Below are 230,686 nucleotides of genomic sequence, written 5' to 3' on the forward strand. Positions count from 1 at the left end.
GGCCATAGCCTTGCTGCGGTTGCCTCATACCCGCAACTATCTGCAACTCCCGGGGCAGATAAATACTTAGTACGTTCTGGCGAGAAGATAATGGATTGGTCAAAACCGGGCCACCCGGCGTTGGTTGATAATACCCTGAACCCTGCAGGTGAGTATACGTACGAGTTTTTAGACAAGGTAATTGGCGAAGTTGCGCAGTTGTTCCCTTTCCCATACATCCACATGGGTGGCGATGAGTGCGCTAAAAATTTCTGGGAAAAGAGCGATGCTGTTAAAGCGCTTATGGCTAAAGAAAACCTGAAAACACAGGAAGAGGTACAAAGCTATTTTGAAAAACGCGTTGAAAAGATAGTGGAATCAAAAGGCAAAAAGTTTATGGGTTGGGACGAGATCCTGGAAGGCGGCATCGGGCCAAATGCGGCGGTAATGAGCTGGCGCGGCGTAAGCGGCGGTATCCAGGCAGCAAAACTTGGTCACGAAGTGGTTATGAGCCCTACTACATTTGCTTACCTCGACTATATGCAAAGCGATAAAGTAATGGAGCCATTGGTTTACGCTACATTGCGCCTCACAAAAAGCTACGAGTTTGAACCAGTACCAGAAGGTGTTGACCCTAAATTTATAAAAGGCGGACAGGCCAACCTTTGGACCGAGCAGGTTTACAACATACGCCAGGCGGAGTATATGACATGGCCACGTGGTTTGGCCATTGCCGAGTCGGTATGGTCGCCGAAGGCAAAAAAGAATTTCAATACCTTCTTTACCAAAGTTGAAAAACAGTTTGATCGCCTTAATTATGCTGAAGTTAAATACGCACCAAGTGTATACGATGCCATATTTACGCCCGGCCGCAATAGCGATAGCACCTATAAAATTAGCCTGAGCACAGAAGTACCGGGATTAGATATTTATTACAGCTTTGACAACTCGTACCCGGACAGGTTTTATCCTAAATACACAGGCGCGCTTAACATCCCTATAGATGCCAAATTGATGCGTGTAGTAACCTACCGCGGCAAACAGCAGGTTGGCCGTATGGTAAACATGCCTATTGATGAATTAAAAAGCAGGGTTAAGTAAAAGCTTATCCCGACAGCCTCCTGAAGGGATGCTTGACATAACAAAGCGGCCCGTTTTATCAACGTGCCGCTTTGTTGTTCTATGGAATTTATATCGCTTTATTAGCGGTTGATGTTGAGCCTTTTGAAGCATTCATCGCTTGATAGATCCTTCGCTACGCTCAGGATGACAAGTAAAACATCATAAATTTACTCTACTCTTTTCATCCTCGAAAACGGGAAGCCGTTACAGCCTTTTCTTGGATTGGCTCGGTCGGCTTTGGCAATGGCTTCAGCATCTGCATGGGTTTTTGCGTCGTAAACGGTAAGGCAATAGCCCCAAAGCCAGGGCTCCATATTGTTAAACTGCATAAAATCTATACGGGTGTAAAGCCCTCCCTCGCCCGGGTTTTGGGCATCGTTACGCGCAATAAGGTACTGCTCTTTTATATTCCACTTTATGATATGGTATTTACTGCGCGGCTGCTGTGTCCATAACGTATCGCTGATGCTGTATCTAATACCATAGTCGTCGGTAAAGTTTCCTTTAAACATAGCAGGCACCACGTCGCTGCGTTTGATGCCATTAAAAGGACCTATGGAAATTAGCAGGAAAAATAACAACAGCTTTTGCATGCCTAAAGGTATCACTATAACTGCAAATAGCCACACCCGTTTGGTATGGCTATTTGCAGTTAACTAAGTACGCTTATTTTACGGCAAACAGTGGCGCATAGTTTTTACGGTAAAACCAGGCCATTACTAAATTTAGAACCAATAGCAATATAGCGCCACCCATATTTGCAGGGTCTGCGAAGGCGTGGAAAAGCACAATGTTTACCGTAATTGGAAATATTAATATTGTTGCAAGCGTGTTGTAAAAGCCGGTAACAAACAATAGTCCGCATATCAGCTCTATTGCTTTTACAATAGGCAAAATGTGTGCTACTGCAAGCCCTTTATTGTAGGTGATAGTTTCCTCGGGCATTTTAACTGATGGCTCAACAAGGTTAAAGAAGTAACTAACAGACGCAAAAAGCAGAAACAGGCCCAGCAGCGTGCGTACAACAATCATTGTGATTTTCATAATATGAGGTTTTATGGGTTAGCAACATTTAATGATCTGATAGCTTGGTATCGTTTCCAGAAATAGTACACCACGAACATTACAGCCAGCATAACCAGCGGGGGCGCCAATAGTGCCACTCCATCGCCTACAAATGCGCGTGATGCAAACGCGCCTACAAAGCTGATAGCAAAGCCAGCAAACGCCCATTCTTTAATAGTTGTGAAGCTATTTTGCAGTATGGCTATTGCGCCAAGCACCTTAAATGCCCCCGTTATAACCATCAAATAAACCGGATAGCCCAGGTGCGTCATCACATCGCGACCGGTTTTCTCTTTTGCAATGCCTGCGCCGCCATCCATCAACATAAACACGCCGAAAATGATGGTTAGTGTCCAATAAGTAATCGTTACTGCTTTGTAGCTCATGCTATTACTAAGTTAAGCTTTTACAGATAATCTTTCTTCGGTAAAAACGCCCCACTTTACACCAAACTTATCCTTAAGGTTGCCCATTGTGCCTGCAAAAAATTCCATAACGGGGTTAGTAATGCTTCCGCCCTCGGCAAGCTTGTCAAATGTGACCTGCATTTCGGCAACAGTGTTTTTTGTTATCATCAGCGTTACGGCCCCGGTAGTAAATTCAGCATTGCCATCGGGCATGTCCGAGCCGAGCAGCGAAAAACCATCCCCGTTAAGCGATGCATGTAACACACCTTCCTGCGTTTCGGCTGGGAACATATCTTTCATAGGCGAATCTTTTACTATTTGGATGTAAAGTTCACCGCCTAAAATCTCCTTATAAAAAGCCATTGCTTCGGCACATTCGCCGTTTTGGAAGTTGATGTAAGCACTAATTGTTGACATAATATTGTGGTTTATAGGTTTACAAATCAGGTTAATACCTCGCAGGCATGTCCGTTAAATTTAAGCAATTGTATTAGTTTATTGCAGCATAAAGTGTTGCCCTCTACCCGTAAAATTTTATCACAATCGTCCAGGTCGAAATTTATGCGGCACCCCGGGTTGCTTTGGTTAAGCAAACTAAGCAATCGGTCGGCCTGCGCGCGGCGCTTCACATTGGTTTTAAACACAGCTACAGTTGTTGTCATGGTTTAAAGTTTAATGCGTTTAAGGCTTTGTTTTACCGCCACTTGCTTATTAACTTTACAAATATGCGGTGCTTATAAGCATTTAGCAGGGTGCATTTACGACAATGTAAGGGGTTGATTGCGACCGTATTCCAAAATAACTTTGATACCAATGAAACACATATCAATACTGATACCTGAGGGTGAGACCAGCCTGAGCAATATTGAAGCTGCGCACAAAATGTTCAACAAAGTAAATGAGGCGCTCGACAGGATGCGCAAGCCACCTATGTTTAAGATACAACTGGTTGGGCTAAGCAGCGAAGCAAAAGTGAGCAATGGCCTGTTTACCATAAAGCCCGACCTTACCCTTAAAGATAACTTTAAAACCGACCTGATCATTATTCCGGCTGTGCATGGCGACCCCAATGTTGTGATTGCCCGCAACAGCGATTTCTTGCCCTGGATAATAAAACAATATAAAAGCGGGGCGGAAGTATGTTCATTGTGTATTGGAGCGTTTCTGCTGGCCTCTACAGGCTTACTAAAGGGGCGCAGCTGTACCACGCACTGGCTGATGGCCGATGATTTCCGTAAAATGTTCCCTGATGTAAACCTGATGCCGTACAAAATTATAACCGACGAGGGCGGCGTTTACACCAGTGGCGGCGCTTACTCATCCTTAAACTTGTTGCTGTACCTGGTTGAGAAATTTTCGGGCAGAGACATGGCCATCACATCATCCAAGATCTTTGAAATTGATATTGAACGCAACAGCCAATCGCTGTTCATCATTTTTAGGGGGCAAAAAGATCACGAGGATGATGTAATTAAAAAGGCTCAAGAATTTATTGAACACAACTACCCCGAAAAGATTACGGTGGATAGCCTGGCATCTATGCTGGCCCTAAGCCGCAGGCACCTGGAAAGGCGCTTTAAAAAAGCCACATCAAATACCGTTGTCGAGTATATGCAGCGTGTACGGATCGAGGCTGCCAAAATGAGCCTGGAAACCATCCGCGAAAATGTGAACGAGGTGATGTACAATGTCGGTTACACAGATACCAAAGCCTTCCGGATGATATTCAAAAAAATAACCGGGCTGTCGCCAATAGAGTATCGCAACAAGTACAGTAAAAATGCTGCTGCGTAGTGCTAATCGGTTACGGCACGCACTTATTTGATGAATAATTTTAAAATAATCGGGGATCCAAAAACCTGCTGACATACTGTTGTCATTGGCGCATAGTTTCTTTGTGACATAATCAAAATCACAACATTTAAATTAAACTATTATGGAAAACCAAAGCAGCATCGCAACAACACCTGTTATTAGTGCAGATGCCTTATTAAAGCACTGGCAGGGACACCGCGGCCTAAGCCGCCGCACAATTGAAGCGTTCCCTGAAGAAGAATTATTTAAGTTTTCGATTGGTGGCATGCGCACTTACGACCAGCTTTTGAGCGAAATGATTGGCCTTGCCAGCGCAGGCGTCAACGGCTTTGCAACTGACAAATGGGTAACTACCCCGCTGTTGGATCATTTTAACCCAAGCGAGCATTACACCAGCAAACAACAGATCCTTGAAGCCTGGGACGAAGTAACCGAGCAACTGGACACCCTTTGGCCGCAAATAGTGCCTGAGCGTTTTGAAGAAAGAGTTTTAGCTTTTGGCCAGTTCGAAAACACGGTTATTGATACTATACTGTACCTTATAGATAATGAGATTCACCATCGTGGACAGGGTTATGTTTACCTGCGCGCCCTTGGTGTAGAGCCACCTCCGTTTTGGGATAGGTAATTTTTTGCCTGTGTAAGACTGAGCTTATCGAAGGCCTCACTAAGCGGCAATGTTTCGGCAAGCAAAGTGTCGCTAAATGAAGCAAGGCGGCCATATATCAACTGGCCGCCTTGCTATTTGTATCTGGAAGTGATTATTTAGTCGAACCGCCAGGCCAGTATGCGGCTTACCTTTTGGCCCTGCGCCATCTCGATCGTTTTCACCTGCGAAGCTTTAAAATAATCGAGTGATTTATAGCAGCCTGCCAGCGTAGTTTTTTTAGATACCAGTGAGGTAAACCATCCAACCTGCCGCGCAAAGGTTACGCTCTCGCTGATCATCTTATTTAAAAAACGCACTTCGCCCCCCTCGCACCAAAGCTCGTTGTTGCGCCCGCCGAAATTTAGTTTGCTGCTGTTATCGGTGTCCAGGTTTTTCCATTTACGGCCGGTTGCTTCGTTTGCCTCCTTTAACGACGAATGAAACGGTGGGTTACACATGGTGGCATCAAACCGTTCGCCGGGTTTTATTATACCTTCAAATATGCTCGTAAATGATGACTGTTTGCGAATCTCGATATTCCCTGCAAGGCCATTGGCCTGCACAATTTTACCCGCTGCACCAGCGGCAATGTAATCGGCATCGCTGCCTGTGAAGCTCCAGCCGTAAACAGCATTCCCAATTAATGGGTATATGCAATTGGCGCCAACGCCAACATCCAGTACTTTAACTCCTTTTCCTGTTGGTATTGTGCCGTTGTTCGTTTCGGCTAACAAGTCGGCCAGGTAATGTATATAGTCGGAACGGCCAGGTATGGGCGGGCATAAAAACCCGTCGGGGATATCCCACTGCTCTACTTTGTAAAATTGCTTCAGCAGGGCCTGGTTAAGTGCCTTTACGGCTTTGTCATCACTAAAATTTACAGACAAGTCGCCGAACTCGTTTTCGGTAACAAAGCCACGTAAATTGGAGCTTGCTTTTGTAAGCGCTGCAAAATCGTACCGCCCACGGTGCACATTGCGGGGATGCATGTTATCTTTCTGCCGGGAGTTGCCATCCTGTTTTGCTGCCATAATATTACAAAGTTAGCAAGTATATTTGTTTTATGCCTCAGCCCATACTTACCAACCCATATATCACAACCATAGCCCCCAAAAAGCTGATAGGCCAATACCTGCAAATGAGCATTGCTCAAAACACAACCAGTCAGCTTTGGCAAACCTTTATGCCGTTACGCAAACAAATCAATAATGCCATAAACGCCGACTTGATATGCATGCAGATTTACACTGATTTTGAAACGTTTACCCCAGATACTACGTTCGAAAAATGGGCTGCTGTGGAAGTAAACAGTTTTGACAACGTTCCGGAAGGGATACACACCTTTACGCTGCCTGGGGGCCAGTACGCTGTATTTAAATATAAAGGCCGGGCAAGAGATTTTGCACCGGCATTTAATTATATTTTCTTCACATGGTTACCGCAATCGGCTTATGAGTTGGACAGCAGACCGCACTTTGAAGTACTGGGCCACCTGTACAAAAATGATGATCCCGCGTCTGAAGAGGATATTTGGATCCCTGTAAAAAAACGTGATTAGAACAACAAACCCTTGATATCCGCCGGTGAGTAATTGATGGATTTTAAGGTTTTATTATCATTAGTACGATAAACCAAAAACAAATCATCTTCCTCTTTAAAGTATGACTCGCTGCCATCTCTTTGCTTGTAATGGGCAATGGTTTCAATAGCCTCTGCCTCGTTCTTACAAGCCTTGCTCATGTTTGACCGATGCACCTCATCAAACAATTGCTTAAACTTTCCGCCAAGGCCAAACTCCAAAATGGCTCCTGCCAGTACATATTGTATGTCGCAAAGGGCATCGGCAATCTCTACCATATTGTTGTCACTTATGGCATCCTGCAGTTCCTTCACCTCTTCGGCCAAAAGGGCAACCCGAAGGGCGCAGCGCTCCTTTGACGGTATAGCAGGCGTGTTTACGATAGGGTGCTTAAATGTTTTATGGAATTCGGCTACCTGGTTTAATGCGTTTGGCTCTTGCATAGTTCACAATTTAATAAAAGCTAAAATTATTATTTTAATTCCAAATAGGCGAAAATAGATATCTATCGCATGCGCGATAGCCATATAAGTTTAGTGTAAAAAAAGGCCGCTAATCATTCTTGCAGATGCATCCGCCGACGCCTTTGTGTATATTTGACACTAATATATGCAGGTTAAAAAAAGTTTAATTCCGCTGGCCCTTGGCGGCCTGGGTATAGGCACTACCGAGTTTGTGATGATGGGTGTATTGCCCGATATTTCTAAAGGCTTTGGCATTACCATTCCCGAGGCAGGACACGTGATTTCGGCTTATGCGATGGGCGTGGTTGTTGGTGCGCCTTTACTTACCGTGGCGGCAAGTAACATCGCCCCAAAAAAGATTCTATTTTGGCTCATGGCAATGTTTACCGTATTTAATACGCTATCTGCTTTTGCGCCAAGCCCTGTGGTTTTATTGTTGGCCCGATTTTTTTCGGGCCTGCCGCATGGTGCATTTTTTGGCGTAGGATCGGTAGTGGCCAGTCGCCTGGCCGATAAGGGTAAACAGGCGCAGGCTATATCAGTAATGTTTGCGGGTCTTACTATTGCCAACCTGCTTACGGTGCCAATAGGCACGTATATAGGTCACCATTATTCGTGGCGATATACCTTTGGCAGCGTTGGTTTAATAGGCGCAGTTACCATGGCATCTTTGTATGTTTTACTGCCGGCGCTACCTGTATCACGCAGCGGAGATTTCAAATCAGAATTAAAGGTTTTCGCCCGGGTAGAGCCCTGGTTAATTGTGCTTATTACATCAATAGGTACAGGCGGCTTGTTTTGCTGGATCAGCTACATTGCCCCACTCATGACCGAGGTTACCCATCTTGATGTATCAACTGTACCGTATGTAATGGTTATAGCCGGGTTCGGTATGGTGGTGGGTAACGTTGCTGGTGGCAAACTGGCTGATAAACTTAACCCGCTAACTGCCTGCATTGTGTTACTGATAGCAATGGCCGTAGGCCTGCTGGCCATTTACTTTTTATCGTGGCAACCGGCATTATCGCTCATTCTTACTTTTGTGGCGGGCAGCTTATCAATAGCCCTTGCAGCGCCCATACAGGTGTTAATGATTAAAACTACGCAGGGTGCCGAAATGCTGGGCGCATCTATAACACAGGCTGCCTTTAACATAGGTAATGCTTTAGGTGCCTTTTTAGGAGGCTTACCAATTGAGATGGGTTACGGCTACACATCGCCTGAGTTGGTTGGGGCAGCTATGGCCGTAGTGGGCGCAGGCTTTGCCTGGTTGCTTATTATCCGCAACCGGAAAGCTGATATTACCAAGGTTGAAGCCGCTTCACAACTACAGGTTTCATAATTTACTTTGGTGTTAGTAGTGTTGTAAAAGGTATTGTTCATTTTGTGAAATGAACGGAGCGTGGTCTTTAGACTCTTGACAATCGGTGATATCTTGCTAAATTGCACATGCAATCATAATCCCGAAAGCATGACTGTAGACGAAATATTAGGGAAATTAAAAGCCCTAAGAAACGAGAAGATGTTTGCCCATAACATCAAGTATGGCGCTACTGAACAAAATCAGTTCGGTGTTAAAATGGGCGACATAAGGGCACTTGCCAAGCCTATCAAAACCAACCAGCAACTGGCAATAGACCTATGGGCTACCGGCAACATCGAGGCGCGTTTTTTGGCAACCCTTATCATCAAGCCTGAAATGCTATCACCAGCAGAACTGGACGAAATGGTGCGCTCCATAAACTTTGCTCCACTGGCCGACTGGTTTAATTCGTACGTAGTTAAAGAGTATCCAGGGAAGGAAGATTTGCGCGAGGGCTGGATGCGGGCCGAAAATGCATATGCCGCACGGGCCGGCTGGAGCTTAACTGCAGGAAGGGTAACGCGCAATCCCGAAGGCATTGATCTTGCTGCCCTGCTTGACAGAATTGAAAGGGAAATGCCAAACGCTGGTCCTGAAACGCAGTGGACCATGAATACTACCCTTGCACAAATTGGTATAAACCATCCGGCTTACCGTGAACGCGCATTAGTTATAGGCGAAAAGCTTGGCATCTACCGCGACTTCCCGGTATCGAAGGGTTGTACATCGCCCTTTGCCCCTATCTGGATAAATGAGATGGTAAGCCGACAAAAGTAATCACGAGTAACCGCGCTTTTTAGCTCAATTATTTTTTGACCTTTTGTAATATCCCGGGGTAAAGTATTCCGTCTGTTTTAAGCGTAATACCAAGCAGGTTGGCTATTAACGGTGCAATATCTTCCTGATCCATTATAGGCAACACCGTTCCGGGTTTAATGCCACGGCCAAATGCTACAAAACCCGTTTGTATATCTTTAAAATCTGTAGGCAGGTAGCCGTGTGTGCCGCCTTTGGCTGCTGTTAAAAGTTCTCCTTTGGCAGTAGCACCAAAGCTAACGCCTCGGTTTGCTGCAAGTGCAAGCGCCGCATTCGGGTCGCCCTGCGCAGCGGTTAACTGCTTTTTATCCAGTATATGAAAAAGCTTTTTAATCCCATCCGGCAAGTTTGCAAGCGCTTTGTTCACTTTATCAAGCGTGGCCTTATCATTTGGGTTACACAGGTGCAAAAACGCAGAACCACCGCTTGCCTGGAAGTACGCCCTCCAGTCCTCCTTTTTATCGTTATCATATAAACCGGCCTTGGCAAGCATCACGTTTACGTTTACCTGGGTATGTGTATCAACAAAGCCGTGGTCGCCGGTAATAATGAAGGTGGTATTATCCTTTATGCCTGCCATTTCAACAGCATTCATAATCGTCTTAACAGCATAGTCGGCCCCTGCCACTGCCGAACGCACTTTATCGCCGTCACGCCCCTGCTCGTGCTCAAAATGATCTGTAAGTGCAATGTGAATAGCTAAAAATGCCGGTTTGTATTTACGCACGATGTAGGCCGCCATGCGCGCCTTGTTTTGGTCGCTATTGTAAAAATCTAACGTAGCACCAAACTCGCCGAATTTGCCAATGGCATTATCCTGTACTTCCTGGTACAACTGCTTAGGGTTCGACTCCTCATACATTGCCTTTATCTCATCCTTCTTTTCACCTTTGCCTTTGGGCAATATGACATACTCGGGCAGGTTATAATCTATGGGTGCCCCAACAGTTACCGGCCAGCTCACACCCGCGGTAGTTAAACCTGCTTCTTTAGCAGCAGTCCACAAGGTGGGTACTTTAATATCTTTATAGTACCAAAACCACTTGCCTGTAATGCCAAGGGGCTCAACCGGTGTATTGTAATAAATGCCATGTTTTGCGGGCAATACTCCGGTAATGATAGATGTGTGCGACGGATAGGTTACCGTTGGGAAACTGCCTCGAACACCTTCGGCATATGAGCCGGTCTGCATGCCCTGCCTCACGTTTACCATTGCCCAGCTTGGGTCCATATAAAACTCGGGGCGCAGGCCATCAATGCTTATCAAAATTACATGCTTATCCTGGGCATGGGCCAGTGTTGCCACAAGCAGGCATGTAGCAATACTCTTTAATACTTTCTTCATAGCGTGTTAGTTGCGAAAGTATTCCATATATATTAAAAACAGGTTAAATGCACATTAAAGGCAATTAACCAACAGCTTTGTTACACATTATCTCCCAAAAAAGGGGTGATAAAAATATAGCTGTAACTTTAAGTCGCAAAAGTTTTATTTATCTTGATTAAAAATTTAAACCATGAAAAAGGTAACGGGTATAGGCGGCATTTTCTTTAAATGTGATGACGTAAAAAAAATGAACGAGTGGTATGCTAATAACTTAGGGATTGATACCAGCCCGCACGGCACAGTTTTTCAATGGCGGGATGCAGAAGATCCTGAAAAAACAGCTTACACCGTTTGGAGCACCTTCCCGAAAGACACCCAATACTTTAATCCTTCCAAAAAAGATTTCATGATCAATTACCGGGTTGAAAACATCGAAGACCTGGTTGATCAACTTAAAGCACAAGGTGTAACCATAGTAGATGAGTTGGCAACATATGAATATGGTAAGTTCATCCATATACTTGATCCGGAAGGGAATATTATTGAGTTGTTTGAGGCCGCGGGGGAGTAGGGATAAATTATCTCTTAATTAAATTATTTTTGAGTTATACTTTTTTTAAATGAAATTGTTGACGTCAATCTCTTTAAGTTTAACTACGGGACTTTTTATTTACTATACATATCATCAATATGTGACTGGCCTAAATGTATTTTTAGCAAGCGTTGGAATTGCCATCCTCGCAGTAATGCTTATATTAAATTTTCTGCTGCTTTCTAAATCAAGGGATATTAAAACCAGTTCGATTTGCTTCCTGCTATTTGTTGTAGGGTTGCCAGTAGGGCTTTACTTTGCAAACAAAACCAGCACCGGGATAAATAAAACCAATCCAAGAGTTTATATTCAAAAATAACAGTTTCTTACTGTTACATTCCAGATGATTATTTTACATATCGGGTAGTATTTTATAAGAAAAGCCTTTAATCTTCCGACTAAAGGCTTTTGACTTTCTACGTGGTCCTGACGAGAATCGAACTCATATCTAAAGTTTAGGAAACTTCTATTCTATCCGTTGAACTACAGGACCATTTATTTCGGGAAGTGCAAATGTGCAAATTATAGCTGATTTAGTCAAACGATAATTTACACATCTGCGCATTCAGTGGCTATCTTATCACCGAGCCATTAGGCATGGCATCGGCCGGGGATACGAAGCTTAGTTTTCCTTCAGCATTTTCGGCCATTAATATCATACCTTGCGACATGATGCCCTTTATTTCCCTTGGCTCCAGGTTTACTAAAATGCTCACCTGCGTGCCAATTATTTTCTCGGGTTCATAATGCTCTGCAATGCCTGATACTACAGTTCGCTGATCGATACCCGTATCAATTGTAAGTTTAAGTAGCTTCTTCGTTTTAGCAACTTTCTCAGCCGTCAGTATTGTACCGGTACGGATGTCTAATCCAACAAAATCATCAAATGTAATGTTGGCCTTTGCAGGCGTTACCATAGGCTTTTGTGCTGTTAAAGCAGCTTGCTTTTTATCAGCCAGCTTTTGCACTTGTTTTTCTATAGCTTCATCTTCTACCTTTTCAAAAAGGAGCGCTGCAGGGTTTAACCGATGCCCGTTTGCAAACGTTACTTCCTGGTCAAAACCTAACGCTTGTATATTCAACATGCCAAATATCTTGTCTGCTGTTGTCGGTAAAAACGGCTGCAGGCATGTAGCCAGATGGCCAATAAGTACCAAACTATTTTGCAGGGCTGTTTTGGCAGCTTCGGGATCTGTTTTTATAGTTTTCCAAGGCTCCTGCTCTGTAAGGTAACGGTTACCAAGGCGTGACATATCCATTACGTTTTGCAGGGCTTGCCTAAATCGGTATGCCTCCAGATTTTTACCCAACTCATCATATAACGTGCCTATTTCTGTATCAAGGCTGGCATCAGTAAGTTTAACGTGTTCGCCGGCGCTTTCAACCTTGCCATCGTAATACTTATGCATCAGTATCATTACGCGGTTTACGTAATTACCTAAAATAGCCACTAACTCGTTATTAACACGGGCCTGATAATCTTTCCAGGTAAACTCACTGTCGCTGGTTTCGGGCAGTATTGATGTAAGCACATAGCGCAATTCGTCCTGCTTGCCCGGAAACTCTTCAAGGTATTCATGCAGCCAAACAGCGTGGTTACGTGATGTTGAAAGTTTATCGCCCTCCAGGTTTAGAAACTCGTTAGCGGGTACATTTTGCGGCAAAATATAATCACCATGCGCTTTAAGTATGGCCGGGAATATGATGCAATGGAATACAATGTTATCCTTGCCAATAAAGTGGATAAGGCAAGATTCATCCTGCGAATCAGCCTGTTTTTTCCAGTACTGTTGCCAATCTTTACCGTTATCAGTTGCCCATTGTTTTGTGGCAGATATGTAGCCAATCGGCGCATCCATCCAAACGTAAAGCTTCTTGCCTTTGGCTTCTTCGAGCGGCACATCTATGCCCCAGTCAAGGTCGCGGGTCATGGAGCGAGGTTGTAAGCCCTGCTTTAACCATGAGCGACATTGGCCAAATACGTTTACTTTCCATTCGCCGTCCTTCTCGTCAATCCATTTTTCCAGCCACGGCTGATATTTATCAAGCGGAAGATACCAGTGTTTGGTTGGCTTCAAAACCGGGGTTTTACCGCTTAGCGTAGATACCGGGCTTATTAAATCGGTTGGATTGAGCGATGTACCGCAGTTTTCGCACTGGTCGCCATAAGCACGGTCATTACTGCAAACCGGGCATGTACCAGTTATATATCTGTCGGCTAAAAATTGCTGGTAATCCTCGTCAAAATACTGCTCGGAAAACTTCTCTACAAACTCTCCTTTTTCATATAAATTCAGGAAAAACTCCTTCGACAGGTCATGATGGATGGCCGAAGATGTGCGATGGTAAATATCAAATGCAATCCCAAAATCTTCAAAACTTTGCTTGATCTGGTTATGGTATTTATCGATTATTGCCTGCGGCGTAGTATCTTCTTTTTTTGCTTTAATGGTGATAGCCGCTCCATGCTCGTCGGATCCGCAGATGTATACTACATCCTTTTTCATCAGCCTAAGGTAGCGCACAAAAATATCGGCAGGTAAATAAGCACCTGCAAGGTGGCCAATGTGCAGCGGCCCGTTTGCGTAAGGCAGCGCAGATGTGATAGTGTATCTTTTATATTTGTTTAATTGCGACATTAAGCGGCGATGTTTATTAATTTGCAAAGATAAATCTTTTAAGTCACAAAGTTTGAAAGACGCAACTTAAGAGACATACAACGTACATATACCGATCACTCTTTCACATCTATGCGAACTTTCGACCAATCGCACTCAGTTATCATTCCGCCTTACTTAAAAAAGGGCAACAAAGTTGCCATAACCTGCCCTGCCAAAAAGCTGCCAATACCGATGACAGATGCCATTAATCTATTAACGGATTGGGGCCTGGAAGTAATATTGGGCGATACGGTAAATGCATCGTATCATCAATTTGCCGGAGATGACGATACCCGCGCGGCTGATATGCAGCGCTTTGTTGACGACCCCGAGATAAGAGCAATTTTTGCAGCGCGTGGCGGGTACGGTACTATCAGGATGATTGATAAGGTAGATTTTGCCCCAATGGTAGCCAATCCAAAATGGTTGGTAGGGTTTAGCGATATTACACTCCTGCACGCCCATTTAATAAGCAATTTTAACGTTGCCTGTATACACGGACAAATGCCTTTAAACATTCCGGATGCATCGGCTTATTCTTTACAAACACTGCACGCTGCGCTATTTGGCGATACATTAAACTACACGCTTCAGCCGAATAGCAATAATCGTTTAGGTGAAGCTGCCGGTGTACTGGTGGGAGGCAATTTGTCTCTGCTCATTGCTGCAAATGGCTCGATAAGCGATTTAGATTACTCAGGAAAGATTCTTTTTCTCGAAGAAGTGGGCGAATATCTTTATGCCACCGATAGGATGTTACGCAGCCTTAAAAGGGCCGGTAAATTGAACGATTTGGCCGGGCTTATCATCGGCGGCTTTACAGACATGAAGGATAATGATACCCCTTTCGGCCAAACGTTGCCCGAAATTGTAATGGACGTAGTGAGGGAGTATAGCTACCCGGTTTGTTTTGATTTTCCGGCCGGGCACATTGCTAACAATTGCAGCTTAGTTTTAGGCACAGCCTTGACTATGAATGTTAAAACACATTCGGTAGAAATCAGTTATTAATCAAACCTAAATAATATTTTATGGCAATATTTCATTCACTTAACAAGTACCGTGATTTCGGTCTGTTGGTTATACGCGTTGGCCTGGGCGCTATGTTTATATTTCACGGATATCCCAAATTGATGGGCGGTCCTGCGGGATGGGCAGAAATAGGTGCGTCGACAAAAGTAGTGGGCATCAACTTTGCCCCCGTTTTTTGGGGACTGATGGCTGCATTATCTGAAGCTTTGGGCGGATTTTTAATATTAATAGGGTTGATATTCAGACCGGCATGTTTGTTATTGCTTATAACCCTTGTGATAGCTGCTATAACACACTTTGTTAAAGGCGATGGCTTACCAGGCGCAAGCCACGCAATAGAAGCGGCCGTGATGTTTACAGGCTTATTCATTATCGGCCCCGGCAGGTATAGCGTGGACAGGAAGTAGCCAAGTGCTATTAAAATAAAAAAGGGTATCAGTTTGATACCCTTTTTTATTAAAGAAAATTCCTATTATCTCGGACCGATATATGTTAACGTATCCGTAGCGGCTCTATGAGCCGGACCATTACCCCAATAAAACGAGATATAAAATGTTTTAGTGGCTGGATCGTAACGGTTATCATAAGATTCTAAATTTTTTAGAGCTGGGTTACTGCTTGCGCTCATAGTTACCTTATTAGTAGTAGGGTTTACAGTAATTGTAGTTCCGTCTATACCGGCAATACCACCACCATTAGCCCAAAGCTGAGTAAAGGATACTGAGTTTGGCCCTAATGTAATCAGCTCTCTATTGGCAATACCTTTTACAGTATAACCCATTAAGCCACCAGTATCACCTTGTCTAACAACGTATCCTTTTAAGGCATAAACTCCATCATATTGATTTTTCGCGCCAACACTATACAATACAGTTCCATAATTTGAGCTTACGGCGCCTGCGCTTGTAGAAGTAATTTTTAATGGAAGGATGTAAGCTTGCTGCAAATCGAATAGATTAGTTTTCAGCTTTACCACAATATCTGCCTTACGTTGCCCTGCTTTGATTACTACACTTGAAGGCATAGTGTACACGGTTGAAGGTAGAACTACGGAAGTTTGTGGCGAATGAGCAGCATTATAAGCCTTAAGCGCATCTAAATCCAAACCTAAGTTTACAGTAACGTCAGACGTAGGTAAACTACTTCCCGAGTATGAAACCTGTACAAGCATTTCAGTCTCGGTGGTAGATATATTGTAAGACCTTGAGTAACGTGTAAACCCTGCGGTAACATCAGCAGGCTGATCACCGGTAGTAGATGTAGACCAGCCAACCACTGCTGGCGAACCGCTTGGATCAATATTCGCGGTCTTATCTTTCAAGCAAGATGCTAAACTCAACATGAGTACAGACATCAATGATAAACCTAATACTTTTTTCATTTTCTTATTAATTTAATAATTAGTTAGCGTCCCAGAATATTCTAGACGTGAATGGATTGATACCAGCTGGCGCATTGCCTGGATTATATGTGTACTCAGATGTTGGGTAAAGCACACGTACCGGCAACCTATCCGTGCGGGTAGACTGTGATAAGCTTGACGCAAAAGTTGTTGTGGCGGCTGTTCCACTTACTGCTGGATATCCAGTTCTGCGGAATTCGCTCCAAGCTTCCTGACCATGAATGAAGTTTAAAGCAATATACTTTTGGGTGATGATTGCTTCAAGACGTTGCGCATCTGTGGTTGCCAAATTATAATCTGCAAGATAGATACCTGCATTAGCAGCTTTATAAGCAGTTACGTCAGCAGCTGGGTCAGCACTACCAACTGAACCATTTATGTCTTTTTCAAGATACCTGAACGAGGCTGTAACACCTGCATCAAAGTTAGCTACTGCTGTTCCTGATAATGCAAAACCTTTAAGTGCAGCTTCAGCAAGAAGGAATTTTGCTTCAGCCAGTAGTAAAATTGGCTGCCTCATGGTACGACCTTTCAATATACCTAAAGCATTAGGAGCAGACGCATAGTCGGTGCCGCCAATATACCATGCAGGAGTTCCGCTCAACGCTACCGGTGGGTTATTCTCGTTACCTAACTGGTTTGCCGGAACGTTAATGCCACTTGCATAGGTCAAGGCTGCACGTTTGGTATCTGTTAAGTGACCACCGTTATAAAACGTAAGTACGTATCTTGAAGGAATAAATTGACGTCCAAAACCAGATTGAGAACCTGCACTGTTTGAGTGGTAAGTTTCCCACATTTGGTTTTGCTTACCAGATGTAACAATGTAGCCCGGGCTAATTGTAGCATCCTCGGCTAAGAAACCATCTGCAGTATTAAAGCTTCCCAAATTAGTATTAACAAAAGATGTTAACGATGAGTTTGAAGCACGTAAAAGGATACGCAATTTCAAAGTGTTAGCAAATTGTTTCCATTTACCCATATCTCCGCCGAACATAATATCTGGAGACGTAACAGATGATTGCGTACCTGCATTAGCACCATTTATATCTGCTATGGCTTGATTAAGTTGAGCTACCAAATCCTGATAGATCGCAGCTGCGTCGTCATATTTAGGTGTAAGAGACTCTGCACCTTTAATTGCATCGGTGTATGGCACATTTCCGTACTCATCAACAAGCATCTGGTAATCAAATGCTCTCATGATACGGGCAATCGCATTGAAATACACCTGATTTGGATTACCGGCAGTAGAGGTAAGGATGTACTGGTAATCTCTTAAGTTCCCAAAAACAGATGTCCACAAGCCAGTCTGCTCGTTAGTAGTGTAGTTGTAAGTAAAGATGGTACCCCAACCGCCATAGCCGCCGGCGTTAACCATATAACCTACAGTTTGTGCACCGTAGTTGTGGTAGGTAACAACCGTACGGGCTGTAACTTCCATAGCGTTTGGTAAAACGTATGTGGGCGTTGATGTTGTAGCCTGGTTTGGATTGTTATTTATATCCAAATACTTCTTGCACGATGATAGGCCAAGCAAGCTGGCACTTAATATTATTGCGCTTATATATTTTTTCATTGTCGTTTTGTTAGAAAGTTACTGAAACTGAAGCACCGTAGTATCTTGTTGGAGGAGTTTGACCTAAACCAGTGATACCAATGGCGTTATTATCAGAGTTGTTGAAATCAGGATCTGTATATCTGTTGGTTTTTGGCACCCATAAGAACAGGTTACGACCTTGTAAGCTCACAGTGGCTGTTTTAACAACTTTTAAGTTAGCCAAAAGTGATTTTGGAAGGGTGTAAGCCAAAGATACCTCTCTCCATTTCCAGTAGTTACCAGAGTACAGGTAGTTAGTTGTAATGTTACGGTTAAAGTTACCGCTTGGCCAGAAACCGGCACCACCATCAGCAGTTAACACAGTTGTGTTAGCAACATAAGTGTTAGTTGCAGGATCTAAGTAAGATGAATTAGGGAATACAAAGCGCTCACGACCGTAGAATGTTGAACCCAATGATGAACCAGAGAAATCAAGTGAACCACCCAGTTCCTGAGCAAGTTGTGAGTAAGAACCACGGTATTCAAACAATGTTGTGAAACGCAGGCCTTTGTATCTTACTTCTAAATCTAAGCCTAAACGGTGTTTAGGTTGTGAATAACCAATAACGGTAGTTTGAGAATTTGCAGATGGATAACCAGTAACCGGGTCAACAATAACACGGCCTTGATCGTCACGGTTGTAATCAGTACCAAGCAAAGCAGGGAAAGGCTGGCCTTCTACTGCATAAGCGTTACCGTTACCTATAAGTAACCTTGGTAAGTTAGCATTGATAGAGTTTACAATGTTTTTAAGGTAAGTGTAGTTACCACCAACTGTTACAGAGAAACCATTTGCCGAACGGTACGGCGTAATGTGTAACGCACTTTCAATACCGCTGTTTGTAACCTCACCTGTGTTGATCAGGTATTGAGTAAAGCCCGTAGCGTTACTGATAGTTGTATTTACAGTTTGGTCTGTTGTGCTTGAGTGGTAATAAGTAACACTACCATCAACGCGATTGTTTAATAAAGTGAAATCGGCACCAAACTCGTAAGCTTTTGTAATCTCAGGTCTTAAGTTCGGAGATACAATGCTCGAGCTTTGTGAGTAACCGCCCAATGAGCCGTAAGGGAAACCAGATGTAGGTGAGAAAATTGGCAACAAAGCGTAAGCACCAAACTGGTTACCGCTTGAAGCCTCTAAGTTAACGTTACCTACTTTTGAAACGCCAGCACGTAATTTCAATACGTCGATTACTTTGCTGTCTTTAAAGAAGTCAAAAGCGTCAGACGCTACGAAAGATACGTCAGCTGCAGGATAGAAGAATGAACGATTTTCTGGAGATAGTTGAGAAACCCAGTCATTACGGCCAGTAAGGTGTAAGAACAAATAGTTTTTGTAACCAATTGTTGCATCACCATAAATAGCTTGTTGCCTTGCAAGGAAGTTTGACTCACCTGCGCCAGCTTCACCAATACGGTTACTTACATTGTATAAGCCTGGTACAAAAATACCGTTTGCGCTCACTCCAATTGTTTTGTAAGTATTCTGGCGAACTGAAGCAGCTAAGATACCTTTGAATGTGAAATCGTTAACTGATTTGTTCAACCTGATCTGGAACTCAGAGTTTAACTGAACGTTAGATAGTGAACCATCAGACACACCACCTGCGATGTTTGATTTAGACGTGTAAACCGACAATGCATATGGAGTGAAAGTAAATTGACCTGTGTAAGATTTGTTAAACTGGCTTCTGTTAGACACACCTAAACGGTAAGTGAAACCTAACCAGCTCAATGGATCGTAGTTTAAGTCAAAGTTACCTGTTACGTAGCTGTTACGGTTCCTGTTACGGTTGTTAGCAGCAGTAAAGTACGGGTTAGCATAATAACCATTGTAGTAACCGTTAGGGTTGGCATAAATGTTATTTGTGTAATCCTTGTAGCTAAGCAATGGGATTTGAGCGGGGGTTTGTAGTAACTGATCGTAGATAGTTGCTGTAGCAGTACTTGTGTTCAAATCATTTTGAACATAGTTTACAGAATATAAAGCTTTCAGCTTGTTACCAAAGTCACGAGTACCGTTTAAACGGAATGAATAACGTTTGTAGTTATCACCAATAGTAGTACCGTTTGTGTTTAAGTACTGACCGCTCAGGAAGAATGTTGATTTATCATCACCAGATGTAAGGGAGATATCTTCCTGGTTAGTAACACCAGTTTCCCAGAAATCGTATTTATCACGGTTAGCAGCATATTTTACAGTTTGAACTGATCCATCCTGGAACGGCAAACCGATTTGACGCATTGAGCCATCAAACGCAGGACCAAATTGCTGGTTTTCGATAGGATCGTAAACCTGGATGTTTGAAGTTGAACCTGAACCGAATTCATTTTGCAATTTAGGGTAAAAGCTAACCTGCTCAAAAGTAGTTAGGTGTGAAAATTTGATTTCGGTTACACCTGCTTTACCTTTTTTGGTTGTAATTACCAACGCACCGTTAGATGCATCCTGACCGTAAAGGGCCGCAGCAGCTGCACCATTCAGTACGTTTACATCTTCGATATCCTCAGGGTTTAAGTTACCTAATACCGCGCTTGGAGTAATCACGTTGTCCAATACCAAAAGGGCTTGGTTGTTACCTGTTAATGAACGGTTACCACGTAATACCAAACGGTAGTTAGGGTTAACACCGCTACTTACAGCGTTAATTTGCAAACCTGCAACTTTACCGGTTAAGCCGGCTGCTACAGTTGGCGCTTTACCTTGGGTTAATTGAGCAGCAGTAACACGGGTTGCCTGGAAACCCAACTCACGGGTTTTTCTTTGAATACCACCCGCCGCAGTTACCATTACCTCGCCCAATTGCTTGGCATCAGTTGCAAGAGCAACGTTTGCCACGTTATTGGCACCTACAGCAACGTTTTGAGAAGCGAAGCCAATGAAGCCAAAGCGAAGAGTTACAGAACCGGCTGGAACTTTTAGGGAATAAGAACCGGCCGAGTTAGTCACAGTACCGGTCTGTGATCCAACAACGGTTACAGACACTCCAGGAAGCGGCAAGCCGTCATCCTTTGAAGTAACTGTACCTGTAACCGTACGATTTTGTGCATAAACCTGTGTTACGAATAACATCAGGAAACACAAACTTACTAGTAGAAGTTTTTTCATGTTTGTTAATAATAAGATCAGTTAATAGTTAATTAATCATAAAAGTAGTGTTACGATATCAATAAATCAAATAATTTCAAAAAAAAACAGGCCTTTTGTTAAAAATCGTTAAAACTTGTTAACACACTAAAAATATTTAGTACTATGTATTGCATAATACATTCCTAAACATATATCTTTGCATTATGATTGTTGAAAACACCCAAACCCAAATGAGGAAAGGCATACTGGAGTATTGCATCCTTTCCATAATAGCAAAGGGCGAGATATATGCTTCGGATATTATTGCCGAGTTGAAGCAAGCCCGCCTGCTTGTTGTTGAGGGTACGCTATACCCTTTACTAACTCGATTAAAAAACAATGGCCTGCTGGCCTACAACTGGGTAGAATCTACCTCGGGCCCGCCACGAAAATACTATGTCCTTTCCGACGAAGGCCGTAAAGTACTTGAGCAACTTGATGTTACCTGGCAGGAGCTGGCATTTGCGGTACAAACATCAATAGGCGACAGAAAAAACTAAACCTCTCAAATTAAGATCAACCATATCATGAATAAAACTATCATTATAAATATAAACGGCATTGTTTTCCATATAGAGGAAAATGCATACGAGATATTAAAAGGCTACATGAGTGAAGTGCAACGCCACTTCATGAACTCGGCCGACAGCCTTGAAATAACTACCGACATCGAAAACCGGATTGCCGAAATGTTTAACGAGATATTGTTAAAAGAAGGTAAGCAGGTAATTATTGAGCAGGATGTTAAGAACGTTGTAGAGCAAATGGGCTCTGTGAAAGATTTTGAAGCAGCCGAAAATGACGAAGCCCCTGGCGCACAATCGGCATTTCAAGCATATAATACGGGCGCTCGCCGCTTGTTTCGTGATCCGGATGATCACCTTGTAGCAGGTGTATGTTCAGGCATTGCCAACTATTTTGATTTTAATTCGGTTTGGGTGCGTTTACTTTTCGTTTTTCTGATTCCTTTTGGCGGCTTTGGGTTCTTGGTATACGTTATACTTTGGATTGTGGTGCCAAAAGCCATAACCCGGGCCGACCGTATGGCGATGAAAGGTCAAAAGCTTGACCTGCAAGGCTTCAAAATAAATTTTGAAGAGGAAATGAGCACCATGCGCAACAACCTATCAAACCTAAGCACAGAAGCGCGCCCATTTATTTATAAAACCCGTGATTTTGCCGGCGACTTTTTCGGCCATTTCGGTACATTTTTAGGAGGCACGGGTAAATTAATCGGAAAGCTTATAGCCATCTGCATTTTAGTGGCTTGTTTAGGTAGTATTATTGCCTTAGTTGCCGGGGTAGTTTTGGCATTGGTTTATAATGAAAACATGGGCATTTATCACCTGTTCCCTTTTAATATAACCAGTAACGAGGTCAATAAGATATTCTTCGTATCGGCTATACTCCTGGCTATAATTCCGCTCCTGGCTATCATATTGTTAATATTAAGATGGGTATTCAACACGCGCTCGGTATCTCGCACCATAGGTTCAACATTATTATTAACCTGGGTTGCTGCCTTATGCGTAGTTATTTACTACTCGGCTAAAATATCATCCGAATTTAGAACAAAGGCCGGCTTTAGCCAAACAATAAATATCCAACCGGCAGCCGATAGCACCTATTACTTAAGATTAAATGATATAAAATTCCTGACCGGAGAAGACAGCACGCGTTTAAAAATACGCGAGCGATTTAACGGGCGCATAATCTTGGACGATGACGACGATAACAACATGGACATGCCCGATAAAAATATTGATATCTATATAGAGAAAAGCGACGTTGCGCAGCCTGTGTTGGTGGAATCTTTCAGTGCGCGGGGCCGTAATTATGAGGATGCATTGTTCAATGCCCGCGGCACTAGCTACCAGTTTAAGCAGGAAGGCAATATTCTTAAGTTTAACCGCCGTCTTGAAAAACAGGACGACAGATACTGGAGATCACAAAGCCTCAAGCTCACATTAAAAATACCGCTTAACTATAAAGTAGTTATTGATGGTGGAGTGGATCGTTTTGTGCGCGATGTTGATGTTTGGCAATGCAAGGATGTAAACAAAAAAGATGATGCATCGCAGGTGAAATTTATAATGACAGACAATGGATTGCAGTGTAAAGTGGATACCCTTGTACTTCCATTAGTTGAGCCAAAGCCAGATACTACCGCGCTGACGACTGAAGAAAACTAAACACATGCTTAAGTGCAGGTCTGTTGCAAGGCAGGCCTGCACCATTTCAAGCACTATCATATCACCAGGCAAAACCTTTACCGATATATATTTTGCCTCACCGCCGTTTTACCCACGTTTACCGAATAAACAGGCCATATTGTGTTTGTATTGTAACCTTTAGGTGCATTTCGTCATCTTATATACAAACACATTAACAATAATAACCGGGCAAAGCCGGGACTAATAAAACGACGCTCATGATTACACCAGCCCCCAATTCTACAAACAGCTAACGGAGGGTAATTCTCTCCCGGCTATCTAAATCCAATTTCTTAGCGGCTTTAAAAAACGAGGCATACGCTTCGGTAGCTTTTTATTGCCTAAACTTTAGCAACATGAAAACACTAATACAAACATTCTGCATAACCACCCTAAGCTTATTCGGCAGCTTACTTTCAGTGGCACAATCGCCAGGCAAATCAGCTGTTAGCGGCAGCCTACAAAACGAAACAGGCAAACCTATGGACTATGCAACCGTAACGCTATTACGCGCAAAAGATTCATCGGTAGTGAAAGGCACCCTGACAAATGATGCAGGTAAATACATTTTTGATAACATAATCTATGGTCGGTACATTGTTAAGGCAACTAACCTTGGCTACCAAAAAGCCGCAAGTGCCGAGTTTGATGTTAACGCATCAACCGTAACGGCTCCAGTAATAAAAATGCAGCCTGCCAGCAAAACGCTGCAAACAGTGACGATTACTGCCTCACGCCCCCTTATTGAGCGCAAGCTTGACCGTACTGTAATGAATGTAGAGAATAGCGTTTTAGCTGCCGGCAACTCTGCACTTGAAATATTGGAACGCGCCCCTGGTGTAACCATCGATAAAGACGACAACATCAGCCTCAAAGGCAAGCAAGGCGTTACTGTGATGATAAACGATAAGCTAACCTACATGAGTGCTGCACAATTAGCCACCATGTTACGCAGTACCGATGGCTCAACCATTCAGTCTATCGAGATCATTACCAACCCATCTGCCAAATATGATGCATCTGGAAACTCGGGCATCATCAATATTAAACTTAAAAAGAACAAACAAGTAGGTACTAATGGCAGCCTTACAGCTGGCGCGGCTTACGGAAAAAACTTCCGTGATAATACAACCCTTAACATTAACCATAAACAAGGTGACCTGAACCTTTTTGGAACTTTTAGCCGTGGTGATATTAACCGCGATAATGTGATAGACATTGACAGATCTGTTGATAGCGCTGCTAAACGCACCTATTTCCGCCAGAATACACGCATGCACAACAGCGTTCATTACAACAACTATCGTTTTGGCGCCGATTACGCAACCTCGAAAAACAACACGTTAGGTTTTGTATTAAGTGGCGATTATACCAACGAGTATAACGATAATAAAAGCATTACTTACCTGGGCCTTACCCCGGCAGCGAACGACTCGTACCAGAACACGCTGACTGATATGAAACAAACCTATCGTAATTTTGCAGCTAACTTAAATGATAAATGGGTTATTGACACCCTTGGGCAGGAGTTAAGCTTTGATATCGACTATTCGAAATTCAATAATAACTCATTTGCGAACTATGATACTTATTTCTTCAGGCCGGATGGTTCTACAATGATGCAGCCCTTGTTTTTGCGCAACCAAACACCAGCACAAATAACCATCAATACCCAAAAATTTGATTATACCCTACCACTAAATAAAACCATCAAGCTGGAAGCCGGTGCTAAGTTCAGCTTTGTAAAAACCGACAATAACCTGCAGGCGCAAATAAACAACGGCGCAGGTTTTGTAAATGATAGTACACGCACCAATCGCTTTATATATGATGAAAACGTTTACGCGGGATATTTAAACCTGAGCAAAACATATGCAAAAACATCTATACAGGCTGGTTTAAGGGCAGAGGGAACACGATCTACCGGTAACTTAATTACCGAAAACCAAATGGTAAAACGCAGCTATTTAAACTTGTTCCCAAGTATATTTATTAACCACACACTTAGCGATAAACATGAAATTGGCGTTAGCTATAGCCGCAGAATTGACAGGCCACGTTACGATAACTTAAACCCGTTTCGTTATTACCTGGATCAATACACTTATGAGCAGGGAAATCCGTTCCTGAAACCGCAATACACAAATGCATTTGAAATTAACTATACTTATAATAAAACTATAAACGTATCATTAGGATATAGCCGCACAACAGATGTTACTGCCGAAGTATTACTGACAGATACACTATCAAAAGCTACGTATCAAACCGTAGTGAACCTGCAAACGCAAAACTCATACACCATCAACATCAATTCGCCGTATACTATTGCCAAATGGTGGACAGGTAACATCAACGTGAACGGGTTTTACCAAGGCTTTAAAGCCGATTCACTTTTGGGTGGAACGCTTAATAACGGGCAGGCAGCATTTAACGTTCGTGCTACGCAAACCTTCCTGTTCCTGAAAGGCTTTAAGGCCGAGGTATCCGGTAACTATCAGTCGCCGCTTACTTACAGCATTTTCAAAATTCATTCACAATACTCAGTTGATGCCGGTGTAAGCCGTTCTTTCATGGATAAAAAGTTTAATGTGAAGTTTGCCGTTACCGATGTGTTTAATACCCGCCGCAACAACTTGGGCACTAACTTCAGAAGCGTACAATTGAACATCAGGCAGAAAAACGAAACCCAACTGGCTCGTTTAACGTTTACTTATAACTTTGGTAACACCAAGATAAAAATGCGCCAGCACCGTACCGGCGCCGAAGATGAAAAAGGAAGGGTTAAGGGCGGAAACTAAGCGTCAAGCCCCCCCGGCCCCCTGAAGGGGAAGTTAAATAACAAGAAGGCCTGTATGATTAATCATACAGGCCTTCTATATAAAAGACTTTTTGTCATTCTGAGCGACAGCGAAGAATCTATGGCGAACTGTGCAAGTCGGCGATAAGATATTTCACTCCATTCGGCATGATAAGAGGTTATGCCATTTAGCTTTCGCAAGCACATTTGCCTGTCTCCTAATCCCCCTTCCGGGGGCCGGGGGGCTTTATTGCCCAACCATAAACACCGCATTGCTAAACAGCAGTTTACCATTCTCCCAAAAGCTGCGAAATAGCGGATCATCAACCATATAAACAACTTCGCCACGGCCAACAGACTGTACACCGAGCAGCATACCGTTAACAATTTTTTGCTTGGATGTTGCACCTGCAAATCCGGCAACGTAGCTGTCCTTTTTTACCGTGCCCACGTTCCAATCATCTTCGCCAAGCAATTCATAAATATCGTCGCTGGTTTTGAGAGAGAAATAATAGTTAGGCATACCAAAAGCCAGCGGATGCGTATTATCCAAATTGAGTTTGAATATTGCACCGGGAATATAGGAACTGATGGCGTCCCTATCCCGCTGAGCATAAACGCGATTTGCACTTTTCAACTTATCATCCTTTTTGTCTTCCTTCTTTTTTAAAAAGCCCTCTTTGGCTGATAATTGTGCAACGGCATTTTCCATAGCAATTAAGCGGCCGCCATCCTTAATCCAGCTTTGCACCTTATCGGGTAATATATCCTGGTACCGACCGTCAGGCATTACCATCACATCAAAATCACTCAGGCTGGTTCGGGCAATATCCTGTTGGCGTATCAGCGTAATCGGGTAGTTTATTTGCTGCTCAAACAGATGCCATACTTCGCCCATTGCTTCAGCGCTTACCCCCTCGCCGGCTAAAAGCGCTACGCGCGGTTTTGTTATCAATTTAACCACATCGCTACCTAAATCATTTCCTTTATCGACAAAGCCGGTTGCAAGTGGCGTGAGCTCATGACGCAACGCGTCAGCTGTTTGTGTAACTATGTTATCAAAATCGGGCGCGTTATTGCCGGTACGGGCTATAATTAGCGAGCCTGCCGTAAATTTTTTGCCACCGGTTTCAAACGGCCTTTCAGTATAGCGCACCTTAATACCTTTCTTAAGCAAGGCAGCTAAAAATCGCACATCGGCAACAGACTGCCACGCTGATACATAAGCATAAGCGCGACTATTGGTTAACGCAGCTGGGGCGCTTACCGCCAGCGAATTGCTCAAAGGCTTAAGTGACTCTTTTAAGCCGTACGCCTTTAAACCATAAGCGTAGGGCAAGGCCCATGCAGTAATATCATACGTAACCGAGTCTGGTATAAAGGTACGCGGCTCAAGCAGCACATGCAGCAATACCGATTTAGGCTGATAAGCATTAATCACCATATCATTTGGTCCGGTTGCATATTGCTCGGTCTTCCCGGTGAAGTAGTTATAACCGGTTACCGTTTTTGCACCAATGCCAAACCCGTAGTTAATGCCATTGCGTGTTAGCATTTTAGCCAGCTGCTGCATCTTTTCGTTATTATCATTACGGATGATATAGGTTTTATAGTCGCCCGGCGGGGTCGCTTTGCTACTGCTATAAAACTTTTTAAATTCATTTTGCAGCCTGGCGGCATTTTGTGCAGCAGTTTCTATAGTACTTATAGCCGTTGAATGGTGATGGGCAATACGGTCGGCAAGGGTAAGCGTGTCGCCGCTTCGTGTTACTACGGCAAGGCCCGCCCCTATACCACCTTGCTCATACGTCATGCCAATTGAGCCATTGTACAATGGGTAGGTATCGCCGTATGATGGGTAAAGCAGGTCGAACTCCTGGCGCGTAAAATACATCCAGCCATTTCTGTCAAAATCTTTCGCATTATTTTTGCCAATGGTAACCTGAAAATCGCGCTGCCACTGGGTAATATCTTTATGGTAAGGCTCGGCTGCCGGGGCAAAGTAATATGGCGCATTGATACCCTGTTCGTGAAAATCCACATGTATCTGCGGTAACCAGCTGTTAAACAGGCTTACGCGTGCCTGCGTTTCCTTTTGCGTTTGCCATGCCCAATCGCGGTTAAGGTCAAAGTAATAATGGTTAACCCTGCCGCCCGGCCAGGGCTCGGCATGTTCACGGGCAGATGGGTAGGCATCTGGCACCAGGCCTTTAACAGAATTATAAAAGTTAACATAGCGGTCGCGCCCGTCGGGGTTGAGGCATGGGTCTATAACTACTAACTGGTTTTGCAGCCAACCCTGCACTTTACTTTTCGCCGGGTTTACCAGGTCATACAATACCCACATTGCCGTTTCGCTTGAAGCGGGCTCGTTACCATGCACGTTAAAACTAAGCCAGGTTATTTCCGGCGCGTCTGCCATTTGGGCGCCGACTTCAATTCCTGCCAGGCGCAGGTTGTTATGGCGGATCTCCTCTATTCGGTTAATGTTTTCTGCTGAGGCAACAAATACGGCAAGCAAGGGCCGCCCCTCGTTGGTGGTGCCAAACTGCTGGAGCTTTATATTTTTTGCGTTAGCGGCTACGTATTTGAAATACTCAACAATACGATGATGCGGCGTAAACTGCTGCCCAAGTTTATAACCCAAAAACGCCTCGGGTGATTGTATGCTTTGCGCAGATACCGACCCGGCAAGCAGAATCGCAAAAAATAAAGTATAAAACCTTCTTAACATGCTTGATGTGTAAAAAGCTAATCTAAAATATTTTTTCCAGTTGTTTATGCGCTGCCGACGGCTTAACAAAAATCTGCACCTTTGCATGGTTACATGAATTCACTACAAGCGCTTCAAAAATATTTCGGTTACAGCCAGTTCAGGCATTCGCAAGAGGATATAATCAACTGCGTTTTGAATAAGCAGGATGTTATGGTGCTCATGCCAACTGGCGGCGGCAAGTCTCTTTGTTACCAGTTACCTGCTGTGCTGTTAAATGGGCTTACTATAGTTATATCACCGTTGATAGCTTTGATGAAGGACCAGGTAGACAGCCTTAATCTTAGCGGTATTCCCGCTGCCTTTTTAAATTCGAGCCAATCGACAGATGAGCAGCGCGACATTGCCATAAAGTTAAGCAACAATCAATTGCGCTTACTTTATGTGGCACCCGAGCGCCTTTTTGGGAAAGATGAGCGGTTAATGGCATTCCTTAAAACGCTTAAAGTGGTGCAGATTGCTATTGACGAAGCGCACTGCATCTCGCAATGGGGGCATGACTTTCGCCCCGAGTACCTGATGTTGGCCGGCCTTAAACGGGAGTTTCCGGGCGTACCGGTAATTGCCCTTACCGCAACTGCCGATAAGCTTACGCAAAAAGACATCCTCGAAAAACTGAATTTAACCAGACCGGAGGTTTTTGTATCCTCCTTCAACAGGGCAAATATTACTTACCGGGTGCAACCCAAGCAAAACAGTTTTAAACAACTGCTGCGGTTTTTAAGCGAGCGTAAAGAAGATTCGGGCATTATTTACTGCCTGTCGCGCAAGTCAACCGAGAGCCTTGCCCGCGATTTACGGGACGAAGGTTATGCCGCAGCAGCATATCACGCAGGCCTCAACAACGATGTAAAGGCCAAAAACCAGGAGGCTTTTTTGCGCGATGAGATTAAAATTGTAGTAGCCACCATTGCCTTTGGTATGGGTATCAATAAATCAAACGTGCGCTACGTGGTACATGCCGATCTGCCTAAAAACATCGAAGGGTATTACCAGGAAACCGGTCGTGCAGGCAGGGATGGCTTACCGTCCGACGCTTTACTTTTATTTTCGCAGGGCGATGCCATGAAATTGCGCGAATTTGCCAAGGTTGAAAACAACGCCCAGCAAAGCGCCATTATGCTAAAAAAGCTGGACGATATGGTGGAGTACGGGCAAATGCACCGGTGCCGCCGCGAGTATTTAATGAATTATTTCGACGAGCATTTCCCTGACAATTGCGGCTCATGTGATTTTTGCCTCAGCGAGTTTGAAAAATTTGATGGTACGCTCATCGCTCAAAAAGCATTATCGGCAGTTGTGCGGTTGAAAGAACGTTTCGGCATCAATTACGTTATCGACCTGTTAATGGGCAGCAAAAGCATAAAACTTTGGGCCGAGCACAAGTTGTTAAAAACCTATGGCATTGGTGCCGATGTGCCACGGGCCGACTGGCAGCGCTATATACGGGAGCTGATTGCCCGAGGTTATTTAAGACTAAGTGATGATGGATATTCGGCATTGCAGTTAACGGATAAGAGCGAAGCCGTTTTAAAAGGAATGGAAAAAGTTGAGCTGATTACTTCGCAACACATCGAAGAGAAAGACAATGATGAACTTACTTTTGATAACGAGCTGCTAACCTTGCTGCGCAAACACCGGCAGGAAATTGCAGTTGGCGAAAACCTGCCTGCATATATCGTATTATCTGACGCCACATTGTTGGAAATAGCAACTTACCTGCCGCAAAAGATGGATGAGTTAAGGTTAATATCTGGCTTCGGCGATATCAAGCTTGCACGTTATGGCCGTGATTTCCTAAGTGTTGTTAATACATATAGTACCGCAAAAGGGCTCTCATCCAAAATGGACCAGAAAACCAAGAGCCGCACACGTAAAGCAAACGCCAAATCGAAACCAAAGCGGACATCAGATACTTATAACGATACCCTCATGTTATTTAAGGCTGGCAATAGCATAGCGCAAATAGCCGCTGCCCGTAAATTGTCGCCCACAACGATAGAAGGCCACTTGAGCAACTTTGTGCAGACCGGTGAATTGGATGTAAAACAGCTTGTATCACTAGATAAAATGCCGGCAATTCAGCGTGCAATTGAAAAACATGGCAGCATAAAACTGGCGCCCATAAAAGAGGCACTGGGTGATGGTTATACTTATAGTGAAATTAAAGCCGTTATTGCGTGGATAACTTATCAGCAACAAATTTCAAAAAGCTAAAAGCTTAGCCAAAAGCTATTATATTTAACCCGTTAAGTTTGCATTTACCATGACTACAACAGACCAGTTATACCAAATTTACCTGCAGCACCCGGTTATAAGTACCGATACCCGCAAAATAGCTGACGGAAGTTTATTTTTTGCGCTTAAAGGCGATAAGTTTGATGCTAATACTTTTGCCCAAAAAGCGTTAGAAAGCGGGGCCGCTTATGCAATCATCGACAATGCTGACTACAAAACCAGCGATAAGTTTTTGCTGGTTGATGATGTGTTAACAGCCCTGCAACAGTTGGCCGCTCATCACCGCAGGCAACTTAATATAGCGGTAATTGGGTTAACGGGCACCAATGGCAAAACCACTACTAAAGAATTGATAAATGCTGTGCTATCGCAAAAGTTTAATACGCTGGCGACGCAAGGCAATTTAAATAACCACATAGGTGTGCCGCTTACCATCCTCACCATTAACAACACGCACCAAATGGCAGTTATTGAAATGGGTGCAAATCATCAAAAGGAAATTGCTTTGCTATGCTCAATAGCACAGCCCAGTCATGGCATGATCACCAATGTTGGCAAGGCACACCTTGAAGGTTTCGGCGGTGTTGAAGGTGTGAAAATAGGCAAAGGCGAAATGTATGATTACCTGAAGGAGCATGCCGGCGAGGGGCGCTTTGCGTTTATTAATAGCGATGATGCAACGCTGCTCAAGATGGCTGAAGACAGGGGTCTTGACAATGTTGTTTATTATGGCAAAGGCCATAACACCAATAACCTTGTTTGCGGAAAACTACTTGACAGTTCGCCCCTGTTAAAACTGAAATGGAACAATCGCAACAGCTCATCATATAATGTATCCACGCAGCTAACTGGTTCCTACAATCTAGATAATATACTTGCTGCTATTTGCATCGGCAGTTATTTCGGCCTAACCGCCGACGAGATAGATCAGGGTGTAGAAGGCTATCAGCCTAAAAACAACCGCTCACAAATAACCAAAACGGCAACCAACACGCTAATCTGCGATTTTTATAATGCCAACCCAAGCAGCATGTTTGTAGCTATTGATAACATGGATAAGATGGGGGCTACTAATAAGGTACTCATTTTAGGAGACATGTTTGAAATGGGCGATGAATCGGCAGCCGAACACACAGCCGTTATTAAAAAAGCACTCGAGGCAAACGTAGAAGAGCGGATCTTTATAGGCAAAGAATTTTCGAGCCAGCAAACCGAGGCCCAGAGCTCAGCCTTAACCAATACAACTTTTTACCTGACTGCCGAAGATGCGCTAATCGGCTTAAAAGCAAAGCCAATATCAGGCGCTACGATATTAATAAAAGGTTCGCGCGGAATGGCTCTAGAGCGTTTGGTAGAGTTGTTTTAAACCTAAAAAAAACTTACGCTTCTGCACTTTTGTCATGCCATGGGTACCAACCATGCCGACTACATGGTATAATCAAAGTGGAATGCTTTTTGAAATAGTTGTGATATAAAAATTGATATAACTATGATTAGCATTTTAATGATATCTTATAGTTCTGCCTGGATTTTGATGATCGCTATCGCTATCATAAGCTTTTTTGTGCAGATGCGTTTTAGAAGCAAGTTTAAAGAATATTCTGAAATGCCTTTATTATCGGGTATGTCTGGCAAGGACGTGGCCGAGAAAATGTTGCGCGATAACGGCATTTATGATGTGCGCATAATTTCTGTTGATGGCCAGCTTACCGACCATTACAACCCTGCCGATAAAACGGTAAACTTAAGTCCTGATGTTTATAATAGCCGTAGCGTTGCGGCGGCCGCAGTTGCTGCACACGAGTGTGGCCATGCCGTACAGCATGCCAAGGCATACAGCTGGTTAACACTCCGGTCGACACTGGTGCCTGTGGTTAACGTGGCATCGACACTTACACAATGGACTTTGATGATTGGTGTGATGTTATTATTCTTTACACACAACCCATACGTTTTGGCTATCGGTGTTGCTGCACTTGCCCTGGTTACCCTTTTTAGCTTTGTTACTTTACCGGTAGAGTTTGATGCGAGTAACCGTGCATTAGCCTGGCTGAACAACAATTATAGCGTTATGCAAACGCAAGATGAGCATGCACAAGCCAAAGATGCACTTTGGTGGGCAGCTATGACTTACGTTGTTGCAGCCTTGGGATCATTAGCAACATTGCTGTACTATGCATCTATGCTGCTTGGACGAAGAGACTAACAGGCATCTGATAAACAGCTATCATAAAAATAATGCCCGGACTTAACCGGGCATTATTTTTACACGCATATATTAATCTCTTCACCATACCCTTATATTAGCGATGTATGTTACCAGCATACGTTATCGCATGAAAAAAACAGTTACATCGCTGGCACTTGCTCTGGCGATTTTTACCCACTCACAAGCACAAATGACTATTAAGACACTACCTTACCCCCAAACAAAAAAGGGCAATATAACCGACACCTACTTTGGAACTACCGTAGCCGACCCTTACCGCTGGCAGGAAGATGACCGAGCCGACGATACGAAAGCCTGGGTGGTTGAAGAAAATAAAGTAACCCAAAACTATTTGGGCCAAATCCCTTATCGCGAGGATATCCGCAAGCGTCTGGAAACGTTATGGAACTACGAAAAGTACAGCGCCCCGTTTAAGGAGGGCAAATACACTTACTTTTATAAAAACGATGGCTTGCAAAGCCAGTCGGTTTTATGGCGGCAAATAGGTGATGGCGCGCCGGAGATATTTCTTGATCCAAACAAGTTCTCTAAAGATGGCACTACTTCTTTAGCCGGTATTAATTTTTCGAAAGATGGCAGCCTTGCCGCTTACCAGATTTCGGAAGGCGGATCGGACTGGCGCAAAGTAATCGTGCTGAACACCGCGGATAAAACTACTGTTGGCGAAACCATGCTGAACATTAAATTTTCGGGTATTGCATGGTACAAAAACGAGGGCTTTTATTATAGCAGCTACGATAAGCCCAAAGAGGGTAGCGAACTTGCAGGGCTTACTCAGTACCATAAATTATATTATCACAAGTTAGGCACACCACAAGCCAGCGATAAAATGATATTTGGCGGCGAAACCACACCCCGCCGTTACATAGGTGCCGGTTTAACAGAAGATGAGCATTATCTAATTATCAGTGCGGCCGTTTCAACAACAGGGAACGAGTTATACATAAAAGATATGACCCAGCCTGATAGCCCCATTATTAACGTTGTAGACAACTTTGATAACAATAATGACATTGTGGATAATGTGGGCAGCAAGTTATACATCTTAACTAATTTAAATGCTCCAAACTATCGCCTGGTTACGGTAGATGCGGCAAGCCCTAAGTCGGCCAATTGGAAGGACCTGATCCCTGAAACTAAAAATGTTTTAACTATTGCCACCGGTGGCGGTAAGTTGTTTGCCGAGTATCTCAAGGATGCTACTTCACTTGTAAAGCAGTACGATATGAGCGGCAAGTTTGAGCATGACATACAGCTACCGTCGGTAGGTACTGCCGGTGGCTTTGGTGCTAAGAAGAACGAAAAAGAAACCTATTACACTTTTACCTCATACGTTTACCCAAGCACCATATTTAAATATGATATAGCAACAGGTAAATCAACGCTGTATAAAAAATCGGGGGTTAAGTTTGATCCGGCAAATTATGAATCGAAGCAGGTGTTTTACCCATCTAAAGACGGCACAAAGATACCGCTGATTATTACCTATAAAAAAGGCACTGTTCTTAACGGTAAAAATCCAACCATGCTATATGCCTATGGCGGTTTCAGCGTAAGCCTCACCCCTGCTTTCAGCACCTCAAATATTGTGTTGATGGAGCAGGGCGGCATTTATGCCGTAGCTAACCTGCGCGGTGGCGGCGAATATGGCGAAACATGGCACAAGGCAGGCACCAAAATGCAAAAGCAAAACGTGTTTGATGATTTTATTGCTGCTGCGCAGTACCTTATTGATAATAAATACACTTCTAAAGAATACCTGGCCATATCAGGCGGATCTAATGGTGGTTTGCTTGTTGGCGCAACCATTACACAACGGCCGGACCTATGCAAGGTAGCCTTCCCGGCGGTAGGCGTTATGGATATGCTACGTTACAATAAGTTTACCGCAGGCGCTGGCTGGGCATCAGATTATGGCACGGCAGAAGACTCAAAAGAAATGTTTGAGTACCTATATAAATACTCGCCTTATCATGCTATTAAACCGGCCGATTATCCCGCGACGATGGTTACTACAGCCGATCATGACGATCGGGTAGTACCTGCGCACTCTTTTAAGTTTGCATCGCGCTTGCAGGAAATGCAAAAAGGACAGGCCCCTATTTTAATCCGTATTGAAACCAATGCGGGCCATGGTGCGGGTAAATCAACGGCCCAGATTATTAATGAACAAGCCGATAAATGGGCTTTTATGTTTTGGAACATGGGTATTACCAAAATAAAATAATTTGGTTCATACCAACAAAAAGCCGCTGTGTTTATCACACAGCGGCTTTTTAATTTTTTGACTTTTAAATTTTGACTTGTTAATTATACCGGTACGGCGCTACCAGGTAAAACTCCGGTATTTGTACATCGAAAAGCATACCATCCATCAGGCGCTCCATTTGGTATTCGCCTTTCATGCTGCCCATATCTGTTTTTAAATTACAGCCAGACACATACTCGTGCGATGAACCTGGCTCAATAATAGGTTGCTGGCCTACAACACCCTCCCCCTCAACTTCGCGCTTAGCGCCGTTTGAGTCAAATATGTACCAGTGCCTGCTGATGAGGCGTACTGCATAGCTGCCGGTATTCTCGATACTTACGCGGTAGGCAAACATAAAATGATCGTTGCCGGGATTTGAATATTCGGGTTGGTAAACTGTTTCGACTGAAACCCTAACGCCGTCGGTAATTGTTGTGGCCATGATGGTTGTATCTGTCTTTCTGTCAAATATATACGATATGAACAAAAACTAAGCCATTTCAAAGGCATATTTTTTATCCACTTCGTGCAGTATACCCAATATTTCCTCTAAGGTACCTGCTGTTACCAGCCTCATCCTGTACTCTTTAAAATCGGGCACACCCTTAAAGTAATTACTGTAATGGCGGCGCATTTCAAAAATACCGGTTCTAGGACCCTTCCACTCCATTGATTTTTCGAGGTGGGTTTTACAAACCTCAATACGCTCCGCAATGGTAGGCTTATCCAAATGCTGGCCGGTTGCAAAAAAGTGTTTTATCTCCCTGAAAATCCAGGGGTATCCAATGGCTGCTCGGCCTATCATCATGCCATCAACGCCGTACTCCAGCCGCCAGTTGGCAGCTTTCTCGGGCGAATCAATATCCCCATTACCAAATATTGGGATGTTGATTCGTGGATTCTTTTTAATATCACGAATCAATGTCCAGTCGGCTTCGCCTTTGTACATTTGTGCACGGGTTCGCCCATGTATGGTAAGTGCTTTTATACCCACATCCTGCAGGCGTTCGGCTACTTCGTAAACATTCTTGGTGTTATCATCCCAGCCTAAGCGGGTTTTAACCGTTACGGGCAAATGAGTGGCATTTACAACGGCTTTTGTCATAGCTACCATGCGGTCAATATCCTGCAAAAGGCTTGCACCGGCACCCCGACAGGCCACCTGCTTAACAGGGCAACCATAATTGATGTCCATCAAGTCTGGCTTAGCAAGTGTAGCTATCTCGGTAGCTTCGGCCATATGCGCTATATCGCTCCCGAAAATCTGGATACCTATTGGTCGCTCGTATTCAAATATATCGAGCTTTTGGCGGCTTTTCGCCGCATCGCGTATCAATCCCTCTGATGAGATGAACTCTGTGTACATCATATCAGCGCCATTTTGCTTACACACATAACGGAAAGGCGGATCACTCACATCCTCCATCGGTGCCAGCAACAGCGGGAACTCTCCTAAATCTATATTTCCTATTTGTACCGACATGGGTTATATTCGTTGCAAATTTACAAAAATTAAGCTACATGGTAAAAAGGCCTGTAAATCAAATGACTCCGGGGCTACAATTCCTGGTATTTATCTGTATATCTATAGGCATCATATTGCTTGGTACGGTTATCTCTTTTGTCATAGTGCTTGCCACACAAGGGCTTGACGTTTTATTAGATGTACTACGCGGTACACTTAACAATCCGGGTATAGTAAGGGCTCTTTACGTTTTGCAAATAGTAGGCACCACACTCCCTATTTTCATAGCGCCTGTAGTTTTTGCCTGCTACATTGTTAAACAACCGGCAGAATATCTTAAAACCACCATAAAAATCAACTGGGTGCTTTTTGTAGCTGCTTTTTTTATAATGATGATTTCTATGCCACTGATTGAGCTATCAAGCAATATAAACCAGAAAATGGTTTTACCCGAATTTTTGAAGGGCATTGAGGACTGGATGAAACGCAGTGAAGTTATGGCCCGCAAGGTGACGGACCTGCTGCTTAAAATGGATACCGTTGCCGACATGATTAAGAACTTAGTGCTTGTTGGCTTGCTTACCGCCATTGTTGAGGAATTTATGTTTAGGGGCGTTGTACAAACCCTGATGATGAAGATGACCAAAAATCTGCATGCAGCCGTTTGGATTACCGCAATATTATTCAGCGCGTTTCACATGGAGTTTTATGGCTTTTTGCCAAGGATGATAATAGGCGCAATTTTAGGATACTTTGCTGCCTGGAGCGGCAGCGTATGGCCGGCGGTTTGGGGGCATTTTTTAAACAATGGCACAGCTGTAGTAGTAACATACCTATTTCAGCACAAAATGATAAAAACCAGCCCCGATAGCACGCATGTTTTTAATTATGGCAGCTATATATTTAGCCTGATAATTATTATAATTTTGCTGCTGGTTTACAAAAACTTAGCACAGGGCAAAAACAGCCACGATTTTAATGGAGAAGAACTGGGTTAAAATTTTCACCTCATCCAATTTTTACCAATCCGAAATTGTAAAGCAAATGCTTACTGGGCATGCTATTGATGCCGTTTTGTTAAACCGGCAATCATCGTCCCATCACAACTTTGGCGACATTGAAGTTTACGTGCACCAGGAAGATTTTAGCCAGGCAATTGAATTAATGATCCTGAACCAAATTAGTTTATGAAAACACGCGCCATAACAGGCTTCTTTTTTATTATTGTGATGATAGGCTCACAGCTGTTAGGGCCAATTGTATTAGGTATCTTCTATCTCCTTTTGAGCCTGCTTTGCCTAAATGAGTTTTACGGGTTAAACATAAAAAGCGGAATTGCAGTAAACCGCGTTGCCGGTTTGCTCACCGGTTTTTTGATGTTTGTTGGCTTCGGGTTAATAGCAATGCAGGTTGAAAAACCTGTTCAATACAGCTTTATATTTATACTTACGCTGGCAACAAGTTTAATTTTCATTTCAGAATTATTCAAAATATCAGTTGCTCCGTTAACCAACATTGCTTATACTTTCCTAGGATTAATATTTGTTGTTTCTCCGTTCCTGTTCTTTTTCGGGCTGGCGTTTATTGGGAACACCTATACACCGCATCTAACCCTCGGCTTTTTAGTTATGCTTTGGAGTAACGATACGGGCGCTTACCTTACCGGCAGGGCTTTTGGCCGTACAAAGTTATTTGAACGCCACTCGCCAAAAAAAACCGTTGAAGGCTTTTTTGGCGGCATAGCAATAGCTGCAATTGCAGGCTATATTCTAAGCATTTATTATAAAGACTTGAAGTGGGAGCACTGGGTAATAACAGCGGTACTTATTGGCAGCTTTGGTACATTAGGCGATTTGGTTGAATCGATGTTTAAGAGAAGTATAAATATAAAAGATTCTGGAAGCATACTTCCTGGACATGGTGGCCTGCTTGACAGGTTTGACGGGCTTTTATTAGCTGCGCCTATTGTTTATACATACCTGTACTTCATTTTAAATACTTAAATTTGTAATAAATACATTTCACTATGACTATCCATAAAGAAGGATATACCTCCATTGCCGTTACGGTACTATTTATTTTTGTACTGAACGCGCTAATTCAGTTTTATTTTCCTGATGCGCATGTGGTTAAGTGGATTATATACATATTGTCATTCTTCCTGTTTTTTATAGTATTGCAGTTTTTCCGCAGTCCGGTATTGCACATTAATACCAATGAAACAAGCGTACTATGCCCTGCCGACGGTAAAGTTGTTGTGATAGAAGAAACTGTAGAAACCGAGTTTTTAAAGGATAAACGTATTCAGCTTTCGGTATTTATGTCTCCCATTAACGTGCACATAAACCGTAACCCAATAAGCGGCGTGGTTAAATACTTTAAATATCACCCTGGCAAATACCTTGTTGCGTGGCACCCTAAATCATCAACAGAAAACGAGCGAACTACCATAGTTACCGAAAACAGCGAGGGCACAATGGTGCTTTTCCGCCAGATAGCCGGTGCACTTGCCCGCCGTATTGTATGGTATGTAAAAGAAGGCGATGCCGTTGAGCAGGGCCAGCAGTTTGGCTTTATAAAATTTGGATCGAGGGTAGATATATTCCTTCCCTTAGGATCTAAGATAAACGTAGAACTTAACCAGGTTGTTAAAGGTGGCCGCACTATACTGGCCCAATTGCCTACCGTTGGTAACTTTGTTGACGAGGAAGAATACATTGAAGTTAGCGAGCAGGAAATGGAGATATTGGCCAACCCTTCTGACGAGCATGGCAAACCAACCCTTGTTATTGAGCACACCGAAGATGAAGTTGCGCCAAACGCCGACGCTTCTGTACAACCTGATTCACCTCTTAAACCAAAAGGTAAAAAGTAAATTAAACTTACCATATTTAAAAAGCCATGACCGTTGTCATGGCTTTTTGTGTTTTTAGCGATAGCTTTTTATTAATCGTGACTGCATCTGTGTATTAAATAGCCATTAATAACCGAGAATGCAGCACATCAATTATTGTCAGCTTAACGAGATATGTTTTGATATAGCAAACACCTCACAGGGCTAAAGTGCGATTATAAGTTATAACTATTCACCTGCACCACTTTCCAAGCGCTCGTGTCAACAGGGGTTACGCAAGAGCCATAAATATCCTTTATACTTACCGGCATACTTCACATGATTAGCAACAGCAAAGTATCATCAAGCAAAAAAAGCCCGCAGTAAAACTGCAGGCTTTAAGTACTATATAGCTATCTGCCACCCAGGCAGCGTAGTAATTAAACTCTTTTCGATTTGATACGAGCTGCTTTACCGGTAAGGGCACGCAGGTAGAACAATTTAGCACGACGTACTTTACCAACGCTATTAACTTCGATTTTGTCGATGTTTGGAGAGTTGTAAGGGAAAATACGCTCAACACCAATACCGTTAGATACTTTACGAACAGTAAATGTTTCGCTGTTACCAACGCTGTTACGCTGAATAACCACACCTTGGTAAACTTGGATACGCTCTTTGTTACCTTCTCTAATTTTATAATGCACGCTTACAGTATCGCCGGCTTTAAAAGCGGGAAATGAGTTTTTAACTACTGATTGCTCTTCTACAAATTTTACTAAATCCATGATTTTAAGCTCTTAATGCGATTTTTAGCCCGTAAAAATCGGAGTGCAATAATACGGATATTTTCTGAATTAAAAAACAATGCTTAAAAAATTTCAACATTTTGTGTTTTATACACAATTGGTTATGTATATATCTTGGCCAAAATAACTTAACAATGCTGAGCTGCACTACTCCAACAAGTCTGGCCGGCGTTGCTTGGTGCGCTCCTGAGCCTGCTCAAAACGCCACTTTTCTACGGCAGGCGTATTACCGCTCAATAAAATGTCAGGCACTTTATGGCCGTTCCAATCTGCCGGTCTGGTGTAAACCGGAGCATCAAGCAAATCATTCTGAAAAGAATCAGATAATGCCGAAGTTTCGTCAGACAATACACCCGGAATCAACCTCACTACCGCATCCACCAAAACCGCTGCCGGCAACTCGCCGCCCGATAGTACATAATCGCCTATTGAAAGCTCACGCGTTACGTAGATATCGCGAATACGCTGATCTATGCCTTTATAGTGGCCACAAAGAATGATGATGTTGCCTTTTATTGAAAGCTGGTTTGCAATGCTCTGGTTAAGTGTTTCTCCATCCGGCGACATAAATATGATATCGTCGTAATCGCGCTCGCTTTTAAGATGATCTATACAAGCTGCAAAGGGTTGTATCGTCATTACCATGCCGCTTCCGCCGCCATAAGGATAATCGTCAACGCTTTTCTGTTTACCAGTGGCGTAATCACGCAGATTGTGTACTATTATTTCGGCAATGCCTTTCTTTTGCGCGCGCTGCAAAATAGAGTGTGCAAAAGGGCTCTCCAGCAAACCCGGCAATACGGTTATAATATCAAAACGCATGTGGCAAAGGTAGTAATTTAGTGATTGGTTATTTGTAAGCTGTTATTGGCTGCTAGGGCGTAGCGTTACCTGTAATTTGACACCTATTCCCCGATATGATGAAAACTCGTAACTAATACCTAACAACCACTAACTTAAATTAGCCATCTAATAGAAAAACGAAAAGCTCTTTAGGGCCATGGGCGCCTAATACAAGAGTCTTCTCAATATCGGCTGTGCGACTGGGGCCGGTTACATGTGTAATCATCGACGGCAATTGATTGCCGTATTTTTGCTTTAATAATTTGAGCCCGTCTTTTATATCAAGCACCATTTGCGAGGTATATGCCAACACAATATGCACTGGCGGATATATACTTAACCGGCGACCTGCGGCGTTTCCGTTTGATAAAAGTACGGTACCATTGCGGGCTATAAGCGCTTCGCAGAGTGTAAAGCCAACATCGGCCAGTTCAAAGTCCTTATCAGTTTCAAAATATGGATACTCGTAAGTGTTAAGGAGATTTTGCAGGGCGGGCTCCCAACAATATATTTTGTGCCACTTCCTGTCTTCGGCAAGTTCCAGCAGGTTTTCAATAAAGTTAACCTCATCTTCGCAAAATACAAACTGCCCGTTAACAGCTGTAAATTGCTCGGCAAAAACCACTTCCAGCATTTCATCGTTTGGCGGGTAAAGCGGTTGCTCTTCCAGGTTTGGATAAGGGTTATCACGTTTCTCCAAAAGTGCCTTGCGCACTTTCTTAAGTAGCTTTTCTTTTGATGTTGTAATATCCCTCATGTAACGGCAAAAGTAAAAAGTAAAAAGTAAAAAGCCGCGAGTCCTGCTCCTTAAAAGGATTCAAGACTTGCGACTTTTAACTATTTATACGCAATTATTTTTCTGACGATGACTCGCTAACCCCATCTATTCTTGATAGCTCAGGGTTAATAACATTGTCTGGTATCGCATTGTTATCAGGAATCAGGCTGGGCTCGCCGTTTACAAACTTATCATACGCTGTACGGTGTTCGAAAGGCCTCTTACCCAATATCTCTTCCAGATCCGACTGGAACAAAACTTCTTTCTCAAGCAATTTTGCTGCTACGTTCTCTAAACCTTCCCGGTGTTTGTTCAACAGGTCTTTGGTTCGCTGGTAAACAGAGTCGATAAGGTTACGTACTTCGGCATCAATCAGCTCGGCAGTGGCATCAGAGTATGGCTTAACAAACTGGCTGTCGCCCTGTGGGTCGTAAAACGACAGGTTACCAACCTTGCTGTTCATACCGTATATTTTAACCATGCCGTATGCAAGTCGGGTAATACGTTCCAAATCACTTAAGGCACCGGTAGTAATCTTGCCGAAAACGATATCCTCAGCAACACGGCCACCCATTGAAAGTGTCATGTCATCAATCAACTCTTCTTTAGCTACCAGGAATTTCTCATTTGGCAGATATTGTGCATAACCTAATGCAGCAACACCACGCGGAACAATTGATACTTTAACCAATGGATCGGTATGCTCCAGGAACCAGCCTGCAATAGCATGTCCGGCCTCATGGTATGCAACCACGCGTTTCTCTTCAGGAGAAATTAAAGTATTTTTCTTTTCAAGACCACCAATAACGCGGTCAATCGCGTCCTGGAAATCTTTCATATCAACAGCCTCTTTATTTTGGCGTGCAGCAATCAAAGCAGCCTCGTTACACACGTTGGCAATCTCTGCACCGGCAAAGCCTGGTGTTTGAGCAGATAATTTTTTAGGATCGACGCCTTCAGCCAATTTAATAGGCTTCAAGTGCACTTTAAAGATTTGTTCGCGGCCAATCAAATCCGGTTTATCAATAGATACCTGCCTGTCGAAACGTCCCGGGCGCATCAATGCGCTGTCCAATACATCAGGACGGTTAGTTGCAGCGAGGATAATGATACCTGAGTCGGTACCGAAACCATCCATCTCTACCAATAACTGGTTAAGGGTGTTTTCTCGCTCATCGTTACCACCCATCATGTTATTTTTGCCACGGGCACGGCCAATAGCATCAATCTCATCTATAAATATGATACAAGGCGCTTTATCTTTTGCCTGGCGGAACAAATCACGCACACGTGATGCACCCACCCCAACAAACATCTCCACAAAGTCAGAACCTGAAAGTGAGAAGAATGGCACCTGCGCCTCGCCTGCAACGGCTTTGGCCAACAACGTTTTACCTGTACCCGGGCTACCCACAAGTAGAGCTCCTTTAGGAATTTTACCACCCAGGTTGGTGTACTTTTTAGGGTTTTTAAGGAAATCTACAATTTCCATTACTTCCTGCTTGGCTTCCTCCAAACCGGCAACATCATTAAAGGTAACGGTAACCTGTGCTTCTTTATCAAACAGTGTAGCCTTTGATTTACCGATGTTGAATATTTGGCCACCGGGGCCGCCGCCAGCACCGCCACTCATGCGGCGCATAATAAACAACCAAACACCAACCAGCAACACTGCCATAATAATGCATTGCACCAGCCAGTTACTCAAAAGGTTTTCTTTACCTTGCTGATACTCGATAGGTGTTTTTTGTCCATCCGGTATATCTTTCTCAACCGCTGCTATAGATTGCTTTAGGCTTTCGTAGCTGGCATCGGTAAAGTTGTATTGCGGCTCATTTGCAGACATGCCCAAACCACGCTGATTTTTGTTGGCATCAGCATATTGTGATTTAATAAGGCTATCTTTCTTAATATAAACTTCGGCAGTAACCAAATCGCCGTTTTTGTAGGCCACAATGTGGTCAACATCCCGGGTACGCAACATTTGGTTGCTAAAACGCTGAAAGTCTATTTGCTTACCATTGCCATTTCCCATAAGGGTTGGTACTACCAAAAGGCCAATAATGGCAATGGCGTACAACCACATCAGGTTAAATTTGGGTGGTTTAGGTGTAATTTTTTTATTCGGAACCTTTCTGAAAGGTTTTTCGGGCTTTTTATCTTTTTCCATTTTATAAGCTCAACATAATCTGTAAATAATTAGGGCAGGGATTTAAACATCAAGCTTACTTAAGCACTTTTATAGCTCTTTATCTCAGCATCGCCCCATAGGTCTTCAACACCGTAAAACTCACGTTTATCCGTCCTGAAAATATGGATCACAACATCTACATAATCCAGCAGTATCCACTCGCCATGCTCAAGCCCTTCTTTACGCCATGGCTCGGCCTGCATGGCTTTGTAAATTTCATCTTCAACACTATTAGCAATTGCTTTTACTTGCGTGGCAGAGTCGGCATGGCATATCACAAAGTAATCTGCTACCGAACTATTAACACCGCGCAGATCAAGCCTTACCAGATCATTCCCCTTTTTCTCCTGCATACCATGTATAGCCAGTTCAGAGATGTAGGCGGACTCATTTAACACTTTGCTTTTTACCATCAAAAAGAATTAGTTTTGAACGATTTTGGGTTTAAAATTATTATACGTTGCAAAATAACATATTTTCAGGATTATTTGTTGGACAAAATTTCGTGTCACTTAAACAAGTTGACTCAACAAATACATTCCTCAAAAATCTTCTGTCAAATTCCAAGCCAGTACCCGAAGGAACAGTCATTATGGCAGAAGACCAATTTGCCGGTCGCGGGCAGCATCAAAACGTATGGCATGCCGAACCCGGTAAAAATTTAACATTTAGTATGCTGCTGTACCCAAACTTTTTAGCAGCAACTGCCCAGTTTGATCTTACCCGCGTTATAAGCCTGGGCGTATATGACGCACTTGCCCCCCTTTTGCGTGACAACCTTTTTATAAAATGGCCGAATGATATCTATTACGAAAATAAAAAACTGAGCGGCATGCTCATTGAAAACAGCTTACAGGGCAGCAATATCAAAAGCTCGGTGATAGGTATAGGCGTTAACATTAACCAGGAACACTTTGGCGATAATGCATCCAGGGCCACTTCCGTAAAGCAGATATTACAAAGGGATTATGATTTAAAAAATATATTGTTTGATATTTGCCGACACGTGGAAACCTGGTACCTAAAGTTGAAGGCCGGCGAAACAAACTTGATTAGAGCAGCCTATAAACAAAAACTTTACTTATTAAACGAAACGCATAATTTCGTGTCGAACAATGAAGTTTTTTCGGGCACCATAATCGGGGTAACCGATGCCGGCTTGCTTGAAGTTGAGAGAGGCAATGTGACCGGTACTTACAATTTAAAAGAGATTCAGTATCTAACCAATAATTTATGAAAAAGTTGATATTAGTTATAACCGCATTAATTATAACTTTTAGTGCACAGGCGCAAATCGAGTCGCACGTTAAATGGCAGTACGCCTTTAAAAAAGTAAGTGCAACCGAAGCTGTTGTATTGATTAAGGCCAACATTGATAATGGCTGGCATATCTATTCACAGAATGTGGCAGAAGGCGGCCCTGTAAAAACCAGCTTTACTTTTGCCCCATCGAAAGAGTTTGCGCTTGTTGGTAAAACTATTGAGCCAAAACCGATAACCCGTTACGAAAAAGTTTTCAGCATGAATGTTGGCTTCTTTGAAAATTCAGTTGTTTTTCAGCAAAAAATAAAGCTTAAAGGCAAAAACGCTACTGTTAAAGGCAAACTGGAATTTATGACCTGCAACGATTCGAAATGCTTGCCGCCAGATGAGGTGGAGTTTTCCATCCCGGTTAAATTATAACATGTTAAGGCCGGCTTCCCGGCCTTTTTCATAGCTCCTTTGAATTGATGCAGGAGCGTTGCTCCGTTCTACCAGATTAAAAATTACATACATTATATAATGGCCTTAGCTCAAAAGCGATTTTTTCGCAACGCTATCTTTTCTTTGCTCACACTGTTGTCACTTGCGCTTATTTATCCAGTTAATGCAAGGGCAACACAAACGCAGGCAGATACAACCGTGTCTACTGGAGACGTTGAGTTTACTGACATCCCGAGCACTGCTGATAAAGTAGCAGAAAAGAAAGCTACCGATTCTGTCGCCACGGTTAAAAAAGACTCGGCTACGGCAATTAAGCCTGCTGTACAAGCCAATGCTGCCGAGTCGACCCCAACAAGTTTGTGGCAGCTATTTATAATTGGCTTTGTAGGCGGCTTTGCGGCTTTTTTACTTCCGTGCGTTTACCCAATGCTACCGCTAACGGTAAGCTTTTTTACTAAAAAGGGGGGTACTCGTGCGAAAGCCATATGGCAGTCGTGCTTGTATGGGCTGTCAATCATATTTATTTATGTTGTATTCGGGTTGCTCATTACCATCTTGTTTGGACCGGCGGCATTAAATGGCCTGGCTACGAATGGCATTTTTAACTTTGCTTTCTTTTTAATGCTGATTGTATTTGGTGCATCGTTCTTAGGTGCGTTTGAAATCACTCTGCCCAGCTCATTTGCCAACAAGCTTGATGAGAACTCTGACAAAGGCGGTGTTGCAGGTATATTCTTCATGGCGGCAACCTTGGTGGTTGTTTCCTTTTCATGTACCGGCCCGGCTATTGGCGGGGTATTGGCTAATGCCTTTATAAAAGGTGAGCGACTTGCGCCTGCTATACTGATGTTTGGTTTCTCATTGGCTATTGCTTTGCCATTTACACTTTTTGCAATGTTTCCATCAGCCCTTAAGAGCCTTCCAAAGTCGGGCGGTTGGTTAAATAGCGTAAAGGTTGTGCTTGGTTTTATTGAGATAGCATTTGCATTAAAGTTTTTATCGAACGTAGATTTAGCCTACCACTGGAATCTGATAGACCGCGAGGTAGTATTGTCTTTATGGATTGCCATAGGCGTATTGGCCAGTTTGTATTTATTGGGCAAAATCAAATTCTCGCATGATAGCGATGTGCAGCACCTCTCGGTAACACGCACTTTTATTGCCATGGGTGTTATTGCATTTACCATGTATATGGTACCCGGCCTGTGGGGCGCGCCTTTAAAATCTATCAGTGCTTTATTGCCCCCATTAAGTACGCAGGACTTCGACCTGTCTTCCGGAGCACCATCATCGAATGCAGCAGCTTCACCTGCTACTGTTAAAGAGAAAAAATATGAAGAGCTGTTTAAGCGTTTACCAAAGGTAAAGGGCCTTGACGAATGGTATGATTTTGACCAGGCTGTAGAGGTATCTAAACAGGTTAACAAACCCATACTACTTGATTTTACCGGTTGGAACTGTGTTAACTGTCGCGAAATGGAACAGGATGTAATGCCATTGCCGGATGTATTTAAGCGCTTAAGCAATAACTTTGTAATGGTACAAATGGTTATTGATGATAAAACCGAGCTGCCGCGAAACGAACATTACACATCTGCCGTTACCGGCAAAACTATTACAACCATAGGCGGCAAAAATCTCGATTTCGAGATTAAAAATTACAATTCAAACGCCCAGCCATTTTACGTAATAGTTGACCAAACAGGCAAGGCACTTGTTAAACCTATGGGTGCAACTAAAAACCCGGCAGAATTTGTAAAATATCTTGATAGCGGTACAGCGGCCTTCAAAGCGTCTAAATAACACAAAGCCCGATATGCCGGGACGGTTAGTTTGGCAAAGCAGTGTGATGTTGCGAAAATTTAATGTAAATTCGCGGCGAGTTAAAAATACGCTTAGTATACCTGCGTTTTAACCTTCGGTTTGTATATACACAAACGCTAATATTAATTTTTACAGTGCGATAGCGCCCTTTATATAAAATGACGCAGATCAATAACATAGGACTTTTCACATCCGGAGGCGATGCACCCGGCATGAATGCCGCCATCAGGGCAGTTGTACGTACAGCTACATATTATAACCTGCAGGTAACCGGTATTCGCCGTGGTTACGAGGGTATGATCAATGGCGAGATCTTCCCGATGGATGGTAAATCTGTTGCTAATATTATTCAGCGCGGTGGTACCATATTAAAAACCGCACGCAGCGAGCAGTTCCGTACGCCCGAAGGTCGTAAAATAGCTTACGAGCAATTACAAAAACATGGTATTGATGCCCTTGTTGCTATTGGCGGCGATGGTACGTTTACAGGTGCACGTGCTTTTGGTGCCGAATATGATATACCTATTGTAGGCTTACCGGGTACAATTGACAACGACCTTATTGGAACCGACTTTACAATTGGTTACGATACTGCCATTAATACCGTTATTGATGCGGTAGATAAAATACGTGACACTGCCGAATCGCATGACCGTGTATTTATAGTTGAAGTAATGGGCCGCGACTCTGGGCTTATTGCCCTGCGTACCGGTATTGCATCAGGCGCAGAGGCTATTGTAATCCCGGAAACAGAAACCGATTTGAATGCGCTTTGCAACCGCCTGGAGCATGGCCGCAAAGACAAATCATCAAAAATTGTGTTAGTTGCCGAAGGCGATAATGCAGGTGGTGCTTTTGAAATTGGCCGCCATATAAAAGAGCGCTTCCCGCATTACGATACACGCGTATCAATCCTGGGGCATATTCAGCGTGGCGGTCGCCCGTCATGTATGGATCGTGTGCTGGCAAGCCGTATAGGCGTTGCGGCTGTAGAAGCTTTACGCAATGGCCACCGTAACGAAATGATAGGCATTATTCATAACGAACTGTCATACACCCCTTTTGAGCATGCCATAAAACACAACGTTGAAATCAACCCTAACTTTTTAAAGATCGTAGAGATACTTTCAATTTAATAACAGGATACATATAACAAAACGAGCCGCTGATTAGCGGCTCGTTTTGTTTAACATGCACCCGCCAGGCAGGCATTTATCTCAATCACGCCTATAAAACCTGGCTGGCACAGGCAAATCAATCTCTTGGCAATACATCTGCTTTGGCTTCGCCTTCGCGTTGCAGCTTTTTAAGCATTTCATTACCAATAAGGGCATCTATCATACCGCCCTGTCCCCCATCTTTACCGTTAACTAAAATTTCGGGCACTAATTTAATCCCGTTGCTGGCCAGCGCTTCGGCTACACGCACAATGGCATACTGCTCGGTACCCATGGCTTCAGTTTTTTGCTTGGTAACTTCAGCTTCGGCCAGGCCTATTGCTTTTATCTTACCCGCATCAGCGTTACCGTTAATTTCCGTAGCGGCGGCATCAGCTTTGGCGTTGATAGTTTTTGCTTCGGCATCGGCACGGGCTGTTATGGTACGGTTCTCTGCATCGGCCTTGGCGTTAATCACGCGCGATTCGGCGTCACCTCTCGCAGCAGCAACTTTTGAGGCAGCCATTTGGGTGTTGATCTCTACCTGCCTGGTTGATTTTACTACCTCGGGCTGCATATCTGCACCGGCTTTAGCGCTTTCAAACTCTTTACGCTCAATCTGGGCGCTTTTCTGTATCTCGTAGGTAACCCGTTCCTGCTCGGCTATCTTACGGTCGGTTAGTGTTTTCATCAAGGCTTCGGGCGGCACAATGTCGCCAATAAGCGTATCTACACCTTCCACGTTGTAATCGGCTAATACTTTACTTATTTGCATCCGGGCATCTTCCTGCCTTTGCGAACGATTGGTTAAAAACTCTATCACCCCACTTTTTTGTGCCGAGTTACGGAAGTAGTTAGCAATTGTAGGCTCGAGCACCTGCGACACCAGGTTTTTCATGTGGCCAAACCTTGCAATAACCTTGGGCGCTTCGTTGCGCGGTATGTGGATGATCTGCGAAACGTCGAGGTTAAACGTAAAACCATCTGATGAGCGTACGCTGATAGTGCTCAGGTTTTTATCCAACTCGTGCGATTCGGTGCGGCTGTTGGCCCAGTTGAGCACAATGTTGGTAGTGGGCACAATCTCAACCGCGTGGGTATAAATATTTATAGGATGCTTACCCGGATCGAGCGGCTCATCCCATACACCTTTTTCAAGCTTGGCTACAATATTACCATGGGTAAAACCCACGCCGCTGGTATCGCTGCCTTCGGGGCCAACAAAGGAGTTTACCACGCCCACAAAACCGATGTGGATATGCACCATTTCTACCTGTTCCACAATGGCAAACCAAGGGTTAAGGTAATAGGTACCGGCAAGTATCACATCTTCCTGCAGGCCCTTTTTACCGCCCGATTGTATAAAGGCCATCGGATCTTGGTAATTACGGTGCCCGCTAACCGAGCCGCCGGCAATTTCGCCTTTATCGAGCGGTTCGCCATCAAGTGTGGTTACAATACCTACCTTGTTTTCTTGTATACGCGTGATAGGTACCATCACCACTTCAAACAAAAAGGTATTTATACGATAGTTACCAGGCGTAAGGAATGCTGCCTGCGGGCCTTTCTGCCCCTTATTGTCTAGGAAAGCTTCAGCATCCTGGAATTTATCGCACGGAACGGGGCGGCCAAGTACGCGACCGGTATCCATAGGTGCGCCATCTTTGGCTTTTATAAGCCCCAGCTTATCCTGCTCAACAATAGTAAAGGCCTGCATGGTAATAGTGTATTGCCATGGCCACAGGCGCCAGTAAAGACCAGGCGCAAGCGGCTTGGCCTGCATACCGGCCTCGCCTTTCGTAGCAATAATGCGCCCGTCGGGCAGGCGCTTATCGCCGTAAAGCGTAAATTTTTTAACAACCAAACCAATACGATCATCCGGAACGATGATCATACCAAAAAATACCTGCAGCACAAATTTGTACATAACAAGGGCAGCAACCAGTGGCAATACCCACCAGAATTGGAGAATTGGAATAGAATCAGACATTGTTTTAATGATTAGTTTACCGGGGCCCTTAAGGTGCGGGCTCCTCACAAAAACTTATAGCTTTATGAGACCTTGGCTATATAGCGACATTATGATAATGCTGTAATTTACTTGTTACAAAAATTGTTGAATTTATTTTTTCATCCTTTATCAAGCATATTACGGCCCCTCTATAACTTCAAGCAATTCCAATATTGTCTATTTGTAAAGCCCTATTAAACAGCTGCAAAGCCATTGTTTAAGTAATTAATTGCAAGGCTTTTAAATTATTATAAAAAATGTTTACCTTTGCATCCCCGCAGAAAGAACTCCGGGGGTAATGTTGAATACATAAAACTTTAAAAATGGCAACTAAAATCAGATTGCAAAGACACGGTAAAAAAGGCAAACCTTTTTACTACATCGTAGTGGCAGATGCACGTGCACCACGTGACGGTAGGTTTATTGAGCGTATTGGTTCATACAACCCAAACACTAACCCTGCAACTATCGACATCAACTTCGATAAAACTTTTGAATGGGTAAACAATGGCGCACAGCCAACTGATACCTGCCGTGCAATACTATCTTACAAAGGTGTATTATACAAAAAACACTTACAAGGTGGTGTTACCAAAGGTGCGTTAACACAAGAGCAGGCAGATGAAAAATTTGCTACCTGGTTAGATCAAAAAGACGGTAAAATTGCCGGCAAAAAATCAACCCTTGTATCTGCTAAAGACGAAGCACGTAAAGCTGCTTTAATTGCTGAAGCTAAAAAGAAAGAAGATAAAGCTGCTGCTATTGCTGCTAAAAACACTCCTCCTGCCGAGGAAACAGAAGAAGCCTCTGCAGATGATGCAGCTGCCGAAACTGAAGCAGAAAGCGCTGAGTAATTTATTAAAGAGTAACAGGCAGGTGTTTATCTGCCAAAACTCTGAAAACATGGCGAAGGACAAACGTTCTTCGCCATTGTTATTTAACCCTGTTGATATATGAAAACCGAAGATTGTTTCAGGATAGGAAGTGTACTTAAAACCAAGGGCTTAAAAGGCGAGCTGCAACTTTATATCGACTTTGAAGATATTGAGAAAGTAAAGTTCAACTCCCTGTTTATAGATATTGTGGGTAAGCTTGTGCCCTACTTTGTAAGCTCTATCAAATATCTGCAAAAAAACCAGGCGTATCTTTTTTTAGAAGATGTAGACTCGATAGAGAAAGCATCGATGCTGGCAAAAAAAGATATCTATCTGCCAAATAAGCTAAAGCCTAAGAAGAAAAAAGAGGAATTTACCCTTAAGGATGTTAAAGGCTTTATTGCTGTTGATGAAACCCATGGCGAATTGGGCGAGATAATGGATGTATTGGAGTATCCGCAACAACTGATTGCGCAGGTGCAGTTTAACGGAAAAGAAGTATTATTTCCGCTAAATGTTGAAATCATTAAAGGAATTGATGTTGAAGGCGGCGAAATATATATTGACCTGCCCGAGGGGCTACTTGATGTTTACCTGGAAGGATAATAATACAACACTATAGGTGCTTAACATTAAGCGCTTTTTTTATTGAGCCATTTTTTATCGCCTTGCTAATTGCTAATTTATTTAGCAACTTTGCGTTGTATGGCGCATGCAGAAAATCCCGAATATTTTAAAGGCCGCGGGGCACAGGTAAACACGCAAAACCGTTTCCTGAAAGACAAATACGTTAAGGAACACATTGAGGGGCTTGATGAAGAACTGCTTGAAAATACCTGCACCCAGATTTTTGAAGAGACGTCTAAAAACATTGTTAGCTTAAGCAATAGCCCCGATCTTAGCCACATGCACTCCATCAACCCTTACCAGGGTTGCGAACATGGCTGCATATACTGCTATGCACGTAACAGCCACGAATACTTTGGCTTTAGCGCAGGGTTAGATTTTGAACGAAAGATTATTGTAAAGCGCAATGCCCCGGAGCTATTAGAAAAGTATTTTAACAAAAAGGGCTACCGCCCTACCCCAATTATGCTATCGGGTAATACGGATTGTTACCAGCCGCTGGAGCGGAAGCTGGAGATAACCAGGGCGATGCTAAAGCTGTTTTTACAATACCGCCACCCGGTAAGTATCATTACCAAAAACAACGTTATCCTTCGCGATCTTGATATATTGAGCGAGATGGCCAAACTTAACCTGGTGCATGTAAATGTGTCTGTAACCACGCTTGATGAGCAACTGCGCCAAAAGCTGGAGCCGAGAACAGTAACTGCGACGGGCCGCCTTGCCGTTATACAAAAACTGTCAGAAAAAGGGATCCCTGTAAGGGTAATGGCAGCACCAATAATACCGGGGCTTAACAGTGGGGAAGTGCCCAATATTATTAAAGCGGCTGCAGACCGGGGCGCACTCGCAGCCGGATTTACAATGGTGCGACTGAACGGCGCCATTGCCGAAATCTTCACTGATTGGATTTACAAAGCATTCCCTAACCGGGCCGAAAAGGTGCTTAACATGATTAAATCATGCCACGGTGGCAACCTTAATGATAGCGAATTCGGCCGCCGCATGAGCGGCGACGGCCATATTGCAAACTCTATACACCAAATGTACCGCATGGCCTGCGTACGCCACCTGGATGGCCGCGAAATGCCACCTTACGACCTCACACAATTTACCCCAAAAGGCGGCAAGCAGATTGCTTTGTTTTGAGAGCTTTGTGACAAAGCTTTTGTCATGCTGAAAATAGTGAAGCATCTAATAGCCGACCTAGATTCTTCGCTATTGCTCAGAATGACAGGAATTATTATGTCATCGCTTTGCTAAGGCCACAACGCGATACCCACGCACAAAAAAAAACGGCACCCATTAGGTGCCGGTTCAATATAAGTTTATTGGGTTGGTTGCTTATGCGTTCTCTTCTTCAAGAGCCATTTGCTCGTCAACCAGGATACGGCCGCAGTGCTCGCAAACAATGATCTTTTTGCGCTGACGGATATCTGACTGGCGCTGAGGCGGGATTTGGTTAAAGCAACCAGAGCATGAATCACGCTGAATAGTTACAACCGCTAAACCATTTTTAGCATTTTTACGCAAGCGGCTGTAAGCAATCAACAAACGCTCTTCAATGTTTGCCTGTGCTTTTTCTGCTTGTGCAGTAAGTTCGGTTTCGTCTTTTTCAGTCTCGGCAGTAATAGTACCTAACTCTTCTTTTTTAGCGTCAAGATCGGCACGGCGTGCTTCAAGGTCAGCCAAAGCCTTTTCGTAGATAGTTGTTTTTGATGCGATCTCAAAACCAAACTCACGGATTTTTTTCTCGCTTACCTGTATATCCAAGCCTTGTATCTCAATTTCTTTTGAAATTGCATCATACTCACGGTTGTTTTTTACTTCGTTAAGCTGAGTTTCGTATTTCTTTATGTTTGCCTGCGATTCTTTGATCAGATTTTTGCGGGTTACAATTTCGTCCTCTAAATCATCAAGCTCATTTTTTATTTTCTGAATGCGGGTTTCAAGTCCGGCAACATCGTCCTCAAGGTCAGCAACTTCCATAGGCAGTTCTCCCCTTACCTGGCGTATTCTGTCAATTTTGGTATGAACTGTTTGCAGGTCGTATAAAGCTTTAAGCTTTTGTTCTATGGTTTGTTCCATTAAATAAAATATTTGACGGGGTTTGTATTCACTTTTGTTAAACGGATGGCAAAGTTAACAAATTTATTTTGAATAAATTCATACAATAATTGCTGCGTAAATTGCTCACTTTCAAAATGTCCAATGTCGGCAATCACTATCTTTCCTTCAGCATCAAAAAATTCGTGATACTTGTAGTCGGCCGTTATAAAAACGTCGGCACCTGCAGCAATTGCCTGCTTTAATAAAAACCCGCCCGAGCCACCGCATACTGCAACCTTGCGTACCTGTTTACCGGTAAAAGCCGTATGCCTTATTACCTCGGCGTGCATTTTATGTTTTACCTCCGCCAAAAAGTCGGCTTCATCCATTGGTGCTTCCAGTTCACCTATCATACCGCTGCCTACCTGCTGGTGCTGGTTGGTTAAGTTATACAAGTCGTAAGCCACTTCCTCATACGGGTGCGCCAGTACAAGCGCCATTATAATTTTGCTTTCAATATTCGCCGGATATACCGTTTCAATTCGCACCTCGGGTTCATGATGGCGAATTCCTGGCTCGCCAACATATGGGTCGCTGTTTTCGCCTGCTTTAAAAGTACCTGTGCCTTCGGCGTTAAAACTGCATTCGCTATAGTCGCCAATGCTACCACCGCCTGCATGGAATAGCGCCTTACGCACCTGCTCGGCCTGCTCTGTAGGCACATAAGTAACCAGCTTTTTAAGCAGCCCCTGTTTTGGAGCCAATATGCGGAAGTTAGCTATACCAAGCGTTTCGCAAATGCGAGCGTTTACACCCGTCATCACACTATCAAGGTTGGTATGTATGGCGTAAATGGCAATATCATTTTTAATGGCCTTTTGTACAACACGTTCTACATAGGTTTTGCCATTAAAACGCTTAAGCCCTTTAAAAACAATAGGGTGATGCGATACAATCACCTGGCAACCGGTGGCAATGGCTTCATCTACCACGGCCTCTGTACAATCTAACGAAATGAGGGCCTGGTTTACTTCCATGTCGGGGTGGCCAACTATCAATCCGGAGTTATCATAATCCTCCTGGTATGCGGGTGGTGCAATGCTTTCCAGGTAGGCGGTTAAAAGCGAAAGTTTCATAGTGCACTAAATTAGCCAACATTAAAAGTATTTATGGCCATTTACGGGCCTAAATATTTAAAAACGCAAGAAAGACCAAAACAACCATGTAATATTTTCTTCGGACTGTCTGGCCGGCCAACCGCCGTCCTATACCGATGCTTACACTTTTGATTTGATCTTTGTAAACTACCCTTTGGATAATTTTTATCGTGCGCTTTTGGCCTTGCGGCTTTTAAGGTCGCTTTTTAAGATGGCCATCAGTTGTTTATCAAATGCTGATACCAATTTATTTGTTGCTGATTTTTGAAAAGTTTTCATCGTTTTAAAATTTAGGGTTATGATTATGTGTTGATGTTTTTAGTAGTTCATTTTGGCAATCTGGAAGCTTTCGTAAGCCATTTTCTGATTGTACTCGTTAGCCAGTTGCTGGTGGTTTACTAAATCGACAATGGTACCGATACCACAAAAACCGGCAGTTAACAAGTACAATACCCCCATGGATGTTTGTCCCAAAATAAAGCGCTGTATGCCCGCAACAAATACAAAACCAAGTAAAGTAAATATCAATACATCCTGTGCGCTTTTACGCTTGCCGGAGTAAGCCATAAAAAAACTTTGTTTTTGACCATCAGACAAATCGGTAGTTGCCTGCCTTAAAAATGCCAACTCTTCATTTGTTATGCCCGGCAATGACATGTATGGATTGTAAGTGTTCATCTTTTTATTGTTTTAGTGTGATTGATGATGTAAAACTACACCCATAACGGTGAGGTGCCAACGCAATATTGGCGGTTATAAAAAAAGTGTCGGTAAGCGGGGTAAAATAAACGGCGAATAAGGAACTACATTTTTTACCGATTTGAAAACGGGTCGGCTAAGCGGTTATTGAACCTGATCAGTGTATAAATACGGAACAGCAGCACTGCTACCACCGGCATGCCCAACCAATGTGCTTTAAAGGAGTTGGCAAAGTCGCCACGAAAGAGGTATGCTATAGAATGGCCCAGGCCGCAACCGGGGCACCAGCTAAAACCAAAGCGGTTAAATGGGCATAAGCTATAATGGCCCTGTTCCGCCGGGTTGGTAAACGCCAGGCAGCACAGGGCCACTATCCATATTGTTATTTCGAAGTATTTGAAAAAATAACGTTTAATCAACTTTGTTTGCCTTTGTTGCCAGCAGTAAAGTTACTGCAAAGGTCTCGATAACGCCAACAAGCAGTGCCCCAAAAATACGGCCGCTAAAAGCTTCGAAGCTGGCGTCATTACCGCTGTTGTTAAGGTTTATAAACACAATGCCGCCAAACACGGCAATGGCACCGCCTAATAACAGTATTTTAAAACCTTGGATAAGACCTTCTAAGAATCCCATCTTTCCGTTAAGCTCCCCATCCCGAAAGTTTTTTATGCCAAAAAACAAACCTATTAGTGGAATAAGCGCCGAGACATATTCAATAGGGGCCGATGTGCTATCGCTTAAATTGTAGCCCATTCCGCGCATTATAAAAAGCCATATAATGCTAAGCACGCCTATTATTAATCCAAATATTACTGAGTTTTTCATATTAGTTGTTGTTGTTTTTAGGTTGAGTGATAATTATCATTAAAAAGTAAACATTAGCCCAAATTGTTTGCTATAAATTAGTGATTAATTGACGGCGGGCTTTTTGCAACCTCCGCTTTATTATATTTGCATTGATTTGAATATACGCGACATATTAGACCGTTATAAAGCCGACGAGCGTGTAAAAGCACTCGCTCAGGCACTTAACGGGGGCAAAAGCCCAAGGGTACAATTAAGGGGATTGGTAGGATCGGGCGATGCTGCTATGGCCGCGGCATTGTATTTTTTACAGCACAAGCACATGGTGTTTGTATTACCCGAGCGCGAAGAGGCTGCCTATTTCCAGGCCGACCTGGAAAACCTTACCGGGAAAGACACTTTGCTTTTCCCATCATCATACCGTAAAGCATTTGAATTTACACAGCCCGATAGCGCTAACGTACTTGCCCGTGCCGAGGTACTTAACGAACTTAATCATAGTACCGATTATGGCCAGCTTATAGTTACCTACCCGGAAGCATTGGCCGAAAAGGTTATTGACCGTTCGTCATTAGAAAAAAACACGCTTGAAATTGGCGTGAATAATAAGCTGAATATCGACTTCATCAATGAGTTTTTGGTTGAGTATGATTTTGAGCGCGTTGATTTTGTGTATGAGCCCGGGCAGTTTTCGGTTAGGGGCGGTATAGTTGATATTTTTTCTTTCTCACATGATCTGCCTTATCGTGTAGAGTTTTTTGGTGACGTTATCGAGTCTATCCGCACCTTTGAGATAGAGAGCCAGCTATCAGTAGATAAGGTTAAAAACATCACGATAGTACCTAATGTACAATCGAAGTTTTTGACCGAAAACAACATATCACTTTTAGAGTATGTTGAGCCAGGTACCCAGGTATGGATAAAGGATGTACAGTTTACGCTGGACATTATACAAACCGGCCATAAAAAAGCAACTCAATTATGGAAGGCCCTGTCTGCAGAAGACAAGAGCCAAAACCCAGATTGGATTGACCCCAAATACAGTTTTACCGACGAAAAGCTGATTGCCGACCAATTGCATGATTTCCCTTTAGTTGAATTTGGGAAGCAGTTTTTTTATACCGATGCCTCGCATATCAATTTTGATATGCGCCCGCAACCATCCTTCAACAAAGACTTTAGCCTGCTGATTCATAATTTTAAGAACAACGAGGCCGAAAAGATTGAAAACTTTATCCTTACCGATTCGGCTAAACAGGTTGAGCGCCTTTATGCCATTCTTGACGATCTTGACAAAACGGTAAAATTTACACCAATAAGCATCAGCATACGTGAAGGATTTATTGACCGCGAACAAAAACTGGCCTGCTATACCGATCACCAGATTTTTGACCGTTACTATAAATACAAGCTTAAAAAAGGCTACCAACGCAGCCAGGCCATTACGCTTAAGGAGCTGCGCGACCTTAAGCCCGGTGACTTTATTACCCATATTGACCATGGCATAGGCAAATACGCCGGCCTCGAAAAGGTTGATGTGGGTGGCAAAACGCAGGAGATGATTAGGCTGGTTTATGCGGATAACGATTTGCTGTACGTAAACATCAACTCGCTTAACCGCATTGCCAAATATAGCGGCAAAGAAGGCACCCAACCCCGCATGAATAAGCTGGGAACGGATACCTGGGAACGCCTCAAGAAAACAACAAAAAAAAAAGTTAAAGACATAGCCCGCGACCTGATCAAGATCTATGCTTTGCGTAAGGCGCAGGATGGCAACGCATTTTCGCCCGATAGTTACCTTCAAACGGAACTGGAAGCATCATTCCTTTATGAGGATACACCAGACCAGGAAAAGGCTACTACCGACTTTAAAAAGGACATGGAGTCGCCACACCCCATGGACCGCCTTATTTGCGGCGACGTAGGTTTTGGCAAAACAGAAATCGCCGTACGTGCCGCATTTAAAGCCGTAGCCGATAGCAAACAGGTGGCTATTTTAGTGCCTACTACCATTTTGGCCGCCCAGCATTACAAAACCTTTAGCGACAGGCTTAAAGGTTTTCCTGCCAATATCGATTATGTTAATCGTTTTAAAACCACCAAGCAAATCAAAAATACCCTTGCCAAGCTTAAGGAAGGTAAGGTTGATATTATCATAGGCACCCACCGCCTGGTTAGTAAAGACGTAAAGTTTAAGGATCTTGGGCTGATGATTATTGACGAGGAGCAGAAATTTGGTGTAAGCACAAAAGAAAAGCTTAAGCAAATGCGCGCCAATGTAGATACCCTTACGCTTACGGCGACGCCAATACCGCGTACCCTGCATTTCTCTTTAATGGGCGCGCGCGATCTTTCTATCATATCTACGCCGCCTCCAAACAGGCAGCCAGTTGTTACGGAATTGCACGTATTTAACGATAAGCTGATTAAAGAAGCCGTAGAGTTTGAAATTGAACGCGACGGACAAATATTCTTTATCCATAACCGCGTGGCAGATTTACCGCAATTGGGCGGTATGATCCATAAACTGGTACCTAAGGCACGCGTGGGCATTGCGCACGGGCAGCTGGACGGAGACGCCCTTGAGGATGTAATGCTGAAGTTTGTGAATCATGAATATGATGTGCTGGTGGCAACTACAATTATTGAAGCCGGGTTGGATATACCAAATGCAAATACCATCATCATTAACCATGCGCACATGTTTGGCCTGAGCGACCTGCACCAGATGCGTGGACGCGTTGGCCGTAGCAATAAAAAAGCATTTTGTTATTTGTTAAGTCCGCCATTAAGTACCCTCACCAACGAAGCCCGTAAGCGATTAAGTGCCATTGAGGAATTTAGCGACCTGGGCAGCGGTTTCAACGTAGCCATGCGCGATCTGGACATCCGCGGCAGCGGTAACCTGTTAGGTGCCGAGCAAAGCGGCTTTATTGCCGAAATTGGCTTTGAAATGTATCATAAGATATTGGACGAAGCTATACAGGAGTTAAAGGACGATGAGTTTAAAGGCGTATTCCCGGATGAAAAGCCCAAGCCTTTTATATCCTTTACCCAGATAGATACCGACCTGGAGATCCTGATACCGGATGAGTATGTAACCAACATTACCGAGCGCTACAACCTGTACACCGAGCTATCCAAACTGGAAAACGAAACCGAGCTGGATGCCTTTAAACAGCAACTGCATGACAGGTTCGGCCCTATACCCCGCCAGGTAGATGCTTTGTTAAACACAATGCGCCTGCAATGGTTAGGCAAAGCCATTGGCTTTGAAAAGATATCGCTTAAAAAGAATGTATTACGCGGCTATTTTATTACCAACCAGCAATCGGCTTATTTTGAAACACCTGCCTTTAGAGAAGTGCTCAACTTTGTGCAGCGGAACCCCCGCCGTACCAATTTAAAAGAGGTTAAAAATACATTGCGTTTGAGCATCGATCGCGTGGAAACTTTAAACGAGGCTCTGGAATTGTTGGAGGAGATGACGGTGGTTGAGGTGTAGAGGACTATTTACCTGCAATAGAGGGTCGACTCACACTACCATTAATCCTAACTTTGAATAAGTTATGCAACGATCTGTCTACAGATAGAGTGCTATTTTTATATAAAAGTCGTGTTGTATATTTTACTTCGTTCGTTTCTAAATTGTCTTTATTTTGAGTTATCATATTTAAGCTAAGCTTAACTTCGGTTTTGACAGGTAAGCCATAAAGTAGCGTCGGTAATACAGTAGGCATCTTTGCTAAAACCTCGCTAATTAAATTATAAATATCAGAAGATGCCTCAGGCAGCGTTGAAACATCAGAAAATCGCCCATCTTCATTAACTTTAAAACTTAATGTCAATGAGTCGGTTAGCCTACTGCTAAGTTTTTGGTTTTTCAACTTAATTTTAAATTGTGAAATGAAGTCTATTGCGTTTCTGACAAACGAAAACTCAGACAGGGTTTGCTTGAAAGGATATGCTTTACCGAAACCATCATAACTAACACCTGATATAAATTTATTATCCTGGTAACTTAGTTCTACATTAAGAGAATCCAAAAAAGGAACTTTCCCTTTCCACACACCGCTTTTTCTGCCTAAATAAATCGGTCCGATTAATTGAAAATCAAGAAGATCATTCTCCAATTCTATATCGTATCCCATTCCATTTTTACATATTTCCTTTCCATTACTATCATAACTCTCCAAAACCTTTCCAAAAAAATCGATTTGCCCCCCGTATCGTGGAATGTTTTCAATGACTTTTAATAATTTCCCATTGGGATAATATTTATATTCATTCCCTTCTTTACCTAGATCCCCATAGTTAGTAATTGAGCTTCTTACTCCTGATGAATAAAATTGGATGCATGGGCCGATAAATGCCCCGGTTCCTTTAGACGGGCTAAATGATACACGTTTTAATTTCCCCAAAAGCTTGATTTGCCCATTTTTGTAATAATCCTTTACGTCTATCGAATCAATATCTTTTGTAAATGGCGGAATGACTCTAAAATAGTCTGATTCCTCTAATGACTCTACTAATATTGGACTAAATGCAGGTCCCTTTAAGTAATAAATAACTGTGTCGGTAAATTGAGCTTTAGAAGATTGAGGGAATATAAACGATGATAAAAACAGGCACAGCACGAGTTTAATGGGTTGCGATAAGAACATAGGTTATTTTCGGTTATAATACATTAAATATAATTAGTAGCGCAACTAAAATCAACAATAAAGGCTTTATATTTCTTAAAACAGCGATAGAAAGACAAATTAAAGTTTGCGATACCTGCTTAAAAAATAATCCCTGACGGCTATAAATTTTTTTCGCCCGTTGTCAAGCTGATATTCTTTGATAAATACTTCCGGGGCGTATGCTTGTATCGTCAAACAATCAAAGCTTGTTATCTTTTCAAAAACATTATTACTTCCGTCATATACTTTAATTTCCTGCAGTTTTCCCTTTTCATCTCTAACCCTTTGATCGTTTAATGAATCAGGATTCAATGTCCATAAAGCTGATTTATTGACGTACTGAAATAATTTCTTCCCTTGTAACGTATTTATTTTTTTGAATTTAACTTTCGCAGAATGCCAATTCCCTTTCGACAATCTTCTTGTAGATATTGAGCCTTTGTAGTAAGTTTTTTCCTTTACCGATACAAAGACATAGCTTATTGTGTTCGATCGCCAAAAACCTTCATTTGTGTAAGCAAGTGCTGTATCGAACTTGGCTTTCAACGCTTCTGCGGCAATTGAGGGAACACCGCGCTCCATTGCTAAACCATAATTTAGCGGCAATTTTTGGGCAAAAGCGGCTATTGATATAAATAGTAAAAACAAAGCCAATGCAAGTTTCACTTTCCTACTCTTTCTTCTTATAAATCCCCTTCAAATTCCTTCCTAATTCACGATAGTCCAAGCCGTAGCCCACTACAAACTGGTTGGGTATCTGGAAGGCTACATAGCGTAGTTCTTCAATGCTGTGTTCAATCGAATCAGGCTTTAGCAGTAGGGAGCATACGGTTATAGATGCCGGCTGGCGCACTTGTAGCTTTTCTATCAGGTATTTAATGGTGTTGCCGGTATCTATAATATCCTCAATCAAAATAATATCACGGCCGTTGATATTGATGGTGAGATCGAAATCATCGCGTATCTGGCGGGTGCTCGAAGTTCCACCAAAGTACGATGCCAGTTTGCAAAAAGTAATTTCGCAGGGCACAACAATTTCTTTTACCAAATCGGCTATAAATAAGAAGCTGCCATTTAGCACACCTATAAAAACAGGGCTTTTATCAGCATAATCGTTATTAATGTCCTGGGCCACCTCGGCTATGCGTGCCTGTATAGCTTCTGCAGAGATAAGTGGTTCAAACTCAAGATCGGCTATCTGTAATTTCATTATCTTAATTTAAAAGTAAACATACGCAAAGGATGAACAAATAGGTAGCATTTACGGTTATCTTTGATGCTTGCATGACAGATCATCAGATTCACACATTGCCAAATGGCATCCGCATATTACTAAAACACACGCCCTCGCCCATAACTCATTGCTGCTTTTTGGTAAACGCAGGCTCGCGTGATGAATTGCCCCAAAAAGAAGGCCTTGCTCATTTTATTGAGCATTTACTTTTTAAAGAAACCGCACGCCGCAATACTAACCAAATTTTAAACCACCTGGAAGTTGTGGGTGCTGATTTAAACGCCTACACAACTAAAGAATACACCTGCATCCATGCATCGCTGCTTAAACAGCACCTGGAACGCGCTGTAGATTTGTTTGAAGACATTCTTTTTCATTCAACATTTCCGCAAAACGAATTGGAGAAAGAGCGGGGTGTTATACTTGATGAGATAGCCTCTTACCTTGATCAGCCGGAAGAAGCCATACAGGATGATTTTGAAGAGCTGCTATTTAAGGGCCATGCTATCGGTAATAATATATTAGGTACACGCAAAAGTGTAAAGAAGCTTGACAAAGCGGACATTGACCAGTTTATCAAAGCCAATTATAACACGCACCAAATGGTGTTTGCGGTGTCTGGAGATTACGAGCTGCCCAAACTGGTAAAACTATGCGATAAGTATTTCGCGCACATCCCGGAGAATAACGCACAAAAAAACCGCGTACAGCCCGCCTTAATTGAAAGCGTTATCCACACCGTAAAAAAGCCAATTGCCCAAACACATTGCGTTATCGGTGGCCGCGCCTACCATTCGCAGCACGCCAATAAATATGGGCTTTTGTTACTAAATAATATATTAGGCGGTATGGGTATGAGCAACCGCCTGAACCTGGAAATTCGCGAAAAGTATGGCATTGCTTATACCATCGAATCAAATTATACTTCGTTAACAGACACGGGCATTTTTTCGATATACTTTGGCACCGATGCCGAGAAGGCCGAAAAAGCCCTTAAACTGGTGCATAAGGAACTTAAAAAGCTGCGGGAACAAACCATAGGCCCGGTACAGTTAAAACAAGCCAAAGAAAAATTTATTGGTCAGATAGCTCTGGCTGAGGAAAACAGGCTGAGCCTTATTATATCAATGGCGAAAAGCCTGCTGGATTTTAATCATATAGACAGCCTGGAAGACATTTTTGACAAGATAAACAAGGTGTCGGCACCGCAATTGCTGGAGATAAGCAACGAAGTTTTTGACAATGACGGTTTGATAACCTTACTGTTTGAGCCTAAATAATAAATAAGTTACTTTTGCATAATGAAATATCCTATTGTAGCATACGGCGACCCGGTTTTAAGGCGCAAGGCCACCGCAATTGAGGCCGACGAATATCCGCATATAAAAGAGCTTGTTGATAACATGTTCGAAACCATGTACGGCGCACGCGGCGTTGGGTTGGCTGCACCGCAAGTAGGCATGTCTATGCGTTTGTTTGTGGTTGATGCTACACCATTTGATGATGAAGAACCCGAGCTTAAAGAGTTTAAGAAGGTTTTTATTAATGCTACCATTTTAGAGGAAAGCGGACAGGAATGGAGCTTTAACGAAGGCTGTCTTAGCATACCGGATATACGAGAAGATGTATCACGCAAGCCCGTTATCAGGATATCATATTACGATGCCGACTGGAAACACTACGAGGAAACCTTTAAAGGCATGGCAGCCCGTATTATTCAGCATGAATATGACCACATTGAGGGAAAACTTTTTACAGACAAACTGAGCCCGCTACGACGACGCCTTATTGAGAAAAAACTGAATGATATATCAAAAGGGGCCGTTGATGTAGATTACCGCATGAAATTCCCTGACGCTAAGAAAGGACGATAGTTTGGATTAGAATTAAGAGGTAAGAGTCAAGAATCAATATAAAAACAAAAAGCCGGGTCAAAAATTTGACCCGGCTTTTTTTATGTGTATTAAATGTTTTTCCTGATAACTAATACCCAATCACAAATAATTAATAAATGCTTAACTACTTCGACCCCTTATCCCCGTCCGTGATGGTTTTGATAAGAGAGCCCCACGCAAGCGGGTTTAACAATGGATTTGAGAAGGAGTGCGAGTTAAGTATGTTGTTATGCATACTTTGAAAATTGGCCGATTGAATTTCGTGCCCGTCCCTCGGCAATGTATTCTGCGACGCAAAAAGTACAGACCGCTGCATATTCTTACGGGCAATTTCCTGATCGTCATCAGCAATTTTCGCTGACACAAAATCCCGGCGAAACTCGTCGGTAGTAGCCCATGGAAAAAGGTGCACCGTAGGCAGGTTGTTTATCTGCGGCTTTATCATCACCTTAGCCGTATAGCTTTTATTTTGCACGCCTGCAGGTATTACAACATCTATCGGCGCATAACCCACAGATGTAAACCGCAGCGTGTCACGCTCATGTGCAACAAATGAAAAATAACCATTGTAGTTGGCCACAATTGTTGAGTTGCGTTGCGACACGTTTGTAATAGTTACATAGGGTACAATGTTTTTGGTACTGTCGGCATTGTAAACAACGCCGGTAAATTGCACAATAGGCTGCTCCCGCTGTTGAGCAAACGCCCCAAGCGATAAAAACAATAGCAATATTCCTATTAATTTTTTCATGCAAAAAATCGTATCCCCACCGCCTTCAAAGAACAATATCTGTTCCAAAAAGCATGTAAAAATACGTCATCGAAGACTACCTGTCTCTTACTTTAACAATTATTAACAACTACCGTAAATTTTCTGGCAATACCGCATTAGGGTCGTCAATGTCGGTTAGGTTCACTGCCTCTATAGACGTAATTTCCGGAACGGCTTTTTTAATAGCCTGCTCAATACCTGCCTTAAGCGTCATGATACTCATTGGGCACGAGCCGCACGAGCCGAGCAACTTAAGTCTCACTACGTTATCAGGCGTAATTTCCTCGATAGATACATTGCCGCCATCGGCCTCTAAATAAGGGCGAATGGTATCTAACGCTGCATCTACCTGTTCATGTAAACTCATCTTTATTATTTTATATAAGTAAAGTTATTAATTATTTACCAAATTACTATTACCGGCCACGCGGGCATTGTAAATAGAAACCTGCTGCGCAACGCTGCTGGCCATTGCTGCAAATGCCTCACTCATTGGGCCATTATCTTCCAGCACAATAGGCTTGCCTGCATCGCCGCTATCGCTTATACCCTTTATTAACGGAATTTCACCTAAAAATGGTACGTCCAAAACCTCTGCAAGTTTACTACCACCGCCCTGGCCAAAAATGTAGTATTTGTTTTGAGGCAGCTCGGCCGGTGTAAAGTATGACATGTTTTCTACTATGCCTAAAATAGGCACATTGATAGCCTCCATCATAAACATACCTATCCCTTTTTTAGCATCGGCCAACGCAACATTTTGCGGCGTAGTTACAATAACTGCACCTGTAACCGGGAAGCTTTGCGTGACCGTGATATGAATATCGCCGGTACCGGGAGGCAAATCAATCAACAAATAGTCCAGTTCGCCCCAATCGGCATCGTTAAACAATTGCTTAACCGCTGTCGATACCATTGGCCCGCGCCATGGCACAGGCTGATTAGGGTCGGTAAAGAAACCTATTGAAAGTAGCTTGATACCGTATTTTTCAATTGGCTCTATGCGCGTTTTGCCGTTCTCCTGCGTTGCTTTTGGCCGCTCCCCTTCCAGCCCAAACATGATTGGGATAGATGGACCATAAATGTCGGCATCAATCAAACCGACCTTTGCCCCGCTTTTTGCCAAAGCCAATGCCAGGTTTACCGACACGGTTGATTTACCAACCCCACCTTTGCCTGATGCTACAGCTATGATATTTTTAACCCCCGGCACACCGGTGTTTTTTTGTGTAGTAACCTGTGATGTCATGTTAACGGTTACCTCGATATCTTTGCTGATGAAGTGACCTATTGCATTGCGGCAGGCGTTTTCAATAAGATCTTTTAGCGGGCAGGCAGGCGTGGTAAGCACAACCGAAAAGCTAAGCTTATTGCCACTTATGTTAATATCCTGTATCATGTTAAGCGTAACCAGGTCTTTTTTAAGATCAGGCTCCTCAACGTGGCCCAGCGCTTGTAATACTTGTTCTTTTGTAATGTCCATATTTATTTGGCGGCAAAAATACGAAAACAGGTACCTGCTTGCGTTGTTAAGAAAACATTTGTGGAAGCCAATCGTTGCACCACAGCATATTTAATTTAGTTTTGGAGTAAATTTCAGAAATGCGTCGTATAAGTATTAACCCTAAATATCTCCGCATTGCAGGCATTGTAGCAGCCGTTTTGGTTGTAATTGTGTTAATAGGCGGCTATGTTGCTTACTCCAAACGCGAAGTACTCCTGCAAAAAGCAATTTCCAAAGCTAAAGCTAAAGCTAAAAACGAATATAATTTAGATGTAAAAATAGGTCAGGCGCATTTCACCGGCCTAAGCACCGTTGCTTTTTCTGACATTTCTGTGGTGCCGTACCAGCGCGATAGTGTCTTTTCGGTTAAAAAGTTCACCGTAAGCGTAAAGCTTATGCCGTTATTGGTAGGCAAAATCAAATTGTCTGATGTGATATTGGAAAATGGCTTGATAAACCTTACCAGTAAAAATGGCGTCAGAAACTTCGATTTTCTGTTTAGAAAAAAGAAAGACACCGGCGACACAACTCGTAAAGCAGATTTATCGGTCTTGTCAAACAACCTGATCAACGAGGTGCTTTACAAAATCCCTGATAACCTATCGTTACATAACTTTACGGTGCGTTTTACTGATGACAGCACGCGCCTTAATGCATTAGCAACATCGGCAATTATTGATGACGGCGAACTCAAGTCTACCATAAAAGTTGATGATGGCACGGCTGCTTCAACATGGCATTTTGATGGAAAAATGCATGCATCTGATAAAGATATAGATGTAAAGCTCTATGCCGAAGGCAAAAAAGTTGAGCTGCCCATTATTGAGAAAAAATTTAAGCTTAAGCTAAACTTCGATACTATTACCACCCGCCTTACAAATGTAAAACACAGCAGCGGCGAAACAAAAATTGAAGGTTACTGGGCCGTTCGTAATATGCTGCTTAACCACCCGGGGCTATCCGTGTCGGACATTGTTGTGCCTAACGGATCAATTGATGCTCATTTACTGGTTGGTGAAAACTACGTCTCGTTGGATAGCACATCCGTAATACACCTAAAGAAAATCTCGGCTAAGCCTTTCATTAAATACACCCTTAATCCGGTCAAGATCTACGAGCTTAAAGTGCAAACCGGCTGGCTTAATGCCCAGGATATTTTCGACTCCTTCCCTACCGGCATGTTCGAGTCGCTTGAAGGTATGAAGGTTGCCGGAAAACTCAATTATAACCTTAACTTCTACATGAATTCGGCCAAGGTTGACAGCCTGAAGTTTGATTCGCGTTTAAGTAAAGATAATTTCAGGATAATCAGTTATGGCAAGGCCGACCTGAGCAAACTTAACAGGCCATTTGTATACATACCATATGAAAAAGGCAAACCTATGCCGCCGCATAACATTGCCCCCAACAGCAGCGATTTTACGCCGCTTGAGAATATATCGCCAAATGTGCGTAATGCGGTAATGACGGCCGAAGATCCATCGTTTTATCGTAACCATGGTTTTGTAGAAGAGTCGATACGTAAATCAATCGTAACAGATTTTAAAGAAAAGAAGTTTAAACGAGGGGGCAGTACCATATCAATGCAATTGGTTAAAAATGCCTTTTTAAGCCGCAACAAAACCCTATCGCGCAAAATTGAAGAGATACTGATTGTTTGGTTGATTGAAAACAATGGCATCATGACCAAAAACCGGATGTTGGAGGTATACTTTAATATTATTGAATGGGGCCGCGGTATTTATGGTATTCGCGAAGCATCTAGGTACTATTTTGACAAATCGCCGTCTGAACTTACTATTGGCGAAAGTATCTTCCTTGCCAGTATAGTGCCAAATCCTAAAGCAGGCTTGTACGCTTTCCAGCCCGATGGGTCTTTACGGCAAGGCTTACACGGCTACTTTAACTTGATAGGCCGCCTAATGGCCAGCAAAGGCCTTACACAGCGCGACAGTAATGCCTATGGCTTTTACAACGTGAGGCTAAAAGAGAGCTTGCGCAGGGGCACACCGGTAATAGTTGACTCGGCCGCGGTAGATAGCCTGATGAAACAGGGCGATGACGAGGGCATACCTATCGGTGTGGCACCTGTTTATGAGGAACCTAAGCGTCCAAACTTTTTCCAGCGATTATTTGGTGCGAAAGATACGTCTGCCGAGGCCCGTGCTGAAGAAAAGATAAAGGAAACCAATGACATGATCAAAAAACGCATCAAGCAGGAAATATCAGCCATGAAGGATGATTATAAGCGCCGCATTGATGCTCTTGACACTGTTACAACCCGTAGCAAGCAGGATATTAAAGACGAGAAAAAGCGATTGAAGCAAGAATCGAAAGATAAAGAAAAGGAAATGAAATCCCGGATGCCATAGTTATGATGCAAACTTTCAGCGTTCCTTTATCTTCATTTCCGCAAAACGAAATAGCTCTTACCGAACAGCTGGATGAAATTTTATCGTCCAGCTATCTTGCAGATATTTCAACTGCGCTCATCCACGAGAACAAAGAGAAGTTTGGCCCATCGGTTATCAGTAACCTGAGTTTTGAAGTAGTATCTTATAACCTATCCGCGCAAACCGGGCGGGTGCGTTTTTGGTATGATATGCAACTTACCTTTGGCTGCGAAGATTTGGTTAAGGATCATAAAAAGCAGCACTCCTATTATAACTTCATCATTGATAGTGCTGACTTAAAAATTTCTTTTCGCGGCGATGAACAGGAAAGTAGATCAACAGCTGACGAATTTTGATCTATTAATATTTACGCATCAATGACCCATATACATGTTTAAACATTTATATTTGTGTTATTAAAACAATCAACTAAGTAAACATTTGATCCTATGTCATTAACAGATAAATTAAACTGGCGTTATGCCACTAAAAAATTCGACAGTACTAAAAAAATTGCTGCCGATAAGCTAAGCACATTGTTAGACGCTATACAGCTGTCCCCATCATCATACGGCTTGCAGCATTATCGTGTAATTGTAGTTGAAAATGCGGAAGTGCGCGAAAAGTTAAAAGCTGCAGCTTACAATCAAGTTCAACTCACTGATGCATCGCACGTTATTGTATTTGCTGCCGAAACTAACATCAACGAGGAGTTTGTACATGAATATATTGATCACGTTGCGGAAACCCGTGGCGTTCCGAGAGAGTCGCTCAAAGGTTTCGAAGATGTAGTAGTTGGATCTGTTAATGGCCGTACGCCGGAGCAATTGCTTACCTGGGCACAAAAACAAGCCTATATCGCCCTTGGCATCCTGCTTTCTGCCGCGTCGGAATTGGAAATAGACAATTGCCCGATGGAGGGTTTTGATGCTGCCAAATTTGATGAAATATTAGGCTTAAAAGAAAAGGGGTTAACGGCAACGGTAATAGCCACCGTAGGTTACCGTGCAAGCGATGATCCTTATGCAGGCTTGGTAAAAGTTCGTCGCCCTAAAGAAGAATTATTTATCCATATATAAGTCTTTGATTTATTAGCTTTTAGTTAAACGGCCATTGGCATATGCCAATGGCCGTTTCTGTTTATTTGCCTTCTAGCGTGGTGTTATAGCAAAAAATAACGGGTTGCCCAAAAGTCATCTTCATACTGAATAACTATGAATAGCAAGTCAGCTATTTTGCTTTACAGGCTAAGATAACTCAAGCATAACATTTGTTTTTTGCTTGTATAGTATGATCTACACAGATAACTAATAATTAATATCGGCATGGCATTTGTATAACTTACTGAAATACATAGCCATGTGTACAAAGAAAATTTTAATAGTTGATGATAACGAATTGATTGTAGAGGTGATGAGCTACATCCTCAGCAATAGCGGCTATGAAGTGTCTTCGTTAAATACTGGCGAAGGCGTGATAGCAGCAGTAAGCAGAACCCAACCGGATCTTGTGATTTTAGACGATACATTACCCTACATGCGCGGAACAGAGATATGCTCAATACTTAAGCTCAATCAGTCCACGCACAATACACCCGTTATTATTTGCTCGGGTAATGAAGATGCAGAATGCGCCCTTACGCAAAACGGTGCCGCCGACGATTTTTTGTTAAAACCGTTTGATATGAACTCGTTACTCAACAAAGTTGAGCATCAACTGGCCGCATAGCTATTTATCAAAAATCGATTTTGCTTTTTTGATTGTTTTCTCAAGGTCGATCCCTTTTCCCAATACGCCGCTAAATAAGTCTCCCTCTTTCTTTAAACGGGCTATAGCGTTGTTGATATTAAAATCCTGCATTTTTAGGCCGGGTTTAACTTCGTCCCAATGCAACGGCATGGAAACCGTGGCGCCAGGTTTCGGCCTTAGCGAATAAGGCCCGGCAATAGTCGCTCCCGGACGATTTTGCAAAAAGTCGAGATACATTTTTCCGTTTCGGTTTTTCACCATCCGCTCAAGTGAGGTATAATCGGGTATCTGTTGGTGAACAATATTCACGACCAAACGAGCAAACATTTGCGACTGATCGTAATCGTATTTTGCATTCAAGGGAATATAAATATGCATACCCGTTGAACCGGACGTCTTGCAAAATGATGGCACGTCAAGGGCGTCCAAAACTTTCTTAACCTCTTGCGCTGCGCTTATAACCTGGTCGAACGTGTTTTTGTCCGGATCGAGATCAATAATGCAATAATCTGGATTGTCCGGCGATTGGATACGGCTAAACCAGGGGTTCATTTCTATACAACCTAATGAGGCCATCCAAAGCAGGGTAGCTTCATCGTGCCCTACCAGGTACTCTTTGTGTTCGCCCTCGCTTGTGGTATAAGGAAACTTTCGCACCCAATCCGGCGATTTGCCTTTTACATCCTTTTGATAAAAGCTTGGGCCATGAATGCCGTTAGGAAAACGGTTGAGCGATTGCGGTCGATCTTTTAAGTAAGGCAATATGTACTCTGCAACTTGGTAGTAGTAATTAAACATATCGCGCTTGGTAATGCCGTCTTCCGGCCAGTAAACCTTGCTTAAATGTGTAAACTTAAGGTCGTGTCCGCATATCTTTTTTACCTGGGTTTCCTCTTTGGGGTTAAGCAGTGTACGTTTTGCAGATTGTTTGGGCGCTGTAACCAAGTCTTTCTTGCCGGATGCTTTCTTGCTTTCGTTTTTTGTCTTGGAAGCAGGCTCATCAACAATTTCGGTCGTACTCTGCTCCTGCTCGCGCACTACTTCTTTTGCCTTTTTATCTGTGCGCATACCTTCAAAGCTCGGATGCCTAAAAACGCCATCGCTGGTTACCTCGGCAAAACTTACTTCACAAACAAGTTGCGGCTTAAGCCAGGTTGCTTTTGCCTTAGGCGGATTGGGCCTGAAACGAGATGGTTTGTTCACATCAGGCTCATAACCGAAGGGGCTTTTATCGGCAATTAATGGCTTAAACAGCTCCATCATTTCCTTTTGCAGCTTGTCGGAAAAGCCGGTGCCAACCTTGCCTACATATTGTAGCTTACCTTCTTCATACACCCCAAGCAGCAGCGAGCTAAACTGTTTGGCCGTACCTTCGTTTTTGGTAAAGCCACCTATAACAACTTCCTGCCGTTTGTTGATCTTAACCTTGAGCCATTCCTTTGATCGATTGTTTGCGCTATATGTGCTATCGGCCTTTTTGGCCATGATACCTTCCAGTCCTATTTTTTTAGCTGCTTCAAAAAACTCCGTGCCGTTAGCCTTAAATGTTTGGCTTATACGTATACGGTCATCGTCGGTAGGTATCACATCCTGCAAAATGGCTTGCCTTTGTATGAGAGGCAGGCTTGTTAAGTCCTTCCCGTCATACCACAAAATATCAAACACGTATAAAACCAGCTCTCCATCAGCCTCACTGCGCCAGTTTTGCAAGGCGCCAAAGTTTGATATGCCCTTATCATTCAATACCAGTATTTCTCCGTCAATAACTGCATTTATCTTCCAGCTTTCCAGTATTGTTTTTATGGGATAATACTTTTCATTAAAATCCTTATTGTTACGTGATAGCAGTTGCACGTCGCCCTTGTTAATGAAACCGAGCGTACGATATCCATCCCACTTTACCTCATAAACCCAGTCGGGGTCATCAAATGGCTCATTAACTAAGGTTGCCAGCATAGGCTTTACACCTGTAGGGATTTTAGCCTTAGGCGCTTTCTTTAATATGCCTTTTACATCTTCATTTGATGATGCACTATCAACCATCTCTTCCAACTCTTCAACAGGCTCAGTTTGTTTTTTTTTACGTGTCGATTTGGGCTTCTCTGCTTCTATATCCTGTTCCTCGCCATCCTTCCAAACCTTATCACCGGTCTTTTCCATTTGGGCTATGGTTTTGCCAGACAGTACTGACTTTTCCTGTTTAGTAATATCCTTAACAGAAGCAAACTCATCTTTATGTTTGATAAGCAACCAGCCGTTCTCGCCCATGCCATGAGTTTTCACAAGGGCAAACTCACCCTGCAATTTTTCGCCATGCAGCTTTATTTTTACCGAGCCCTCTTTTAATTGTTTAAGCAAATGCTTTTCCTGGGCCTTTTTGCCTTTTATTTCTTCAATAGGCTCATAGGTTCCCTCATCCCATACAATAACCGTCCCGCCGCCATATTCGCCTTTAGGAATAATACCCTCAAAATTCCGGTAATCAAAAGGATGATCCTCTACCATCATGGCAAGGCGTTTGGTTTTTGGGTCTGTCGAGGGGCCCTTTGGTACTGCCCAGCTTTTCAGCACGCCATCCATCTCCAGCCTGAAATCGTAATGCAAGCGCGAAGCATCATGCTTTTGTATCACAAACATCAACTGATTTTTATCCTTGCTTTTGCCTGCTTTAGGCTCTTTGGTTTTGGTAAAGTCGCGCTTTTGCGCATATTTTTCCAGGCTCATGGTTGTGTGGTTTTGTTATAAATTAACAAGCCCTTTACCAGATGGTTTTCGCCATTTAATTAATAAGAAAATGCGAATAAGGTCGGCCTTACTCCTGCTCAATAACAGATAAAAAATTGCCTGCCGGGTCTTTAAACCAAGCAATTAGGGGGCCGCCTCCACGATGAATATTATCCTGATCGGTGTTAATGTACTCGCTATCATAACTTTCAAACAACACACCTTTTGCTTTCAGTCCTTTTACGGTAGCTAATAAATCGTCAATAGGGAAATTAAGGATAGTATACGTTGCCGGCTCGTGGTTAGGCTTTGGATAAACGAGTATGTTGTTATTATTACCTGGTATTTGAATAGTTAACATGCCGCCCATGTCCTCCATTTTATCTACTTCCAAACCCAGCTTTTGACTATAAAACTCATATGCGGCATCAATATCGTTAACCGAAAATCCGCTAAATGCTTTTGACTCTTTTAACATAGCGTAAAGTGTTATAATGTATATAATTGATTATCAATCAAATTTAGTGCTAATAACACTACTTTTCAAACACGCTTTTCAACCACCTTCCAATTACCGGTAAATGGTGCCAGGTAGCCCGGGCAAACATTTTTAGCACCTGTATGTTTAAGGCTATTGTATTTCATAATTAATTAAAATCAACAATCATGAAAATTAAATTATTAATACCCGCATTACTGGCCCTTGCCTTTATGGGCAGCTGCGTAAGCACAAAAACATATAAAAAACTACAGACCGATTATAACCGCCTTGATAGCAGCACACGCGATTTACAAGGAAGATTATCTACCAGTGAACGTAATTTAGAGGTTAGCCAAAACCGCGCTAAAAGCCTGGAAGATCAAATAGCTTCAGAACGTTCAAATGTAAAGGCATTACAAGATGCATTAAATAAGTGTTTAAATTCAAGCAGCCAGGGCAATGTCAACATCTCCAAACTGGTTGATGAAATAAACAGCTCTAACCGCTACATACAACAACTGGTTAACGCCAAAAATAAAAGCGACTCGCTCAATATGGTGCTAACAAATAATCTAACCCGCTCGTTAAGCCAATCGGAAATGCAGGATGTTGATGTACAGGTGTTGAAGGGTGTAGTTTACATTTCCTTAGCAGATAACATGTTGTATAAATCAGGCAGTTTTGAAATCTCTGACAAGGCAAGTGCTACACTTAGCAAAATATCTAAGATAATTAAGGACTACAATAACTACGATGTGCTGATCGAAGGTAATACTGATAACGTACCTATTAAGATGACAAACATCCGCAATAACTGGGATTTAAGTGCTTTAAGGGCATCATCAGTTGTACAAACGTTACAAACTCAATACGGTGTAGATCCTAAGCGATTAACAGCAGGCGGTCGCGGTGAGTATAACCCAATTGCCGACAATAACACACCGGCAGGTAAGGCGAAAAATAGACGCACGCAAATTATTATTACACCAAAGCTTGATCAGTTTATGGATTTAATTGGCAAGGCTCCCGAAAACCAGGGCACCACGCCAGCTACGGCACCTGCCTCAGCGCCTAAGAACTAAAAAAGACTTGATGTTAAATCAAAAAGCGGCCCGTGCAAATTGTACGGGCCGCTTTTATTTAATACTTTTAAGGGTTCGCTTTTTATTATAACACTCCGTAGAACCGATTGCAATAACCACAAGCTGACTTATTTAATTGTTGTGCACGAGCTTTATGCACGGCGTATATATCGCATGTGAAGCGATGCCCGTGATTTGTAGAACGAAAAAGATGAGTACGAATCGCAATGACAGCTTTGAATTGGTATTTTAGGTCGAAGTTCCACCGAACCTTAAATAGATTGACCATTTTAGCCCCTGAATAATATAAATTTGAAACAGCTGATTATCAATTGAACTTACCTAAAAATGAAGCTTTTTCTAACCCTTGCCATTGTTTCGCTCTTTTTTAACGTGCAAGCCCAAAACGACTATCGTAAAGCATGGAATAAAGATAGCCTGCTAACCTGGGCCGACTTTAAAGGACCGATAGATGAATCAAGCGATTTAAAGCCTATACACGTTACAGAGTAAATTATACGTACAAGTGGACGCTGATTGAGGGCATATACAATTTTACTTCAATGTTATAAACAACTTTGTTCAGGATCAATCATGGACCAAAACCTATTCCCAAACTCCTGAATTGTTAAGACACGAACAAATCCACTTCGACATTTTCGGAATTCTTTGCAAGAAAACTTCTTTTTGCCCTTAATCATTTCAATTATACAGGAGCATTTACAGACGAAATTGCTGACACATCAGGAAACTTTGATAAGATGAGAAACGACATGGAAGCGCTTTACGATTATGACACCAGGCATGGGTTGCTAAAAAGAAAGCAGATTACCTGGGACAACTATGTTACGGGCTTGCTAAACCAAGACCCACCATTAAAGGAAGCTTTAAATATGATTCCAGGAAAAAAGAAGTAAATGTAATATTTGCATTTAGGTTAGTGAATCAGCCCAATCTTACGATACAATCCAATTGATGATACCTTTTATATGCGACGTTCTGATGATCATTCGGTTGGCTTTATCTATATCCAAGGTAATGTCAAGTCTTTAATCAAGCTGTTTAGGTGAATAGTTTCTGGGGTTATCCAACCCCTTTTATTAAATTCGTCTATTGCAAGTTCACAACACTTCAATAACTCAAGTCTAAAATTTGTGACCAAGTTATTGCTACTGATGTCGTTCCTTAAAATGCACTTGTCTTTGTGATATAACTTAAGGTAACCGAGCTTACCTGTTTCGATCATTTCAAACCTTAAAGGCCCGTCAAAAAAATAAAATGTAGCCTTACTGTTTTGGTTTTTCGAAAGTTCTTTAAAAGACTTTATCCAAGATAAAAGAATAAGCGCAATACTATCGTTCCAGTTCTTTTCCGGAAAAAAGTCATCATTTAGTTTAAGGCAAATGGTACCTGTAATTACATCTGACGACGAAATTTCAAACGACTCACTATCGATATATAATTTCATGTTATAAATTAATCGAACCACTCTAACTTGCAATGGTGAGTTCGCTTTTAACTTTCAAGCACAGCTCATTTTAAAAAACACTTTATGTTTCCAATTGTCGGGATGGCAGGATTTGAACCTACGACCTCCAGCACCCCATGCTGGCGCGATACCGGGCTACGCTACATCCCGAAACATTCCTTAACTCAAATTTTGAATTTAGGACGATCAGCACAAATATAAAAAGTTGACGTAATCTGGAAAAAGGTGATCAAAATTTATCCCGCGAAAACTTCTAAATTTTTGAATTGTGAATTGCGTTAATTGCGATTATTAGTAACAATTTGTTTCGACTTGTGTCATAACATCAAATTTATAATTATGAAAAATAACTCTTTTATAATAGGTATTGCTGTTGGTGTAGCAGTTGGCGTTGCGTTGCATAATCTTGCGGTAGGCGTTGCTATCGGCAGCGGTATTGCGTTTGCATTTAACGGTGATCAAGATTGTTTTAAAAAGGCGTTTGTACGGATCAGGCGCAAGTAATTTACGAATTTAATAGGTGAGTTTATTATAGCGCCTTGTTGTAATTTTAAATACAAGTTGTATTGCTTTCTGTATATAAATTAAACTACTATTTTCGTTAAGTTACCAATGTCGTAATCTTTTCGGATGGCTCAGGTTCAAAATTATGATCTGCTCATAAGCAAAATCAATACATTTATACGTAAATACCATAACAACAACCTGCTCCGCGGGCTGATGTTTTTGGGTGCGGGCCTGTTTTCTGCCTTTGTCATAATAACATTATCAGAGTACTTTTTCAACTTCAATACCTTTTTACGCACCCTGCTTTTTTATGGATTTATCGGGTTAAATGTTGCACTTCTTATCTGGCTGGTTCTGCCATCATTACTGGCGAGGCTAAAACTTGGTAAAACTTTAACGCACGACGAAGCAGCCGAAATCATCGGGAAGCACTTTGTTGATATCCAGGATAGGCTCTTAAACACGCTTCAGCTAAAAAAGCAGGCTGATGAAAATCCTCATCAAAGTGCGTTAATAGAAGCCAGCATTAATCAAAAAATTGAAGCGCTTAATCCGGTAAGTTTCCCTACGGCAATAAACATCCGCGATAATGCCCGGTACCTCAAATGGCTTATTCCGCCGGCGGCTATTATCTGTGTCCTGGCTTTTGCAGCGCCGGCCATTCTTACCGAGAGCACAAAAAGACTGATAAGGCATAATGAGTATTTTGCCCCTATTGCGCCTTTTAAATTTTTGGTATTAAATAAAAGCTTATCGGTAGTTCAGGGGGCAGATTTAAAATTGGATGTTAAATTAACAGGAGATAAGTTGCCCGCTAACCTTTATATAGAGATAGCTTCAAGTACATTTAAGCTTGATAAGGAAAACATAAGCAAGTTTCATTATTTGTTTACTAATCTGCAACAAAATACAACGTTTCGCTTATCAGGTAATGGCTTTACATCCGTTCCATACCAGATCAAAGTTAATAAGAGAGCTGTTATCTTAAATTTCGATGCAGCGCTAACTTACCCGGCTTACCTGCATAAGAAAAATGAAACGGTTGCCAACGCAGGTGATTTAATATTGCCGGCCGGCACAACCGTTAAATGGAATTTTAACACGCAAAATACTGCATCTCTTGCATTTAAAATAAACAATATAAATGCCTGGCTAAAGGCTGTTAATGATAATGCTTTTCAGTATAGTGCGCAGATATTAAAAAACAGCTCTTATACAATTACCCCATTAAATGCTTCTGCCGGCGCGGGCGACTCTGCCATTTATAAAATAAACGTAATTGCCGATGAGGCTCCGGCTGTCACCGTAAATGAGAAGCCCGATTCGGTAAGTATGCAGGCGTTTTATTTTGACGGAAACATACAGGACGACCATGGCTTTTCGTCACTTAAGTTTTGCTACCAAACAGGTAAAGACGGAGCTCAGAAAACTTACAAAAAAGCAGTTAAGGCCGATCTGTCCGCAAGTCAAAGTGCATTTTTTTATTATTGGAATTTGAAGGATATTGGAATAAAACCAGGCGATAACGTAACCTACTATTTTGAAGTTACGGATAATGATGGCGTAGCAGGGCCGAAAACAACCCGATCTCCCGAAAGATCATTGAGCATACCGGATAACGCCGCACTTGCGAAACAATTAAACGCCGGAACCCAGGCGGTAAAAGAGAAAATGCAATCGGCTGTTAAGCTGGCCGGTCAGATCGAAAAGAATGCGCAAAAGCTAAATCAAACGTTCCTGGAAAAAAACGCCCTTTCTTTTGATGAAAAAAAGCAGGTGGAGGAGTTGCTTCAAAAGCGTAAGGATTTGGATGAACTGGTAAAGGACATTAAGGCAGAAAATAAAAAGAATGCTTATAACCGGCAGCAAGGGCAGCAAAAGGAGGAGCTGACGGAAAAGCAAAATCAAATGGAACAACTGTTTAACGAATTGCTTGACGATAAATCACGTGACATGCTGCAGCGCTTGCAAGAACTTATGCAGATGGATCAAAAGGATGCCACGCGCGACGAACTATCAAAGATGCAAAACGATAACAAGTCGTTAAAGAAAGAGCTTGACCGTATGCTGGAGCTTTACAAAAAGCTGGACTTTGAACAAAAGCTAAATCAAAACATAATTCAGCTTAACCAGCTTTCGCAACAGCAGCAAAAACTTGCCGACAAGACGCAACAAGCAGGGAACAGTCAGCAGGACTTGCAGGAGCAACAAAAACTTAACCAGCAGTTTGAGCAGATTAAAAAACAGTTGGACGAACTGCAAAAGCAAAACGAGCAAAACGGAGGTAAGCAATCTTTTAAAAATCCTGAAAAGGAAAAACAAGCCATTGACGAGCAATTGCAGCAGAGCACACAAAGCCTTAGCAAGAACAATAGGCAGCAGGCATCAAAATCTCAGCGAAGTGCAGCCAAGCAAATGCAGCAGATGGCCAACCAGTTAGATCAACAGGATGCAGAAGGAGAAGAAAGCCAAAATAATGTTGATGCCAGGCAGTTACGCGATCTGCTTAAATCATTAGTCAATAGCTCCTTTAACCAGGAAAAAGTTATGCAGAATCTGCGCGGCACCAACCCTACCGATCCAAAGTATGTAACGTTTGCGCAGCAGCAAAAGGATATTAAGGATAACCTTAAAACAGCCGAAGACAGCCTTTATTCACTAAGCAAACGCGTTCCGCAGATACAATCGTCGGTAAACAAGGAAATAACAACCATTAACGAGCAGATAGATAAGGCACTTGACGCACTTGGCGACCGTAAAACCGCCGAAGCAAATCGTAGCCAGCAGTACGCCATGACATCCATGAACAATTTGGCCCTGTTATTGAGTGAAGCGCTTAACCAATTGCAAAAAGCAATGAACAAAAGCGGCAAAGGCAAGGGTAAACAAAGTGGATCGATGTCGCAAATAAGTAAAATGCAGCAGCAGCTAAATCAAAATATGCAAAAGGCGAGGCAACAACTGGAGCAACAGGGAGGTAATGAGGGTAAAAGCCAAAAGCAGGGCATGAGCGAGCAATTTGCCCGGATGGCCCGGCAGCAGCAGCAAATTCGCCAAACACTGCAACAAATAAACCGCGAGCAGAACAAAAACGGCGGGAACAAATTGGGCGATCTGGACAAAATTTCAAAAGAAATGGAACAAACAGAACGCGATCTCGTAAACAGAAAAATCACAGATGAAGCGCTAAAAAGGCAGCAGCAAATTCAAACCCGACTGTTGGAGGCCGAGAAAGCCGACCAACAGCGCGAGCAGGACCAAAAACGGGAAAGCCGCTCGGGTGCAGAGTTGCCACCGGGATATATAAAGGCTTTGCAGGATTTCGAAAAATTGAAATCGAAGCAAACAGAACAAATTAAAACCGTCCCTCCCGCGCTTAATTTGTATTATCGCCAAAAAATTAAATTATACTTTGATCAACTTAATGCAAAATGATATGGAACAGCCCAATGTGCAAACAAGTGAACTATATACATTGCAGCTTCCATCAAAATATGAAAGCATCTCGCTACTCGAAAATTTGATTGAGGAAGTAGCTGATAAGTACAATGTGCCCGAAGATACATTCGCTAATATGATGACTTGCCTTAACGAGGCTGTAACAAACGCTATTGTACACGGAAACAAACTCGACCCTGACAAAACTGTTATTATAAATGCCGAGGTTGATACCAAACGCATTATCTGGACCATTACCGATCAGGGCCAAGGCTTTGACTATAATAATCTTGCCGACCCAACCGCACCCGATCGTATTGAAGAACTAACGGGCCGTGGCGTTTTTATATTAAAACATCTGGCCGACCAATGTATTTTTAATGCTTCAGGCAACGAGGTTGAACTTCATTTTAAAATATAGATGCCCGCCATAAATTTTTTTGAAGAGGATATCGCTTTTAAGCTCAAAAATAAAACGGTTGTACGCAAGTGGATAACCGGCGCTGTTGCTGCAGAAGGGTTCAAACTTGAAGAGCTCAATTACATATTTTGTTCGGACAGCTACCTTTTGCAAATAAACCAGCAGTATCTGGATCATGATACCTATACCGATATTGTAACTTTTGATAATTCTGAAGAAGAAGGTGTAATAGTAAGCGATATTTTTATATCAATAGATCGTATAAGAGAAAATGCTGCCAAGTTTGGCGTTACCGATGTGCACGAATTGCATCGCGTTATGATACATGGCGCACTCCACTTGCTCGGCTACAAAGACAAAAGCGCTGCTGATAAGAAAAAAATGACATCCAAAGAAGATTTTTACCTGGAAAAAAGAGATTTTTAATATCTATTTTTACACCTATAAATCATTCATACCCAATTATAAAAACATGAAAGTACTTACAATGATATTGGCACTGCTGTTTGTAACACCGGCTGCTAAATCTATTTATGATTTTAAATTAAAATCAATTGATGGAAAGGCATTTTCGCTTGCCAAATACAAGGGCAAAAAAGTGCTCATCGTTAACACAGCTTCAAAATGTGGCTTTACAAAACAATATGCCGAGTTGCAAAAACTGGCAGATCAGTACAAAGACAAAGTTGTTGTTGTTGGCTTCCCTGCTAATAACTTTGGCGGCCAGGAACCGGGCAGCAACCTGGAAGTGAAAGAGTTTTGTTCAAAAAACTTTGGTGTTACTTTTCCTCTAAGCGAAAAAGTAAGTGTTAAGGGCGATGATATCGACCCATTGTTTGCTTATCTTACAGCAGCAGAAAATCCTGACTTTACAGGCGAGATCAAATGGAACTTCGAAAAATTCTTGATCGATGAGCACGGCAAATTAATTCACCGTTACCGCTCACAGGTTACACCGCTGAGCCCGGAGATTACAAAAGCATTATAATAAAAAAAGGAGCCTTGAGGGCTCCTTTTTTTGTTTTGGGTCGAGCAGTTCATGTCATGCTATTAACGCGCCTCAATTGGCTTTTTAATAACCGTATCATGCCGCACATAGTGAAGCGTCTACTAGACATTTTCCATACTGCTGATTACATTCTTCGCACCGCTCAGAATGGCAAAAAGACTTATAAATATTTTGCTCGTTGGCTTTTGTATTTCTTAAAGAAACCCCGAAGCAAAAAATTGCGCCGTGCCGCTTTAAAGTTCTCGTTTGATATGCTGCATTGGCGTGTACCTATATGACCGTTTTGGCGAGGCCTCCAACCCGATTCTTTCAAGGTTTAGCGACCTTTATGCTTCGCACCAAGACTTTACACTTATTTCATTGGCACTTCTATGATCAGTAAGCTTGTAGCTGATAATGTATCAATTGAAAACGATGCAGTGTCATGTACGCCAAGTGCGTCTCTTTTATTCAAAAGCTGATCTTCTATCTTCACCCTCCCTTCTAATACAAATACGTAAGCGCCATTTCCAGGCGTATTTATTGTATAATTTAACTGTTTTCCTTCATCGAAACTACCGCGCACAAAAGTGGTGTCCTGGTTTAAAACAAGTGCATTGTCTGATGCATCTGGAGAAATCAACGTAGTGAAGGTGTTATGCTTTATACTGTCTCCGAAACTCTTTTGATCATACCTTGGCTTAATGTTACGGACCTTAGGATATATCCATATTTGTAAAGACTCTGTATCTTCATCAGGCAATGGATTAAATTCGGAATGCGTAACACCCCTACCTGCAGACATGATTTGCACATCACCGGCGTTTATGACGCCTGTATTCCCCATGCTGTCTTTATGTTCTAAAGCGCCTTTTAATACGATGGTAGTGATCTCCATGTTATCATGCGGATGCATACCAAAGCCTCTGTTGGCCGCAATAACGTCGTCATTTAAAACTCTAAGGGCGCCAAAGCTAATTTTCTCAGGATTGTAATATGGCCCAAAGCTAAAAGAGAAATTTGCCTTTAGCCAACCTATATCGTTTTTGCCGCGTTCATTTTCAGGATAATATATGGTTTTCATATCAATGTTATTTAATATATGTTTAAACACTCAATTGCCGTTCCACAATTTATTTATATGTATTTTTGTGCAATTGAACTGCACCAATGGCATACAAAGCAATTTTAATAGGAGCAACTGGCCTTATTGGCAGCAATTTGCTAAGTATATTGCTTAATAGCTCGCACTATGATGAAGTTGTAATATTAGTAAGGCGAGACTCAGGCTTACAACACTCTAAATTGCGCCAGCACATCGTTAATTTTGATGATGAGAATAGCTACGCTGCTTTTATAAACGGGCATGTTGTATTTTCATGCTTGGGCACAACTAAAAAGCACACACCAGAAAAAAAACAGTACTATAAAATCGATCATGATTATCCATTACAGATGGCACAATTGTCTAAGAAAAATGGCGTTAATCAATTTCATGTAGTATCGTCTATTGGTGCGAATAAGGATTCATCCATCTTTTATACTAAAACTAAAGGAGAGTTAGAGGATGATTTAAAAGCGTTGCGTCTACAAAGTTTACACATTTATCAGCCATCGATGCTCATAGGCGAGCGCAAAGGTAACCGGGCCATCGAGAATTTATATGGCGCAATCTTTAAGATCAGTGATCCTCTACTAATCGGTAAATTAAAAAAATATAGAAGCGTTAAAGGCGCGAAGGTTGCACAAGCCATGTATATCAAATCATTAGAGCATGCAACTGGAACATTTACATATACATCAGATCAAATAAATAATATTTAGTGAGCAATTTTATCTCGGCCGAAAATTTAGGTCATTCATTTCATGATAACTGGTTATTTAAAAACCTAAGTATTGGCATTAACCGCGGACGCAGGGTAGCACTGGTTGGCGTTAATGGTGCCGGTAAGTCTACCCTGTTAAAGATATTATCTGGCGCTATCAAACCTACTGAAGGTAAGGTTGCGCAGGCACGAGATCTTAACGTAGGCTACCTGGAGCAAGATCCCGACTTTAAAAATGCACTTACTATTAGTGATTACATCTTTCATGCCGATAATATACAGCAGCAGCTAATTCGCCGGTACGAAGAGTTACTAGAAAACGACCCGGACAATATGAAGGCGCTTGAAAAAGTGATGGAAGAGATGAGTGAGATAGATGCGTGGGAATATGAGTATAAGATAAAGACTATTTTAGGCAGACTTGATATACACCATCTTAACCAGCACATTACTACACTATCAGGAGGGCAAAAGAAACGTTTGGCTTTAGCTAAACTTTTAATTGAAGATCCTGAATTATATGTTTTAGATGAGCCTACCAACCACCTTGATATTGACACCATTGAATGGCTGGAAAAACTGCTTACCGAAGGTAACAAAACAATATTAATGGTTACCCACGACAGGTATTTCCTGGATAATGTTTGTAATGAAATATTGGAAATTGACCGTGGTAAGATTATCCCCTACCTAGGCAACTATGCGTATTACCTTGAAAAGAAAGCTGAGCGCGAAGCTGCCGACGAAGCATCTTTTCAGAAAAACTCGAATTTATTGCGTAAAGAGTTGGAGTGGATGCGCAGGCAACCAAAGGCAAGAGGCACTAAATCCAAATCACGCATAGATGCTTTTTACGATCTTGAGGCTAAGACAAAAAATAATGGCCCTAAACAAAACGTGGAACTTAGCGTGAAAACTGCTCGTCAGGGTAATAAGATCATGGAGCTGCATAATGTAGTTAAAGGTTTTAATGACCACATTTATATTAACGGCTTCAGTTACACTTTTAAGAAGGGTGATCGAATAGGCTTAGCCGGTAAAAATGGAAGTGGAAAATCTACCCTTTTAAATTTAATTACAAATAAGTTACAGCCCGATGCAGGCGAAATTATAAAAGGTGATACAACGGTGATTGGCTATTTTAACCAAGCCGGCCTCGCTTTTAAGGACGATGAACGCGTTATAGATATTGTAAAAAATGTAGCGGAGTTTATTACCATGGCCGATGGTAAAATGATTTCTGCATCAGCATTACTGACTCAATTTTTGTTCCCTCCTGCTAAACAATATGGTATGGTGGCAAAACTTAGTGGTGGCGAAAAAAAGCGTCTCCACTTGATGAGCATACTGATGAAAAATCCAAACTTTTTGATTTTGGATGAGCCAACCAATGACTTGGACATCGATACGCTTAACGTTTTGGAGGAGTTTCTCACCACCTATCCGGGCATATTAATTATTGTGTCGCACGATAGATACCTGCTCGACAAAATGGCTGACCAGTTGTTTATTATGGAAGATGGCAATGTACGGGTTTACAACGGAAACTATTCTTCTTATCGTACAGAACTTGAAGAAAGCAAATCTGCCGCTAAAAGACCAGTTGCTGTGGCAACCCCAATTCAGCAAGAACAGCCAAAAAAAGCTAAATTAAGCTTTAAAGAAGAAAAAGAATTCGCAGGTCTTGAACAAGAGATTGCTGATATAGAAATCAAATTAAAGGAGACGGGTGAAGAATTAAATACGACAGATATCGATGCAAAGAAGCTAAAACAAATAACTGATAAGATCGAGTATCTCAACAAACAGCTCGACATTAAAACATCTCGTTGGATTGAATTAGGTGAACTAAAAGAAGCATAATATGGCGTTGTCGGATATCATAGCATCAACAGGTGTCGTTATTCTTTTGGTAGCATTTCTACTAAACTTATATAAAAAGATATCTGCTCAGAGCAAACTATATAGTGCCATGAATCTCATCGGAGCTGGACTATGTTGTGCGTCGTCGTACATGATCAAATTTTATCCCTTTGTTCTATTAGAGGGCGTTTGGGCGGCTTTTGCGCTTGTTTCATTGATAAAGGTTCCACGTGGAACATCAAAGTAATATTATGTTCCACGTGGAACATGGAGGTTAATATGTTTAAGAAGTATAATGTGATTGTGGTTGGCGCAGGTCATGCAGGATGTGAAGCTGCAGCTGCGGCTGCAAACCTTGGCTCGTCTGTGTTACTGATTACAATGAATATGGGCACCATAGCCCAAATGAGTTGTAACCCTGCCATGGGTGGTGTCGCAAAAGGGCAAATTGTGCGTGAGATTGATGCATTAGGTGGTTACTCAGGAATAATTACTGATAAAACATCGCTTCAATTTAGGATGCTAAACCGTTCCAAAGGCCCAGCTATGTGGAGCCCACGAGCGCAAAGCGACAGGATACGGTTTGCAGAAGAATGGAGAATAGCTCTAGAAAAAACGCCTAATGTCGACTTTTGGCAGGATACAGTGACGTCTCTTTTGGTAAAAGGAAACACAGTAGCTGGTGTTAAAACTTCCATCGGGATTGAAATAGAAGCCGACGCTGTGGTACTAACAAATGGTACCTTTTTAAATGGAATTATACATATTGGTGAGAAAAAGTTTGGCGGCGGTCGTACTGGTGAAAAGGCAGCTACTGGGTTAACGGAGCAATTGATAACATTAGGCTTCGAAGCGGGAAGGATGAAAACCGGGACTCCACCACGCGTGGATGGGAGAAGTTTGAATTACGCTTTAATGGAAGAACAATGGGGAGATGAAGAACGAGGACGTTTTTCGTTTACCGACGTCGAGCTAGCGACTGATCAGCGCTGCTGCTGGATAACTTACACCAATAATAAAGTCCACGAAACGCTAAAAGAAGGCTTTGAAAAATCACCGATGTTTACCGGTAGGATAAAAGGGCTAGGCCCCCGCTATTGCCCATCTATCGAAGATAAAATAAATCGCTTTGCAGAACGTGACAGGCACCAGATATTTGTGGAACCTGAAGGTTGGAACACTGTTGAAATTTATGTAAACGGTTTCTCTACCTCTTTACCGGAGGATGTACAATATAAAGCGCTCACACAAATACCAGGTTTTGAAGCGGCTAAAATGTTCAGGCCAGGGTATGCAATTGAATATGATTTCTTCCCTCCTACTCAATTGAGTTTGACGTTAGAAACAAAGCAAATCAGCAACCTTTACTTTGCCGGGCAGATTAACGGTACCACCGGTTATGAGGAAGCCGCATCACAAGGTTTTATAGCGGGGATAAATGCACACCAAAAAATTAATGATAAGCATGAGTTGATCCTCAAAAGATCAGAATCATATATAGGTGTATTGATAGATGATTTGGTAACCAAAGGCACGGAAGAACCTTATCGAATGTTTACATCGCGTGCGGAGCACCGCTTATTGTTACGCCAAGACAATGCCGATATCAGGCTTAGCCCTATTGGCCATGAGCTGGGGTTAATCAATGATGAACGCTTAGATAAGGTGAACAAAAAGATCAAAAACTCTGATGATTTAGTTGCCTTTACTAAAGCTAAAAGCATTGACCCATCTACTGTAAATAATTTATTAGAAGAGTCTGGTACAAGTGCTATTAATCAAAATGCTAAACTATTTGCTTTGCTTAGCAGACCACAGATAGGCTTTAACGAATTAAAAACTGTTGACGCATCGCTACAAGAAAAATTAGCCGCCTACGATAAAGAAACTATAGAGCAGGCTGAAATAAAAATCAAATACGAGAGTTACTTTATCAAAGAAATGGAAATAGTTGATCGGATGAAAAAAATGGAAGATCGGGAGATCAACCCAAATTTCGATTACCATCAACTTGTATCATTATCTAAAGAAGCACGTGAAAAATTGATGCGGATAAAACCCCGCACCTTGGGCCAGGCATCTCGCATTTCGGGTGTGTCTCCGTCAGATGTATCAGTTTTAATGGTTCACGTATCAAGATAAACTGTAAATGTTTATAAATCAATTACTTATAAAATTTTATTTATAAGTCAATATTTTAGATTTTCCAGCATACAAATCATAAAATACAAAAAGTCGCTTATATCGCCTAAAAACAATGTCAAATCAAAAATTGGCCTTTTTAAGTAAATTTTACCTGCTAATTTTAGTTATAATTTCGCTATGGGGATGTGCTGCAATGCAACGCCCTACCGGAGGGCCGAGAGATTTGACCCCACCCAAAGTTGTCAAGGCAACGCCTGAAAATATGACACGTAATTTTACGGCAAAGCAAATACAAATTGAATTTGATGAGTTTTATAAATTAACAAATCAATACCAGGAAATCAGCATCAGCCCGGCACAAGAAAAACTGCCGGAGTACGATGTAAGCAAAAAGCTGCTTACTATTAAGTTTAAAGATTCGCTGCAAAAGAACACTACTTATGTGATCAACTTTGGTAAGGCCATTGCGGACGTGAACGAAAATAACGTTCTAAAAAATTTTACATACGTTTTCTCTACCGGCCCGCATATCGACTCATTAAGTATAACCGGGCAAGTATTCAACACAAGCACGCAGGAACGTGAAAAGGAAGCAACAGTGTTCCTGTTCCCTATCAGCCAAGATAGCCTGATGTTTGGAAAGAAGAAGCCAACTATCTTTACATCTACCGATTCGGCTGGTAATTTTTCCCTTAACAACCTTCGCGAAGATACCTATGCCATATACGCTTTAAAGGAACAGGCTGCCAATAAAATCTATGATAATGATGCTGAGCTGATAGCATTTTTGAAAAAGCCTATAAAAGTAGATAAGGATACCTCGGGCATTAAACTTAATCTTTTTAAGCAAACACCTGAGAAATTCAGGATCGTCGAAAAAAGGTTTAATCAGGATGGTAAGCTATCATTTCTGTTTAACAGGCCGTTAAACAAGCCCGCAATCAAATTACTTTCGCCCACTGCATTGGATGGGCAAAAGATCGTAGAATTCACTAAAACCAGGGATTCGGCTTTTGTATATATGCGCAATATGGACTTTGATTCGTTAAGTGTACAGATATTGGAAAATGGCAAAGCGTTGGACACCGTACCTATGCTTAAGCAACGTAAAGAACGCTTTGATAGAGCAACTACATTTACCTTTAATATTAATAAAAACGGTATGTTTAAGCCAAACACCGACCTGATAATAAAGGGTAACCTACCTATTGAAAGCTTCGATAAATCTTATTTTACGCTAACTGAAGACTCGGTGGCCGAAAATAATTTTACCCTTCAAAAGGATACAGCCAACCTACGCTCTATTGTTATGAAATATCGCTTCAGGCCGGGCAGTAAGTATGAATTGACCTTTAATGAAGGCGCTGTCACTAATATATACGGCGATAAAAACAAAAAATCGGCAATTAAATTTCAGGGTGACAAAATTGAAAATTACAGTGTGTTAACGCTACAGGTTAAAGTGCCCGAAGCGGGTAAAAGCTATGTAGTGGAAATGCTCGACGATCAAAAGAATCTATTAAATACTAATGTAATAACTGCGGATAGTAAGCTGATTTATCGTAACATACTTACAGGTAAATACTTCTTCCGGGTTATTTATGATAACAACGGGAATGGGGTTTGGGACAGCGGTAATGTGCGCAGAAAAACCTACCCTGAAAATATCTGGTTAAGTGATAAGGAAGTAACCCTGCGCCCCAACTGGGATGCAGAAGAAACGCTTGTTGTACCTAAAGAAGTTATTGTTCCATAAACCAACCGGAATACATTATATAGTTCTGCGGAAGTTTGTCCAATAAAGCCTTTTGCTCATCGGTAAGAGGCTTTATCTTTTTAGCCGGGCTACCGGCATATAAATAACCAGATTCGCATACCGAGCGTTCTAACACTACCGAGCCAGCTCCTATTATCACATAAGGCTCAATTACGGCATCATCCATTACTATTGCACCCATCCCAACTAAAACGTTGTTATGCAGTGTACAGCCATGTACAATAGCATTGTGACCTATAGACACATTGCTGCCGATATTTGTGGGTGATTTTAAGTAGGTTGCATGTATACATGCATTGTCTTGAATATTGGTATTATTCCCTATTTTAATATAATGCACATCGCCACGTATAACGGCATTAAACCACACCGAACAGTGATTACCCATTTGCACATCGCCCACAATAGTTGCATTCGGCGCTATAAAACAATCCTCACCCCAGGCAGGGGATTTATCTTTAACAGGTAATATAACAGGCATAATTAATTGGTTTAGCTGTAAAATTTAATGTGAAAAATATCTATGTTTGAAACAGTATAAGCGAAAATAGCTCAGTCGGTAGAGCGTCAGTTTCCCAAACTGAAGGCCGCGGGTTCGAATCCCGTTTTTCGCTCAACCCCTCCCAACCCTCCAGTTGGGAAGCAATATGCAAGTCTCGCCTTCCAGGGAGATTGAGAGGGGCTCTTTATAACACCGTATCCTCTAACATATTTGCATGTTCAGGATAATCGGTAGTAAAATGTAACCCTCTACTTTCATGCCTGGCCATTGCAGATTTTACTACCAGGTAACTTACCTGTATTAAGTTACGCAATTCGCACAACTTAACTGATAGCTTAGTTTGCTTATAAAATTCTTCAGTTTCTTCATACAATAAACGTAAACGGCGCATAGCCCTTTCCAAACGGAAATCAGACCGAACAATACCTACATAGTCATTCATAAGCTTTTGCATCTCGCGGATGTTATGCGTAACCAAAATATCCTCATTAAGCAGCTTTACCCCGTGTTCGTTCCAGTCGGGAATGTTATCAGGTATCACATAGCTATTAAAATCAACAATCGCATCAGTATAAATACGGTGTGCAAATACCAGTGCCTCAAGTAAGGAATTGGACGCCAAACGATTGGCACCGTGCAAACCCGTAGATGAGCACTCGCCACAAGCGTACAACCGTTGTATGGATGAGCGGCCGCTATGATCTACCAATACACCACCGCACATGTAATGGCAGGCTGGTGCAACAGGTATCATATCTCGCGTCATATCAATACCTATTTCCAAACACTTTGCATAGATGTTAGGAAAGTGTTCTAAAATGTCTTTCTTCTTTTTATGGGTGATATCAAGATATACAAAGTCTTCACCCGATTTTTTTATCTCAGAGTCAATTGCCCTTGCCACAATATCACGAGGCGCTAAAGATTTACGCTCATCATACTCCTGCATAAATTCTTCTCCATTTGTACGGCGCAGTACCCCGCCTAAGCCACGAACAGCTTCAGAAATTAAAAACGATGGATATTCACCGGGATTATATAACGCTGTGGGGTGAAACTGAATAAACTCCATGTTTCTAACTTTACCTTTAGCACGATAAACCATGGCTACGCCGTCACCGGTTGCAATAGTTGGGTTAGTAGTTACCGAATAGATATGCCCCGCTCCTCCCGAAGCCATTACCGTTACTTTAGATAATATCTTCTCGACCGTATTGGTTTCGGTATTAAAAGCGTAAATGCCAAAACATTTAATATCCGGTGTAGATTTTTTAACCACTTCACCTAAGTGGTGCTGCGTGATCAAATCAACGGCAAAGTAATGTGTTAATATCTCAATGTTGGGCTCGCGGTGTATCTCTTCTAACAAGGCGCGTTCAATTTCGAAACCGGTGATATCCTTATAATGTAATACCCGAAATTCGGAGTGGCCGCCCTCTTTTGCAAGGTCATAAATACCTTCGTTGGTCTTGTCGAAATTGGTTCCGTAATCAATAATCTCACGGATCCTGTCCGGCCCTTCCTTAACAACAGCTTCTACAACTTCTTTGTCGCAAAGGCCGTCGCCGGCAATTAGCGTGTCATTTATATGCTTTTCAAACGAATCTTCTTTTTTATCCACAACCACTGCCACACCACCCTGGGCATACTTAGTGTTGCTTTCATCTTCATTTGCCTTTGTAACTATCAGAACCTTACCATGCTTGGCGGCCTTTAGTGCAAAACTTAATCCTGCTATGCCCGAACCAACTACTAAGAAATCAACATTTCTGCTCATGTATTGTATATGTATTGTGTAAAATTAGGCTTTCTGTTAATAAGCGGTATAAAACATGTTAAATTTGTGTCGGGAAAAAAGCATAAAAAATTAGATATGTTGATAACCCCCGATTTTGAGTTTCTGTGTGGATTTTATGAGCAACTTTTAAGACGTTTTAAAAACGAATTGAACATTTATAAACATCAACATTTATCAACAAATAAGTTTTGAAACTAAAAGTTGTTTGTCACATCGATCTTAAAATCAAATAAATAAACAAAACAAAAGCACGCAAAAGTGTTAGTAACATTGGATAACTAACTTTTAAGCCGTTTTAAAAAACATTTTTTTAACATAATTAACACCTTAATAACAATAGGTTTCTTTTTATATATAAAAGAAGTTATTATTAATTGATTTGTGGAATGGATATCTTCGAAGAAATAAATGTGAAGGGTTTTCATGACGAGGAGATAGATGCCTCGCTTGATCTTTTTGCCGAAATTGAAAAATTAAAAAAAGAAAAAAATGCGGTTATACTGGCCCATTATTATCAGGAAGGAGATATACAGGATATTGCCGATTATATTGGCGACAGTTTGGGCCTTTCGCAACAAGCTGCCAAAACTGATGCCGACATTATTGTTTTTGCCGGCGTACACTTTATGGCTGAAACAGCCAAAATATTATCGCCAAACAAAAAGGTTTTACTGCCTGATGTAAAAGCAGGCTGCTCACTGGCCGACAGCTGCCCGCCACACTTATTTAAAAAATTTAAGGAGAAGTATCCCGACCATTTGGTGATAACCTATGTAAACTGCACCGCCGAACTGAAGGCGTTAAGCGACATAGTTTGTACATCAAGCAATGCGGTACAAATTGTTGAAAGTTTGCCGAAAGACCAGAAGATAATTTTTGGTCCTGACAGAAATTTAGGTGCCTGGGTAGCTAAAAAAACAGGCCGAGATTTAGTGTTGTGGAACGGGGCATGCATGGTGCATGAAATCTTCAGCCGCGAAAAAATAACTAAACTTAAAGAGCGCTACCCCGATGCAAAAATACTGGCACATCCTGAATGTGAGGAAGTTATATTAGAAACGGCAGATTTTATAGGATCTACCACAGGCATTTTAAAATATGCTACAAATAGCCCTGCCAAAGAATTTATAGTAGCAACCGAATCTGGTATTATGCACCAGATGATAAAGGATAATCCGGATAAGACTTTTATCCCCGCTCCGCCTAATAATAACTGTGCATGTAATGATTGCCCGCACATGAAGCGAAATACTTTAGAGAAGCTTTATTTATGCCTTAAAAACGAAATGCCGGAAGTTACTGTACCGGCTCATATAATAGCGGATGCTGTAAAACCGATTGAAAGAATGCTGGAAATATCTGCCAACCTTGGGTTGTAAACAAAGCGCTGTTAAAAAAAATCCCCATGCAATTAAGCATGGGGATTTTTTGTTTGGACTGACGTATTTGAGTTACAAGTTGTCAACCTTATTTTCTACAGCATCCTGTATGGCCTGTGGTAAAGCTGATAGCAGGTTGTAGCCTGTAGCTTTTTCAATATCACGTACGGTTACGCGGTATTGTTTCCAGTCGGTATTGATCGTATTAATATTAGGCGTGTTGACTGCAATAACCCTGGTGCCCGCAGTAACACGTGCAGCATCATTATTTCCGTTAGGGATGATTACCGCAATTTTCCAGACGTTACTTGGTACCGTGATCTGGTTATTGTTAATTTTTGATGCTACACCGTTTGAACCAGTACCGCCTATGCCATAGCTTCCCATTATCACATAAACCTCGTTACCCGATGCAACTTGTGTACGTAGGTAGCCTTCAAGATTATTCCATGTTTGTTGGTTATTTTGTGGTGCCTGTGGTATCATATTGGTCATCAGGAAAGTAGCAGAGTTAGCATTGACAGAACTTGTTCTATCGGCTGAAGGGCAATTATGACCACGATCAAAACCAGACCCTGAATAGCTGTTACTTTCCACCTGGTAAAAACCATTAGGTAAACCAATAAATCCGGCAAAGTTATCCTGCCTTGTAGCAGTGCCGTTAATAGTATTTGCATCAATATGCCAGCTTACCCAGTTTGGTGTACCTCTTGTGCTGCTGTATGATTCTACATAATAGCTTTGATCCATCAGGTAATTATCAACCATAACCAAAGCGGGCTGGGCACCCGAAGGGTTACCAAATAATAGGTTACTGTTATCACCCGTAACAGGTTGTGCATCTGCACCGGCTGTTACCCCACGATCCGGTGCCGGGGTGCCGGTATTACCACCGCCTGTATCTCCATCATTACCAGTGTCTGGAGCACCGATAACTATGCCTGCGTCACCTTTGCCTTTAAATGTTATATCATCCAGGTTAACGCGTGTCGTGCCTGTTTTTTGAATACGGAATCGCACCTTTTTGGTAGTGGTAACTTTAAATGAATCTGCAACTAAAGTTGTGCTGGTTTCTGTTATATCGCTGCCTAACTGCGTAAAGGTTGCGCCGCCATCTTCAGATATCATTAGTTGCCATGTAGAATTGGCATCGTTGCCATATTTTGCGTGCTTAATGCTAATTTGTTCAAGTCCTGCTATATCGAAGTTCATGGTGATGCTACCTGTACGTAGCCTTACCGCTTTAGTTCCATTTTTTGCGTCGGCGGCAAGGTTGCCAATTACCGCGTCGTTAAAATTCCACATACCGGTTAACAATTGCACATCTGCCGCAGCGTATGCACCTTTCGTACCACTTTCAAAAGTTTCGGTTATGGTGTAGGGTTGTGGTATAGGGGTGACTGTACCTGTACCGTTGCCCGCTCCCGGGTCCATTACGGGTACTGTGTCTTTTCTACAGCTTGCAATAGCCAGGATAAAGGCCGATAGGATAAGTAATTTTCTGAATTTCATGTATTAATATTTTGTCAGTCAAAATTAATACATCACTATTAACCTGGTGTTAATAATATTTTAGGAGGTAAAAATTGTATTACAACCATCTAAATGCTTACAAACTAAATCAATAAAATATTGCTAACAGGTTTTTGTATTTTTGTACGCTTGGATTACACAGATTGGTATTTTTAAGGGGCATCGGTGTAATCGAAATATGTAATTATTGTAATCCAAGTACATCAATATAAGCACATAAAACTATGTTCGAGAACGAAGAAAAAACAAATATAGAATCGTTAGGCGAGTTTGGCCTGATAAGCCATCTTACTAAAAATATCAATCTTACTCAAAAAAGTACTATAAAAGGTGTTGGCGATGATGCTGCTGTGCTTGATGCGCAGGGAAAGCAAATGCTGGTATCTACAGATATGCTGCTGGAAGGTATTCATTTTGATTTGGCTTATACACCCTTAAAGCATCTTGGTTATAAAGCCATACAGGTAAACCTAAGTGATATTTACGCCATGAACGGTATAGCCACGCAGGTAACGGTATCTATTGGTATGTCGAGCAAGTTCCCGCTGGAGGCAATAGAAGAGCTGTATGAAGGTATTTACTTAGCTTGCGGTAACTATAACGTTGACATAGTTGGCGGCGATACCAGTGCCTCTAAACAAGGCTTGGTTATCAGCGTAACATCAATTGGGTATGCCGATGCAGCTGATGTAGTTTACCGCAACGGTGCGCAGGAAGGTGATTTGATTTGTGTTTCTGGAGACTTAGGCGGTGCGTATACCGGTTTGCAATTGTTGGAGCGCGAAAAACTGGTTTATCTGGAAAACCCAAACATACAGCCTGATCTTGAAGGCAAAGATTACATAGTAGAGCGCCAGTTAAAACCCGAAGCCCGTAAAGACATTATTGACCTTTTAAAAGAGCTTAATGTTAAGCCTACTGCCATGATTGATGTATCTGACGGACTGGCGTCCGAAGTATTACATATTTGCCAGCAAAGCGATAAAGGTTGCAGGTTGTATGAAGAGAAGATACCTATCGACCCAATGACTTACGAAACAGCACGTGAATTTGGCCTCGATCCTACCGTGTGTGCACTAAGCGGCGGCGAAGATTACGAACTTTTGTTTACTGTTAAGCAGGCAGATTATGATAAGATTAAGCATAAGATGGATTTTTCGATCATAGGCTATGTTACCGAACCAAGTGCCGGTAAAACGCTTATTACAAAATCGGGAAATGTGCACGATTTAAAAGCACAAGGCTGGAATGCCTTTAAAAGCGAATGAAAAAGGGGGCTTAGCCCCCTTTTGTTTTAAGTATGATCAAGTCGGGTTTTCATATGTCTAAGTTTGCCGAAGACCTGACTAATCACTAAATGATCCGATGATTTTTGGGATTATTTATAAGTGATTGTTCGCTCGGTAATTTCATAAGGCTTATGGTCTTTGTAAGTTACGTTGCGTGTCCAGTTACCTTCCTTATCTGTGTTGAAGTACTTTTGCTCAAGCTCAAAAGCGTATGAGCCGCCGGTTTGCTTGTAGGTATCTACCAAACCATCGTTATTGTATGTGAAAAGTATCTTACTGGCTGCACTGCCATTAGCGTCATAACTGTCAATTTCTTCAACAAGGCCTTTGCTGTTTTGCAGGTGCTTTTCTTTGCGCTCTACTGTGCCGGTTTCATTGTAATAATTTACTTCAGATATCAAACCATCGTTGTAACTGAACTTAACGGTAGAACTTACCTTACCGGCATCACCTTTATAAGTTATTTCTGAAACAAGTCTATCCTCATACTTAAAAAACTCAAACGGTTGCTTGCTGCCCGATTCTTTGATGGATACTTTTTGTCCGTCCGCGTTATATTCAAACGTGTAAATTTTGTGCGATACTTCAGCGCTGTCACCAGCGCCATATATGTAGGTATTGTCAAGGTTGGTTACATTACCATCTTCGTTATAGGTAGCAACTTGTTTTGAAGTCATGTTACCGTTAATTATCTGCCCATTTTTCTCAACCGGCTGATATTTGCCGATAACCATTTTAGTAACATTACCTTTTATGCTATCTGTTTGTAAATCATTTTTTGGTTTACTGCATGATGATAGGCCCAATGCCAGGGCTGTTAGCGATAAAAGGGTTTTATATATTTTCATAGGTAGCTTGTTATTCGGATATATACTTGTTGTCAATTTGCTTGTTGGCTTTGGCACCTAATTTTTTCACTTTTTCTGCAGTAATGGTAAGGTTTCCGCGTCCGTCGGTTAATTTATTTAGTGCCTTATCATAAGCATCCTGGCTTTGCTTAATGTTTTTGCCAATGCTTTCCATATCACCAACAAAGCCAACAAACTTATCATACATTTCGCCGCTAAGTCGTGCTATCTCGAGCACGTTACGGTTTTGGCGCTCCTGTTTCCAAATGCTGGCAATGGTGCGTAATGTGGCCAGTAAGGTACTTGGGCTTACAATTACTACACGTTTATCCCAGGCATCGCTAAATAAATCAACATCCAGTTGCACGGCAAAGCTAAAGGATGATTCGATAGGTACAAACAAAAGCACAAAATCGGGCGAGTTCACCTGGTACAGGTCATGGTAATTTTTCGAGGATAAACCATGCACATGGCTGCGTATAGATTCGATATGCGCCTTAGAAAATAGTTTGCGTTCATCGTCCGTTTCGCAATTAACCAAACGCTCATAGGCAATCAAGGATACTTTCGAGTCAATGATAAGATGCTTATCATCCGGCAGATCAATAATTACATCGGGTTGCAGGCGTATTCCGTCAACGCTACTAAGGCTTGCCTGTATGCGGTATTCCCGGTCGCGCACAAGTCCGCTGCGCTCCAGCACTTTCTCCAATATTACTTCGCCCCAGTTGCCCTGCTTTTTATTGTCTCCTTTAAGCGCTTTTGTAAGGTTTGATGCCTCGGTACTTATCAGTTGATTCAGTTCCATCAGCTTGCCTATTTCGCCCCTTAATACATTGCGTTCCGCGGCCTCGGCATTGTAAACTTTTTCTACTTTAGTTTCAAATGCCTTGATGTTCTCTTTTAGCGGATTAAGAATAGAATCGATATTCAGCCGGTTTACATCAGTAAATTCTTTTGATTTTTCTTTAAGCAATCGTTCAGCAACGTTTTCAAACTCACGCTGAAAGTGAAGTCGCGTTTGCTCTATCTCCTGCTTTTGTTCTGCAAGCTTTTCCTGCTGGGCCTTGAAGTATGATCTTGATGATTCCAACGATTGATTAGCCTGTGCCAGTTGGCTACGCTCGTATATAAGCTCATCAAGCAAGCGTGCTTGCTCATCTTTGAGTAAGCTGGTGATATTTTCTTTTTCGGCCATCAAACCAATGGCTCGCTCTTCTGCTTTTGCCAAAGCAATTTTCAGGGAACCATTTTCGCTTTGAAGAGATGCAAATTCGTTAGCGGTAATACTTGATGCAGGTTTACGAAGTATAAAGTAGAATGCAAGCGCAGTTATAATTACACCTGCTAAAACAAAAATAGCTACGTCCATTTTGATAAAAATATTAGCAAAACGAAGGTAGCTATTTTAATATTGCTAATAAAGCGATTTAGGGTTGAGTTTTAGTAGTGTCTTTCGGCATGTTTGTGGTACCCTGACCCATTCCTGTAGAATCCTTACCGCCAGTCTCCGTGGGAGTAACAGGCAAAGTTGCACTGTCTGAAGGGTTTTGGTTGCCTACATGTGTTTGGGCTGTATCAGTGGTACTATCACCGCTGCCGGCAGATCCCGACCCTTTACATGCTGCAATACTGATAGTGGCAATTGCGAATGCATATACAAATAGCTTTCTCATAAATTATGGTCTTGATGTGGTAGTATCAACTGTTGGCTTAGCAGCGCCGTTACCTGTGGTTCCGGTATCCGTACCACTGGTACCAGCCTGCGGCGGCGAATTTTTACCTTCTTGTAAAGCACTATCTGCCGGGCCGGAATTACCTATATTGGTTTGCCCGGAATCTGCCTGTGCACCACCTGTTTTAGGGCTGCTGCTGCACGCCGAGGTAGATAATATTATAGCCATAGCTAAAATGCCAGTTAAGTGCTTCATATATTAAATACAATTGGCATATTTGCATGTTTCAATTAATTTGAATAAATGTAAGTTATATACAAGCCCATCTGTTATATGCCCTTAAACTACTTACAAAATTTGGTCAGATTAGATGAAGCATCTTTGTTACCTAACTCGATTGCTTTTTTGAAATCTGCACAAGCCCCAGCATCGTCCTTTAAATAGTGCTTGGTCAGTCCTCTGCCATTGAAGGTATCTCCGTCTTTAGGATTAAGCTCTACAGCTTTATTGTAATCTGCTAATGCGCCATTAAAATTCTCCAGTAAACGTTTAGCCAGTGCGCGATTATACCAGGCATCTGTGTACTTAGCATCAAGCGAAATAGTAACATCTAAATCAGTTATTGAATTAGCATAATCTTCCATGTTCAATTTTGATGTCCCGCGCTTAAAATACCCGTCCGGATCTTTTGGAGCAAGCAAAATATATTGTGAATAGTCATCTACAGCGTCAGCATAATTGTTTAACCTATCGTTTGCTATGCCGCGGTTATAGTAAGCAATATCGTATTTCGGATCAAGTGTAATGGCTTTAGTAGCATCAGCAACTGCACCATCATAATCTTCCAGATCATATTTGGTAAGACTTCTTGAATTATAGGCCGATACGTATTTGTCATCAATAGAAAGCGTTTTATTATAGTCATCTAAAGCGCTTTTATAATCTTCAAGATATCGTTTTGAGTTACCTCTGCGGTAATATATATCCGGGTCATCAGGAGTAATAGTGGCCGCAAGGTTAAAGTCTTCAATTGCGGCTTTGTAATTTTTTGAAAGATGTTTTGCAAAACCCCTGTTATAAATAGAACCTGCAGCTTTTGGATTAAGCTTTACAGCTGCATCATAATCTGCAATAGCACCTTTGTAATCTTCCAGATCTTTTTTTGCAATGCCACGTTCATTAAAAAAATCTGCATCAGTGTTTCTTAGCGCTATAGCTTTATCAAAATCAAGTATAGCTTCTTTAAGCTGTTCGAGCTTTCGTTTGGCTATGCCCCTGTCATAGTATGCAATTGGCCCTTTAGGATTTATTGTGATGGCCTTTGTGTAATCTTCAATAGCACCTTTGTAATCGTCGTTAATGTATTCTTTTGCCAGTCCTCTCTCTATATATGCATCCTCATAATTTTGATTGAGCTTTATCGCCTCAGAAAAATCAGCCACTGCTCCAGAATAATCTTTCAAACCATATTTGGCAGCAGCACGTTTGTAAAAATTAACGGCTTCAGGTTTTTGATGAATTAATTTGCTGTAGTACTTAACGGATGAAGCATACTTAACGCTATCGGTTTTTGAAGCTTGAGCTTGTGATAGCACAGGAATAAATAAAAAAGGGATTAATAAACGTTTCATTTGTGTGGTTTGGGTTATTATTAGTTGTTACAAAGCAGCTTTACCTTTTCAGCTGCACCTGTATTGCCGAGTTGTGCACTAAGTTTGTAATCGGCGCAGGCGCCAGATATGTCATTTAATTTTTCCTTTGCAAAACCACGATTGTTAAGTGCATTTTGATAATTAGGATCAATGGCAAGCGCTTTTGTGTAATCTTCAATGGCTGCTTTATAATTTTCTAAAAAACGTTTAGCAACTCCGCGATTATTGTAGGCATCTACATTTTTAGGTTCTAATTTTATAGCGATGTCAAAATCGTTAACAGCATTTTGAAAATCTTCTAAAAAGATTTTTGCATTACCACGTTTAAGGTATCCATCGGATGAGTTTGGTACCAAAATCAGGTATTTACTGTAATAATCTACCGCGCTATTAAAATCTTTTAGGGCAGTATTTGCCAAACCAAGGTTGTAATAAGGGGCGCTAAAGTTAGGGTTAATAGCAATTGCTTTATTTGCATCCTCAATTGTACCCTCGTAATCTTCCATCTGATACTTGGAAAGAGCGCGGTTGTTGTATGCGTTAGCATATTTCGGGTCAATTTCTATAGCCTTTGTATAGTCAAAAATAGCACTGCCATAATCATTTAGTTGGCGTTTTTCGTCGCCGCGGGTGTAATACGCTGCTGCATATACCGGGTTTATGTTAATTACTTTATCGAGATATATGATGGCCGTTTTATGGTCATTTTTTACCGAGTAAATAAGCGCCAAATTAAAATGAGGCATATAGTTACCGCTATCTAAGGCAATACTTTTCTTATAGTCGGCAATTGCCCCAATAAAATCGTCGAGGCGCTTTTTGATAATGCCACGCTCATTGTAAGTGCTGGCAAAATTAGGTTCCAATTGAGCAGCCTTGTCAAAATCGGTAAGGGCCGGTTTGTTTTCCTCAGTGAGGCGATAAACTATACCACGGTTATAATAGCCGATATAATTGGCTGGTTGCATATCAATATAGCGAGAGTAAGTAATTATGGCAGCTTTGTAATCGTTTTGTATTTGCTTGGTTCTGCCTAATTCGAGCACTGCTTTGCTGTCATTTGGGTCTAATTCGGCTGCTTTGCTGTAATCTGCAGCGGCCCCGGTATAATCTCCAAGATTAAATTTTGCTACTCCCCTTTTTAGGTAAGCGCCGCCTTCATTAGGTTGTTTTCCGATTATACCTGTAAAGTATTTAATACTGCTGTTGTATTTTACACTATCGGAGTGTGAGATTTGCGCCACTGCCAGCATTGGTAGTAACGCCAGTGACAATAGTAATTTTTTCAATTGCTTAAAGTATAGGAGTTAAAGCAACTAATATAATTATCAAAAACAATTTTATGGTTAAAAGAAACAGAATTATTGCGCCTTCTCTACCCTAAGGCCCACATCGCTAACATCATGCAGGGGGTTGTCGCGCATGTTTTGTTCTATTTCGAAATGATAGGTGCCGGCAACCGGAAACTTATATTTTGTACGTAGTGGCAGTTGATAGCTGTAGAGGTTGCCGCTGCCGCTGCCAAGCCATTCGCCGTCGGCATTGGCCAATTTAAATTCATAGCGTGTAGTAGCTACCTTTTTTTTGTTGGCCGAAGTTTGCTTAAGCAATATAAAAATGTTGGAGTATTTATATGTGCCGCCTACACGCAGGTTTAAATACAAGTTGTAAGGCTTGGATGTATCGTCGATCTTAACATCAAACTTAACCCTGTTAATGTACGACCAATTGTGGTTTGACACTTCCCGGCTATCATCAATAACCATCGACGGATCGGTACAGCCCTGCATCAACAATGCAAGGGCTGCCATACATCCGTAAATTAGTTTTAAAGCGCGCATTTATTCAGGCTTTGCCGGGCTTTCGCCGCGGTTTGGATTGTTGTTATTATTGTTTGGCCTTGGGCGGTTGCGCCTGTTGTTGCGGTTATTACCCTGCCTTTCACCACTGCCTTCCGGGCGCTGGCCCTGCGGCTGCCCTTCGGGGCGTGCCTGCTGTTGCTTGTTGGCATCATTTCGCTGTGGCTGCTGTCCTTCAGGACGGGCACCTTGTTGCCGGTTACCATCGCGGTTACCGCCCTGCTGGCGGTTTCGCTGAGGTTGCTGCTGGCCATCGGGCCTTGGGCCTTGTGGCTGTTGGCGGGTTTGCCCCTCAGGGCGATTGCCTGCCTGCTGCTGCCCGCCTTCGGCCGGCTTGTTGCCACGATTTTTATTTTTATTGCGGCTCTTATTTTTGTTGTTATTGTTGTTACGGCGTTCGTCAAGGCGGGTTAAGCTATCCTGACCAACAACGTTTTCGTAATCCAATACCCTTGCCGGTTTAACATCCTGCTCAACAGGCTGGCCAAGATCCGGAGGCAAAACACCTTCGCGGTTCATTTGCTGTATCTCTTTTACTTTGGCTATTGGCAGTGGAACCCATGATTCCTCGCCATGAAAGCTAAACCACATCATTTTTTTAAAGATGTCGGTTTTTTGTAGGCGGGCATCACCTTTCTCAGTTCTAAGCACGTTTACGTTATCTGGGATGTGTTTAAGGGCATCCATGTAAGTATCCAGCTCATAGTTGAGGCAGCATTTTAACTTACCGCACTGGCCGGCCAGCTTAAGCGTATTTAATGAAAGATTTTGATAGCGGGCAGCAGCCGTTGATACCGTTTTAAAATCTGTTAGCCAGGTACTGCAGCAAAGTTCGCGGCCGCATGAGCCAATTCCACCAAGGCGGCTTGCTTCCTGGCGCATACCAATCTGGCGCATCTCTATACGAATCCTAAAAGCCTCGGCCATTTTCTTGATCAGTTCCCTGAAATCTACACGGCCTTCGGCCGTATAATAAAATGTTGCCTTGGTTTTGTCGCCCTGGTAATCAACGTCGCTTATTTTCATCGACAGGTTCAGGTCAAGCGCCAGCGTACGGGTTTTGTGCATGGTTTCCCATTCCAACCCCTTTGCTATCTGCCATTTGTCTACGTCGGCAGGTGTGGCACGACGGTAGATTTTTTTAGCAACGTCAGCCTCTTTTACGTGGCGTTTATGCATTTGCATACGCACTAACTCGCCTGTTATAGACACGTGGCCAATATCGTAACCACCGGTAGTAGTTTCAACCGCCACAAGGTCACCTGCCTCGAGATATATATTATCAACGTTATTGTAAAACTCCTTTCTCGAACCCTTAAATTTAACTTCAACTATCGAAAAAGGCTTATAATTTATTGGCATATCCATGTGTGATAGCCAGTCGTGAACATCCAGTTTGCTGCATCCGTTGGTGGCACATGAGCCATTACTTTTGCAGCCTGCAGGTGTGCAACCGCCACCTGTTGAGCAACTTCCGCATCCCATAATTAATTCGGTATATAATGAATCCCCGCGGGGAGTGTTTTAAAATGTAAAATTTTTATAATCTGCAAAGATACGTCTAAAAATAAGATTTTAGGGTTAGCGTTGCGTTCTATATGATAGTGGGCTTTCTCAAGCTCCGTTATTATTGCCTGTGCCTGTGGTATATTCATTACCGAGGCCATTTTGGTAGCAGTTTCTTTTTCATGGGCAGGAAGCTTAACCATTGCTTCGGCCCCTGCAAGTATTAAACAGCATTCGCGCAAAAAGCTTATACCATACCGCATAAAATTTTTTTGGTTTTCACGACCCATTTTGGCGGCCTGATCTGTAAAGCTTAAAGCCTCCGATCCTTTATTTGAGAAACAGCTGCGCAACCATTGTACAAACAATGTATGGTAACTTTTAGTATCCTGCTGCAGCATTTGCAGGGCTTCGGTCATGTTGCCATTGCTCAGGTAAGCAATTTCGGCTGCAGCCGTTTCTGTTTGATTATGCTTTGAAAGTAACTCGCTTTTAATGTCGTCAAAATTAAGGCAAGGCACTTTTATAAGCTGCGTTCGCGACAGGATGGTATTTAGTATTTGATCTTGATTTTGCGCAACAAGCAGGAACAGTGTGTTTGGCTGCGGCTCCTCAATAACTTTTAATAGCGAATTACCTTCTTTATCCAGGTACTCTGGCAGCCAAAGTATTAATATTTTATACTCCGACTCAAAGGGTTTAAAGCTGAGCTTTTTTATAATCTGGTGGCACTCGGCAATGTTAATGTTAGCCTGTTTGTTTTCGGCATCCAGGTAACCACGCCAGGTATCAAGATTTAAGTATGGGTTGGCTGTGAAAGCGTCGCGCCACTGCTCAATAAAGGTAAGTGCAGTATCGTCTTTATGTTTAGCAAAAAATGGATACGAGAAGTGTAGATCCGGATGCATCAGTTTTTGATATTTCCGGCATGATGCACATACTCCGCATGAATCATTAGGTTGTTTATCCTCGCAGGATACATACTGGGCATAAGCCACAGCCAAGGCAAGGCTGCCACTACCTTCGGGCCCCAAAAACAGCTGCGCATGGCTAACCCTGTTCTCTGTTACAGAGTTGATTAACCTTTGCTTTACTGCTTCCTGCCCTATGATATACTTAAATTGCATTTGGTGCAAGGTAATTATTAGATATGATATTTAAGATATGAGATTTGAGACAGGAGACCCTTTTACCCTATCTTTGACTAAATATCTCAAATGAAATGGTGATTTATCTCATGTCTCAAATCTCACATCTAATATCTGCAAAGCTATGCGCGTAATGGCCTTTGACTACGGTACAAAACGCATCGGTATTGCCGTTACAGACCCTATGCAAATCATTGCGACAGGTTTAGATACCATTCATCCAATAAAGATTGTTGATTACCTGAAAAAATACATGCAAAACGAGCAGGTAGAACGCTTTGTAGTTGGAGAACCCAAGCAAATGGATAATACGCCTTCGCAATCTGCGCAGCATGTAAGGGGTTTTGTAACGCTGCTTAAAAAGAACTTCCCTGATGTGCCCATAGAGATGCTCGACGAGCGTTTCACCTCAAAAATGGCATCGGCTGCGATTGCGCAAAGCGGCATGGGAAAAAAAGCAAGGCAAAGCAAAGAACTGGTTGATACTGTATCGGCAGTGATATTATTACAAAGCTGGATGGAAACTAAGTTTTAATATGCGATTATAAATTAATTCTCATACCCCAAAATTGCATTCATATACAAGCAGTTAAGCTGCAAATAGATCATTAAATCATTTTCTTTATCTTTGCCCGATGGAAATTCTTGATCCATCCCTGCAAGGTTACCTTGATAGCCATTGCGATGCAGAGCCCGAAGCGCTGCAAAAAATCAACAGGGAAACGTACTTAAAAATGCTGAAACCCAATATGCTATCGGGCCATTACCAAGGCCGCGTACTAAGCATGTTGAGTAAAATTATGCAGCCGAAACTCATTTTAGAGATAGGCACTTTCACTGGCTACTCGGCCATTTGCCTTGCAGAGGGGTTGGCTGAAGACGGCGTTTTACATACCATTGAAGCGAACGCCGAATATGAAGAAATGCTTAATTCACACTTTGCACTCACAAATGTTGATAAAAAAATTAAGCTGCATATTGGCCCTGCAGATGCCGTATTGGCTGATTTACAGGAAAATAATTTTGATGTTGTATTTATAGATGCTGATAAACGAAATAATTTTACCTACTTTGAGTTAGTAATTGATAAAGTAAGATCCGGAGGGATAATAATAATTGATAATGTTTTGTGGAAAGGAAAGGTTTACGGCACCGAGAAAGACGCCGATACCAAAAGTTTTCGCAAACTAAATGAACAAATAGCTGTTAACACACAGGTCGAAAAACTTATTCTACCTGTTCGTGATGGCTTGATGATCATCAGAAAAAAGTAAATTATGAAGAGACTCTTATCTACTGTACTGTTAGCGTGTGCATTTATTGCAACAACCACAGCCGCATCGGCTCAAAGCACTTCACAATCTTATATTCAGAAGTTCAAAGATAATGCCATTCGTATTATGCATGAAACCGGAGTGCCTGCAAGTATCATTTTAGCTGTAGCCATGCATGAATCGGGCAGTGGCAAAAGCTCTATTGCTCAAAACCTTAACAACCAATTTGGAGTAAAAGGTGGAGGAGGTGCAGTTTATTATAGACACAATAAAAAAGTACGTACCTCATACAAGCGTTATGATAACGTAATGGACTCTTTCAAAGACTTTGCCCGCATCATGACAGAGCGTAAACAGTTTAGTCATCTGGCAGACAAGTTTACCCAGTACGATTATAAGGGTTGGGCAAAAGGCATACAGCGCAGCGGCTATTGCAGCAGTAAAAAGTGGGCCAACCAGGTAATGGGAATTATAGACCGTTATGACCTTGATGAACTTGACCAGGCACCTAAGCCAACGCCGGAAATTGCCCAAAACAACCAGTAAAAATTAAAACATAATAGGGCCCTTTGATTATCAGAGGGCCTTCGTTTTTTTATGCGTAAAATACTTCTGCTACTGCTATCGGTAATTATTTTTACCTCATGCTCGGCGCATAAAAGCACTATAAGTGCAAGCAAAGCGCGATCAAACAACAAACGGATTCAAAAAAAGAACAAGGCAGCCATTGCCTCTTACAAGTCTTATACTTCGCTTGAGTATATTGAACGTTTTAAAGCCATTGCTATACAGGAAATGAATACTTACGGTATACCGGCAAGTATTACGCTGGCGCAAGGCCTGTTTGAGTCTGGCTCGGGTAACAGCGACCTGGCCAAAATTGCAAATAACCATTTTGGTATAAAGTGTGGGAGCACCTGGACTGGCGAAAGTTATTATAAGGATGATGATAACGAGAATGACTGTTTCAGGGTGTATGCCAACCCGGAGGAATCATTCAGAGATCACTCCGAATTTTTGAAGAAGAAGAACTATGCACGGTTGTTTGAGTTAGACAAGAACGACTTTAGAGGCTGGGCCTATGGGTTAAAAGCAGCCGGGTACGCAACCAATCCAAAATATCCGCAACTGTTGCTCAATATCATCCAAAAGTACAACCTTGATCAGTACGACCGACCGGAAGGTGAATTGCAGAAAATTAAACGGGAAGACCGTGTTTTGGCCGAGATAAACGATAACATGGGTCAGCAACCTGCAGATACCATTAGCAAAATAAGCCCCGACAGTAAAATTTATACTGTTAAGCCCGGTGATACACTATACAGTGTATCAAAGCGTTTCGGTATCACCGTTAACGAACTAATGGAGCTTAACAAGATGAGCAGTAACAGCCTAAAGGTTGGCCAAAAACTTGTTGTAGTAAAGTAGATGCGTTAATTATTGTTAAAGTGAATGCTTAAGCGCAATCAATCGGTTACTTTTGGGTTTTTGTGAAATGAGGTTTTGGCTGTTGTTGTTTTTATGTGCCTTGTGCATGCCGGTTTTTGCGCAGCAGAGAACCATTGGCGGGGTTGTAGCCGATAAAAATAGCGAAGGACGAATAGCCCGTGTAAACATTCTTAATACCAATACCAAAAAGTCCGTTTACAACAATTTAAAAGGCGAGTTTAAAATTGATGCCTCTATTGGTGATGTATTGATTTTTACTCAAAAAGAACACTACCCGGATACAATAAAAGTTGCAAATTTTTCGGCCTTAGCCATTTATATGCGCCCGCTTGCTATACAGCTGAAGCAGGTAACAGTACGAGATACTGTTTTAACGCCGGAGAAGCGACTTGCAATGATCAAGAGTGCCTACTCCAAAATATACGGGCCAAATCCAAGCGCGCTAGTTGCTTCACCAGGTGCCGGTGTGGGCATAGGGATAGATGCACTTTATAATGCCTTTAGCCGCAGCGGCCGCAATGCCGAACATTTGCGCCAGGTTATTGATTGGGATTACAGGCAAACCGTTATCGATTATCGCTTTAACAAATCGTTTGTGGCATCTGTGACCAAATTGAAAGATCCGCAGTTAACAGACTTTATGCAAAAGTACCGTCCGAGCTACGAACAGGTAACTGAGGCCGGCGAATATGAATTTATTGCCACAATCCGCAGAAATCACCGCAGATATGTGCGTAATAAATCATCTTTCGAACTCACGCCGCTTATTACTCCTCCACCCTTAGATACTGCGAGGTAATGGGTTGGCCAATAATTGTTGTTCCGTTTTTAAATGCTAATGGCATGGCGTTGTTTCCATTTATATTGGTGAAGGAAAAGAGCATGAAACGGGATGTGGCACTTATTAATCATGAGAAAATACATTTATTACAACAGGCAGAGTTGTTGGTGCTGCCGTTTTATATTTTGTATTTGCTGAATTACATGATTAATTTAATAAAGTATAAACGACATTACCAAGCCTACCTAAACATCGCCTTTGAACGGGAGGCTTACGCTAACGAAACCAATATGGGTTATTTAAATAAGCGTAAGTACTACAATTGGTTGCGCTATTTTAACTAACGTGAAGCATAAGTTTAAAATTAATGCACACTTATAAAAGATTTTTGCTTTTTTTTGTTGTATGCTGAAAACGGGTGTAGGATTACTTTTTTTGCTGTGTTTTGGTTTGGCTATTAACGCCGGTGCGCAAACCACTACTGATACCGTAAGGAAAGACACTATAAAAATTGATACCAACCTGCTCAATAGGTATCGCATTGCGCCTAAAAGAAATATTATCCCGGTACGCGCTACGCCGGTTAAAATACAGGAAGAACTGGTGCCCGTAACGATGCTGGACTATAAAGTAAGCTACTGGCGTAAATACATAACTATCGGTTTAAATTTTAACCAGGCAGCTTTTAGTAACAACTATGCTGCGGGTGGTGTTACATCAATAGCATTACTGTCAACATTTGGGTACAGGGTAGAATACAATAAGGCGCCGTTTAGTTACTCTACAGATGTTAACCTGCAATACGGTAAGTCGAAAAATAAGGGTCAATCGGCCCGCAAAACAAACGACCGTTTGTTTATTGATAATAAAGTAGCTACCCAACTTTCTAAACACTGGTTTTTCTTTGGGTCGTTAAGTTTCGAGTCGCAGTTTGATACCGGTTACCAATATGATGCTAACAACGCTACTCCGCCGTTGCTAATATCAAATTTTATGTCGCCTGGTTATCTTACCGAGTCGTTGGGTTTTGAGTACAAGCCAAATGCATTTTTTGATTTACGATTAGGTACCGGTACTGCCCGCCAAACCTTTGTTTTGGATACAACTATTTACCGCAACCTGCCTACAAATTATGGTGTTACGCCGGGCAAAACCATTCGGAACGATATCGCGTTCCAAATGGTTGCGATATACGAAAAAGACATTTCTAAAAACATGCATCTCAAGACAAGGTATGACATGTTTGTACCTTACGGGCAGCCGTTGAGCTATACCCGCCACCGTTTAGATGCCCTTCTTGCGGCAAAGGTTAGCAAGCTCATAAACGTATCTATGAACGCTACGGTACTGTTTGATAAAAATACCTCGCGCGAAGTGCAGGGTACCGAGGGGCTGTCGCTGGGTGTACTCTACAAATTTCCTTAATTAATAAGTGGCACAACAAAATATAAGCGGCCGTGCATTGTTTAATCGATGCCGGCCGATGTTCATTTAATATAAACTGGTTATGCTTCAAAATCATAACTTTGTATCCTCAAAAATTACGTATAAATAATGTTTGAAAATTTATCGGACAAGCTCGACAGGGCGTTTAAAGTATTAAAAGGACAAGGCTCGATCACGGAAATTAACGTGGCCGAAACCATGAAGGAGATTCGTAAGGCCCTTCTGGATGCCGACGTAAACTATAAAACCGCAAAGGCCTTCACTGACGAAGTAAGGCAAAAAGCGATAGGCGAAAACGTGTTAACTTCAATTTCGCCGGGCCAGTTGCTTACCAAGCTCATGAACGATGAGTTAACCCAATTAATGGGTGGCACTACCTCTGAGCTTGATTTGAAGGCATCGCCAACAATCATATTAATTGCGGGCCTTAACGGTGCAGGTAAAACTACTTTTACAGGCAAACTGGCCAACTTTTTAAAAACGCAAAAAAATAAAAAGCCCTTATTGGTAGCCGATGATATTTATCGCCCGGCTGCGATAGACCAATTGGAAGTACTAGGCCAGCAGGTAGGAATCCCGGTTTACAGCAACCGCGAGTCTACCGATCCTGTAGCAATTGCCCGTGAAGGTATTGCTAAAGCAAAACAGGACGGTAACAACGTTGTGATTATCGATACCGCCGGCCGTTTAGCTATTGACGAAGCCATGATGGTGGAGATAGAGAACGTAAAGGCTGCTATCAACCCGCACGAAATTTTGTTTGTGGTTGACTCCATGACCGGTCAGGATGCGGTGAACACTGCGAAAGTGTTTAACGACAGGCTTGATTTTACCGGCGTTGTATTAACCAAGTTAGACGGTGATACACGCGGTGGTGCGGCATTATCAATTAAATCTGTTGTTAACAAGCCAATCAAGTTCATTGGTACCGGCGAAAAGATGGAAGCACTTGATGTTTTCCACCCCGATCGTATGGCATCGCGTATCCTGGGCATGGGCGACGTGGTATCATTGGTAGAGCGTGCTCAGCAACAATTCGACGAAAAAGAGGCTGCGGAACTGCAGAAAAAGATCCGCAAAAATAAATTCGACTTTAACGATTTCTATAGCCAGATACAGCAGATCAAAAAAATGGGTAACATGAAGGATCTGATGGGTATGATACCCGGTGTTGGTAAAATGATGAAGGATGTTGAAGTAAGTGATGATGCTTTTAAAGGCATAGAGGCCATTATCCAATCAATGACAGCCAAGGAAAAGGAAAACCCTGACCTGATCAATCAAAGCCGCAGAATGCGTATTGCTAAAGGCTCGGGCACCGATATACAAGAAGTTAACCGCCTGATGAAACAGTTTGACGATATGCGCAAAGTGATGAAGCAGATGAGCAACCCTGCAGCAATGGCAAACATGATGCGCCGTATGCCCAAAATGTAATTAACGTTTAGCTTAAATAAAAGCCCTGGTTTAAATACCGGGGCTTTATTGTTTAGAGCGGGTAATATGAAACAGTCTTGATTATTTATCAACCATCAGGCCTCGTACTTCAAAAGTCAACCGTCGTTTGGGGTCGGCATTTACCTTGTGTTGTTTTTTTCCAACTACCGTGTCACCGGCAAGGTGCTGCCCATCATCTGCAATAAATTGTTTTTGTGCAACCCCTTCCATAATAACAGTACGCCCCTTTATTTGAACGGGGAGATTAACGTTTGCATTTTTAAAATGCGCGGCTATTATTTTACCGTTGCCTGCATCCACTTCAAACCAGCCGCCTTTTGGTTGTGTGACACGTATAATTTTACCGCTAATGGCGGTATTAAAGCGTGTTTTACGATACATGTATGTTTCAATTTTTGAGGCCGGCACCGGGGCAATGGTTTGTGGCTTTTCTCCAAACACCATGCCGTGTGGTAACGCTACTTTTTGCTGTGCGTTGCTGGTTACTACTGCCAACAATAAAAAACTGACTGTTGTGATACAAATTTTAAACTGCATAACGTTATAACACCCACTACGTGGCGTGGTTTCATTATTTTTGCAAGTAGTTTAAATCAAGGGTACGAAATGTTATTAGCGAGATATCAGCATGAGTTTTTAGAAGCAGGATGTGATGAGGCCGGCCGTGGTTGTTTGGCTGGGCCGGTATTTGCTGCTGCTGTAATATTGCCAAATGACTTTGACCACCATTTGCTTAACGATTCCAAGCAATTAAATGAGGAAACGCGTTATGCACTGCGTACCGAGATTGAGGCAAATGCAATAGCCCATGCTGTCGCCTGGTGCGATAATCATGAGATTGATCAGATCAATATCCTCAATGCATCTTTCCTGGCTATGCACCGCGCCATTCAAAAGCTACACCTTATACCGCAGTTTTTAATTATTGATGGTAACCGGTTTAATAAATATGGCACCACGCCGCATGCCTGCGTTATTGGCGGCGACGGAAAGTACTTCAGCATTGCAGCAGCATCTATACTTGCCAAAACCTACCGCGACGATTACATGAATAAAATTGCCGCAGAGCATCCCGAATACTGCTGGCATAGCAATAAAGGATACCCAACAATTGCCCATCGCAAAATGGTGCTCGAGCTTGGGCATACGCCATATCACCGTAAAACTTTCAGGGTAAGCAATCCGCAGCTCGCTATTTTCGATTAAGGGCTTTGGCAAACAGCACCTTGTTTGGTAGCTTTACCAAAACCAATTGCTACCTGTTTTGAGAGTATTAATATTAACACACCGCGTGCCGTTTCCGCAAAATGGGGGCTACCCTATTGTTGTGGGCAACACCATTAAGGGGTTGGTGAACCACGGCCATCAGGTTTCGTTAATATCAATAAATATAAATAAGCATAACGATCGGGCACAAACCCGCGACGAACTGCTTGACCATATACGATATACCGAGTATAAGATAGATACCCGCATTACCGTTGCCGAGTTTTTTAGCAACCTGTTTACCACCAATGCTTATAAGATCAATAAATATCACGACCAGGCATTTGAAAAGATCCTGATAAAAGATATCCAGGAAAATCACTACGATATTATCCAGTTCGAGGGTCTGTTTGTAGCGCCTTACTTAAGTGCTATACGCAAGGCAACAAAAGCGCGGCTGGTTTTCAGGTCGCACAATATCGAGCACCAGGTTTGGCATAAGCTTGCCCAGCAAAAAAGCGACCCCATTAAGCGGTGGTTTTTACACCAGATAGCCAAACGTGTAAAACGGTATGAACTTGGGCTGTTAAATCAGTTTGATGGTATTTTGGTATTTACGGGGCAGGATGAGCATACCATGACTAACCTTGGCAACAAAACGCCAATTTGCGTATTGCCCATAGGTGTTGAACTTGGCAAGTATAAACCCGATTATTCACGCTCGCAATTTCCGTCGATGTTTTTCTTAGGGTCGTTGGACTGGTTGCCGAATAAGGAGGGCATTGAATGGTTCCTGGATAACTTTCATAAAGAGATTGTTGATGGTGATATAAATGCCCGGTTTTACCTGGCAGGAAATAACATTCCGGAGGAGTATGATGAGTACGACGCTATGGGCAAAGTATTTATACAGGGCGAGTTGGATGATGCGCTCGAATTTATAAATAGCCGGTCTATAATGATTGTGCCGTTACTATCCGGCGGCGGCATGCGTGTAAAGATAATCGAAGGTATGGCCATGCAAAAATGCATTATATCAACCTCTATTGGTGCCGAGGGTATCTTGGCAGAGCATGGTAAAAATATTATTATAGCCAACAACGCCGATGAGTTTTACAAAGCCATGCTGCAATGTATAAGTAATGAAGATTACTGTAAACAAATTGGCCAAAATGCCCGGAAATTGATCGAAGAACTGCACGATGTAGACCACATTACGGGCCGCCTGATTCATTTTTATCAATCAATATTGAATTAGCCCGCATGGCTAAAGCTATTTTGCTATTTTTGGCCAAGAATAAAGTACGCGCATGAAGAATACAGCTTTAACCGATCTACATACAAATTTAGGTGCCAAAATGGTGCCTTTTGCAGGGTATAATATGCCCGTTCAATACACCGGTGTAAATGCCGAGCATGATACCGTGCGCAAAGCGGTTGGCGTTTTTGACGTGAGCCACATGGGCGAATTTATACTGAAGGGCCAGGGTGCGCTTGACCTAATACAAAAGGTAACCAGCAACGATGCTTCAAAACTTTATGATGGTAAAGTGCAGTATTCATGCCTGCCTAATGAAGACGGCGGCATTGTTGATGACCTGTTGGTTTACCGGATAGACGAGAACACGTACATGCTTGTAGTGAACGCCTCGAACATAGAAAAAGACTGGAACTGGATTTCGAAATACAATACGTTTGGTGTTGATATGAAAGATATATCAGACCGTACATCTTTGTTGGCTATACAAGGCCCTAAGGCAGCAGAAGCCTTGCAGAGCCTTACAGATATCGACCTGGCATCGATGGAATACTACACTTTTAAGAAAGGTACTTTTGCAGGGATAGACAACGTAATTGTATCTGCAACAGGTTATACCGGCGCCGGTGGATTCGAGATTTATTTTGATAACGAGCATGCCGAGTTTATCTGGAACGAAGTTTTTAAAGCCGGCGAACCATTCGGTATCAAGCCAATTGGTCTTGCTGCGCGCGATACGCTTCGCCTGGAAATGGGTTTTTGCCTGTACGGTAATGATATTGATGATACCACCTCGCCGCTTGAGGCAGGCCTTGGCTGGGTAACAAAGTTTACTAAAGACTTTACAAACGCCGAAGCATTACAGGCCCAAAAACAAGCCGGTGTTGAACGCAAATTGGTTGGCTTTGAAATGGTAGACCGCGGCATACCGCGCCATGATTACGCCATAGTTGATGCAGATGGCAATACTATTGGTAAGGTAACATCAGGTACGCAGTCGCCATCTTTACAAAAGGCAATTGGCCTCGGTTATGTAAACAATGCTTTTGCTAAAGAAGGTACCGATATATACATCAGCATCCGCGATAATAAAGTAAAAGCCAAGGTAGTAAAACCGCCATTTTATAAATAACAGCACAACGCGCGGTTATCAGTTTACGGGTATTGGTTATCAACCATTACAAATAACAGGTAACCAATACCTATTTACTAATGACTAATTTAGACGTTTGCCTTTCTCCTGCCCTTATACAATTGTATAATGTTGAGGATTATATAGTGGTAGTGATAGACATTTTTCGCGCTACGTCATCTATTTGCTATGGCATCGAAAATGGTGCCGAGGCGATTATTCCTGTATCAGAGGTTGAAGAATGCGCTGCTTACCGCGAAAAAGGATTTAACTACCTGCTTGCTGCCGAACGCAACGGCGAAGTAGTTGATGGGTTTGACTTTGGTAATTCGCCATTTTCTTACACAGCCGAAAAGGTTGCCGGTAAAACAGTTGTGCTTACCACCACTAACGGCACACACGCATTGCATCTATCGCGTAGTGCCAAAGAAGTTGTTATAGGTTCGTTTCTAAACTTAACTTCGCTTTGCAATTGGTTAAAGCAACAAAACCAGCATATATTGCTGGTTTGCGCCGGTTGGAAAAATAACTTTAACCTGGAGGACACCCTGTTTGCAGGTGCCGTTGTTGAACAACTTAAGGCTGACGGCTATGTGTTGGACGATCCTGCTATTGCTGCGAACGACCTTTACCAACTAGGCAAAGACGATATTAGCCAATATCTAAGCAAAACCTCACATGGCGAGCGGCTAAAAAAACTCGGCATAGAAAAGGATATTGCATTTTGCATGCAGATAGACCTTACAACTGCCATTCCTATTCTTGAGGGTGAAAAACTTGTTAAGCTTAGTCAGTAATCAGGGCTATTTAAGCTTCTCATTATTTTGATGCCTGTCAGCATCTCGAATGCTTTTTTTCTCTAAGTTTTTTTCCAGGGCATCGGTAAGGTCGATGCCGGTTTGGTTGGCAAGGCATATTAATACAAAAAGCACATCTGCCATTTCATCAGCGAGGTTAACTTCGGTATCTGATTTTTTAAATGATTGCTCGCCGTATTGCCTTGCCATAATGCGGGCAACCTCGCCCACTTCTTCCATCAGGATGGCCGTGTTAGTAAGTTCGTTAAAATAACGTACACCGGTGATATTAATCCATTTATCAACAACCGCCTGAGCTTCTTCTATAGTCATGCTTTAACTGATGTTAAAATTCAAGTTCGAGTAATACAGGGCAATGGTCCGAGTGTTTAGCTTCGGGTAAAATTGCACAGCGCTTAATATTTTGCTCAAGCTCCTTGCTTACCATGCTGTAATCGATACGCCAGCCCAGGTTTTTGGCTCTTGCATTGGCGCGAAAACTCCACCACGTGTAATTATGAGGTTCCTTATTCATGTGCCTGAAGCTGTCTACAAAGCCCGATTCAATAAAGTTTTCCATCCATTCACGTTCCTCCGGCAAAAAGCCAGATGACTTTGCGTTTGATTTTGGGTTATGGATATCGATAGGTTTATGGCAAATGTTGTAATCGCCGCAAATAACCAGGTTAGGGTGTGTTGCTTTAAGCAACGTTAGGTATTTACCAAACTCATCCAGGAAACGGAATTTAAACGCCTGCCTGTCTTCGCCGCTCGATCCGGACGGAAAATAGGCACTCATTACTGAAACTTCATCGAAATCGAGACGTATGCAACGGCCCTCGCGGTCAAATTCTGGGATACCGCAGCCATACTCAACATGGTTGGGTAAGATTTTACTAAAAATGGCGGTGCCGCTATAGCCTTTTTTCTCGGCCGGGAACCAGTAGTGCTGATAGCCCATGGCATCAACCAAACCAAGATCTGTTAATACGTCTGGGGTGGCCTTAATTTCCTGCAGGCAAACAACATCTGCGTCGGTAGCCTGCAGCCAGGCCAGCCAGTTCTTGTTTATGGCCGAGCGGATGCCGTTTACGTTATAGGTTATGATTTTCATAGTCAAATTGGGGCTGGTTATTTATTCTCTTTGGGGAAGAGTAATTTGTCCAGGTTTTTACAATCCTTTTTACTTAACAGTTCAACCGTCATGGCAACATTGCTAATAGGCCTGTCCTTCGCATCTTTTTTTACTGCGGCAATTAAGTCTACCATGTCAATTCCCGATACCACTTCTCCGTAAACGGTATAGTTTTGATCGAGATGAGGCGCGCCGCCAATGGTGGTGTAAACAAGGCGTTGTGAGGGGGGTATTTTTCGCCCTTTTAGGCGAGTGTTTTCAACTGTGTCCAGTTTGCCCGGAGTAAACCGGCGGCCCTCTACAATATAAAACTGGCATCCGCTTGAAGCCTTGGCCGGGTTATCCTCGCGGGCTGCGGCCAATACGCCGCGTTTATGAAACAGGCTATCCCTAAACTCGGCCGGGATGGTGTACTTCACATCGCCGTTACCCAGCTCGGCACCGGCTTTGTTTTTGGTGGTATCTTTAGAGTCGGGATCACCGCCCTGTATCATAAAATTTTGAATAACCCTGTGGAAAAGTGTGCCGTTGTAAAACCCCTCTTTTGTTAGTTTTATAAAGTTGTCGCGGTGCTTAGGCGTTTCGTTATACAGGCGGATAATACAACTGCCATATGCTGTTTTTATACGCACATACTGGTTTTTTGGCGGTTTAGCGTTTGAGCTGAAGGCAAAAAGTAGAAAGGCGAAAGCGAGTAGTGCTTTTTTCATATAATGGTTGGTTTAGGTTAATTAAGATCCCATTCCATTTCAGTTTCAAAATAAGTTACAATAAGCGATTTCATAAGCATTTCCTGCTCAAGCAGTGTGTAGCTTGGTATTTTGTTAATCAGTTTCCAATGCGGCCAGCCATCCTGATCCTGCCCTTCAAGCTCGTAAAACCCCATTTGGCTAAACAGTTTGCAATTGGCGATGTGCATTAGTTCCTCTTTTTGGCGCTTGCTGAATTTGCGCGGCCCCTGGCCCAACTCCTGCACGCCAATTAAAAAAAGTATCACTTTTATATCAGGCTTTTCATTATCAAACTCGGTAGCTATACGCGTTTGCAATGCAGCAAATTTTGCGTTGATCTCAGCTGGTTTCATATCTGCAAATATACAGATGTGGCATTGTTAATATGTGCGCTAAATAGCCTCACCATTAACAATATTGTTACCTGCTGCATTATCATAAATTATTAGTTACTTTTGCGGGGTAGTGTATACAATACATTTGGTGTGAAAAAAAACGTATCACATATTATTTACGCATGGCTGTTGCTGTTTTGCTTTGTGGCGGGGCAGTACATGGTTTATGCACACCAGCACTACGTAAATAAAAACAGCCACAGCCTTACTAATGCTAAGGGACCTGCTCATGCTTCCTTATCAGAAAAATGTTCTGTTTGTGATAGCATGCACCATGCGGCTATGGACTTAACCGCCCGGGTTAGTTACACGCATGTAGCTGTAAGTAGTTTTATTTACAAAACCTTCCAGTACGATTTTAAGAGCATTGCCCTAATACTCTCCCCGGGGCGGGCACCTCCCGTTATTTCATAACTCTATTTAAATTTTTCGTGCAAAGCCGCGCGTGCTGCGGTATTTTATTGATTTTTTAACGTATTGATTATGAAACTAAGTTTAGTTAGTTGCTTTATATTGCTGTTTTTGCAAACCACTGTTTTTGCAAATATTATTGATTTAAAAGGTAAGGTTGTTGATGCAAAAACCAACCAACCACTTATTGGTGCAGTTATCAACGTGCCTGATCTGCGCATATCTGTTGCTACAAATACCAATGGCGAGTTTACGCTGCGTAATGCGCCGGCGCGCGGGCGTTACGTTTTACAAGTAACCTATGTGAGCTATAAAACATTTACCCAAACGGTTGATTTTGCTTCGACCACACCGTTGGTTTTTGCTATGCAGCCAAGTATTATTGAAACCCATGAAGTAGTAATAACCGGTACGCCAATTACTGCAGGGAGCCGTTTTAACAGTACATCGGCAACGGTGGTTACCAAAGATCAACTGATGGGCTCATCAACCAACCTTATTGACGCATTGGCTAAACAGGTGCCGGGTGTGAGCCAGATAACAACAGGGCCGGGTATTTCAAAGCCGGTTATACGCGGTTTAAGCTATAACCGTGTTGTTACCTTAAACGATGGTATTAAACAACAGGGCCAGCAATGGGGCGATGAGCATGGTATAGAAATGGACCAGTTCCAGGCGGGCCGTGTGGAAGTGTTGCGAGGTGCTGCATCACTACAGTATGGCTCGGATGCGCTGGGAGGTGTTATTAACGTTATCGACCCAACCATTCCGTCAAGCGGTAATATACAGGGCGAGGTTATTCAAAACTATTCAACAAACAACGGGCAAAGCAATAGCTCGGTTATGCTAACAGGCAACCAAAATGGCTTTGTTTGGCGTGGTCGCGGTACTTACCAAAATGCTTTTGCATTTGGTACGCCGGCAGGCCGTTACATTAATAGCGGTTTTAACCAAAGCAATGCCAGCGCAATGTTGGGTGTAAATAAAACGTGGGGCTACTCGCACTTAAATTTCTCATATTTTAACAACAATGTTGGTTTTTACGATGCAGAGCCGGGCGACCCATTGTATACTGATTCAAAGTCGAGAACGTTAGATTTTCCAAACCAAAATATCCGCCACTATAAAGTTGCGTTGAACAACAACTTCATATTTGGTACGAGTTCATTGAAGTTAGACCTTGGTTACCAAAAAAATCAGCGTAAAGAATTTGAAGCTACCAATGATCCATCGCTATTTTTTGATCTAAATACTTACTCTATAGATGCCAAATATTACCTGCCCGAAACCAACGGTTGGAAACCGGTTATTGGTGTTAGCGGAAGCATTGGCCACAGCATAAACCTTGGCGAAGAGTTGCTTATACCTGCTTATGATGAACGTACAGCGGGCGCATTTATATATGCAAAACGTACCTGGGAGAAAAGCACTTTTAGCGCTGGTGCCAGGTTCGACTATGTGAAAAATGTTGGTAAAGCACAGCAGGTAGACGGTGAAGAAGTATTCCCTGGGTTCGATAATCATTTCTCAAACGTAAGTGCAGCATTGGGCTATACTTATGTGTTTAACGATGTATTGAGCTTTAAGGCCAATGCCGGTTCTGCATTCAGGGCGCCAAACCCTGCCGAGCTTGGGTCTAACGGTGTGCACGAAGGTACAAACCGCTACGAAATTGGTAATGCCAACCTTGCTCCGGAGCGCAGCTACCAGGCAGACGCTACGCTGGAGTACGGATCGGGCTTTGTAACAGGCAGTTTGGGCATTTATGAAAACTACATTCATAACTACATTTACGCCTCAAACACTAATGCCGAACAAATTACCCGCGAGGATGAGGAAACCGGTGAGCAAAAAAGCTACGATGTTTACCGTTACGGGCAGGTTAACGCCAACCTTTATGGTTTTGAGGGTAACTTAACGTTGCACCCTGTTCCGTTCATACACGTGGAGAATACATTTACATACACCCAAGCGCAGAATAGAACTTTCGACAGGCCTCTGGCATTGATACCGGCAGGTGTGGTGCATAATACGCTGCGCTTTGAGCCAAAGGTAAAAGGCGTAACTGACTTTTACTTTTATACCGGCATAGATAACTTTTTTAAACAAAGCCGTGTTGATGCAACATTTGAGACACCAACAAATGCTTACACGCTATTAAATGCAGGTATAGGCGCTACGTTTAAAATTGGTTCGCAGCCGCTTAAATTATATGTATCTGGTTATAACTTAACCAACAAAAAATACTATGATGCCCTTAACCGTTTAAGGCCGGGCCGTTACAGCCAGGAAGACCCAACATTTGGTGTCTATAATCCAGGGCGTAATATTACCTTTGGGGTGTACTTGCCCTTTGGAACCAATAAATAAGTACAGTTAGTTAGTTTAGTTAGTGAAAAGGTCCCGGGTAGTAGCGGGGCCTTTTTTTATGGGGTATGATTTTGATTTATTGCTGATACTCGTATCAAACAAACCAATATTTAAAAACTGAATGTCGATCTAAATTAGCCCTTTCGCATCCAATTCGCTGCGAAGCTGCTCTGGCGAAGTAAAGTGGATACAATTGATACCTAATTTTTCTGCAGCTAATATGTTACGGTAGTTATCGTCAATAAATAATGACTCAGCTGGGTTTACATCGTATCTGTCAAGGAGTATATGGTAAAACTCGGGCGTAGGCTTGCGCATTTTTTCGGTACCCGATACAACGATACCATCAAACCAGCCTAAAAAGTCAAAACGTTTTTGTGCCACCGGAAATGTCTCGGCCGACCAATTGGTTAAAGCATATATTTTATACTTGCCACTCTCTTTAAGCTCGCGGAATATCTCAACGGTGCCTTCAATTGCTTCGCCAAGCATTTCGTCCCAACGTCCGTAAAAAGCGCGTATGTTAGCTTCGTGCTCCGGGTGTTTGGTAACAAGCCACTCGGTACCTTCCTGCAAAGTGCGTCCGGCATCCTGCTCTTCGTTCCAGTCGGAAGTAGTAACATGGTCCAGGAAGTTTTTCATTTCCTGCTCGTCTGCAAATATGGTGCGGTACATGTAAATGGGGTTCCAGTCAATAAGCACTGCCCCAAGATCGAATATGATGGTTTTTATCACTTTTTCTTGTCTTTGTTTTGCTCTTTATATTTCTTCAGCAATTTCTCTTTATTGTTCTTCTCGAAAACCTTCATATCTGTAACAACCGAATCTTTGTTAAGATATATAACCAGGGTTTTTGCATAAACCGTATCCAGCCTGTCCATTTTGCGGATAATTTCATAATCCATAGTCATGGAATCTGGGAAACCGGTGCGCTGCGGATACCTGAGCAAATTTACCACATACTTAAAGTTTTTACCTTTTAGCTTACGATTCTTTATCAGGTCTTCGAGCATACCATCCCGCTCGGGGAAGGTAATACCGTCGCCATCATCCCAGAGCTTACGGTCAAACTTTTGTTTTTTGCCGCATGATGCAAGTGCAAAAGCAACAAAGGCCATCAGCCATACTATTTTTACAGCGTTCTTGTTTAAAGGGTTATGCATTGTTGAGCAAATATCCTTTAAATCCTTCAAAATCCTTACCTAAACTTACTGCCTTGCTTTCTTTTTTATCAAGATTAGTTACCTGCTCCGGTATTACAATGCTGTCTGCAACGTTTGTTGGTAATACATCAGGAAATTTGCAGGCGTGGGCGGTAGATAAAAACACACCGGCAGTATCCGTTGACGGATGTTCCTGCTGATAGGCTTCTAATGCTTTCCAGGCAATGGCAGTATGCGGGCATGCAACGTAATGGTGGTCATTAAATAGCTCTTCAATGGCCTGTGTGGTTTCCTCATCGTTGTAAGTGTAACCGTCAATTAATGCGTTTAATTTTGCCGGTTCATCCTTAAACAAATCGGCTATGCGCACCCAGTTGCTTGGGTTGCCTACATCCATTGCGTTTGAAATAGTAGCTACCGATGGCTTTGGCTCATAAACACCGGTTTTTAAATACTGCGGCACAGTATCATTTGCGTTGGTTGCAGCAATAAAATGTTGTACAGGCAAGCCCATTTTCCAGGCCAGTAATCCGGCGCCTATATTACCGAAGTTGCCGCTTGGTACAGCAAATACAACTTTGCTGATACCTTGCCTTAACAGCTGCGCATAGGCGTTAAAGTAATAAAAGGTTTGCGGTATAAGCCTTGCAATGTTAATTGAGTTGGCAGATGTAAGGCGGAACTTATCATTCAATTCGGCATCTGTAAAGGCTTGTTTAACCAACGCCTGGCAATCATCAAAGGTGCCGTCAATTTCTAATGCGCGGATATTTTGGCCATTAGTGGTTAACTGCAGTTCTTGTATCTTGCTAACAGCGCCTTTGGGAAAGAGGATAGTAACACGGGTGTTAGGTACGCCCAGAAAGCCAAGTGCAACAGCACCACCCGTATCACCAGATGTAGCAACCAGCACATCAAGCTGCTTCTCTCCATTTTCAAGGAAATAAGCCATAACGCGACTCATGAACCGTGCGCCGAAGTCCTTAAATGCCAAAGATGGGCCATGGAAAAGCTCAAGCACAAAAACATTCTTTTCCAGCTCGACAACAGGTGCCAGGAAATTAATGGCGTCATGAATAATAGCCTTTAAATCATCGGCCGGGATATCATCGCCCAATAAGTTTTGCGCCACATGAAATGCAATCTCCGGCAAGGTATATTCGTCCAGGTTAGTCAGGAACTTCTCGTCGAGCACCGGGATGCTTTCCGGCATGTATAAACCTTTATCCTGCGGCATGCTGTTAAACACCGCTTCTTTGAAACCTACCCGCAGGCCGGTGTTGTTGGTACTGTAAAATTTCATTTTCTGTTGTAAGAATTTTACCACGCGTCATTGCGAGGAACGAAGCACTCTCTTAACTATGCTTTAACACCGTGGTCAGCGAGAGATTGCTTCGTTCCTCGCAATGACGCAACAGTTTTGACTTTTTAATTTTGACTTTTACTTTAACCGATTACTCTCGGCCCCTTATCATTTATCGTTGATACATACGCGTTCGAGCCGATTTTTATACTCGTTAAATGCTGCTGTAATTTAGCTGTGATACGTTTTGCGGTATCTTCATCGCGGGTAAAGGCAAACACCGATGGGCCAGAACCGGATATGCCGAAACTAACCGCACCCATTTCCATAGCCAGCTCACGCATTACATAAAAATCGGGGATGAGCATGCTGCGCACCGGCTCAACCAGTACATCTTTCATGCTGCGGCCAATCAGGTCAATATCCTGCATAAACAGCCCGCTTACCAGCCCGGCAATATTGCCCCACTGGGTAACGGCATCTTTCATCTGTATCTTATTGCGGATGATTTGCCTTGCTTCGCGCGTTGGCACATCAACATCAGGGAATACAATGGCGCACCACAAGTTGGCCGGATGGGGTAAACGCACAACATCCAATGGCTCATAACTGCGTATCAATACAAAACCTCCCATTAATGCCGGTGCAACGTTATCTGCATGCCCATGGCCACAGGCCATTTCTTCGCCTTTCATGGCAAAGGGCAATAGTGTCGACGCATCTGTGTCATCGCCCATTAAGGTTTTAATAGCAAACAACCCCGCTACTGTACTTGCCGAGCTTGACCCAAGGCCACTACCTATCGGCATTTTTTTATGGAGTTCTATATCCAAGCCAATATCTGTACGGCCAATGCTTTGTAAATAATGCTGAACGCTTACGCTCACCGTGTTCTTAGCAGGGTTAAGTGGCAGCCTGCCATCATCGCCCGTAATTTTACTGATGGTGATGCCTGCTTTATTGGTACGGCGCATGATAACCTCATCACCTGGCTCATTAACGGCAAAGCCAAGCACATCAAAGCCGCAAACCACGTTGGCAACAGTGGCCGGGGCAAAAACCTGTATGGACGAACCTACAGCCCCCCCGCCCCCTGATGGGGGAGTTAGTACCCCTGTCCCCTGAAGGGGGTATTGCTTATCTTCTATTATATTAGTTTCCATGTTATATTAAAATTTATTCCACTCTACTCCCCCTTCAGGGGGCCGGGGGCAACTAATTAGCGCCTACGTTTATCAGATCAGCAAATACACCGGCGGCGGTTACTTCGGCACCTGCACCAGGACCCTTAACAACCAGCGGACGTTCTTTATAGCGGTCGGTAGTGAACGAGATAATATTATCACTGCCTGATAACATGTAAAAAGGGTGGTTTTCATCAACCATATGCAGGGTTATCGAAGCCTGGCCGTCTTCTAATTTACCTATATAGCGCAACACTTTTTTGCCGGCTTCGGCTTGCTGTTTCAGGTCATCAAAAAAAGCATTTTCTGCTTTTAATGATGCGTAAAAATCTTCTACCGTTGCCGCTTCAAGGCAGGCTTTGGGTAACACACTTTTTATTTTAACATCGGCCTCTTCCATATGGTAACCTGCATCACGCGCCAAAATCAGTATCTTGCGCATAAAATCCTTACCGCTCAAATCATCGCGCGGATCGGGTTCGGTGTAGCCTTTTTCCTGGGCTTCTTTAACTACATCATGGAAGTTTGCCTCGCCTTTAAAGTGATTAAAGATAAACGAAATGGTGCCCGATAGTATCGCTTCGATGCGTTTTACCCTGTCGCCGCTGTTCATCAGGTCTTTTAGTGTACGGATAATGGGCAAGCCGGCACCAACGTTGGTTTCATAAAAGAAGTCGACGCCGTGTTTTCGAGCTGTATCCCTGAAGGTTTCATACTGGCTATAGGCAGCAGAGTTGCCAATTTTATTACAGGTGACTACCGATATGTTTGATTTAAATACTTCTTCGTAAAATGCTATTGGCTTTGGGCTGGCTGTGTTATCGATAAATACACAGTTGGGCAGGTTCATATCCTTCATTTTTGATATGAAGGCTGACAGATCTGCCTCGTGCATCGATTCCTGCAATTCGTCCTGCCAAGTGTCTAAGGATAAGCCATCAATATTGAAAACCATTTTACGGGTGTTACTTATGCCCACTACCTTCACCTGGATTCCGTTGTTTTTTTGCAGGTAATCTTTATGTGCGTTTAACTGGTTAAATAACGTTTTGCCAATATTGCCGGTACCAAGACAAAAGGCATGCAGCGTTTTGGTAAGATTGATAAAGAAGGCATCGTGCACTGCGTTGATGGCTTTTGAAAGCTCGTTTGCTGATATAATTACCGAAATATTATACTCGGAAGAGCCTTGTGCAATTGCCCTTACATTGACGCCGTTACGGCCAAGCGCGTGAAAGAGTTTACCGCTCATGCCCGGCGTTTGCTTCATATTTTCACCGACAATGGCCAATATAGCTTGATTGGATTCTATAACCAGCGGCTCCAGTTTGTTGGCTAATAATTCGAGCTCAAACTCCAGTTCGATAACCTGTTTGGCTTTCTCCACATCGTGTGGCTGCACCGCAAACGTAATGCTATGTTCCGAAGATGATTGTGTGATGAGGATGATATTGATCTGTTCGCGGGCGAGTAAAGAAAATAGCCTGCCGCTAAAGCCCGACTTACCGACCATGCCGCTTCCCTGTAAATTAAGGATGCTGATGTTGTTGATAGATGAGATGCCTTTTATGGGAAGGTTGGACGATTTACAATCATGACGAATTACCGTACCTGCAAACTCGGGCTCAAAAGTGTTTTTGATGACGATCGGGATCTTCTTTAAAAAAGCCGGGATCATGGTTGGCGGGTAAATAACCTTTGCGCCGAAGTATGATAGCTCCATAGCTTCGGTATAGCTCAACTCTTCTAACGGGAAAGCTTTTTGCACCATTCGCGGGTCGGCTGTCATCATGCCGTTAACATCGGTCCAAATCTGTATTTCCTCTGCATTTAATGCCGAGCCAAATATGGCTGCGGTGTAGTCGCTGCCCCCGCGGCCAAGCGTAGTTATTTGCCCGGCATCGTTGCCGGCAATGTAACCGGTTACAAATAAAAGCTTATCGCTGTTTTCGCGGTAAAAGCTTTGTATCAACAGTTCGGTCAATTCAGTATTAACCTTTGCCTGGCCAAAGGCGCTGTCTGTTTTAATCAGTTCAGATGCATCAACAAAAAGTGCCTCGGGGAAGTGCTGGGCAGCTATTTTGCTAACCATTAGGGTTGAGCAGCGCTCGCCATAACTTAAAATCTGGTCGCGTGTTTTGGGGGTAAGCTCACGCAGAGTAAGCACGCCTTGTAACAATTCTTCGAGCTGGTTAAAATGAATTTTTAAACGGGTAAACGCCGGGTTTTGATTTTGAATATCAAGCAGTGCTTTCACCACATCAAAGTGGCGTTTCTCCAATTCAGCCAATTGGGCGGTAAACTCGCGGCCTGCAGCGGCATTCTCGGCCATTTCGACAAGCAGGTTGGTTACCCCTCCCATTGCGCTTAGCACAACCACGGGGCGGTTGCCCTGGCTGTGTTCTGCTTTCAGTATTTGTAGCAGGGTTTGGATGCTGCTGGCCGAGCCTACCGACGTGCCACCGAATTTTAAGATCTTCATTTTTAGCTGTTAATAAAAAAGCCTTCCCCGTTTAGGAGGAAGGCTTTAGTTTGGTTTCTTACTTATGTTTACACCATACCGCTATCTTCCTCCAGGGTTTATGCCGGTGGTAATAATGGTAATAATTGTGGTGTTGTTAAATGTCATATCCTTTAATGCCGGTAAAGTAAGTAGATATTTTTTTAAAATACAATAGCTTTTAAATTTATTTTTTCGGTGCCTGTTTTATCTTTCATAAATTGCGCCGATGCAGGGTCTTGTAACAAAATCAACCGGGAGTTGGTACCAGGTAAAAAGCGGTACCGAAACCGTGGATTGCCGTATTAAAGGGAAGTTTCGTATTAAAGGGCTTACCACCACAAATCCGCTGGCTGTGGGCGATTGGGTTGATTATGAGATGGAACCGGAGCAGGGTACCGGCGTTGTTACCCACTTGCACCCGCGCAAAAACTACATTATCCGAAAATCAATCAACCTCTCGAAACAAGCCCAGATTATTGCGGCTAACCTGGATATGGCGTTGTTGGTGGTTACACTGGCCTCTCCCCGCACTTCTTTAGGCTTTATCGACCGGTTTCTGGTAACTGCCGAAGCATACGATATACCCGCCTGTCTTATATTTAATAAACTCGACCTGTTTAGTAAAGAGGGCCTGGAAATATTACAGGACTATAAAGCTATTTATGAAAACATCGGCTATCCCTGCTACCAGGTATCGGCCAAAGAGAATATAAATATAGACCAGGTACAGGATTTGATTAAAGACAAAGTAACCCTTATATCCGGCCACTCGGGTGTTGGTAAATCAAGCCTTATTAACCGCCTGCTGCCCGATCTGGACCTGCGTACACATATGGTATCTGAATGGAGCGATAAGGGTATGCACACCACCACGTTTGCTGAGATGTTTGAGTTGCCGCAGGGTGGCTATATCATTGATACGCCCGGCATACGCGAATTGGGCGTGATAGATATTGAACAACAGGAGTTGAGTCACTTTTTCCCTGAAATGCGCGAGCGTATGAACCAATGCCGCTTTAATAATTGCCGCCATATAAATGAGCCTGGCTGTGCTGTGCTTGAAGCGGTAGAAGAAGGTGATATCACCCTATCCCGTTATGATAGTTACCTAAGTATTTACCATGGAAACGATACAAGGGCTTAGATAATAGAGCCAAGAGTTGAGAATCGAAAATTGAGATGATTTTTTTAAGATTAGGGTAAATAATTTTTAATCTTCAGTGGAATGGAATCCAAATAAAAAAGTCCTGATTCTAAATCCTGACTCTAATATCTAAAAGAATATGCGTGCTGTATTACAAAGAGTTTCTGAAGCAACATGCCGTGTTGACGGCGAAATAACCGGGCAAATTGGGCTTGGGTTTATGATACTGTTAGGCGTTGAAGAGCAGGATACCGTGTTGGATGTTGACTGGCTTGCACAAAAAATTGTTGGGATGCGTGTTTTTGGAGATGAGAACGGGTTAATGAACAAGGCCCTTGCCGATGTTGGCGGCGACATCTTGCTAATATCTCAATTCACACTGTACGCGCAAACAAAGAAAGGTAACCGGCCATCATTTATCAAGGCTGCCCGGCCAGATAAAGCTATCCCGTTGTATGAGTATATGATTAATGAACTGGCCAAGCTTACCGGAAAAAAAATAGAAACAGGCATTTTTGGTGCCGATATGAAAATAAGCCAAGTTAATGACGGCCCTGTAACCATTATCATGGATACCAGGGACAAGGAAAATCATTGAACTTTTCTCTCGAACCTTGCTATAAATCCCTCAATCCGCATAATTGCGGTTAAAAGTAAGTTACTCCGTCAAAAATAGAGCGTGTGTAGTATATTGGCTTAAAGGGTGTTTCATCCGCATATTGACATGATGCTTTTGTAATAGTTGGGGTTACGTCGCCAAACATGCTTGCTATAGATGCATCGGCAGCGTCGCGACTGGTTGCAATTTTAACCAGGCCGTTTAGGGGGATAAGCCTCGTTGCATCAAACAGTACCCAATCTCCGCCAAGGTAAGCCTCAAAGCACGCGTGGAAATCGGGCGGTTGCAACTGATATGCGTAACCGGTGAAATATCGGGCCGGTATGGTTAAGGCTCTGCAAAGGGCAATACCCAGGTGAGCAAAGTCGCGGCAAACGCCGGCCTGTTGGGTAACCGTATCGTAGGCAGATGTTTCGGAATTGGTAAAACCGCTCAGGTACTCCACATTTTTATGGATCCAGTCGGTTATGGCAAAAACCTGTTCGAAGGACGATCCTATCTTTCCAAAAGTATTGCTGGCCAGGCGATATAATTTGTCCGACTGGCAATAACGGCTCGGGTTAAGGTATGGTAATACCGATGGGGCAAACTTGGCAACCGGTATTTCGGCAACATCCTTATGGTTACGTACCTCGTAATAGTTGTCAACCAGTGCATCATATTTTATGCTAATGGTGCATGGCTCGGGCACTTCGAGCCGCATAAATCGGTTTTCGCCGTTTACATCGGTGAGCTGCTCGGTTTTTATGTACGAGGGGGTGCTGAGGGTTTCCTCTATCACATTTTGATGAGCCGTGCGTAAAGCGTGTATGTTAATTACCAAAGTGCTTGGCGCCTTTATCTCGTAACCTAATTCGGCCGATACCTTAAATTTCATTTATTGTTGTGGTAATTTGTTAAATGCTTCTTCCATCCAATCGTTCGGAATATTCATCAGTGCATTTTTTAGTTCATCGTCCCACTGGGCCGATACTTCCGAGAGGTCTTTTTGTGTATATCGCTGCTCGGCCAGTTCAAAAGTATCCTTTTTATACAGTGCTATATCAATCGGGAAGTCAACATTATTGGAACTTACCCGCGTTGAATCAAAAGATAAGAAAGCGGCCTTTAGCGCCAGTTTCATGTCGGAGTTTTCGTTAAGCACCCGGTTCAGTATTGCCTTGCCATGCCCCGAATTGCCAATTGCTACAAACGGCGCACCCAGGCCAAGTTCAACCCAGTTACCTTCCGGGTACAGCAGGAAAAGACGGTGCTCTTCATCCTCGCGCAGCTGCCCGCCAATGATCGTATTTAGATCGAACCGGAAGCCGGAGCGTTCAAGTATTTCCCGGTCCTCATCAGCTACGCGCCTAACCTGCTGCCCAAATGCATTTACAGCCTGGTAAAGTTTATCAAATTTTTCGGTTTTAATCAGTTCATTAAAATAAACCACCGCTTTGTCCCGTACAGATCGCAGGCCGCTTGTCATGATAAAAAATGCACCGCCATCTTTCTCTACAACGGTTAACTTCTTCTTTACAGTGGTTTCTGTACCGGTAGTAATCCGGGTATCGGCAAGGGCTATGAGGCCCTCTTTTACCTTAATAGCTAAACAATAAGTCATATCAGAATGTAAATGCCGCGGTAACCTTTATTGCTGCTGCTGTTGCTGCTGCTGTATCATTTCCATATAGCGGGCATAACTGTTGCGCGGCTTGGCAGGCTCGGTTACCGAGGTTGTTGACGGGATAAAGGTATCTTTTTTTTCCTCGTGCGTATGCCCGTCTTCATAACCTACTGATACCGAAACTTCAAGCTTATGGCCCGAAGAACCTTTATAAACCCCTTTAACCGGCGAGCAATCTGAAAAGTTACGGCCTACAGCCAGGCGCACATGATTCTCGTTGGCAACGCAATTGTTTGTAGGGTCGATACCCAGCCAACCATAACCGGGAATGTAGGCTTCGGCCCAGGCATGTGTTGCACCTTCGCCGCGCATACCGTCGCGATTAGGGCAAATATAACCGCTAACATAACGGGCCGGTATGCCAACCAGGCGCAGCATTACCATTAACAGGTGTGCAAAATCCTGGCAAACGCCGGCTTTTATTTTCCATATTTCGTCCAGCGTAGTTTCAACCGTGGTAACGCCTTTTATGTAATGGAAGTTGCGGTAAACGTAATTACTGAACTTAAGCGCCGTGCGGTACGGGGTATCATCCGTTTTACGCTCCTGCTCAACAACAGGCGTCAGTTCAGATAGTCCTTCAAAGTATTCCTGCTTTAAAAAATCAATGTAGGGAACAATGTGCCGAAGGTTAAAAAGTTCGTTCCACTGCTCGGCCGCAAAAATATTATCGACAGGTAAAGGGCGCTGGTGGGTATTTACCGACAGGCGCGAATCAATTACCATCACGTTATGCGGCTCGGTGTAGGTAAAACTTCCAACCTCGTTGCCATAATAATCAATGTAGGTATCAACCTGCGGATGGCCTGTTACCGTGAGCGTGTGTTTAACAACATCCTGGTAAATATCAACAATAGGATACAGGATTATTTTGTTGGCGCTGTCGCGCACAAAGCCATCATAGGTGTACTTGGTAACGTGTTGTATCTTAAATTCGGGCATCGTTTAAATTTTATCAGGAGTTTGCAAAGTAGTATTCGTTTAGCGAGTTACCTATTTTATACAGATCATCTTTAAGGCCGGTTAAAAATTGATGCAGGCCAACCTGACCAATGCTTTTAACCGAACTGTATTTGATGTTGCTTTGCAGCTTACCTATGTGAAAAGAAATTTCGCGATAAGTGGTCACATTACTGTTGTTTTTAAGCCTGTCGAAGTAGCGCTGTATATTATTAACCGAATAAATGGCCGAGCGTGGGAAATCGTTATTTAAAATTACCTGTTCCAGCACGTTCTCAGCCTCCAGGCCATCGCGATAGGTTTTTTGATAAAGCTCATAACCGCCTATTGACATCAGCAGGTGTTTCCAGTAGGTTATATCTGTTAATAAATCGGGGTTGCTGTTAAGCGGCCCGAATTTTACGTCGAGAATATCAATAGATTGGATGGCGCGTTCCAGGTACTTACCAATGTTCATAAAGCTGCGCGCCTGCCCGCGCTCCATGGTAATCTCGGCAGTACCGTAGTAAAGCATTACCTGTTTAATCAAAACATCCAGTGTGCCGAACGGATCGTCCTTGCGCAAGCCTGCGGCTATCTTTGGGTCTTTAACGGTATGGTAATATTCGTTAAGGCATTGCCAAAGGTCCTTGGGGATATGCTCTTGTACACTACGCGCATTTTCACGTGCAAGGGTAATAATGTTGAGGATGGAGTTAGGATTATCCCTATCCAGCACCATGTATTTTAGCACGGCCCGGCTATCGTTGTTTAGCCTGGTAATTAACTCCTCGTCACGACCTGAAAAAATGCGCAATACGGGCTCCCAGCTAAAACCATCGGCAGTATCCTGCGATGAGGCATAGTTTATCTTTAGCATCCTCAGGATACCATCACTACGCTCGATATACCTGCTAAGCCAGTAAAAGCTTGCCGCTACTCTACTCAGCATATGTAGCCCCCCAGCCCCCTGAAGGGGGCGTTGCCCCCCTAACCCCTTGAAGGGGGAGCTTTTTATATATTAATATTTTGTTTTGCATGTCAATTCAATTAAAAAAGTTCTGTTTCCCCTTCAGGGGGTTAGGGGGCTTAGCTTAATACCCAGGTATCCTTACTGCCGCCGCCCTGTGAGCTGTTAACCACTAAGGAGCCTTCAGTAAGAGCTACGCGTGTTAAACCGCCCGGCACTATCTCAATACCATCCGGCCCGCAAAGTGCATACGGCCTAAGGTCGATACGGCGCGGTTGCAACGCGCCTTGTATAAAGCATGGTGCTGCCGAAAGGCTGATGGTTGGCTGCGCGATAAAGTTGCGCGGATCCTTCAGTATTTCAAGCTTGTATTTTTCTATTTCTTCTTGCGATGCTGCATGCCCCATCAGCATGCCATAACCACCGCTTTCGTTGGTTTTTTTAACCACCATTTTGTCGATGTTTTTAAACACATGCTCACGCTCATCGGGATTGCTTAACCGGTGGGTTGGTACATTCTTAAGCAACGGCTCCTCGTTAAGATAGTAACGTATCATATCGGGTACATAAATGTAGGTAGCCTTATCGTCGGCCACACCATTTCCTATAGCATTTACAATAGCTACGTTGCCCTTTCGATATGCACCCATTAAGCCCGCTACGCCCAAAACACTGTTGGGGTTGAACACCAATGGGTCAAGATATTCATCATCAACGCGGCGGTAAATCACATCAACCTGTTGCAGGCCGGTGGTAGTTTTCATATAAACCCGGTGATCATTAACCACTAGATCGCGCCCCTCAACCAGCTCAACACCCATGAGGCGAGCCAGCGTGGTATGCTCAAAGTAAGCCGAATTGTAAATACCCGGGCTCAGCAACACAATGGTTGGATTGCCCACCTGCCTTGGTGAAAGCGACATTAGGTTTTTGTACAGGATAGACGGGTATTCGGTTACGCTGCGTACGCCGCATTGCGGTAACAGATCAGGAAACAAGCGCTTTGTGATCTCGCGGTTTTCAAGCATATAGCTTACGCCAGATGGGGTGCGCAGATTATCTTCCAGCACGTAAAATGTACCGTCGTAGTCGCGTATCAGGTCAATCCCGGCTATGTGTACATAAACATCATAAGGCACATTTAGCTGGTACATTTCCCGCAAAAAGTGCGGACAAGAGTACACAATATCAATAGGTACCACACCATCTTTAATAATAAACTGGTTATGGTAAATATCCTTAAGAAAGTGATTGAGTGCGGTAAGGCGCTGCTTAATGCCGCGTTCCACAAAATCCCATTCAGCTGCGGTAATAATGCGTGGGATTATGTCAAAAGGGAATATCTTTTCTATCCCTTCGCCACTGTTATAAACCGTAAATGTGATACCCTGGCTCATGAAGAGCCGCTTGGCCAATTCTTCTTTTTTGCTCAGATCATCGGCCGATTCCTGACCTAAATAGCTTATAACCTTTTGGTAATGGTCGCGAACCGTATGGTTTTCGTTATACATTTCGTCCCATACGCCGTTTATAAGATTGTATTTTTCAAAATGCTGCGACTCGTACATATAAAAATTGCTGTTAAACAGTTAAAATGCTGCTGCCGGATGAATTTACGGTTGATATAAACCCTAACAGCAACTATTTTTTTGTAAATTATAAAAAATATTGCGCAAATGCAGCAACATCTTTGCCAAAACAGTTGAAAGCCATAATCATTCACAATTATTGCTTTTTCATTTTATCTGATGACGTACAGCAACGTCAGCGATGGATTGTTAGTGATGAGTTTAATTAAAAATACTTGTCAAGCGTGAGTCCGTAAGTGAAATTCAGATTGTCGCTATTGGTAATGTTCATTCGGTTGTAGTTGAAAGACGTGGTAAGGCTTATCCATTTACGAAGCTTTATGCCCAATGTAGATGTTGAACGGATAATATAATCGTTACTGTTACTGAATGAACTTTGCAGAAAATGGCTGCCGTCAAAAACAATGAGTTCTTTTATCAGGAAATGATAATTTAACCTGAACGAGTTACGGTAGGTATGGTAGTCTAATCCCGCAAGCAGGTTGCTCCTGTCATACAAAACCCCATCGCTAAGGTTTAAATAGGCATTTGGCTTGTCGATAACGCTGTATGCAACACCCAAGCCCGCAAGTAACTGGTTCTTGATTTTTAACGAGAAGCTGGTGTTGTAGTTGGCAAGGCCCCAGTAATAAAAGTGCGGAAACGTTTTATAAAGGTTAAAGAACAGGGTAGATGAAAAATCGTTGTTTGTAATGTTGCTGTTTTGCTTGCCATATATCCAGGTGTTGGTGGTGTTAAATACAAAGTCATCCTTTTTAACCCCAAAACCCAACGAGTTGTTAAGCAAGTAGGCCTTATCGGTATTACTCTTATTGATAGAGCCGGTTGATGTTAAAATAATATGCCGCTGCGTAGTATCTGAGTATTGTGCAAAGGCTTGTAGTTTGCAGCAGCAAAACGCTAAGGCCGCAATTACATAAATGCAATAGTATTTATAGTGCATTAAATTTTAACGTAAAATATGCGCTACTGTTTTAACTGTGCTTTTAAAGGGGTTTTGCAAGTTGCTACGCGGTAGTTTAGCGCTTAACATAAGAAAGGCCCGAAGCGTGTTGCCCGGGCCTTTTGCAAGATATTTTAGCTAAAAGCGGTTACCAGAAAAATGAGTATAGTGCCACGATAATACCGCCAACTAACAATGCCCCAGCCGTAAAGGCACGTGATGTTTTAAACATGGACGCATCAATCTCCAGCCCGTTTGTTTTAATGCCTCTGGATCGATCGATCATCGAGATGATGTACATACCGATTACGCAGATAAGGAAAACAAAACCCATACGGTCGATAAACGGAATTTCGTAAACACCCTTCTCATTCATTTTCGAGAAACCATATTTGTTAAGCCAGGCAAGGTTTGCGTAGTACGGCAGAAATTTAAAGATTACCGAAAATACGAAACCGCCGATTGTAGCAAACAGGGCCGCATTGGATGTTGCTTTTTTCCAAAAGAAACCGAGGATAAACATGGCAAATATACCCGGCGATACAAAGCCGGTGTACTCCTGAATATATTGAAAGCCTTGTTTGCCTTCGCCCATTAGCTGCTCGCCTATTACTAATGACATGATCACGCCCAAACCCATAGCAACAACAACAGACCATTTACCTAGCGTTACCAGTTTCTTGTCGGTAGCTTCGGGGTTGATGGCTTTTTTGTAAATATCCAATGTAAAGATAGTGGCTATGCTATTTGCCTTGCCAGCAAGAGAAGCTACAATAGCCGCTGTAAGCGCCGCAAATGATAATCCCTTTAAACCCGTAGGTAGCAGGTTTAGAAGTGTAGGATAAGCTTTATTATAATCGATAACGCCCTTTGAGCTCAGCATCTCCTGCTGAAACATGCCGCGCTCATGAAGCACATAAGCGGCTATACCCGGTAATACCACAATTATTGGCATCAATAGCTTTAAAAATGCAGCAAATAAAAGACCGCTTCTGGCTGTCTTTAAATCTGCACCCAAGGCTCGCTGTGTAATGTATTGGTTGCAACCCCAATAATTTAAGTTTACGATCCACATACCACCGATAAGCACAGATAATCCCGGCAGATCCATATAGTTTGGATTGCTTTTTTTGAAAATCATATGAAAATGATCTGAAGCTTCGGAGTGCAAAGTTTTGAGCCCGGCTAATATGGAATGGTCCGCTGCCTTTTTGGTAAGCTCGCCCAAGCCGATGTATGTAGCGGCAAGGCCACCGAGTATCAACACAAATACTTGTATAACGTCGGTATAACCAATAACCTTCATGCCACCAAGAGTAATAATAACCGCAAATACAGCAAGTAAGCTTATGCATAAAGTAATATCCAACCCTGATATACCGCTAATGGCCAGTGCACCGAGGTAAAGGATGGACATTAAATTCACGATGATATATAGTAGCAACCAAAATACCGCCATTACCATTGCCACAGTGCCGTTGTACCGCTGATGCAGAAACTGCGGCATGGTAAATATCTTATTTTTAAGATAGATAGGGATAAAAAATATAGCCACTATAATGAGCGTTGCGGCAGCCATCCATTCGTAAGTTGATATGGCAAGCCCCATCTTAAAGGCCGAGCCACTGGTGCCGATGAATTGCTCGGCAGATATATTTGAAGCAATAAGCGACGCGCCAATAGCCCACCATGTTAACGAGCCCTCGGCCAAAAAATAATCTTTAGATGTGGCGTCGGCATTGTGCTTTCGGCGGTATATCCAGTAGCCATAGCTTGATACGATTACGAAGTATATAAAAAACACAATGTAATCGCCGTTTGATAGGGTTTTCATTTCAATAGGTTTACTTAAATGGTTTTGCAGGTTTATGCAGCGCTAATATTACGCTATATATCGCGGTTTAGCAAGTTTTCGAGGCATTCTTTCCAGCCCTGGTATATAGGTTCAAATGCATCACCGTTTGGTTCTACAACGGCCGTTTGCTTTACATCCGCGAAGGCCTCAGAGGCTGACGAAAAAAATTCGGCACCGATACCTGCGCCCAAGGCAGCGCCCATGCTGCCATCGTTATTGTAAAGCTCAACAGGCACACCCGTGGCGTTTACAAAAGTTTGTGTAAATACATCACTCATAAACATATTGCTTTTCCCTGCGCGTATTACGGTTGGATTCATGCCGTTTTCACGCATAATGTCCAGGCCATATCTAAATGCACACGCTATACCCTCTTGCGCCGCTCTGAATATGTGGGCTGGTGTGTGCTGGTTGAGGTCGATGTTGATTAAATGTGCACCCACCTGCTTATTATTAAGTATTCGTTCGGCACCATTACCGAAAGGTATGGTATATAGCCCGTTGCTGCCGGGGGCAACTTGTTGCGCCGCCTGGTTCATTTGCTGATAGGTTAAGGCCTGTGCAAAAGTGTTTTTTACCCAGCGGTAAAGGCTGCCTGTACCGTTAATGCAAAGCAGTACGCCAAGTCTTCGCCGCTCGGCGGAATAGTTTACGTGTGCAAAAGTATTTACACGCGATTGCTTATCATACGTCAGCTGGTCGCTCACCCCGTAAATAACCCCTGATGTTCCTGCGGTTGCGGCAACCTCACCAGGTTTAAGTACGTTGAGTGATAAAGCGTTGTTTGGCTGATCGCCGGCTTTGTATGTTACCGGTATTCCTTTGGTGAGCTGAAGTGCAGCTGCTACATCAGCCTTCAAACTACCATGTGCCGAAAAAACAGGTTTAATGGTAGGAAACAACGCATCATCAAATCCAAAATAATCGGTAATGTCTTTGGAAATCGCATCAAACTGGAAGTCATAAAAAATCCCTTCAGATAAAGCGGAGGCCGAGGTTGTGATCTCGCCGGTAAGCTTCATCGCAATATAATCACCCGGCAGCATTACCTTATCAAGGTCTGCATAAATCTGAGGCTCATGTTGCTTTACCCAAGCCAACTTGGACGCGGTAAAGTTGCCCGGGGAATTAAGCATATGCGACAAACATGTTTCATGCCCGATATCTGCAAATGCCTTATCGCCAATTTCAACAGCGCGGCTATCACACCAGATAATGCTATTGCGCAATACATTTTGATTTTTATCAACCAGAACAAGCCCGTGCATTTGGTAGGCAATGCCGATAGCCGAAATATCTTCCGGCTTGTATTTGCCACTCTTGTGGCAAAGTGCTATTGCCTTTCCCGTTTGTTGCCACCACATATCAGGCGATTGCTCGGCCCAGCCTGTTTGCAGCGCAATAATTGGTGATTCCTGTTCTGGATATTGAGCCGATGCAACGATGGTTTGATTATGCGCATCAACAACAGATACTTTAACAGACGACGTGCCGATATCAATGCCCAGTAATAGCATATAATTAATTTAAGATTTAAAGCGCGGTTTATAATTGAAGTAAGGAAAAACGAAAATAGGGTTATTTTTGAAAAAGCCGCTTAACAGCGTCAATAACGCCTAAAAACAAGAAAAATGAATTTTTATTAAAAAAGTTTGTGAAATTAAAAGTGAAGCGTATATTTGCAGTCCCAAACGGAGTGGTAGTTCAGCTGGTTAGAATACATGCCTGTCACGCATGGGGTCGCGGGTTCGAGTCCCGTCCATTCCGCAGAGGAGCCGTAAGGCAAATGCAAAGCGCTCAGATTAATGATCTGAGCGCTTTTTTATGTCAAAAGCGATTTGTTTTATTTCACATTACCTCTTTAATGCAAATCTGCAGGGCATGAGTAGCAAAAGTTTTGTTAGATAGTCTATCTTGGAATAGAAAATAGTGATTCCCTCCTTTCTGAGGCGCTTAAAAAAAGAAATTATAGCATACCAAGTAAGTTGCAATTTTAATATTTACTTCATACACTCTTAAAAGCACAATTGCGCCATCTATAATTCACTTTAAAAACAAGCCTTAACATTTCGGCAAGCGTTTGCATAGTGTTTAAGTTAATGCGATTGTAAATATTAACTAAATATTAAATACTCAGTTATTATCACTATTAGTTGTAAACAATATTAAAAAAATAGCTGTTTCTAATCGTTTTCTTAATTGTATTAAGTAACAGGATTATTACATTTGTTTGTAACATATAGGTTACAAACCATTATGTTGCGTTTACGCCCCCTAACAACTATTTAACTATATATGAGCAAATGCTTAGAAACTATTATTGAAGATGATATTACATACGGTATTATTATAAGAAGTAATTATACAGCGCCCAGTATCCAATTTTTTACTCCACAACATTTTTCGCAGCAACTGGGCTACATGAACCGGAAAAGCGGTTATGAGGTAAAGCCACACAAGCATTTATTAATCAACAGGGATATACAGTTAACGCAGGAAGTGTTATTTGTAAAATCGGGACACATTCGTGTTAACTTCTTTAATGATGCCTCCTATCTGCCATTCACATCGACTGAGTTATTTGCCGGAGATATTATTTTGCTGGCTAATGGCGGGCATGGGGTCGACTTCCTTACTGATTCAGAAGTAGTTGAAGTGAAGCAAGGCCCGTACATGGGCATCGAAGACAAGGTGTTTATAGAGCCGCCTTTAGTTGAGTACCAAAATCAACTCCATCAGTAATGACGAGTTTTTCTGATGAATACAGCGATTACTACGATCTGCTGTATGATAATAAGAACTATGCTGGCGAAGCTGCGTACGTAAATACGCTGATACAAAATGAAGGCGTATCAGACAACAGGCTGTTGGAGATAGGATCAGGAACGGGCAACTATGGCGCTTTTCTTTCGTCATTAGGGTACCAGATTACTGCAATTGAAAAAAGCCCGTCAATGGGCGGTATCGCGCAGCAAAAAAATATTTCAAACTACGAGGTGATCATTAGTGACGTTTTGGACGTAAATCTGGAACCGGAATCATTTGGGGCTGTGGTAGCTATGTTCCATGTGATATGTTATCTCACTTCGGATATTGATATAAAATTATGCTTTGATAAAATTTATAAAGCACTGCTTCCGGGTGGTGTATTTATTTTCGACACCTGGCACACGCAAGCTGTACTGCATCAAAAGCCCGAAGTGCGCTACAGAATAGTTGAGAATAGCGCTATAAGCTTAACACGTAATGCTACGCCTATATGTTATAATGAACAGTCGTTAGTCGAAGTTAATTATGATATCAATGGCCTAAGAAAAAATACTGGTGAAAAATTTAGTTTTTCCGAAAAGCACCTATTGCGCCATTTTTCAATAGCTCAAATTAAGCATTTTGCGGAGCAGGCAGGCTTTGAGCATCTTCGTTCTGAAGAGTTTTTAACCGGCAATACGCCAGGTACGGGCACATGGGGCGTGTGCCATATTCTAAAAAAAGTATAAGATGAGTATACCTGTTAATACCCCACTTTTTGCGGGTAACGAGAAGAAATATTTGAACGAATGTATTGATACAGGTTGGATTTCGAGCGAAGGCCCTTTTGTAGAACGTTTCGAGAAGGGGTTTAGCAGTTATATAGGACGCAATCATGGCATTGCGGTATCAAGCGGTACTGCCGCGTTGGATATTGCGGTAAAAGCAATTGGGCTGACTGAAGGCGACGAAATTATAGTACCATCTTTCACTATTATATCCCCTGTTTTTTCAATTATAAAACTTGGCCTGGTGCCGGTTTTAGTAGATAGCGATATCACGAGCTGGAACATGGACGTTGCTGCAATTGAGGCATTAATAACGCCTAAAACCAAAGCAATATTAGCTGTGCACATTTATGGCCTGCCTGTAGATATGGCTTTACTTGAAACGATAGCGGAAAAGCATAACCTTATTATTATTGAGGATGCAGCAGAAATGCACGGGCAAGAATACCGCGGCAGGAAATGCGGTACGTTTGGCAAAATCAGCATATTTAGTTTTTACGCCAATAAAAATATAACCACCGGCGAAGGCGGCATGGTGCTCTGTGATGATCCGGAACTTAACGAAAGGTGCAGGGTGCTACGAAACCTGTCCTTCACTACACAAGGCCCAAGGTTTGTGCATGAAGAGTTCGGTTGGAACTATCGAATGACCAATTTGCAGGCAGCCATAGGTGTTGCCCAGTTGGAAAACATAGAAGCCCATATTATACGTAAGCGGGAAATCGGTGCCATTTACCAGGAAAGCTTGTCCTTTTTAGCTGAAAAGGGTTATCAATTACCTGTACCCGAAGTGGAGTATGCGAATAACTTGTATTGGGTATTTGGCTTGCTTGCGCCTGATAAAGATGAAAAGAACAGGTTGATTGACCATCTTTCAAAAAATGGAATAGGTACCCGCCCTTTCTTTTACCCTATGCACATGCAGCCAGTGTTTAAGGATTACGCATTTGCAAAACAAAGGCTGCCCGTATCCGAGCAACTATCCAGCCTTGGTTTTTATTTACCAAGCGGGCTTGGCCTCACCAACGCCGACCAGTCGGTTGTGATTGATACCATTAAGGCTGCTTTTTAACCGAGTATTGTAAATCATGCAAAAATTAAACAATAAACTCCGGGTTGGGCTTTGGGTAGACTTCAGTACCATTGAAGCAGAACATGGTGGCGGATATTCGTACTATAAGAAGTTGGTTAATGCAATCAATACCTATAAGTTCGACGACACGATAGAAATCGTAAATATCATACTGCAAAACAGTAATCACTCGCCCGCGGTGTTAAATGGTAACACAATTGAGCTTGTAAAGCCTGCTTATATTACAAAGCATAACAAAAACACCGGGAAAGGCTGGGGATGGGTTACCCATCATTTAAAATATAAGTCGGTTTTCAGGGGGATTTATAAGACGGCTACAAAAAAGATCCGGAAGAAGATAGGCATCAGTATCGAAGATCAGCTTAAGGCTAATGGTATTGACGTAGTGTTTTACCTTAATCAAAACATGAATGTTGTAGATTATCCATTTATCTCGGTGCATTGGGATATTGCTCACCGTTCTACACACCCCTTTCCCGAAACTGCATACGGAGGAAATTACCCTATCAGGGATTCTTATTACAAAGATACGCTTAGTAAAGCCATGTTGCTGCTTTGCGAGTCTGAGGCAGGCATAAAAGAGCTTTTGTATTATTGTAATTTCTTTCCGCAAAAAGTAAAGCTGCTGCCAATATTTGCAGGTGACATTATTGATTGCGCATTCTCTGAAGAAAGCGACCAACAATGCCTATCTGACCATAAGTTAGTCAGACACCAATTTTTCCTGTACCCTGCACAGTTTTGGGCACTAAAAAATCATTATAATCTGATTGTTGCTTTTGACGAATTTAAAAAGGTAAATGGGCCCGACGCCGCAAATTATAAGCTGATGCTTTGTGGTACCGATCATGGTAACTTTGCCTACATCAGCAGCGTTGTGCAAAGCTATGGCTTACAAGACACGGTAATTATGCCGGGCTTTGTAAGCGACAGAGACCTTAACTGTTTTTACAGGAACGCTACCGCAATGGTTTTCCCGAGCTTTTTGGGCCCAACCAATATGCCATTGATAGAGGCCTCGCACTTGGGGTGCCCTGTTATCTGTTCGGATCTTACAGGCCATCTTGAAATTATGGGCTCCAATGCACTTTACTTCCAGCCGACCGAACCGCGGCAAATAGCCGATCATATGCAGGCGGTGTTGGATAAGGCGTTTAGTGACAAGCTAGCAAATGACGCCAAAGCAAATATCTCATCGTCCAAGTTCCGAATAGGCCAGACTTTAGAATACCTTGATGAAGCTTTGATTGAGTTAAGGTCAGTCAGAAAATGCTGGGAATAGATGTAACTTGATATTGACTATTTTACAAAATATTAAATCAACAAAAAAGCCGCTTCAATTGAAGCGGCTTAATAATTTATGATCTGTTGCCTTATTTAGCTACATACATTACTTCTTTTACAGCTTTAACAACGCGGTCTGCATTTGGCAGGTACTCCTGTATTAAAGTTGGTGCGTAAGGCAATGGCACGTCGCCGCCGGTAATACGGATGATAGGCGCATCTAAGTAATCAAAAGCATCTTTTTGCACTTTAAACGCAATCTCAGTAGCTATTGAGCCTAACGGCCAGCTTTCCTCAACAATTACCAAACGGTTTGTTTTTTTAACCGACTCGATGATTGTTGCATAATCGATCGGGCGAACTGAGCGTAAGTCGATCACCTCTGCACTGATGCCTTCTTTCTCAAGCTCGGCAGCAGCAGCGTTAACTACTTTCATTATTTTACCAAAGCCAACCAGGGTAACATCTGTACCTTCTTTAGTTACTTTAGCTTTACCTATTTCAACGTAGTAAGTTTCTTCAGGCACTTCACCTTTATCGCCGTACATTAATTCCGACTCCATGAAGATAACCGGATCCGGATCAAGAATAGCTGATTTTAAAAGGCCTTTTGCATCATATGGGTTTGACGGAACAACCACTTTTAAACCAGGGCAGTTTGCATACCAGTTTTCGAAGCACTGGCTGTGCTGTGAGCTAAGCATACCTGCGTTACCGGTTGGGCCACGAAATACAATTGGAACCGAAAACTGGCCACCGCTCATAGACATCATTTTGGCTGCACCGTTGATGATCTGATCGATAGCTACCAATGAGAAGTTGAAAGTCATGAACTCAACAATAGGTTTAAGGCCGTTCATTGCCGAGCCAATGCCTATACCGGCAAAGCCCAATTCAGAGATAGGTGTATCGATAACTCGCTTTGCACCAAACTCATCAAGCATACCCTGGCTCACTTTGTAGGCACCGTTATATTCGGCAACCTCTTCGCCCATCAAGTATATGTTTTCATCTTTGCGCATTTCTTCCTGCATGGCTTCTCGTAGCGCTTCTCTGAATTGTATTTCTCTCATTATATTATTAAAATGAAGTTTTTTAGCAGGGCAAATATAAGCACTAATGTGTAAAATACAATTGATGGTTCCCTGCCCGGACGTATTTATGCATTAATTGTTACATTCGGCTTATTAACAACCGCCCGAATGAGATTTCCATCTGTTAAAAACCTGGCCGATAGCGCTGTGCTTACCCTTAGACGTTTTCCGTTTGAAGTAGCGTTTGCACTTACCGGGACAATTGCGGCCATCGTAAAAATTGAGCTTACGCGGGTTAACCGCATTAGTGAAAGTTGGTGTACACGTACCATAATGATGGCAAACCTGGGCCTGTTACTAAGCCTTGGCGCCACGCTTTATACTGAAAGCCGTGAAATTACCGGAGGTAGGAAAATTGGTTTACGGGCGCTTGCTGCACTTATAGGCATAGCCTTAATATTTATAATTAACCCGGCCGAACGCGAGGCCGATTATGTAAGGTTTTTACTTTTAAGCCTTGCCTTGCACCTGCTGGTTGCTTATGCCGGTTTTACCAAGCCCGGGCATATACAAGGTTTCTGGCAGTTTAACAGAACGCTTTTCCTTCAGTCTCTAACCGCTGTTTTATATAGCGGCGTGTTATTTGCCGGGCTTGCGGGAGCCATTGGCGCCATGAATTTTTTGTTCAATTTTGAATTTGAGTGGGACACCTTTGCTATTTTATTTGCCTGTATTGCCGGCTTGTTTAATACCATATTCTTCCTGTCGGGCGTGCCGGCTAACTTGCAGGCGCTTGACCGTGATTTAAGCTATCCAAAGGGGCTCAAGATATTTACACAATATGTGCTTATACCTTTGGCGACTGTTTACGTAAGCATATTACTGGCTTACGAAGCACGAATATTGATACTTTGGGCATTACCAAAGGGTTTGGTATCAAATCTTATCTTAGGGTACGCGGTTTTCGGTATACTGGCGCTGCTGTTGGTTTACCCCATACGCGATCATGAAGAAAACAAATGGCTAAAAAGCTATACCCGAAGTTTTTATTTTTTGCTCATCCCGCTGCTTGGCTTGCTGTTTGTTGCCGCGGGCACACGTATTTTTAAATACGGAATTACCGAGAAGCGATATTTCCTGCTATTGCTTGCCTGCTGGTTGCTGTTTATAACAATCATGTTCCTGGTCAGGAAAAATCAGAATATAAAGTTGATACCTATCTCGTTGTCGCTGCTTACATTGCTGTCTATTTACGGGCCGCAGAGTGCGTTCTCGGTAGCTGAGTACTCTCAAAAGAAGCTTTTGGTTGATATTTTTAAAAAGAACAATGCTTTTAAAGATGGGAAGCTGATTGCCGTAGATAGCCTTAAGATAAGCAAAAAGGAAGGTAGCCGAGCGGTTGCAACGCTCAATTACCTTGTTGAAACGCATGACCTTGAGAGCTTGCAGCCTTACTTTAGCCGCGACCTGCAAAAGGTAAGCGATTCGATTTCCAACCTTAAAGACAGTAAATTAATTGGCACGTTTTCTAACTATGAGCTTAGATACCGGAAGTTTGATTGGGCAAAAAAGGAATTGGGTTTAAACAGTTTTAACAGCTATTATTATGAAAGCGATACAGTGGTTACAGATAGCTATGTAAATTATACATTTACCACAAACCAGCATTATGCAACAGTGGTTAAAGGATTCGACTACCTGCTTGATGAAGGTGTTGTGGCGGATACCGTGCATTTTAAAGCCGATGGGTTAATTGCAACGCGCATTAAGGCTCAAGACACCATGTTTACACTGAATATCGACGGCAGCATTTTTTTATTTGATTTGGGGCCGGTTATTAAAAATATTACAGCGCCTGCAAAAATGGATAAATATGTTCAGGATAATACTGACCATCAATTTGTACTCCCTGTCAAAGATTTAACCCTTATAAAAAGTAACGACCGATTTGAAGTGCAATTTGTTATCGATCAAATAAACGTAGGCAAGGAAAAGGGAAAAGCTTGGGAAGCCAGTTACGTTCATGGCAGTTATCTGGTCAAAAAAAGATAGACTGTTTAATTATTCTTTGATTGCTGTTCGGTTAAGATGTCGGCGCTTTTGTTAACAACGGCCTTAATGGCGTTATCCAGTTCATTGGCTGACGTATTAAGGTAGCCCAAAAGTTTCGGATCTACCGTGTGCTTATACTCCTGCTCAATCAGGTCAGACAGTGCCATTATGCGGGCCAGCGGCAGCCTTAATATGTGCGATTGCATATGTGCTATCTCCAGTAGCCTGTCGTTTTGTTTTTGTATGGCATCAATGTGGTTTACACGTTGGGTAATATCGGTAGCTACTATCATACAAGCAGGCTTGCCCTGATAGGAAATGTCGGCCCGGTTAACTTCAACATGTATGTAATCTCCATTTTTCCCCAGGTGCTGTGTTGTTTGCGATAATGGCGCACCTACATGCAAATTGGTCTGTGCATTCACTATTTCATCAGCGTCATAACGATCAGGATAAATATCTGTAATCTTCATTTGCAAAAATTCCTGCAAGCTATAACCATAGTTGCGCACAGCAGCATCGTTTACCTGCAAAATACGTAAGCTCTGGGCGTCAAATATCAACTTGGGCGACGGGCTTTGATAGAACAATGTGCGGTATTGGGCTTCGGAATTTTTAAGGCCCGCGTTAAGGTCAGCCTTTATTACAGCTTCCTGTTGCAGCTCGTTATAAAGCGAAAGCTCTTTGTGCATGGTATTGCTAAGCCCGTTAAGCGTTTGCCTTATAAGCACAACTACAACAATATCCATAAACACAAAATTGGCCGAGTAGATGATCCATCGGTCAAGAGTGATCTGTTCCAGTAGTGGGATTGGGAATAGCTTATAATGTATAACCAGGGCAAAGCCGGCACATACCAAAAAGTTGAATATAACTGTGCCGTAAGCTATCCTGTCAGAAAATTGCAGCGCCACAAATACACTCAACGAGAACAAGTATATACAGGCCATGCTAAATGTGCCCAGCAATGCCGTAAGTACAATTGCAAATACTGCAATAATAGCCGATAGCCATATGCGGCGCGTGTGTAAGCTTATACCGCGCGCAAGTGCAATTGCAGCCACCGTAACCAGCGCAAAGACGTTGAACCCTGCTAAAAAAACGTTTCCTGATCTGCATTCGAGATATACGCTTGGTATGAGTGCAAGTAAGCTGCCGGGAAGGGCATATATTATGGCATTTGTAAACAATCGGTTTTGCCAGTACTCAATATTCTGTACAGGCAGTTTGGTGCTGGCCTGCATGGCATTTTCCATATAGAAGCAGTAGCGCTTCCACATTGATTGTAAAACTGGTTGAAGCATAAAAATGAATACCTAATCAAGCTAATACCCGGCCTAATATAATAACTCAAAATTAATGTACAACCAAATGGTTTAGCCGGCAACTTAAGCCCTGAATGCATAATAAGGTTTTAAGCAATAAGTGTACTGTAAATGAAGATGATTAGCTATTTGACTAAATAATGATACCGGACGAACTAAGCACCAAAGCCGGATCGGGAATGTTGCACAGGTGAACATCTTTCTCTGAGAATTTGGCCACGCCGGGGTAATCTCCAAAAGCTTCGCCAATATCAAACATAAGCTGGAAGTGCAGGTGCGGCGGCCAATGGCCATTTTCCTGTACATTACCAAACGTTGCAATTTGCTGGTTGGCGGCCACTGCTTGGCCAACAGATAGTCCATTTATACTTTCGCGATTTAGATGGCCGTAAAGGCTATACATCGTCAGGCCTTCTAAATTATGCTGTAAAATTATGGTCGGTCCATAATCGCCAAAGTTATCGTTATCTGCAAAGCTGTGTACTATGCCGGCAAGCGGAGAGTAAACCGGCGTGCCTGCGCTGGCCCAAATGTCTACACCCAAGTGCAGGCGGCGGGGTTCATCTGCGGTATCAAACAACGCGCTGCGATTGTATATGGTACGGTGCTCCATGTAGCCCCCAATACCATAGCGGCAACGGCTGTTGGCAAGTGTTTCGTCTATCCAAATGGTAAAAGCGTTGGTATCAGCAATTAGCTCTGGGGAAAGCGCTGTGTTTGCTGCAGTAAAATCAAGCTTACAAAGCCTGTCAACTTCAGGGTCAAACTCAACCACTTTGCCCACGGCTTTGGGGTTGGCGTTTAAATAGGCAGCTAACCGGTCAGTTGCATCCAGCATTACTCGCTGTCGGTATCTGGCTGGCGATCTTCCTTGCTTATTTTATCAAAAATGGCATCCATACGCTCGACATATTCACTGGTATCGTCAATAAAAAACTCAAGCTGCGGAATAACCCTTACCTGGTCTTTAATGCGGGCACCAAGCTTGTACCTGATTTCGGAAGCATGGGATTTGATAGTTTGTAACGCCTGCTGGTTATTAGCACCGTTAAAAAAGCTTAAAAAAACACGGGCAATGGCCAAATCTGGCGTTACGCGCACTTTAGTAATGGTTACCAATGTATTTGGCAGGTAATTCATACCCTCGCGCTGAAATATAGCGGCAAGATCTTCCTGAATTACCCCGGCGAATTTTTGCTGACGTTTTGATTCCATGATTATTTATTAACGCCGGTTAGGCAAATGAGTTTCAATTATTATAATGGGCGGCAAATATATAAAGCTAATGATTAGCACAAGGCTTGCAAATTAATTTTTTTAAACGGGTTGATTTCGGCCTAAGCCTTTTTTAGAAAACACTCGGCGCATTGAGCCGTTAGTTTAGACACACTATCCAATTCTAAACTTTTAAAAGTACAAGCGCCGTCCCGATTTTATATGAGTGATTTTTTAAAGGATATTAAGCAAGCACTAAACAACAGATTTAATTTACAGGAAGATAAAGCCGACGAGCATGAGATCATAGCATCACTGCGTAAAAATGTAGATTTCAGAGGAGCAAACTTGTGGGCATTGGTATTCGCCATACTTATAGCATCCATCGGCCTTAATGTAAATTCGACAGCCATTATTACCGGTGCTATGTTGATATCGCCATTAATGGGCCCGGTTATGGGGATAGGCCTTGGTATTGGAATTAATGATTTGGCCCTGGTTAAACGCGGTGCTAAAAACCTTTTGGTGGCCACCGTTATAAGTATTTTTACATCGTACGTTTATTTTTTAGTGACCCCGCTGCATGAGGTACAGTCGGAGCTGTTGGCGCGCACATCTCCGTCCATCTGGGATGTATTTATTGCTTTTTTTGGTGGGCTTGTGGGTATGGTTGCCGCATCGCGCAAAGAGAAGAACAATGTTATACCAGGCGTTGCCATAGCTACCGCTTTAATGCCGCCATTGTGTACAGCAGGTTTTGGCCTGGCTATGGGCAATTGGTACTTTGTACTAGGTGCGTTTTATTTATACTTCATCAACAGCGTATTTATATCGATAGCCACATTTATGATGGCGCGGTATCTTAAGCTACAACGCACGCGTTTTGACGATGCCCGCGTTCAGAAGAAAGTAACCACCTACTTAATTATAGTTAGCCTGATTACCATTTTGCCAAGTATTTACATGGCATACCGCATTGTAAACAGAAGCATATTTGAAAGCAATGCACGTAAATACATCGATGAGCAATTTCATTTTGATAATACGCAGGTAGTGTCAAAAGCCTTCAACTATAGCCGGAAAGGTAACAGCATCGATTTATTACTCATTGGCTCGCCGCTTGAAAGTAGGCAGATAGATTCATTAAAGAAAAATCTTGACAATTATAATCTTACGGGTGTTGGGCTAAACATTCGCCAGGGGCTAAATGCCAAGCAGCAGCTGGACCTTTCGCAAATAAAGGCAAGTATATTGGAGGATGTGTTTAGCAGGCAGGCATCAGCAGATACCGTGAAAAAAACAGCCATTGTTAAACCCCGGGCAGATAGCAATGTGCTGGCCGAGATTAAGATTTTATTTCCTGCCGTACAATCTTTCGGTGTTACAAAGATGGGAATTCACCGTGCCGACACAAACTTGGTGGATACCCAACGGGTTGCCTTTGCACGATTTAAAACACCACTACCAAAAAATGATGAGGCCAAGCTGCGTAACTGGCTGCAAAAGCGTTATCAAAGCCCTGATTTAAAATTGGTAACACAATAAAAAAAGTCCCTCTGCAAAAACAGAGGGACTTTTTTTATTAGTAAATACTACGTTGCTTATTTGCCCAACGCGTCGGGCTGGAAATCGAGCGAAACCGAATTCATGCAATAGCGTTTGTGCGTAGGCGGCGGGCCGTCGTCAAAAATATGGCCCAAATGTGAGTCGCAACGGGCGCAAAGCACCTCAGTGCGTTCCATGCCGTATGAATTGTCTTCTTTGTATTTCACGCTGTTTTTTTGCGAAGGCTCAAAAAAGCTTGGCCAGCCGCAATCGCTCGCAAACTTAGCTGTAGACCGGAATAGCTTATTGCCGCAAACGGCGCAATAGTAAGTGCCTTTGGCATTTTTGTTCCAATATTGCCCCGTAAAAGCGCGCTCGGTGGCCTGCTCCCGGGCGGTTGCATAAAGTGCCGGCGGCAATATTTTTTTCCACTCGGCATTGCTTACATTCAGGTGTTTCGTATCGGTATTAGAGTAGTACGGGTTGTTTTTATGAGCGCCCGCGTTCTTAATGTTTTGAGCGCTCAAGCTGCTACCTAATCCCAATACAAGGGCTACTGCAATTATGGCTTTTCTCATTATTTGTTAAGCTTATTTTTAAATACTTTCTTAAACTTCTCCAGCTCGGGCTGTATCACATATTTGCAATACGGTTGGTTGCCATTAAGGGCATAGTAGTTTTGATGATAGCCTTCGGCTTTGTAAAATATTTTATAAGGCGAAACCTGCGTTACAATCTTGTTTTTGTAAGCTTTTTCGGCATTTAGCTTCGATATGTAATAGTCGGCCTTTTGTTTTTGGGCGGCGTTATGGTAAAAAATTGCCGAGCGGTACTGCGTGCCTACATCATTACCCTGGCGGTTAAGCTGGGTTGGGTCATGCGCTACAAAAAATGCTTCAAGTAGTTCATCGTATGATATCACAGCCGGATCATACACAATATTACATGCTTCTGCATGGCCGGTATTGCCTGTGCAAACCTGTTCGTAACTTGGGTTGGCAACTTTGCCGCCCGTAAAGCCCGATGTTACAGACTTTACACCACGTAACGCTTTAAACTTAGCCTCGGTACACCAAAAGCAACCGGTAGCAAAGGTTGCGGTATCAAGCCCTTTATATGTAGGTGCGGATATGCCTTTCGCAAAGGATGCAATCTCTGAAATGATCAGGAAAGCAATTAATATTGTTCTTCTCTTCATTACACATACATACGAAGTAAACGGCCGCAGGGTATACAATAAATTAATTTTGATAACCGGCTGACAATTAATGCCTGAAAAGTAGTGTAATAACTATAACCCGGCACCGGTGGTTTTGGTCATGAGCTTTTTGCGGATGGTGTATGCACCGTAAACAAACATCAGCACTATAAAAATATAGATCCAAAACGGCAAGTTACGGCCAACAATCAGCAGGTATAAGTAAGGAATACTAAAACTTACAGATGCCAGCAAAAGCTGCAAGGTGATAGGCCTTTTTAAGCTGAAACGCCTTGCTGCCCAACCCAAAAAACAAACCATGCTTACCTTACTTACAAGGTAAAGGCTGCCAAGTAACAGTGGGTCAACCTGGTGTTTTTCGCCCAGTGCTATTACATAGTCTTTAAATTGTGTAAGGAATTCGTTCATTTATAATAATGCAAGGTATGATTAATAAACGTAGGTAGATTGTAAATCAATACAAAGCACAAAATTTTTAACGATGGTTATTTACGTTTACTGTTTAAATATCCTCGCAAAGGTTTGTCATAAAGTTTCATTACCAGCCAGGCGAAAAGCGGTAAAACAATCAGGCCGCCAATAATAATGCCTGTTAAATGCAAGGTATCAGGCTTGTGAGCAGTATAGTAGCCAGCAAACATCCATATAACGGCATAATGTGTCATGTAAAGCGGGTACGATAGTTCGCCCAGAAAAACGCAAAGCTTTTGCATGCCGTTTAGTAATGTTGTGCCTGCGCCTAAAGCCACAATTAGCGGGAAGTAAATCATCACAACCAGCGGCTCAGTTAGCCAGTTGCATTTGCCAAAGGGCATCAAAAACGCCAGCATTAATAATGCTGCTACGCCTAAAAAGCCAAGTTTGTTTTTAATGATCAAATTGCTGCGGTATACGAGCATACCTGCGGTGAACGAGTAAAATATCCGCACGCCACCATCCCAAAAAGTATCGCCGTTCCAGCCGCCCATGAGGTTGTCGGCCCGCAAGGCCACCCAACTAATAAGTAAGGCAGCAATACCGAGCAGTGCCCAAAGCCATTTACGCGCAAGCTTGTATAAAACTATTGCATACAATATATTGAATACATACTCCCAAAAAAGTGACCACGCTGGAGCATTAAGTCCGAATAGATTAAACACCCGCTCGGGCATATTGGGTACCGGTATCATCAGCAACGAGCAAATAATCACGATGGCCAATTTACCTGCGCTGTAAGCTTGTGCCCCATCAGTAAAAGGGTCGAACATAAACGCCAGCAGACCCAGCACCGTACCGAGTATAACAAGCGGGTGCAGGCGTATCAACCGGAATTTAAAAAATTCCCAGGTGCTTATTTTTTCGATGCGACCATCGTATGCGTAAGCTATCACAAAACCCGAAAGGCAGAAAAAGAAATCAACCGCCAAGAACCCGTGCGCTATAAAATCCTTGCTGTAATCGGTATAAGCCACCTCCATAAAGTGGAATGTTACCACTGCTAAAGCTGCAATTCCGCGTAAGCCGTCAAGGATCTCGAAATGCTGCCTGGTTTTTAGGAATGCCGGATTTACTTTTTCCATATAAGCTTTTAAGGTAGATGGGGTGAGGTAAAAATAGCATTTAAAACATGCTGGCTGCAATTGGGCGTTAGTAAGACTTTGATTATTTGTCAAAAAAATTAAAATGTTAAAGCTTTACAATCGTCATTACAGTCATGAAAGTAATAATAACAGGTGTAACCGGCCTTGTGGGCGAAGGTGTATTAATGACCTGTCTGCAACATCCGGAAATTGAAGAGGTATTGATAGTTGGTCGTAAACATTACGAGATTGACCACCCGAAGATAAAGGAGATACTTGTTCCCGGCTTTTTTGATATTGGCGGTATAGCCGAGCAAATGAAGGGTTATAATGCCTGTTTCTTTTGTGCAGGCATAAGTTCGGCAGGGATGAGCGAAGCCGATTACTATCATATAACGTATGAGCTAACCATGCACTTCGCAAAGACGCTTTTGATGGTTAACCCGGGTGCTACTTTTTGTTTCATATCCGGTGCGCATACCGATAGCACCGAGAAAGGCCGCTTCATGTGGGCGCGAGTTAAAGGCAAAACCGAAAATGCGCTTGCCCGCTTACCTTTTAAACAAACCTACATGTTTAGGCCCGGGCTAATGAAGCCGACCGCAGGCCAGCGTAATATACGCGGCTACTATAAAGCAATAGCATTTTTATACCCGCTGCTTAAGTATATATTCCCGGCAATCACCCTTCAGGAGCTTGGGCTATCTATGGTAAACGCTGTGGCTAAAGGCTACCCTAAGCACATTTTAGAAATTGCTGATATTAAAAAGCTGGCTGCAAGTTAATATGGCTCATTCTGCAGCACATAAAAAATCACTTTTCTACGGATTTTGAATCCGATAGCTTCATAAACATTAATAGCACGTGCATTATCTTCCCTCACGTGCAAGTAGGGCGTATTACCGCTTGCAAGCATTCTATTAACCTGGTGTATAAGTATAGCACGGGCATAGCCGCGGCCAAGGTAATCAGGATGGGTGCAAACGGCACTTACTTCGGTAAAATTTCCGGCATGCAACCGCTGACCTGCCATGGCAACCAGCTTATCGCCATCAAATACACCGCAGTAATGCCCAAACTCTATAGTGCGTTGTGCAAACGGGCCCGGGTTGGTAAGCTTGGTTAGCGCTACCATCTGTGATATGTGTTCGGTGGTTAGGTTAACCACGTTCGCGTTGCTCGTTGCTATTGTATTTTCGTTATCATAGACCATTTGCACACCCGGAATTATTTTAAGGCATTCTCAATTAGCAGGAACGGACATATCCTCCAGGCTCAGGTATAGCACAACCCGGCCTGGCGACGTTAAGTTATGCAGTTCGGCAAAGTTAGAAGCCATTGCGTCGTCGTCAGTGTTTTTGAAAGCCGCATAAGGCGAAACATCGGCATCAAAAAACTTAACAATACCCGATCCTTGGGCAAGCTTGCTGTTGCCGGTGGTAAGCGCACCCCATGCCGGGTTATCTAAAATTAGATTTGATTCCATTGCAGCCGCAAGATAGCCATAAGCCATAAGTGCAATGTTACTGGCCGGTCAAATATATTGGTATGCTTAAAGCTTATTTTTATACAGGATGAACAACAGCCTCGTTACAAATGGCTTACGCAAAATAGCTATAATTTCGACACCCGTATTAAGTAATACTTAATTGCCGCTAATTAATATGTAAGCTTTGTTCGTTTGCTTACATAATGCCCAAATTATAATCCTTCCCTTAGGCTTTGCCGTATATTTATCAATTATCATTTTGCATTGAAAACCCTTACCGAGCTTCACGAGAAAACAACCCAGTGTGGAATAAATTGTGCAAAGATGCACGCCGCCGCAAACGCAAAAGCCAGCCTCGGCAGCCAAATCACGGAGTTTTTTACAAACATACTTAACACAGATGCCTGGCCCCCAAGGTGGCATTGTGGTACCTGGAGCGATTTTCATGGGTGGCTGTACATTGTATCAGATCTTGGCATATGGGCATCATACTTTGCTATCCCCCTTTTGCTGCTTACGTTGGTGCGCAAACGCAAGGATCTCCCCTTTCATAAAATTTTTTTACTTTTTGTATCATTCATATTGCTATGCGGCATTACGCACCTTATGGATGCCATTATATTTTGGTGGCCGGCATACAGGCTTAGTGCCTTACTGCGCTTCATAACCGCCGTGGTATCGGGTTTTACGGTTTATGCGCTGTACCGTATTATCCCGATGGCATTTAATCTGCGCACAATTAGCGACCTGGAAGATGAGATGCAGAAAAGGCGCGTGGTTGAATATAAGCTTGCCGCAAGTGAATTTTTGCTTTCTGAAGCGGGCCGCATTGGTTGTGTAGGCGGCTGGGAATTTGATCTGGTCTCAAAGCAACGAACCTGGTCAAAAGCGGTTTATGACATATTCGAGCTGCCTTATGATTATGATATTAACACGTTGAACTTTGAAAACTACGTGCAACCCGAATATGTTGAAAAGATAAACAAGGTTTTACATGACGCTATTGAGCATGGCACACGTTGGGATCATGAAGTGTTGGGCATAACATATAAAAAGAATCTGAAATGGGTAAGGGTTACCGGCGAAACACTTTTTGATGAAAATGGAAAAGCCATTAAGCTGCGCGGCATTTATATGGATATTGACAAGTATAAACTAACCGAACTTGCCCTTAATCAGTCTCTTGACATTACTACCCAAAACAACCAGCAACTTAAAAACTTTGCACATATCCTGTCTCACAACATACGCAATCACGCCAGCAATATGGCACTGATATCGTCATTGGTTGATATTGATAATCTAGATGAAGTAAACGCCGAATACTTTGATAAGATGCGCACGGTTTGTACAGCATTAAATACCACATTGGAGGATCTGTCGCAAGCTATCAAGATTAAAAATAGTATCATCGACTCGGAAGAAATTGACCTGAATGATATGGTTCAAAAGATAGAGGAGGTTTTTGAGTCGGATATGGATCAGCACAAGGCACAAATTAAAAAAGACTTTCAGGTAGTACACGTGACCTTCCCGCGTATTTATTTGGAAAGTATTTTACTAAATCTTGTATCAAACGCTATAAAATATCGTAAGTATGATACGCCATTAATTGTGGAGCTTAAAACATTCAAAAACGCCGAGGGACGTACGGTTTTAACCTGTAATGATAACGGAATGGGTATTGACCTTAACCTGCACGGACAAAAAATATTTGGTCTGTATAAAACCTTTCATGACCGTAAAGATGCGCATGGAGTGGGTTTATTTTTAATAAAATCGCAGGTTGAATCACAAAATGGCCAAATAGATGTTGAAAGTACACCCGGAGAGGGCACAACCTTTAAAATAACGTTTTAATGAAAAAGATCAGTATAGCCTGTGTGGTTGATGATGATGAGATTTATACCTTTTCGGTAAAAAGGATAATTGCAAAGGCTGACATAGCTGAGAAAACAATTTTTTTCCATAACGGAAAAGCCGCGCTTGATTATCTCGTTGCCAATATGCGTAATGAGGACGAACTGCCTGACCTTATATTGCTTGACCTGAACATGCCCGTTTTAGATGGATGGCAATTTTTAGATGAGTTTGCAAGACTTGCTCCGGCGTTTAGTAAAAAAATTACCACTTATATAGTAAGTTCATCTATTGACGAAGATGATTACGAGCGCGCAAAACACATTGAGCTTGTAAGCGATTTTATCGTTAAGCCCCTTACTGTGCACAATTTACATGATATACTTACAAACATCCACACAGCTTAATAAATTTTACTACTTATAGTAAACAATTATCAAAAGATTTAAGATGATAATTGTGCTGTGATTGGCTATTTGCGGGCGGCTGTCATCTTATACATATTGTCTACTAGCTCGTCGTAACGGGCGGCAACTTTAGCAGCGGTTTGCTCGGGGTTTAATTTATAGTCCATGCCGTTATCGTGCATGTATTGTTTTAAATCGTGCTTTTTGTCTGCAAAAGCGCCTAACAAAGCGTTTTCATTATTCACGCTAAAGTATTTGCCTTTATTTTGAACGTAAATATTCGTTTTGGCTTTAAAAGATGAGGCGTCGTTTGTGTTAGCGGCTTGCATTTCTTTGCTGAATTTTACCAGCACCTGGCTTTTGCCATGATATAGCTCATTGTAAAAACCTGCGTTGAAATCTTTAGCGGCTTCCATATAAATAAAGTGGCGTGACTGCAAATCAAAGCTTTGAACGCGCTCGTTAACAAGGCTGATGTTTTTGTTACTGCGTGGAGGTGTTACAACAACCACGTCTTTATAAGTATCATACATCAACGGAACTTCGGTATAAACAAAGCCATCATACTGTATGGTGCCTTTCACAAAGGTTGATGCATCATCAAGGTTGGCACTGCCTTTAATAGTATTGTCGTAAGCTTCGTATTGCGGGCCGGTGTATAACCGTGATTGATCGTTAACCGATTCGTAAAAGCTATTAACAACATTTTCGAGCTGAACAGGATTTTGAGCAGGAGCTGTTTGCGCCTCAGCAACATATATAACGGCTATAAAAAGAGTGGTAAAAGCTACCACGTTTTTAGCAAGTGATCTCATGAACTTAAGTTTATAATTGGTGTATTGAAGGTACCAACTTAAAACTGTGTAGCAAGTACTTAGCTCACTTTTGCGATTTTACAGGCTGTTATCCGTTAATCTTTAAAAAAATCATACATAATGGTTAAACCTTTTGCAAAAACGATGTTCTAACCAGGAATAAATAGAAGTCGGCCCCTGACTTTTGCAGTATTTTTTTTCGTATAGAGCCAATTTTTCGTCGTTTTAGGACTATTGTAATTATTAAACAGTTAAATTTATTTCTTTATATCACCTAAAACCATATTTACCAATGATCTTTAAATCCTCACTTGTTGTCTGCGCTATTCTTTCAGCGTCGGCTTATGTATCATTCGCACAAACCGCTTCCCGGTCGCCGTATATATTCCCCGAGTTTGTAACTGGAAGAGTGCTACAAAAAGGTGGTGCTTCGGTACAAGCTTCACTCAACTATAACCTTACAACGCAGGAAATGATGTTTATGAACAACGGGCAGCGGTTGGTGCTTGACCAGGCACCCAACATTGACACCATATATGTAAACAATCGCAAATTTGTGCCCGTAAAAGAAAACTACTTTGAGAAATTAACAGATGGGCCCGTTCCTCTTTATGTGCAAAGGAAAGGTGCGATAGTATCCGCTGCAAGCGCCGCAATGAAAAATGTTGGCGGGGTTATAGGTGGTAATGAAGGCCGGAAAAAGGCTTCACAGCAAAAACTTAGAGCATACTATGAAATTAAATTACCGGATGATTATGCTTTGGCAAGTGAAAATATCTACTGGTTGAAGAAGGACAAAGATTTTGCACCTGCAAATGATCTCAAAAAAATCATAAAGCTTTTTCCTGAGAAAGAAAATGATATAAATGTATTTGTAAAGGAAAACAAGATCAATTTTTCAAACGAAGCAGATTTGATAGCATTGGTGAATTATTGTAACAAGTAATCAACTTATTACAAATGCTATAAATAGAAAAGGCTCGGTCTCGCACCGGGCCTTTTCTCTAACTAACTATTAACTGATCTAACTATTAAAGTACTATAACGCAATTAGTGCCTTCTATCGTATCTCGCTTCTTTTCTATCGCGTTTTAATTCTTTACGATCGTCGCGTATTTCTTTCCTGTTGTTACGCATTTCCTGACGATTACGCACTGCCTGCCTGTGTTGGGCCTGTGCCCTCCAGTGGTTGGCATAACGTGCATCACGGCTGTCTCTTATAATTGCCTGCCCGGTGCGGCCACGGTAATTTGCGTATTTTGTTCTGTAGACATCGTTACGTGTCCAAGGATTACGTTCGTTCACAACTACTTTGTAGCCATTGTAAACATTGTAGTTACTATACCTGCTTGGCAAACTGGCCCTGCGTACCCACGTGTTGTTTTCTAAAAAGATGTACTGATGATTAGGCACATCATAATAAGAGTCGATATCTGGCATGTAATAATAATCGGCATGATCATAACCTACAGGCCCCCACTCGGGTTGGCTACCAATGTTTACACTTAAGCTTATTTGCGCATCAGCCTGTTTAACTATTAAAAGGCTAAAAAATATGGCGGTTGTTAAAAATATCTTTTTCATAACTATCGTGTTTTGTAAGTATGACAATAACCATCCTCCAATGTTTAATCATCGTGCACTATCCTATCATAGTTGTTACATTTAAGCTAACAAAAAAGGCGAAACAGTTAAATACTGCTCCGCCTTTTTGCTGTTTTATGTGATCAAAGATTAATCTTCGTCCTTATCATTTTTTTTGGCGGCCATGGCCAGCATGGGTTTACCAATAGTTTTAAATGTGCCCTCTCCCTTAAGTATTGATGCCAGCTGAGCTTTATTTTGCATGGTTTTAACTGCCTCATCCAATTCTTTATCATATTTAAAGTTGGCTTCGTAGCGGCCTTTCTCATAAAAATAGCGTGATGCTATTTCATTTTCCAATACCTGCTTTATCTCCTCCTTGTGCACCTGCAAATCATTCTTCTTGCTTGCAGCTAACTTGTTTTTTAAGGCATCGTACTCGGCCTGTATCTCGTTAAATTGCTTTTCGCGGGTGGCCTCCGTTTTCATGCTGTTCAGCATCTTTTCGGTAACGGTGCTGTAGGCGTAATTTTTATCAGCAAGGTATTTTACAAAGTCGTTGTATTCGGCGTCGGTAAGATTCAGCGAGCGGGCATCAGCCAGTTTAGGGTGGCTGTTACGATACTTGGTAGCGTAATCAAATATCAAAAGCTTGTTTACCAGTGTCGAAGTGATGTTTGCAAAGCGTTCCTGTTTTACAAAAATGTCCGGGTATATGCCGCTACCATCGTAAACAGACCGGCCATTTTTAGTTTTAAACTCATGGATAAGCGAATCGGCAACCTTTATAACGCTGCCATCATCCTTACGATGTGCATAATCAAGCGCCTGCACGCACCGGCCCGATGGAACATAGTACTTAGCAACCGTAACTTTAACCAAGCTATTATACGGCAAGTTAAAGGTTTGCTGCACCAGGCCTTTACCATAGCTTCGCTGGCCTATAATAATTGCCCTGTCCAGATCCTGCAAGGCTCCTGCCACAATCTCCGACGCTGAAGCCGAGCGGCTGTTAACCAATACCACAAGCGGCAGGTTAGGCTCCATGGGTGCGCTTACCGTACTGTAAGTAAAATTTTTTTCCTTTATCTTCCCTTTTTGGGATACCACAAGCACATCTTTGGCAACAAACAGGTTTACTATTTTAACTGCTTCCTGCAAAATGCCGCCACCGTTTGAGCGAAGATCAAGGATTATACCGTTGGGGTTGTTCTTTTTAATAGCAACCAAGGCATTGGTTACTTCATCGGCCGAGTTTTCCAGAAACTTGTTGAGTTTGATGTAGCCCATGTTGCCATCAACCATTCCCGAATAAACTACGTTGGGTTGCTTAATTTCGTCACGGATCAGGTTTTTCTCAACAGGCGCCTCATTATCACGCTTAAGCAGCAGCTTTATAGCAGCCCCTTTCGAGCCTTTAAGTAAAGCACTTACCTGATCGCTGGTTTTACCGGCAAGGTCAATGTCATTGATCTTTACCAATTGATCGCCCTGACGAATGTCGGCGCGTTGAGCCGGGAAGCCTGTAAATATATCAGAGATGTATACTTTGCCGTCGCGGGCAAAAATGCTTGCACCAATGCCGCCGTATTGGGTACTTACATAGTGCAGTTTATACTCTTCAATTTCAGATTCGGGTACAAACTCGGTATAGGGGTCGAGCCCTTCAAGCATGGCATCAACGCCGGTTTTTACCATTTTGGCCGAGTTAATATCATCTACATAGTTGATATGCACCTCTTTATATACCGAAGAAAAAACATCAAGGTTTTTTGATATCTGGAAAAGGTCGTCATTAAAACCAAATGCAGTTACTGCCAGTGCAATTGTACCAGCAATAATAGCCGGGCGTTTGTAGCTGCGTTTATTCGTTTTTTCCATCTGTCAACATCCTTATTCGCTGTAAACTATAAATATACAAAAGCACAGCCCTTTTGTATAATCAATAACTGTTTTTACAGGCGGTTATTATCAATGTTTACCAATGCTTTTTTAAGGGTAAACACAACATAGGCGCGGTCGCGGTTAACCAGCTCCATTAACCTGTTTATCAGGCTTTCTTCCTGGCCCTGGGTGTATTGCAATTCCTCGTCGGTAAGGTGGTTGTATTTGCGCTGAACTTTAATTTTTACGCGTTTCCAATCCTTATCGCTGATAGTTATCTCTGCCATAGATCAAATATATTTCAGCAAAAATATAAAAAATACAGCTCGCCTGCGTTTAATGTGCTGACGCTGTTAAACTTTTAACACATACCTATATTCAAAGGTTTGTAACAGAAGCAAACTCGCGTTTATTTGTTGCATTAAAAACAACACATTGTTTAACCCTACTGAAAACACAATTTATGAAAAAGTTTTTCTTAAGCATTGCCATTGTAGCAATGGCAGTTATTGGCGCTAAGGCGCAATCGTTAGGCGTAAAAGCCGGTATCAATTTCTCAAAGATCAATGCTGATAATGTAGGCGAATCGAGCGTTACAGGTTACCAGGCCGGTTTGTTTGCCCGTTTTGGCCACAGCCTTTACCTGCAGCCCGAGCTTTACGTGGGTAGCAGCGGTGGTAAGTTTGATTTTCAAAACAATAACGGTACCGTGACAACCAACGGCAAAGTCACGTTCACTACCCTAAACCTGCCGTTACTGGTTGGTAAAGGCTGGGGTGGCGATAACCTTAATTTCAGAGTGATGGCAGGCCCGGTATATAGCTACGTAATGGACAAAAATCAAAACTTTGCCGATAACGTGAGCAGTGCTTACCAGGACTTTGGCGATTATAAGAAAAGTACGCTTGGTTTCCAGGCGGGTGCCGGTATTGATGTTGGTCATATTACAGCCGATTTTCGTTACGAGGGCGGACTGACCAAGATTAATCAGAATTTTGGCCAGCGCCAAAACTTATGGGCACTGAGTGTAGGCTTTAAATTCTTTTAATTGTTAAAATACAAATAAGTCATGCCGATGCATGTCGGCATCTCACGGATACTTAAACTATGAGATGCTGAAAGAATTTCAGTATGACCAATAACAAACAAAAGCGGCTGCTCACTAAGGCAGCCGCTTTTGTTTGTGTTAATTGATAAGCTTAATTGGCTTTAAAGCCATACTTTTCGCTGTAGCGTTTGTATAGTTGCTTATGCAAGTTGTCCAGGTCAATGTTGCGGCCCTGTATGTAGGCGTTCTCTACACCCAGGGTGATCATATCTAATGCATCACCTTTAGATATAAAAAGGTTAGCATCTTTACCTACCTCAAGTGTGCCTGTAGTTTTATCGATACCTAAAATTTTAGCGTTGTTAAGCGTGATCATGCTCAAGGCTTGCTCTTTGGTTAGCCCGTAGCCAACCGCCTGGCCCGCCTCGAAAGGCAGGTTGCGCTGACGCCAGAAACCAATGCCTGTTAAACCATAAAGCACACCCGCATCCTGCAGCATTCTTGGTAATTTATAAGGCAGATAAACATCGTCTTCGTCTTTATCCGGCAGGGTTTGGGTTTCGCGGATAATAACGGGCACATTATTTTGTTTCAAAACATCGGTAACCAGGTAAGATTCTACCCCGCCGACTATAACCACTTGTACGCCCCATTTTTTGCCGAAGTTAATAGCCTGTATAATCTCTTTAGCGTTATTGGCGTTTACAAACAGCTTTTTGCTGCCGTTAAACAAACCCTTCATGGCATCGAAGCGAAGGTTTTTGACAGATGGCTTGCCAATTTCGGCGTAGGCTTTCGCCTGTCCGAAAAGGTCTTCAAGCGCATCTATTTCCTTTTGCGTACGCTCTGCCGGAGACATACCACCAGGTGCCGGTGCACGGCGAAAGCTCGGGCGGTTGTATGGCCAGTTAAGGTGGATGGCAACATCTGTTTTATATGCTGCGTCTTCCCAATTCCAGCCGTCAAGCATCATTACTGATGATTGCCCACTTATTACCCCGCCATCCGGAGTGGCCTGGGCCAATAAAACTCCGTTTGATCGTACTGTAGGAATAACTTTAGAGTCGGTATTATAAGCGATCAATGCGCGTACGTGCGGATTAAGCTCGCCGGTTTCGCTATCGTCAACACTGGCTTTTACTGCCTCAAACTCTACCAACCCCAGGTTGGTAACCGGGCAAATGAAACCCGGGTAAAGTTGCTTACCGGCAGCATCAATTACGTCTGCACCTGCCGTGTTTGGAGCGGCACCTTCGCCAACTGCGGTAATTTTACCTTTATCAAATGCAATGTAGCCGTTGTTGTAAACTGTGCCGTTGCCCACGTGAATAGTGGCGCCGGTAATAATTACAGGCTTTGATTGCGGCTTGGCAGGCATAATATTGGCCTGGCCAAATGCAATAGCAGCGCTTGCCATGAGGGCTGCCGTTATACTGAATATTTTATTTGTCATGATGGTTGTGATAATTATTTGGTGCCAATGGTTTGGAATCCGTTGTAAGCGTCGGCTACGGTAAAGGCAGCTTCCTCAAGGCTCTCGCACTCGTACAGGCGACGCCTGCGCGGGGTGGCTGTTTGTGTAGCTGCACCTTTATTTTTAGCCGATAACATTTTTTGGATCAAGCGGCCTTCGTCTGCTTTTAAAGCTTTGCGCTTTTCGGCATCTTTCTCGATATCCCAATAAGGCACACCATCAACATATGTCTTTTCGGCCACGGCATAAATTGATAATGGCTTGGCCGACCATACCACGATGTCGGCATCTTTACCGGCTTTTAAACTGCCAACCTTGTTATCAATGTGCAGCATTTTGGCGGGGTTAAGGGTAACCAGCTTCAAAGCATCTTCCTCGGTTAGGTTACCGTAGGTCATGGCTTTACCGGCTTCCTGGTTCAGGCGTCGGGCCATCTCCGCATCATCAGAGTTAAAGCCGGTTATAACACCAACTTCGTGCATTAGCTTGCCGTTGTATGGGATAGCCTCAGCCACCTCCATTTTGTATGCCCACCAATCGCTAAAGGTTGAGCCGGCAATATTGCGGGCCTTCATCTTATCAGCTACTTTGTAACCCTCTAATATGTGCGTAAAGGTATTGATCTTGAAGCCCATCGAGTCGGCCACATGCATCAGCATGTTGATTTCCGACTGTACATAAGAGTGGCAAGTGATAAAGCGTTTGTTATCCAATATCTCTACCAAAGCATCCAGCTCCAGGTCGCGGCGGGTGGTGCTGCCTTTAACAGCCCGGGCTGCTTTGTATTCTTTAGCACGGGTAAAGGCATCTTTGTAAACCTGTTCAACACCCATACGTGTTTGCGGGAAACGCAGGTTTGGCGTACCCGGTACCACACCCCAGTTGGTTTGTTTTACGTTTTCGCCAAGCGCGAATTTGATAAACCCGTCAGATCCGGCAAATTTCATTTGCTCGGGCATAGCGCCCCAACGCAATTTAATAAGCTGCGTTTGGCCCCCAATAGCATTGGCAGATCCATGCAGCAGGTGCGATGTGGTTACACCACCCGCCAACTGGCGATAGATGTTAATATCCTCAGGATCTAAAACATCAGCAATACGAACTTCTGAAGTTACAGATTGCGTACCCTCGTTTACACCGCTTTGTATGGCAATGTGCGAGTGCTCGTCAACAATACCTGCGGTAATGTGCTTGCCTGTGGCATCAACTACCTTAGCACCGCCTGCAGACAGGTTTTTACCTACAGCTTTTATTTTACCGCCCTCAATCAATACATCAGCACCTGTTAACACACCTTCTTTTTCGTTGGTCCAAACGGTAGCGTTTTTGAAAAGAACGGTTTCCTGTTTTGGTACTTCGGCATTGCCATACGCTGTGAACGGATAAATTACCCGGCCCGTTGTAGGTTTTGGTTTAGACGTTGTGTCGCGTTTTGTTTCAGCAGGAGCTGGGGCTGTTTGTGTAGCAGTCCAGCCAATGCTGTTACCATCGGCTAAAACACCGCTGCCCTTTAAGGTAAGGGGCGATACAGAAGCGATGTATCCGTTAAGGCGTACAGTACCTGATGGTTTGTTTTTAAGGTCGAAATAAAGGTTAAGCAAATCGCCGGTGCGTACAATAGTGCCTTTGGTTTTAAGGCTGTCTGCCCCTGTGCGCTCAATATTAGCCTCGTATGAGCCGGGCTTGCCGGTAATTTTTAAAATGGTATTATTAAAGGTTTCGCCGGTTAGCGCATACGTACCGCGCAGGTCGGTAATATCTTTTTTGCTTACTACATACTGCCGGCCTTCAACCCAATTCTCGTAAATGATGTTTTCGGGCTTAAATAACTCGTCGGAAGTGATCAGCAGGTTGGCCAGTTTGCCTTTGGTAAGTGTACCTACCTTATCACTAACGCCTAAAATTTCGGCAGGGGTTTGGGTAAGTGCGCGCAGGGCTTGTGCAGGAGTTAAGCCGTTATCAATGGCGGTGCGCAGATTGGTCCAAAAGTCGGTTGGTTTTGCAAGGCCGAATGAAGTAATTGCAAACCTCACGCCTGCTTTAGCTAATACAGCCGGATTGCTTGGTGCCATTTCCCAGCTCTTCATCTGGTCGTAGCTAATGTTACGGGCATCAAACGGGTTTTCGATATCGAAAGCTTCCGGGAAATTTAGGGGAATGATCAGCGTAGCGTTTAAGGCTTTTACAGCGTCGACACGCTTAAATTCCAGGCCATCTGTTTTGTAAATATATTGCTTGCCAAACTCTTTAGCTATTTTATCAGCACGCAATATGCTGTAAACATCGCTTGCCTCAAAAATCTGCGGGTATGCTTGTGTGCGGTTAAACTCGGCAAGAGAAATATTGTACTCCTCCTTTTGCCCTTTATACCATTCAGCATCGTAATAAGTCTGGCGCAGTAAGGCAATGCTTCCCATTAATGATGACGGGTAGTTTGTAGCAGCCGTGCCTTTGCTAAAAGAGTAATTTGCAGCTGCCTGGTCACTTAGTAACACTTTATTATCCGCCTCATCTGCCAGTGTAACAACCACAGATGTGCCACGGGCAATACCATCATGAATGAGTGATTGCACTGTAGTAAACCCATTCTTTTTAAATTCTTCGGCTTTGGCAGCATCAACATGAAATACTTCTTTGGCGTTCATCTCCGGGCGGATGGCCTCGTTCCAGCCATAAGCCCCGCGCTTGGCCGATACAAAAGACGGCTCGTTGGGATTGCGTTTAGGGGTAAAGTTTTGGCGGGATGACTCAGGGATACCGTAAGTGGTATAAGCATCTATCAAACCAGGGTAAATGTATTTGCCCTTCAGGTCAACAACCACGTAACCTTTGGGTACGCTTACACCAGTACCAACGGCTTCAATAACGCGGTCTTTAATCAGCAGGGTGCCGCCTTTAATGGTTTGGTCGGCGCTGGTTACAATGTTTGCATTGGTAAATGCGTAAAGGCCGGGTCGCACATCCCAGGCGCCATTTACAGGATAGGTGTCCTGTGCATGGCCGGGCCGGAATACGAACACGGACAAACAAATAAGTAATAGTTTTTTCATCAGTCAGTTAATTTGCTTTAAATATATGAACAATCGCATAAAATTGGCCCGCATCACGGTACTGGCATATGTTTGTTACATTTTCTGCCCTCGGCATATTATCAGTATATTCGTAGCAAAAAATCAATCGTAATGACTGCTTATCAATTCTTTCTTTACTTCCACTCGGGTTTCAGGTATATTGTAATGGTGCTTGTATTGCTGGCCATACTTGGTGCTTTAGCGGGCTGGCTGGGTAAAAAACCATATACAGATGGTAGCCGCAAGCTTAACTTGTTTGCCATGATATCTGCCCACACCCAATTTTTGCTGGGCATTATATTATACTTTTTAAGCCCGTTTGTAGTGTTTGCAAAAGCCACCATGAAAGATGCAACATCACGCTATTGGACGGTTGAGCATATTGCCATGATGTTGTTTGCCATTGTATTGATAACAATAGGTCACAGCAAATCAAAGAAAGCAACTTTGCCTGAAGCTAAGCACCGCTCAATTGCTGTGTTTTATATTTTAGCGCTGATTGTCATTGCGGTAGCGATTATACAAAGCCAAAGGCCCTTCTTTGGAATGAGCCATTAAAATAAAAGTTGAAAAAATTTGGTAATTCAAAATTCTTTATAAATTTGTTGCCACGTTATGAAAAAAACTATCTACAATAACCTTTGGTGGCACCGTGCAAAACATGGCAGCCGGATAGAATTTTGGAAATAACTAACTAATCAAATGTAAACCTAAATTGGAAACCCGGCGAACGCTCAATTCGCCGGGTTTTTTATTTAATGGATTTTTATAAAATGACTACTTACAAAATTACAACCACACATAAAAAGTTACTTGCCGATACCACCACGCCGGTGAGCATATACCTGCGCCTAAGGGACGTTTTCCCGAACTCGCTCCTGTTGGAAAGCTCCGACTACCACAGCCGCGAAAACAGCATGAGTTATGTTTGCTGCGCACCTTTTAGCGGGCTTATACTTGACGAGCGCACGCTAACTAAAACGTTTCCTGATGGCAGCGTTGAAGTGAGCCAGCCCGATAGCTTTGATATTACGCAAGAGATAAACAATTTTTTGGGCAGGTTTGAAGCCGACAGCACGCCGTCGAAGATTATATCAAACGGTTTATTCGGTTATTTTACGCATGAAGCTGTTGAGTATTTTGAAACCATTAAATTAAAGGAAAGCGACGATACCAGCCGGAAGATTCCGGTAATGCAGTATCATATGTACCGTTATATTATTGCGGTAGATCATTTCAAGAACGAACTTTATATTTTCCATAACCAGGTAGATGGGCAGGCCGAAACAAACGGCTTGGATAAGATAGCCGACCTGATCAAGAACAAAAACTTTCCGGAGTATAGCTTTAACAGCGTAGATGCTGAAAAATCTAACCTAACCGATGACGAATTTATTGCCATTGTTGAGAAGATGAAACAGCACATCTACCGTGGCGATGTTTTCCAGATTGTGCCTTCCCGAGCTTTTTCGAGGCATTTTTTAGGCGATGAATTTAACGTTTACCGTGCCTTGCGTTCTGTTAACCCGTCGCCATATCTGTTCTATTTCGACTTTGGGGATTTCAGGATCTTCGGTTCATCGCCCGAAGCGCAGATTACCGTTAAAAATGATATTGCAAGCATATTCCCTATCGCCGGAACCTTTAAGCGCAGCGGCGATGATGAGAAAGATGCAGAGATAGCCCGTGCATTGGAGAATGACCCTAAGGAGTCGGCAGAGCACGTGATGCTGGTTGACCTTGCCCGTAACGACCTGAGCCGCCATTGCGAACAGGTAAACGTAAAGGCTTTTAAAGAGGTGCAATACTACTCGCACCTTATACACCTGGTATCGCACGTAACGGGTAAATTAAAACCTGGTGCAACGTCATTTAAAATTGTTGCAGACACTTTCCCGGCAGGTACGCTGAGCGGTGCGCCCAAGTACCGTGCGATGGAAATTATTGATGAGAACGAAAAAAGCAAACGCAGTTTTTACAGCGGTGCAATAGGTTTCCTTGGCTTTAATGGCGATTTTAACCATGCCATCATGATCCGGTCGTTCCTAAGTAAGAATAATACATTGCATTACCAGGCTGGTGCTGGAATTGTAGCCGGATCTGTAGCAGAAAGCGAACTTAAAGAAGTAGATAATAAAATAGCAGCCCTGCGCCGGGCAATTGAACTGGCAGAGGAATTGTAGAAGCCCCCTAACCCCCTGAAGGGGGAACAGAATTATAAACAAGTTAGATATTTCCTAACAGGATTAATTATATATAATGACTAATAGCATTTCAAAAAACTCCCCCTCCAGGGGGCAGGGGGGCGTAAGCATCCTCATTATAGACAATTACGATTCATTTACGTACAACCTGGTACACTTGGTTAATGAACTTGGACTGGAGTGCGACGTATGGCGTAATGACAAATTTGAGTTAGCCGATGTTGATAAATACAGTCATATTATCCTTTCGCCGGGACCGGGTATCCCATCGGAAGCCGGCTTGCTTTTGGATGTGATAAAAATTTATGCGCCTACAAAAAGCATGTTTGGCGTATGCCTTGGTCAGCAGGCCATTGCCGAGGTGTTTGGCGGCAAGCTTTATAACCTGCCGCAGCCTATGCACGGTATAGCTACACCGATAAAGGTTACAGACGGCAGCGAACAACTGTTTGAGGGACTGCCGGATACTTTTAAAGTTGGGCGTTATCACTCATGGGTGGTTGAAAAAGATTTGCCCCAGGAGTTGGAAATTACCGCTATCGACGAGCAGGATGGCTCGGTTATGGCTTTGAGGCATAAACAATATAATGTTCGCGGTGTACAGTTTCACCCGGAATCTGTTTTGACCGAATACGGTAAGGAAATGCTGCAGAACTGGTTGAAAGGGTAGCCCCCAGCCCCCTGAAGGGGAGATTAAAATATATAATAATTGTCATCCTGAACGCAGTAAAGGATCTATTTGCGAATATATACTTTGCTATCACTCAGCATGACATAACACTTTGAACACATGACCATACTTGATAAAATAGTTGCTCAAAAGAAAATAGAGGTTGCCAATGATAAGGCCATAATTCCTGTAGAAGTGCTGCAGGCTTCGCCGCTTTTTCAGCGTGACACATACTCTTTTAAAGACTTTTTGCTGGCACCGGAACGTACCGGCATCATAGCCGAGTATAAAAGGCGGTCGCCATCAAAAGGTATCATCAATGATAAGGTAAGCGTTGAAGATGTAACACAAGGATACGCGGCTGCAGGTGCATCTGCCTGCTCGGTATTAACAGATCCTGATTTTTTTATGGGTGATAAGATCGACGTAACCAATGCCCGCAAGGCGGTTAAAATACCCGTGTTACGCAAGGATTTCATGATAGATGAATACCAGGTGATTGAAGCCAAAGCCATCGGTGCGGACATCATTCTGCTGATAGCTGCTATACTTACACCTGCTGAAATAAAAAATCTTGCAGGGATTGCAAAAAGCCTCGGCTTAAATGTGTTGCTCGAGGTGCATAATCTGGAAGAGCTCGAGCGTAGCATCGATCCTAACCTTGATGCCATAGGGGTAAACAACCGCAACCTGGCCGATTTTACAGTATCTGTAGAAAACTCTTACAAACTGGTTGACCACATTCCTAACGAGTTCATGAAGATATCGGAAAGTGCTATAAGCGATACCGATACTATAAATAATCTAAAGGCAGCAGGCTTTAACGGGTTCCTGATAGGCGAAAACTTTATGAAACAGGCTGATCCGGGCGCGGCAATGCATGAGTTTGTAAAGGGTTTAAAATAGCCTTATATTTGCATCAATGTAATTCTACTTCCTCCACTCAACACAAAAAATTTAGTGTAAAAATGGTGCCAACTGTTTAATGCGATTAATGCATTTTGCCGGTTCTGATGTGCGCCCGTGTTTGTCAAATTTTAAGCGACAACCAAAATGTAATATTTATTAAAATTTATCTGAACAAGCAGATAAGTAGCGAGTTGTATATTAAGGCAGCATTATGGCTACCTTTATGTGTTAATGATTAATCATTATAAATGAAACAGAAATTTTATGATACTGCTGTGAAGCAGGAACGAGCTGTGCTTGTTGGTGTGATTACACCCGACGAAACCGAAGCACAGGAAAAAGAATATTTAGAAGAACTTGAGTTTTTAGTAACCACTGCCGGCGGCAAAACGGTGAAGCATTTTACCCAAAAGCTGCAAAGGCCCGAGCGTGCCACGTTTGTTGGTACCGGTAAACTGGAAGAAATAAGAGACTATGTAAAAGCAGAAGAAATTGATATTGTAGTTTTTGACGATGAGCTATCGCCATCGCAGTTGCGTAATATCGAGAACGAGTTGCAGGTTAAGATATTGGACCGGAGTAACCTTATCCTTGATATTTTTGCCGGGCGTGCACAAACGGCCCAGGCCAAAACACAGGTAGAACTTGCCCAGTTGCAATACCTGCTACCACGATTAACCCGCTTATGGACCCACCTTGAGCGCCAAAAAGGTGGTATTGGTATGCGCGGACCGGGTGAGTCGCAGATTGAAACGGATAGGCGATTGATTTTAAACAAGATCTCCTTACTGAAAGAGCGCCTGAAACTGATTGACCGCCAAAACGAAACGCAGCGCAAAAATCGCCAGCAAATGATACGGGTAGCATTGGTGGGTTACACCAACGTAGGTAAATCAACCATTATGAACATGCTGTCCAAGTCCGACATACTGGCCGAGAACAAGCTGTTTGCAACGCTTGATACTACCGTGCGTAAAGTGGTTATTGAGAATGTACCCTTCCTGCTTTCGGATACTGTTGGCTTCATCCGCAAACTACCTCACCATTTGGTAGAGTGTTTTAAATCGACATTGGATGAAGTGCGCGAAGCTGATATTTTGGTACATGTGGTTGACGTTTCACACCCAAGTTTTGAAGACCAGATACGTACCGTTAATGAAACATTGAAAGAACTTGGCGCACGCGATAAGCTAATGATAACCGTTTTTAACAAAATGGATGCCTTTGTGCCCGAGCAGCACCATGTAGATGTTACCGAAGGCCCGCTTACCCTCGATGATTTTAAACAGAGCTGGATGGCCAAAAACAACAGCCCTGCTATTTTCATATCAGCTACCAAAAAGGAAAATGTGGATGAATTCAGGAATATGCTTTACGGCTACATCAAGGATATGCATGTAGACAGGTATCCTTACGATAACCTGTTGTATTAGTATTTAACCTTTTAAATATTCAAGCGCGTATCAAGGAATTAGACCGTCCGGATACGCGCTTTTTTTATTGAGCTAAATAAATTACCAACACCTTCCCAATCAACATTTGCCTGCTTTATGCAGATTGATAACTTTGCAACATGCCAGCCATGCAAAATATTAAGGTAGCTGTTGATGCAGTTGTTTTTGGGTACAACTCCAAAGATGGGCTGCAGGTGCTGCTTATTAAACGCAAAGTAGCCCCATTTAAGGATAGCTGGGCCTTACCCGGCGGTCTGGTTGGCGATGATGAGTCGCTTGAGGATGCCATCCAGCGGGAACTAAAAGAGGAAACAGGTGTCAATATAAACTACCTTGAACAGCTATACAGCTTTGGCAAACCAAACCGCGATCCGCGCAACCGCGTTATATCCATTACCTACTATGGCTTGGTAAGGCCCGATGAGTTTGAGATTAAGGCTGATACAGATGCAGCCGAGGTTGCCTGGTTCAACTCCAAAAAACTGCCGCAATTAGCGTTTGACCACCGGGAGATTTTAACCGCCGCACATGAGCGCTTAAAGGGGAAAATACTATATCAACCAATCGGCTTTGAACTGCTTGAGAAGAAATTCCCATTCTCCGACCTCGAGAAATTGTACATGGCAGTGCTCGACCGCGCCATTGACAGGCGTAACTTTAAAAAGAAAGTACTTAAGTACGGGTTTTTAGAGCAAACTACCGAGAAACAAGCGCATGATGGGGCTGGCCGTCCGGGTAACCTGTTCAGCTTTGATGTGGACAAGTATTACCAGCTGCAAAAACAAGGCATCAACTTCGAGATATAAAAAAGCAAAAAATAATTTGCGTAATAAAACGAATATTTATATTTGCGTATAATTAACGCAAATGGTCATGAAAACAGCAGTTATTATTGCCCGCTTCCAAACACCCTACCTGCACCAAGGGCATAAGCAATTGATTGAAACAGTTAAGGCGCAGCACTCAAACCTTGTTGTTTTACTGGGCGTGAGCCCGGTAATGGGTAGCCGCAAAAACCCGTATGATTATTATACGCGCGAAAAGATGATTAAAAAGGAATACCCCGATGTTGTGGTGCTGCCGGTAAGCGATCATCCGAGCGACAGGGTATGGTCCGAAAATATCGATGCTCTGCTCAAAAGCATTATGCCCGGCGGGGAGTTTTGTTTGTTTGGCAGCCGCGACAGCTTTATTCCGTACTACTCCGGCAGGTTTGAAACCGTTGAACTGCCCGAACATGGCGATTACAACGCTACCGAATTGCGCAGGCAATATGCTGATAAGGTTTTCGACTCGAACGACTTTAGGGCCGGCATCTTATATGCCTACTATAACCAGTACACCAAGGTTTACCCCACGGTTGATGTTGCCGTTTTCAGAAATAACAAAACCGAAATACTGTTGGGCAAAAAGGCAAACAGCAACACCTGGCGTTTTATTGGCGGCTTTGCCGACTCTGATGACCACAGCTACGAAGCCGCGGCACAACGGGAGCTGGCCGAGGAAAGCGGGCTTACCGAAACTACAACAATGGTGTATGAATCATCGCGCAGGGTAAACGACTGGCGGTATCGCAAGGAGGCCGATAAGATCATTACCATGCTGTTTAGCTGCGATTATATCAATGGTACACCTGCCCCGCAGGATGATATCATAGGCCTTGAATGGTTCCCGCTTACTGCTGTATTGGATATGATTGCCAACGGTAGCATAAACCCCGAACATGCCGATATGCTGAAAGCACTTACAAATAAATACCTTAAACTTGCTTAACATGAAACGCGAAAACTTGATCCTGTTAGCTGATGCTTACAAATACGCTCATCATAAGTTTTACTATCCCGGTACTACGCAAATTTACAGCTACCTGGAAAGCCGTGGCGGCATGTTTAATGAAACCATATTTTTTGGCTTGCAATATTTTTTAAAGGAATACCTGCAGGGCCCCGCTTTTACACAGGTTGATTTAGATGAAGCCGATGAGTTTCTGTTAGAGGTTTTCGGTCGTAACGATGTGTTCGACAGGACTAAGTTTCTGTATATATTAGATAAATACAACGGGCATTTACCTGTTAAGATAAAAGCTGTTGCCGAAGGTACCGCTGTGCCGACCGGTAACGTATTGCTCACCATCGAAAACACCGACCCCGAGTGTTACTGGCTCACCAATTTCTTGGAAACCCTGCTAATGCAGGTTTGGTACCCCTGTACCGTTGCAACCCTAAGTAACCAGGTGCGTAAGGTTGTTACCCGTTACTACGCCGAAACTGCAACCGACGGTGCCGAAGCAGGGATTGATTTTGTGTTAAATGACTTTGGCTTTCGGGGCGTAAGTAGTGTGGAGAGCGCCAAGATTGGCGGTGCGGCTCATTTAGTAAACTTCAGCGGGAGCGATAACCTTGCAGGCAGCGGCATGACAATAAAATATTACGGTGCCCAAAAGGTTTATGGCCTCAGCATCCCGGCTACCGAGCACAGCATCTGCACGTTGCTGGGCCGTGAGGGCGAGTTGGAGGTATTTCGCCATGTGTTGCGCAGCTTCCCTACCGGCACTATCGCCTGCGTAAGCGACAGCTACAACATATTTAAAGCCTGCAGCGAGTATTGGGGCACCGAGCTTAAAGATGAAATTTTAAAGCGCGATGGTACACTGGTTGTCCGTCCGGATAGTGGCGACCCAATACGGACGTTGCTGGAAATATTCAGGATTTTGTTTGACAAGTTTGGCTTTACCACCAATGCAAAGGGCTACAAAGTGCTGCCGCCGCAAATAAGGGTAATACAGGGCGATGGCGTAAACTACACCGAAATTGGCAGGATATACGCTGCTTTAAAGGCCGATGGCATAAGTGCCGAAAACCTGGTACTGGGTATGGGTGGTGCCTTGCTGCAAAAGGTTGATCGTGATACGCAAAAGTTTGCCCTTAAATGCAGCAGCGCCGTTATTAACGGTAAAGAAGTAGCGGTAGAAAAGAGCCCTACAGAAATGGATGCCCAAGGCAACATTACCCAAAGCTTTAAAAAGAGCAAAGGCGGCAGGTTAAAGCTCATTAAAACAGATGGTGCATATAAAACCGTAAAGCAAACAGAATACCCAGACGTAGCCGATGAATTACACACCGTTTTCGAAAATGGCGAACTGCTAAATACCATTACATTTGAACAGGTAAGGGCCAACGCCGCACTATCATTATAACGTGAAGAAGATTTTATTTGCCATTAAAGAGTACCAATACCTTGCCGATAAAGTGTTGGCCTGCGGTGATTTCGAAAAAGGGCAGCTGGAAGTGAGCCACTTTACCGATGGCGAGCGCTACCAGCGTATCATTTCGCCCATAGAGGGCCGCGAAGCTATTTTAATAGGCGGCACAGTAAATGACGAAGCCACGCTTGAACTTTTCGATCTGGCATCGTCGTTAGTGAGCTATGGCGTAGATGCGTTAACGCTTGTTATACCCTACTTCGGCTACTCAACCATGGAGCGGGCCGTACTAAGCGGCGAAATTGTGACGGCAAAAACGCGGGCCCGCCTGCTATCTGCCATTCCAAAATCAAACCGGGGCAATAAGGTTTTACTGTTCGATCTGCACTCCGAGGGTATCCAGTACTATTTCGAGCATGATTTGTACCCGGTGCATGTGTACTGTAAGGATATTGTGATACAGGCCGCAAGGCAATACGGCGGCGATAATTTTGTAATGGCAAGTACCGATGCGGGCCGCGCCAAGTGGGTAGAATCGTTAGCGAACGATTTGGGCGTTAATGCAGCCTTTATCCTGAAGCGCCGCCTCAAAGGCGACCATATTGAAGTGAGCGCCATTAATGCCGATGTAGATGGCAAAACCATAGTTATTTATGACGACATGATCCGCTCGGGCGGGAGCATCATCAACGCAGCCAAAACCTATAAAGATGCCGGTGCAGGCGATATTTACGTGATCACCACGCATGGCCTGTTCGTAAACAACGGCATCGAAAAACTACAAAGCTGCGGGCTCATCAAAAAACTCATCTGTACCGATACTCATGTCAACATGAACAACGTACACAACGATTTTGTCGAAGTAATAAGCATAGCCGGTTTAATCTGCAAATCGCTGTAACGAGCGTAGGTCTTAGCTATTTTGAAAGCGTTATAAACTCAACGGGCACAGCGTTCGTGAGCCATACTTTATTTTCTGATAAATAAAACACGAATCCCTTTTTACACATTTCTGCAGCTGATATCTTAAGTACTACCGGTTTACCGTGCCTGCTTCCTACTTGTATTGCGGTTTCAATGTCGCGGCTTAGGTGGACATGTTGACGACTGCGTTTTTCTAAGCCGCTTTTAAGAATTGACGATACCGATTTTTCGCCGGTACCATGATATAGCACATCAGGAGGCATTTGTGGTTGATATCCAAGATCAACAGCTACCGAGTGGCCCTGGCTTGCCCGTATCTTTTGGCTGGTTTCATCAAAGGCGAACCGCTTTTTACTATTGTTTTCAACAATATGGTTTAGCAATTCGCTGTCCAAATGTTGCCCATGTAAATTGGCTTTATCAATTAACTCATCAATATTTGCCCAGCCATGTTCGTCAAGCTCAATTCCTATTAATTGCGGCTGGTGCCTTAAAACCATACTTAAAAACTTGCTTGTTTCGTTTATATATTTTTCGTTCATTTCGTTATTAGATGATTGTGGTTCCGACGATATATTATTGAACGGATCGTAATTATCTATCATTTTACGCAATTGCCCTTTTATCTGCTTAACCAATACCCGCGGCCCAAGTACCCGCATTTTGGCTCCGAAACCAAGCAGCTCTCGTTCCAATTCAAAGTTTAATATCACCTTGATGCTGAATATGGTGCCGGTTGCATCCTCGTTTAATACCTTTTGCGTGTGATGGAGCGGTTTGGTTATCACATATGGTGCATTGTCCCGATCAATCCAGAATATTACCTCGCAATCGCGCTGCCCGGGTGTTTTGGTTACGCCAATGCAATCGTCATAATAAGTTGCCAGGTCGAGTGTTTTATTTTCTCGATAAGGTTCGTCATGCTCTTCAACAGTTTGTATCCTGTCCAATGCCAGGTTCATGATATGGGCGTTACGTTTGTGCTGCATGCCCAATACAAACCAGCGGTTGCGGTATTCTTTAAGCAGGTATCCGCTAAAGCAAAAAGTACTGGCCTCCCGTGCTTTAAAAGATTGGTAGGTAATGCAAATGGTTTTTTTAGCCACAATGGCCTTGCGTATCACTTCTATCCATTCCAAACCCTTCAGGTTGTCGTTTTTTTCAAAATCAATTATCGGGGCGCTCTGTGTTTTTTGGGTGTATATCTTATCCTCCAGCTTGCTTACCATTTCATTCACATCGCTAAAATGGCCAAAGCCCTTAAACTGTTTCAATAGGTCGGATACCTCGGTAAGTACCTGTATGTCCTGTTGATTAAGAGGAATATTGGTAATACTATAATTTTTATCGCTGTAGGTATAATACTTTTTATCCACCACAATAATTGGCGCTTCGTAACCAAGCTTATTGCTGCGCATCATCTCGATATCGGCCTGTATGGTGCGTCGGCTTACGCCGGTGTTAATGCCCTGGTACTCGTATAAGGCCTCGCCGCAGGCATCCATCAGGTCGTCAAGTGTCCACTTGCGGCGGCGGTTTTGCAGGCAGGCATCAAGCGTACGGTAGCGGATAAGGGCGTTGCGATTAACTGGCATAAGATCAGGATTTTCAAGATTTTAGGATTTTCAGAATCTGATTTGTTACTAATTATTAATTAACTGCATTAAAATTTTTTCCTCATTCAGGCATTTCCCTCATTCAAAAATTCTGTAAATTCTGATTCTGACCGAAATTTAATAAATTATTTTTCATCTGCGCAAATACACTGCGCAGTAGCTATATTTCTTTGTATCATGAAAAAGGAAATAAATGAAAAGCTATCCCTTAAAGAGGCCGGGGAGCATAAAGAAAAAGTAGGAAACAACGAGCTGAAGGCACTGGGTATTAACGATGTTGATATACTGGTAAATTTTAGTCGTGTGGCTAATGGTTTGCTTAAACATGGTGTTATGGATAAGCAAACCATCCTGGCCAACCTGGAGGCGCTAATAGACGACCCTGTGCCTTACGCGCTTAAGAAAGGCGGTAAGTTTAAGAACCTTGCCGAGGCTGTGATAAACTTGCGTAAAGAAGGGCGTTTTGTAAAACAACAGCGCAGCAATTTTAAACTGAAAGAGGAGATAGCCGAGTTCCCGGTATGGGGTATGGAGCATATTGAAGTTGGTGCGTTAGCGCAAATGCGTACGGCTATCCAATTGCCCATTGCCGTTGCAGGAGCTTTGATGCCCGATGCACACCAGGGCTACGGCCTGCCTATTGGCGGGGTGCTGGCTACAACTGCAAACACCATTATACCCTTTGCGGTGGGGGTTGATATTGCCTGCCGTATGTGCCTGAGCATATTCGACCTGCCGGCTGGTGTTATTGATACCGAGACCGACAAACTGAAAACCATTTTGGTTGATAACACCTGCTTTGGTATGGGTGGCACTACAAAGTCGCACTTTGATACATCGTTGTTTGATAGCAAAACTTGGGGCGAAACTAAAATGATCCGTACCCTAAAGGATAAGGCTTATGCGCAGTTGGGTACCAGCGGTACAGGCAACCACTTTGTGGAATGGGGCGAACTTACTATTGCCGAAAATGCTATAGCAGATATCCCTGCAGGGCGATACCTGGCTTTGCTGTCACACTCGGGTTCACGTGGGTTTGGAGGTAACATAGCCAACCATTACAGCAAAATTGCCATGACCAAAACCAAGCTGCCTGCCGAAGCCAAACACCTGGCATGGCTGGATCTGGATAAAGACGAAGGGCAGGAATACTGGATAGCCATGAACCTGGCCGGCGAATATGCCAGCGCCAACCACCACGAAATTCACAATAAAATTGCGCGTGCCCTGGGTGTTAAACCTATTGCACAGGTAGAGAACCACCACAATTTTGCCTGGAAAGAGCAACTGGCCAACGGTACCGAAGTAATGGTACACCGTAAGGGTGCAACACCTGCAGGCGAAGGCGTTTTAGGTATTATTCCTGGTAGCATGAGTACCCCGGGCTTCCTGGTACGCGGTAAAGGCAATGCCGAAAGCATTAACTCGGCAAGCCATGGTGCGGGCCGGTTAATGAGCCGAAGCGCCGCATTCAGAACGCTTGATAAAGCCGCCATTGCCGCCAACCTGGTTGATAAACGCATTACCCTGATGGGCAGCGACATGGACGAGGCCCCAATGGCCTACAAGGACATCCACACAGTAATGGCGGCGCAGGAAAATTTAGTAGAAGTACTGGCTCAATTTGAGCCTCGTGTTGTAAGGATGGCGGATGCGAGGGAGACGCCGGAGGATTAGCCTTCGGCCTTTCTTCGTATTAGTCGACATTAAGTCCTGCTGAGCTTGTCGAAACACTTTGCTTTTTTTGTCCTATCGAGAGGAGTTAGGGGGGTGTCAATTGCCTTCGCGTCATTGCGAGGTACGAAGCAATCTCCCAACTGCTCGGTGCTTCGTTGAGTATCGCAGAAGTTTGTGTTTGGCCTGTGGATGTTACTTTTCTTTGGCCGTAAAAGAAAAGTAACTAAAAGAAAACTCGGCTTGTTAACGCTCTTTTAAAGTTAATGCTTTAAAAATCCTTTAGTTATCAAAATAAAAAGTAACAGTCCAAGAGAAACAGGGTGTAAGGGCTTTAAGAATACTATTTTTTTTAATCCAGTTTAATTTACTAATATTAACATATCTAAACTTAATCTTATGTCACAAGGAACAGTTAAATTCTTTAATCTCCAAAAGGGGTTCGGAAAAATACATTCTGAGGATTTTCCAAACAAGGATATTTTCATTCATTTTTCTCAAATTCAAGATGACGCAAAAATTCTTTTAGAAGATGAAATCGTATCATTTGAAGTTGAAGAGTCCAACAAGGGCCTAAACGCTAAAAACTTACATCGCCTTACAGATAGATATATAGGAACCATTGAGGAGTTTGATAAAGGCTATGGCTTTATCAAATCACAAGGCATAGATGATAAGTATTTTATTCATCATACAGATGTAGTTGGTAGAGGGTTTAAAAAAATAGAAGTCGGATTCGAGGTTGAATTTTCGCCAGATGTTACAGACAAGGGGTTGTTGGCAAAACAAATTGTTATTCGTGATATCAGAACCGGACTTGAAAAATTCGCTTCATTTCCTAACTGGGATGATAGTATTGCTGATTTAGCTGAGAATTTAGCTCAAAAAGAAGACGGAAATTGGGATTTTATCAATAGTAAAACGGATAGGTATCCAATTTTAGAAAGCTACTTAAAATATACTTTTTCGAGATTGCACAGAGAAGGAAAAATTAAATACACATCAACAACGGACAGGGGCCGTGAGGTTAAGTATGCCTGTTTTAATACAGGTCTTGCCACGACAAAGCAGGAAGAAATTTTTGCATATTTTGAACATAAAGACAATAATTTTCAAGCCAGATATCAAGATGGTTACCTCAAGCAACCGATTTGGATTTTTAAGATATTTGACCGGGAAAGTAATCGAATGATGAATTTCTTTGGAGAGAAGCCAGAATTAGCAAACTATTTTCAAAATGCTGCTGAACTAATTTATGACACATCTCGTCGGCTAATTCCCGATTTTGAGCATATCTTGGATGACAGAGAGAAAAGATTTCCAGAGTTATTTCGTGACTTGAGTAAAGCGCAGCAAGTCGAACGCATTAAAAGCGCAATTGATTCTGCTTTAATAAGAATTAAACGAAATTATAAAACAGCAATTCCTCAATTTTATAGCGAATCAATTCAATTATTGCTTCCACTTTGCATTTCTACAGCTGAAACAGCTGACGTCGCCCTTGTCGTAGGCCGAGAAGGAGAGGTCTATAGGGCAAATACCGTTTTGCCTTTAGATTGGGCATATAACAACGCAAGACTATTAGCTAAACCCGATAGAGAGTGGTTAAATCCTTAATCTATTTTAAACTAAATTGAGAAAATCTGCACTACCTTATCTGTCAGAATTAAAAATCGACAGGTAAGGTAATCAATTTTTTTCCAATCAATGCCAATCCACTTCACAAAACCGGCATTGTTTAGCCCGCGGGGTGCGGGCCAGTTTGCCGCATTTGGGCAGTAATTAAAAAATACCTTTTCGGGGCATTCTTTCATAATGCGCCCTGCGCAATTCAGTGCAAATTGTACATACCCATCCTTCAGATAATCTAATATTAGTGGGCCGGTGGTTAAGCGGCCTGTTTTCAAATACATTCGAGTTAAGCCTGTGTCATTCGTTTCTGAAAATTTTACTGTATATCGACGGTGTTTTAGCGCCATACCTTCTTGCTCGGTAAGCAAAGCCGGGTAATGGGTTATAATATAGTCGGCCTTTTCAATGGTAACTCCATCCATTTCATAAATATCTAAAAAAACATAAAATTAATTTGAACTGCGCAAATACACTGCGCAGTGCCTCTATTTCTTTGTATCAACAATAAATAAAAAGGAGGTTCACAATGAAATTCAACCTGTTAAGCAAGCTAAAAAATCAGACCGTCAACTACGCGGGTGCCAAAGCGTTTACGCTGTCGCCCGAGATGGAACTGTACACCGCGGTGGTTACCTGGAGCTTAAACGATTCCTTTTACGAAAAAGACGAACAGCGCATGGTGCGCCTGCGCACCCTGATAAGCAAATGCAACCCGGTTTTTGTGGGTAAGCTGGCGGTGTATGCGCGCACTAAAATGTATATGCGTTCGGTACCGCTGGTGCTGGTTACTGAATTGGCCAAGCTGCACTCGGGCGACGATCTGGTTGCCCGGGTTACCGACGGCGTAATTGGCCGTGCCGATGAGATCACCGAACTGCTGGCCTGCTACGAAACGTTGAACAAACGCAAGGGCCCTAAAAAGCTGAACCGCCTGAGCAAACAAATGCAAAAAGGCCTGAGCATGGCGTTCAACAGGTTCGACGAGTACCAGTTTGGCAAGTATAACCGCGATGGCGCCATTAAATTGCGTGATGCTTTGTTCCTGGTTCACCCTAAAGCAAAAGACGAATTGCAGCAGCTGTTGTATAACAAAATAGTAAACGGCGACCTGCAAACGCCTTATACCTGGGAAACTGAACTGTCGGCATTGGGCCAGCTCAATTTTGACAGTGACGAGGCCAGGGCCATAGCGTTCCGCGCAAAATGGGAAGAATTGATAGAAAGTGGCAAGTTGGGCTACATGGCCTTGCTGCGTAACCTGCGCAATATACAGGAGGCGGGGGTAGGCTATGCACATTTCGAAAAAGTATGCAACCGTTTAGCCGATGCTGATGAAGTGGCTAAGGCAAAGCAGTTTCCGTTCCGTTACCTGGCTGCTTATCGCGAGTTAATTGCTGACGGCACCGAATCTCGTTCAAAAACCCTTGCAAAAAAAGCGCTGGCAATGCTGCAAAGCAACAAAGGCTATACCGGCCAGGTTTTGGACGCGCTTGAAAAAGCCGTACAGGCGAGTGCCGCCAATATAAAAGGTTTCGGTCATGACACCCGCGTGCTGTTAGCCTGCGATGTTTCCGGGTCGATGCAAACACCGGTATCTGCCAAAAGCAAGATCCTGTTGTACGATGTAGGCTTAATGCTGGCCATGCTATTGCAAAGCCGCTGTAAAAACGTGGAGGTAGGTATGTTTGGCGATAAATGGAAAACCATTGTAGTGCCGGGTAATAACATATTAGGTAATGTACAAAAGTTTTACAGCCGCGAGGGCGAGGTGGGTTACAGTACCAATGGCTACTTGGTTATCAAGGATATATTAAAGCGTGGGGTGCAAATGGATAAGGTATTTTTATTCACCGATGCCCAGTTGTGGAACAGCAATAACACTGCCGACCATATCCAAACCTTATGGTTGCGCTACAAGAAAGAGGTATCGCCAAACGCGAAACTCTACCTGTTCGACTTGCAGGGCTACGGACAAGCACCATTGCAAATATTGCGCAATGATGTGTATCTTGTAGCTGGCTGGAGCGATAAAGTTTTTGAGGTATTGGCTGCCTTAGAAAATGGAGGCTCGGCATTAGATGCTATAAATGAGGTGGAATTGTAAGATAAGCTTAAAGCGGAAAGGCTAAAGCAAAAAGCTTTTATCTTTTCGCTTTCAGCTTTTAATTAAAAAAAAGGATGCCGTAGAAACGGGTTACTTCGCGCCATTAAGGGGGTGGTCAGTATAGTGCAAACTAAACTGAGGGTTCGAGTCCCTAAAGCGTTCCCCCAACCCGCTTTCGCCTGTTGCTCCTTATAAAATATAAAAGAAGGTGCCGTAAATAAGTCTTACTTCGATCGGGGCCTGTTGGCGGGCACAGCTACGCGCAGGTAATGAACGTCTTATTGCTATTAGCCCTTCTTTTTAAAGCATTAAAAATATAAGGATGCCGTAGACGTGGGTTACTTCGGTCATCGGTTAGGAGGAAGTGGCATTGTGATGTAAGTTGCAATGTGGGTTCGAATCCCAAAGCAATTTCCTCACTCCCGTGTTCGCCTGTTGCTCCTTATAAAATTTAAATTAGGTGTCGTAAATAAACCATACTTCGAACCAAAGAACCGTTGCCGGGGCTTGCCTACGTAGCGGGGATGAAATGGTTTATTGATCATTACCCTTTTTTAAAGGAAACTAAAAACATAAGGTGCCGTAAATGTGCGCTACTTCGGGTCGCCGGTTCGAATCCGGCCTTTGGCTCCAGGCTTTACAGCGGGCGCCATTGTAGCTCAGTATGGGTAGAGCAGTGGGCTAATTAGCTATACGCATATTGACTGTTGCCCTTAAAAAAAACAAAGAAGATGCCGTAAGGCTTGCGATACTTCGTCAGTCAAACAAAGCAATAAAGGCAGGTAATCCGTAGCTCTTCTTTCAATTACCTAAACCTAAAAAGGTGCCGTAAACCGGTAATACTTCGGTATGACATTCCCCGTGGGGAAAGGTGCAGACTCGGGCTCTGCCTGTGGGAAACCGCAGTGGTCTAAAAAAAATACCGGTTGCTTTTTGCCCTTTTTAAAAATTATGAAAGATGCCGTAGGCAGTTGATACTTCGCTGGTGAAACCGTTTATGCGGTAGGGTTCGACTCCCATACGGCACTTGCCGATTTTTGCTCTTTCATTTATATTATAATCATATTGAAATTATTTACCCTTCACCCATAGCTATTCCCCACTTTATCAACCCATTGTCATAAAGCAATCTTCTATTGGTATATCGGGAATTATCGATATATCTTTGCCTTATGGATCACGTGGAAGTATTTAAGGCATTGTCAAATAAATCGCGCCTGCAAATATTAAACTGGCTAAAGGAGCCGCAGCTTAATTTTCCCGAACAGGCATACAACGGTTACGAGCACGGCGTGTGCGTGGGGCAAATACAGGTAAAGGCGGGGCTTACGCAGTCAACCATATCCGAGTACTTGAGCAGCCTGCAAAGGGCGGGGCTAATCTCGTCTAAACGCGTTGGGCAGTGGACCTACTACAAACGCAACGAAGAAGCCTTTGCTGCCTTAAGTAAATTAATAGAACAGGAAATTTAATAAAGTATATACGTTATGAATACAGATAGCTTGTTCAGGCCGTTTAGCCTGAAATCTTTAAATATCAAAAACAGGATAGCAATGGCCCCCATGACACGGTCGTTTTCGCCAAACGGTGTGCCAACTGCCGATGTTGCCGCTTATTACCGTAAACGCGCCGAAGGCGAGGTAGGTTTGATCTTGTCGGAAGGTACGGTAATCAACCGCGCTTCATCATCAAACGATGCCAACGTACCGCACTTTTACGGTATCGAAGCGATTAACGGCTGGCAAAACGTAATCAATAACGTGCATGAGGCAGGAGGTGCCATGGGCCCGCAAATTTGGCACATGGGAATATTAAACAACCACCAGTCGGGCTGGTTGCCGCCGGTACCTTTCGAAGGTCCGTCGGGCATCAACAAATTAGGTACCGACCCGGGTACGGTGATGACCGATAGCGACATTGCCGATACCATAGCTGCTTTTGGCCAGGCTGCCGCCGATGCCAAGGCCCTGGGTTTTGATTGCGTAGAGATACACGGCGCACACGGTTACCTTATCGACCAGTTTTTTTGGGACGAAACCAACCAGCGGACGGACGCATACGGTGGCAAAACCCTTGCGCAACGCACACGCTTCGCGGTAGAGGTAATTAAAGAAGTGCGCAGGCGCGTAGGCGATGATTTTGCATTGATTATCCGTTTATCGCAGTTTAAACCATCGAGCTATACCAACAAGCTGGCAGCAAACCCGCAAGAAATGGAAGCCTGGTTAACACCCCTTGCCGATGCCGGTGTGGATATTTTCCATTGCTCTCAACGCCGTTTTTGGGAGCCCGAGTTTGATGGCGACGATTTGAACTTTGCAGGCTGGGCTAAAAAGCTAACAGGCAAGGCAACCATCACGGTAGGTTCGGTAGGTTTATCTGGCGATTTCTTTGGCGCATTTGCCGGCGAAAGCTCACAGGCAAGCTCCCTTGATGATCTGCTTCGCAGGTTTGACCGTGGCGACTTCGACCTGGTGGGTGTTGGTCGCCCCTTACTGGCAGACCCATCATGGACACAAAAGATCCACGACGGCCGTAACGATGAGTTGAAAGGCTTTACCGCAGCCGCTCTTGGCGAGTTGGTAATGGAATAAGGGTCATCAAAATCTTAATACAAGTAGAAGGGCTGCCCAAACGGGCGGCCTTTTTTGTGCAGTTAAGTGTAATTTAATGTAGCTATATTTAGGTTGATACAAACCTATTATGAAACGCTTACTAACCATTGCTTTGGGCCTGTTTATGGCGCAGGCTGTTTCGGCTCAGCATAATTTAAAAACAGTGAAAACCGCAGCCGGTACAATATCAGGTACCACAACTGCCAATGGTGCTGTACACGCCTTTAAGGGCATTCCCTTTGCGGCACCACCTGTTGGTAATTTGCGCTGGAAAGCACCGCAGCCTGTAAAACCCTGGCAGGGTGTTAAATATTGCAGCCAGTTTGCTAAAAGCCCCATGCAGGCAAAGCCCAACGAGTTTGGTGTGTACACCCGCGAGTTTTTAATTAAGGATGAGCCCTTAAGCGAGGATTGCCTATACCTGAACGTTTGGACAGGCGCAAAATCGGCTACCGAAAAGCGCGCCGTAATGGTATGGATATACGGCGGCGGCTTTGTGAGCGGTGGCACCAATGTACCTATTTATGATGGCGAAGCATTGGCCCGTAAAGGAATAATATTGGTAAGCATACCCTATCGTGTTGGCATATTCGGGTTTTTTGCACACCCGGAACTAACGGGAGAGTCGCCTAACCACGCATCGGGCAATTACGGGCTGATGGACCAGATAGCGGCCTTAAAATGGGTGCAAAAAAACATTGCTGCCTTCGGCGGCGATCCTGATAACGTAACTGTTGCGGGGCAGTCGGCAGGGGCATTTAGCGTAAATTATTTAGTTGCATCACCCCTGGCTAAGGGTTTATTTAAAAAAGCCATTGCAGAGAGTGGCGCAGCATTTTTAACAGGCCCTATCAGCGCAACCACGCTTAAGCAAGCCGAAGCAGCAGGCCTCAAAACGGCATCGGCATTGCAGGCCAATACCCTGGCAGATCTGCGTAAGCTCCCTGCCGAGGCATTACTAAAGCAAATGGCGGGCAGGCCAATTATTGATGGCTATGTGCTGCCGCAAACCGTTGCAGAAACCTTTGCAGCAGGTAAGGAAAACAAAGTGCCCCTGCTTACCGGCTGGAATACCGATGATGCCTTTGTAGGCAAACTTAAAAATGCCGCCGATTACATAGCCGAAATTAAACAACAGCACCCTGCAAATGCGGACGAATATTTAAGACATTACCCCGCCAATACCGATGCTGAAGCCGAGGAGTCGCAGGTGCGCATTTCGCGCGATATGACGTTTGGCGTTCAAAATTATACCTGGGCAAATGTGCAAAGCGCCAAAGGCGGGCCAAAGGTTTACCTGTATCGTTTCACCCGCAAATTGCCTGCAACGCCGCAGTTTAAGCACTATGGAGCCTTCCATACAGGCGAGGTTGCCTATGTTTTTAACAACCTGAAATTCCTGAACCGCCCTTTCGAGCCTGTGGATCATGAGTTGGCTAAAACCATATCAACCTATTGGGTAAACTTTGTAAAAACAGGCAGTCCGAATGGTGTCGGCCTCCCTAAGTGGACGGACTATACCCCCAATAGCAACCAGGTAATGCTATTGGGCGAGCAAACAAAAGCCGAAACCCTGCCGGATAAAGCAGCTCTTGATTTCATGACATCAACCTTTAAATAAGCCGTTGCTAATTTCTGCACAATGCCATTTTTTGTTGCGATGGATTCAAGGCATCATAATTTGGTTTGATACTTTTAGATTTGCCCTCATAAATACCGTACAATTGAAAAACAACATATTAATAGTAGATGACCTGCACCCAGCCTTTATGGAGCAGGCATCAGCAAAAGGATACACGTTTGATTACCACCCCACCATGGATTTAGCCGGTGCTACGGCGGCTATTGGTAATTATGACGGCCTTGCCATCCGCTCGAAGTTTCAGGTTGATAAGGCTTTTATAGATGCAGCACCGGGCTTGCGGTTTATTTGCCGTGCAGGGGCAGGTATGGATAATATTGATGAAGCATACGCCCTAAGTAAAGGTATACAGCTGATAAACGCCCCCGAGGGCAACCGCGATGCCGTTGGCGAACATGCCATTGGGATGCTGCTGTCACTGATGAATAACTTTAACCGCGGCGACCAGCAGATACGCCAGGGCAGCTGGCAGCGCGAAGCTAACCGCGGTTTCGAGTTGAAAGGACGGACGGTTGGTATTATAGGTTACGGCTTTATGGGCAGTGCTTTCGCCCGCAAACTGGCAGGGTTTGAAGTAAATATAATTGCCTACGATAAGTATAAAACCGGCTTTAGCGATAGCTACGCCCGCGAGGTAAGCATGGAAGAGATTGTAAAGCAAAGCGACGTATTAAGCCTGCATGTACCGCTTACCGCGGAAACAAACGGACTGGTTGATGATGAGTACCTGTTCCATTTTCGTAAACCTATATTTTTCCTGAACCTGGCACGTGGCAAAGTGGTTAAAACCCAGGCTGTACTAAACGCCATAAAGCAAGGCAAAATATTGGGCGCGGGCCTTGATGTACTGGAAATTGAAAAATTCCCGGCACTGGGCGAGCAGGCTTGGTATGACGAGCTGCGCCAAAGCGGACAGGTGCTGCTAAGCCCCCACGTAGGCGGCTGGACATTTGAATCGTACCGGAAAATAAGTGAGGTGCTGGCAGCTAAATTACCTGCCGTTATTTAAACTATGCAGGGCTACCAAACCCTGCATAATAATCCTTTTAAATATTCACCTTCCGGGAACGACGAGCGCACGGGGTGGTCTTCGGGCTGGTTAAACTGGTTAATGAACTGTACCTGTTTACCGGCATCAAGCGCAGCCCAGGCAAGCACCTGTTTAAACGTTTCCATATCCATAGCACCCGAGCAGGAGAAGGTTGCCAGCAGGCCGCCGCTGTTTAACAGCTGCATACCAATGCGGTTAAGGTCTTTATAAGCACGTGAAGCCCTGTCAAGCGCCGAACGAGATGGTGCATACTTAGGCGGGTCCAGCACGATGATGTCAAACTTATCGCCGCTTTCCTTAAACTTGCGTAGCTGTGCGTTAACGTCAGATTTTATGGCAGTGTGTTTGGCACTATCCAAACTGTTAAGGCGGATGTTTTCCTGCAAGGTTTCGATAGCCAGGGCAGAACTATCTACACTGGTTACCAGCGCTGCACCGTTCTTTAACGCATTCAGCGTGAAGCCGCCGGTATAACTAAAGCAATCCAGCATGGTCTTGCCCTTGGCGTATGCAGCCAGCAGGCGGCGGTTATCGCGCTGGTCGCAGTAAAAGCCCGATTTTTGGCCTTCGGCGATATTGATGCCATATGTGATGCCGTTCTCCTTTACCATAACAAGCTCCGGCGGATGGGTTCCGGCTAACAGTACATTGCTGGTTTCAAGGCCTTCGTGCGAGCGGGATGTGGCATCGCTTTTATCGAAAATGCTGGTGGGCTTAAGCAGTGCATTAAGCTCATCAATTATTACGGGCATGGCATTTTGCATCCCGGACGTAAGCACCTGTACCGACAGATGATCGGCATATTTATCTACGATTAATCCGGGCAGGTAATCTGCCTCGCTAAATATCAAACGGCAGGTATCGGTTGAGCCATCCTCAAGGATGTGGGCACGGCCTGCAACTGCGGTGCGTACTTTTTGGCGGAACCAATCTTCATTTACAGCAGTGTCTTCGTTCCACTCCAGCAACCTAACGGCTACTCTCGACTGATCGTTATAAAAGCCGTAACCCAAAAACTGTTTTTTACCATCAAGCAAGCGTATAATATCGCCGTTGGCAGGTTTGCCTTTAACATGCTCAATAGCACCAGAAAATACCCAGGGATGTTTTTGCAATACTGCTTTTTCTTTCCCCTTCTTTAACACCACATCAATCATGCTGCAAAGGTACTAAATAGCGGCACAATATATTTTAGGTAGGATATACCGGTGCAAGTGTTCAGCAATTTCCAGCGCTACCGTGTTAAGCTGCTTAATCTTGCGTAATAGGCTCATGATGTGCGTGGCATGCTTCGGCACATTCCATACATGCTTTTGCACAATCCTGGCAGTGTTGATGCTGGTGTTTACTGCACTCGGCAGCGCAAAGGCGGCAAATTTCTTCGCATAAAAGCAGGTATTGGTGCGCAATAACCGAATTACGTTGTAGCAGTCGTGCAGCCTGGCTGCATATGTCAGCGCAATCGCGGTCAAGGGCTATGCAACCCGCCATCATTTTTACATCTTCCTCTTTAAGGCACTCGGTAGCGCAGTTTTCGCAAGCGGCAACACAGGTAAGCAGTTTCGAAATCAGCGCGGTATGATTATGGTTTTCCATGATATTGTCTTTTTAATTATCAATAACCGCAAGGCCGAAATGTTTTGAATAATTTATATCACATAAACCCATAGGCGGATCCAACCGGTAATACCCTTTCGCCAATATGCACCTGGTGCCGCTCGGCGCGGTCTACCTTCTCTTTGTTAACAACAATAGAGCGATGGATGCGCGTAAACTTGTTTGCGGGTAACATGGTTAGCGTTTCATTCATGGTTAGGCGGGATAAGATCTGCTTACCGTTGCTCATGTTAAAATTCATGTAGTTGCCGGCGCTTTCCAGGTACAAAATGTCGTCATATTTTATCCGAACCTGCTCATAGCCCGACTTGATAAAGATGCTGTCGGCGGCCTTGCTTGCTTGTGCCGAGCCCGGGCTTTTGAGATCGACTACCTTATTGCAGGCCTTCAAAAAACGTGGGAACGAAAACGGCTTAAGCAGATAGTCAACTGCATCAAGCTCATAACTTTCCACAGCATGTTCGGCATAGGCGGTTGTAAATATTACCGATGGTTTATTTTTAAGGCCCGCCATCAGCTCAAGGCCGCTTATGTCGGGCATTTTAATATCTAGAAACAATAAGTCTACCGGGTTTTGAGCAAGGTAAGCAATGGCTTTAAACGCATCCGTAAAACAAGCATCCAAAAATATAAATGGCACCTTTTCGGCGTGCGATCGTATTACTTCAAGTGCAAGCGGTTCATCGTCTATAGCTATCGCCCTAATCATTACAGGTATTTTTCAATTTGCTCATAAAGTTCGGCACGGTTACTTGGGCGCTTTGCATCGGCCTGCACAAGGTTACCCTGCTTGTCAAATATAAAATAAGTAGGGTAATAACGTGTGCCGCCCGCCGGCATCAGCTCATTCCAAAATGCTTGTATAGCTTGCGAACTTTTGCGCAGATGTACTCCGGTCATGCCATTTATCCTGATAAAATCGCGCCATTGGCTGTCTTTATCATCGGCATCCATATCCAGGTATATATAAGCAACATCCTTATTTTTAAAATGCTTCTTTAACTCAGGTACATATTTAAGCTCGTGTTTGCACGGGCCGCACCAGGTACCCCAAATATCAAGGTAAACTACTTTGCCCTTAAGCGTTTTTACCACATCATATATTGATGTTATGGTTTCATAATCATTGGCCACCACAATTTCTTTATTGGTCATGTTTTCGGCCAAGGCCTTTTCAAGCCTGTTAATCTTGGCTTCGAACTCTGGCAAATAGATGCTTTGCGGATAGTACCTTTTGAAATCAGTGTACAAAGGTTTCGCCTGATATAAGTCTTTGGTAAGGTACTTATCCTCTATGGCCTGCGCCAGCCAATTTTCGCCTTCTGCCTTACCAAATTGTTTGCGGGCAACCGTCCAATTAAGGTACTGCTTTCCTTTGTTTTTTATGATGCTATCACCTTCACGAATGGTAATGTCGAAGTATTTTATAAATGTTTTGGGATCCTTCAATGCGCCGAGGGGAAAACCTTTAATAGCCATTGTTTCCAGGTAGCTGATATAGCTGTTAGCAAAAGCATAATACTGCGGGCCGGCAGGTAAAACATTTGCATGCAGTTCCGCTCCTTTATAAACTTCTTCCACCAGCTCAAACACCTGCGGCCGCCCGGTAGCTAAGGTAGTCCTCGCAAAATCATTTAATTTAAGTATTGCGTTTGCACTTATTTCCTGGCTGATCAGGCGTTTATCAAAAGGCGATAAATCACTTGCCTGCACCCTATTTAAATTTTTATCGCGCATAGCAAACCATCTGCTAATCATTTGTTCTTTAAGCTGCGGTAGTGTAAGTTTTGAAAAGGTAGTATCCGTAAAAAAGAATGGTACTTCTTCAAAACCTAAAGACGATACAAATTGATTTTCTGCCCGGTAGCTACCCTTAAACCCTGCAATGGTGGTATCAGCTCCCTTGATGTTAAGGTAAAGCGATTTGCCGGGCGTTAACAGCAAGGTAAACATTTTTCGGTTGATGTTGATGGTGCCGAAGCGTTTGTTTTTGACAGCAATGATGCTGCTAAAACTGCCATTTTTATTTACCGCTATGCCAAAGGTATTTTCGGTATGGTAGCCGTACACAAACGGAATATTTATGTAAACCGAGTCGGGCATTTTGCCGCCTCTTATATCGCCGAATATTTTAAATTGTGCAAATGCAAGGCTTGCCGATACAAGCAGCCAGATTAATAATAGAAGGTGTTTCATGATAGTTGAAGGGTTAAGTGAACAAAAAATTCGCGGGTTGTTTGGCGTATAGTAAGCTCATGCTTTTGGGGGTATAGTAATTGCAATCGCTGTTTAACATTCTCGAGGCCAATGCCCGATTTGCCGCTTTCCGGGTCATTGTCGTTACGTGTTTGCAGGCTGTTAGTTACATCTAAAAGCAAAACCTCATTTTCAACCTGCAGGCTTATGTTAATGTGCGATGGATTTTTAAAGCTGATTCCATGTTTGTAGGAATTTTCTACAAAAGGGATTAATAACATAGGTGCTATTTGCAGCCCGTCGTCTACATCGGCAATATCTGCCGTAATTTTTATATCTGCAGATGGCGCTATTCGCAGGTTTTGCAGAGCAACGTAGTTGCGCAGGTATTCGATATCGCGAGCGAGCGATATCTTATCCTGATTGTTTTCATGCAGCATAAAGCGCATCATGTCGCCAAGCTTTTGTATGCCCTCGCCGGTTTTTTCTGCTTGCTCCATCAGCGCGGTGCCGTAAAGTGTGTTTAGCACATTAAAAAGAAAGTGAGGGTTGATTTGCGAACGCAGAAACTGCAGGTTAGCATCAGATGTGCCTAAAGCGGTTTGCAGCGAGGCAACCTCGCGGTAACCTTTGAGCCGGCTGCTATAAATCCACCATGATGCGGAAGAAACGATTAATGTTGGCAGCAACCAAACAAATACAATAAAGCCGGCAAAGGATAGATTATTGCGACCCTGCATCATGAACATGGTGGCGATAAAACTTAACAATGCCGAGCTGGCTAAAAGTTTAAGTATGTAAGCACTCATTTGCTTATCCCTGTAATATTGCGGAACAAGCAAATGCATATTAACAATGTAAATAAGCAGGCAAAGCGGCAGGCCAAAAAGGTACAAGGTGCCAAAGTTTAAAAAAAACCAATCGAGCTTTAATAAGTATATAGGTACAAGTATAATGAGCCATACAGCCGGGAGTACCACCAAGTCGCCCTTTAACTTTGCGGCAGGTGTTTGCGCCGCACTTTGGGTTTTATAAACCTGCCTTAACACGCGGCTTGCTAATACATAGGTAATACATACACCTATCAAGAAGGTAGCATGCGTTAAACCCCTGCTCATAAACTTGACGTTTGCGCTATAAGCGTTTGGGCTTGTGTTGTATATCCAGCTTCGTAAGTAGCTCTGGCATACCATTAATATAAGGCTGGCTATCACCCAATTTACCAGCAGAAAAACTATGGACGTATTTATCTTTTTTTTATCAAATAACAACGGCGCAACCAGGTAATTTATGAATAGGAATGTTGTATAAGTTATCCCATCTATCAGTAACCAGGGGAAAAAGAAGCCGAACGGCCCTTCGCCGATATCGGCCCGGTTTCCATATAATATCATTCCCCTGTTAATATCCGCTACTAAAAAAAGTGCAAACAGGCAGGTTGCTATTATAAACTCTATCTTATTATATTTCATGTGCTGTTGTATTATGGTACAATCATACTGAGCACGCGGTGGTTGTTAAAATAAATGTGACGAAGGCCTTAAAAAATGTGATGAGCTGCTTTTAAGTGCGCAATCATTATATTTATCTCGCGTATAAATCCGCCGTATCATGAAGAGAGTTTTAATTGCCGCCTTGGCACTGGTATCCTTTGCAGCTTCCGCACAAACCACTACAAATGCATTGGTAAGTAAAAAAGCCGACGCGCTCGAGCAAAAGCTGATAGCCTGGCGGAGGGATTTTCATGAGCATCCGGAGCTGGGCAACCGCGAGGTGCGCACATCGGGCATTATCGCCAAACATTTGCAGACATTGGGCATTGAGGTGCAAACAGGCGTTGCAAAAACCGGGGTAGTGGGTATTTTAAAAGGTGGCAAACCTGGCCCAGTAGTGGCATTGCGTGCCGATATGGACGGCCTGCCAGTAACGGAGCGTGTTAATCTGCCCTTTGCATCAAAAGTAAAAACCACTTATAACGACCAGGAAGTAGGCGTTATGCATGCCTGCGGGCACGACTCACACATGGCCATTTTAATGGCTGTGGCAGAGGTGTTGTCGTCTATGAAAAAGGATTTGCACGGAACCGTCAAGTTCATCTTTCAGCCGGCTGAGGAGGGTGCGCCCGCAGGCGAAAAAGGCGGCGCCGAAGAAATGGTAAAGCAAGGTGTGCTTGATAATCCTAAGGTTGATGTGATTTTTGGCTTACACATTAATTCACAAACCGAAGTTGGCAAAATTGTTTATCGGCCGGGTGGTACCATGGCCGGTGTGAGTGATCTGCAGATTACCGTAAAAGGGCGTTCGGCGCATGGTGCTTATCCATGGAGCAGTGTCGATCCTGTTGTGGTTTCGGCACAGATTATTACCGGCCTGCAAACCATTGTGAGCCGTAATGTAAACGTTACCGAAAACCCGGCGGTAGTGACTATCGGGGCCATAAAAGGCGGTACACGCTTTAACATCATCCCCGAAAATGTGGTTATGCAGGGCACCGTTCGTTATTTTACCGAAGCCGATCAAAAATTGATTTCCGAAAACGTTAAACGTATTGCCATAAAAACAGCCGAGGCTTACGGAGCGATTGCCGAAGTGCAGATCCCTTACAGCAATCAATATCCCCTAACTTTTAATGATGTTACACTAACCGAAAAAATGCTGCCTACGTTACAGGCAACCGCAGGCAAAGCAAATGTGCTGCTGCGACCGCCTGTAACCGGTGCCGAAGATTTTAGTTTTTTCCAGCAGAAGGTTCCCGGATTATTCTTCTTTTTAGGTGGTATGCCAAAGGGTGGGAACGCCATAACGGCACCGTCGCACCACACGCCCGATTTTTACCTTGACGAAAGCGGCTTTACCCTTGGCGTTAAAGCGTTATGTAATTTAACGTTGGATTATATGGCAAGTGGAAAGAACAAATAATATATCATCCCCTTGCCAAACCTACTTTTCATTTGCAGTAAAAACCAGTGGCGAAGCCCTACGGCTGAGTTACTGGTTAAAAATCATCAATACCATAATGCCCGGTCGGCTGGCACGACTGATAAGGCCCGGATAAAGTTAAATCAGAAAATGATTGATTGGGCCGATGTTATTTTCGTGATGGAAGGCAAGCATCGCGATATCATGAGGCAACGTTTCCGCATAGCGGAGAAACAAATAGCGGTCCTCCATATAGAAGACCGCTATCAGTTTAATGACCCAGAACTTGTTAGGATATTGCAGGTGAGCCTTTCCGATTGGCTTTAGTTTACTTTTCTAAACTCGTAAGCATCCTGCTCCACAAAGTCGGCCACTTTTACGCGCATGCCTGTAACCTTGCCATCTTTAACGCGGAACGGGAAGATAGCTTTGCCAAACACCGGGTCGGAAAAAGTTACATAAAACCTGTTGCCGCCAAGGGGCTGCATGCGTGCAAACATTTTTGGGTGATGCTCAAAACGGGCCTCAAGGTCGTTGCCATTATCGCCTCTTGTAATTTCAACGCTACCGTAGAGGTTGTTTATGTATTTGCCTGTGTAGTTATTCACAGATAGTTCAGGCTTTTTATTCATAAGCGTTGTATCACGCATTCTTTTATCACTGGCTTCAAATTGTGCTGTGTTACGTTTGTTATAGTTTAGGTAGGTGTCGTTATAGTGATAGTTTTTGTTTTTGAAATAAGCATCTAACAAATCCCAGCGCAGCGTGTCATAAAGTTCGTTTTGGTCGGTATTAGTCAAAATCACTATACCCAGCTTTTGATCGGGCACCAATGTTACCGATGATACGTAGCCGCTTACGCCGCCTGTGTGCATGATAAGCCTGTGTCCACCGTACTCTTGTATAAACCAGCCCAGCCCGTAAAGTGAAAATCCGGTTTCGCCGTTAAGCTGCTCGGTGCTGTTTACAAAATTCTGTGGCTGGCGGGTCGCGGCTATAGCTGCTGCAGGTATCACTTGCTTGCTGCCCACCTTTCCATCATTAAGCAGGGCCATCATCCATTTACCCATATCAGCAGCGGATGAGCTAATGGCTCCTGCAGGTGCCATATTATCCAGGTTGACATAAGGTATAGCCTGTAATCTGCCGTCAACCAGTGTGTGGGCAACCGTACGGTTCAGGGCTTTAGGCATTTCAGTAGTTAAAGCAATGGTATTGCTCATGCCGAGCGGCGCGAAAATGCTTTCTTTTAAATATACTTCCCATTGTTTACCTGTAACCCGCGGGATGATCTCGCCCGCTGTAAGGAACGCAGCGTTGGTGTAACCCCATTTTGTACGGAAAGGATACGTGGCTTTCATCTCACCCATTTTTTTGATGATCTCGTAACGGGCCAGGTTGCTGTTATAAAAAGTAAAATCACCCTGAAAGGTGCGGAAACCCAGGCGGTGACACAACAAATCTTTTATTATGGTCATTTGCCCGGCGGCCTGATTTTCTAATTTAAATTCGGGAATGTATTTGGTTACCTGGTCATCTAATGATAGCTTTTTTTCTGCCTGCAGCATAGCAAGGGCGGTAGCGGTAAATGCTTTGGTATTGCTGCCAATCATGAAAAGGGTGTTTTGATCAACTTTGTTCATCACCCCCAATTCCTTAATACCATAGCCCTTTTGCAGTACTATTTTACCATCCTTTACTATGCATATCGCCGCACCCGGCACACGCCAATTGGTTAAGGCGCGGTTCATATAAGCGTCCAGGCTATCGGTAATAAATTTACTCCTGTCGACCTTTTGGGCATTTACATTAACAAAGGCAAAAGTGAACAGGAGTAATAAGTGTATTTTTTTCATAGGTAATTCAAAAAAGGCTTTATAAATGGTAATTTACGCCAAAAATATAATCTCCACATTAAATATTGCAATGAATATTAAACACCAGCGCATCCGTTTGTTTGCCGCAGGCTTTTTTTGCCTGGCAGGCATTAATACAGCATCGGCGCAAATCCCCTCAACCCATTGGGCAAAAGATGGCTACCAGTATTACCGTGCGCAAGGCAGCTCAATTGTTTTGCTTGATGCACGCGATGCCGCAAAGAAAACCGAAATTGTAAGCCAGGCAGCACTAACGCCCACGGGCCAGAAAGCTTTGGCAGTTCGCCGGTTCTATTTCAGTGAGGATGGACAAAAGGTATTGATTTATACAAACAGCAAAAAGGTTTGGCGTTATAACACCCGCGGCGATTATTGGCTTTATGACTTGACTGCCAAAAAGCTCACTAAGTTGGGTGCAAAGTTCCCGGCATCATCCATGATGTTTGCAAAGTTTTCTCCCGATGCAAGTAAGGTTGCTTACGTAGTTAACCATAACATTTACGTAGAAAGCCTGGCAGACAACAATGTTACACAGCTTACTACTGATGGTACTACAAAGCTGATTAACGGTACGTTTGACTGGGCCTATGAGGAAGAGCTTTTTTGCCGCGACGGTTTTAGGTGGAGCCCCGACAGCAAGCAAGTTGCCTACTGGCAAATTGATGCAAGTAAAACCAAAAACTATTTAATGATAAACACTACCGATTCCATTTACCCATATGTGGTGCCCGTGGAGTACCCGGTAGCGGGCGAGCCGCCATCGCCGTTTAAAATTGGTGTGGTGCCGGTAACAGGCGGTGCAACCAAATGGATGGATATACCCACCGACCCCGTGCTGCAATCGTACGTGCCGCGTATGGAATGGGCTGCCAACAGCAATGAGCTGATTATTCAGCACCTGAACAGAGCGCAGAATCAAAGCGAACTGATGATGTGCAACGTGGCTACCGGCAAAGCAAAAACCATTTACAAGGAAAATGATGCGGCATGGATTGATGTATTGGCATCATGGGATGATGATTACTCGTACGGTGGCTGGGATTGGTTTAAAAAGGGCGCCGAGTTTTTATGGCCGAGTGAAAAGGATGGCTGGCGCCACCTGTACCGCATAAGCCGAGATGGTAAAAAAGAGAAACTGATAACCAAAGGAAATTATGATGTAATGGGCATTAACGCCATTGACGAGCAATCAGGCTACGTATACTTTATGGCATCGCCAACAAACGCTACACAAGCTTACCTGTACCGTACTAAACTTGATGGCAGCGGACAGGCCGAGCGCCTTAGCCCGGCCAACCAGGTAGGATCGCACGATTATGATGTATCGCCAAATGGCAAAGCTGCAACACACACCTTTTCCAACTACTATACACAGTATGTTAACGAGACGGTTTCACTGCCCGATCATAAAACCTTTAATGGCGATGAAAAAGTGAACAAAGCTATTGCTGCTGCCGATAAGAGTAAAAACAATGCCGAATACTTCAAGGTAAAAACTGCCGACGGTGTGGAGATGGACGGTTGGATGGTTAAGCCAAACAACTTCGACTCGAAAAAGAAATACCCTATTGTATTTTACGTATACAGCGAACCATGGGGCCAAACCGCTAAAGACCAATATGGCGCAACGTTCAACAACCTGTACAACGGCGATATGGCCGAAGATGGCTACATTTACGTATCTATGGATAACCGCGGTACACCAGTGCCAAAAGGACGTGCATGGCGCAAAGCCATTTACCAGGGTATAGGTACACTTAATATTCGTGATCAGGCTATGGCCGCGAAAGAGGTATTAAAAAACTCATTTGTTGATACTTCGCGCGTGGCGGTGTGGGGCTGGAGCGGCGGTGGTTCAACCACGCTTAACCTGATGTTCCAATATCCGGACATTTATAAAACCGGTATTGCCGTAGCTGCTGTTGGCAACCAGCTTACCTATGATAACATTTACCAGGAGCGCTATACAGGTGTACCGGTTAATGAAGCCGGCAAAGAAGCTTTCAGGAAAGGCTCGCCTATTACATATGCAAAAAATTTGAAGGGCAATTTGCTTTACATACACGGCACGGCCGATGATAACGTACACTACTCAAACGCCGAGCAATTAATAAACGAGCTGGTGAAATATAACCGACGATTTCAGTTAATGAGCTACCCTAACCGCACGCATAGTATATCTGAAGGCGAAGGTACAGCGGCTCACCTGCATCAGTTATATACAAACTATCTGCGCGCCAACTGCGCACCTGGAGCAAGGTAAAAAAGCAACCCCACAAAAAAGCCCTCTTGTCTTATCGATAAGGGGGCTTGTTTTTTAAGGTAATCAGGCGTTTTATTAAAACGGCAAGTCGTCTGCATCATTATTACGGAAACCGTCAGTATCAATTGTACGGCTTACCGGTTTGGGCTGTGTCTCGTTCTCAAAATCGGTTTTGCGGCCAAGCAGGGTAAAGTTTTCTGCAACTACTTCGGTAGTATACTTTTTAATACCTTCTTTGTCCTCAAAAGACCGCGTACGTAACTTTCCTTCAATATAAACTAATTTGCCCTTTTGTAAAAATTTTGCAGCTACATCAGCCAGTCCTCTCCACATTACAATATTGTGCCATTCAGTTTGCTCAACCTTACGGCCATCTTTATTAAATGTTTCTGATGTGGCTAACGGGAAGCTTGCAACAGCCACGCCCCCTTCCAAATGCCGCACCTCAGGGTCCTTACCTAAATGACCAACTAATATAACTTTATTAATTCCAGACATGCCATAAATTAACGGAGAATTATTTAGAAATTAAAAAAATCTTTTATAAATATAATAACGCCTTTTGGTATAGCCATTTTCTTAATATTGTCTATATCTGTATAGAACCATCCCGGCTGCAAATCTGCAGGCTTTTCCTTTATTATTAAAAACTGAATAAACAGCTGTTGATGCGTTAATACATGCTTTATAATACCCGAATGGCTTAATAAAGTTAAATTTTTGCCAAAAACTGCTGCCTCTGGTAAATGTAGTATTTCATTTGGTATTAATTGTTCAGTGGTTTCAATCATGGGTAGGTCGTACATATTTGCCCAAATGTCCTTATCGCCCCGTTTGTTCATTAATACTGTTTCGCCATCAGATATTAACAGATAGTTAAAATATCTTTTTTTAACCTTTACGTTTTTTAGTTTAACCGGAAGGCTGGTAGTGGCGTTTTGTTTGAATGCTATACAGTCTAAATGCACCGGGCAAATACCACAGGCCGGGTTTTTAGGTTTACAAAGCATTGCGCCAAACTCCATCATGGCCTGGTTATGCAAAGCGGGGCGGTTAACATCCAAAACTTCATCTGCAATTTGCTGAAAAGTTTTTTTGCCTTTGGGAGAGTTTATGGGCTCATCTATCCCATAATAGCGGGCCAGTACGCGGTAAACATTACCATCTACCACTGCTTTTGCCTCATTTGCCGAAAAGGAAGATATGGCTGCAGCAGTATACTCGCCAATGCCCTTAAGCTTGATAAGCTCTGTGTAACTGGTGGGGAAGATGCCATTGTAATCATTTAAAACCTGCCTGGCTGTTTTAAGCATGTTGCGCCCTCGCGAGTAATAGCCCAGGCCCTGCCAAAGGCGCAATACTTCATCCTCGGTGGCGGCTGCAAAATGGCTAACTGTAGGGTAATGAGCCGCAAAGCGCTCAAAATAAGGTAGGCCCTGCTCAACCCGCGTTTGCTGCAAAATAATTTCAGATAACCATATTATATAAGCTTCAGTAGTGTTTCGCCAGGGTAAATCGCGTTTGTTTTCCTGGTACCAGCTAATCAATCGGGCAGATAAATCCATCGTTGTACAAAGTAACGTCTTATCATCGCTGTATCATAATTTGGGTTTAAAAATGACCTTTGGCCCACGCCCGAAAAAAAAAAGATCAATTATTTTAATCTTTAATTTTAAACCGATACTTTTGCAACCCCAAAACAGTTAAGTAATTATACATTAAAATAAAAGAAAACAGGATATGACCAAGGCAGAAATTATAGCTGAAATCTCGTCAAAAACCGGAATAGAAAAAGTTGATGTGCAGGAAACTGTTGAGGCGTTTTTCAAAGTTGTAAAAACCTCAATGGTTGGTGGAGAAAACGTTTATGTAAGAGGTTTCGGTAGCTTTGTAGTTAAGAAAAGAGCTAAGAAAACTGCACGTAACATTTCAAAAAATACTGCCATTATTATCCCGGAGCATTTTGTGCCAAGCTTTAAACCGGCCAAAACATTTGTTGAGAAAGTACGCACAGGTAACAAAACAACTAAAGCAAGCAAATAAGCAGCATGAACAAGTCGCAAATAGCCACCATTGTAATAATATTAGTTGTTATGGGCTATTTGTATGCTTTACCTGTTAAAGGTTTAATAAAACCCAAACCGGAAAACACCACCGCCGCGGCAGCCACAGCTTCAAAAGCCGCTGTTACAGTAACTGTTGCAGATGTATCGGCCACGGCAAAACAGGCTTTAGAGACAACACCGGCCAAACAAATATCTGATCTTGAAGCGCAGCTTAGCAATGCCCCGGTTGGTGGCAAACTTGCTTTACAAAAACAGCTGGCAACAAAGTGGGATGAAGTAGGCCAGTTTGCCCCTGCAGCCTTTTATTATTTAGATATTGCACTTCAAAGCAATCAACTGGCTGACTGGTTAGATGCAGGTAAGCGCTTTAACTCGGCTTATAAAGTGAGCCAGGATACGGCCGCACAGGCTGCGTTTATTACAAATGCTGTAGAAGCGTTTGACCACGCAACCAAACTACAGCCAAACAACCTTGAGGCTAAAATGGGCTTGGGTATTGCTTACGTTAATGGTGGCGCCATGCCAATGCAAGGCATAGCACTATTGCTTGAAGTGGTTAAGCAGGAGCCTAAGAATCATGATGCCCTTTTAAACCTGGGTATGTTTTCCATGAAGAGTGGCCAGTATGACAAGGCGGTGCAAAGGTTTAAAACCATGGTAGCTATTAAAGAAGAGGTAGAGCCTTATTTTTACCTTGCCGAAAGCTACAAACAACTTGGGCAAAAAGAAGAAGCGATTGCAGCTTACGAAAAATGCAAAGAGTTAATGGGCGACCCGGTTGCTGGCCAGCGCATTGACGAGTATATAAAGGAATTAAAAAAATAAATCATTAACATTTAAAACTTATTATTATGCCAAGCGGTAAAAAACGTAAAAGACATAAAATGGCTACCCACAAACGCAAAAAACGTTTAAGAAAAAACAGACATAAGAAAAAATAAGATGCCCTAACCGGCATCTTATAAAATCCCGCCTGCGCGCGGGATTTTTATGTGTGTATTTTACCCACTTATTAACACGCGGCGTAGCAGCTATGCCGCTTAAAATGGAGTAGCAATTGATAAAAGAATTAATTATCGATTCATCCCCAAGCGGGGCTACTATTGCATTATTACAGGACAAACAACTTGTAGAACTCCATAAAGAGCAGATTACCAACAATTATACTGTTGGCGATATTTATTTGGGCCGCATTAAAAAAATAATGCCGAGCCTTAATGCTGCTTTTGTGGATGTAGGTTATGAGAAAGACGCCTTTTTGCATTACCTTGATTTGGGGCCGCAGGTACAAAGCCTGATTAAGCTAACCAAACAGGTACGTAGCGGGGGATACCAATCTAAGTTGTTAGATAACTTTAAGCTCGACGCTGATATAAATAAAAGCGGTAAGGTTTCTGAAGTTTTATCTAAGGGCCAGTTAGTACCCGTTCAAATTGCAAAAGAGCCGATATCTACCAAGGGGCCGCGCTTAAGCTCCGACCTTTCAATTGCAGGCCGTTATGTGGTGCTTGTTCCTTTCTCTGAGGTTATATCTATCTCGAAAAAGATCAAGAGCAACACAGAACGTGCCCGTTTGCGTAAGGTAGTGGAGAGCATTAAGCCAAAGCATTTTGGTGTGATTATCCGTACGGTGTCTGAGGGCAAGGGTGTGCACGAGTTGCAGAAAGACCTTCTCGACCTGATATCCAAATGGGAAACATTTGTTACCAAGCTGCACGGTACCGAACCTTCAAAAAAGGTTTTGGGCGAAATTGGCCGTACATCAACCATTCTGAGAGATATTTTAAACCCTGACTTTCAGCACATTTATGTGAATGAACAGGGAATGTATGAGGAAGTAAAGTCATACATACACGAGATATCTCCCGATCTGGAAAACATTGTACGCCTGCACAAGGGTAAAGAGACTATTTTTGAGCACCATGGTGTTGAAAAGCAAATCAAATCTACCTTTGGTAAAACTGTTAACCTTGCCGGTGGTGCCTATCTTGTTATTGAACATACCGAGGCACTGCATGTTATTGACGTTAACAGCGGTAACCGTACGGCCAACAAGGAAAACCAGGAAGAGAATGCTTTCCAGGTAAATAAAGAAGCTGCGCGCGAAATTGCCCGGCAATTGCGCCTGCGCGACATGGGTGGTATAGTGGTTGTTGATTTTATTGACATGCACAAGCCGACCAATCGCAAGGAGCTTTTTGATTACCTGAAGGCCGAGATGGCACATGACAGGGCGAAGCATACTATTTTGCCACCAAGCAAATTTGGCTTGGTGCAGATAACACGCCAGCGTGTGCGCCCCGAAATGAACATCGTAACAACCGAAGTTTGCCCAACCTGCCACGGCACAGGCACTATAAGGCCAACCATTTTGCTGCTGGATGATATTGAAAACAATTTCAATTACATACTTGACGAGCAGAACGAGAAAAATATTACGCTTTGCGTACATCCGTACATCGAGGCTTACATCAAGAAAGGTATTTATACCCGCCAGATGAAATGGTATTTTAAGTATGGCCAGTGGATTAAGGTTAAAAATAACCCTTCTTACCAGATAACCGAGTTCAGGTTTTTCTCGAGTAAGGACGAAGAAATAAAGCTATAGTAGACGTGCAATTTGCACATGAATGAAAAGGGCCGGTATCAGGAAGATGCTGGCCCTTTTTGTAAACTCACTTTGCGATCATTTCTGCATCCGTAACAAGCCATCATTAGTTATGGTCCATGTTTTTCCGTCGGCATCGCTAATGGTGGCGAGGTACTGATGTTTCGATCCGTCAACAGCCAAGGTGTTTTTAATGCCTTTAATTATTGCCTCGGCAGAAGTTATGCCCAAGTCTGCAAGACTGTTTGCATAAGTGTTATGCTGCTGGCGATACTTTTGCTGGCTGTAATATACCAACCATAGGTATTGCTTTTGCAAATCAGCATAGGGCACTTTAAAGCTGATGCCGCCGGCCGACTTATTTTTTGTAAACTGCAGGTATCCCCAGCGTTCGGGCGCATGCATACTGATAATGCCAGGTGCCGACCATACCCAGTTACGCTCGGGCAGGTTGTTGCCTTTAGCATCTTTTTGCTTAACGTATTTACCGTTCTTTACATCGGTATCCCACTCTACTCGCGAAAAATTGATGCGCCACACTGTGCCTTCTGCTGGTGCACCGCTGCCAAAGCCCATCTTGATGTTACTGAAAGGTATTTTAAACTCGGCTGTCCAACCTATGTCTTTATCGTTAGGATTATTTAATGTTCCTTGCAGCTGTACAGCGTTTTGCATCCCGGCAGCGTCCCAGCTTATCAGCGCGTCACCTTTGTCGCGATAAGGCTTGGGCAGGAATAAGTCAAAAATCTTGTTCCGCTGGTTGATCTCGATCTCAAAGTAATCGCGGGCGTCATTGTCAGGATCAATAAATATCTCGAAATCGTTGTCCTGAAAAATTACCTGGTCGTGCTTGGTAAGGTTTGCCCATAAGTGCGGTTCCTGCATTTTAACGGCAAGGTACAGGCAGCTATCGCCCCAAAGCATTTTCATCCTGGTGCTTAAATGTGGCTTTGGTTTTAAATCGCCCTCAATGTCAACAAACTCATCTGTCCAGGCGGCTTGCTGCCATACCTGGTCATTTATGTTGCCGTCAATCTTAGGCGCTGCTGCCGTGTAGGTAACTACGTAATTTTTGGGTATTGTAAAGAGGTGGGGCATTGCCTTAAAGGCATCCTGGGCGTTTGCATAATACCCAGCTAGTGATAGCAGAGCTGCCAAAAGGTTTCTTTTTATAGTCACGGCCTAAATATAGTAATCAGGTAATGAAGCCCGCTAAATGGTATAAAAAAAGAATTGTAATTCCTTACTATAAAATATCATTTATCTTTAGTTCGTGTTTGATTACAAAGTAAAAGCCCATTTGAATTCAATAATTGACCGGGCTGCATCATATGGATTAACATCTGTTGATGTAGATTATGCAACAGATTTTTTGGCGGCACATGAATTTCTATTGTGTCTAGACCATATCGTTACCCAGCTGTTTGAGTATAATATTTCAGTTGACGATCAGTTCTTCATAGATATAGAGCACGTAGCTCATATAGTTGGTATGCCCGAAGATGATTATAGCCACATTAAGTCTCTCATCAAGCATATTCAATAAAGCTAACTTTATTAGCAAATGTCTGCCTTAATGGTTAGCTTTGTTGTATAAGCATAATTGCTTGCTGATAAATAAATGGCTAAAACCAAAATCGCATATTTTTGCCAAAGCTGTGGCTTCGAGTCGCCAAAGTGGTTGGGCAAATGCCCAAGCTGCCAGCAATGGAACACTTTTGTTGAGGAAATCCTCGAAAAACCCAATGCATCTGTACCTACCTGGAAAGCTAGCCCCCCAACATCCCAGCGTGCAAACAAACCGGTACCGGTGTCAGAAATTACTTTCAAAGAAGAGCATCGATTGCTTACGCCTGATAAGGAATTTAACCGCGTACTTGGCGGCGGAATAGTTGCCGGCTCATTAGTGCTTATAGGCGGTGAACCGGGTATAGGTAAATCTACCCTGATGCTGCAGCTTGCGCTTAACATGCCAAATATAAAAGTGCTGTATGTATCGGGCGAGGAAAGCGATCATCAGATTAAAATGCGCGCGGAGCGATTAAGCCCTCAGGAGCCCCCTAACCCCCTGAAGGGGCAACAAAATCAAGAGCTCCCCCTTCAGGGGGCGGGGGGGGCTGGAACTTGCTTCATCCTTTGCGAAACGTCCACACAAAACATTTTTAAGCAGATTGAGGAGCTTGAGCCTGATTTGGTTGTTATAGATTCGATACAAACGCTGCACTCGGCACACATTGAGTCTACGACGGGCAGTGTGTCACAAGTGCGTGAGTGTACCGCCGAGCTGTTGCGTTTTGCCAAAGAAACCTCTACCCCGGTATTCTTAATTGGCCATATTACTAAAGATGGTATGATAGCGGGGCCAAAGATACTGGAGCATATGGTTGATACCGTGCTGCAGTTTGAAGGCGACAGGCACCACGTTTACCGCATTTTACGCACTATAAAAAACCGCTTCGGTTCAGCTTCAGAACTTGGCATTTATGAAATGCTTGGCGAGGGCCTGCGAGAAGTATCAAATCCCTCCGAGATTTTGTTATCACAGCGGGATGAGCCTTTAAGCGGTATCACCATTTCGGCCACGCTGGAGGGTATGCGCCCTATGCTGATAGAAACGCAGGCCCTGGTAAGTGCATCGCCCTACGGCACCCCGCAACGTACCGCTACAGGCTTTGATACCAAACGGATGAGTATGCTTTTGGCCGTGCTCGAAAAGCGCTGCGGCTTTCGCTTAGGGGCTAAAGATGTGTTCCTGAATATTACCGGCGGCATCCGCGTGGAGGATCCTGCTATCGATTTAGGGCTTGCGGCAGCCATCATATCATCGCATGAAGATATACCCATCCCGGCCAAAACCTGCTTTGCTGGGGAGATCGGTCTGTCAGGCGAGATACGTGCAGTTAACCGCGTAGAGCAGCGCATAGCCGAAGCGCAGAAACTGGGATTTGAGCAGATATTTATTTCGAAATACAATATGCCATCCGCAGGGAAAGACAAAACAAGGCTCGATCTTTCGCGCTATACCATCGATGTAAAGCCTGTTGGACGGATAGAAGAAGTTTTTGGATTACTATTTGGATAAAGACTATTAAAAAAAAGAAACGGCGCGATGATTATCGCGCCGTTTCTTTTTGTGGTTACAAACATCTTATTTCTGCCTGAACCAAACCTGCACTGGGGAGCCGGATAATTCGAAGTTATCGCGTAGCTGGTTTTCAATAAATCGGTAGTAAGGCTCTTTTACATACTGCGGCAAATTGCAGAAGAATGCGAACATGGGCGATGTTCCGTTGATTTGCGTAACGTATTTGATTTTTACGTATTTACCTTTTATTGAAGGTGGCGGATATTTTTCAATTATCGGCAACATCACCTCGTTAAGCTTTGATGTGGATATTTTACGCGCGCGGTTCTCATAAACCTTATTAGCAGTTTCGATAACCCTAAGCACGCGTTGCTTTTCGGTAACGGATGTGAACACAATAGGCACATCAGTAAATGGTGCAATTTTCTCGCGGATTTGTTCTTCAAAAACCTTAACGGTTTTGTTATTCTTTTCAATCAAATCCCACTTGTTAACCACAATCACAATGCCTTTTTTATTCTTTTCGGCCAGGTGGAAGATATTCATATCCTGCCCCTCGAAGCCTTCGGTAGCATCTATCATTAGGATGATAACATCTGCCTCTTCTAAAGCCTTGATGGTGCGCATTACCGAGTAAAACTCGATGTTCTCTTTTACCTTGGTTTTTTTACGCAGTCCCGCAGTATCAATCAGCATAAAATCATGACCATACTGATTGTAATGGATATGGATCGAATCGCGGGTGGTACCGGCAATAGGTGTTACTATGTTACGGTCGGTACCAATAAGTGAGTTTATGATGGATGACTTGCCCACATTAGGGCGGCCAACAATGGCATACTTAGGGCGGCTGGCTTCTTCAGGATCTTCTTCCTCAAAATGTTTCACCACTTCATCCAGTAACTCGCCCGTGCCCGAGCCTGTCATTGATGATATGGTGTAAATTTCGCCGAGGCCAAGGCTGTAAAATTCGGTAGCATCGCTTACCTGCGCATTGTTGTCAAGCTTGTTTACTACAACAAACACAGGCTTGGTGCTACGGCGTAAAAGGGTGGCTATCTCGTCGTCAAGGTCGGTAATGCCGGTGGTAACATCTACCAGGAAAAGTATAACCGAAGCCTCTTCAATTGCTATGATAACCTGCTCACGAATGGCCGCCTCAAAAACATCAGTAGAGTTTGCTACATAACCGCCGGTATCGATAACGGTAAACTTTTTGTCGACCCACTCAGATACACCATAGTGCCTGTCGCGGGTAACGCCGCTAAAATCGTCAACAATGGCTTTGCGGCTTTCTGTTAAACGGTTATATAAAGTGCTTTTGCCAACGTTGGGCCTGCCTACTATAGCTACTATGTTACTCATTTTTTTAGATATGAGATGTGAGACATGAGATGTGAGACAGGCAATTAAGTCTGTTCAAATCAAAGCTACATCTAAATTAATTGTTTTTGGGATACTGATGCTGCATTATCTGAAATCTTACATCTCATATCTCAAATCTATACTACTATTCGTACCCGAATTTTTTCAGGTAATTTTTTTTGCTGCGCCAGTCGGGTATAACCTTTACGAACATTTCGAGGAAAATTTTTCGCTGAAAAAATTCTTCCATATCGCGGCGGGCATAGGTGCCTACAATCTTCAGCATTTCGCCCTTGTTGCCAATAATGATATTCTTTTGTGATTCGCGCTCGACTATAATTTCAGCACTGATGCGATGTAAGGTATCGCCCTCAATAAAGGCGGTTACAATAACCTCGGTGCTGTACGGAATCTCTTTTTTGTATTGTTTAAAAACCTGCGCACGGATCATTTCTGATGCAAAGAATCGGTCGTTACGGTCGGTAAGTGCATCCTTGTCATAATAGGCCGGGTGCTCGGGCAGGTTCTCTAACACAAAATCCATCACGGCTTTTATGTTATGATCATGCAGGGCAGATATAGCAAAAACCACTTTAGGGTTTAATTGTTCGTTCCAGTACTCGGCTTTCTTCTTAACATCTTCCTCGTTGCTTTTGTCAATCTTGTTGATAAGCACGGCAAGCGGCGCGGTTGAACCCTGTAATTTTTTTAACACATCCTGCTCGTCGTATTCTTCGTTAATATCGGTGACCAGCAAAATCAGGTCGGCGTCTACTATTGAGCCTTCAACTTGATGCATCATGCTTTCGTGCAGCGCGTAATGCGGTTTAATGATGCCCGGGGTGTCCGAAAAAACGATCTGGTAATCATCGCTGTTTACAATACCGAGTATACGATGACGTGTAGTTTGTGCTTTTGGCGTAATGATGGACATTTTTTCGCCCACCAAAGCATTCATAAGGGTTGACTTACCCGCATTGGGTTTACCAATTATGCTAACAAAACCTGCCTTATGTGCCATAAAAAATTATTTAAAAATATTTTTGGACTGCAAAGAAACGAATTATATCTTTGCAGTCCAATTAAAACGGAAAGCAAATTGCTTTTTGCCAAATTGAAAAACGTTTTGAGGTTATGACCGAAACGGAAAAATACCAATAAAAGATAGTGCGGGATGGAGCAGTTGGTAGCTCGTCGGGCTCATAACCCGAAGGTCATAGGTTCGAGTCCTGTTCCCGCTACCAAAATCAAAAGGCCTTAAGTCGTTTAGATTTGAGGCCTTTTAAATTTTACAAAGCAGGATATTTTACCTGCAAAACAAAGTTCTTTTAACAAGGACAAAACATTTCGGAGTTATGCCCGTTATGTATTATATCAAACGCAGTGCGGGATGGAGCAGTTGGTAGCTCGTCGGGCTCATAACCCGAAGGTCATAGGTTCGAGTCCTGTTCCCGCTACCGAAAATTAAAAGCCTCAAGTCGAAAGATTTGAGGCTTTTTTGTATTTGAAATATTTCGTAATGGAACTATTTTTTCACCTTAAAATCGGTGATTGTTTTACCATCATACCGATGTACGCCGTCGAAATCGCCAAACCAAATATTTCCTTTATCGTCTTCCAGTATTCCAAAAATTATTGGTTTGTATGCTACTTCGGTTACTGTTGGCTTTTTAGTATATAAAGTATTGGCATCGTAACGCGAAAGCGCCCATGCTGCTTTGTTATCATTTTTATAAGTCGGAAGATTGTTATATAAATTGTCAGCTCTTTCCGAGCTGGTCCAGATGTTTCCTGCCTTGTCTTGATACACATAGCCAACAAACTTTTTTGTGATATTCATTATGGTATTTCCGTCGTAACGCCAAAGTCCATCGGCCCCGCCTATCCAGATGTTTCCTTTTTTATCTTCAATAACAGAGCGGATGTTTTTAAACGGCCGACCATTATGGTTAAAGGCAACGAAGCTTTTTCCATTAAAGCGAAACATACCGCCGGCTCCAACCCAAAGCGTACCGTGTTTATCTTCAATAATGGTTGTAACACCGTAAAGGTGTTTGGCGTGTTTTGTATTTGCAGCAAAATCCTTATAAATGCCATTGTTTTTTAAGATGTACCGATCATACGTGTGGCCGTTGTAGCGCGTTATTCCACTGGCACCGCCAAGCCAAATATTTCCTTTATAATCTTCAAAAATTGCACCTGCCCCATTGTCAAGAAGGCCATCGTTTGATGTAAGTTTTTCAAAATACTTACCATCATAGCGGTATGTTCCTGCATTAACAGATCCAAACCAAAAGTTGCCCTTCCTGTCTTGTAAAATTGAAAAGAACCGAGCCGAAGTTACCTTAGCTGTAATATTCGTAAAATATTTGCCATCGTATTTATAAACACCACCGAATGTTGCCATCCAAATGTTGCCTTTTTTATCTTGTATAATGTTGCGGGTAATGCGGTTTGGGCCCTGCATCGTACGTGTCGCGAAACTTGAAGAATCAATAAGGACTTTTTTAGCTTGTGGCTGTTGTGTACAGGCAACGCTTAAAAGTGTGATTAGGGGGAGGATGTATATATATAAGTATTTAGCCATTTTAATTTAAGTACAACAGGGTTAACGTTGCTTCTTAGCTACCACTTTGATTTGAAAGGAAATAGAATCAGACATGGTTTGATTGGCTAAAAGCTCATAAAATTTAGCCGACTTATAACGCACGTTCCACAGCGTTCTATCGATAGTGAATTTAGCATTTGCTGTTATAGCGCTGTCTGCTATTTCGACCTGGGCGGGGATGCTTACCGGGTGGCTGATACCTTTTATAGTAAGATCTCCATTAATTGTTTTAAGCCCGATCTTGGCCGGTGTAACACTGGTAATGTAAATTTTAGCGAAGGGAAATTTTTTGACTTCAAAAAAGTCAGGGTCTTTTAAATGGTTTACGAGTTTGCTGTTGGCCCCATGGTATTTGTCTTCAATGGTATTCATATCTATTTCAAGCACACCACCCGTCAACCTGCCGCTTTCTACTTTTAGTTCTCCTTTTGAAAGATAAATGTAGCCGGTTTGTGTATTCAATCCGTTTAAGCTAGCTCCCTTCCATTGTAATACGCTTAGCTTTGCATCTGCCATGTAATACTTGTGGTCTCCGGTGTGTAGCTTAAGCGAGCTTGTTGGCGCTTTAGTATCTTCTACCTTTTTTACAGGGTCCTTGCACCCGGGAATTAAAAAAGAAAAAATAAGCGACAGTAAAATGATTGCGGGTCGAATTTGAGAAGTGTAAGTACTTGTTTTCATCATTATTTGATTTGATGCGTCAAAATTACCCTGCTGTATTTTGCCCGCCGTAATGGCGATTGTAAATAAAAATGTAAACTTTGTAAATAAAATATTGACAGTATGCTAATTACCTTAAAAGCCCGTCTTCAACAACTTCGCTACCATTTTGCCATTACGCTGTTATTAATTGCCTGCACTATTTGCGTAGCTTTTAGCATAAATGGGCCGGACGGTTTTAGCACATCCGGGAGAGAAGTTTTGCTGCGTAGCATAGGGCACCAGTTGCTTTTGCAAGCTGGCGATAGTACGTCAAGGGTTTTACCCATAAAACACATTGCGGAAGATGAATACCGAATAATATTTGAAAAGGCCTTTACCTTCCGTCCGGAAAAGCTTGTGAACACTGCACGGCAATTATTGGCGAAAGACCCGCAGACAGACAACTATATTGTAAATGTTTTAGATGCCGCCAATAAGGATGTTGTTTACGGTTATGCCATATCGAGGAACCAAAAGGACGATGTTGTGCCGTGTAAAGGGCGATTACAGCCCAAAGGCCATTACCAAATAAGCGTAAAGTTTAAGCCTGAAAACAATCTTGCCAAAAATCAATACCTGTTAGGCGGCCTCCCTTTTTTAGCTTTAGTTGGGTTTGTGCTATTACGAAGCGATAAACAGGGGGAGCCTCAAACCCGTAAGCACCAAGAAGGGAAATTTGCTTTCGGCTCGGTTGTATTTAATCCGCAGGAAAAGTTGCTGACTATTGATAATCAAACGATAGAACTCACCGGTACCGAAACAAGGTTACTGCGTATTTTTGCCTCGTTGCCAAATCAAACAATTGAAAGGAGCCGCCTGCAAAAAGAGATTTGGGAAGACGAGGGTGTAATTGTTGGGCGCAGCCTGGATATGTTTATATCAAAATTAAGGAGAAAACTCGAGGCCGACCCTTATACCAACATTGTGGTTGTGCGCGGAAAGGGCTACAAGCTTGAAGTTTTAGCGTGATGGACTTATATACTAGCAGCCGATCTTCTCTCGCTTAGCATGAGTGCTTTTTTAATGCGTGGTCTGTTGTAGCGCTGCAGAAAAATTGGATAAAGGTTGAACACCAGGTTTAATATTAACAGCGATAAAGACTTAACGAAGCCAAACTTTACAGCAACAAAAACATTAAAGCCCAGCACGATGATAAAGATAATCAGGTGATCGAGCTCAGATTTTTTGGTTTGATAGTATAGGTTTTTCAGCGCCTCGCTTTGAGTTTTTATAGGATAGGTATATTTGAAAACTTTTTCCCAACCTATCAATACCAAAAACTTTTTAAAGATATTAATGCCAAGGTATTCATATATTTTGCCTTTTTGTTCCCAAGCTTTTTCTTCAAAATAGGAAGAAGTTAGCTGGCTTTTGAGTGCTCCCGTGGTTAATATCATGGAGGACATAAGCAGGAAATTTAAAATCCAGGCGAACGAAAAGCTGTCCATTTTTATAAATCGGACAACGCCATAAATAGCGGCCAGCGTAAATAAAATGGTAAGGCTTAGGGTAAGTGTTTTTTTCATTGCAGCTAATGGGCTTTGCAAAACCGGCGCTTTGCTGCCCTGGGTTTAAGTATTGCAAGTATATAGTTACTAAGCCATTTTTAAAAATTGGATTTTAAATAGCTACAGGTATGTAGATTACTTATCCGGACTTTTATACCGCAATAAATTTAACCTTTTGTAATACATGCTGTAAAAACAACAGATCCCTGTATCAGTGGATGCAGAAATCTGTTGTTTATTACCACTTACAATAAACCGCCTGCAACGGTAATACGCTCGCCGGTCACCCAGCCCGCATCGTCTGATGCCAGGAAAACGACCACCTTTGCAATGTCTTCCGGCTGGCCTGTGCGGCCAAGCGGCGTGTTTGCATTCATTTGTTTTTCGAGGTCGCCACCAATAATGCCTGCACTGCGTGTCCCTTCTGTTTCGGTAACGCCCGGGGCAATGTTGTTTACCCTGATGTTTCTCCCGCCTAATTCTTTTGCCAGTAGCTTAGTCATGTTGTCTACAGCAGCTTTCGCTGCGCAATATACAACAAGGCCAGGGATGGGATTCTGGCTTACTGTTGAGCTAATATTAATGATGCTTCCGCCGTTGTTACCAAACATTTCTACAGCGCTTTGAGTGCAAAGTAAATTGCCCAACACATGTGTGTTATACTGCCTGTGGAAGCTTTGTTCGGTAACTTTTTCGAGCGGTTCAAATGTAAATACACCGGCATTGTTAACCAGTATGTCTAATTTACCGAAGGCTTTTTTCGTTTCCTCAAACAGATGCTTGACATCTGCCTGCTGGCTGATGTCGGCTTTTACAGCTATTGCTTCCCCGCCGTTACCTTCAATCTCGTTAACAACCTTGTTTGCATCATCCAAACTCGTAGCATAGTTAACAACAACTTTTGCACCTGCTTTAGCCAACTCTTTTGCAATGCCTGCGCCAATACCTTTTGATGCGCCTGTAACTACGGCCACTCTATCTTTCAGTTTTAATTCCATTGTTATTTAATTTATGCTGCAATAGTAGCGGCATTATGTACTTTTGGCAAGTATGTACTTTTAAGTACCTTATATACCAAAAGGTATGTATTGCTGATTTATAACATTTTATAAATTAATTAAAATGAAAAGTAAACCTATTATGACCGAAGCCACACAAATGTGTGCAGTTGATTACGCTTTTAAACGCATTGGTGGTAAGTATAAAGCTAGGATACTTTGGTACTTAAACATGAAAAACGTGCTGCGGTACGGCGAATTGAGCCGTACGCTGCCAGATATTACAATTAAGATGCTTACGCAAACATTACGCGAACTGGAAGATGATAAACTGATTATCCGAAAAATGTATTATGAAGTGCCGCCCAAAGTGGAATATAGATTGAGCGAGACAGGCCTTGAATTGATACCCTTCATCAGGCATTTACATAATTGGGGTAAGGAGCAGATCGCAAAGGAAAATTCGATAAAGCCAAATGAGCAGGCATTATTAGTGTGCCAGGCCGAATGTGGAACGGATTAATATATACAGCTATATATCCTTAAAAATTTAAATACTTTAAAAAACACTTGTCTCAAATCATCGTTAACATTGCAAAAAACAGGGTTTTTTACCCTTCCAAATGACAATACTGTGTTGTAAAGCCCTTTACCTCAAAACAAGTAATGCTTATCTTTGTTGCGAGTAGCTGATGAAGAGATTAAGAAAAAATTGGTTAAAAAGCATTTTAGGCACGGCATTACTTCTTGTGATGGCCCTGAAAGTGTGCGCCGGTTTTATTAGTCAATTCAGTTGCAAAAATGATTCTTACTCAATCGAAAAGAGTGCTGAAGAGGGTAAAGATATTAAAGAAGAATCTTTTGACAAGGTTAGTCAAAAACTGCTTACCTGTAGTTTTCATGATATCACTTTCGATCATTTTTCGTGGATTAGCCACTTGCCCGTAGGTACCGCTTATTATAAGCTGAGGATATCAGCACATCCCCCCAAGACGGTACCTACACCGCCTCCCGATTTTACAGCATAACTTCAAACTGCTTTTATGCAAGCATTACAGCCTGGCTGTTTTGTGCTGTGTTTGATTGTGCTATTACCATGACGGCCCAATTCAAAATAAATACACCTGCAGTTTGCCCCCATGTTATGATGTATTTAAACCGGTTGCCCTGCTTCCGGAAATTTTGAAAAAAGAACATTTAATATCCCATGAAAAAAAATCATGCTGCCGGTGCCCTTACCCCCTGGCAACGACTTTGGCGAATACTCCATTACGAACGCGCCACAATTAATTATATTTACATATATGCTATACTTATAGGCCTTATTGGTTTAACCCTCCCGCTGGGTACTACAGCGGTGTTCAACCTGTTGTCGAACGGTGCCATGTATAGCTCTACTTATATCCTCATAGCCGTTATATTAATAGGCATTATTATAGGTGGCGTGCTGCTTATCAGCCAACTCACGTTAGTTGAGTTTATTGAGCAAAGAATTTTTGCCAAGGCTGCTGTTGAGTTTGCTTATCGGTTGCCGCGTATTAAAAAAGAAGAACTTGAGGGTGAAAAACCTGCCGAGCTGGTTAATCGCTTTTTTGATACCCTTACCATACAAAAAGGCCTTACAAAGCTTTTAGTTGATATTGTAGCCGCCGTTGTGCTTATATTTTTCAGTGCTATACTTTTATCATTTTACCACCCAATTTTTATGGGCTTCGGGCTGTTTGTATTGTTGGTTATTATTTTTGTAATGGCATTATATTACAAAGAAGGTGTGCGTACAAGCATCGATGAATCGGGCTATAAGTATGAAGTGGTAGCCTATCTTGAGGATGTAGCCAACGATTTGGATAGTTACCGCCAGGACATAGGCAAGTGTAACGAGGTGCTTAGCCGCACCGATAAAATTACGGCCAACTACCTGCAGGCGCGTAACAGCCACTTCAGGATACTAAAAAGGTTTTTTGCAAGTGCAGTTGCCCTGCGTACCGCATTGATGGGTGCTTTGCTGCTATTGGGTTCGTACTTTGTTGTTGAACGCCAGATGACGTTTGGACAATTTGTGGCAGCCGAGGTAATTGTTGTACAGATCAGCTATGCTATTGAGAAGCTGATGACTAATTTGAACACTGTTTTTGACATGGTAACCGGTGCAGAGAAACTTGCCGTTGTAACCGATCTTGAATTAGAGGAAGGAGATACAGACCATGGCAAATAAACACAATGCCGAAGCACCGTTCGAAAACTGGGAGCAGTTTTCAACCTTATCGAACGAGCGCTTAATTGAAGCTAAAGGTCAAAAAATGCTTGGCCGCATTGCGCTGGTCTTTTTGGGCCTTTTTATACTTATTTTGTTTTTACCATGGCGGCAAACCATACCCGGCCGTGGTACGGTAACGGCTTTGCGCCCCGAAGACAGGCCTCAAACGGTACAAAACCAAATTGGCGGGCGTATTGAGCGCTGGTCTGTTCGTGAAGGGCAGGAAGTAAAAAAAGGTGATACCATACTGGTTATATCTGAAACCAGCCAATCTTATTTTGACCCCGAACTGCCGCAGCGTTTAAAAGAACAACTGGACGCTAAACGAGGTAGTGAGGCAGCTGCCGTGCAAAAGATCGAGGCTACTAATGCGCAAATGTTAGCTATGACAAATGGCTTGCGCCTGCAATTGAGAGCCGCAGAAAATAAGGTAAAGCAATCGCGAAATTACGTACAAATAGATAGTGCCGATTTGGTAGCGATTGAGAAGTTTTACGAAACATCAAAATCAAGGCTTGCCCGTTACGAGGCCGGTTACCGTAATGGCTTATTCTCATTAACAGATATTGAAACACGCAGGTTAAAATTGCAGGAAGATAGAGCAAAGGTTGTTAGCCAGGAAAACAAGCTCAACAACTCTAAGCAAAACCTGCTCAATGCTATTATCGATCTGGATAACATTCGCGCCAAGTACCAGGAGGCGCTGGCAAAAGCACAATCAGATCTGGGGTCGGCTGTATCCAGCAGGGCAAGTGTGCGGGGTGAAATTGCCAAGTTGCGTAACGACATATCAAACATTAATGTAAGGCGCGGCTTATATGTGGTAAGAGCGCCTCAGGATGGTTTTGTTGTTAAAACGCTGAAAGCAGGTATTGGCGAAAATATTAAAGAAGGCGAGTCTGTGGCAACGCTTCAGCCGAAATCGCCTTTGGTAGCCGTGGAGCTTTACGTAAGTGCTATGGATGTTCCGCTGATTTTAGATACCAGCGATGTGCGCCTGCAGTTTGAAGGTTGGCCATCTGTACAGTTCTCGGGCTGGCCGTCGGTTGCAGTGGGTACTTTTGGTGGTAAAATTTCTGCTATTGACAGGGTGAGCAGCTCTGGTGGCAAGTATCGTCTCCTGGTGAAAGAACACCGCCAGTTTGCAGAAAAGGATGAGCCATGGCCAAAGCAACTCCGTCAGGGTTCGGGCGTTTACGGACGCATTATACTGCGTTCAGTGCCAATCTGGTATGAAATATGGCGCCAGTTAAACGGTTTCCCGCCAAGCCTGGATAAGGAGCCTACAACAGAGTCTAAAACGAACAAAGGTTAAGGGAGGGCCATCACATGAAAATAAATTTCAGAAGATCACCTGCCCTTATCATGTTTTTCCTGGCTATGCTTTTTACTTCAGTGAACAGTATTGCACAAACTGCATCTAAGGCCCCCGATACTACCAAAGTATTTTCGCTTAACGATTTGCAGGAGTTGGTTTTTAGATACCACCCCATAGTTAAGCAAGCAGCTTTGTTAAGTGAGGCGGCGCGTGCCGATGTTTTACAATCCCTGGGTTATTTTGACCCTGCACTGAAAGCTGGTTTTGGCCGGAAGGTTTTTGGCGAAACGGAATATTATAACAATTGGACCAGCGAACTTAAAGTGCCCTTGTGGCTGGCCGGAGCCGATCTTAAGATAGGATACGACCGTAGTGTGGGTACATACACCAACCCTGAAACCCGAACACCGCTGCCCGGGCTTACCGCAGTGGGCCTTAGCATACCTTTGGGGCAGGGCCTTATCATCGACGCCAGGCGTAACACATTGCGCCAATCAAAAATTATGGTGCAGTATGCCGAAGCCGAACGAATAAAACAAATAAACAGCACCTGGTATGTGATAGCTAAAGATTACTGGAACTGGTATTACGCATACAAGCAGTTTCAGTTAGTTAACGAAGGTGTTGATTTGGCGCAACGCCGTTTTGATGCGGTAAGCAAACAAACCCAAATTGGCGATAAGCCGCCTATAGATTCAGTAGAGGCTTATATTACAGTGCAGGAGCGGATCATTCAAAAAGAAAAATCGGCTGTCGAACTTCAAAATGCCAGGCTTGTGTTATCAAACCATTTATGGAGCGAGCAGGGCAACCCTTTGGAGCTACCTGCAAATGCAGCACCGCAGCCAATTCCTGAAAGTATCACGAAGCCAAACCGGCTGGTGCTCGACTCATTGGTAAATCAAGCCAATAGCCAACACCCCGAGCTGGTTAAGCTGCGCACAAAAGGCAGCCAGTTAGCAGTCGAGAGGAGTTACCGGCAGGAAATGCTTAAGCCAAAGCTTAACGTTACTGGGAGCCTGATATCAACACGTACCAGCTTTAGCGGCTACGTACCCGATTATTACGACTTTAACCGTGGTAATTACAAGTTTGGAGTTGAGTTTGCCTTCCCGTTGTTTTTACGCGCCGAGCGTGGTAAGCTAAAGCAGGTAAAAATCAAACAAATGGAGCTTGATTACGACCTACAGCAATCGGGCAGGGAAATAAAGAATAATATCTTAACTTCTTATAACGACTTATCGGCTTATGAAGCGCAGTTACGGGTACAAATGCAGAGCATTAATAACCAGCAAACCCTTGTAAAGGGTGAGGCCCAGAAATTTGAGCTTGGCGAAAGTACGTTGTTTCTGATCAATAGCCGCGAAACCAAGCTGATTGATATGAGGATAAAGCGCGAAAGCATGGTGGCAGGTTATCAGAAAACCCTGGCCGAGCTTTATTACAAAGCCGGTACAAGGCAGGATTTGTAAATTTTCTATCGTTAATAATTATCAAAGCCCCGAACGTAAATTCGGGGCTTTGGTTTTACAGCGTGACGTTACAATAACGTGTATAGTGAATTGTTTACCCCAAGTTCTCTACAAAAAACTCAATGGTGCGTTTCCATGCCAGTTCAGCTGCTGTTTTATCGTAGCGGGGTGTAGTATCATTATGGAAGCCATGGTTGGCACCTTCGTAAATAAATGCCTGGTACTTTTTATTATTAGCTTTTAAGGCTGCTTCGTAAGCCGGCCAGCCTTCGGTGATGCGGGTATCCAATGATGCGTAATGAAGCATCAGGGGAGCGGTTATTTTAGGCACATCGGCAGCTGCAGGTTGTGCGCCATAGAAAGGTACTGCTGCTGCAAGCGTTGGCACGCGTACAGCCATCATATTTGCAATACCACCGCCATAACAAAAGCCCACTACACCAACTTTGCCGTTACAATCTTTATGATTTTTTAGATACTCATAAGCGGCAATAAAATCCTCTTCCATTTGGCCCTTATCACGCTTTGCCTGCATGGCGCGGCCCTCTTCGTCATTACCGGGATAGCCTCCTAAAGGACTAAGTGCATCCGGCGCTAATGACACGAAGCCGGCAAGTGCCGCACGCCTGCCTACATCTTCAATATACGGGTTAAGACCGCGATTTTCATGCACCACTATAATACCGCCCAGTTTCTTTTTAGCGTCCTTCGGTTTTGAAAGCAAACCCTTTATGGTTCCTCCACCCTTTGGCGAAGGATAGTTGATATATTCTGATTTCAAACGAGGATCATCAGCCTGCACCTGGATGTTGTTATAATCGGGCATTAAAAAGCTCATCAGCGCAGGTACGGTTAAACCGCCCACAGCATATAACGATAGCTTTTCCATAAAGGCTCGCCTGTTAAGGCGGCTATGGGCGTAGTCGTCATACAGGTCAAATACTTCCTGATTAATGTCTTGTTTATTAATTTGGCTCATAGGTATGTTGGTTGTGCTCAAATTTAATAATTGGTCATTAGCAATTTGTTAAGTAGCTGTAACAGTGTCGTTACGGCAACAACCCAAACAAAAAAGGCCTTGAATTTTCGTTCAAGGCCTTTTTTTATTTTAAATAATTAATTCTGTCTTAGTTTGGCAGCCATGCTCAGCGTTGTGTGTGGTACAGCCATCAGCCTTTCTTTAGCTATCAGGTTACCGGTTTCGCGGCAAATACCATAAGTTTTATTACCTATGCGCATAAGTGCAAGCTCCAACTGGTCAATAAACTTACGTTGACGTGCAGCTAACTGGTTTACAGATTCGCGCTCAAGCGTTGCAGCTCCGTCTTCAAGTGTCTGGTGCGCTACACCTGTATCATCGGTCCCATTGGTGTTTGATACATTTAATGCAGATGCAAGCGTAAACAATTCTTCCTTAGCTACAGCGATCTTTTTAAGGATTAGGTCTTTAAATTCTTCCAGTTCCTGCTCAGAGTACCTGGTTTTCTTAAGTTCTTCGTTCATTATCTCAAATATAACAATTATATACCTGTTTATCAATGTGTAAACCTTATAGTTATACACATACGGGCTTGTTTTACACAATTTGCCTTGGGCTTTACAGCTTACACCTACAACTAAAAAAACCGAATTTTGTTTGCTTGAATGCGGAATTTGTATGCTTTAAACACTGTTAAACGCTACATTTGCTTATATACTAAACCATTACAATGAAATATTATTTTGCTTTTATAGCGCTTGTGTTACTGGCAGCATGTAACACAAAAACATCACCATCATTACAACTCACTGTTAACGCGCCTGGCATTACCAATGGCCTGGTCATCATTAAACAATACAATGAGGTGGTTGAAACGCAGCCTATAAAAAACGGGCAAATGAGTTTAAACAAAAGCTTGCCTGCACCTGCATATTACACCATAACCGTAATTGATAACAATAAGCCTGCTGACCAAAAGGCAACTTATGACGTTTACCTTGAACAGGCAGCTTATAAGGTTGATTTAAATACCCCAAGACTTACTACCTACCCCGAAATAAAAACATCTTCATCGACACAAAACCAATTATCGGGGTATTACAAAATGCTGGGCAATGCCACTGCTGTGCTTGATAAAAGTATCGACTCAGCTAAGGCTGTATTGGCTACTCCAAAGGTGGCGACTATGCCTAAAAAAGAAAGGGCAATGCTATACACGCAAACCCAAAAGCTGCAAGAAGAACGCAGGAAGAAAGAACTTGAAACACTTAAAGCATACGTAACCAAAAACCCGCAGAACGAAATAGGCGCGCACATTATGGTGCAGCAGGCCTATTTTGAAAGCCCGGCCGCTTACAATGCAGTATTTGCGAAGCTTCCGCAGAACATAAGAGAAAGTGACGATGGTATTAAAATAAGCAACAAGCTAAACGCCATGCTGCACACGCTTGGTAGTTCACCGGCCCCTGCTTTGGTAGGCAATACTCCTGATGGTAAAGCATTTAACCGCAGCATGCTGAAAAATAAAGTTACGCTGATTGAGTTTTGGAAATCAAGCCACCAGGTAAGTGCTATTAACCATGCCAAAATGGTGAACGGTTTGATACTTACAGATGCAGATAAACCTAAATTTGGTATCCTGAGCGTCTCACTCGATACTGATGCCGATGAATGGAAGAAGACCATTGATCAGGATCATTTAAGCTGGCTGCAGATCTCGGATCTTAAAGGAGATGCATCGCCAAATGTTACCAAATGGAATATAACCAAATTGCCTGCATACTTTTTGGTTGATTATAAATGGCGCATTATTAAAGCCGATGCCGATTTAATAGATGTTGATGGTGATGTGCACGAATACCTGCAAAAGCATCGCTAAGCTATTGCAATAACCCTGTCTTTAAGTACGCCAAATACATGATCAGTTTTGCGGCTTACTATGGCTACCCGCCCTGTAAATCTTCCGAATGATGGCAGTATAGCCTGATTTTGTGCAAACGCAAAGCAGGGCAGCGTAATGCTTTGCCTGCCCCGCCCCACCATGTGCACACCAGGGTGTATATGGCCGCATAAAACGTAGCCTTCGGCATGTGCCTGGGTGGTATCTGCAAGCGGGTGGTGCAGCATTACAAAAGGGCCCATCACCAGCTTTTTATAAAGTATTACACCTAACGTGGTGTAATGCTCATCAGCAATAATGTCATGGTTGCCTTTTATCAGAATAATTTCAAGCTGCGGAAACTGGCTGCGCCAAAGCACAAACCAATCCCAGTCATTATTCATATCGCTATGGAAAAGGTCGCCCAGAAAAATAAGCTTCTCCGGCTTATGCTCATAAACCAGGTCAGACAGCATGGCCAGATCATCTTGCTCCATGTTACGCGGAATGGCTATGCCCGCCTTCCGGAAATGCCCAACCTTGCCAAAATGTACGTCGGTTAAAATTAAAGCATTTTGCTGATGCCAGTAAATGGCCTTTTGTGGTAATAGTAAAAGATCCTGATCTAAGAAATTAAAAGGGGTGCCCGCACTCATCGTCATACAATTACAAAGGTAACAGTTTTGTTTTTATGGGCACACCACAGTGCTAAAACCCTTTTTTGCGGGTTATACCCGGCTTGCGTTTACTGCTTCTTTTTTCGGCCGGTAAATTGTCGTCATCAACGCTGTAGTTTCTGGCCATGCGGGCTATGCGCTCTTCCATGGTTTCGGTTGTGAGGCGTTCGCGGCCGAGGCTGTCAACCATTATTGGGAAGGCAAAAGGCGTAGGGCGCTCAATAGTTTTTAAAACAATGCTTTGCGTTTGTATGCGCTGAAGGGCCATCCGCAACCTGAATTCTTCTAACTGAAAAGCGAGGGCCTCATTATAAGCCTGCCTCACCAGCAGGTTATCCGGTTCATACTCGTTAAATACCTCGAACAATAATGAGGTTGATGCCTGCAAGTGCTTGTTTTTAACCTGTGCTCCAGGGTAGCCTGTAAACACCAAACCGCCAATATGCGCAATATCCCTGAAACGTCTGCGTGCCATTTCATTGGCGTTGAGGCTGCTTTGGATATCGGCTATCAGGTTATCGATGGAGAAAAAGGCAACATCTTCCAGCGCTTCTTCAATAGGTATATCTTCGTCGGCCAGCAGCTCAAAGCCATAATCATTCATGGCGATTGAAAAGCTTGCCGGCTTTATTTTTGCAATACGGTACGCCAGTAGCGACGCCATCCCCTCGTGAACCAACCTGCCCTCGAAAGGGTAAAAAAGCAGATGATGACCTTCTTTTGATTTAAATGATTCAATCAAAAACTCATGGCTCTGTGGCAGGTGCGATAGCTTTGCCTGCAAATCAAACAACGGTTTTAGGGATTTTACTTCGATATCCCGCTCTATGCCATGCGCTACCTCATCAAGCTTTTCCCTGAACACTGCCGATAGCTGCGACGACAGCGGCATGCGCCCGCCGGCCCAGCTTGGAATAAGTCCTTTGGTAGCCTTTGATTTTTTAACGTAGGCCGTCATGTCTTTTATTTTCACAAACTCGAGGCTGCGGCCGGCAAACCAAAAGGTATTACCAGGTTTAAGCTTGCTGATAAAACCTTCTTCAAGCGTGCCCAGGCTGCCCCCGCTAAGCCAACTCACACGGATGCTCAGTTCGCTTGTTATGGTGCCAATGCTCAACCTGTGGCGCATGGCCACCCGTCGGTTGTTTACTTTAAAAACGCCGTTCTCCAATTCAACCTTTAAAAACTCGTCGTATTGGGCAAGGGTTTTGCCGCCGCTCACTATAAAATCGAGTAGTTGGTTGTATTCTTCGCGACGCAAATCGGCAAAGGCAAAAGTTGATTTAATTTCCTTAAATAACTCGTCGGCCGTAAACCCGTCAGACACAGCCAGCGTAACCATGTACTGTATAAGCACATCAAAGGTAAGCAACATAGGGTCGCGGCTTTCAAAGATGCCGTTTTGTATGGCCTGCTTAAGCGCGGCACCTTCTAAAAGTTCCAGTGAGTGTGTAGGTACATAGTATGCCTTTGATATAGCACCTGGATGGTGCCCGCTACGCCCCGCACGCTGCATAAAACGCGCTACTCCTTTTGGGCTGCCCACCTGTACAACGGTATCAACCGGGCGAAAATCTACACCAAGATCCAGGCTTGAGGTACAAACCACTACCTTGAGCGCTTCGGCATGCAGGGCAGCTTCTACCCAGTTACGTAGCTCATTATCAAGCGAGCCATGGTGCATAGCCATGATGCCTGCATATTCGGGGTAATTATCAATAATGGCGTGGTACCAGATCTCGGCCTGCGACCGCGTGTTGGTAAATATAAGCGTTGTTTTACTCTTGGCTACCAGTTCCATAACCTGCGGCAGCAGTTTTACTCCGATGTGCCCTGCCCATGAATAGCTTTCAATGTTAGGTGGAATTACCGACTCAATCTCAAGCCGCTTTTGGATATTGGCCCTAACCATTTTGATCTGCTCAGGCGGGAAATCATTGCCTAATAATACTTCAGCCGCCTGCTCCAGATTGCCAATGGTAGCACTGATGCCCCAAATGCGCAGACGGTTGTTTGCAATCTGCAGTTGGTTTGCTGGAATTAATTCAGCTGCTTTTTTATTTTTGACCTTTGGTTTTTGGCTTTCGGTATCTAACTGCTCACTGCTTTCTGATAACTGCAAACGCGAGAGTACTTTAAGTTTACTCAGTCCTAATTCAACCTGTACGCCGCGTTTGGTGCCAAGCAACTCGTGCCATTCATCGCAAACAACTACCTGCAGGTTTTTAAATACTTTAGGATATTCCTTTTGGGCCAGCATAAGGTGCAGGCTCTCGGGAGTAGTAAGTAAAACTTCAGGGAGCTTCCGCTTAAGTGCGGCCTTTTCGGCGGCAGATGTATCCCCCGTACGGGTCATTACGCGCCATGGCAGGCCCAATTCGTCGCAGGCTTCCTGCATGGCCTTGCGTATATCATTTGTAAGCGCCCGTAGCGGGGTTATCCATAGCATAAGCAGACCGTTATTTTGCCTGGACAAATAAGTGTCGGGATAGCGATTTATATAGTCGGCTAGGAAAGGAAGAAACAGGGCATAAGTTTTTCCACTGCCTGTAGGGGCATTTAATAAACCCGAGTAGCCAGCCAGGTAGGTTGCTTCCATTTCCTTTTGAAAGGGAAACTGTTTCCACTGCTTACGCTTGTACCATTCCTGTATAACTTTCGGCCCTTTATTATTCATTTATCTGCTAACAATATAACCTGTTCGCGGTTATAATCAATCAACCGCTAATGTTATAAATTGTTATATAAATGAATAAAGCTAAATATTTGATTGTACTGGCACTGGCACTATCTGCCATGGCCTGCAAAAAGCGAAAAGCGATAAACTTTAACGTACAACATGTTGACAGTGCCATTAAAGCCGACAGCCTGAAAGCCCTTGGTAAAACAGATACGTCAGAAATGCCCGGAGATGCCAAAATACCGCTTGCCCAGCTAATTGTACCGGGATCAAGCCTCGGGCAATCAACCATAAATGAATCATCAGAGAATATTTATAAGCGACTTGGTAAGCCAGACGCCGGAGATGCCGCTATGGGCAAAAGCACTGCGATATGGTATGCCGATCATGATACCACCAAATACGCTACGCAAATGTACTTCTCGCGCGATATGGGTAACGATGATGCAGCACGGTTAAAGCACGTACGTGTAACATCGCCTGCGTTTAAAATAAACAACTCACTGTACGTTGGCCAGCCGCTTAAGCCGGCCATGGAAAAATACAATCTTGTAAAGGTTGGTACATTTGGCCATCGTGGCAATGTGTATACCCTTTATGACGATAAAAAAGCGGGTGTAGCTTTTGATGTCGACGGTGCGGGGAATATTAGTGGTATTACTGTACATGAGCCGGGGCGTGATGTGAAGGCAACCTACCTGCCCTTTTTCAATAATCTTAAAGCCATGTAAATAAAATAAAGCGCCGATTGGCGCTTTATTTATTTTTAGTTATTTGGTTGGTGTCGGGGCAGCCTTTTCAGGCATCAATATCAGCTTAATCAAGTTTTTACCACTCAGGTATTTTATCGCTGTTTCCTTGGTGCTTTGCGGCGTTACCTGCGACAGGTTTTGAACATAGTTTAATATGCGCTGCGGATCCTGTCCGTTTTGCGAAGCTGCTGTTAAATAAGCCGACCAAAATGCATTTTCTTTCAACTGCACCTGGGTTGAGCGTGCCTGCTCGGCAGCAAACTTTTGTATATCAACAGCTGTTGCGCCGGTTTGCTTAAGCTTACTTATCTCATCCATAGTTGCAGCAACAAGCTTATCAACATTCTCCGGTGCACAGCTAAAGTAGATATTAACGCTGTAGCGGGCCTCCGGTATTTTAGAGTAATTTATCCTAACTCCGGGTGCGTAAGTACTGCTCTCCTGTTCGCGCAGGCGCTCGGTAAGTTTTATGTTGAGCACTTCTTCAAGCGCATCCATCTGCAAATTGTTGGCCTCGTTGTAGTCGTACTCGCCGCTATACACAATTTGCACAGTACTTTTTTCGCCAACACCTTTGTTAACCGTTTTGTTGATAACCCCCGCCATTGGGTGTATACCCAAATTTTTGAAAGTTTCTTTTTTATTTGTTGACGGCAACGCTCCTAAATAAGCCTCAAGGAAAGGTTTTATTTCATCAACCGTAAAGTTACCGGTAAAAGTAAAGGTGTAGTTTGATGCATCAGCAAAGCGATCTTTGTAGAAACTGTAAGCCTTGTCAAGCGTAGCGGCATTCAGTCTCTCGGTAGTAGTAACCATAGCCCTGAAATTATTATTGTTCATTACCGCCGATACTGTGTCCTGAAATACGCTGCCCGGATCCAGACCGCGGGTGGCCAATAAAGAACGTGTTTGGTTGATATTACCCTTCCATACATCTGCATCTTTACGCGGTTGGGTAAAGTAAAGGTATATCAGCTGCATAGCAGTCTCAAAATCGCCCGGTGACGCGCTTGCGTTTATGCCCGATGCAAAATCGCTGATGTAAGGCGTTACATGTACGTTTTTATCGGCAAGGAGCTTATCAAGCTGCCCCTGGTTAATTTTACCAATGCCGCTGTTTACAATTATCGGGGCAGCCAGGTTGGCCGAGGTAAAGTCCTGATCGCTTGCCAGCGATGTGCCGCCAAAACTATAACCTGTTATCAGGATTTGGTTTTTTTTAAATTGAGTAGGCTTAAGTACTACTTTAACCCCATTACCAAGCGTTAACATAGTGGTGCCAATAGCATCATTATTTGTTTCGCTAACCACTTTCGTGCCTTCCGGCGCTTTTTCCATCAACGGCTCGCTGGTTACGTTATCTACATAGGCAGTAACATTCTTGCCTGCAGTGGCCAGCCAATCCATTACCGTTTTTTCGGCAGGTAGTTTTTCTTTCTCGCTGTCCGGGCCCTCAATAAGTACAACCCGGTTTTGGTCGGTTATCAGTTTTGCGGCAAGGGCGTTCATGTCTGCAACAGATACCTTGTTGATATTTTCTGCATAGAACTTGTACTCGTAATCGGCGCCGGGAGATGCCTCACCAACTAAAAAGTGCCTTTGGTATTCACGCACAAAATTGGATGAGTTGGTTTTAAAGCGCTCGTAATAATTGTTTTGTACCTGTACCAAAGCTGCCTGTTTGGCTCTTTCCAGCTCGGTTAACGTAAAGCCGAACCTGCGGGCGCGTTCGGTCTCGCCTACTATGGTTTTAAAGGCATTTTCAAGATCACCCGGTTTTGCAATAACAACCGTTGTAAAAGCATCCTGCTTGCCTACAAAACTACCGTATGATGATTTTCCGTACAAAAACGGCGGCTCGGGCTTTTGGCGCAACTCATTTAAACGTTCGCCTATCATGTAGTTGAGCAGGTTAATGCGCATTTGTGTCATAAACCCAGTGGTTGTTTTCACTACCGTTTGCGGGTGCTTAACAACAATTTGCGCCATTGTATAAGGGAACTCCTTATCAGTAGCTATCTTCACAACAGTACCCGGTGCAGGCGGCACGTCATAATCAGCACGCGGTTTAGGCGCGGCCGGGTTTTGCAGCTTGCTAAAATTATCCTTTATCAACTGCTCAACCTGTTTTACATCAAAATCGCCAACGGCAATTACTGCCTGCAGGTTAGGGCGATACCAGTCTTGGTAAAAGCTTTTTATAGTAGCCGCATCAAAGTTTTTAATAACAGCTTCCTTGCCTATAGGCAGGCGCGAAGCATAGCGCGAGTTATTGAGTAATACAGGCAGTGTTTGCTGGCTAAGGCGTTCCTGGGCATTACGGCCACGCAGGCGCTCTTCTTCAAGCACTACACCACGCTCCTTGTCAATTTCGGCTTGGTCAAACGTTACGTAGCCTGCCCAGTTAGCCAAAATATTAAAGCCTTTTGCAAAAACGGCGGCGCTATCTGTTGGAACAGGCAGTTGGTAAACCGTTTCATCAAAAGATGTATAGGCATTTAAATCTGCCCCAAAACGTACGCCCGAGCGCTGAAGAAAGTTAACCAAAGCATTTTTAGGATAATCTTTAGTTCCATTAAATGCCATATGCTCGGTAAAGTGAGCAAGACCTTGTTGGGCATCGGTTTCCAGCAATGATCCAACTTTATTTACCAGGTAGAGTTCGGCGCGGTTTTTTGGCTGCTCGTTATGGCGTATGTAATAAGTAAGCCCATTGGGTAGTTTACCAATCAGCACATCTTTGTCCATTGGCAATACAGTACCGGTAGTAACAGCCGCCTGTGCAGAAACAGGTTTTGATTTGGGTGATGGGGTAGGTTTCCGTTTTACCTGCGCAAATGCGCTTCCCGCCACGGTAAGCAATGCCAGGGCGGTTACAGAAATATTCCTGTTAAAGTTCATAAATTAATTAGGGTAAAATATAATCAATGCAATAAACGAATTTATTAGTTATAAATTACGTTATTGCTCTTTAAATGCATCCTGCATCATTTTCTCCAGTTCCGATTGGTGGCTTTGCACGGCCAGCTGGCCCATCTCTGCGCCCTTTTGCAGCAGTATGGGTTGCTTGCTGTTTAGTTTTTTGCCAAGCGGCGTGTTGTAGAAAGCGGTAAGGTCTTTAAGTTCTTTTTCGGTAAACTCTTTGGCATACAAAACGGCCATTTGATCTTTAAGCAACTCCCAGCTGATGTATTTTGCCATAAATGCGTTCATCACGGTAACAAATTTTGCGCGTTGTGCTTCCGGGATGCGGCCACTGGCCTGGTTAAGCATAGTGGCCATGTTTTGTTTGTAAAGCGTATCTGCACGGGCGGCTGTAAGTAAATCGTCGGCAGCTTTAAGATGCGAGGGGGTTATGTTTTGCGCCTTTACCGATACACATAAAAACATAGCCGCCGCAGCAAAAAAGTATTTGAGCTTCATAAAATCAGATCTTGATAAAAATCTTCCTAAGATACAACACCCACATTATGAGCCATAACAATATCACAATAAAAATTGCAGCAACCAGCGAAGCATTTACCGGCGAAAAGTATGGTTCGAACAAAAGCTGGTAAAAGTTTTTACCGCCTATTTTTATCATATACAGGTAGTGCGGCATAATGCCCGACAGGACGTAGGCTGTTATAGCATTTGCCCCAAAAACCACAAAAGGATAGGTAAAGCGTTTTTTGCCCTGCACATCAATAAGCCAATAGCAAATGGCCAGGCCAATAGTAGCCAGGCCGCCGGTATATAAAACGAAAGAGCTTGTCCAGAGCGCCTTATTTATAGGGAAAAACAAGTCCCAAAACAATGCTATTATTACGGCAATAATACCATAGGTAAACATCCAGCTTACTTTTACGCTTTCATCCCGGTCTTTGCGTTTTAGCCATGTACCTACCCGCATACCAAAGAGTCCGGTACCCAAGGCAGGCAGTGTACCCAGCAGGCCTTCAGGGTCCCAGGTTCGCGATGATTTCCAAAGATGGTCTGGCGTTAAAATGGTGCGGTCTATCCATGCGCCCAGGTTTGTTTCGGGCTCAAGGTTGGCATAGCCTACGCCGGGTACAGGTACAAAGGTCATTAACAAATAATAGCCTATCAATGCAGCAGCAAACACCCAGTCGCGTGTTTGCTCAGATGTTTTTAGGTAAAGTACGGTGCAAATAAAATATACCAGTGCTATGCGGGGCAATACACCCGGCAGGCGTAAGTGGGCTAAGTCAAAATTCCATCGTAACAGTAATTGTGTGGCCCAGGTTATCAGCATTAGGATAATGGTGCGCCTTAAAGCAGTCAAAATTATGCTGCCCTGGTTTGCGCCATTTGTCTTTTTACTTTCCATGGCATATACAATGGACACGCCTACCATGAACAGGAAAAAAGGGAATATTAAATCGGTAGGGGTGCAGCCGTTCCACTCCGAGTGTTCGAGCGGGGTGTAAATGTGGCCCCAGTCGC

Annotated in this window: 213 protein-coding genes, 6 tRNA genes and 1 pseudogene (2 of these 220 cut by a window edge); 112 read left to right on the top strand and 108 right to left on the bottom strand. The window is 43.1% G+C overall.

Annotation, left to right across the window (positions count from 1 at the left end; all coding sequences use genetic code 11):
• A protein-coding gene (locus tag FPZ43_RS07950; protein ID WP_146381335.1) for a beta-N-acetylhexosaminidase crosses the window boundary here: on the top strand, positions 1–1,080 show its 3' portion. 825 nt of this gene lie to the left of the window's left edge; only the last 1,080 of its 1,905 coding nucleotides appear in the window; its start codon lies off the left edge, out of view; it ends in the stop codon at positions 1,078–1,080.
• A gap of 188 nt (positions 1,081–1,268) precedes the next feature.
• On the opposite strand, the gene FPZ43_RS07955 is transcribed toward FPZ43_RS07950, so the two are convergent.
• The 5 genes from FPZ43_RS07955 to FPZ43_RS07975 all read right to left on the bottom strand — a co-directional run bounded on the left by FPZ43_RS07955 (position 1,269) and on the right by FPZ43_RS07975 (position 3,235).
• Positions 1,269–1,694: a hypothetical protein gene (locus tag FPZ43_RS07955; protein WP_146381336.1), complete on the bottom strand. Its 426-nt coding sequence runs from the start codon at positions 1,692–1,694 to the stop codon at positions 1,269–1,271.
• A 73-nt stretch (positions 1,695–1,767) separates the two neighbouring features.
• On the bottom strand, positions 1,768–2,145 hold the full coding sequence (locus FPZ43_RS07960) for a DoxX family protein (protein WP_146381337.1): 378 nt from the start codon (positions 2,143–2,145) through the stop codon (positions 1,768–1,770).
• An 11-nt stretch (positions 2,146–2,156) separates the two neighbouring features.
• The gene (locus FPZ43_RS07965; RefSeq protein ID WP_146381338.1) at positions 2,157–2,552 is read right to left on the bottom strand and encodes a DoxX family protein; all 396 of its coding nucleotides are present in this window, start codon (positions 2,550–2,552) and stop codon (positions 2,157–2,159) included.
• Between the two features lie 12 nt (positions 2,553–2,564).
• Positions 2,565–2,990 (bottom strand): VOC family protein, encoded by a 426-nt coding sequence (locus FPZ43_RS07970; RefSeq protein ID WP_146381339.1) that lies wholly within the window; start codon positions 2,988–2,990, stop codon positions 2,565–2,567.
• A 26-nt stretch (positions 2,991–3,016) separates the two neighbouring features.
• Complete coding sequence (locus FPZ43_RS07975; protein ID WP_146381340.1) at positions 3,017–3,235, bottom strand: hypothetical protein; 219 nt, start codon at positions 3,233–3,235, stop codon at positions 3,017–3,019.
• Between the two features lie 151 nt (positions 3,236–3,386).
• Between FPZ43_RS07975 and FPZ43_RS07980 the strand changes: the two genes are divergently transcribed.
• Together FPZ43_RS07980 and FPZ43_RS07985 are read left to right on the top strand one after the other, a co-directional pair.
• Entirely contained in the window at positions 3,387–4,367 is a 981-nt protein-coding gene (locus tag FPZ43_RS07980; RefSeq protein WP_146381341.1) for a GlxA family transcriptional regulator, read from the top strand.
• A gap of 142 nt (positions 4,368–4,509) precedes the next feature.
• Entirely contained in the window at positions 4,510–5,016 is a 507-nt protein-coding gene (locus tag FPZ43_RS07985) for a DinB family protein (RefSeq protein ID WP_146381342.1), read from the top strand.
• Between the two features lie 137 nt (positions 5,017–5,153).
• Here the strand turns inward: FPZ43_RS07985 and rlmF are convergent, their stop codons facing one another.
• Positions 5,154–6,068 carry a 23S rRNA (adenine(1618)-N(6))-methyltransferase RlmF gene (gene rlmF, locus FPZ43_RS07990; protein WP_146381343.1) on the bottom strand — a complete coding sequence of 305 codons (915 nt, stop codon included), beginning with the start codon at positions 6,066–6,068 and terminating at the stop codon, positions 5,154–5,156.
• Between the two features lie 32 nt (positions 6,069–6,100).
• Between rlmF and FPZ43_RS07995 the strand changes: the two genes are divergently transcribed.
• The gene (locus FPZ43_RS07995; protein ID WP_146381344.1) at positions 6,101–6,595 is read left to right on the top strand and encodes a GyrI-like domain-containing protein; all 495 of its coding nucleotides are present in this window, start codon (positions 6,101–6,103) and stop codon (positions 6,593–6,595) included.
• On the opposite strand, the gene FPZ43_RS08000 is transcribed toward FPZ43_RS07995, so the two are convergent.
• The gene (locus tag FPZ43_RS08000) at positions 6,592–7,059 is read right to left on the bottom strand and encodes a pyrophosphohydrolase domain-containing protein (RefSeq protein ID WP_146381345.1); all 468 of its coding nucleotides are present in this window, start codon (positions 7,057–7,059) and stop codon (positions 6,592–6,594) included. The genes FPZ43_RS07995 and FPZ43_RS08000 overlap by 4 nt on opposite strands.
• A 166-nt stretch (positions 7,060–7,225) precedes the next feature.
• Between FPZ43_RS08000 and FPZ43_RS08005 the strand changes: the two genes are divergently transcribed.
• Together FPZ43_RS08005 and FPZ43_RS08010 are read left to right on the top strand one after the other, a co-directional pair.
• Positions 7,226–8,422 (top strand): MFS transporter, encoded by a 1,197-nt coding sequence (locus FPZ43_RS08005; RefSeq protein ID WP_146381346.1) that lies wholly within the window; start codon positions 7,226–7,228, stop codon positions 8,420–8,422.
• A 129-nt stretch (positions 8,423–8,551) separates the two neighbouring features.
• The gene (locus tag FPZ43_RS08010; RefSeq protein WP_146381347.1) at positions 8,552–9,220 is read left to right on the top strand and encodes a DNA alkylation repair protein; all 669 of its coding nucleotides are present in this window, start codon (positions 8,552–8,554) and stop codon (positions 9,218–9,220) included.
• A 28-nt stretch (positions 9,221–9,248) separates the two neighbouring features.
• Here the strand turns inward: FPZ43_RS08010 and FPZ43_RS08015 are convergent, their stop codons facing one another.
• A complete protein-coding gene (locus FPZ43_RS08015; RefSeq protein WP_146381348.1) occupies positions 9,249–10,604 on the bottom strand; it encodes an alkaline phosphatase family protein in 1,356 nt (451 codons plus the stop codon).
• A 172-nt stretch (positions 10,605–10,776) separates the two neighbouring features.
• Between FPZ43_RS08015 and FPZ43_RS08020 the strand changes: the two genes are divergently transcribed.
• Entirely contained in the window at positions 10,777–11,157 is a 381-nt protein-coding gene (locus tag FPZ43_RS08020) for a VOC family protein (protein ID WP_146381349.1), read from the top strand.
• A gap of 442 nt (positions 11,158–11,599) precedes the next feature.
• Here the strand turns inward: FPZ43_RS08020 and FPZ43_RS08025 are convergent.
• Positions 11,600–11,671, bottom strand: a tRNA-Arg gene (locus tag FPZ43_RS08025).
• A 79-nt stretch (positions 11,672–11,750) separates the two neighbouring features.
• A complete protein-coding gene (gene metG / locus FPZ43_RS08030) occupies positions 11,751–13,817 on the bottom strand; it encodes a methionine--tRNA ligase (RefSeq protein ID WP_146381350.1) in 2,067 nt (688 codons plus the stop codon).
• A 111-nt stretch (positions 13,818–13,928) separates the two neighbouring features.
• Here metG and FPZ43_RS08035 point away from each other — a divergent pair, with 111 nt between their 5' ends.
• Both FPZ43_RS08035 and FPZ43_RS08040 read left to right on the top strand, forming a co-directional pair.
• On the top strand, positions 13,929–14,849 hold the full coding sequence (locus tag FPZ43_RS08035) for a S66 peptidase family protein (RefSeq protein ID WP_146381351.1): 921 nt from the start codon (positions 13,929–13,931) through the stop codon (positions 14,847–14,849).
• 20 nt (positions 14,850–14,869) lie between these two features.
• Positions 14,870–15,277 (top strand): DoxX family protein, encoded by a 408-nt coding sequence (locus FPZ43_RS08040; protein ID WP_146381352.1) that lies wholly within the window; start codon positions 14,870–14,872, stop codon positions 15,275–15,277.
• Positions 15,278–15,342: 65 nt separating this feature from the next.
• On the opposite strand, the gene FPZ43_RS08045 is transcribed toward FPZ43_RS08040, so the two are convergent.
• Genes FPZ43_RS08045 through FPZ43_RS08055 form a run of 3 tightly spaced genes read right to left on the bottom strand, consistent with a single transcriptional unit; the run spans position 15,343 to position 20,984 of the window.
• Complete coding sequence (locus FPZ43_RS08045) at positions 15,343–16,251, bottom strand: BT_3987 domain-containing protein (RefSeq protein WP_146381353.1); 909 nt, start codon at positions 16,249–16,251, stop codon at positions 15,343–15,345.
• A gap of 19 nt (positions 16,252–16,270) precedes the next feature.
• The gene (locus FPZ43_RS08050; RefSeq protein ID WP_146381354.1) at positions 16,271–17,851 is read right to left on the bottom strand and encodes a SusD/RagB family nutrient-binding outer membrane lipoprotein; all 1,581 of its coding nucleotides are present in this window, start codon (positions 17,849–17,851) and stop codon (positions 16,271–16,273) included.
• 10 nt (positions 17,852–17,861) lie between these two features.
• Positions 17,862–20,984, bottom strand: coding sequence for a SusC/RagA family TonB-linked outer membrane protein (locus FPZ43_RS08055; protein WP_146381355.1), 3,123 nt, complete (start codon positions 20,982–20,984; stop codon positions 17,862–17,864).
• 185 nt (positions 20,985–21,169) lie between these two features.
• On the opposite strand from FPZ43_RS08055, the gene FPZ43_RS08060 reads away from it, so the two are divergent.
• The 3 genes from FPZ43_RS08060 (at position 21,170) to FPZ43_RS08070 (ending at position 26,019) form a co-directional block, all read left to right on the top strand.
• On the top strand, positions 21,170–21,505 hold the full coding sequence (locus FPZ43_RS08060; RefSeq protein WP_146381356.1) for a PadR family transcriptional regulator: 336 nt from the start codon (positions 21,170–21,172) through the stop codon (positions 21,503–21,505).
• Between the two features lie 27 nt (positions 21,506–21,532).
• Positions 21,533–23,197, top strand: a complete 1,665-nt coding sequence (locus FPZ43_RS08065; protein ID WP_146381357.1) for a PspC domain-containing protein — start codon at positions 21,533–21,535, stop codon at positions 23,195–23,197.
• Between the two features lie 377 nt (positions 23,198–23,574).
• The gene (locus tag FPZ43_RS08070; protein WP_146381358.1) at positions 23,575–26,019 is read left to right on the top strand and encodes an outer membrane beta-barrel family protein; all 2,445 of its coding nucleotides are present in this window, start codon (positions 23,575–23,577) and stop codon (positions 26,017–26,019) included.
• Positions 26,020–26,265: 246 nt separating this feature from the next.
• Here the strand turns inward: FPZ43_RS08070 and FPZ43_RS08075 are convergent, their stop codons facing one another.
• Positions 26,266–28,752 (bottom strand): M14 metallopeptidase family protein, encoded by a 2,487-nt coding sequence (locus FPZ43_RS08075; protein WP_146381359.1) that lies wholly within the window; start codon positions 28,750–28,752, stop codon positions 26,266–26,268.
• A 93-nt stretch (positions 28,753–28,845) separates the two neighbouring features.
• Here FPZ43_RS08075 and recQ point away from each other — a divergent pair, with 93 nt between their 5' ends.
• From recQ to FPZ43_RS08095, 4 genes are all read left to right on the top strand, one after another.
• Positions 28,846–31,008 (top strand): DNA helicase RecQ, encoded by a 2,163-nt coding sequence (gene recQ, locus FPZ43_RS08080; RefSeq protein ID WP_146381360.1) that lies wholly within the window; start codon positions 28,846–28,848, stop codon positions 31,006–31,008.
• A 49-nt stretch (positions 31,009–31,057) separates the two neighbouring features.
• Positions 31,058–32,395, top strand: coding sequence for a UDP-N-acetylmuramoyl-tripeptide--D-alanyl-D-alanine ligase (locus FPZ43_RS08085; RefSeq protein WP_146381361.1), 1,338 nt, complete (start codon positions 31,058–31,060; stop codon positions 32,393–32,395).
• Positions 32,396–32,518: 123 nt separating this feature from the next.
• The gene (locus FPZ43_RS08090; RefSeq protein ID WP_146381362.1) at positions 32,519–33,235 is read left to right on the top strand and encodes a zinc metallopeptidase; all 717 of its coding nucleotides are present in this window, start codon (positions 32,519–32,521) and stop codon (positions 33,233–33,235) included.
• 130 nt (positions 33,236–33,365) lie between these two features.
• Positions 33,366–35,486, top strand: a complete 2,121-nt coding sequence (locus FPZ43_RS08095) for a prolyl oligopeptidase family serine peptidase (protein ID WP_146381363.1) — start codon at positions 33,366–33,368, stop codon at positions 35,484–35,486.
• Positions 35,487–35,565: 79 nt separating this feature from the next.
• Here the strand turns inward: FPZ43_RS08095 and apaG are convergent, their stop codons facing one another.
• The gene (apaG, locus tag FPZ43_RS08100) at positions 35,566–35,952 is read right to left on the bottom strand and encodes a Co2+/Mg2+ efflux protein ApaG (protein WP_146381364.1); all 387 of its coding nucleotides are present in this window, start codon (positions 35,950–35,952) and stop codon (positions 35,566–35,568) included.
• Between the two features lie 48 nt (positions 35,953–36,000).
• The gene (gene dusB, locus FPZ43_RS08105; RefSeq protein ID WP_146381365.1) at positions 36,001–36,993 is read right to left on the bottom strand and encodes a tRNA dihydrouridine synthase DusB; all 993 of its coding nucleotides are present in this window, start codon (positions 36,991–36,993) and stop codon (positions 36,001–36,003) included.
• Positions 36,994–37,031: 38 nt separating this feature from the next.
• Between dusB and FPZ43_RS08110 the strand changes: the two genes are divergently transcribed.
• The 4 genes and pseudogenes from FPZ43_RS08110 to FPZ43_RS08125 form a co-directional block, all read left to right on the top strand.
• Entirely contained in the window at positions 37,032–37,973 is a 942-nt protein-coding gene (locus tag FPZ43_RS08110) for a CPBP family intramembrane glutamic endopeptidase (RefSeq protein ID WP_146381366.1), read from the top strand.
• Entirely contained in the window at positions 37,954–38,166 is a 213-nt protein-coding gene (locus FPZ43_RS08115) for a putative signal transducing protein (RefSeq protein WP_146381367.1), read from the top strand. The genes FPZ43_RS08110 and FPZ43_RS08115 overlap by 20 nt, the downstream gene beginning before the upstream one ends.
• Positions 38,163–38,978, top strand: a complete 816-nt coding sequence (locus FPZ43_RS08120) for a phosphatidate cytidylyltransferase (RefSeq protein WP_146381368.1) — start codon at positions 38,163–38,165, stop codon at positions 38,976–38,978. The genes FPZ43_RS08115 and FPZ43_RS08120 overlap by 4 nt, the downstream gene beginning before the upstream one ends.
• Before the next feature lie 23 nt (positions 38,979–39,001).
• A pseudogene (locus FPZ43_RS08125) lies at positions 39,002–39,655 on the top strand (phosphatidylserine decarboxylase family protein); the annotation flags it as partial.
• Positions 39,656–40,248: 593 nt separating this feature from the next.
• On the opposite strand, the gene rplS reads toward FPZ43_RS08125, so the two are convergent.
• From rplS to rsfS, 5 genes are all read right to left on the bottom strand, one after another.
• A complete protein-coding gene (gene rplS, locus FPZ43_RS08130; protein ID WP_146381369.1) occupies positions 40,249–40,596 on the bottom strand; it encodes a 50S ribosomal protein L19 in 348 nt (115 codons plus the stop codon).
• Between the two features lie 168 nt (positions 40,597–40,764).
• Positions 40,765–41,439 carry a tRNA (guanosine(37)-N1)-methyltransferase TrmD gene (gene trmD, locus FPZ43_RS08135; protein WP_146381370.1) on the bottom strand — a complete coding sequence of 225 codons (675 nt, stop codon included), beginning with the start codon at positions 41,437–41,439 and terminating at the stop codon, positions 40,765–40,767.
• 139 nt (positions 41,440–41,578) lie between these two features.
• The gene (locus FPZ43_RS08140; RefSeq protein ID WP_146381371.1) at positions 41,579–42,217 is read right to left on the bottom strand and encodes a LutC/YkgG family protein; all 639 of its coding nucleotides are present in this window, start codon (positions 42,215–42,217) and stop codon (positions 41,579–41,581) included.
• Positions 42,218–42,311: 94 nt separating this feature from the next.
• On the bottom strand, positions 42,312–44,408 hold the full coding sequence (ftsH, locus tag FPZ43_RS08145; RefSeq protein WP_146381372.1) for an ATP-dependent zinc metalloprotease FtsH: 2,097 nt from the start codon (positions 44,406–44,408) through the stop codon (positions 42,312–42,314).
• A gap of 59 nt (positions 44,409–44,467) precedes the next feature.
• Positions 44,468–44,842 carry a ribosome silencing factor gene (gene rsfS, locus FPZ43_RS08150; protein WP_146381373.1) on the bottom strand — a complete coding sequence of 125 codons (375 nt, stop codon included), beginning with the start codon at positions 44,840–44,842 and terminating at the stop codon, positions 44,468–44,470.
• A gap of 92 nt (positions 44,843–44,934) precedes the next feature.
• Between rsfS and FPZ43_RS08155 the strand changes: the two genes are divergently transcribed.
• From FPZ43_RS08155 to pfkA, 4 genes are all read left to right on the top strand, one after another.
• Positions 44,935–45,666 (top strand): biotin--[acetyl-CoA-carboxylase] ligase, encoded by a 732-nt coding sequence (locus tag FPZ43_RS08155; RefSeq protein ID WP_261381026.1) that lies wholly within the window; start codon positions 44,935–44,937, stop codon positions 45,664–45,666.
• A complete protein-coding gene (locus FPZ43_RS08160; RefSeq protein WP_146381375.1) occupies positions 45,663–46,112 on the top strand; it encodes a protein-disulfide reductase DsbD N-terminal domain-containing protein in 450 nt (149 codons plus the stop codon). Before FPZ43_RS08155 ends, FPZ43_RS08160 begins: the two co-directional genes overlap by 4 nt.
• A 99-nt stretch (positions 46,113–46,211) precedes the next feature.
• Positions 46,212–47,936, top strand: coding sequence for a protein-disulfide reductase DsbD family protein (locus FPZ43_RS08165; RefSeq protein ID WP_146381376.1), 1,725 nt, complete (start codon positions 46,212–46,214; stop codon positions 47,934–47,936).
• A 179-nt stretch (positions 47,937–48,115) separates the two neighbouring features.
• Entirely contained in the window at positions 48,116–49,093 is a 978-nt protein-coding gene (gene pfkA, locus FPZ43_RS08170) for a 6-phosphofructokinase (protein ID WP_146381377.1), read from the top strand.
• Positions 49,094–49,211: 118 nt separating this feature from the next.
• On the opposite strand, the gene FPZ43_RS08175 is transcribed toward pfkA, so the two are convergent.
• Positions 49,212–51,104 carry an SPFH domain-containing protein gene (locus tag FPZ43_RS08175; protein ID WP_146381378.1) on the bottom strand — a complete coding sequence of 631 codons (1,893 nt, stop codon included), beginning with the start codon at positions 51,102–51,104 and terminating at the stop codon, positions 49,212–49,214.
• A 344-nt stretch (positions 51,105–51,448) separates the two neighbouring features.
• Here FPZ43_RS08175 and FPZ43_RS08180 point away from each other — a divergent pair, with 344 nt between their 5' ends.
• The 3 genes from FPZ43_RS08180 to FPZ43_RS08190 all read left to right on the top strand — a co-directional run bounded on the left by FPZ43_RS08180 (position 51,449) and on the right by FPZ43_RS08190 (position 53,776).
• Positions 51,449–51,979 (top strand): 30S ribosomal protein S16, encoded by a 531-nt coding sequence (locus FPZ43_RS08180; RefSeq protein WP_146381379.1) that lies wholly within the window; start codon positions 51,449–51,451, stop codon positions 51,977–51,979.
• A gap of 99 nt (positions 51,980–52,078) precedes the next feature.
• A complete protein-coding gene (gene rimM / locus FPZ43_RS08185; RefSeq protein ID WP_146381380.1) occupies positions 52,079–52,606 on the top strand; it encodes a ribosome maturation factor RimM in 528 nt (175 codons plus the stop codon).
• A 99-nt stretch (positions 52,607–52,705) separates the two neighbouring features.
• Positions 52,706–53,776 carry a PA0069 family radical SAM protein gene (locus FPZ43_RS08190; protein WP_146381381.1) on the top strand — a complete coding sequence of 357 codons (1,071 nt, stop codon included), beginning with the start codon at positions 52,706–52,708 and terminating at the stop codon, positions 53,774–53,776.
• Between the two features lie 195 nt (positions 53,777–53,971).
• Here the strand turns inward: FPZ43_RS08190 and FPZ43_RS08195 are convergent, their stop codons facing one another.
• The 5 genes from FPZ43_RS08195 to FPZ43_RS08215 all read right to left on the bottom strand — a co-directional run bounded on the left by FPZ43_RS08195 (position 53,972) and on the right by FPZ43_RS08215 (position 57,357).
• Positions 53,972–54,715 carry a zinc ribbon domain-containing protein gene (locus tag FPZ43_RS08195; RefSeq protein ID WP_146381382.1) on the bottom strand — a complete coding sequence of 248 codons (744 nt, stop codon included), beginning with the start codon at positions 54,713–54,715 and terminating at the stop codon, positions 53,972–53,974.
• Complete coding sequence (locus FPZ43_RS08200) at positions 54,715–55,812, bottom strand: Nif3-like dinuclear metal center hexameric protein (RefSeq protein WP_146381383.1); 1,098 nt, start codon at positions 55,810–55,812, stop codon at positions 54,715–54,717. The genes FPZ43_RS08195 and FPZ43_RS08200 overlap by 1 nt, the downstream gene beginning before the upstream one ends.
• Positions 55,813–56,151: 339 nt before the next feature.
• Complete coding sequence (locus FPZ43_RS08205) at positions 56,152–56,511, bottom strand: TM2 domain-containing protein (protein ID WP_146381384.1); 360 nt, start codon at positions 56,509–56,511, stop codon at positions 56,152–56,154.
• A gap of 134 nt (positions 56,512–56,645) precedes the next feature.
• Positions 56,646–56,951 carry a DUF2752 domain-containing protein gene (locus tag FPZ43_RS08210; protein ID WP_261381029.1) on the bottom strand — a complete coding sequence of 102 codons (306 nt, stop codon included), beginning with the start codon at positions 56,949–56,951 and terminating at the stop codon, positions 56,646–56,648.
• The gene (locus tag FPZ43_RS08215; protein ID WP_146381385.1) at positions 56,944–57,357 is read right to left on the bottom strand and encodes a DUF4199 domain-containing protein; all 414 of its coding nucleotides are present in this window, start codon (positions 57,355–57,357) and stop codon (positions 56,944–56,946) included. Before FPZ43_RS08215 ends, FPZ43_RS08210 begins: the two co-directional genes overlap by 8 nt.
• A 136-nt stretch (positions 57,358–57,493) precedes the next feature.
• Here FPZ43_RS08215 and mfd point away from each other — a divergent pair, with 136 nt between their 5' ends.
• On the top strand, positions 57,494–60,844 hold the full coding sequence (gene mfd, locus FPZ43_RS08220) for a transcription-repair coupling factor (protein ID WP_146381386.1): 3,351 nt from the start codon (positions 57,494–57,496) through the stop codon (positions 60,842–60,844).
• Positions 60,845–60,848: 4 nt separating this feature from the next.
• Here mfd and FPZ43_RS08225 read toward each other — a convergent pair whose 3' ends face one another.
• From FPZ43_RS08225 to hpt, 3 genes are all read right to left on the bottom strand, one after another.
• On the bottom strand, positions 60,849–62,003 hold the full coding sequence (locus FPZ43_RS08225; protein WP_146381387.1) for a toxin-antitoxin system YwqK family antitoxin: 1,155 nt from the start codon (positions 62,001–62,003) through the stop codon (positions 60,849–60,851).
• A 99-nt stretch (positions 62,004–62,102) separates the two neighbouring features.
• Complete coding sequence (locus FPZ43_RS08230) at positions 62,103–62,690, bottom strand: hypothetical protein (protein WP_146381388.1); 588 nt, start codon at positions 62,688–62,690, stop codon at positions 62,103–62,105.
• Between the two features lie 4 nt (positions 62,691–62,694).
• Complete coding sequence (hpt, locus tag FPZ43_RS08235; RefSeq protein WP_146381389.1) at positions 62,695–63,234, bottom strand: hypoxanthine phosphoribosyltransferase; 540 nt, start codon at positions 63,232–63,234, stop codon at positions 62,695–62,697.
• Positions 63,235–63,308: 74 nt separating this feature from the next.
• Here hpt and FPZ43_RS08240 point away from each other — a divergent pair, with 74 nt between their 5' ends.
• Both FPZ43_RS08240 and def read left to right on the top strand, forming a co-directional pair.
• The gene (locus tag FPZ43_RS08240; RefSeq protein WP_146381390.1) at positions 63,309–64,538 is read left to right on the top strand and encodes a M16 family metallopeptidase; all 1,230 of its coding nucleotides are present in this window, start codon (positions 63,309–63,311) and stop codon (positions 64,536–64,538) included.
• Positions 64,539–64,559: 21 nt separating this feature from the next.
• A complete protein-coding gene (gene def, locus FPZ43_RS08245) occupies positions 64,560–65,132 on the top strand; it encodes a peptide deformylase (protein WP_146381391.1) in 573 nt (190 codons plus the stop codon).
• A 145-nt stretch (positions 65,133–65,277) separates the two neighbouring features.
• Here the strand turns inward: def and FPZ43_RS08250 are convergent, their stop codons facing one another.
• The 3 genes from FPZ43_RS08250 to FPZ43_RS08260 form a co-directional block, all read right to left on the bottom strand.
• Entirely contained in the window at positions 65,278–65,904 is a 627-nt protein-coding gene (locus FPZ43_RS08250; RefSeq protein ID WP_146381392.1) for a peptidase associated/transthyretin-like domain-containing protein, read from the bottom strand.
• 109 nt (positions 65,905–66,013) lie between these two features.
• Entirely contained in the window at positions 66,014–66,292 is a 279-nt protein-coding gene (locus tag FPZ43_RS08255; protein ID WP_146381393.1) for a NifU family protein, read from the bottom strand.
• Between the two features lie 27 nt (positions 66,293–66,319).
• Positions 66,320–67,408: an Mrp/NBP35 family ATP-binding protein gene (locus FPZ43_RS08260; RefSeq protein WP_146381394.1), complete on the bottom strand. Its 1,089-nt coding sequence runs from the start codon at positions 67,406–67,408 to the stop codon at positions 66,320–66,322.
• A gap of 119 nt (positions 67,409–67,527) precedes the next feature.
• Between FPZ43_RS08260 and FPZ43_RS08265 the strand changes: the two genes are divergently transcribed.
• From FPZ43_RS08265 to FPZ43_RS08280, 4 genes are all read left to right on the top strand, one after another.
• The gene (locus FPZ43_RS08265) at positions 67,528–69,801 is read left to right on the top strand and encodes a transglycosylase domain-containing protein (protein ID WP_146381395.1); all 2,274 of its coding nucleotides are present in this window, start codon (positions 67,528–67,530) and stop codon (positions 69,799–69,801) included.
• Positions 69,802–69,803: 2 nt separating this feature from the next.
• Entirely contained in the window at positions 69,804–70,178 is a 375-nt protein-coding gene (locus FPZ43_RS08270; protein WP_146381396.1) for a hypothetical protein, read from the top strand.
• Between the two features lie 93 nt (positions 70,179–70,271).
• Positions 70,272–70,901 (top strand): NAD(P)H-dependent oxidoreductase, encoded by a 630-nt coding sequence (locus FPZ43_RS08275; RefSeq protein ID WP_146381397.1) that lies wholly within the window; start codon positions 70,272–70,274, stop codon positions 70,899–70,901.
• Positions 70,902–71,181: 280 nt separating this feature from the next.
• Positions 71,182–71,550: a response regulator gene (locus FPZ43_RS08280; protein WP_146381398.1), complete on the top strand. Its 369-nt coding sequence runs from the start codon at positions 71,182–71,184 to the stop codon at positions 71,548–71,550.
• Here the strand turns inward: FPZ43_RS08280 and ligD are convergent, their stop codons facing one another.
• Both ligD and FPZ43_RS08290 read right to left on the bottom strand, forming a co-directional pair.
• Positions 71,551–74,295, bottom strand: coding sequence for a DNA ligase D (gene ligD / locus FPZ43_RS08285; RefSeq protein ID WP_146381399.1), 2,745 nt, complete (start codon positions 74,293–74,295; stop codon positions 71,551–71,553).
• 88 nt (positions 74,296–74,383) lie between these two features.
• Positions 74,384–74,773: a VOC family protein gene (locus FPZ43_RS08290; RefSeq protein WP_146381400.1), complete on the bottom strand. Its 390-nt coding sequence runs from the start codon at positions 74,771–74,773 to the stop codon at positions 74,384–74,386.
• Between the two features lie 188 nt (positions 74,774–74,961).
• On the opposite strand from FPZ43_RS08290, the gene FPZ43_RS08295 reads away from it, so the two are divergent.
• From FPZ43_RS08295 to FPZ43_RS19255, 3 genes are all read left to right on the top strand, one after another.
• Positions 74,962–75,858, top strand: coding sequence for an OmpA/MotB family protein (locus tag FPZ43_RS08295; protein WP_146381401.1), 897 nt, complete (start codon positions 74,962–74,964; stop codon positions 75,856–75,858).
• Between the two features lie 348 nt (positions 75,859–76,206).
• Positions 76,207–76,371 (top strand): hypothetical protein, encoded by a 165-nt coding sequence (locus FPZ43_RS19250; protein ID WP_186461782.1) that lies wholly within the window; start codon positions 76,207–76,209, stop codon positions 76,369–76,371.
• Between the two features lie 248 nt (positions 76,372–76,619).
• Positions 76,620–76,775: a hypothetical protein gene (locus FPZ43_RS19255; RefSeq protein WP_186461783.1), complete on the top strand. Its 156-nt coding sequence runs from the start codon at positions 76,620–76,622 to the stop codon at positions 76,773–76,775.
• A gap of 107 nt (positions 76,776–76,882) precedes the next feature.
• Here FPZ43_RS19255 and FPZ43_RS08300 read toward each other — a convergent pair whose 3' ends face one another.
• Together FPZ43_RS08300 and FPZ43_RS08305 are read right to left on the bottom strand one after the other, a co-directional pair.
• A complete protein-coding gene (locus FPZ43_RS08300; protein ID WP_146381402.1) occupies positions 76,883–77,326 on the bottom strand; it encodes a hypothetical protein in 444 nt (147 codons plus the stop codon).
• A gap of 97 nt (positions 77,327–77,423) precedes the next feature.
• A tRNA-Pro gene (locus FPZ43_RS08305) sits at positions 77,424–77,497 on the bottom strand.
• A 189-nt stretch (positions 77,498–77,686) separates the two neighbouring features.
• On the opposite strand from FPZ43_RS08305, the gene FPZ43_RS19260 reads away from it, so the two are divergent.
• The 5 genes from FPZ43_RS19260 (at position 77,687) to FPZ43_RS08325 (ending at position 82,701) form a co-directional block, all read left to right on the top strand.
• Positions 77,687–77,851, top strand: coding sequence for a hypothetical protein (locus FPZ43_RS19260; protein WP_186461784.1), 165 nt, complete (start codon positions 77,687–77,689; stop codon positions 77,849–77,851).
• Positions 77,852–77,977: 126 nt separating this feature from the next.
• Positions 77,978–81,289, top strand: a complete 3,312-nt coding sequence (locus tag FPZ43_RS08310) for a DUF4175 family protein (RefSeq protein ID WP_146381403.1) — start codon at positions 77,978–77,980, stop codon at positions 81,287–81,289.
• Between the two features lies 1 nt (position 81,290).
• Positions 81,291–81,713 (top strand): ATP-binding protein, encoded by a 423-nt coding sequence (locus FPZ43_RS08315; protein WP_146381404.1) that lies wholly within the window; start codon positions 81,291–81,293, stop codon positions 81,711–81,713.
• The gene (gene ybeY / locus FPZ43_RS08320) at positions 81,714–82,139 is read left to right on the top strand and encodes an rRNA maturation RNase YbeY (protein WP_146381405.1); all 426 of its coding nucleotides are present in this window, start codon (positions 81,714–81,716) and stop codon (positions 82,137–82,139) included.
• A gap of 46 nt (positions 82,140–82,185) precedes the next feature.
• On the top strand, positions 82,186–82,701 hold the full coding sequence (locus FPZ43_RS08325; protein ID WP_146381406.1) for a glutathione peroxidase: 516 nt from the start codon (positions 82,186–82,188) through the stop codon (positions 82,699–82,701).
• Positions 82,702–83,074: 373 nt separating this feature from the next.
• Here the strand turns inward: FPZ43_RS08325 and FPZ43_RS08330 are convergent, their stop codons facing one another.
• Positions 83,075–83,785 (bottom strand): pirin family protein, encoded by a 711-nt coding sequence (locus FPZ43_RS08330; RefSeq protein ID WP_146381407.1) that lies wholly within the window; start codon positions 83,783–83,785, stop codon positions 83,075–83,077.
• A gap of 86 nt (positions 83,786–83,871) precedes the next feature.
• Between FPZ43_RS08330 and FPZ43_RS08335 the strand changes: the two genes are divergently transcribed.
• The 5 genes from FPZ43_RS08335 to FPZ43_RS08355 all read left to right on the top strand — a co-directional run bounded on the left by FPZ43_RS08335 (position 83,872) and on the right by FPZ43_RS08355 (position 90,291).
• Positions 83,872–84,525, top strand: coding sequence for an NAD(P)H-binding protein (locus FPZ43_RS08335; RefSeq protein ID WP_146381408.1), 654 nt, complete (start codon positions 83,872–83,874; stop codon positions 84,523–84,525).
• Complete coding sequence (locus FPZ43_RS08340) at positions 84,525–86,390, top strand: ABC-F family ATP-binding cassette domain-containing protein (RefSeq protein WP_146381409.1); 1,866 nt, start codon at positions 84,525–84,527, stop codon at positions 86,388–86,390. Before FPZ43_RS08335 ends, FPZ43_RS08340 begins: the two co-directional genes overlap by 1 nt.
• 1 nt (position 86,391) lies before the next feature.
• Positions 86,392–86,637, top strand: coding sequence for a CBU_0592 family membrane protein (locus tag FPZ43_RS19765; RefSeq protein ID WP_456238242.1), 246 nt, complete (start codon positions 86,392–86,394; stop codon positions 86,635–86,637).
• Between the two features lie 32 nt (positions 86,638–86,669).
• Complete coding sequence (gene mnmG, locus FPZ43_RS08350; protein WP_146381647.1) at positions 86,670–88,532, top strand: tRNA uridine-5-carboxymethylaminomethyl(34) synthesis enzyme MnmG; 1,863 nt, start codon at positions 86,670–86,672, stop codon at positions 88,530–88,532.
• Between the two features lie 196 nt (positions 88,533–88,728).
• Positions 88,729–90,291 (top strand): Ig-like domain-containing protein, encoded by a 1,563-nt coding sequence (locus FPZ43_RS08355; protein ID WP_261381039.1) that lies wholly within the window; start codon positions 88,729–88,731, stop codon positions 90,289–90,291.
• Here the strand turns inward: FPZ43_RS08355 and FPZ43_RS08360 are convergent.
• Positions 90,278–90,793 carry a gamma carbonic anhydrase family protein gene (locus FPZ43_RS08360; protein WP_146381411.1) on the bottom strand — a complete coding sequence of 172 codons (516 nt, stop codon included), beginning with the start codon at positions 90,791–90,793 and terminating at the stop codon, positions 90,278–90,280. The two genes, FPZ43_RS08355 and FPZ43_RS08360, sit on opposite strands and share 14 nt — an antisense overlap.
• A 60-nt stretch (positions 90,794–90,853) precedes the next feature.
• On the opposite strand from FPZ43_RS08360, the gene FPZ43_RS08365 reads away from it, so the two are divergent.
• Positions 90,854–90,926 (top strand) — tRNA-Gly (locus FPZ43_RS08365).
• Positions 90,927–90,998: 72 nt separating this feature from the next.
• On the opposite strand, the gene nadB is transcribed toward FPZ43_RS08365, so the two are convergent.
• Positions 90,999–92,591 carry an L-aspartate oxidase gene (gene nadB, locus FPZ43_RS08370; protein WP_146381412.1) on the bottom strand — a complete coding sequence of 531 codons (1,593 nt, stop codon included), beginning with the start codon at positions 92,589–92,591 and terminating at the stop codon, positions 90,999–91,001.
• A 407-nt stretch (positions 92,592–92,998) separates the two neighbouring features.
• Here nadB and nadA point away from each other — a divergent pair, with 407 nt between their 5' ends.
• Positions 92,999–93,991 (top strand): quinolinate synthase NadA, encoded by a 993-nt coding sequence (gene nadA / locus FPZ43_RS08375; RefSeq protein WP_146381413.1) that lies wholly within the window; start codon positions 92,999–93,001, stop codon positions 93,989–93,991.
• Between the two features lie 72 nt (positions 93,992–94,063).
• Here the strand turns inward: nadA and FPZ43_RS08380 are convergent, their stop codons facing one another.
• On the bottom strand, positions 94,064–95,503 hold the full coding sequence (locus FPZ43_RS08380) for a DNA/RNA non-specific endonuclease (RefSeq protein ID WP_146381414.1): 1,440 nt from the start codon (positions 95,501–95,503) through the stop codon (positions 94,064–94,066).
• A 245-nt stretch (positions 95,504–95,748) separates the two neighbouring features.
• Between FPZ43_RS08380 and thiL the strand changes: the two genes are divergently transcribed.
• The gene (gene thiL, locus FPZ43_RS08385) at positions 95,749–96,792 is read left to right on the top strand and encodes a thiamine-phosphate kinase (RefSeq protein ID WP_146381415.1); all 1,044 of its coding nucleotides are present in this window, start codon (positions 95,749–95,751) and stop codon (positions 96,790–96,792) included.
• 110 nt (positions 96,793–96,902) lie between these two features.
• Here thiL and FPZ43_RS08390 read toward each other — a convergent pair whose 3' ends face one another.
• The 9 genes from FPZ43_RS08390 to FPZ43_RS08430 all read right to left on the bottom strand — a co-directional run bounded on the left by FPZ43_RS08390 (position 96,903) and on the right by FPZ43_RS08430 (position 105,481).
• A complete protein-coding gene (locus FPZ43_RS08390; RefSeq protein WP_146381416.1) occupies positions 96,903–97,661 on the bottom strand; it encodes a hypothetical protein in 759 nt (252 codons plus the stop codon).
• 10 nt (positions 97,662–97,671) lie between these two features.
• The gene (rmuC, locus tag FPZ43_RS08395; protein ID WP_146381417.1) at positions 97,672–99,033 is read right to left on the bottom strand and encodes a DNA recombination protein RmuC; all 1,362 of its coding nucleotides are present in this window, start codon (positions 99,031–99,033) and stop codon (positions 97,672–97,674) included.
• Between the two features lie 58 nt (positions 99,034–99,091).
• Complete coding sequence (locus tag FPZ43_RS08400) at positions 99,092–99,337, bottom strand: hypothetical protein (RefSeq protein ID WP_146381418.1); 246 nt, start codon at positions 99,335–99,337, stop codon at positions 99,092–99,094.
• Positions 99,338–99,340: 3 nt separating this feature from the next.
• Positions 99,341–99,592: a hypothetical protein gene (locus FPZ43_RS08405; RefSeq protein ID WP_146381419.1), complete on the bottom strand. Its 252-nt coding sequence runs from the start codon at positions 99,590–99,592 to the stop codon at positions 99,341–99,343.
• An 89-nt stretch (positions 99,593–99,681) separates the two neighbouring features.
• Positions 99,682–100,968, bottom strand: coding sequence for a tetratricopeptide repeat protein (locus tag FPZ43_RS08410; RefSeq protein WP_146381420.1), 1,287 nt, complete (start codon positions 100,966–100,968; stop codon positions 99,682–99,684).
• A 20-nt stretch (positions 100,969–100,988) separates the two neighbouring features.
• Positions 100,989–102,278: a tetratricopeptide repeat protein gene (locus FPZ43_RS08415; RefSeq protein ID WP_146381421.1), complete on the bottom strand. Its 1,290-nt coding sequence runs from the start codon at positions 102,276–102,278 to the stop codon at positions 100,989–100,991.
• Positions 102,279–102,350: 72 nt separating this feature from the next.
• Positions 102,351–102,800, bottom strand: coding sequence for a gliding motility lipoprotein GldH (locus FPZ43_RS08420; protein ID WP_261381030.1), 450 nt, complete (start codon positions 102,798–102,800; stop codon positions 102,351–102,353).
• Positions 102,801–102,830: 30 nt separating this feature from the next.
• A complete protein-coding gene (gene ricT / locus FPZ43_RS08425; RefSeq protein WP_146381422.1) occupies positions 102,831–104,333 on the bottom strand; it encodes a regulatory iron-sulfur-containing complex subunit RicT in 1,503 nt (500 codons plus the stop codon).
• Positions 104,334–104,335: 2 nt separating this feature from the next.
• The gene (locus FPZ43_RS08430; protein ID WP_146381423.1) at positions 104,336–105,481 is read right to left on the bottom strand and encodes a DNA polymerase III subunit; all 1,146 of its coding nucleotides are present in this window, start codon (positions 105,479–105,481) and stop codon (positions 104,336–104,338) included.
• Positions 105,482–105,626: 145 nt separating this feature from the next.
• On the opposite strand from FPZ43_RS08430, the gene ruvX reads away from it, so the two are divergent.
• The 8 genes from ruvX (at position 105,627) to ffh (ending at position 111,889) form a co-directional block, all read left to right on the top strand.
• Complete coding sequence (ruvX, locus tag FPZ43_RS08435; RefSeq protein WP_146381424.1) at positions 105,627–106,037, top strand: Holliday junction resolvase RuvX; 411 nt, start codon at positions 105,627–105,629, stop codon at positions 106,035–106,037.
• Positions 106,038–106,137: 100 nt separating this feature from the next.
• Positions 106,138–106,776: an O-methyltransferase gene (locus FPZ43_RS08440; protein WP_146381425.1), complete on the top strand. Its 639-nt coding sequence runs from the start codon at positions 106,138–106,140 to the stop codon at positions 106,774–106,776.
• A gap of 3 nt (positions 106,777–106,779) precedes the next feature.
• Entirely contained in the window at positions 106,780–107,322 is a 543-nt protein-coding gene (locus tag FPZ43_RS08445) for a glycoside hydrolase family 73 protein (protein WP_146381426.1), read from the top strand.
• 51 nt (positions 107,323–107,373) lie between these two features.
• A complete protein-coding gene (locus tag FPZ43_RS08450; protein WP_146381427.1) occupies positions 107,374–108,204 on the top strand; it encodes a glucosaminidase domain-containing protein in 831 nt (276 codons plus the stop codon).
• A gap of 106 nt (positions 108,205–108,310) precedes the next feature.
• The gene (locus FPZ43_RS08455; RefSeq protein WP_146381428.1) at positions 108,311–109,024 is read left to right on the top strand and encodes a hypothetical protein; all 714 of its coding nucleotides are present in this window, start codon (positions 108,311–108,313) and stop codon (positions 109,022–109,024) included.
• The gene (locus FPZ43_RS08460) at positions 109,024–109,350 is read left to right on the top strand and encodes a hypothetical protein (RefSeq protein WP_146381429.1); all 327 of its coding nucleotides are present in this window, start codon (positions 109,024–109,026) and stop codon (positions 109,348–109,350) included. The genes FPZ43_RS08455 and FPZ43_RS08460 overlap by 1 nt, the downstream gene beginning before the upstream one ends.
• Positions 109,351–109,411: 61 nt before the next feature.
• Entirely contained in the window at positions 109,412–110,431 is a 1,020-nt protein-coding gene (locus FPZ43_RS08465; RefSeq protein WP_146381430.1) for a DUF3078 domain-containing protein, read from the top strand.
• A gap of 129 nt (positions 110,432–110,560) precedes the next feature.
• Complete coding sequence (gene ffh, locus FPZ43_RS08470) at positions 110,561–111,889, top strand: signal recognition particle protein (RefSeq protein ID WP_146381431.1); 1,329 nt, start codon at positions 110,561–110,563, stop codon at positions 111,887–111,889.
• Positions 111,890–111,970: 81 nt separating this feature from the next.
• On the opposite strand, the gene FPZ43_RS08475 is transcribed toward ffh, so the two are convergent.
• Positions 111,971–112,447 carry a DUF4920 domain-containing protein gene (locus FPZ43_RS08475; protein ID WP_146381432.1) on the bottom strand — a complete coding sequence of 159 codons (477 nt, stop codon included), beginning with the start codon at positions 112,445–112,447 and terminating at the stop codon, positions 111,971–111,973.
• Positions 112,448–112,516: 69 nt separating this feature from the next.
• On the opposite strand from FPZ43_RS08475, the gene FPZ43_RS08480 reads away from it, so the two are divergent.
• From FPZ43_RS08480 to FPZ43_RS08495, 4 genes are all read left to right on the top strand, one after another.
• On the top strand, positions 112,517–113,116 hold the full coding sequence (locus FPZ43_RS08480) for a ribonuclease HII (RefSeq protein ID WP_146381433.1): 600 nt from the start codon (positions 112,517–112,519) through the stop codon (positions 113,114–113,116).
• A gap of 58 nt (positions 113,117–113,174) precedes the next feature.
• Positions 113,175–114,374, top strand: a complete 1,200-nt coding sequence (locus FPZ43_RS08485; RefSeq protein WP_186461786.1) for a glycosyltransferase family 4 protein — start codon at positions 113,175–113,177, stop codon at positions 114,372–114,374.
• Positions 114,375–114,426: 52 nt separating this feature from the next.
• Positions 114,427–115,506 carry a glycine cleavage system aminomethyltransferase GcvT gene (gcvT, locus tag FPZ43_RS08490; RefSeq protein WP_146381435.1) on the top strand — a complete coding sequence of 360 codons (1,080 nt, stop codon included), beginning with the start codon at positions 114,427–114,429 and terminating at the stop codon, positions 115,504–115,506.
• A gap of 80 nt (positions 115,507–115,586) precedes the next feature.
• Positions 115,587–116,303 carry a 2-phosphosulfolactate phosphatase gene (locus tag FPZ43_RS08495; RefSeq protein WP_146381436.1) on the top strand — a complete coding sequence of 239 codons (717 nt, stop codon included), beginning with the start codon at positions 115,587–115,589 and terminating at the stop codon, positions 116,301–116,303.
• Between the two features lie 6 nt (positions 116,304–116,309).
• Here the strand turns inward: FPZ43_RS08495 and FPZ43_RS08500 are convergent, their stop codons facing one another.
• From FPZ43_RS08500 to FPZ43_RS08515, 4 genes are read right to left on the bottom strand one after another with little or no spacing between them, the layout of a single operon-like run.
• Positions 116,310–116,636, bottom strand: a complete 327-nt coding sequence (locus FPZ43_RS08500; protein ID WP_146381437.1) for a nucleotide pyrophosphohydrolase — start codon at positions 116,634–116,636, stop codon at positions 116,310–116,312.
• A 13-nt stretch (positions 116,637–116,649) separates the two neighbouring features.
• Entirely contained in the window at positions 116,650–117,417 is a 768-nt protein-coding gene (locus FPZ43_RS08505; RefSeq protein WP_146381438.1) for an exodeoxyribonuclease III, read from the bottom strand.
• A 17-nt stretch (positions 117,418–117,434) separates the two neighbouring features.
• Entirely contained in the window at positions 117,435–118,148 is a 714-nt protein-coding gene (locus FPZ43_RS08510) for a peptidylprolyl isomerase (protein WP_146381439.1), read from the bottom strand.
• 17 nt (positions 118,149–118,165) lie between these two features.
• The gene (locus FPZ43_RS08515; protein ID WP_146381440.1) at positions 118,166–118,522 is read right to left on the bottom strand and encodes a hypothetical protein; all 357 of its coding nucleotides are present in this window, start codon (positions 118,520–118,522) and stop codon (positions 118,166–118,168) included.
• Positions 118,523–118,654: 132 nt separating this feature from the next.
• Here FPZ43_RS08515 and FPZ43_RS08520 point away from each other — a divergent pair, with 132 nt between their 5' ends.
• Positions 118,655–118,978, top strand: coding sequence for a hypothetical protein (locus tag FPZ43_RS08520; RefSeq protein ID WP_146381441.1), 324 nt, complete (start codon positions 118,655–118,657; stop codon positions 118,976–118,978).
• Between the two features lie 69 nt (positions 118,979–119,047).
• The gene (locus tag FPZ43_RS08525) at positions 119,048–121,345 is read left to right on the top strand and encodes a TonB-dependent receptor (RefSeq protein ID WP_146381442.1); all 2,298 of its coding nucleotides are present in this window, start codon (positions 119,048–119,050) and stop codon (positions 121,343–121,345) included.
• 129 nt (positions 121,346–121,474) lie between these two features.
• On the opposite strand, the gene FPZ43_RS08530 is transcribed toward FPZ43_RS08525, so the two are convergent.
• The 5 genes from FPZ43_RS08530 to thrA all read right to left on the bottom strand — a co-directional run bounded on the left by FPZ43_RS08530 (position 121,475) and on the right by thrA (position 127,477).
• The gene (locus FPZ43_RS08530; RefSeq protein ID WP_146381443.1) at positions 121,475–122,080 is read right to left on the bottom strand and encodes an HAD family hydrolase; all 606 of its coding nucleotides are present in this window, start codon (positions 122,078–122,080) and stop codon (positions 121,475–121,477) included.
• Positions 122,077–122,508, bottom strand: coding sequence for a hypothetical protein (locus FPZ43_RS08535; protein WP_146381444.1), 432 nt, complete (start codon positions 122,506–122,508; stop codon positions 122,077–122,079). The genes FPZ43_RS08530 and FPZ43_RS08535 overlap by 4 nt, the downstream gene beginning before the upstream one ends.
• Positions 122,501–123,811, bottom strand: coding sequence for a threonine synthase (gene thrC, locus FPZ43_RS08540; protein ID WP_146381445.1), 1,311 nt, complete (start codon positions 123,809–123,811; stop codon positions 122,501–122,503). The genes FPZ43_RS08535 and thrC overlap by 8 nt, the downstream gene beginning before the upstream one ends.
• 143 nt (positions 123,812–123,954) lie before the next feature.
• Positions 123,955–124,974, bottom strand: a complete 1,020-nt coding sequence (locus FPZ43_RS08545) for a homoserine kinase (RefSeq protein WP_146381446.1) — start codon at positions 124,972–124,974, stop codon at positions 123,955–123,957.
• 52 nt (positions 124,975–125,026) lie between these two features.
• Complete coding sequence (gene thrA, locus FPZ43_RS08550; protein WP_146381447.1) at positions 125,027–127,477, bottom strand: bifunctional aspartate kinase/homoserine dehydrogenase I; 2,451 nt, start codon at positions 127,475–127,477, stop codon at positions 125,027–125,029.
• 247 nt (positions 127,478–127,724) lie between these two features.
• On the opposite strand from thrA, the gene rsgA reads away from it, so the two are divergent.
• Both rsgA and dtd read left to right on the top strand, forming a co-directional pair.
• Positions 127,725–128,642, top strand: a complete 918-nt coding sequence (rsgA, locus tag FPZ43_RS08555; RefSeq protein ID WP_146381448.1) for a ribosome small subunit-dependent GTPase A — start codon at positions 127,725–127,727, stop codon at positions 128,640–128,642.
• 139 nt (positions 128,643–128,781) lie between these two features.
• On the top strand, positions 128,782–129,240 hold the full coding sequence (gene dtd / locus FPZ43_RS08560) for a D-aminoacyl-tRNA deacylase (RefSeq protein ID WP_146381449.1): 459 nt from the start codon (positions 128,782–128,784) through the stop codon (positions 129,238–129,240).
• Between the two features lie 49 nt (positions 129,241–129,289).
• Here the strand turns inward: dtd and FPZ43_RS08565 are convergent, their stop codons facing one another.
• The 8 genes from FPZ43_RS08565 to FPZ43_RS08600 form a co-directional block, all read right to left on the bottom strand.
• Positions 129,290–130,138, bottom strand: coding sequence for a transglutaminase-like domain-containing protein (locus FPZ43_RS08565; protein ID WP_146381450.1), 849 nt, complete (start codon positions 130,136–130,138; stop codon positions 129,290–129,292).
• A complete protein-coding gene (locus FPZ43_RS08570) occupies positions 130,139–130,864 on the bottom strand; it encodes a peptidase (protein WP_146381451.1) in 726 nt (241 codons plus the stop codon).
• Positions 130,865–130,891: 27 nt separating this feature from the next.
• A complete protein-coding gene (locus tag FPZ43_RS08575) occupies positions 130,892–131,869 on the bottom strand; it encodes a transglutaminase family protein (protein ID WP_146381452.1) in 978 nt (325 codons plus the stop codon).
• 13 nt (positions 131,870–131,882) lie between these two features.
• Complete coding sequence (locus FPZ43_RS08580) at positions 131,883–132,818, bottom strand: alpha-E domain-containing protein (protein WP_146381453.1); 936 nt, start codon at positions 132,816–132,818, stop codon at positions 131,883–131,885.
• A gap of 137 nt (positions 132,819–132,955) precedes the next feature.
• The gene (locus FPZ43_RS08585; protein WP_146381454.1) at positions 132,956–134,404 is read right to left on the bottom strand and encodes a circularly permuted type 2 ATP-grasp protein; all 1,449 of its coding nucleotides are present in this window, start codon (positions 134,402–134,404) and stop codon (positions 132,956–132,958) included.
• A gap of 226 nt (positions 134,405–134,630) precedes the next feature.
• Positions 134,631–135,368 (bottom strand): DUF481 domain-containing protein, encoded by a 738-nt coding sequence (locus FPZ43_RS08590; protein ID WP_146381455.1) that lies wholly within the window; start codon positions 135,366–135,368, stop codon positions 134,631–134,633.
• Between the two features lie 148 nt (positions 135,369–135,516).
• Entirely contained in the window at positions 135,517–137,202 is a 1,686-nt protein-coding gene (locus tag FPZ43_RS08595; RefSeq protein ID WP_146381456.1) for a sodium:solute symporter family transporter, read from the bottom strand.
• A gap of 53 nt (positions 137,203–137,255) precedes the next feature.
• Positions 137,256–138,740, bottom strand: a complete 1,485-nt coding sequence (locus tag FPZ43_RS08600; RefSeq protein ID WP_146381457.1) for a xylulokinase — start codon at positions 138,738–138,740, stop codon at positions 137,256–137,258.
• A gap of 176 nt (positions 138,741–138,916) precedes the next feature.
• Here FPZ43_RS08600 and FPZ43_RS08605 point away from each other — a divergent pair.
• The 5 genes from FPZ43_RS08605 to FPZ43_RS08625 all read left to right on the top strand — a co-directional run bounded on the left by FPZ43_RS08605 (position 138,917) and on the right by FPZ43_RS08625 (position 143,134).
• Positions 138,917–138,990: transfer RNA gene (locus tag FPZ43_RS08605), tRNA-Asp, on the top strand.
• 528 nt (positions 138,991–139,518) lie between these two features.
• Entirely contained in the window at positions 139,519–139,965 is a 447-nt protein-coding gene (locus FPZ43_RS08610; RefSeq protein ID WP_146381458.1) for a cupin domain-containing protein, read from the top strand.
• The gene (locus tag FPZ43_RS08615; RefSeq protein WP_146381459.1) at positions 139,965–140,720 is read left to right on the top strand and encodes a class I SAM-dependent DNA methyltransferase; all 756 of its coding nucleotides are present in this window, start codon (positions 139,965–139,967) and stop codon (positions 140,718–140,720) included. Before FPZ43_RS08610 ends, FPZ43_RS08615 begins: the two co-directional genes overlap by 1 nt.
• Before the next feature lies 1 nt (position 140,721).
• On the top strand, positions 140,722–141,831 hold the full coding sequence (locus FPZ43_RS08620) for a DegT/DnrJ/EryC1/StrS family aminotransferase (protein WP_146381460.1): 1,110 nt from the start codon (positions 140,722–140,724) through the stop codon (positions 141,829–141,831).
• 16 nt (positions 141,832–141,847) lie between these two features.
• Positions 141,848–143,134, top strand: a complete 1,287-nt coding sequence (locus FPZ43_RS08625) for a glycosyltransferase family 4 protein (protein WP_146381461.1) — start codon at positions 141,848–141,850, stop codon at positions 143,132–143,134.
• A 91-nt stretch (positions 143,135–143,225) separates the two neighbouring features.
• On the opposite strand, the gene FPZ43_RS08630 is transcribed toward FPZ43_RS08625, so the two are convergent.
• Complete coding sequence (locus FPZ43_RS08630) at positions 143,226–144,209, bottom strand: pyruvate dehydrogenase complex E1 component subunit beta (protein WP_146381462.1); 984 nt, start codon at positions 144,207–144,209, stop codon at positions 143,226–143,228.
• A 129-nt stretch (positions 144,210–144,338) separates the two neighbouring features.
• Between FPZ43_RS08630 and FPZ43_RS08635 the strand changes: the two genes are divergently transcribed.
• Positions 144,339–146,222 (top strand): DUF4153 domain-containing protein, encoded by a 1,884-nt coding sequence (locus FPZ43_RS08635; RefSeq protein WP_146381463.1) that lies wholly within the window; start codon positions 144,339–144,341, stop codon positions 146,220–146,222.
• 5 nt (positions 146,223–146,227) lie between these two features.
• On the opposite strand, the gene FPZ43_RS08640 is transcribed toward FPZ43_RS08635, so the two are convergent.
• The 3 genes from FPZ43_RS08640 to rbfA all read right to left on the bottom strand — a co-directional run bounded on the left by FPZ43_RS08640 (position 146,228) and on the right by rbfA (position 148,762).
• Positions 146,228–147,478: a PAS domain S-box protein gene (locus tag FPZ43_RS08640; RefSeq protein WP_186461787.1), complete on the bottom strand. Its 1,251-nt coding sequence runs from the start codon at positions 147,476–147,478 to the stop codon at positions 146,228–146,230.
• Between the two features lie 202 nt (positions 147,479–147,680).
• Positions 147,681–148,385 (bottom strand): peptidoglycan DD-metalloendopeptidase family protein, encoded by a 705-nt coding sequence (locus tag FPZ43_RS08645; protein ID WP_146381465.1) that lies wholly within the window; start codon positions 148,383–148,385, stop codon positions 147,681–147,683.
• Positions 148,385–148,762, bottom strand: a complete 378-nt coding sequence (rbfA, locus tag FPZ43_RS08650; RefSeq protein WP_186461788.1) for a 30S ribosome-binding factor RbfA — start codon at positions 148,760–148,762, stop codon at positions 148,385–148,387. Before rbfA ends, FPZ43_RS08645 begins: the two co-directional genes overlap by 1 nt.
• A 222-nt stretch (positions 148,763–148,984) precedes the next feature.
• Between rbfA and FPZ43_RS08655 the strand changes: the two genes are divergently transcribed.
• Positions 148,985–150,307, top strand: coding sequence for a TIGR00341 family protein (locus FPZ43_RS08655; protein ID WP_146381467.1), 1,323 nt, complete (start codon positions 148,985–148,987; stop codon positions 150,305–150,307).
• A 56-nt stretch (positions 150,308–150,363) separates the two neighbouring features.
• On the opposite strand, the gene msrB is transcribed toward FPZ43_RS08655, so the two are convergent.
• The 4 genes from msrB to FPZ43_RS08675 form a co-directional block, all read right to left on the bottom strand.
• The gene (gene msrB, locus FPZ43_RS08660) at positions 150,364–150,885 is read right to left on the bottom strand and encodes a peptide-methionine (R)-S-oxide reductase MsrB (RefSeq protein ID WP_146381468.1); all 522 of its coding nucleotides are present in this window, start codon (positions 150,883–150,885) and stop codon (positions 150,364–150,366) included.
• Complete coding sequence (gene msrA / locus FPZ43_RS08665; protein WP_146381469.1) at positions 150,885–151,505, bottom strand: peptide-methionine (S)-S-oxide reductase MsrA; 621 nt, start codon at positions 151,503–151,505, stop codon at positions 150,885–150,887. The genes msrB and msrA overlap by 1 nt, the downstream gene beginning before the upstream one ends.
• Positions 151,506–151,598: 93 nt before the next feature.
• Positions 151,599–151,934: a hypothetical protein gene (locus tag FPZ43_RS08670; protein WP_146381470.1), complete on the bottom strand. Its 336-nt coding sequence runs from the start codon at positions 151,932–151,934 to the stop codon at positions 151,599–151,601.
• A 77-nt stretch (positions 151,935–152,011) separates the two neighbouring features.
• Positions 152,012–153,085 (bottom strand): acyltransferase family protein, encoded by a 1,074-nt coding sequence (locus FPZ43_RS08675; RefSeq protein WP_146381471.1) that lies wholly within the window; start codon positions 153,083–153,085, stop codon positions 152,012–152,014.
• A gap of 134 nt (positions 153,086–153,219) precedes the next feature.
• On the opposite strand from FPZ43_RS08675, the gene FPZ43_RS08680 reads away from it, so the two are divergent.
• Positions 153,220–153,870 carry a Rossmann-fold NAD(P)-binding domain-containing protein gene (locus tag FPZ43_RS08680; RefSeq protein WP_146381472.1) on the top strand — a complete coding sequence of 217 codons (651 nt, stop codon included), beginning with the start codon at positions 153,220–153,222 and terminating at the stop codon, positions 153,868–153,870.
• On the opposite strand, the gene FPZ43_RS08685 is transcribed toward FPZ43_RS08680, so the two are convergent.
• Both FPZ43_RS08685 and FPZ43_RS08690 read right to left on the bottom strand, forming a co-directional pair.
• Positions 153,867–154,298: a GNAT family N-acetyltransferase gene (locus FPZ43_RS08685; protein WP_146381473.1), complete on the bottom strand. Its 432-nt coding sequence runs from the start codon at positions 154,296–154,298 to the stop codon at positions 153,867–153,869. The genes FPZ43_RS08680 and FPZ43_RS08685 overlap by 4 nt on opposite strands.
• Before the next feature lie 30 nt (positions 154,299–154,328).
• Positions 154,329–154,571 (bottom strand): hypothetical protein, encoded by a 243-nt coding sequence (locus FPZ43_RS08690; RefSeq protein WP_146381474.1) that lies wholly within the window; start codon positions 154,569–154,571, stop codon positions 154,329–154,331.
• A 267-nt stretch (positions 154,572–154,838) separates the two neighbouring features.
• Between FPZ43_RS08690 and FPZ43_RS08695 the strand changes: the two genes are divergently transcribed.
• The gene (locus FPZ43_RS08695) at positions 154,839–156,434 is read left to right on the top strand and encodes a sensor histidine kinase (protein ID WP_146381475.1); all 1,596 of its coding nucleotides are present in this window, start codon (positions 154,839–154,841) and stop codon (positions 156,432–156,434) included.
• Complete coding sequence (locus FPZ43_RS08700; RefSeq protein WP_146381476.1) at positions 156,434–156,841, top strand: response regulator; 408 nt, start codon at positions 156,434–156,436, stop codon at positions 156,839–156,841. Before FPZ43_RS08695 ends, FPZ43_RS08700 begins: the two co-directional genes overlap by 1 nt.
• 65 nt (positions 156,842–156,906) lie before the next feature.
• Here FPZ43_RS08700 and FPZ43_RS08705 read toward each other — a convergent pair whose 3' ends face one another.
• Positions 156,907–157,656: a hypothetical protein gene (locus FPZ43_RS08705; RefSeq protein WP_146381477.1), complete on the bottom strand. Its 750-nt coding sequence runs from the start codon at positions 157,654–157,656 to the stop codon at positions 156,907–156,909.
• A gap of 292 nt (positions 157,657–157,948) precedes the next feature.
• Between FPZ43_RS08705 and FPZ43_RS08710 the strand changes: the two genes are divergently transcribed.
• Positions 157,949–158,602: a hypothetical protein gene (locus tag FPZ43_RS08710; RefSeq protein ID WP_146381478.1), complete on the top strand. Its 654-nt coding sequence runs from the start codon at positions 157,949–157,951 to the stop codon at positions 158,600–158,602.
• 104 nt (positions 158,603–158,706) lie between these two features.
• Here the strand turns inward: FPZ43_RS08710 and FPZ43_RS08715 are convergent, their stop codons facing one another.
• The 3 genes from FPZ43_RS08715 to FPZ43_RS08725 all read right to left on the bottom strand — a co-directional run bounded on the left by FPZ43_RS08715 (position 158,707) and on the right by FPZ43_RS08725 (position 161,411).
• Positions 158,707–159,240, bottom strand: a complete 534-nt coding sequence (locus FPZ43_RS08715; RefSeq protein ID WP_146381479.1) for a hypothetical protein — start codon at positions 159,238–159,240, stop codon at positions 158,707–158,709.
• 150 nt (positions 159,241–159,390) lie between these two features.
• Positions 159,391–161,121, bottom strand: a complete 1,731-nt coding sequence (locus FPZ43_RS08720; protein ID WP_146381480.1) for a S41 family peptidase — start codon at positions 161,119–161,121, stop codon at positions 159,391–159,393.
• 74 nt (positions 161,122–161,195) lie between these two features.
• Positions 161,196–161,411 carry a hypothetical protein gene (locus FPZ43_RS08725; protein ID WP_146381481.1) on the bottom strand — a complete coding sequence of 72 codons (216 nt, stop codon included), beginning with the start codon at positions 161,409–161,411 and terminating at the stop codon, positions 161,196–161,198.
• A gap of 176 nt (positions 161,412–161,587) precedes the next feature.
• Here FPZ43_RS08725 and FPZ43_RS08730 point away from each other — a divergent pair, with 176 nt between their 5' ends.
• Entirely contained in the window at positions 161,588–162,172 is a 585-nt protein-coding gene (locus tag FPZ43_RS08730; RefSeq protein WP_146381482.1) for a porin family protein, read from the top strand.
• Between the two features lie 151 nt (positions 162,173–162,323).
• On the opposite strand, the gene FPZ43_RS08735 is transcribed toward FPZ43_RS08730, so the two are convergent.
• Together FPZ43_RS08735 and FPZ43_RS08740 are read right to left on the bottom strand one after the other, a co-directional pair.
• On the bottom strand, positions 162,324–163,625 hold the full coding sequence (locus tag FPZ43_RS08735) for an amidohydrolase family protein (RefSeq protein WP_146381483.1): 1,302 nt from the start codon (positions 163,623–163,625) through the stop codon (positions 162,324–162,326).
• 14 nt (positions 163,626–163,639) lie between these two features.
• Positions 163,640–166,696 carry an amidohydrolase family protein gene (locus tag FPZ43_RS08740; RefSeq protein ID WP_146381484.1) on the bottom strand — a complete coding sequence of 1,019 codons (3,057 nt, stop codon included), beginning with the start codon at positions 166,694–166,696 and terminating at the stop codon, positions 163,640–163,642.
• 132 nt (positions 166,697–166,828) lie between these two features.
• Between FPZ43_RS08740 and FPZ43_RS08745 the strand changes: the two genes are divergently transcribed.
• From FPZ43_RS08745 to FPZ43_RS08785, 9 genes are all read left to right on the top strand, one after another.
• Positions 166,829–167,275 carry a cytochrome B gene (locus tag FPZ43_RS08745; RefSeq protein WP_146381485.1) on the top strand — a complete coding sequence of 149 codons (447 nt, stop codon included), beginning with the start codon at positions 166,829–166,831 and terminating at the stop codon, positions 167,273–167,275.
• A 215-nt stretch (positions 167,276–167,490) separates the two neighbouring features.
• Positions 167,491–168,900 carry an anthranilate synthase component I family protein gene (locus FPZ43_RS08750; RefSeq protein WP_146381651.1) on the top strand — a complete coding sequence of 470 codons (1,410 nt, stop codon included), beginning with the start codon at positions 167,491–167,493 and terminating at the stop codon, positions 168,898–168,900.
• Between the two features lie 76 nt (positions 168,901–168,976).
• Complete coding sequence (locus tag FPZ43_RS08755) at positions 168,977–169,591, top strand: anthranilate synthase component II (RefSeq protein ID WP_146381486.1); 615 nt, start codon at positions 168,977–168,979, stop codon at positions 169,589–169,591.
• A gap of 120 nt (positions 169,592–169,711) precedes the next feature.
• A complete protein-coding gene (gene trpC, locus FPZ43_RS08760; protein ID WP_146381487.1) occupies positions 169,712–170,497 on the top strand; it encodes an indole-3-glycerol phosphate synthase TrpC in 786 nt (261 codons plus the stop codon).
• 251 nt (positions 170,498–170,748) lie between these two features.
• The gene (gene hflX / locus FPZ43_RS08765; protein ID WP_146381488.1) at positions 170,749–171,933 is read left to right on the top strand and encodes a GTPase HflX; all 1,185 of its coding nucleotides are present in this window, start codon (positions 170,749–170,751) and stop codon (positions 171,931–171,933) included.
• 149 nt (positions 171,934–172,082) lie between these two features.
• Positions 172,083–172,760 (top strand): NUDIX hydrolase, encoded by a 678-nt coding sequence (locus FPZ43_RS08770; RefSeq protein WP_146381489.1) that lies wholly within the window; start codon positions 172,083–172,085, stop codon positions 172,758–172,760.
• A 67-nt stretch (positions 172,761–172,827) separates the two neighbouring features.
• A complete protein-coding gene (locus FPZ43_RS08775; protein WP_146381490.1) occupies positions 172,828–173,727 on the top strand; it encodes an NUDIX domain-containing protein in 900 nt (299 codons plus the stop codon).
• A 1-nt stretch (position 173,728) separates the two neighbouring features.
• A complete protein-coding gene (locus FPZ43_RS08780) occupies positions 173,729–175,150 on the top strand; it encodes a nicotinate phosphoribosyltransferase (RefSeq protein ID WP_146381491.1) in 1,422 nt (473 codons plus the stop codon).
• Between the two features lies 1 nt (position 175,151).
• Complete coding sequence (locus FPZ43_RS08785) at positions 175,152–176,057, top strand: ribose-phosphate diphosphokinase (protein ID WP_146381492.1); 906 nt, start codon at positions 175,152–175,154, stop codon at positions 176,055–176,057.
• 16 nt (positions 176,058–176,073) lie between these two features.
• Here the strand turns inward: FPZ43_RS08785 and FPZ43_RS19495 are convergent, their stop codons facing one another.
• Complete coding sequence (locus tag FPZ43_RS19495) at positions 176,074–177,675, bottom strand: RNA 2'-phosphotransferase (protein ID WP_146381493.1); 1,602 nt, start codon at positions 177,673–177,675, stop codon at positions 176,074–176,076.
• A 198-nt stretch (positions 177,676–177,873) separates the two neighbouring features.
• Here FPZ43_RS19495 and FPZ43_RS08795 point away from each other — a divergent pair, with 198 nt between their 5' ends.
• Together FPZ43_RS08795 and FPZ43_RS08800 are read left to right on the top strand one after the other, a co-directional pair.
• Positions 177,874–179,373, top strand: a complete 1,500-nt coding sequence (locus FPZ43_RS08795; protein ID WP_146381494.1) for an RtcB family protein — start codon at positions 177,874–177,876, stop codon at positions 179,371–179,373.
• A gap of 396 nt (positions 179,374–179,769) precedes the next feature.
• The gene (locus FPZ43_RS08800) at positions 179,770–180,987 is read left to right on the top strand and encodes a DUF3825 domain-containing protein (protein WP_146381495.1); all 1,218 of its coding nucleotides are present in this window, start codon (positions 179,770–179,772) and stop codon (positions 180,985–180,987) included.
• A gap of 11 nt (positions 180,988–180,998) precedes the next feature.
• Here the strand turns inward: FPZ43_RS08800 and FPZ43_RS08805 are convergent, their stop codons facing one another.
• Positions 180,999–181,424: a hypothetical protein gene (locus FPZ43_RS08805; protein WP_146381496.1), complete on the bottom strand. Its 426-nt coding sequence runs from the start codon at positions 181,422–181,424 to the stop codon at positions 180,999–181,001.
• A 104-nt stretch (positions 181,425–181,528) separates the two neighbouring features.
• Between FPZ43_RS08805 and FPZ43_RS08810 the strand changes: the two genes are divergently transcribed.
• The 5 genes from FPZ43_RS08810 (at position 181,529) to FPZ43_RS08830 (ending at position 188,372) form a co-directional block, all read left to right on the top strand.
• A complete protein-coding gene (locus tag FPZ43_RS08810; protein ID WP_146381497.1) occupies positions 181,529–183,106 on the top strand; it encodes a TROVE domain-containing protein in 1,578 nt (525 codons plus the stop codon).
• Between the two features lie 1,172 nt (positions 183,107–184,278).
• On the top strand, positions 184,279–184,578 hold the full coding sequence (locus FPZ43_RS08815; RefSeq protein ID WP_146381498.1) for an ArsR/SmtB family transcription factor: 300 nt from the start codon (positions 184,279–184,281) through the stop codon (positions 184,576–184,578).
• 15 nt (positions 184,579–184,593) lie between these two features.
• A complete protein-coding gene (locus tag FPZ43_RS08820; RefSeq protein ID WP_146381499.1) occupies positions 184,594–185,700 on the top strand; it encodes an NADH:flavin oxidoreductase in 1,107 nt (368 codons plus the stop codon).
• A 109-nt stretch (positions 185,701–185,809) separates the two neighbouring features.
• The gene (locus tag FPZ43_RS08825; protein WP_146381500.1) at positions 185,810–187,342 is read left to right on the top strand and encodes a carboxylesterase/lipase family protein; all 1,533 of its coding nucleotides are present in this window, start codon (positions 185,810–185,812) and stop codon (positions 187,340–187,342) included.
• A 103-nt stretch (positions 187,343–187,445) separates the two neighbouring features.
• Entirely contained in the window at positions 187,446–188,372 is a 927-nt protein-coding gene (locus FPZ43_RS08830) for a 2-hydroxyacid dehydrogenase (RefSeq protein ID WP_146381501.1), read from the top strand.
• Positions 188,373–188,383: 11 nt separating this feature from the next.
• On the opposite strand, the gene FPZ43_RS08835 is transcribed toward FPZ43_RS08830, so the two are convergent.
• From FPZ43_RS08835 to FPZ43_RS08855, 5 genes are all read right to left on the bottom strand, one after another.
• On the bottom strand, positions 188,384–189,571 hold the full coding sequence (locus FPZ43_RS08835; RefSeq protein WP_146381502.1) for a class I SAM-dependent rRNA methyltransferase: 1,188 nt from the start codon (positions 189,569–189,571) through the stop codon (positions 188,384–188,386).
• Positions 189,572–189,665: 94 nt separating this feature from the next.
• Entirely contained in the window at positions 189,666–190,010 is a 345-nt protein-coding gene (locus tag FPZ43_RS08840) for a four-helix bundle copper-binding protein (protein ID WP_146381503.1), read from the bottom strand.
• A 58-nt stretch (positions 190,011–190,068) separates the two neighbouring features.
• Positions 190,069–190,740: a LytR/AlgR family response regulator transcription factor gene (locus FPZ43_RS08845; protein ID WP_222430952.1), complete on the bottom strand. Its 672-nt coding sequence runs from the start codon at positions 190,738–190,740 to the stop codon at positions 190,069–190,071.
• Positions 190,740–192,227, bottom strand: a complete 1,488-nt coding sequence (locus FPZ43_RS08850) for a TlpA family protein disulfide reductase (protein ID WP_146381504.1) — start codon at positions 192,225–192,227, stop codon at positions 190,740–190,742. The genes FPZ43_RS08845 and FPZ43_RS08850 overlap by 1 nt, the downstream gene beginning before the upstream one ends.
• Positions 192,224–193,699: a sensor histidine kinase gene (locus tag FPZ43_RS08855; protein WP_146381505.1), complete on the bottom strand. Its 1,476-nt coding sequence runs from the start codon at positions 193,697–193,699 to the stop codon at positions 192,224–192,226. The genes FPZ43_RS08850 and FPZ43_RS08855 overlap by 4 nt, the downstream gene beginning before the upstream one ends.
• 139 nt (positions 193,700–193,838) lie before the next feature.
• On the opposite strand from FPZ43_RS08855, the gene FPZ43_RS08860 reads away from it, so the two are divergent.
• Positions 193,839–195,146, top strand: a complete 1,308-nt coding sequence (locus FPZ43_RS08860) for an amidohydrolase (protein WP_186461790.1) — start codon at positions 193,839–193,841, stop codon at positions 195,144–195,146.
• Between the two features lie 12 nt (positions 195,147–195,158).
• A complete protein-coding gene (locus FPZ43_RS08865) occupies positions 195,159–195,473 on the top strand; it encodes a low molecular weight protein tyrosine phosphatase family protein (RefSeq protein WP_146381507.1) in 315 nt (104 codons plus the stop codon).
• Here the strand turns inward: FPZ43_RS08865 and FPZ43_RS08870 are convergent.
• Positions 195,470–197,002, bottom strand: coding sequence for a serine hydrolase (locus FPZ43_RS08870; RefSeq protein ID WP_146381508.1), 1,533 nt, complete (start codon positions 197,000–197,002; stop codon positions 195,470–195,472). The two genes, FPZ43_RS08865 and FPZ43_RS08870, sit on opposite strands and share 4 nt — an antisense overlap.
• A 70-nt stretch (positions 197,003–197,072) precedes the next feature.
• Between FPZ43_RS08870 and FPZ43_RS08875 the strand changes: the two genes are divergently transcribed.
• Positions 197,073–199,286, top strand: a complete 2,214-nt coding sequence (locus FPZ43_RS08875) for a S9 family peptidase (RefSeq protein WP_146381509.1) — start codon at positions 197,073–197,075, stop codon at positions 199,284–199,286.
• A 75-nt stretch (positions 199,287–199,361) separates the two neighbouring features.
• Here FPZ43_RS08875 and FPZ43_RS08880 read toward each other — a convergent pair whose 3' ends face one another.
• Together FPZ43_RS08880 and mutY are read right to left on the bottom strand one after the other, a co-directional pair.
• A complete protein-coding gene (locus tag FPZ43_RS08880; RefSeq protein ID WP_261381037.1) occupies positions 199,362–199,784 on the bottom strand; it encodes a single-stranded DNA-binding protein in 423 nt (140 codons plus the stop codon).
• A gap of 23 nt (positions 199,785–199,807) precedes the next feature.
• Positions 199,808–200,851 carry an A/G-specific adenine glycosylase gene (mutY, locus tag FPZ43_RS08885; RefSeq protein ID WP_146381510.1) on the bottom strand — a complete coding sequence of 348 codons (1,044 nt, stop codon included), beginning with the start codon at positions 200,849–200,851 and terminating at the stop codon, positions 199,808–199,810.
• A 175-nt stretch (positions 200,852–201,026) separates the two neighbouring features.
• On the opposite strand from mutY, the gene FPZ43_RS08890 reads away from it, so the two are divergent.
• From FPZ43_RS08890 to FPZ43_RS08900, 3 genes are all read left to right on the top strand, one after another.
• Positions 201,027–201,329 carry an HU family DNA-binding protein gene (locus tag FPZ43_RS08890; protein WP_146381511.1) on the top strand — a complete coding sequence of 101 codons (303 nt, stop codon included), beginning with the start codon at positions 201,027–201,029 and terminating at the stop codon, positions 201,327–201,329.
• A 5-nt stretch (positions 201,330–201,334) separates the two neighbouring features.
• Entirely contained in the window at positions 201,335–202,177 is an 843-nt protein-coding gene (locus FPZ43_RS08895; RefSeq protein ID WP_146381512.1) for a tetratricopeptide repeat protein, read from the top strand.
• A gap of 232 nt (positions 202,178–202,409) precedes the next feature.
• Positions 202,410–203,960 carry an Rne/Rng family ribonuclease gene (locus FPZ43_RS08900; protein WP_146381513.1) on the top strand — a complete coding sequence of 517 codons (1,551 nt, stop codon included), beginning with the start codon at positions 202,410–202,412 and terminating at the stop codon, positions 203,958–203,960.
• Between the two features lie 78 nt (positions 203,961–204,038).
• On the opposite strand, the gene FPZ43_RS08905 is transcribed toward FPZ43_RS08900, so the two are convergent.
• A complete protein-coding gene (locus FPZ43_RS08905) occupies positions 204,039–205,058 on the bottom strand; it encodes a carbohydrate-binding family 9-like protein (protein WP_186461791.1) in 1,020 nt (339 codons plus the stop codon).
• A gap of 175 nt (positions 205,059–205,233) precedes the next feature.
• On the opposite strand from FPZ43_RS08905, the gene FPZ43_RS08910 reads away from it, so the two are divergent.
• Positions 205,234–205,506: a hypothetical protein gene (locus tag FPZ43_RS08910; RefSeq protein WP_146381515.1), complete on the top strand. Its 273-nt coding sequence runs from the start codon at positions 205,234–205,236 to the stop codon at positions 205,504–205,506.
• Positions 205,507–205,581: 75 nt separating this feature from the next.
• Entirely contained in the window at positions 205,582–207,042 is a 1,461-nt protein-coding gene (radA, locus tag FPZ43_RS08915; protein WP_146381516.1) for a DNA repair protein RadA, read from the top strand.
• A gap of 66 nt (positions 207,043–207,108) precedes the next feature.
• Here the strand turns inward: radA and der are convergent, their stop codons facing one another.
• Together der and era are read right to left on the bottom strand one after the other, a co-directional pair.
• Positions 207,109–208,410, bottom strand: coding sequence for a ribosome biogenesis GTPase Der (der, locus tag FPZ43_RS08920; RefSeq protein ID WP_146381517.1), 1,302 nt, complete (start codon positions 208,408–208,410; stop codon positions 207,109–207,111).
• 145 nt (positions 208,411–208,555) lie between these two features.
• On the bottom strand, positions 208,556–209,431 hold the full coding sequence (era, locus tag FPZ43_RS08925; protein WP_146381518.1) for a GTPase Era: 876 nt from the start codon (positions 209,429–209,431) through the stop codon (positions 208,556–208,558).
• Positions 209,432–209,578: 147 nt separating this feature from the next.
• Here era and FPZ43_RS08930 point away from each other — a divergent pair.
• Together FPZ43_RS08930 and FPZ43_RS08935 are read left to right on the top strand one after the other, a co-directional pair.
• Positions 209,579–209,654 (top strand) — tRNA-Met (locus FPZ43_RS08930).
• 140 nt (positions 209,655–209,794) lie between these two features.
• Positions 209,795–209,867 (top strand) — tRNA-Met (locus FPZ43_RS08935).
• A gap of 68 nt (positions 209,868–209,935) precedes the next feature.
• Here the strand turns inward: FPZ43_RS08935 and FPZ43_RS08940 are convergent.
• Both FPZ43_RS08940 and FPZ43_RS08945 read right to left on the bottom strand, forming a co-directional pair.
• The gene (locus tag FPZ43_RS08940) at positions 209,936–210,997 is read right to left on the bottom strand and encodes a ligand-binding sensor domain-containing protein (RefSeq protein ID WP_146381519.1); all 1,062 of its coding nucleotides are present in this window, start codon (positions 210,995–210,997) and stop codon (positions 209,936–209,938) included.
• 21 nt (positions 210,998–211,018) lie between these two features.
• The gene (locus FPZ43_RS08945; RefSeq protein ID WP_186461792.1) at positions 211,019–211,699 is read right to left on the bottom strand and encodes a YceI family protein; all 681 of its coding nucleotides are present in this window, start codon (positions 211,697–211,699) and stop codon (positions 211,019–211,021) included.
• A gap of 102 nt (positions 211,700–211,801) precedes the next feature.
• Here FPZ43_RS08945 and FPZ43_RS08950 point away from each other — a divergent pair, with 102 nt between their 5' ends.
• A complete protein-coding gene (locus FPZ43_RS08950; RefSeq protein ID WP_146381521.1) occupies positions 211,802–212,689 on the top strand; it encodes a winged helix-turn-helix domain-containing protein in 888 nt (295 codons plus the stop codon).
• A 5-nt stretch (positions 212,690–212,694) separates the two neighbouring features.
• On the opposite strand, the gene FPZ43_RS08955 is transcribed toward FPZ43_RS08950, so the two are convergent.
• Both FPZ43_RS08955 and FPZ43_RS08960 read right to left on the bottom strand, forming a co-directional pair.
• Positions 212,695–213,246, bottom strand: a complete 552-nt coding sequence (locus tag FPZ43_RS08955) for a glycosyl-4,4'-diaponeurosporenoate acyltransferase CrtO family protein (RefSeq protein ID WP_146381522.1) — start codon at positions 213,244–213,246, stop codon at positions 212,695–212,697.
• 227 nt (positions 213,247–213,473) lie between these two features.
• Complete coding sequence (locus tag FPZ43_RS08960) at positions 213,474–214,226, bottom strand: SDR family NAD(P)-dependent oxidoreductase (protein WP_146381523.1); 753 nt, start codon at positions 214,224–214,226, stop codon at positions 213,474–213,476.
• Positions 214,227–214,350: 124 nt separating this feature from the next.
• Between FPZ43_RS08960 and FPZ43_RS08965 the strand changes: the two genes are divergently transcribed.
• The 5 genes from FPZ43_RS08965 (at position 214,351) to FPZ43_RS08985 (ending at position 219,273) form a co-directional block, all read left to right on the top strand.
• Positions 214,351–214,749 (top strand): winged helix-turn-helix transcriptional regulator, encoded by a 399-nt coding sequence (locus tag FPZ43_RS08965; protein WP_146381524.1) that lies wholly within the window; start codon positions 214,351–214,353, stop codon positions 214,747–214,749.
• A gap of 169 nt (positions 214,750–214,918) precedes the next feature.
• Positions 214,919–215,254 (top strand): hypothetical protein, encoded by a 336-nt coding sequence (locus FPZ43_RS08970; protein ID WP_146381525.1) that lies wholly within the window; start codon positions 214,919–214,921, stop codon positions 215,252–215,254.
• Between the two features lie 179 nt (positions 215,255–215,433).
• A complete protein-coding gene (locus FPZ43_RS08975; protein ID WP_146381526.1) occupies positions 215,434–216,441 on the top strand; it encodes an ABC transporter transmembrane domain-containing protein in 1,008 nt (335 codons plus the stop codon).
• The gene (locus FPZ43_RS08980) at positions 216,431–217,798 is read left to right on the top strand and encodes an HlyD family secretion protein (RefSeq protein WP_146381527.1); all 1,368 of its coding nucleotides are present in this window, start codon (positions 216,431–216,433) and stop codon (positions 217,796–217,798) included. Before FPZ43_RS08975 ends, FPZ43_RS08980 begins: the two co-directional genes overlap by 11 nt.
• A gap of 14 nt (positions 217,799–217,812) precedes the next feature.
• Positions 217,813–219,273 carry a TolC family protein gene (locus FPZ43_RS08985; protein ID WP_146381528.1) on the top strand — a complete coding sequence of 487 codons (1,461 nt, stop codon included), beginning with the start codon at positions 217,813–217,815 and terminating at the stop codon, positions 219,271–219,273.
• A gap of 94 nt (positions 219,274–219,367) precedes the next feature.
• Here the strand turns inward: FPZ43_RS08985 and FPZ43_RS08990 are convergent, their stop codons facing one another.
• Positions 219,368–220,252 carry a dienelactone hydrolase family protein gene (locus FPZ43_RS08990; RefSeq protein ID WP_146381529.1) on the bottom strand — a complete coding sequence of 295 codons (885 nt, stop codon included), beginning with the start codon at positions 220,250–220,252 and terminating at the stop codon, positions 219,368–219,370.
• A 137-nt stretch (positions 220,253–220,389) separates the two neighbouring features.
• Complete coding sequence (locus FPZ43_RS08995; protein WP_146381530.1) at positions 220,390–220,776, bottom strand: TraR/DksA family transcriptional regulator; 387 nt, start codon at positions 220,774–220,776, stop codon at positions 220,390–220,392.
• A 206-nt stretch (positions 220,777–220,982) separates the two neighbouring features.
• Here FPZ43_RS08995 and FPZ43_RS09000 point away from each other — a divergent pair, with 206 nt between their 5' ends.
• Complete coding sequence (locus FPZ43_RS09000; RefSeq protein WP_146381531.1) at positions 220,983–222,131, top strand: peroxiredoxin family protein; 1,149 nt, start codon at positions 220,983–220,985, stop codon at positions 222,129–222,131.
• Here FPZ43_RS09000 and pdeM read toward each other — a convergent pair.
• Together pdeM and FPZ43_RS09010 are read right to left on the bottom strand one after the other, a co-directional pair.
• On the bottom strand, positions 222,128–222,787 hold the full coding sequence (gene pdeM, locus FPZ43_RS09005; RefSeq protein WP_146381655.1) for a ligase-associated DNA damage response endonuclease PdeM: 660 nt from the start codon (positions 222,785–222,787) through the stop codon (positions 222,128–222,130). The two genes, FPZ43_RS09000 and pdeM, sit on opposite strands and share 4 nt — an antisense overlap.
• Before the next feature lie 52 nt (positions 222,788–222,839).
• Positions 222,840–225,485, bottom strand: a complete 2,646-nt coding sequence (locus FPZ43_RS09010; RefSeq protein WP_146381532.1) for a ligase-associated DNA damage response DEXH box helicase — start codon at positions 225,483–225,485, stop codon at positions 222,840–222,842.
• A gap of 71 nt (positions 225,486–225,556) precedes the next feature.
• Between FPZ43_RS09010 and FPZ43_RS09015 the strand changes: the two genes are divergently transcribed.
• Entirely contained in the window at positions 225,557–226,219 is a 663-nt protein-coding gene (locus FPZ43_RS09015; RefSeq protein WP_146381533.1) for a hypothetical protein, read from the top strand.
• A gap of 39 nt (positions 226,220–226,258) precedes the next feature.
• On the opposite strand, the gene FPZ43_RS09020 is transcribed toward FPZ43_RS09015, so the two are convergent.
• The 3 genes in view from FPZ43_RS09020 to FPZ43_RS09030 are tightly spaced (at most 60 nt apart) and all read right to left on the bottom strand, a layout consistent with a single transcriptional unit that may run on beyond the window.
• Positions 226,259–229,141: a M16 family metallopeptidase gene (locus FPZ43_RS09020; RefSeq protein ID WP_146381534.1), complete on the bottom strand. Its 2,883-nt coding sequence runs from the start codon at positions 229,139–229,141 to the stop codon at positions 226,259–226,261.
• Between the two features lie 60 nt (positions 229,142–229,201).
• Positions 229,202–229,663, bottom strand: a complete 462-nt coding sequence (locus tag FPZ43_RS09025) for a DUF2059 domain-containing protein (RefSeq protein WP_146381535.1) — start codon at positions 229,661–229,663, stop codon at positions 229,202–229,204.
• A 4-nt stretch (positions 229,664–229,667) separates the two neighbouring features.
• On the bottom strand, positions 229,668–230,686 hold the 3' portion of the coding sequence (locus tag FPZ43_RS09030) for an acyltransferase family protein (RefSeq protein WP_146381536.1). The gene runs 103 nt beyond the window's last position; the window shows 1,019 of its 1,122 coding nt (coding positions 104–1,122); its start codon lies beyond the right edge, outside the window; the stop codon is at positions 229,668–229,670.

The organism is Mucilaginibacter pallidiroseus (assembly GCF_007846085.1).
Taxonomy (GTDB): domain Bacteria; phylum Bacteroidota; class Bacteroidia; order Sphingobacteriales; family Sphingobacteriaceae; genus Mucilaginibacter; species Mucilaginibacter pallidiroseus.

What these genes read in the sequence shown, in the direction of transcription:
- FPZ43_RS08175 (WP_146381378.1), bottom strand. Translation starts at nt 51,104, where the DNA reads ATGTCTGATTCTATTCCAATTCTCCAATTCTGGTGGGTATTGCCACTG.
- era (WP_146381518.1), bottom strand. Translation starts at nt 209,431, where the DNA reads ATGGCACATAAGGCAGGTTTTGTTAGCATAATTGGTAAACCCAATGCG.
- msrA (WP_146381469.1), bottom strand. Translation starts at nt 151,505, where the DNA reads ATGAAGAGAAGAACAATATTAATTGCTTTCCTGATCATTTCAGAGATT.
- FPZ43_RS08095 (WP_146381363.1), top strand. Translation starts at nt 33,366, where the DNA reads ATGAAAAAAACAGTTACATCGCTGGCACTTGCTCTGGCGATTTTTACC.
- FPZ43_RS08710 (WP_146381478.1), top strand. Translation starts at nt 157,949, where the DNA reads ATGATCTTTAAATCCTCACTTGTTGTCTGCGCTATTCTTTCAGCGTCG.
- FPZ43_RS08770 (WP_146381489.1), top strand. Translation starts at nt 172,083, where the DNA reads ATGCAAAATATTAAGGTAGCTGTTGATGCAGTTGTTTTTGGGTACAAC.
- FPZ43_RS08535 (WP_146381444.1), bottom strand. Translation starts at nt 122,508, where the DNA reads ATGCATAACCCTTTAAACAAGAACGCTGTAAAAATAGTATGGCTGATG.
- FPZ43_RS08050 (WP_146381354.1), bottom strand. Translation starts at nt 17,851, where the DNA reads ATGAAAAAATATATAAGCGCAATAATATTAAGTGCCAGCTTGCTTGGC.
- ftsH (WP_146381372.1), bottom strand. Translation starts at nt 44,408, where the DNA reads ATGGAAAAAGATAAAAAGCCCGAAAAACCTTTCAGAAAGGTTCCGAAT.
- der (WP_146381517.1), bottom strand. Translation starts at nt 208,410, where the DNA reads ATGAGTAACATAGTAGCTATAGTAGGCAGGCCCAACGTTGGCAAAAGC.
- FPZ43_RS08945 (WP_186461792.1), bottom strand. Translation starts at nt 211,699, where the DNA reads ATGAAAACAAGTACTTACACTTCTCAAATTCGACCCGCAATCATTTTA.
- FPZ43_RS08060 (WP_146381356.1), top strand. Translation starts at nt 21,170, where the DNA reads ATGATTGTTGAAAACACCCAAACCCAAATGAGGAAAGGCATACTGGAG.
- FPZ43_RS19250 (WP_186461782.1), top strand. Translation starts at nt 76,207, where the DNA reads ATGAAGCTTTTTCTAACCCTTGCCATTGTTTCGCTCTTTTTTAACGTG.
- mutY (WP_146381510.1), bottom strand. Translation starts at nt 200,851, where the DNA reads ATGGATTTATCTGCCCGATTGATTAGCTGGTACCAGGAAAACAAACGC.
- ffh (WP_146381431.1), top strand. Translation starts at nt 110,561, where the DNA reads ATGTTTGAAAATTTATCGGACAAGCTCGACAGGGCGTTTAAAGTATTA.
- FPZ43_RS08850 (WP_146381504.1), bottom strand. Translation starts at nt 192,227, where the DNA reads ATGAAACACCTTCTATTATTAATCTGGCTGCTTGTATCGGCAAGCCTT.
- FPZ43_RS08430 (WP_146381423.1), bottom strand. Translation starts at nt 105,481, where the DNA reads ATGCAATTTAAGTATATCATAGGGCAGGAAGCAGTAAAGCAAAGGTTA.
- FPZ43_RS08975 (WP_146381526.1), top strand. Translation starts at nt 215,434, where the DNA reads ATGAAAAAAAATCATGCTGCCGGTGCCCTTACCCCCTGGCAACGACTT.
- FPZ43_RS08270 (WP_146381396.1), top strand. Translation starts at nt 69,804, where the DNA reads ATGATGCAAACTTTCAGCGTTCCTTTATCTTCATTTCCGCAAAACGAA.
- FPZ43_RS08410 (WP_146381420.1), bottom strand. Translation starts at nt 100,968, where the DNA reads ATGAAACGTTTATTAATCCCTTTTTTATTTATTCCTGTGCTATCACAA.
- FPZ43_RS08675 (WP_146381471.1), bottom strand. Translation starts at nt 153,085, where the DNA reads ATGGAAAAAGTAAATCCGGCATTCCTAAAAACCAGGCAGCATTTCGAG.
- FPZ43_RS07995 (WP_146381344.1), top strand. Translation starts at nt 6,101, where the DNA reads ATGCCTCAGCCCATACTTACCAACCCATATATCACAACCATAGCCCCC.
- FPZ43_RS08630 (WP_146381462.1), bottom strand. Translation starts at nt 144,209, where the DNA reads ATGAGAGAAATACAATTCAGAGAAGCGCTACGAGAAGCCATGCAGGAA.
- FPZ43_RS07970 (WP_146381339.1), bottom strand. Translation starts at nt 2,990, where the DNA reads ATGTCAACAATTAGTGCTTACATCAACTTCCAAAACGGCGAATGTGCC.
- FPZ43_RS08620 (WP_146381460.1), top strand. Translation starts at nt 140,722, where the DNA reads ATGAGTATACCTGTTAATACCCCACTTTTTGCGGGTAACGAGAAGAAA.
- FPZ43_RS08445 (WP_146381426.1), top strand. Translation starts at nt 106,780, where the DNA reads ATGAAGAGACTCTTATCTACTGTACTGTTAGCGTGTGCATTTATTGCA.
- FPZ43_RS08450 (WP_146381427.1), top strand. Translation starts at nt 107,374, where the DNA reads ATGCGTAAAATACTTCTGCTACTGCTATCGGTAATTATTTTTACCTCA.
- FPZ43_RS08075 (WP_146381359.1), bottom strand. Translation starts at nt 28,752, where the DNA reads ATGTTAAGAAGGTTTTATACTTTATTTTTTGCGATTCTGCTTGCCGGG.
- FPZ43_RS08205 (WP_146381384.1), bottom strand. Translation starts at nt 56,511, where the DNA reads ATGAACACTTACAATCCATACATGTCATTGCCGGGCATAACAAATGAA.
- FPZ43_RS08625 (WP_146381461.1), top strand. Translation starts at nt 141,848, where the DNA reads ATGCAAAAATTAAACAATAAACTCCGGGTTGGGCTTTGGGTAGACTTC.
- FPZ43_RS08390 (WP_146381416.1), bottom strand. Translation starts at nt 97,661, where the DNA reads ATGAAAATATATAAAACCCTTTTATCGCTAACAGCCCTGGCATTGGGC.
- FPZ43_RS08655 (WP_146381467.1), top strand. Translation starts at nt 148,985, where the DNA reads ATGAGTGATTTTTTAAAGGATATTAAGCAAGCACTAAACAACAGATTT.
- thiL (WP_146381415.1), top strand. Translation starts at nt 95,749, where the DNA reads ATGTTCGAGAACGAAGAAAAAACAAATATAGAATCGTTAGGCGAGTTT.
- FPZ43_RS08325 (WP_146381406.1), top strand. Translation starts at nt 82,186, where the DNA reads ATGAAAGTACTTACAATGATATTGGCACTGCTGTTTGTAACACCGGCT.
- gcvT (WP_146381435.1), top strand. Translation starts at nt 114,427, where the DNA reads ATGAAGAATACAGCTTTAACCGATCTACATACAAATTTAGGTGCCAAA.
- FPZ43_RS08440 (WP_146381425.1), top strand. Translation starts at nt 106,138, where the DNA reads ATGGAAATTCTTGATCCATCCCTGCAAGGTTACCTTGATAGCCATTGC.
- FPZ43_RS08355 (WP_261381039.1), top strand. Translation starts at nt 88,729, where the DNA reads ATGCAACGCCCTACCGGAGGGCCGAGAGATTTGACCCCACCCAAAGTT.
- dtd (WP_146381449.1), top strand. Translation starts at nt 128,782, where the DNA reads ATGCGTGCTGTATTACAAAGAGTTTCTGAAGCAACATGCCGTGTTGAC.
- FPZ43_RS08970 (WP_146381525.1), top strand. Translation starts at nt 214,919, where the DNA reads ATGAAGAGATTAAGAAAAAATTGGTTAAAAAGCATTTTAGGCACGGCA.
- FPZ43_RS07980 (WP_146381341.1), top strand. Translation starts at nt 3,387, where the DNA reads ATGAAACACATATCAATACTGATACCTGAGGGTGAGACCAGCCTGAGC.
- FPZ43_RS08685 (WP_146381473.1), bottom strand. Translation starts at nt 154,298, where the DNA reads ATGGTCTATGATAACGAAAATACAATAGCAACGAGCAACGCGAACGTG.
- FPZ43_RS08545 (WP_146381446.1), bottom strand. Translation starts at nt 124,974, where the DNA reads ATGGAAACTAATATAATAGAAGATAAGCAATACCCCCTTCAGGGGACA.
- FPZ43_RS08280 (WP_146381398.1), top strand. Translation starts at nt 71,182, where the DNA reads ATGTGTACAAAGAAAATTTTAATAGTTGATGATAACGAATTGATTGTA.
- hpt (WP_146381389.1), bottom strand. Translation starts at nt 63,234, where the DNA reads ATGAAATTACAGATAGCCGATCTTGAGTTTGAACCACTTATCTCTGCA.
- FPZ43_RS08570 (WP_146381451.1), bottom strand. Translation starts at nt 130,864, where the DNA reads ATGACTTATTGTTTAGCTATTAAGGTAAAAGAGGGCCTCATAGCCCTT.
- FPZ43_RS08585 (WP_146381454.1), bottom strand. Translation starts at nt 134,404, where the DNA reads ATGTACGAGTCGCAGCATTTTGAAAAATACAATCTTATAAACGGCGTA.
- FPZ43_RS08995 (WP_146381530.1), bottom strand. Translation starts at nt 220,776, where the DNA reads ATGAACGAAGAACTTAAGAAAACCAGGTACTCTGAGCAGGAACTGGAA.
- FPZ43_RS08000 (WP_146381345.1), bottom strand. Translation starts at nt 7,059, where the DNA reads ATGCAAGAGCCAAACGCATTAAACCAGGTAGCCGAATTCCATAAAACA.
- pdeM (WP_146381655.1), bottom strand. Translation starts at nt 222,787, where the DNA reads ATGAGTGCGGGCACCCCTTTTAATTTCTTAGATCAGGATCTTTTACTA.
- FPZ43_RS08755 (WP_146381486.1), top strand. Translation starts at nt 168,977, where the DNA reads ATGACTAATAGCATTTCAAAAAACTCCCCCTCCAGGGGGCAGGGGGGC.
- FPZ43_RS08730 (WP_146381482.1), top strand. Translation starts at nt 161,588, where the DNA reads ATGAAAAAGTTTTTCTTAAGCATTGCCATTGTAGCAATGGCAGTTATT.
- FPZ43_RS08840 (WP_146381503.1), bottom strand. Translation starts at nt 190,010, where the DNA reads ATGGAAAACCATAATCATACCGCGCTGATTTCGAAACTGCTTACCTGT.
- FPZ43_RS08215 (WP_146381385.1), bottom strand. Translation starts at nt 57,357, where the DNA reads ATGAAAAACTCAGTAATATTTGGATTAATAATAGGCGTGCTTAGCATT.
- FPZ43_RS08195 (WP_146381382.1), bottom strand. Translation starts at nt 54,715, where the DNA reads ATGGAACAAACCATAGAACAAAAGCTTAAAGCTTTATACGACCTGCAA.
- FPZ43_RS08860 (WP_186461790.1), top strand. Translation starts at nt 193,839, where the DNA reads ATGAAGAGAGTTTTAATTGCCGCCTTGGCACTGGTATCCTTTGCAGCT.
- FPZ43_RS08250 (WP_146381392.1), bottom strand. Translation starts at nt 65,904, where the DNA reads ATGAAAAAATTAATAGGAATATTGCTATTGTTTTTATCGCTTGGGGCG.
- FPZ43_RS19255 (WP_186461783.1), top strand. Translation starts at nt 76,620, where the DNA reads ATGAGAAACGACATGGAAGCGCTTTACGATTATGACACCAGGCATGGG.
- FPZ43_RS08960 (WP_146381523.1), bottom strand. Translation starts at nt 214,226, where the DNA reads ATGGAATTAAAACTGAAAGATAGAGTGGCCGTAGTTACAGGCGCATCA.
- FPZ43_RS08845 (WP_222430952.1), bottom strand. Translation starts at nt 190,740, where the DNA reads ATGATTAGGGCGATAGCTATAGACGATGAACCGCTTGCACTTGAAGTA.
- FPZ43_RS08750 (WP_146381651.1), top strand. Translation starts at nt 167,491, where the DNA reads ATGACTACTTACAAAATTACAACCACACATAAAAAGTTACTTGCCGAT.
- FPZ43_RS08855 (WP_146381505.1), bottom strand. Translation starts at nt 193,699, where the DNA reads ATGAAATATAATAAGATAGAGTTTATAATAGCAACCTGCCTGTTTGCA.
- trmD (WP_146381370.1), bottom strand. Translation starts at nt 41,439, where the DNA reads ATGCGTTTTGATATTATAACCGTATTGCCGGGTTTGCTGGAGAGCCCT.
- FPZ43_RS08495 (WP_146381436.1), top strand. Translation starts at nt 115,587, where the DNA reads ATGACTAATTTAGACGTTTGCCTTTCTCCTGCCCTTATACAATTGTAT.
- FPZ43_RS08015 (WP_146381348.1), bottom strand. Translation starts at nt 10,604, where the DNA reads ATGAAGAAAGTATTAAAGAGTATTGCTACATGCCTGCTTGTGGCAACA.
- FPZ43_RS07960 (WP_146381337.1), bottom strand. Translation starts at nt 2,145, where the DNA reads ATGAAAATCACAATGATTGTTGTACGCACGCTGCTGGGCCTGTTTCTG.
- FPZ43_RS08720 (WP_146381480.1), bottom strand. Translation starts at nt 161,121, where the DNA reads ATGGAAAAAACGAATAAACGCAGCTACAAACGCCCGGCTATTATTGCT.
- FPZ43_RS08780 (WP_146381491.1), top strand. Translation starts at nt 173,729, where the DNA reads ATGAAACGCGAAAACTTGATCCTGTTAGCTGATGCTTACAAATACGCT.
- FPZ43_RS08870 (WP_146381508.1), bottom strand. Translation starts at nt 197,002, where the DNA reads ATGAAAAAAATACACTTATTACTCCTGTTCACTTTTGCCTTTGTTAAT.
- FPZ43_RS08805 (WP_146381496.1), bottom strand. Translation starts at nt 181,424, where the DNA reads ATGGATGGAGTTACCATTGAAAAGGCCGACTATATTATAACCCATTAC.
- ligD (WP_146381399.1), bottom strand. Translation starts at nt 74,295, where the DNA reads ATGAGCCTGGAAAAATATGCGCAAAAGCGCGACTTTACCAAAACCAAA.
- FPZ43_RS08825 (WP_146381500.1), top strand. Translation starts at nt 185,810, where the DNA reads ATGAAACGCTTACTAACCATTGCTTTGGGCCTGTTTATGGCGCAGGCT.
- FPZ43_RS08565 (WP_146381450.1), bottom strand. Translation starts at nt 130,138, where the DNA reads ATGAAATTTAAGGTATCGGCCGAATTAGGTTACGAGATAAAGGCGCCA.
- FPZ43_RS08775 (WP_146381490.1), top strand. Translation starts at nt 172,828, where the DNA reads ATGAAAACAGCAGTTATTATTGCCCGCTTCCAAACACCCTACCTGCAC.
- nadA (WP_146381413.1), top strand. Translation starts at nt 92,999, where the DNA reads ATGGATATCTTCGAAGAAATAAATGTGAAGGGTTTTCATGACGAGGAG.
- apaG (WP_146381364.1), bottom strand. Translation starts at nt 35,952, where the DNA reads ATGGCCACAACAATTACCGACGGCGTTAGGGTTTCAGTCGAAACAGTT.
- FPZ43_RS08725 (WP_146381481.1), bottom strand. Translation starts at nt 161,411, where the DNA reads ATGGCAGAGATAACTATCAGCGATAAGGATTGGAAACGCGTAAAAATT.
- FPZ43_RS08955 (WP_146381522.1), bottom strand. Translation starts at nt 213,246, where the DNA reads ATGAAAAAAACACTTACCCTAAGCCTTACCATTTTATTTACGCTGGCC.
- dusB (WP_146381365.1), bottom strand. Translation starts at nt 36,993, where the DNA reads ATGTCGGTACAAATAGGAAATATAGATTTAGGAGAGTTCCCGCTGTTG.
- FPZ43_RS09015 (WP_146381533.1), top strand. Translation starts at nt 225,557, where the DNA reads ATGAATAAAGCTAAATATTTGATTGTACTGGCACTGGCACTATCTGCC.
- FPZ43_RS08010 (WP_146381347.1), top strand. Translation starts at nt 8,552, where the DNA reads ATGACTGTAGACGAAATATTAGGGAAATTAAAAGCCCTAAGAAACGAG.
- rlmF (WP_146381343.1), bottom strand. Translation starts at nt 6,068, where the DNA reads ATGGCAGCAAAACAGGATGGCAACTCCCGGCAGAAAGATAACATGCAT.
- FPZ43_RS08065 (WP_146381357.1), top strand. Translation starts at nt 21,533, where the DNA reads ATGAATAAAACTATCATTATAAATATAAACGGCATTGTTTTCCATATA.
- FPZ43_RS08400 (WP_146381418.1), bottom strand. Translation starts at nt 99,337, where the DNA reads ATGAGAAAGCTATTTGTATATGCATTCGCAATTGCCACTATCAGTATT.
- FPZ43_RS08580 (WP_146381453.1), bottom strand. Translation starts at nt 132,818, where the DNA reads ATGCTGAGTAGAGTAGCGGCAAGCTTTTACTGGCTTAGCAGGTATATC.
- FPZ43_RS08940 (WP_146381519.1), bottom strand. Translation starts at nt 210,997, where the DNA reads ATGGCTAAATACTTATATATATACATCCTCCCCCTAATCACACTTTTA.
- FPZ43_RS08070 (WP_146381358.1), top strand. Translation starts at nt 23,575, where the DNA reads ATGAAAACACTAATACAAACATTCTGCATAACCACCCTAAGCTTATTC.
- FPZ43_RS08745 (WP_146381485.1), top strand. Translation starts at nt 166,829, where the DNA reads ATGACTGCTTATCAATTCTTTCTTTACTTCCACTCGGGTTTCAGGTAT.
- FPZ43_RS08110 (WP_146381366.1), top strand. Translation starts at nt 37,032, where the DNA reads ATGGTAAAAAGGCCTGTAAATCAAATGACTCCGGGGCTACAATTCCTG.
- FPZ43_RS08610 (WP_146381458.1), top strand. Translation starts at nt 139,519, where the DNA reads ATGAGCAAATGCTTAGAAACTATTATTGAAGATGATATTACATACGGT.
- FPZ43_RS08160 (WP_146381375.1), top strand. Translation starts at nt 45,663, where the DNA reads ATGAAAAAGTTGATATTAGTTATAACCGCATTAATTATAACTTTTAGT.
- FPZ43_RS07955 (WP_146381336.1), bottom strand. Translation starts at nt 1,694, where the DNA reads ATGCAAAAGCTGTTGTTATTTTTCCTGCTAATTTCCATAGGTCCTTTT.
- FPZ43_RS08590 (WP_146381455.1), bottom strand. Translation starts at nt 135,368, where the DNA reads ATGCACTATAAATACTATTGCATTTATGTAATTGCGGCCTTAGCGTTT.
- FPZ43_RS08515 (WP_146381440.1), bottom strand. Translation starts at nt 118,522, where the DNA reads ATGAAACCAGCTGAGATCAACGCAAAATTTGCTGCATTGCAAACGCGT.
- msrB (WP_146381468.1), bottom strand. Translation starts at nt 150,885, where the DNA reads ATGAGAAAAGCCATAATTGCAGTAGCCCTTGTATTGGGATTAGGTAGC.
- trpC (WP_146381487.1), top strand. Translation starts at nt 169,712, where the DNA reads ATGACCATACTTGATAAAATAGTTGCTCAAAAGAAAATAGAGGTTGCC.
- ricT (WP_146381422.1), bottom strand. Translation starts at nt 104,333, where the DNA reads ATGGGATGCGGAAGTTGCTCAACAGGTGGCGGTTGCACACCTGCAGGC.
- FPZ43_RS07965 (WP_146381338.1), bottom strand. Translation starts at nt 2,552, where the DNA reads ATGAGCTACAAAGCAGTAACGATTACTTATTGGACACTAACCATCATT.
- FPZ43_RS08200 (WP_146381383.1), bottom strand. Translation starts at nt 55,812, where the DNA reads ATGAAACTTTCGCTTTTAACCGCCTACCTGGAAAGCATTGCACCACCC.
- FPZ43_RS08455 (WP_146381428.1), top strand. Translation starts at nt 108,311, where the DNA reads ATGCCGGTTTTTGCGCAGCAGAGAACCATTGGCGGGGTTGTAGCCGAT.
- FPZ43_RS08465 (WP_146381430.1), top strand. Translation starts at nt 109,412, where the DNA reads ATGCTGAAAACGGGTGTAGGATTACTTTTTTTGCTGTGTTTTGGTTTG.
- thrC (WP_146381445.1), bottom strand. Translation starts at nt 123,811, where the DNA reads ATGAAATTTTACAGTACCAACAACACCGGCCTGCGGGTAGGTTTCAAA.
- FPZ43_RS08460 (WP_146381429.1), top strand. Translation starts at nt 109,024, where the DNA reads ATGGGTTGGCCAATAATTGTTGTTCCGTTTTTAAATGCTAATGGCATG.
- FPZ43_RS08600 (WP_146381457.1), bottom strand. Translation starts at nt 138,740, where the DNA reads ATGCTATTACTGGGCATTGATATCGGCACGTCGTCTGTTAAAGTATCT.
- rplS (WP_146381369.1), bottom strand. Translation starts at nt 40,596, where the DNA reads ATGGATTTAGTAAAATTTGTAGAAGAGCAATCAGTAGTTAAAAACTCA.
- FPZ43_RS08480 (WP_146381433.1), top strand. Translation starts at nt 112,517, where the DNA reads ATGTTATTAGCGAGATATCAGCATGAGTTTTTAGAAGCAGGATGTGAT.
- FPZ43_RS08020 (WP_146381349.1), top strand. Translation starts at nt 10,777, where the DNA reads ATGAAAAAGGTAACGGGTATAGGCGGCATTTTCTTTAAATGTGATGAC.
- FPZ43_RS08735 (WP_146381483.1), bottom strand. Translation starts at nt 163,625, where the DNA reads ATGACAAATAAAATATTCAGTATAACGGCAGCCCTCATGGCAAGCGCT.
- FPZ43_RS08635 (WP_146381463.1), top strand. Translation starts at nt 144,339, where the DNA reads ATGAGATTTCCATCTGTTAAAAACCTGGCCGATAGCGCTGTGCTTACC.
- FPZ43_RS08645 (WP_146381465.1), bottom strand. Translation starts at nt 148,385, where the DNA reads ATGCTGGATGCAACTGACCGGTTAGCTGCCTATTTAAACGCCAACCCC.
- FPZ43_RS07985 (WP_146381342.1), top strand. Translation starts at nt 4,510, where the DNA reads ATGGAAAACCAAAGCAGCATCGCAACAACACCTGTTATTAGTGCAGAT.
- FPZ43_RS08225 (WP_146381387.1), bottom strand. Translation starts at nt 62,003, where the DNA reads ATGTTCTTATCGCAACCCATTAAACTCGTGCTGTGCCTGTTTTTATCA.
- FPZ43_RS08820 (WP_146381499.1), top strand. Translation starts at nt 184,594, where the DNA reads ATGAATACAGATAGCTTGTTCAGGCCGTTTAGCCTGAAATCTTTAAAT.
- FPZ43_RS08260 (WP_146381394.1), bottom strand. Translation starts at nt 67,408, where the DNA reads ATGGACATTACAAAAGAACAAGTATTACAAGCGCTGGGCCACGTTGAG.
- FPZ43_RS08965 (WP_146381524.1), top strand. Translation starts at nt 214,351, where the DNA reads ATGAAAAGTAAACCTATTATGACCGAAGCCACACAAATGTGTGCAGTT.
- mnmG (WP_146381647.1), top strand. Translation starts at nt 86,670, where the DNA reads ATGTTTAAGAAGTATAATGTGATTGTGGTTGGCGCAGGTCATGCAGGA.
- FPZ43_RS08330 (WP_146381407.1), bottom strand. Translation starts at nt 83,785, where the DNA reads ATGAAAACCATATATTATCCTGAAAATGAACGCGGCAAAAACGATATA.
- FPZ43_RS08510 (WP_146381439.1), bottom strand. Translation starts at nt 118,148, where the DNA reads ATGAAAAAAGCACTACTCGCTTTCGCCTTTCTACTTTTTGCCTTCAGC.
- metG (WP_146381350.1), bottom strand. Translation starts at nt 13,817, where the DNA reads ATGTCGCAATTAAACAAATATAAAAGATACACTATCACATCTGCGCTG.
- FPZ43_RS08950 (WP_146381521.1), top strand. Translation starts at nt 211,802, where the DNA reads ATGCTAATTACCTTAAAAGCCCGTCTTCAACAACTTCGCTACCATTTT.
- FPZ43_RS19495 (WP_146381493.1), bottom strand. Translation starts at nt 177,675, where the DNA reads ATGCCAGTTAATCGCAACGCCCTTATCCGCTACCGTACGCTTGATGCC.
- FPZ43_RS08800 (WP_146381495.1), top strand. Translation starts at nt 179,770, where the DNA reads ATGTCACAAGGAACAGTTAAATTCTTTAATCTCCAAAAGGGGTTCGGA.
- ybeY (WP_146381405.1), top strand. Translation starts at nt 81,714, where the DNA reads ATGCCCGCCATAAATTTTTTTGAAGAGGATATCGCTTTTAAGCTCAAA.
- FPZ43_RS08255 (WP_146381393.1), bottom strand. Translation starts at nt 66,292, where the DNA reads ATGAGTTTACATGAACAGGTAGATGCAGCGTTAGATACCATTCGCCCT.
- FPZ43_RS08405 (WP_146381419.1), bottom strand. Translation starts at nt 99,592, where the DNA reads ATGAAGCACTTAACTGGCATTTTAGCTATGGCTATAATATTATCTACC.
- hflX (WP_146381488.1), top strand. Translation starts at nt 170,749, where the DNA reads ATGAAACAGAAATTTTATGATACTGCTGTGAAGCAGGAACGAGCTGTG.
- FPZ43_RS08700 (WP_146381476.1), top strand. Translation starts at nt 156,434, where the DNA reads ATGAAAAAGATCAGTATAGCCTGTGTGGTTGATGATGATGAGATTTAT.
- FPZ43_RS08500 (WP_146381437.1), bottom strand. Translation starts at nt 116,636, where the DNA reads ATGACTATAGAAGAAGCTCAGGCGGTTGTTGATAAATGGATTAATATC.
- rsfS (WP_146381373.1), bottom strand. Translation starts at nt 44,842, where the DNA reads ATGGTAAAAAGCAAAGTGTTAAATGAGTCCGCCTACATCTCTGAACTG.
- radA (WP_146381516.1), top strand. Translation starts at nt 205,582, where the DNA reads ATGGCTAAAACCAAAATCGCATATTTTTGCCAAAGCTGTGGCTTCGAG.
- FPZ43_RS08990 (WP_146381529.1), bottom strand. Translation starts at nt 220,252, where the DNA reads ATGAGCCAAATTAATAAACAAGACATTAATCAGGAAGTATTTGACCTG.
- FPZ43_RS08680 (WP_146381472.1), top strand. Translation starts at nt 153,220, where the DNA reads ATGAAAGTAATAATAACAGGTGTAACCGGCCTTGTGGGCGAAGGTGTA.
- FPZ43_RS08190 (WP_146381381.1), top strand. Translation starts at nt 52,706, where the DNA reads ATGGCGCATGCAGAAAATCCCGAATATTTTAAAGGCCGCGGGGCACAG.
- FPZ43_RS08890 (WP_146381511.1), top strand. Translation starts at nt 201,027, where the DNA reads ATGACCAAGGCAGAAATTATAGCTGAAATCTCGTCAAAAACCGGAATA.
- FPZ43_RS19260 (WP_186461784.1), top strand. Translation starts at nt 77,687, where the DNA reads ATGAAAAATAACTCTTTTATAATAGGTATTGCTGTTGGTGTAGCAGTT.
- FPZ43_RS08380 (WP_146381414.1), bottom strand. Translation starts at nt 95,503, where the DNA reads ATGAAATTCAGAAAATTACTTATCCTATCGGCCTTTATCCTGGCTATT.
- FPZ43_RS08595 (WP_146381456.1), bottom strand. Translation starts at nt 137,202, where the DNA reads ATGAAAACCCTATCAAACGGCGATTACATTGTGTTTTTTATATACTTC.
- FPZ43_RS08090 (WP_146381362.1), top strand. Translation starts at nt 32,519, where the DNA reads ATGATTAGCATTTTAATGATATCTTATAGTTCTGCCTGGATTTTGATG.
- FPZ43_RS08810 (WP_146381497.1), top strand. Translation starts at nt 181,529, where the DNA reads ATGAAATTCAACCTGTTAAGCAAGCTAAAAAATCAGACCGTCAACTAC.
- FPZ43_RS08905 (WP_186461791.1), bottom strand. Translation starts at nt 205,058, where the DNA reads ATGCCCCACCTCTTTACAATACCCAAAAATTACGTAGTTACCTACACG.
- FPZ43_RS08165 (WP_146381376.1), top strand. Translation starts at nt 46,212, where the DNA reads ATGGCCTTAGCTCAAAAGCGATTTTTTCGCAACGCTATCTTTTCTTTG.
- FPZ43_RS08180 (WP_146381379.1), top strand. Translation starts at nt 51,449, where the DNA reads ATGGCAACTAAAATCAGATTGCAAAGACACGGTAAAAAAGGCAAACCT.
- FPZ43_RS08475 (WP_146381432.1), bottom strand. Translation starts at nt 112,447, where the DNA reads ATGCAGTTTAAAATTTGTATCACAACAGTCAGTTTTTTATTGTTGGCA.
- thrA (WP_146381447.1), bottom strand. Translation starts at nt 127,477, where the DNA reads ATGAAGATCTTAAAATTCGGTGGCACGTCGGTAGGCTCGGCCAGCAGC.
- FPZ43_RS09020 (WP_146381534.1), bottom strand. Translation starts at nt 229,141, where the DNA reads ATGAACTTTAACAGGAATATTTCTGTAACCGCCCTGGCATTGCTTACC.
- def (WP_146381391.1), top strand. Translation starts at nt 64,560, where the DNA reads ATGAAATATCCTATTGTAGCATACGGCGACCCGGTTTTAAGGCGCAAG.
- FPZ43_RS08795 (WP_146381494.1), top strand. Translation starts at nt 177,874, where the DNA reads ATGAAAAAGGAAATAAATGAAAAGCTATCCCTTAAAGAGGCCGGGGAG.
- FPZ43_RS08140 (WP_146381371.1), bottom strand. Translation starts at nt 42,217, where the DNA reads ATGAGGGATATTACAACATCAAAAGAAAAGCTACTTAAGAAAGTGCGC.
- FPZ43_RS08265 (WP_146381395.1), top strand. Translation starts at nt 67,528, where the DNA reads ATGCGTCGTATAAGTATTAACCCTAAATATCTCCGCATTGCAGGCATT.
- FPZ43_RS08525 (WP_146381442.1), top strand. Translation starts at nt 119,048, where the DNA reads ATGAAACTAAGTTTAGTTAGTTGCTTTATATTGCTGTTTTTGCAAACC.
- FPZ43_RS08360 (WP_146381411.1), bottom strand. Translation starts at nt 90,793, where the DNA reads ATGCCTGTTATATTACCTGTTAAAGATAAATCCCCTGCCTGGGGTGAG.
- nadB (WP_146381412.1), bottom strand. Translation starts at nt 92,591, where the DNA reads ATGAGCAGAAATGTTGATTTCTTAGTAGTTGGTTCGGGCATAGCAGGA.
- FPZ43_RS08875 (WP_146381509.1), top strand. Translation starts at nt 197,073, where the DNA reads ATGAATATTAAACACCAGCGCATCCGTTTGTTTGCCGCAGGCTTTTTT.
- FPZ43_RS08895 (WP_146381512.1), top strand. Translation starts at nt 201,335, where the DNA reads ATGAACAAGTCGCAAATAGCCACCATTGTAATAATATTAGTTGTTATG.
- FPZ43_RS08275 (WP_146381397.1), top strand. Translation starts at nt 70,272, where the DNA reads ATGTCATTAACAGATAAATTAAACTGGCGTTATGCCACTAAAAAATTC.
- FPZ43_RS08315 (WP_146381404.1), top strand. Translation starts at nt 81,291, where the DNA reads ATGGAACAGCCCAATGTGCAAACAAGTGAACTATATACATTGCAGCTT.
- FPZ43_RS08035 (WP_146381351.1), top strand. Translation starts at nt 13,929, where the DNA reads ATGCGAACTTTCGACCAATCGCACTCAGTTATCATTCCGCCTTACTTA.
- FPZ43_RS08740 (WP_146381484.1), bottom strand. Translation starts at nt 166,696, where the DNA reads ATGAAAAAACTATTACTTATTTGTTTGTCCGTGTTCGTATTCCGGCCC.
- FPZ43_RS08505 (WP_146381438.1), bottom strand. Translation starts at nt 117,417, where the DNA reads ATGAAAATCATAACCTATAACGTAAACGGCATCCGCTCGGCCATAAAC.
- FPZ43_RS08640 (WP_186461787.1), bottom strand. Translation starts at nt 147,478, where the DNA reads ATGGAAAATGCCATGCAGGCCAGCACCAAACTGCCTGTACAGAATATT.
- FPZ43_RS09025 (WP_146381535.1), bottom strand. Translation starts at nt 229,663, where the DNA reads ATGAAGCTCAAATACTTTTTTGCTGCGGCGGCTATGTTTTTATGTGTA.
- rsgA (WP_146381448.1), top strand. Translation starts at nt 127,725, where the DNA reads ATGCAGGGTCTTGTAACAAAATCAACCGGGAGTTGGTACCAGGTAAAA.
- FPZ43_RS09010 (WP_146381532.1), bottom strand. Translation starts at nt 225,485, where the DNA reads ATGAATAATAAAGGGCCGAAAGTTATACAGGAATGGTACAAGCGTAAG.
- FPZ43_RS07975 (WP_146381340.1), bottom strand. Translation starts at nt 3,235, where the DNA reads ATGACAACAACTGTAGCTGTGTTTAAAACCAATGTGAAGCGCCGCGCG.
- FPZ43_RS08715 (WP_146381479.1), bottom strand. Translation starts at nt 159,240, where the DNA reads ATGAAAAAGATATTTTTAACAACCGCCATATTTTTTAGCCTTTTAATA.
- FPZ43_RS08295 (WP_146381401.1), top strand. Translation starts at nt 74,962, where the DNA reads ATGAAAATTAAATTATTAATACCCGCATTACTGGCCCTTGCCTTTATG.
- rimM (WP_146381380.1), top strand. Translation starts at nt 52,079, where the DNA reads ATGAAAACCGAAGATTGTTTCAGGATAGGAAGTGTACTTAAAACCAAG.
- pfkA (WP_146381377.1), top strand. Translation starts at nt 48,116, where the DNA reads ATGACGCAGATCAATAACATAGGACTTTTCACATCCGGAGGCGATGCA.
- FPZ43_RS08420 (WP_261381030.1), bottom strand. Translation starts at nt 102,800, where the DNA reads ATGGCAGCCCTTGCATTGTTGATGCAGGGCTGTACCGATCCGTCGATG.
- FPZ43_RS08690 (WP_146381474.1), bottom strand. Translation starts at nt 154,571, where the DNA reads ATGGAATCAAATCTAATTTTAGATAACCCGGCATGGGGTGCGCTTACC.
- FPZ43_RS08615 (WP_146381459.1), top strand. Translation starts at nt 139,965, where the DNA reads ATGACGAGTTTTTCTGATGAATACAGCGATTACTACGATCTGCTGTAT.
- FPZ43_RS08815 (WP_146381498.1), top strand. Translation starts at nt 184,279, where the DNA reads ATGGATCACGTGGAAGTATTTAAGGCATTGTCAAATAAATCGCGCCTG.
- ruvX (WP_146381424.1), top strand. Translation starts at nt 105,627, where the DNA reads ATGCGCGTAATGGCCTTTGACTACGGTACAAAACGCATCGGTATTGCC.
- FPZ43_RS08120 (WP_146381368.1), top strand. Translation starts at nt 38,163, where the DNA reads ATGAAAACACGCGCCATAACAGGCTTCTTTTTTATTATTGTGATGATA.
- rbfA (WP_186461788.1), bottom strand. Translation starts at nt 148,762, where the DNA reads ATGGAATCAAAACGTCAGCAAAAATTCGCCGGGGTAATTCAGGAAGAT.
- FPZ43_RS08005 (WP_146381346.1), top strand. Translation starts at nt 7,226, where the DNA reads ATGCAGGTTAAAAAAAGTTTAATTCCGCTGGCCCTTGGCGGCCTGGGT.
- FPZ43_RS08980 (WP_146381527.1), top strand. Translation starts at nt 216,431, where the DNA reads ATGGCAAATAAACACAATGCCGAAGCACCGTTCGAAAACTGGGAGCAG.
- FPZ43_RS08335 (WP_146381408.1), top strand. Translation starts at nt 83,872, where the DNA reads ATGGCATACAAAGCAATTTTAATAGGAGCAACTGGCCTTATTGGCAGC.
- FPZ43_RS09000 (WP_146381531.1), top strand. Translation starts at nt 220,983, where the DNA reads ATGAAATATTATTTTGCTTTTATAGCGCTTGTGTTACTGGCAGCATGT.
- FPZ43_RS08055 (WP_146381355.1), bottom strand. Translation starts at nt 20,984, where the DNA reads ATGAAAAAACTTCTACTAGTAAGTTTGTGTTTCCTGATGTTATTCGTA.
- recQ (WP_146381360.1), top strand. Translation starts at nt 28,846, where the DNA reads ATGAATTCACTACAAGCGCTTCAAAAATATTTCGGTTACAGCCAGTTC.
- FPZ43_RS08985 (WP_146381528.1), top strand. Translation starts at nt 217,813, where the DNA reads ATGAAAATAAATTTCAGAAGATCACCTGCCCTTATCATGTTTTTCCTG.
- FPZ43_RS08575 (WP_146381452.1), bottom strand. Translation starts at nt 131,869, where the DNA reads ATGCCCGAATTTAAGATACAACACGTTACCAAGTACACCTATGATGGC.
- rmuC (WP_146381417.1), bottom strand. Translation starts at nt 99,033, where the DNA reads ATGGACGTAGCTATTTTTGTTTTAGCAGGTGTAATTATAACTGCGCTT.
- FPZ43_RS08040 (WP_146381352.1), top strand. Translation starts at nt 14,870, where the DNA reads ATGGCAATATTTCATTCACTTAACAAGTACCGTGATTTCGGTCTGTTG.
- FPZ43_RS08300 (WP_146381402.1), bottom strand. Translation starts at nt 77,326, where the DNA reads ATGAAATTATATATCGATAGTGAGTCGTTTGAAATTTCGTCGTCAGAT.
- FPZ43_RS08880 (WP_261381037.1), bottom strand. Translation starts at nt 199,784, where the DNA reads ATGTCTGGAATTAATAAAGTTATATTAGTTGGTCATTTAGGTAAGGAC.
- FPZ43_RS08290 (WP_146381400.1), bottom strand. Translation starts at nt 74,773, where the DNA reads ATGTTAAAAGAGTCAAAAGCATTTAGCGGATTTTCGGTTAACGATATT.
- FPZ43_RS08115 (WP_146381367.1), top strand. Translation starts at nt 37,954, where the DNA reads ATGGAGAAGAACTGGGTTAAAATTTTCACCTCATCCAATTTTTACCAA.
- FPZ43_RS08085 (WP_146381361.1), top strand. Translation starts at nt 31,058, where the DNA reads ATGACTACAACAGACCAGTTATACCAAATTTACCTGCAGCACCCGGTT.
- FPZ43_RS08310 (WP_146381403.1), top strand. Translation starts at nt 77,978, where the DNA reads ATGGCTCAGGTTCAAAATTATGATCTGCTCATAAGCAAAATCAATACA.
- FPZ43_RS19765 (WP_456238242.1), top strand. Translation starts at nt 86,392, where the DNA reads ATGGCGTTGTCGGATATCATAGCATCAACAGGTGTCGTTATTCTTTTG.
- FPZ43_RS08240 (WP_146381390.1), top strand. Translation starts at nt 63,309, where the DNA reads ATGACAGATCATCAGATTCACACATTGCCAAATGGCATCCGCATATTA.
- FPZ43_RS08670 (WP_146381470.1), bottom strand. Translation starts at nt 151,934, where the DNA reads ATGAACGAATTCCTTACACAATTTAAAGACTATGTAATAGCACTGGGC.
- FPZ43_RS08835 (WP_146381502.1), bottom strand. Translation starts at nt 189,571, where the DNA reads ATGATTGATGTGGTGTTAAAGAAGGGGAAAGAAAAAGCAGTATTGCAA.
- FPZ43_RS08705 (WP_146381477.1), bottom strand. Translation starts at nt 157,656, where the DNA reads ATGAGATCACTTGCTAAAAACGTGGTAGCTTTTACCACTCTTTTTATA.
- FPZ43_RS08045 (WP_146381353.1), bottom strand. Translation starts at nt 16,251, where the DNA reads ATGAAAAAAGTATTAGGTTTATCATTGATGTCTGTACTCATGTTGAGT.